The 230686-nt window shown below is 34.2% G+C and carries 224 protein-coding genes, 1 tRNA gene, 2 pseudogenes and 2 CRISPR repeat arrays (1 of these 229 only partly in view); of the genes and pseudogenes, 127 read left to right on the top strand and 100 right to left on the bottom strand.

Going from position 1 to position 230686, the window contains the following annotated elements:
• The 14 genes from trpD to SYN6308_RS19005 all read left to right on the top strand — a co-directional run.
• Positions 1-582: the 3' portion of an anthranilate phosphoribosyltransferase gene (gene trpD, locus SYN6308_RS19085; RefSeq protein WP_017296058.1), read on the top strand. It extends 450 nt beyond the left edge of the window; only the last 582 of its 1032 coding nucleotides appear in the window; the start codon falls outside the window, past its left edge; the stop codon is at positions 580-582.
• 251 nt (positions 583-833) lie between these two features.
• A complete protein-coding gene (gene ftsZ, locus SYN6308_RS19080; protein ID WP_017296057.1) occupies positions 834-2111 on the top strand; it encodes a cell division protein FtsZ in 1278 nt (425 codons plus the stop codon).
• 115 nt (positions 2112-2226) lie between these two features.
• Entirely contained in the window at positions 2227-2547 is a 321-nt protein-coding gene (locus SYN6308_RS19075; RefSeq protein WP_017296056.1) for a nucleoside triphosphate pyrophosphohydrolase family protein, read from the top strand.
• A 218-nt stretch (positions 2548-2765) separates the two neighbouring features.
• The gene (thyX, locus tag SYN6308_RS19070) at positions 2766-3470 is read left to right on the top strand and encodes an FAD-dependent thymidylate synthase (protein WP_017296055.1); all 705 of its coding nucleotides are present in this window, start codon (positions 2766-2768) and stop codon (positions 3468-3470) included.
• Positions 3471-3929: 459 nt separating this feature from the next.
• Complete coding sequence (locus SYN6308_RS25025; RefSeq protein WP_158412770.1) at positions 3930-4079, top strand: hypothetical protein; 150 nt, start codon at positions 3930-3932, stop codon at positions 4077-4079.
• A 130-nt stretch (positions 4080-4209) separates the two neighbouring features.
• Complete coding sequence (locus SYN6308_RS19065) at positions 4210-5373, top strand: pyridoxal phosphate-dependent aminotransferase (protein ID WP_026102170.1); 1164 nt, start codon at positions 4210-4212, stop codon at positions 5371-5373.
• 212 nt (positions 5374-5585) lie between these two features.
• The gene (locus tag SYN6308_RS19055) at positions 5586-5966 is read left to right on the top strand and encodes a DUF3119 family protein (protein ID WP_017296052.1); all 381 of its coding nucleotides are present in this window, start codon (positions 5586-5588) and stop codon (positions 5964-5966) included.
• 74 nt (positions 5967-6040) lie between these two features.
• A complete protein-coding gene (locus SYN6308_RS19050) occupies positions 6041-7297 on the top strand; it encodes a DUF3086 domain-containing protein (protein WP_017296051.1) in 1257 nt (418 codons plus the stop codon).
• 38 nt (positions 7298-7335) lie between these two features.
• The gene (locus tag SYN6308_RS19045) at positions 7336-7605 is read left to right on the top strand and encodes a YciI family protein (RefSeq protein WP_017296050.1); all 270 of its coding nucleotides are present in this window, start codon (positions 7336-7338) and stop codon (positions 7603-7605) included.
• 299 nt (positions 7606-7904) lie between these two features.
• On the top strand, positions 7905-9383 hold the full coding sequence (gatB, locus tag SYN6308_RS19035) for an Asp-tRNA(Asn)/Glu-tRNA(Gln) amidotransferase subunit GatB (protein ID WP_017296048.1): 1479 nt from the start codon (positions 7905-7907) through the stop codon (positions 9381-9383).
• Positions 9384-9515: 132 nt separating this feature from the next.
• Complete coding sequence (locus SYN6308_RS19030; RefSeq protein WP_017296047.1) at positions 9516-10448, top strand: glutathione S-transferase family protein; 933 nt, start codon at positions 9516-9518, stop codon at positions 10446-10448.
• Positions 10449-10544: 96 nt separating this feature from the next.
• Positions 10545-11189: an ABC transporter ATP-binding protein gene (locus tag SYN6308_RS19025; RefSeq protein WP_017296046.1), complete on the top strand. Its 645-nt coding sequence runs from the start codon at positions 10545-10547 to the stop codon at positions 11187-11189.
• Positions 11182-11988, top strand: a complete 807-nt coding sequence (locus tag SYN6308_RS19020; protein ID WP_017296045.1) for an ABC transporter permease — start codon at positions 11182-11184, stop codon at positions 11986-11988. The genes SYN6308_RS19025 and SYN6308_RS19020 overlap by 8 nt, the downstream gene beginning before the upstream one ends.
• Positions 11989-12452: 464 nt before the next feature.
• Entirely contained in the window at positions 12453-15635 is a 3183-nt protein-coding gene (locus tag SYN6308_RS19005) for a helicase-related protein (protein ID WP_017296043.1), read from the top strand.
• Between the two features lie 222 nt (positions 15636-15857).
• On the opposite strand, the gene SYN6308_RS19000 is transcribed toward SYN6308_RS19005, so the two are convergent.
• A complete protein-coding gene (locus SYN6308_RS19000; RefSeq protein ID WP_017296042.1) occupies positions 15858-16289 on the bottom strand; it encodes a PIN domain-containing protein in 432 nt (143 codons plus the stop codon).
• The gene (locus SYN6308_RS18995) at positions 16279-16494 is read right to left on the bottom strand and encodes a hypothetical protein (protein ID WP_017296041.1); all 216 of its coding nucleotides are present in this window, start codon (positions 16492-16494) and stop codon (positions 16279-16281) included. The genes SYN6308_RS19000 and SYN6308_RS18995 overlap by 11 nt, the downstream gene beginning before the upstream one ends.
• A 430-nt stretch (positions 16495-16924) precedes the next feature.
• Between SYN6308_RS18995 and SYN6308_RS25205 the strand changes: the two genes are divergently transcribed.
• Together SYN6308_RS25205 and SYN6308_RS25670 are read left to right on the top strand one after the other, a co-directional pair.
• A complete protein-coding gene (locus SYN6308_RS25205) occupies positions 16925-17074 on the top strand; it encodes a hypothetical protein (protein ID WP_017296040.1) in 150 nt (49 codons plus the stop codon).
• A complete protein-coding gene (locus tag SYN6308_RS25670; protein WP_017296039.1) occupies positions 17062-17469 on the top strand; it encodes a helix-turn-helix domain-containing protein in 408 nt (135 codons plus the stop codon). Before SYN6308_RS25205 ends, SYN6308_RS25670 begins: the two co-directional genes overlap by 13 nt.
• A gap of 263 nt (positions 17470-17732) precedes the next feature.
• Here the strand turns inward: SYN6308_RS25670 and ilvB are convergent, their stop codons facing one another.
• Positions 17733-19595, bottom strand: coding sequence for a biosynthetic-type acetolactate synthase large subunit (gene ilvB, locus SYN6308_RS18980; protein WP_017296038.1), 1863 nt, complete (start codon positions 19593-19595; stop codon positions 17733-17735).
• A 234-nt stretch (positions 19596-19829) separates the two neighbouring features.
• Here ilvB and SYN6308_RS18975 point away from each other — a divergent pair, with 234 nt between their 5' ends.
• The 4 genes from SYN6308_RS18975 to SYN6308_RS18955 all read left to right on the top strand — a co-directional run bounded on the left by SYN6308_RS18975 (position 19830) and on the right by SYN6308_RS18955 (position 22743).
• A complete protein-coding gene (locus SYN6308_RS18975; RefSeq protein WP_017296037.1) occupies positions 19830-20012 on the top strand; it encodes a hypothetical protein in 183 nt (60 codons plus the stop codon).
• 226 nt (positions 20013-20238) lie between these two features.
• On the top strand, positions 20239-22032 hold the full coding sequence (locus tag SYN6308_RS18965) for an ABC transporter ATP-binding protein (RefSeq protein WP_017296035.1): 1794 nt from the start codon (positions 20239-20241) through the stop codon (positions 22030-22032).
• 77 nt (positions 22033-22109) lie between these two features.
• Complete coding sequence (locus SYN6308_RS18960; RefSeq protein ID WP_017296034.1) at positions 22110-22328, top strand: hypothetical protein; 219 nt, start codon at positions 22110-22112, stop codon at positions 22326-22328.
• Positions 22321-22743, top strand: coding sequence for a hypothetical protein (locus SYN6308_RS18955; protein WP_017296033.1), 423 nt, complete (start codon positions 22321-22323; stop codon positions 22741-22743). The genes SYN6308_RS18960 and SYN6308_RS18955 overlap by 8 nt, the downstream gene beginning before the upstream one ends.
• Positions 22744-22802: 59 nt before the next feature.
• Here SYN6308_RS18955 and SYN6308_RS18950 read toward each other — a convergent pair whose 3' ends face one another.
• From SYN6308_RS18950 to SYN6308_RS18920, 6 genes are all read right to left on the bottom strand, one after another.
• Positions 22803-23060: a DUF2281 domain-containing protein gene (locus tag SYN6308_RS18950; RefSeq protein ID WP_017296032.1), complete on the bottom strand. Its 258-nt coding sequence runs from the start codon at positions 23058-23060 to the stop codon at positions 22803-22805.
• 105 nt (positions 23061-23165) lie between these two features.
• A complete protein-coding gene (locus tag SYN6308_RS25200; RefSeq protein ID WP_017296031.1) occupies positions 23166-23306 on the bottom strand; it encodes a hypothetical protein in 141 nt (46 codons plus the stop codon).
• Between the two features lie 101 nt (positions 23307-23407).
• Positions 23408-23656, bottom strand: a complete 249-nt coding sequence (locus SYN6308_RS23005) for a DUF2283 domain-containing protein (protein WP_017296030.1) — start codon at positions 23654-23656, stop codon at positions 23408-23410.
• A gap of 296 nt (positions 23657-23952) precedes the next feature.
• Positions 23953-25113: a tetratricopeptide repeat protein gene (locus tag SYN6308_RS18930; protein ID WP_083879544.1), complete on the bottom strand. Its 1161-nt coding sequence runs from the start codon at positions 25111-25113 to the stop codon at positions 23953-23955.
• A 138-nt stretch (positions 25114-25251) separates the two neighbouring features.
• Positions 25252-25824, bottom strand: coding sequence for a hypothetical protein (locus tag SYN6308_RS18925; protein ID WP_017296027.1), 573 nt, complete (start codon positions 25822-25824; stop codon positions 25252-25254).
• 71 nt (positions 25825-25895) lie between these two features.
• The gene (locus SYN6308_RS18920) at positions 25896-27080 is read right to left on the bottom strand and encodes a TRC40/GET3/ArsA family transport-energizing ATPase (RefSeq protein ID WP_017296026.1); all 1185 of its coding nucleotides are present in this window, start codon (positions 27078-27080) and stop codon (positions 25896-25898) included.
• 429 nt (positions 27081-27509) lie between these two features.
• On the opposite strand from SYN6308_RS18920, the gene SYN6308_RS18915 reads away from it, so the two are divergent.
• On the top strand, positions 27510-27758 hold the full coding sequence (locus SYN6308_RS18915) for a DUF7219 family protein (protein WP_017296025.1): 249 nt from the start codon (positions 27510-27512) through the stop codon (positions 27756-27758).
• Positions 27759-27925: 167 nt separating this feature from the next.
• On the opposite strand, the gene SYN6308_RS18910 is transcribed toward SYN6308_RS18915, so the two are convergent.
• Complete coding sequence (locus SYN6308_RS18910; protein ID WP_017296024.1) at positions 27926-28744, bottom strand: hypothetical protein; 819 nt, start codon at positions 28742-28744, stop codon at positions 27926-27928.
• Between the two features lie 115 nt (positions 28745-28859).
• Between SYN6308_RS18910 and purS the strand changes: the two genes are divergently transcribed.
• The 3 genes from purS to SYN6308_RS18895 all read left to right on the top strand — a co-directional run bounded on the left by purS (position 28860) and on the right by SYN6308_RS18895 (position 30255).
• The gene (gene purS, locus SYN6308_RS18905) at positions 28860-29126 is read left to right on the top strand and encodes a phosphoribosylformylglycinamidine synthase subunit PurS (RefSeq protein ID WP_026102167.1); all 267 of its coding nucleotides are present in this window, start codon (positions 28860-28862) and stop codon (positions 29124-29126) included.
• Positions 29127-29165: 39 nt separating this feature from the next.
• A complete protein-coding gene (gene purQ, locus SYN6308_RS18900) occupies positions 29166-29843 on the top strand; it encodes a phosphoribosylformylglycinamidine synthase subunit PurQ (RefSeq protein WP_017296022.1) in 678 nt (225 codons plus the stop codon).
• A gap of 109 nt (positions 29844-29952) precedes the next feature.
• The gene (locus SYN6308_RS18895) at positions 29953-30255 is read left to right on the top strand and encodes a KGK domain-containing protein (RefSeq protein WP_017296021.1); all 303 of its coding nucleotides are present in this window, start codon (positions 29953-29955) and stop codon (positions 30253-30255) included.
• A gap of 191 nt (positions 30256-30446) precedes the next feature.
• Here SYN6308_RS18895 and murB read toward each other — a convergent pair whose 3' ends face one another.
• Both murB and murC read right to left on the bottom strand, forming a co-directional pair.
• On the bottom strand, positions 30447-31349 hold the full coding sequence (murB, locus tag SYN6308_RS18890; protein ID WP_017296020.1) for a UDP-N-acetylmuramate dehydrogenase: 903 nt from the start codon (positions 31347-31349) through the stop codon (positions 30447-30449).
• A 150-nt stretch (positions 31350-31499) separates the two neighbouring features.
• On the bottom strand, positions 31500-32951 hold the full coding sequence (gene murC, locus SYN6308_RS18885) for a UDP-N-acetylmuramate--L-alanine ligase (protein WP_026102166.1): 1452 nt from the start codon (positions 32949-32951) through the stop codon (positions 31500-31502).
• A 337-nt stretch (positions 32952-33288) separates the two neighbouring features.
• On the opposite strand from murC, the gene SYN6308_RS18880 reads away from it, so the two are divergent.
• Positions 33289-33906: a tetratricopeptide repeat protein gene (locus SYN6308_RS18880; RefSeq protein ID WP_017296018.1), complete on the top strand. Its 618-nt coding sequence runs from the start codon at positions 33289-33291 to the stop codon at positions 33904-33906.
• Between the two features lie 35 nt (positions 33907-33941).
• Here the strand turns inward: SYN6308_RS18880 and SYN6308_RS18875 are convergent, their stop codons facing one another.
• The gene (locus SYN6308_RS18875) at positions 33942-35099 is read right to left on the bottom strand and encodes a glycosyltransferase family 4 protein (RefSeq protein WP_017296017.1); all 1158 of its coding nucleotides are present in this window, start codon (positions 35097-35099) and stop codon (positions 33942-33944) included.
• Positions 35100-35110: 11 nt separating this feature from the next.
• Positions 35111-35527 carry a GtrA family protein gene (locus SYN6308_RS18870; RefSeq protein ID WP_017296016.1) on the bottom strand — a complete coding sequence of 139 codons (417 nt, stop codon included), beginning with the start codon at positions 35525-35527 and terminating at the stop codon, positions 35111-35113.
• Positions 35528-35704: 177 nt separating this feature from the next.
• On the opposite strand from SYN6308_RS18870, the gene tyrS reads away from it, so the two are divergent.
• From tyrS to SYN6308_RS18845, 5 genes are all read left to right on the top strand, one after another.
• Positions 35705-36916 carry a tyrosine--tRNA ligase gene (gene tyrS, locus SYN6308_RS18865; RefSeq protein ID WP_017296015.1) on the top strand — a complete coding sequence of 404 codons (1212 nt, stop codon included), beginning with the start codon at positions 35705-35707 and terminating at the stop codon, positions 36914-36916.
• A 493-nt stretch (positions 36917-37409) separates the two neighbouring features.
• Positions 37410-38138, top strand: coding sequence for a response regulator transcription factor (locus tag SYN6308_RS18860; protein WP_017296014.1), 729 nt, complete (start codon positions 37410-37412; stop codon positions 38136-38138).
• A 245-nt stretch (positions 38139-38383) separates the two neighbouring features.
• Positions 38384-38929 (top strand): adenylyl-sulfate kinase, encoded by a 546-nt coding sequence (cysC, locus tag SYN6308_RS18855; protein ID WP_026102165.1) that lies wholly within the window; start codon positions 38384-38386, stop codon positions 38927-38929.
• A gap of 63 nt (positions 38930-38992) precedes the next feature.
• Positions 38993-39757 carry a TIGR00297 family protein gene (locus SYN6308_RS18850; protein WP_040467421.1) on the top strand — a complete coding sequence of 255 codons (765 nt, stop codon included), beginning with the start codon at positions 38993-38995 and terminating at the stop codon, positions 39755-39757.
• Between the two features lie 15 nt (positions 39758-39772).
• Positions 39773-40456, top strand: a complete 684-nt coding sequence (locus tag SYN6308_RS18845) for a type 1 glutamine amidotransferase domain-containing protein (RefSeq protein WP_017296011.1) — start codon at positions 39773-39775, stop codon at positions 40454-40456.
• A gap of 21 nt (positions 40457-40477) precedes the next feature.
• Here the strand turns inward: SYN6308_RS18845 and SYN6308_RS18840 are convergent, their stop codons facing one another.
• Positions 40478-41053, bottom strand: coding sequence for a Uma2 family endonuclease (locus SYN6308_RS18840; protein WP_017296010.1), 576 nt, complete (start codon positions 41051-41053; stop codon positions 40478-40480).
• Positions 41054-41312: 259 nt separating this feature from the next.
• On the opposite strand from SYN6308_RS18840, the gene SYN6308_RS18835 reads away from it, so the two are divergent.
• Together SYN6308_RS18835 and SYN6308_RS18830 are read left to right on the top strand one after the other, a co-directional pair.
• Positions 41313-41993: a GUN4 domain-containing protein gene (locus tag SYN6308_RS18835; protein WP_017296009.1), complete on the top strand. Its 681-nt coding sequence runs from the start codon at positions 41313-41315 to the stop codon at positions 41991-41993.
• 77 nt (positions 41994-42070) lie between these two features.
• Positions 42071-42547 carry a CRR6 family NdhI maturation factor gene (locus SYN6308_RS18830; RefSeq protein ID WP_017296008.1) on the top strand — a complete coding sequence of 159 codons (477 nt, stop codon included), beginning with the start codon at positions 42071-42073 and terminating at the stop codon, positions 42545-42547.
• A 13-nt stretch (positions 42548-42560) separates the two neighbouring features.
• On the opposite strand, the gene amt is transcribed toward SYN6308_RS18830, so the two are convergent.
• The 8 genes from amt to SYN6308_RS18790 all read right to left on the bottom strand — a co-directional run bounded on the left by amt (position 42561) and on the right by SYN6308_RS18790 (position 49157).
• Positions 42561-44387 (bottom strand): ammonium transporter, encoded by a 1827-nt coding sequence (amt, locus tag SYN6308_RS18825; RefSeq protein ID WP_017296007.1) that lies wholly within the window; start codon positions 44385-44387, stop codon positions 42561-42563.
• Positions 44388-44495: 108 nt separating this feature from the next.
• Positions 44496-45395: a DUF4351 domain-containing protein gene (locus tag SYN6308_RS18820; RefSeq protein ID WP_017296006.1), complete on the bottom strand. Its 900-nt coding sequence runs from the start codon at positions 45393-45395 to the stop codon at positions 44496-44498.
• Positions 45396-45485: 90 nt separating this feature from the next.
• Positions 45486-45731: a DUF4926 domain-containing protein gene (locus SYN6308_RS18815; RefSeq protein ID WP_017296005.1), complete on the bottom strand. Its 246-nt coding sequence runs from the start codon at positions 45729-45731 to the stop codon at positions 45486-45488.
• An 86-nt stretch (positions 45732-45817) separates the two neighbouring features.
• Positions 45818-47440, bottom strand: a complete 1623-nt coding sequence (locus SYN6308_RS18810) for a SpoIID/LytB domain-containing protein (RefSeq protein ID WP_052312652.1) — start codon at positions 47438-47440, stop codon at positions 45818-45820.
• Positions 47441-47585: 145 nt separating this feature from the next.
• Positions 47586-47972 (bottom strand): c-type cytochrome, encoded by a 387-nt coding sequence (locus SYN6308_RS18805; RefSeq protein WP_017296003.1) that lies wholly within the window; start codon positions 47970-47972, stop codon positions 47586-47588.
• A 156-nt stretch (positions 47973-48128) separates the two neighbouring features.
• On the bottom strand, positions 48129-48608 hold the full coding sequence (gene ispF / locus SYN6308_RS18800) for a 2-C-methyl-D-erythritol 2,4-cyclodiphosphate synthase (protein WP_017296002.1): 480 nt from the start codon (positions 48606-48608) through the stop codon (positions 48129-48131).
• Positions 48609-48735: 127 nt separating this feature from the next.
• Positions 48736-48924, bottom strand: a complete 189-nt coding sequence (locus SYN6308_RS23000) for a type II toxin-antitoxin system HicA family toxin (protein ID WP_017296001.1) — start codon at positions 48922-48924, stop codon at positions 48736-48738.
• Entirely contained in the window at positions 48921-49157 is a 237-nt protein-coding gene (locus SYN6308_RS18790; RefSeq protein ID WP_017296000.1) for a type II toxin-antitoxin system HicB family antitoxin, read from the bottom strand. Before SYN6308_RS18790 ends, SYN6308_RS23000 begins: the two co-directional genes overlap by 4 nt.
• A gap of 528 nt (positions 49158-49685) precedes the next feature.
• Between SYN6308_RS18790 and mnmA the strand changes: the two genes are divergently transcribed.
• The 3 genes from mnmA to SYN6308_RS18775 all read left to right on the top strand — a co-directional run bounded on the left by mnmA (position 49686) and on the right by SYN6308_RS18775 (position 52934).
• Entirely contained in the window at positions 49686-50735 is a 1050-nt protein-coding gene (mnmA, locus tag SYN6308_RS18785; RefSeq protein WP_017295999.1) for a tRNA 2-thiouridine(34) synthase MnmA, read from the top strand.
• A gap of 251 nt (positions 50736-50986) precedes the next feature.
• Positions 50987-51400 carry an adenosylmethionine decarboxylase gene (gene speD, locus SYN6308_RS18780; protein ID WP_017295998.1) on the top strand — a complete coding sequence of 138 codons (414 nt, stop codon included), beginning with the start codon at positions 50987-50989 and terminating at the stop codon, positions 51398-51400.
• Positions 51401-51752: 352 nt separating this feature from the next.
• On the top strand, positions 51753-52934 hold the full coding sequence (locus tag SYN6308_RS18775; RefSeq protein WP_017295997.1) for an AAA family ATPase: 1182 nt from the start codon (positions 51753-51755) through the stop codon (positions 52932-52934).
• Between the two features lie 437 nt (positions 52935-53371).
• On the opposite strand, the gene SYN6308_RS18770 is transcribed toward SYN6308_RS18775, so the two are convergent.
• The 4 genes from SYN6308_RS18770 to SYN6308_RS18755 all read right to left on the bottom strand — a co-directional run bounded on the left by SYN6308_RS18770 (position 53372) and on the right by SYN6308_RS18755 (position 55879).
• On the bottom strand, positions 53372-53677 hold the full coding sequence (locus SYN6308_RS18770) for a type II toxin-antitoxin system RelE/ParE family toxin (RefSeq protein ID WP_017295996.1): 306 nt from the start codon (positions 53675-53677) through the stop codon (positions 53372-53374).
• The gene (locus SYN6308_RS18765; protein WP_017295995.1) at positions 53661-53951 is read right to left on the bottom strand and encodes a type II toxin-antitoxin system Phd/YefM family antitoxin; all 291 of its coding nucleotides are present in this window, start codon (positions 53949-53951) and stop codon (positions 53661-53663) included. The genes SYN6308_RS18770 and SYN6308_RS18765 overlap by 17 nt, the downstream gene beginning before the upstream one ends.
• A 59-nt stretch (positions 53952-54010) precedes the next feature.
• Positions 54011-54706, bottom strand: a complete 696-nt coding sequence (mtnC, locus tag SYN6308_RS18760; protein WP_017295994.1) for an acireductone synthase — start codon at positions 54704-54706, stop codon at positions 54011-54013.
• Between the two features lie 162 nt (positions 54707-54868).
• Positions 54869-55879, bottom strand: coding sequence for an ABC transporter permease (locus tag SYN6308_RS18755; protein ID WP_017295993.1), 1011 nt, complete (start codon positions 55877-55879; stop codon positions 54869-54871).
• 250 nt (positions 55880-56129) lie between these two features.
• Between SYN6308_RS18755 and SYN6308_RS18750 the strand changes: the two genes are divergently transcribed.
• The 4 genes from SYN6308_RS18750 (at position 56130) to SYN6308_RS23580 (ending at position 63282) form a co-directional block, all read left to right on the top strand.
• Positions 56130-57884, top strand: coding sequence for a S8 family peptidase (locus SYN6308_RS18750; RefSeq protein ID WP_017295992.1), 1755 nt, complete (start codon positions 56130-56132; stop codon positions 57882-57884).
• An 823-nt stretch (positions 57885-58707) separates the two neighbouring features.
• A complete protein-coding gene (locus tag SYN6308_RS18745; protein WP_017295991.1) occupies positions 58708-59277 on the top strand; it encodes a hypothetical protein in 570 nt (189 codons plus the stop codon).
• A gap of 11 nt (positions 59278-59288) precedes the next feature.
• On the top strand, positions 59289-59639 hold the full coding sequence (locus tag SYN6308_RS18740) for a carboxymuconolactone decarboxylase family protein (protein WP_017295990.1): 351 nt from the start codon (positions 59289-59291) through the stop codon (positions 59637-59639).
• 229 nt (positions 59640-59868) lie between these two features.
• A complete protein-coding gene (locus tag SYN6308_RS23580; protein WP_017295989.1) occupies positions 59869-63282 on the top strand; it encodes an antibiotic biosynthesis monooxygenase in 3414 nt (1137 codons plus the stop codon).
• 251 nt (positions 63283-63533) lie between these two features.
• On the opposite strand, the gene SYN6308_RS18730 is transcribed toward SYN6308_RS23580, so the two are convergent.
• Positions 63534-64133, bottom strand: a complete 600-nt coding sequence (locus tag SYN6308_RS18730; RefSeq protein ID WP_017295988.1) for a molybdenum cofactor guanylyltransferase — start codon at positions 64131-64133, stop codon at positions 63534-63536.
• 53 nt (positions 64134-64186) lie between these two features.
• Here SYN6308_RS18730 and SYN6308_RS18725 point away from each other — a divergent pair, with 53 nt between their 5' ends.
• Positions 64187-64660 (top strand): DNA phosphorothioation-associated protein 4, encoded by a 474-nt coding sequence (locus SYN6308_RS18725; protein WP_017295987.1) that lies wholly within the window; start codon positions 64187-64189, stop codon positions 64658-64660.
• A gap of 14 nt (positions 64661-64674) precedes the next feature.
• On the opposite strand, the gene SYN6308_RS18720 is transcribed toward SYN6308_RS18725, so the two are convergent.
• Complete coding sequence (locus SYN6308_RS18720; RefSeq protein WP_017295986.1) at positions 64675-65019, bottom strand: zinc-ribbon domain-containing protein; 345 nt, start codon at positions 65017-65019, stop codon at positions 64675-64677.
• 103 nt (positions 65020-65122) lie between these two features.
• Here SYN6308_RS18720 and msrB point away from each other — a divergent pair, with 103 nt between their 5' ends.
• Both msrB and SYN6308_RS18710 read left to right on the top strand, forming a co-directional pair.
• Complete coding sequence (gene msrB, locus SYN6308_RS18715) at positions 65123-65545, top strand: peptide-methionine (R)-S-oxide reductase MsrB (RefSeq protein WP_017295985.1); 423 nt, start codon at positions 65123-65125, stop codon at positions 65543-65545.
• A gap of 99 nt (positions 65546-65644) precedes the next feature.
• Positions 65645-66019: a YccF domain-containing protein gene (locus SYN6308_RS18710; RefSeq protein WP_017295984.1), complete on the top strand. Its 375-nt coding sequence runs from the start codon at positions 65645-65647 to the stop codon at positions 66017-66019.
• 41 nt (positions 66020-66060) lie between these two features.
• Here the strand turns inward: SYN6308_RS18710 and SYN6308_RS18705 are convergent, their stop codons facing one another.
• Both SYN6308_RS18705 and SYN6308_RS18700 read right to left on the bottom strand, forming a co-directional pair.
• Positions 66061-66318: a Txe/YoeB family addiction module toxin gene (locus SYN6308_RS18705; RefSeq protein WP_017295983.1), complete on the bottom strand. Its 258-nt coding sequence runs from the start codon at positions 66316-66318 to the stop codon at positions 66061-66063.
• Positions 66302-66565 carry a type II toxin-antitoxin system Phd/YefM family antitoxin gene (locus SYN6308_RS18700; protein WP_017295982.1) on the bottom strand — a complete coding sequence of 88 codons (264 nt, stop codon included), beginning with the start codon at positions 66563-66565 and terminating at the stop codon, positions 66302-66304. Before SYN6308_RS18700 ends, SYN6308_RS18705 begins: the two co-directional genes overlap by 17 nt.
• Before the next feature lie 208 nt (positions 66566-66773).
• Between SYN6308_RS18700 and SYN6308_RS18695 the strand changes: the two genes are divergently transcribed.
• Together SYN6308_RS18695 and SYN6308_RS26045 are read left to right on the top strand one after the other, a co-directional pair.
• Positions 66774-69026 (top strand): hypothetical protein, encoded by a 2253-nt coding sequence (locus SYN6308_RS18695; protein WP_017295981.1) that lies wholly within the window; start codon positions 66774-66776, stop codon positions 69024-69026.
• Positions 69027-69304: 278 nt separating this feature from the next.
• A pseudogene (locus tag SYN6308_RS26045) lies at positions 69305-69421 on the top strand (type ISP restriction/modification enzyme); the annotation flags it as partial.
• 21 nt (positions 69422-69442) lie between these two features.
• Here SYN6308_RS26045 and SYN6308_RS18690 read toward each other — a convergent pair.
• The 3 genes from SYN6308_RS18690 to SYN6308_RS18680 are packed head-to-tail and all read right to left on the bottom strand — an operon-like array spanning position 69443 to position 71530.
• The gene (locus SYN6308_RS18690) at positions 69443-70189 is read right to left on the bottom strand and encodes a pantothenate kinase (protein ID WP_144051472.1); all 747 of its coding nucleotides are present in this window, start codon (positions 70187-70189) and stop codon (positions 69443-69445) included.
• A 12-nt stretch (positions 70190-70201) separates the two neighbouring features.
• Positions 70202-71086, bottom strand: a complete 885-nt coding sequence (locus SYN6308_RS18685) for a 4-hydroxybenzoate solanesyltransferase (protein WP_017295979.1) — start codon at positions 71084-71086, stop codon at positions 70202-70204.
• Between the two features lie 45 nt (positions 71087-71131).
• On the bottom strand, positions 71132-71530 hold the full coding sequence (locus SYN6308_RS18680) for a universal stress protein (protein WP_017295978.1): 399 nt from the start codon (positions 71528-71530) through the stop codon (positions 71132-71134).
• Positions 71531-71605: 75 nt separating this feature from the next.
• Between SYN6308_RS18680 and SYN6308_RS18675 the strand changes: the two genes are divergently transcribed.
• Entirely contained in the window at positions 71606-71806 is a 201-nt protein-coding gene (locus SYN6308_RS18675) for a hypothetical protein (RefSeq protein ID WP_017295977.1), read from the top strand.
• Between the two features lie 434 nt (positions 71807-72240).
• Here the strand turns inward: SYN6308_RS18675 and SYN6308_RS22990 are convergent, their stop codons facing one another.
• From SYN6308_RS22990 to SYN6308_RS18660, 3 genes are all read right to left on the bottom strand, one after another.
• A complete protein-coding gene (locus SYN6308_RS22990) occupies positions 72241-72435 on the bottom strand; it encodes a hypothetical protein (RefSeq protein WP_017295976.1) in 195 nt (64 codons plus the stop codon).
• Positions 72436-72538: 103 nt separating this feature from the next.
• Entirely contained in the window at positions 72539-73537 is a 999-nt protein-coding gene (locus SYN6308_RS18665; RefSeq protein WP_017295975.1) for an RNA polymerase sigma factor, RpoD/SigA family, read from the bottom strand.
• Between the two features lie 414 nt (positions 73538-73951).
• Positions 73952-75706 carry a hypothetical protein gene (locus SYN6308_RS18660; protein ID WP_237741233.1) on the bottom strand — a complete coding sequence of 585 codons (1755 nt, stop codon included), beginning with the start codon at positions 75704-75706 and terminating at the stop codon, positions 73952-73954.
• Between the two features lie 331 nt (positions 75707-76037).
• Here SYN6308_RS18660 and SYN6308_RS18650 point away from each other — a divergent pair, with 331 nt between their 5' ends.
• Positions 76038-77603 carry a B12-binding domain-containing radical SAM protein gene (locus SYN6308_RS18650; protein ID WP_017295972.1) on the top strand — a complete coding sequence of 522 codons (1566 nt, stop codon included), beginning with the start codon at positions 76038-76040 and terminating at the stop codon, positions 77601-77603.
• 204 nt (positions 77604-77807) lie between these two features.
• Positions 77808-78827, top strand: coding sequence for a glycosyltransferase family 2 protein (locus tag SYN6308_RS18645; RefSeq protein WP_017295971.1), 1020 nt, complete (start codon positions 77808-77810; stop codon positions 78825-78827).
• Here the strand turns inward: SYN6308_RS18645 and SYN6308_RS18640 are convergent.
• Complete coding sequence (locus tag SYN6308_RS18640; protein ID WP_017295970.1) at positions 78824-80134, bottom strand: flippase; 1311 nt, start codon at positions 80132-80134, stop codon at positions 78824-78826. The genes SYN6308_RS18645 and SYN6308_RS18640 overlap by 4 nt on opposite strands.
• A 270-nt stretch (positions 80135-80404) precedes the next feature.
• Here SYN6308_RS18640 and SYN6308_RS18635 point away from each other — a divergent pair, with 270 nt between their 5' ends.
• Positions 80405-80641 carry a type II toxin-antitoxin system HicA family toxin gene (locus tag SYN6308_RS18635; protein WP_017295969.1) on the top strand — a complete coding sequence of 79 codons (237 nt, stop codon included), beginning with the start codon at positions 80405-80407 and terminating at the stop codon, positions 80639-80641.
• 5 nt (positions 80642-80646) lie between these two features.
• A complete protein-coding gene (locus SYN6308_RS18630; protein WP_017295968.1) occupies positions 80647-80895 on the top strand; it encodes a type II toxin-antitoxin system HicB family antitoxin in 249 nt (82 codons plus the stop codon).
• Between the two features lie 114 nt (positions 80896-81009).
• Here the strand turns inward: SYN6308_RS18630 and SYN6308_RS18625 are convergent, their stop codons facing one another.
• Positions 81010-82428, bottom strand: coding sequence for a GumC family protein (locus SYN6308_RS18625; RefSeq protein WP_017295967.1), 1419 nt, complete (start codon positions 82426-82428; stop codon positions 81010-81012).
• 16 nt (positions 82429-82444) lie between these two features.
• Positions 82445-83536 (bottom strand): polysaccharide biosynthesis/export family protein, encoded by a 1092-nt coding sequence (locus SYN6308_RS18620; protein ID WP_026102162.1) that lies wholly within the window; start codon positions 83534-83536, stop codon positions 82445-82447.
• Between the two features lie 198 nt (positions 83537-83734).
• On the opposite strand from SYN6308_RS18620, the gene SYN6308_RS18615 reads away from it, so the two are divergent.
• Positions 83735-84202, top strand: a complete 468-nt coding sequence (locus SYN6308_RS18615) for an ATP-binding protein (RefSeq protein ID WP_017295965.1) — start codon at positions 83735-83737, stop codon at positions 84200-84202.
• A 120-nt stretch (positions 84203-84322) separates the two neighbouring features.
• Here the strand turns inward: SYN6308_RS18615 and SYN6308_RS18610 are convergent, their stop codons facing one another.
• From SYN6308_RS18610 to SYN6308_RS18575, 6 genes are all read right to left on the bottom strand, one after another.
• Positions 84323-86848 carry an exonuclease domain-containing protein gene (locus SYN6308_RS18610; protein WP_017295964.1) on the bottom strand — a complete coding sequence of 842 codons (2526 nt, stop codon included), beginning with the start codon at positions 86846-86848 and terminating at the stop codon, positions 84323-84325.
• A gap of 215 nt (positions 86849-87063) precedes the next feature.
• Entirely contained in the window at positions 87064-88263 is a 1200-nt protein-coding gene (locus SYN6308_RS18600; protein ID WP_040466891.1) for a vWA domain-containing protein, read from the bottom strand.
• Between the two features lie 15 nt (positions 88264-88278).
• On the bottom strand, positions 88279-88470 hold the full coding sequence (locus SYN6308_RS18595) for a type II toxin-antitoxin system HicA family toxin (protein WP_026102159.1): 192 nt from the start codon (positions 88468-88470) through the stop codon (positions 88279-88281).
• A 14-nt stretch (positions 88471-88484) separates the two neighbouring features.
• Entirely contained in the window at positions 88485-88706 is a 222-nt protein-coding gene (locus SYN6308_RS18590) for a type II toxin-antitoxin system HicB family antitoxin (protein WP_017295960.1), read from the bottom strand.
• A gap of 77 nt (positions 88707-88783) precedes the next feature.
• Positions 88784-89245 carry a hypothetical protein gene (locus tag SYN6308_RS22985; protein ID WP_192816141.1) on the bottom strand — a complete coding sequence of 154 codons (462 nt, stop codon included), beginning with the start codon at positions 89243-89245 and terminating at the stop codon, positions 88784-88786.
• 471 nt (positions 89246-89716) lie between these two features.
• Positions 89717-90319 (bottom strand): hypothetical protein, encoded by a 603-nt coding sequence (locus SYN6308_RS18575; RefSeq protein WP_017295957.1) that lies wholly within the window; start codon positions 90317-90319, stop codon positions 89717-89719.
• A gap of 297 nt (positions 90320-90616) precedes the next feature.
• Here SYN6308_RS18575 and sir point away from each other — a divergent pair, with 297 nt between their 5' ends.
• From sir to SYN6308_RS25860, 3 genes are all read left to right on the top strand, one after another.
• Positions 90617-92551: a sulfite reductase, ferredoxin dependent gene (sir, locus tag SYN6308_RS18570; RefSeq protein ID WP_202803919.1), complete on the top strand. Its 1935-nt coding sequence runs from the start codon at positions 90617-90619 to the stop codon at positions 92549-92551.
• A 177-nt stretch (positions 92552-92728) separates the two neighbouring features.
• A complete protein-coding gene (gene speA / locus SYN6308_RS18565) occupies positions 92729-94666 on the top strand; it encodes a biosynthetic arginine decarboxylase (protein ID WP_017295955.1) in 1938 nt (645 codons plus the stop codon).
• A gap of 266 nt (positions 94667-94932) precedes the next feature.
• Positions 94933-95055 (top strand): hypothetical protein, encoded by a 123-nt coding sequence (locus SYN6308_RS25860; RefSeq protein WP_017295954.1) that lies wholly within the window; start codon positions 94933-94935, stop codon positions 95053-95055.
• 134 nt (positions 95056-95189) lie between these two features.
• Here the strand turns inward: SYN6308_RS25860 and SYN6308_RS18555 are convergent, their stop codons facing one another.
• Together SYN6308_RS18555 and wecB are read right to left on the bottom strand one after the other, a co-directional pair.
• On the bottom strand, positions 95190-96002 hold the full coding sequence (locus SYN6308_RS18555) for a TPM domain-containing protein (RefSeq protein WP_017295953.1): 813 nt from the start codon (positions 96000-96002) through the stop codon (positions 95190-95192).
• A gap of 159 nt (positions 96003-96161) precedes the next feature.
• Positions 96162-97286, bottom strand: coding sequence for a non-hydrolyzing UDP-N-acetylglucosamine 2-epimerase (gene wecB, locus SYN6308_RS18550; RefSeq protein ID WP_017295952.1), 1125 nt, complete (start codon positions 97284-97286; stop codon positions 96162-96164).
• A 307-nt stretch (positions 97287-97593) separates the two neighbouring features.
• Between wecB and SYN6308_RS25015 the strand changes: the two genes are divergently transcribed.
• A complete protein-coding gene (locus tag SYN6308_RS25015) occupies positions 97594-97767 on the top strand; it encodes a hypothetical protein (RefSeq protein ID WP_017295951.1) in 174 nt (57 codons plus the stop codon).
• Between the two features lie 40 nt (positions 97768-97807).
• On the opposite strand, the gene SYN6308_RS18540 is transcribed toward SYN6308_RS25015, so the two are convergent.
• Positions 97808-98524: a fatty acid desaturase gene (locus SYN6308_RS18540; RefSeq protein WP_144051471.1), complete on the bottom strand. Its 717-nt coding sequence runs from the start codon at positions 98522-98524 to the stop codon at positions 97808-97810.
• Between the two features lie 174 nt (positions 98525-98698).
• Between SYN6308_RS18540 and SYN6308_RS18535 the strand changes: the two genes are divergently transcribed.
• The gene (locus tag SYN6308_RS18535; RefSeq protein ID WP_017295949.1) at positions 98699-99658 is read left to right on the top strand and encodes an orange carotenoid-binding protein; all 960 of its coding nucleotides are present in this window, start codon (positions 98699-98701) and stop codon (positions 99656-99658) included.
• A gap of 175 nt (positions 99659-99833) precedes the next feature.
• Positions 99834-100166 (top strand): hypothetical protein, encoded by a 333-nt coding sequence (locus tag SYN6308_RS18530; RefSeq protein ID WP_017295948.1) that lies wholly within the window; start codon positions 99834-99836, stop codon positions 100164-100166.
• 31 nt (positions 100167-100197) lie between these two features.
• Here SYN6308_RS18530 and SYN6308_RS18525 read toward each other — a convergent pair whose 3' ends face one another.
• The 4 genes from SYN6308_RS18525 to SYN6308_RS18510 form a co-directional block, all read right to left on the bottom strand.
• Positions 100198-101595: a DUF2079 domain-containing protein gene (locus SYN6308_RS18525; RefSeq protein WP_017295947.1), complete on the bottom strand. Its 1398-nt coding sequence runs from the start codon at positions 101593-101595 to the stop codon at positions 100198-100200.
• A gap of 134 nt (positions 101596-101729) precedes the next feature.
• Positions 101730-102758, bottom strand: a complete 1029-nt coding sequence (gene pstS / locus SYN6308_RS18520; RefSeq protein ID WP_017295946.1) for a phosphate ABC transporter substrate-binding protein PstS — start codon at positions 102756-102758, stop codon at positions 101730-101732.
• Between the two features lie 338 nt (positions 102759-103096).
• Positions 103097-103294, bottom strand: coding sequence for a hypothetical protein (locus tag SYN6308_RS18515; RefSeq protein WP_017295945.1), 198 nt, complete (start codon positions 103292-103294; stop codon positions 103097-103099).
• Positions 103295-103441: 147 nt separating this feature from the next.
• Positions 103442-103753: a hypothetical protein gene (locus SYN6308_RS18510; protein ID WP_017295944.1), complete on the bottom strand. Its 312-nt coding sequence runs from the start codon at positions 103751-103753 to the stop codon at positions 103442-103444.
• Between the two features lie 230 nt (positions 103754-103983).
• On the opposite strand from SYN6308_RS18510, the gene SYN6308_RS18505 reads away from it, so the two are divergent.
• Together SYN6308_RS18505 and SYN6308_RS18500 are read left to right on the top strand one after the other, a co-directional pair.
• Positions 103984-104601 carry a hypothetical protein gene (locus SYN6308_RS18505; RefSeq protein ID WP_017295943.1) on the top strand — a complete coding sequence of 206 codons (618 nt, stop codon included), beginning with the start codon at positions 103984-103986 and terminating at the stop codon, positions 104599-104601.
• Between the two features lie 128 nt (positions 104602-104729).
• Positions 104730-105500 (top strand): TIGR01548 family HAD-type hydrolase, encoded by a 771-nt coding sequence (locus tag SYN6308_RS18500; RefSeq protein WP_017295942.1) that lies wholly within the window; start codon positions 104730-104732, stop codon positions 105498-105500.
• A gap of 101 nt (positions 105501-105601) precedes the next feature.
• On the opposite strand, the gene SYN6308_RS18495 is transcribed toward SYN6308_RS18500, so the two are convergent.
• Together SYN6308_RS18495 and SYN6308_RS18490 are read right to left on the bottom strand one after the other, a co-directional pair.
• Positions 105602-105928 (bottom strand): DUF3082 domain-containing protein, encoded by a 327-nt coding sequence (locus tag SYN6308_RS18495; RefSeq protein WP_017295941.1) that lies wholly within the window; start codon positions 105926-105928, stop codon positions 105602-105604.
• Positions 105929-106087: 159 nt separating this feature from the next.
• Entirely contained in the window at positions 106088-107233 is a 1146-nt protein-coding gene (locus tag SYN6308_RS18490) for a citrate synthase (RefSeq protein WP_017295940.1), read from the bottom strand.
• A gap of 286 nt (positions 107234-107519) precedes the next feature.
• On the opposite strand from SYN6308_RS18490, the gene SYN6308_RS18485 reads away from it, so the two are divergent.
• The 3 genes from SYN6308_RS18485 (at position 107520) to SYN6308_RS18475 (ending at position 111768) form a co-directional block, all read left to right on the top strand.
• Positions 107520-107978, top strand: coding sequence for a CBS domain-containing protein (locus SYN6308_RS18485; RefSeq protein ID WP_017295939.1), 459 nt, complete (start codon positions 107520-107522; stop codon positions 107976-107978).
• A 141-nt stretch (positions 107979-108119) separates the two neighbouring features.
• On the top strand, positions 108120-108782 hold the full coding sequence (nblB, locus tag SYN6308_RS18480) for a phycobilisome degradation protein NblB (protein WP_017295938.1): 663 nt from the start codon (positions 108120-108122) through the stop codon (positions 108780-108782).
• Positions 108783-109059: 277 nt separating this feature from the next.
• Complete coding sequence (locus tag SYN6308_RS18475) at positions 109060-111768, top strand: bifunctional acetate--CoA ligase family protein/GNAT family N-acetyltransferase (protein WP_017295937.1); 2709 nt, start codon at positions 109060-109062, stop codon at positions 111766-111768.
• 379 nt (positions 111769-112147) lie between these two features.
• Here SYN6308_RS18475 and SYN6308_RS18470 read toward each other — a convergent pair whose 3' ends face one another.
• The 5 genes from SYN6308_RS18470 to murA form a co-directional block, all read right to left on the bottom strand.
• Entirely contained in the window at positions 112148-113416 is a 1269-nt protein-coding gene (locus SYN6308_RS18470) for a glycosyltransferase family 4 protein (RefSeq protein ID WP_017295936.1), read from the bottom strand.
• A gap of 214 nt (positions 113417-113630) precedes the next feature.
• Positions 113631-114707 carry an extracellular solute-binding protein gene (locus tag SYN6308_RS18465; RefSeq protein ID WP_026102156.1) on the bottom strand — a complete coding sequence of 359 codons (1077 nt, stop codon included), beginning with the start codon at positions 114705-114707 and terminating at the stop codon, positions 113631-113633.
• 157 nt (positions 114708-114864) lie between these two features.
• The gene (locus SYN6308_RS18460) at positions 114865-117264 is read right to left on the bottom strand and encodes an HD family phosphohydrolase (RefSeq protein ID WP_017295934.1); all 2400 of its coding nucleotides are present in this window, start codon (positions 117262-117264) and stop codon (positions 114865-114867) included.
• Between the two features lie 163 nt (positions 117265-117427).
• The gene (gene malQ, locus SYN6308_RS18455) at positions 117428-118945 is read right to left on the bottom strand and encodes a 4-alpha-glucanotransferase (protein ID WP_017295933.1); all 1518 of its coding nucleotides are present in this window, start codon (positions 118943-118945) and stop codon (positions 117428-117430) included.
• A gap of 430 nt (positions 118946-119375) precedes the next feature.
• Entirely contained in the window at positions 119376-120653 is a 1278-nt protein-coding gene (gene murA / locus SYN6308_RS18450) for a UDP-N-acetylglucosamine 1-carboxyvinyltransferase (protein WP_026102155.1), read from the bottom strand.
• Positions 120654-121199: 546 nt separating this feature from the next.
• On the opposite strand from murA, the gene SYN6308_RS18440 reads away from it, so the two are divergent.
• From SYN6308_RS18440 to SYN6308_RS18415, 5 genes are all read left to right on the top strand, one after another.
• A complete protein-coding gene (locus tag SYN6308_RS18440; RefSeq protein WP_144051470.1) occupies positions 121200-121412 on the top strand; it encodes a DUF433 domain-containing protein in 213 nt (70 codons plus the stop codon).
• Positions 121396-121722 (top strand): DUF5615 family PIN-like protein, encoded by a 327-nt coding sequence (locus SYN6308_RS18435; protein WP_017295928.1) that lies wholly within the window; start codon positions 121396-121398, stop codon positions 121720-121722. Before SYN6308_RS18440 ends, SYN6308_RS18435 begins: the two co-directional genes overlap by 17 nt.
• A gap of 335 nt (positions 121723-122057) precedes the next feature.
• Positions 122058-122825, top strand: coding sequence for a peroxiredoxin-like family protein (locus SYN6308_RS18425; protein ID WP_017295927.1), 768 nt, complete (start codon positions 122058-122060; stop codon positions 122823-122825).
• Between the two features lie 123 nt (positions 122826-122948).
• Positions 122949-123335 carry an acyl-CoA thioesterase gene (locus SYN6308_RS18420; protein ID WP_017295926.1) on the top strand — a complete coding sequence of 129 codons (387 nt, stop codon included), beginning with the start codon at positions 122949-122951 and terminating at the stop codon, positions 123333-123335.
• 80 nt (positions 123336-123415) lie between these two features.
• Complete coding sequence (locus SYN6308_RS18415) at positions 123416-124411, top strand: L-lactate dehydrogenase (RefSeq protein ID WP_017295925.1); 996 nt, start codon at positions 123416-123418, stop codon at positions 124409-124411.
• Positions 124412-124468: 57 nt separating this feature from the next.
• On the opposite strand, the gene cas6 (SYN6308_RS18410) is transcribed toward SYN6308_RS18415, so the two are convergent.
• Positions 124469-125608 (bottom strand): CRISPR-associated endoribonuclease Cas6, encoded by a 1140-nt coding sequence (gene cas6 / locus SYN6308_RS18410; protein WP_017295924.1) that lies wholly within the window; start codon positions 125606-125608, stop codon positions 124469-124471.
• Positions 125609-125985: 377 nt separating this feature from the next.
• Positions 125986-127172: direct repeats of the CRISPR family, unit length 37 nt; unit sequence GTTAAACTCCATCTTTACCCCGTAAGGGGACGGAAAC.
• Positions 127173-127371: 199 nt separating this feature from the next.
• Here cas6 (SYN6308_RS18410) and cas10 point away from each other — a divergent pair.
• The 9 genes from cas10 to csx2 all read left to right on the top strand — a co-directional run bounded on the left by cas10 (position 127372) and on the right by csx2 (position 137305).
• A complete protein-coding gene (gene cas10, locus SYN6308_RS18405) occupies positions 127372-129621 on the top strand; it encodes a type III-A CRISPR-associated protein Cas10/Csm1 (RefSeq protein WP_017295923.1) in 2250 nt (749 codons plus the stop codon).
• A gap of 13 nt (positions 129622-129634) precedes the next feature.
• Complete coding sequence (locus tag SYN6308_RS18400) at positions 129635-130192, top strand: Uma2 family endonuclease (protein ID WP_017295922.1); 558 nt, start codon at positions 129635-129637, stop codon at positions 130190-130192.
• Positions 130193-130319: 127 nt separating this feature from the next.
• Entirely contained in the window at positions 130320-130733 is a 414-nt protein-coding gene (csm2, locus tag SYN6308_RS18395) for a type III-A CRISPR-associated protein Csm2 (protein ID WP_017295921.1), read from the top strand.
• Between the two features lie 3 nt (positions 130734-130736).
• Positions 130737-131687 (top strand): type III-A CRISPR-associated RAMP protein Csm3, encoded by a 951-nt coding sequence (csm3, locus tag SYN6308_RS18390; protein ID WP_017295920.1) that lies wholly within the window; start codon positions 130737-130739, stop codon positions 131685-131687.
• Between the two features lie 70 nt (positions 131688-131757).
• The gene (gene csm4 / locus SYN6308_RS18385; RefSeq protein WP_017295919.1) at positions 131758-132834 is read left to right on the top strand and encodes a type III-A CRISPR-associated RAMP protein Csm4; all 1077 of its coding nucleotides are present in this window, start codon (positions 131758-131760) and stop codon (positions 132832-132834) included.
• Between the two features lie 5 nt (positions 132835-132839).
• Positions 132840-134114 (top strand): type III-A CRISPR-associated RAMP protein Csm5, encoded by a 1275-nt coding sequence (gene csm5, locus SYN6308_RS18380; protein ID WP_017295918.1) that lies wholly within the window; start codon positions 132840-132842, stop codon positions 134112-134114.
• Between the two features lie 68 nt (positions 134115-134182).
• Entirely contained in the window at positions 134183-134950 is a 768-nt protein-coding gene (cas6, locus tag SYN6308_RS18375; protein ID WP_017295917.1) for a CRISPR system precrRNA processing endoribonuclease RAMP protein Cas6, read from the top strand.
• A 17-nt stretch (positions 134951-134967) separates the two neighbouring features.
• A complete protein-coding gene (locus SYN6308_RS18370; RefSeq protein ID WP_017295916.1) occupies positions 134968-135897 on the top strand; it encodes a putative CRISPR-associated protein in 930 nt (309 codons plus the stop codon).
• A gap of 184 nt (positions 135898-136081) precedes the next feature.
• Entirely contained in the window at positions 136082-137305 is a 1224-nt protein-coding gene (csx2, locus tag SYN6308_RS18365; protein WP_017295915.1) for a TIGR02221 family CRISPR-associated protein, read from the top strand.
• Between the two features lie 48 nt (positions 137306-137353).
• Here the strand turns inward: csx2 and csx18 are convergent, their stop codons facing one another.
• Positions 137354-137662, bottom strand: coding sequence for a CRISPR-associated protein Csx18 (csx18, locus tag SYN6308_RS18360; protein ID WP_017295914.1), 309 nt, complete (start codon positions 137660-137662; stop codon positions 137354-137356).
• Positions 137663-137750: 88 nt separating this feature from the next.
• Between csx18 and cas1 the strand changes: the two genes are divergently transcribed.
• Positions 137751-138758, top strand: a complete 1008-nt coding sequence (gene cas1 / locus SYN6308_RS18355) for a CRISPR-associated endonuclease Cas1 (protein ID WP_017295913.1) — start codon at positions 137751-137753, stop codon at positions 138756-138758.
• A gap of 85 nt (positions 138759-138843) precedes the next feature.
• Positions 138844-139134, top strand: a complete 291-nt coding sequence (gene cas2 / locus SYN6308_RS18350) for a CRISPR-associated endonuclease Cas2 (RefSeq protein ID WP_017295912.1) — start codon at positions 138844-138846, stop codon at positions 139132-139134.
• 256 nt (positions 139135-139390) lie between these two features.
• Positions 139391-140841: direct repeats of the CRISPR family, unit length 37 nt; unit sequence GTTAAACTCCACCATTACCCCGTAAGGGGACGGAAAC.
• 65 nt (positions 140842-140906) lie between these two features.
• On the opposite strand, the gene groL is transcribed toward cas2, so the two are convergent.
• On the bottom strand, positions 140907-142580 hold the full coding sequence (groL, locus tag SYN6308_RS18345) for a chaperonin GroEL (protein WP_017295911.1): 1674 nt from the start codon (positions 142578-142580) through the stop codon (positions 140907-140909).
• Positions 142581-142727: 147 nt separating this feature from the next.
• Positions 142728-143693: an NAD-dependent epimerase/dehydratase family protein gene (locus SYN6308_RS18340; protein ID WP_017295910.1), complete on the bottom strand. Its 966-nt coding sequence runs from the start codon at positions 143691-143693 to the stop codon at positions 142728-142730.
• Between the two features lie 249 nt (positions 143694-143942).
• Between SYN6308_RS18340 and psbZ the strand changes: the two genes are divergently transcribed.
• Together psbZ and ribH are read left to right on the top strand one after the other, a co-directional pair.
• Positions 143943-144131 (top strand): photosystem II reaction center protein PsbZ, encoded by a 189-nt coding sequence (psbZ, locus tag SYN6308_RS18335; RefSeq protein WP_026102154.1) that lies wholly within the window; start codon positions 143943-143945, stop codon positions 144129-144131.
• A 125-nt stretch (positions 144132-144256) separates the two neighbouring features.
• On the top strand, positions 144257-144754 hold the full coding sequence (gene ribH / locus SYN6308_RS18330) for a 6,7-dimethyl-8-ribityllumazine synthase (protein WP_017295908.1): 498 nt from the start codon (positions 144257-144259) through the stop codon (positions 144752-144754).
• A 155-nt stretch (positions 144755-144909) separates the two neighbouring features.
• On the opposite strand, the gene SYN6308_RS18325 is transcribed toward ribH, so the two are convergent.
• Both SYN6308_RS18325 and SYN6308_RS18315 read right to left on the bottom strand, forming a co-directional pair.
• On the bottom strand, positions 144910-146940 hold the full coding sequence (locus tag SYN6308_RS18325; protein ID WP_017295907.1) for an ABC1 kinase family protein: 2031 nt from the start codon (positions 146938-146940) through the stop codon (positions 144910-144912).
• A 286-nt stretch (positions 146941-147226) separates the two neighbouring features.
• The gene (locus SYN6308_RS18315) at positions 147227-147724 is read right to left on the bottom strand and encodes a hypothetical protein (protein WP_017295905.1); all 498 of its coding nucleotides are present in this window, start codon (positions 147722-147724) and stop codon (positions 147227-147229) included.
• Positions 147725-147951: 227 nt separating this feature from the next.
• On the opposite strand from SYN6308_RS18315, the gene SYN6308_RS18310 reads away from it, so the two are divergent.
• From SYN6308_RS18310 to cobU, 3 genes are all read left to right on the top strand, one after another.
• Positions 147952-148608 carry a hypothetical protein gene (locus tag SYN6308_RS18310; protein ID WP_017295904.1) on the top strand — a complete coding sequence of 219 codons (657 nt, stop codon included), beginning with the start codon at positions 147952-147954 and terminating at the stop codon, positions 148606-148608.
• A gap of 106 nt (positions 148609-148714) precedes the next feature.
• Positions 148715-149008 carry a DUF2288 domain-containing protein gene (locus SYN6308_RS18305; RefSeq protein WP_017295903.1) on the top strand — a complete coding sequence of 98 codons (294 nt, stop codon included), beginning with the start codon at positions 148715-148717 and terminating at the stop codon, positions 149006-149008.
• Positions 149005-149556 (top strand): bifunctional adenosylcobinamide kinase/adenosylcobinamide-phosphate guanylyltransferase, encoded by a 552-nt coding sequence (cobU, locus tag SYN6308_RS18300; RefSeq protein WP_017295902.1) that lies wholly within the window; start codon positions 149005-149007, stop codon positions 149554-149556. Before SYN6308_RS18305 ends, cobU begins: the two co-directional genes overlap by 4 nt.
• 33 nt (positions 149557-149589) lie before the next feature.
• Here cobU and pheA read toward each other — a convergent pair whose 3' ends face one another.
• The 3 genes from pheA to trpS form a co-directional block, all read right to left on the bottom strand.
• A complete protein-coding gene (gene pheA, locus SYN6308_RS18295; RefSeq protein WP_017295901.1) occupies positions 149590-150453 on the bottom strand; it encodes a prephenate dehydratase in 864 nt (287 codons plus the stop codon).
• 59 nt (positions 150454-150512) lie between these two features.
• Positions 150513-151394, bottom strand: a complete 882-nt coding sequence (locus SYN6308_RS18290) for a methylenetetrahydrofolate reductase (protein ID WP_017295900.1) — start codon at positions 151392-151394, stop codon at positions 150513-150515.
• A gap of 161 nt (positions 151395-151555) precedes the next feature.
• Positions 151556-152566: a tryptophan--tRNA ligase gene (gene trpS / locus SYN6308_RS18285; RefSeq protein WP_017295899.1), complete on the bottom strand. Its 1011-nt coding sequence runs from the start codon at positions 152564-152566 to the stop codon at positions 151556-151558.
• A gap of 206 nt (positions 152567-152772) precedes the next feature.
• Between trpS and SYN6308_RS18280 the strand changes: the two genes are divergently transcribed.
• The 6 genes and pseudogenes from SYN6308_RS18280 (at position 152773) to SYN6308_RS18260 (ending at position 157380) form a co-directional block, all read left to right on the top strand.
• Positions 152773-153198 (top strand): NfeD family protein, encoded by a 426-nt coding sequence (locus SYN6308_RS18280; protein ID WP_017295898.1) that lies wholly within the window; start codon positions 152773-152775, stop codon positions 153196-153198.
• Positions 153199-153222: 24 nt separating this feature from the next.
• On the top strand, positions 153223-154143 hold the full coding sequence (locus tag SYN6308_RS22980; protein ID WP_017295897.1) for an SPFH domain-containing protein: 921 nt from the start codon (positions 153223-153225) through the stop codon (positions 154141-154143).
• Positions 154131-154247, top strand: a pseudogene (locus SYN6308_RS25660) (RNA-guided endonuclease InsQ/TnpB family protein); the annotation flags it as partial. The gene SYN6308_RS22980 and the pseudogene SYN6308_RS25660, both read left to right, overlap by 13 nt.
• Before the next feature lie 100 nt (positions 154248-154347).
• Entirely contained in the window at positions 154348-155373 is a 1026-nt protein-coding gene (locus SYN6308_RS18270) for a J domain-containing protein (protein ID WP_017295896.1), read from the top strand.
• A gap of 45 nt (positions 155374-155418) precedes the next feature.
• Entirely contained in the window at positions 155419-156630 is a 1212-nt protein-coding gene (locus SYN6308_RS18265) for an ATP phosphoribosyltransferase regulatory subunit (protein WP_017295895.1), read from the top strand.
• A gap of 129 nt (positions 156631-156759) precedes the next feature.
• Positions 156760-157380, top strand: coding sequence for an exopolysaccharide biosynthesis protein (locus SYN6308_RS18260; protein WP_017295894.1), 621 nt, complete (start codon positions 156760-156762; stop codon positions 157378-157380).
• 111 nt (positions 157381-157491) lie between these two features.
• Here SYN6308_RS18260 and SYN6308_RS18255 read toward each other — a convergent pair whose 3' ends face one another.
• Positions 157492-158235: an HAD family hydrolase gene (locus SYN6308_RS18255; protein WP_017295893.1), complete on the bottom strand. Its 744-nt coding sequence runs from the start codon at positions 158233-158235 to the stop codon at positions 157492-157494.
• A 198-nt stretch (positions 158236-158433) separates the two neighbouring features.
• On the opposite strand from SYN6308_RS18255, the gene SYN6308_RS18250 reads away from it, so the two are divergent.
• Positions 158434-158736: a 30S ribosomal protein PSRP-3 gene (locus SYN6308_RS18250; protein WP_144051532.1), complete on the top strand. Its 303-nt coding sequence runs from the start codon at positions 158434-158436 to the stop codon at positions 158734-158736.
• Positions 158737-158808: 72 nt separating this feature from the next.
• On the opposite strand, the gene gatC is transcribed toward SYN6308_RS18250, so the two are convergent.
• The 3 genes from gatC to clpP all read right to left on the bottom strand — a co-directional run bounded on the left by gatC (position 158809) and on the right by clpP (position 160474).
• Entirely contained in the window at positions 158809-159096 is a 288-nt protein-coding gene (gatC, locus tag SYN6308_RS18245; protein WP_017295891.1) for an Asp-tRNA(Asn)/Glu-tRNA(Gln) amidotransferase subunit GatC, read from the bottom strand.
• 105 nt (positions 159097-159201) lie between these two features.
• On the bottom strand, positions 159202-159723 hold the full coding sequence (locus SYN6308_RS18240; protein ID WP_017295890.1) for a photosystem I assembly protein Ycf3: 522 nt from the start codon (positions 159721-159723) through the stop codon (positions 159202-159204).
• A gap of 166 nt (positions 159724-159889) precedes the next feature.
• Positions 159890-160474, bottom strand: a complete 585-nt coding sequence (gene clpP, locus SYN6308_RS18235) for an ATP-dependent Clp endopeptidase proteolytic subunit ClpP (RefSeq protein WP_017295889.1) — start codon at positions 160472-160474, stop codon at positions 159890-159892.
• Positions 160475-160716: 242 nt separating this feature from the next.
• Between clpP and SYN6308_RS22975 the strand changes: the two genes are divergently transcribed.
• Positions 160717-162195 carry a hypothetical protein gene (locus SYN6308_RS22975; RefSeq protein WP_017295888.1) on the top strand — a complete coding sequence of 493 codons (1479 nt, stop codon included), beginning with the start codon at positions 160717-160719 and terminating at the stop codon, positions 162193-162195.
• A gap of 98 nt (positions 162196-162293) precedes the next feature.
• Here the strand turns inward: SYN6308_RS22975 and gltX are convergent, their stop codons facing one another.
• The 3 genes from gltX to SYN6308_RS18215 form a co-directional block, all read right to left on the bottom strand.
• A complete protein-coding gene (gene gltX, locus SYN6308_RS18225) occupies positions 162294-163730 on the bottom strand; it encodes a glutamate--tRNA ligase (RefSeq protein WP_017295887.1) in 1437 nt (478 codons plus the stop codon).
• A gap of 140 nt (positions 163731-163870) precedes the next feature.
• Entirely contained in the window at positions 163871-164173 is a 303-nt protein-coding gene (locus SYN6308_RS18220) for a hypothetical protein (RefSeq protein WP_017295886.1), read from the bottom strand.
• Between the two features lie 72 nt (positions 164174-164245).
• A complete protein-coding gene (locus SYN6308_RS18215) occupies positions 164246-165001 on the bottom strand; it encodes an amino acid ABC transporter ATP-binding protein (RefSeq protein WP_017295885.1) in 756 nt (251 codons plus the stop codon).
• A 523-nt stretch (positions 165002-165524) separates the two neighbouring features.
• Between SYN6308_RS18215 and SYN6308_RS18210 the strand changes: the two genes are divergently transcribed.
• The 3 genes from SYN6308_RS18210 (at position 165525) to SYN6308_RS18200 (ending at position 169294) form a co-directional block, all read left to right on the top strand.
• On the top strand, positions 165525-167075 hold the full coding sequence (locus SYN6308_RS18210) for an ABC transporter permease subunit (RefSeq protein ID WP_017295884.1): 1551 nt from the start codon (positions 165525-165527) through the stop codon (positions 167073-167075).
• Positions 167076-167163: 88 nt separating this feature from the next.
• Positions 167164-168777, top strand: a complete 1614-nt coding sequence (locus SYN6308_RS18205) for an iron uptake porin (protein WP_144051469.1) — start codon at positions 167164-167166, stop codon at positions 168775-168777.
• Between the two features lie 310 nt (positions 168778-169087).
• A complete protein-coding gene (locus tag SYN6308_RS18200; RefSeq protein ID WP_017295882.1) occupies positions 169088-169294 on the top strand; it encodes a hypothetical protein in 207 nt (68 codons plus the stop codon).
• Between the two features lie 128 nt (positions 169295-169422).
• Here SYN6308_RS18200 and SYN6308_RS18195 read toward each other — a convergent pair whose 3' ends face one another.
• Positions 169423-169881, bottom strand: a complete 459-nt coding sequence (locus SYN6308_RS18195) for a hypothetical protein (RefSeq protein ID WP_017295881.1) — start codon at positions 169879-169881, stop codon at positions 169423-169425.
• Positions 169882-169962: 81 nt separating this feature from the next.
• Here SYN6308_RS18195 and SYN6308_RS25010 point away from each other — a divergent pair, with 81 nt between their 5' ends.
• From SYN6308_RS25010 to SYN6308_RS18185, 3 genes are all read left to right on the top strand, one after another.
• Positions 169963-170118, top strand: coding sequence for a hypothetical protein (locus SYN6308_RS25010; RefSeq protein ID WP_158412769.1), 156 nt, complete (start codon positions 169963-169965; stop codon positions 170116-170118).
• A 106-nt stretch (positions 170119-170224) separates the two neighbouring features.
• Positions 170225-170551 (top strand): nucleotidyltransferase family protein, encoded by a 327-nt coding sequence (locus SYN6308_RS18190; RefSeq protein ID WP_017295880.1) that lies wholly within the window; start codon positions 170225-170227, stop codon positions 170549-170551.
• Complete coding sequence (locus SYN6308_RS18185; RefSeq protein ID WP_017295879.1) at positions 170548-170922, top strand: HEPN domain-containing protein; 375 nt, start codon at positions 170548-170550, stop codon at positions 170920-170922. The genes SYN6308_RS18190 and SYN6308_RS18185 overlap by 4 nt, the downstream gene beginning before the upstream one ends.
• Positions 170923-171179: 257 nt before the next feature.
• On the opposite strand, the gene SYN6308_RS25655 is transcribed toward SYN6308_RS18185, so the two are convergent.
• From SYN6308_RS25655 to SYN6308_RS18165, 3 genes are all read right to left on the bottom strand, one after another.
• Positions 171180-171341, bottom strand: a complete 162-nt coding sequence (locus SYN6308_RS25655; RefSeq protein ID WP_017295877.1) for a hypothetical protein — start codon at positions 171339-171341, stop codon at positions 171180-171182.
• Positions 171342-171357: 16 nt separating this feature from the next.
• On the bottom strand, positions 171358-171588 hold the full coding sequence (locus SYN6308_RS18175; RefSeq protein WP_017295876.1) for a hypothetical protein: 231 nt from the start codon (positions 171586-171588) through the stop codon (positions 171358-171360).
• 184 nt (positions 171589-171772) lie between these two features.
• Positions 171773-172219, bottom strand: coding sequence for a SufE family protein (locus SYN6308_RS18165; RefSeq protein WP_017295874.1), 447 nt, complete (start codon positions 172217-172219; stop codon positions 171773-171775).
• Between the two features lie 85 nt (positions 172220-172304).
• On the opposite strand from SYN6308_RS18165, the gene SYN6308_RS18160 reads away from it, so the two are divergent.
• The 3 genes from SYN6308_RS18160 (at position 172305) to mreB (ending at position 175074) form a co-directional block, all read left to right on the top strand.
• On the top strand, positions 172305-172718 hold the full coding sequence (locus SYN6308_RS18160) for a hypothetical protein (protein WP_017295873.1): 414 nt from the start codon (positions 172305-172307) through the stop codon (positions 172716-172718).
• Between the two features lie 74 nt (positions 172719-172792).
• The gene (locus SYN6308_RS18155; protein ID WP_017295872.1) at positions 172793-173872 is read left to right on the top strand and encodes a CobW family GTP-binding protein; all 1080 of its coding nucleotides are present in this window, start codon (positions 172793-172795) and stop codon (positions 173870-173872) included.
• A 170-nt stretch (positions 173873-174042) separates the two neighbouring features.
• Positions 174043-175074 (top strand): rod shape-determining protein, encoded by a 1032-nt coding sequence (gene mreB, locus SYN6308_RS18150; RefSeq protein WP_017295871.1) that lies wholly within the window; start codon positions 174043-174045, stop codon positions 175072-175074.
• Positions 175075-175098: 24 nt separating this feature from the next.
• Here the strand turns inward: mreB and SYN6308_RS18145 are convergent, their stop codons facing one another.
• A complete protein-coding gene (locus SYN6308_RS18145) occupies positions 175099-175311 on the bottom strand; it encodes a DUF2839 domain-containing protein (RefSeq protein ID WP_017295870.1) in 213 nt (70 codons plus the stop codon).
• A 204-nt stretch (positions 175312-175515) separates the two neighbouring features.
• Positions 175516-176970 (bottom strand): aminotransferase class I/II-fold pyridoxal phosphate-dependent enzyme, encoded by a 1455-nt coding sequence (locus SYN6308_RS18140; RefSeq protein ID WP_017295869.1) that lies wholly within the window; start codon positions 176968-176970, stop codon positions 175516-175518.
• A 265-nt stretch (positions 176971-177235) separates the two neighbouring features.
• Between SYN6308_RS18140 and SYN6308_RS18135 the strand changes: the two genes are divergently transcribed.
• Positions 177236-178756 carry a UbiD family decarboxylase gene (locus tag SYN6308_RS18135; RefSeq protein WP_017295868.1) on the top strand — a complete coding sequence of 507 codons (1521 nt, stop codon included), beginning with the start codon at positions 177236-177238 and terminating at the stop codon, positions 178754-178756.
• A gap of 35 nt (positions 178757-178791) precedes the next feature.
• Here SYN6308_RS18135 and SYN6308_RS18130 read toward each other — a convergent pair whose 3' ends face one another.
• Positions 178792-180408, bottom strand: a complete 1617-nt coding sequence (locus SYN6308_RS18130; protein ID WP_017295867.1) for a hypothetical protein — start codon at positions 180406-180408, stop codon at positions 178792-178794.
• Positions 180409-180714: 306 nt separating this feature from the next.
• Between SYN6308_RS18130 and SYN6308_RS18125 the strand changes: the two genes are divergently transcribed.
• Complete coding sequence (locus SYN6308_RS18125; protein WP_017295866.1) at positions 180715-181350, top strand: peroxiredoxin; 636 nt, start codon at positions 180715-180717, stop codon at positions 181348-181350.
• 181 nt (positions 181351-181531) lie between these two features.
• Here SYN6308_RS18125 and crtB read toward each other — a convergent pair whose 3' ends face one another.
• From crtB to SYN6308_RS18105, 4 genes are all read right to left on the bottom strand, one after another.
• Positions 181532-182461, bottom strand: coding sequence for a 15-cis-phytoene synthase CrtB (gene crtB, locus SYN6308_RS18120; protein WP_017295865.1), 930 nt, complete (start codon positions 182459-182461; stop codon positions 181532-181534).
• A 234-nt stretch (positions 182462-182695) separates the two neighbouring features.
• Positions 182696-184102, bottom strand: coding sequence for a 15-cis-phytoene desaturase (pds, locus tag SYN6308_RS18115; protein WP_017295864.1), 1407 nt, complete (start codon positions 184100-184102; stop codon positions 182696-182698).
• A 280-nt stretch (positions 184103-184382) separates the two neighbouring features.
• Complete coding sequence (locus SYN6308_RS22965) at positions 184383-184718, bottom strand: DUF29 family protein (protein ID WP_052312618.1); 336 nt, start codon at positions 184716-184718, stop codon at positions 184383-184385.
• Between the two features lie 195 nt (positions 184719-184913).
• Positions 184914-186560 (bottom strand): NAD(P)H-quinone oxidoreductase subunit 4, encoded by a 1647-nt coding sequence (locus SYN6308_RS18105; protein WP_017295863.1) that lies wholly within the window; start codon positions 186558-186560, stop codon positions 184914-184916.
• 483 nt (positions 186561-187043) lie between these two features.
• Here SYN6308_RS18105 and SYN6308_RS18095 point away from each other — a divergent pair, with 483 nt between their 5' ends.
• Positions 187044-189563 (top strand): glycogen/starch/alpha-glucan phosphorylase, encoded by a 2520-nt coding sequence (locus tag SYN6308_RS18095; protein WP_017295861.1) that lies wholly within the window; start codon positions 187044-187046, stop codon positions 189561-189563.
• A 99-nt stretch (positions 189564-189662) separates the two neighbouring features.
• Positions 189663-190139, top strand: a complete 477-nt coding sequence (locus SYN6308_RS18090) for a Tic20 family protein (protein WP_017295860.1) — start codon at positions 189663-189665, stop codon at positions 190137-190139.
• Between the two features lie 208 nt (positions 190140-190347).
• Here the strand turns inward: SYN6308_RS18090 and SYN6308_RS18085 are convergent, their stop codons facing one another.
• Positions 190348-191127, bottom strand: coding sequence for a fumarylacetoacetate hydrolase family protein (locus SYN6308_RS18085; protein ID WP_026102153.1), 780 nt, complete (start codon positions 191125-191127; stop codon positions 190348-190350).
• Positions 191128-191308: 181 nt separating this feature from the next.
• Between SYN6308_RS18085 and rpsF the strand changes: the two genes are divergently transcribed.
• The 3 genes from rpsF (at position 191309) to SYN6308_RS18070 (ending at position 192261) form a co-directional block, all read left to right on the top strand.
• Entirely contained in the window at positions 191309-191758 is a 450-nt protein-coding gene (gene rpsF / locus SYN6308_RS18080) for a 30S ribosomal protein S6 (protein ID WP_040466890.1), read from the top strand.
• Between the two features lie 21 nt (positions 191759-191779).
• On the top strand, positions 191780-192136 hold the full coding sequence (locus SYN6308_RS18075) for a DUF1818 family protein (RefSeq protein ID WP_017295857.1): 357 nt from the start codon (positions 191780-191782) through the stop codon (positions 192134-192136).
• 51 nt (positions 192137-192187) lie between these two features.
• A tRNA-Pro gene (locus SYN6308_RS18070) sits at positions 192188-192261 on the top strand.
• 451 nt (positions 192262-192712) lie between these two features.
• On the opposite strand, the gene SYN6308_RS18065 is transcribed toward SYN6308_RS18070, so the two are convergent.
• Positions 192713-195130 (bottom strand): DUF3987 domain-containing protein, encoded by a 2418-nt coding sequence (locus SYN6308_RS18065; RefSeq protein ID WP_017295856.1) that lies wholly within the window; start codon positions 195128-195130, stop codon positions 192713-192715.
• 516 nt (positions 195131-195646) lie between these two features.
• Positions 195647-196291: a hypothetical protein gene (locus SYN6308_RS18060; protein WP_017295855.1), complete on the bottom strand. Its 645-nt coding sequence runs from the start codon at positions 196289-196291 to the stop codon at positions 195647-195649.
• A 384-nt stretch (positions 196292-196675) separates the two neighbouring features.
• On the opposite strand from SYN6308_RS18060, the gene SYN6308_RS22960 reads away from it, so the two are divergent.
• Positions 196676-197026: a hypothetical protein gene (locus SYN6308_RS22960; RefSeq protein WP_017295854.1), complete on the top strand. Its 351-nt coding sequence runs from the start codon at positions 196676-196678 to the stop codon at positions 197024-197026.
• A gap of 791 nt (positions 197027-197817) precedes the next feature.
• Here SYN6308_RS22960 and SYN6308_RS18050 read toward each other — a convergent pair.
• The 4 genes from SYN6308_RS18050 to SYN6308_RS18035 form a co-directional block, all read right to left on the bottom strand.
• Entirely contained in the window at positions 197818-199290 is a 1473-nt protein-coding gene (locus SYN6308_RS18050) for a site-specific integrase (RefSeq protein WP_017295853.1), read from the bottom strand.
• 215 nt (positions 199291-199505) lie between these two features.
• The gene (locus SYN6308_RS18045; protein WP_017295852.1) at positions 199506-199952 is read right to left on the bottom strand and encodes a pentapeptide repeat-containing protein; all 447 of its coding nucleotides are present in this window, start codon (positions 199950-199952) and stop codon (positions 199506-199508) included.
• 394 nt (positions 199953-200346) lie between these two features.
• Positions 200347-204096, bottom strand: a complete 3750-nt coding sequence (locus SYN6308_RS18040; RefSeq protein WP_017295851.1) for an EAL domain-containing protein — start codon at positions 204094-204096, stop codon at positions 200347-200349.
• Between the two features lie 99 nt (positions 204097-204195).
• Positions 204196-204852: an SDR family oxidoreductase gene (locus SYN6308_RS18035; protein ID WP_017295850.1), complete on the bottom strand. Its 657-nt coding sequence runs from the start codon at positions 204850-204852 to the stop codon at positions 204196-204198.
• Between the two features lie 106 nt (positions 204853-204958).
• Here SYN6308_RS18035 and SYN6308_RS18030 point away from each other — a divergent pair, with 106 nt between their 5' ends.
• From SYN6308_RS18030 to SYN6308_RS18020, 3 genes are all read left to right on the top strand, one after another.
• Complete coding sequence (locus SYN6308_RS18030) at positions 204959-205918, top strand: 3'(2'),5'-bisphosphate nucleotidase (protein WP_017295849.1); 960 nt, start codon at positions 204959-204961, stop codon at positions 205916-205918.
• Between the two features lie 116 nt (positions 205919-206034).
• A complete protein-coding gene (locus SYN6308_RS18025) occupies positions 206035-207372 on the top strand; it encodes a TrkH family potassium uptake protein (RefSeq protein WP_026102152.1) in 1338 nt (445 codons plus the stop codon).
• Between the two features lie 10 nt (positions 207373-207382).
• Positions 207383-208135, top strand: a complete 753-nt coding sequence (locus tag SYN6308_RS18020; RefSeq protein ID WP_017295847.1) for a potassium channel family protein — start codon at positions 207383-207385, stop codon at positions 208133-208135.
• 61 nt (positions 208136-208196) lie between these two features.
• Here SYN6308_RS18020 and SYN6308_RS25005 read toward each other — a convergent pair whose 3' ends face one another.
• Positions 208197-208355, bottom strand: a complete 159-nt coding sequence (locus SYN6308_RS25005) for a hypothetical protein (protein ID WP_158412768.1) — start codon at positions 208353-208355, stop codon at positions 208197-208199.
• Positions 208356-208816: 461 nt separating this feature from the next.
• Between SYN6308_RS25005 and SYN6308_RS18015 the strand changes: the two genes are divergently transcribed.
• The 6 genes from SYN6308_RS18015 (at position 208817) to SYN6308_RS17985 (ending at position 217042) form a co-directional block, all read left to right on the top strand.
• The gene (locus tag SYN6308_RS18015) at positions 208817-209938 is read left to right on the top strand and encodes a site-2 protease family protein (RefSeq protein WP_017295846.1); all 1122 of its coding nucleotides are present in this window, start codon (positions 208817-208819) and stop codon (positions 209936-209938) included.
• A 299-nt stretch (positions 209939-210237) separates the two neighbouring features.
• Positions 210238-211167, top strand: a complete 930-nt coding sequence (locus SYN6308_RS18010; RefSeq protein WP_017295845.1) for a DnaJ C-terminal domain-containing protein — start codon at positions 210238-210240, stop codon at positions 211165-211167.
• Between the two features lie 1227 nt (positions 211168-212394).
• Positions 212395-214071, top strand: a complete 1677-nt coding sequence (locus tag SYN6308_RS18000; RefSeq protein ID WP_017295844.1) for a hypothetical protein — start codon at positions 212395-212397, stop codon at positions 214069-214071.
• Between the two features lie 154 nt (positions 214072-214225).
• On the top strand, positions 214226-215650 hold the full coding sequence (locus SYN6308_RS23575) for a DUF1822 family protein (RefSeq protein WP_017295843.1): 1425 nt from the start codon (positions 214226-214228) through the stop codon (positions 215648-215650).
• 21 nt (positions 215651-215671) lie between these two features.
• Positions 215672-216364: a hypothetical protein gene (locus SYN6308_RS17990; RefSeq protein WP_017295842.1), complete on the top strand. Its 693-nt coding sequence runs from the start codon at positions 215672-215674 to the stop codon at positions 216362-216364.
• A 45-nt stretch (positions 216365-216409) separates the two neighbouring features.
• Positions 216410-217042: a DUF1822 family protein gene (locus SYN6308_RS17985; RefSeq protein WP_017295841.1), complete on the top strand. Its 633-nt coding sequence runs from the start codon at positions 216410-216412 to the stop codon at positions 217040-217042.
• Between the two features lie 33 nt (positions 217043-217075).
• On the opposite strand, the gene SYN6308_RS22945 is transcribed toward SYN6308_RS17985, so the two are convergent.
• A complete protein-coding gene (locus tag SYN6308_RS22945; RefSeq protein WP_017295840.1) occupies positions 217076-218014 on the bottom strand; it encodes a DUF1848 domain-containing protein in 939 nt (312 codons plus the stop codon).
• A 324-nt stretch (positions 218015-218338) separates the two neighbouring features.
• On the opposite strand from SYN6308_RS22945, the gene SYN6308_RS17975 reads away from it, so the two are divergent.
• Genes SYN6308_RS17975 through SYN6308_RS17960 form a run of 4 tightly spaced genes read left to right on the top strand, consistent with a single transcriptional unit; the run spans position 218339 to position 223340 of the window.
• Entirely contained in the window at positions 218339-218998 is a 660-nt protein-coding gene (locus SYN6308_RS17975; RefSeq protein WP_017295839.1) for an alpha-ketoglutarate-dependent dioxygenase AlkB family protein, read from the top strand.
• Positions 218999-219057: 59 nt separating this feature from the next.
• Entirely contained in the window at positions 219058-220005 is a 948-nt protein-coding gene (locus SYN6308_RS17970) for a DNA/RNA helicase domain-containing protein (protein ID WP_158412767.1), read from the top strand.
• Positions 220006-220012: 7 nt separating this feature from the next.
• On the top strand, positions 220013-221839 hold the full coding sequence (locus SYN6308_RS17965; RefSeq protein WP_017295837.1) for a hypothetical protein: 1827 nt from the start codon (positions 220013-220015) through the stop codon (positions 221837-221839).
• 22 nt (positions 221840-221861) lie between these two features.
• The gene (locus SYN6308_RS17960; RefSeq protein ID WP_017295836.1) at positions 221862-223340 is read left to right on the top strand and encodes a hypothetical protein; all 1479 of its coding nucleotides are present in this window, start codon (positions 221862-221864) and stop codon (positions 223338-223340) included.
• A 15-nt stretch (positions 223341-223355) separates the two neighbouring features.
• Here SYN6308_RS17960 and SYN6308_RS17955 read toward each other — a convergent pair whose 3' ends face one another.
• A complete protein-coding gene (locus SYN6308_RS17955) occupies positions 223356-224129 on the bottom strand; it encodes a DUF3226 domain-containing protein (protein WP_017295835.1) in 774 nt (257 codons plus the stop codon).
• 4 nt (positions 224130-224133) lie between these two features.
• Positions 224134-225276 carry an ATP-binding protein gene (locus tag SYN6308_RS17950; protein ID WP_017295834.1) on the bottom strand — a complete coding sequence of 381 codons (1143 nt, stop codon included), beginning with the start codon at positions 225274-225276 and terminating at the stop codon, positions 224134-224136.
• 185 nt (positions 225277-225461) lie between these two features.
• Between SYN6308_RS17950 and SYN6308_RS25855 the strand changes: the two genes are divergently transcribed.
• The 5 genes from SYN6308_RS25855 (at position 225462) to SYN6308_RS17930 (ending at position 228441) form a co-directional block, all read left to right on the top strand.
• On the top strand, positions 225462-225590 hold the full coding sequence (locus SYN6308_RS25855) for a hypothetical protein (RefSeq protein ID WP_017295833.1): 129 nt from the start codon (positions 225462-225464) through the stop codon (positions 225588-225590).
• Positions 225591-225787: 197 nt separating this feature from the next.
• Positions 225788-225943, top strand: coding sequence for a hypothetical protein (locus SYN6308_RS25000; protein ID WP_158412766.1), 156 nt, complete (start codon positions 225788-225790; stop codon positions 225941-225943).
• A gap of 22 nt (positions 225944-225965) precedes the next feature.
• Positions 225966-226211: a hypothetical protein gene (locus SYN6308_RS22940; protein WP_390090247.1), complete on the top strand. Its 246-nt coding sequence runs from the start codon at positions 225966-225968 to the stop codon at positions 226209-226211.
• A 346-nt stretch (positions 226212-226557) separates the two neighbouring features.
• Positions 226558-227841, top strand: a complete 1284-nt coding sequence (locus SYN6308_RS17935) for a UvrD-helicase domain-containing protein (protein ID WP_017295831.1) — start codon at positions 226558-226560, stop codon at positions 227839-227841.
• A 141-nt stretch (positions 227842-227982) separates the two neighbouring features.
• The gene (locus SYN6308_RS17930; RefSeq protein ID WP_017295830.1) at positions 227983-228441 is read left to right on the top strand and encodes an HNH endonuclease; all 459 of its coding nucleotides are present in this window, start codon (positions 227983-227985) and stop codon (positions 228439-228441) included.
• Between the two features lie 59 nt (positions 228442-228500).
• Here SYN6308_RS17930 and SYN6308_RS17925 read toward each other — a convergent pair whose 3' ends face one another.
• Entirely contained in the window at positions 228501-228710 is a 210-nt protein-coding gene (locus SYN6308_RS17925) for a hypothetical protein (protein WP_017295829.1), read from the bottom strand.
• A 137-nt stretch (positions 228711-228847) separates the two neighbouring features.
• On the opposite strand from SYN6308_RS17925, the gene SYN6308_RS23570 reads away from it, so the two are divergent.
• Positions 228848-229462 carry a hypothetical protein gene (locus tag SYN6308_RS23570; protein ID WP_017295828.1) on the top strand — a complete coding sequence of 205 codons (615 nt, stop codon included), beginning with the start codon at positions 228848-228850 and terminating at the stop codon, positions 229460-229462.
• 57 nt (positions 229463-229519) lie between these two features.
• On the top strand, positions 229520-230323 hold the full coding sequence (locus tag SYN6308_RS23565; RefSeq protein WP_017295827.1) for a CHAT domain-containing protein: 804 nt from the start codon (positions 229520-229522) through the stop codon (positions 230321-230323).
• Here SYN6308_RS23565 and SYN6308_RS25650 read toward each other — a convergent pair.
• On the bottom strand, positions 230318-230686 hold a 369-nt coding region (locus tag SYN6308_RS25650; RefSeq protein WP_017295826.1), incomplete at its 5' end, for a transposase. The genes SYN6308_RS23565 and SYN6308_RS25650 overlap by 6 nt on opposite strands.

Below are 230686 nucleotides of genomic sequence, written 5' to 3'. Positions count from 1 at the left end.
GGGATCACTTTTTTATTCGCCCCCGGATGGCATCCTGCCATGAAAGCTGTTGTACCTTTACGACAAGAATTGAAAATTAGAACCATTTTTAATTTATTAGGTCCTTTAGTCAATCCTTTACGCCCCACTGGTCAAGTTATTGGAGTATATGATACTAAATTTATTAATCCAGTAGTAAGTGCCTTAAAATCTTTATCTTTAGATAAGGCGATCGTACTCCATGGGAGAGAAAAACTAGACGAGGCAGGATTAGGAGACATTACCGATTTAGCTTTTTTCCACAAGGGAGAAATTACCATTACCACCCTTCACCCCGAAGCATTAAACCTCACTCCTGCACCCCTAAGCGCCCTTAAAGGGGGAGATGTTCAAGAAAATGCGGAAATTCTCACCAAAGTATTACAAGGCAAAGGCACACAAGCACAAAATGATGTGGTTATTCTTAACGCTTCTTTAGCTTTACAAGTGGGAGAAGTAGTACCTATGGGAGATCATCACAGTTCGATCGAACTTTGTCGTCAAATCCTTGCTAGTGGCACACCTTGGGATAAACTAACTCAATTAGCTAACTTTTTTAACTAAAATAGCTCGATCGAGCTATGAAGCAATCTCTGTTGTCATTGCGAGGTACGAAGCAATCTGAAGCAACCTCATATCATCATTATTACCAAGAGAGTTTTCATTCTTTAGCTGAAAATATCAACGAGTTAAGTTATAATTTTCCTGAGTATTAGATATTGAATATTATTATTATTTTTAATAAACTTTTATAGTTATCGAAATTTTAAAAAACTCAAACATAAAATTTCATCCCCGAATCCTATAACCTACCCATGACAAATGATTATGTAGCAGAAATGAATGAATCCGATTTAAACCTTGAGGAATATTTAGAACCATCGGCGAAAAAACCTGTTAATCGTAGTAATCCACCAGTTCGATCGGGGAAACGAGTGAAACAAGGAAATGAGTCATTAGAAACAAATATGAACTTTAATCAAATTATCCCTAGCAACGTCGCTAAAATAAAAGTTATTGGAGTGGGCGGTGGAGGTTGTAATGCAGTTAATCGCATGATTCAAGGTAATGTGGTAGGAGTTGAATTTTGGCAAATCAATACCGATGCCCAAGCCTTAGCCCAATCTATGGTAACAAATTGCTTACAAATAGGTCAAAAACTCACCCGAGGCTTAGGTGCTGGGGGTAATCCGGCAATCGGACAAAAAGCCGCCGAAGAATCCAGAGAGGAGATCGCCAAAACCCTCGAAAATACAGATTTAGTCTTTATTACAGCAGGAATGGGAGGCGGTACAGGCACAGGTGCTGCTCCCATTGTCGCCGAAATAGCCAAAGAAATGGGATGTTTAACCGTGGGAGTTGTCACTCGTCCTTTTACCTTTGAAGGTCGTCGTCGTACAAACCAAGCCGAAGATGGTATCCAAGCCTTAGAAAGCAAAGTTGACACTTTAATTGTCATTCCCAACAATAAATTATTATCTGTGATTCCTCCCGAAACTCCCTTACAAGAATCCTTCCGTATGGCTGATGATACTTTAAGACAAGGAGTTCAAGGTATCTCCGATATAATTACTATTCCGGGATTAGTCAACGTTGATTTTGCTGACGTTAGAGCTGTTATGGCGGACGCTGGTTCGGCTTTAATGGGTATTGGTATCGGTTCAGGAAAATCGAGGGCAAAAGAAGGCGCTGTAGCGGCAATTTCTTCTCCTTTACTAGAATCTTCCATTCAAGGAGCGACAGGAGTTGTCATCAATATTACTGGTGGTAGTGATTTAACCTTGCACGAAGTAAACACCGCCGCCGAAACCATTTATGAGATAGTTGATCCCAATGCTAATATCATTTTTGGGGCGGTAATTGATGAAAAAATGCAGGGAGAAATTCGCATTACTGTAATCGCTACGGGTTTTTCTGGCGAACCGAGAATAGCTCCTGTTACTAAAACAGTTACAGCACCAAAACAGGATACTTTGACAAATCCGAATCCGACTAATCCTGTCAACAACACTCCCAATAATGATCCCAATAATGTGGCACAAGGCTTAGATATTCCTGAGTTTTTACAACGTCGTCGTTTTCCACGCCGTTAAAAAGGGTTAAAACCCTTACTACAAACCAATCTATAACGCATTTTTTTGTAGGGGTTGAACAATGTTCAACCCATTTTCATCGATCGAATTTTGTACACTGATTTTAAATTATTTTATGGACGTAAAAGAGTATCAATTATTAACCAGAAAAACGGCTATTTATCCTCAAGAAACTTTCTTAGAATACCTGACTTTAGGTTTAGCTTCTGAAGCTGGAGAGGTTAGCGGTGTTGTCAAAAAATATATCAGAAAAGATAATGATTTAGACACAGCAAAAGAGAAGTTAATTAAAGAATTAGGGGATGTAATGTGGTATTGGGCTAGACTTTGTGATGAATTGGGTTTAAACCCTGAAGAAGTCATGGAAAAAAATATTAATAAACTCCTTAATAGAAAAGCCAATAACACTTTACAAGGTGACGGGGACGATCGATAAAAAAGTAAGGAGTAAAGACGTAAAATTTTACGTCTCTACTGAAACAGGTTTTTTCATTCTCTAAATTTAATTTAACTCAAAAGTATAATTAAGAAGAAATCTAAGCATTTTTTATGATTAGCAAATCAATTATTATTAAAAATCATGATATTTTTTGTGGAAATGGAGTTCAATTTATTGAACGGTATCTAAAATAATAAACTGAAAATAAACAATTTATGAATTATCAAGACCCTTTAAAGGATGGGAAAAGTAGAATAGAACTTATTGATTCTATGGGAAATGATCTCAGTATTGTTAATGATGCTAGAGCGTCTTTTGAAAAAACTTCTTCAGAATTAAATGAGCAAGATATTAAGTTAATTAAATATCTGATTACCCATAAACATACTAGCCCTTTTCGTGGTGTAGTATTTAAGTTTAAAGTGAAAGCTCCTTTGTATGTATGCCGACAGTGGTGGAAACACGTTATCGCAAGTAATCATAATGACGAACAGCTAGGATGGAATGAAAAAAGTTTTCGGTATGTTTCGATCGACGACAGTAATGAGTTTTATATTCCGCCTGTATTCAGAAAACAATCAAAAAACAATAAACAAGCTACCATAGGCAGTTTAGACACGGAAACGAATGACATCGCCATTGAAATTTATAAACAACAATGTGAGGCTAGTTATGAGGCTTATTCTAAATTATTATCATTGGGAGTGGGTAGAGAACAAGCTAGAGGGGTTTTAATTCCTTCGGTTTATACCAGTTGGGTGTGGACTGTATCATTACAAGCTCTCTTAAATTTCATCGATTTACGATTGGGAAAGGGCGCTCAAGGTGAAATAGGGGCTTATGCTCAAGCTATTGTCGAATTGATTAAACCTATAGTACCCTGTTCGATCGAAGCATGGACTTCCAACGGACAAAAATAAACTTTGTTCGATCGAATAACAGGCAAGATGCCTGTTTTACGGGGATAAGAAATATTCCTAAAAAGGCAAGTTAAATGCGTCTTGGCTTAGTTATGGTGATTTGCGTTTTTTAGGATTGATCGTGACGTAGCCGCCGCTATGGTAATAGAACAACGTGGGTTAACAGCCGTTGGGCAGACGGTGTTGCAGTCTGTGGAGGATCGTGGTATCGGGGCTGTGGAGAAATCGACAGCTAGAACCACCCGAAGAAGCAGAAAATCCAAGTAGCGATATTTGGAAGCCCACGTCTGTACCGTAGGTCAGCGTGGGAGTGTCACAGAGGTGGAGACTGCAATCATTGAGTTAAGTAAGAGGTTATATGACTAATCCCCAGATTGACAATTTGGAAAGGGTAGCGACACTTTTGGCAAATATTCCCACAAGGTTTGTTTTTACTGGAGGGCGACTATTGTTTTATATGTGGATGAAATATTACGGGATGAACTTCGCCCGACTTTGGATGTCGATTGTGTGGTAGAGGTTTTTTCACGGGGGGAATATTATGCTTTGGCACAAAGGTTACGGGAGGTAGGGTTGGAGGAGTCTAGGGTTGATAATAGATTTAATTAACAGGTTTGCTAGATAACTTATAATCGTTTTTATCAAAACTTTTTACAGAAAGAGTTTTATATTTTACTGTTCGTTGTTCAATTATTATTATAAATAAAAGGACTCATTCCTCAAAATTGAAGCAACAATGATTAAATTAGCCAGTAGAATATCTCAAGTTAATCCTTCCATTACCCTTACTATCACCGCTAAAGGTAAAGCTATGAAAGCTGAAGGACTAGACGTTTGTAGTTTTAGTGCCGGTGAGCCAGATTTTGATACTCCTGATCATATCAAGTTAGCGGCAAAAAAAGCCTTAGATGAAGGTAAAACTAAATATGGTGCGGCAGCAGGAGAAATGCCTTTGCGTCAAGCCATTGCCAATAAGCTCAAAAAAGATAACAATTTAGACTATAAAGCGGAAAATGTCATCGTTACCAATGGCGGTAAACACTCTTTATATAATTTAATGATGGCACTTATCGAACAGGATGACGAGGTAATTATTCCTGCACCTTATTGGTTAAGTTATCCTGAAATGGTGACATTGGCTGGAGGAAAATCTGTGATTGTTACTACGACTGCCGAAAATGAGTATAAAATTACTCCTAAGCAGTTAGAGGAGGCGATTACTCCGAAAACTAAGTTATTTGTTTTAAATTCCCCTTCTAATCCTACTGGTTCAGTATATACTCCTGATGAGATTAAGGCATTAGCGGAAGTTATTGTTAAACATGATATTTTAGTGGTATCTGATGAAATTTACGAGAAAATTCTTTATGATGGTGCAACCCATTTAAGTATTGGTGCGGTTAATGAGGAGATTTTTAAACGCACTCTGATTAGTAATGGTTTTGCTAAGGCTTATTCCATGACGGGATGGCGTGTAGGTTATATCGCTGGGGATGTTAATATTATCAAAGCGATGACTACTGTGCAAGGTCATAGTACTTCTAATGTCTGTACTTTTGCTCAATATGGTGCGATCGCAGCTTTAGAATCTTCTCAAGACTGTGTAGCAGAAATGTTACTTTCTTTCGCGCAAAGAAGAAAAGTTATGTATTCTGCTGTTAAATCTATTGCTAATGTTAGTACTCCTTTACCAGCAGGGGCTTTTTATTTGTTTATTGATATTAGCAACACTGGTTTAAAATCCCTTGAATTTTGCGATAAGTTACTCACTCAAGAAAAGGTAGCTACTATTCCGGGGGTTGCTTTTGGTAATGATAACTGTATTCGTTTATCTTATGCTACTGATATGGATTCGATCGAAAAAGGTATGACTAGATTAAGTCACTTTATCGAGTCACTGTAATCAGGTGTTAGGTTTTAGGTGTTAGGTTTTAGGTTAAATAATGAAAAATCAAGATTTTGAGTCATTTTCTTCCCCCTCTTCCCCCTCTTCCCCCTCTTCCCCCTCTTCCCCCTCTCACCTTCATCAATTTTCTTTTGTCGAACTCAGTTATTCTTAGCCCGATCGAATTAAAATATAAAGGATATTAAACGAAAATTTTAGTAAAAAAACGAATGAAAAGTACTGTTTTATCTTCAGAAACCATAACATTAGACCCTAATTATCGTATCCCTTTTGTGATAATTATTGGTGGTATTGCCTTAAGTTTATTACAAATTATTCTCGGTGCTGTAGTGATCTTATTTGGCATATTTTTACTTATTCAAGCTAACATAATTAAGTTAAAATTTACCTCGATCGCACTAGAAGTTTATCGAGGAGAAAAAAATATTAGAACCTTTCCTTATATAGAATGGGAAAATTGGGAAATTTTTTGGCAACCTGTACCGATTTTGCTATACTTTAAAGAAGTTAATAGTATTCATTTTATTCCTATTATATTTGATGCCATAACCTTGAGAGAATGTTTAGAAAAATATTGTAAAAAAGCATAAATTCTCTTGGTTTAATGACTAAAACATAATAAAAATTACTATTTTATTGATTAACTAAATTATTAAAAATTACTATGTCCGAGACTAAAAAAGAATCTTTAGAAAACAATACCGAATTAGATTATTTTGATGATGATGATTTATGGGAAATGCAATCAGAAAAGCCCCAGAAGACTAATAAAACTTTGGAATCTATAGAATCTGAAGAATTAGAAGCAGAGGAAAATAATGAATCTTTAACAGAAGAATTAAATATTTTATCTTTAGATGATATAGATTATCCTCAAGAGGAAGAATCAAAATCTTTTGTAGAAGAAAGTAAAATTGAGAAGCAAGAAATAGAGTTTAAACCAGAGGAAATTAAACAAGAAATAAACACAAATATTGAAGTAGAAAATAATGAGGTAAAAACAGAAATTAATACCTTAGAAAATCAAACTCAAGAGTTATTAAAAGAACAAGAAAATATTAGAAAAAATATTAGTTTATTAGTCCAAGAAGGCTTAAAAGAATTAGAACAAAAAAAACAAAATTTAGAGTTAGAAATTCAAAAATTAGAACGGCGAAAAGAGAAAATCGATCGAGAAATGAAAACCACTTTTTCTGGAGTTTCTCAAGATTTAGCCATTCGAGTACAAGGTTTTAAAGATTATTTAGTTGGTAGTTTACAAGACTTAACATCCGCCGTCGAACAGTTAGAATTAACTAATAACAACTCTCCATCATGGGAAGAAACGCCAACTCCTACTCCTATAAATCAAAATAAAAACCCCAATCCGAGCTTTGTGGAGAAAAACTTTAAGGAAGAAATCCGTCAAATTCGTGGTTTACTAGATCAATATCGTACTCGCCCTGATTACTATGGTGCACCTTGGCAATTACGGCGTACCTTTGAACCTATCCACGCTGAAAGGGTTGGAGAATGGTTTTTTACTCAAGGAGGACGGGGTAGCTTACGCAGTATGAGTTCAAGACTACAAAATATTTTGATCGCTTCTGCCATTATGTCTATACTTTATCAGTTATACGGCGATCGAACCCGAACTCTCATTTTATCAGATACCCCCGAAAGACTAGGAGAATGGAGACGAGGTTTACAAGACTGTTTAGGAATTTCCCGTAGTGATTTTGGACCGAATCGAGGAGTAGTATTGTTTGAAACACCAGAATCCCTAATTCAAAAGGGCGATCGCATTATCGAAGAAAAAGATTTACCCTTAGTTATCATGGATCAAACCGATGACAAAGTAAGCCTATCACTGTTAAAATTTCCCCTATGGTTAGCATTTGCCCCAGAAACCACAACTCAATCCTCTAATTATTATTACTAAAAAAACGAAATAATTTTATTAATTACTAACTATTACTTATGGCAAAATACATTTTATTCGGAAGTTATTGCGATAACGCTTTAGAAAAAAGAACGCCCTATCGTCAAGCGCATTTAGAAGGATTAGGCAAACAAAAAGAACAAGGTATTTTAGTTACTTTAGGACCTACAAAAGATAATAGTAAAGTCTTTGGTATTTATGAGGCAGAAAATGAAGCCATAGTCAAAAATTTAGTAGAATCTGATCCTTATTGGCAAAACAATATTTGGACAGATTATGAAATTAAAGAGTGGATTCAAGCCTTTTAAAAAAATCTTGGGGTGTTAGGGTATTAGGGGATTAGGGGGATTTATTGCTTACAAATTTTAAGTAATAATAAATCTTGAAATAATCAATTTATGATAGTAAATTATCAAAACTGATTACTTATTACGGTTATCGAGCGTAGTCCAGATAACTAGAGTCGAAGTGTCGTAGTCAAAGTATGCGTTATTCATTACTCCCTCTTAATCAAAAATTTGAAAATGAAACAGCCCCCACATTTGGGGGGGAATTAAAGAGGGAATTGTTCCAAATTTAACTTATTATTAATAGTTTATAAAAAAATATGACCACAACAACTAAGTACGAAGCAATTATTGGTTTAGAAACCCATTGTCAACTTAATACAAATACAAAAATTTTCTGTAATTGTTCGACAAATTTTGATAGTCCTCCTAATACGAATGTTTGTCCTATTTGTTTGGGACATCCGGGGGTTTTACCTGTCTTAAATGAAGAAGTGTTAAACTCTGCGATTAAAATGGGTTTAGCCATTGACGGACAAATTGCTAGTTATAGTAAATTCGATCGAAAACAATATTTTTATCCTGATTTACCAAAGAATTATCAAATATCTCAATTTGATTTACCTATCGTTGAACATGGTAAATTAGAAATTGAATTAGTTGATCCTAAAACCAAAGAAGTCAGAAAAAAAACCATCGGTATTACCCGTTTACATATGGAAGAAGATGCGGGAAAATTAGTTCATGGTGGGAGCGATCGATTAGCAGGATCAACTCATTCTTTAGTGGACTTTAATCGCACTGGTATCCCTTTATTAGAAATTGTTTCCGAGCCAGATTTGCGTAGTGGACAAGAAGCCTCAGAATATGCCCAAGAATTGCGCCGAGTGGTGCGTTATTTGGGTATTGGTAACGGTAATATGCAAGAAGGCTCACTCCGTTGTGATGTAAATATTTCTGTTCGTCCTGTAGGACAAAAAGAGTTCGGTGTCAAAGTGGAAATCAAAAATATGAACTCCTTTAGCGCCATTCAAAAAGCCATTGAGTACGAGATTGAAAGACAAATTGACACCATCGAAAATGGCGGTTCGATCGTACAAGAAACTCGTTTGTGGGACGAAGGAAAACAATGTACCTTTAGTATGAGAATCAAAGAAGGCTCAAGCGATTATCGTTATTTTCCCGAACCTGATTTACCTCCTTTAGAAGTCAGTAAGGCACAATTAGAAGCATTACAAAAATTATTACCTGAATTACCAGCCCAAAAACGTACTCGTTACGAAGCCGAATTTGGCTTATCTGCCTATGATGCTAGGGTTTTGACGGACGATCGAGATGTAGCACTTTATTTTGAAGCAGTAGTAGCAAGTGGTGCAAGTGTCAAAGGTTCAGCTAACTGGGTAACACAGGATATAGCGGCATATTTGAATAGTAATGTGGAGTTAACCATCAATGATATTGCTTTAAAACCTGAGATGTTAGGGGAATTAATTACTTTAATTGAAAACGGCACAATTAGCGGTAAAATTGCCAAAGATTTACTACCAGAATTGTTAGTTAAAGGCGGTTCTCCTAAAGAAATTGTGGAAAGTAAAGGCTTAATCGCCATATCTAATCCTGATGAATTAGCAGAAATTATTGATAAAATTATCGCTGATAATCCCGATAAATTAGCACAATTTAAAGCTGGAAAGACTAAATTACAAGGGTTTTTTGTGGGACAAATTATGAAGGAAACAGGTGGAAAAGCTGATCCTAAATTAGCGAATAAAATCCTCAATGAAAAACTAAATAAATAATTTAGGATGGGTTAGAAAGGGGAAAATCTGAACTTTTAATCAAGTAATATTTTCCTTTTTTTTATCCATCAAAGACTACGAAAAAACAATTAAAAAAGGCAAAAGGCAAGAGGCAAGAGGCAACCCCTAATTATGAAATCTTTACCAACTTCGTTTCTCATTATCTTCGCTAAATTTGTTTGGAAAAGTTTATGGTTAGCGATGATGTCTCAATTAGCACCTAGTGAAAAGGGGAGTTATAATCGCCCGTTGAGTCAATTTCGCCATCAAATGAATGGGGATAATAATATTTATACCCCAGAAGTCGATCGATATTGTTTATATGTAGGCATTGGTTGCCCTTGGGCACATCGTACTTCGATCGTAAGGAAGTTGAAAGGATTAGAAAATGTGATTGATATTAATATTGTTATTCCCTCAGTGAATCAAGGGGGGTGGATAATGGAGGAAGTGTCAGAAAATTGTGAGAGTCTCAGGCAACTTTATCAGTTATCGCAACCTAATTATAAAGGACGTTGCACCGTGCCAGTGTTATGGGATAAAAAGACGAAAACCATTGTTAATAATGAGAGTGCGGAAATTATTGTTATCCTGAATAACCAGTTTAATGAATATGCCACTAATGGTGATTTAAACCTTTATCCTGATGAGCTTAAATCGGAGATAGACTCATGGAATGAGAAAATTTACCATCATGTTAATAATGGGGTGTATCGTTGCGGTTTTGCTCAAACCCAAGAGGCTTACGAGGAGGCTTGTAGAGGTTTATTCGCTGTTTTAGATGATATTGAGGCAAATTTAGGCAATAATCGTTATTTATGTTTCGATCGATTAACTTTAGCAGATATTCGCTTATTTACTACTCTAATTCGTTTTGATGCTGTTTATTACAGTTTATTTAAGTGTAGTTTAAGATCGATCGAGAGTTACCCTAATTTAAGCCGATATGTTAAAGACATTGATAATTTATCGGGAGTAAAAGAGACTTACGATTTAAAAGTTATTCAAAAAGATTATTTCGGTAATTTATTCCCTCTTAATCCCAGTGGAATTATTCCCCTATAATCAAAATGTTATAATCTTGACAATTTTTCTTCCTGTCCACTTGTCCACCTGTCTCGTCTTCACCATTTTTCTTCTGTCGAACTGAGGTAAACCCCTATGAGTATTTTAAAAATTGTCAATCTAGGGCAACAAATCAATTCCCGTTGGCTATGGCGTAATCTTTCCTTTACGTTGCCATCGGGGGAAAGTTTAGGATTGGTGGGGGCAACGGGTACTGGTAAAAGTGTACTATTAAGGGCGATCGCACATTTAGATACACCCTTAGAAGGAGAAATTATCTATCAAGATAAAAATATTGTCTCTTGGGATATACCAAACTATCGTTCTCAGGTGATATACTTACATCAACGATCAGTAATGTTTGAAGGTACGGTGGAAGATAATTTAAAATATATTTATCGTTTAGACATTCACAAACAGCGTGAATATGACACCTCTAAAATAACTCAATGGTTAGATTTGTTCGATCGATCTGTATCTTTTTTAGCACAATCTGCCAGTAACTTATCGGGGGGAGAAAGTCAGATAGTGGCTTTAATTCGTGCCTTACAACTTGACCCCATGATACTATTATTAGATGAATGTACCGCTTCTTTAGATGCAAAAACTACGGCACAGGTAGAAAGTGCCATCGCTCTGTGGCTCAAGGAAAATCCGCAGAGGGCTTGTATTTGGACAAGCCATGACAGTAATCAAATCGATCGTGTTACCGATAAACAATTGATTCTTAAAAATGTCTGATAACTATATATCTCTTGATTATTTCCAATTAGGGGGAGCAGTAGCACTAATCCTCATCAACATAATTCTTTCTGTGTGGTTACGACTAGGGTTAGAAAAATCGCTCTTTATCGCCTCCCTAAGAATGGTGATACAATTACTTTTAATTGGCTATGTGTTGGAATGGTTATTTAACCTTTCTAATCCTTGGTTAGTTATCTCGATCGCCCTTATAATGGCTAGTATCGCAGGAATATCCGCCGTAAACCGTACCTCCCGAAGATTTCCAAGTATATATTGGCGTAGTTTAATTTCCGTCTTAATATCCTCATTTGTGATTACTAATTTATCCGTAGCAGGAATTATCAGAGTCGAGCCTTGGTATAATCCTCAATATCTTATTCCCTTATTAGGTATGATTTTAGGAAATACCCTCACTGGAATATCCCTCGGCTTAGACAAATTCATGGATAACCTCGTGAAAAATCGTCACCAAGTAGAAACCCTTTTATCCTTGGGTGCTACTCGTTGGGAAGCAACTCATCAAGAAATTACTTCCGCCATTGCTACGGGCATGATTCCGATGATTAACTCCATGATGGTAATGGGTTTAGTTAGTTTACCCGGTATGATGACAGGGCAAATTTTAGCAGGTGCTTCCCCTTTAAATGCTGTTCGTTATCAAGTTGTTATCACCTTTGCGATCGCCTCTGGCAGTGCATTGGGTACATTGATGGTAGTATTATTAGCTTGGATTGCCCTGACGACTCCTAACCATCAATTAAAAATCGCCATTCTCAATAATACCAAGAAGGTTTAATAATAGTTCGATTTTATTTGATCAATATTTTTTGGTGGGGGGGGCAGAAAAATTTTCTGCTCCTACAATTTTTATATTTTTTAAAATTAGAAATTCGATCGAACCTCCCCACTTTTCGATCGCCAAAGGCTGCGGGAGCAGGTCAAACTTTTTTACGAAATATATTTTTTCTAGTTAAATCAATACAATTTTGCCAATATTTTAGGGCTTCTTCTTGTTTATTTTCCCTTAATTGCTGTTGCAATTTAGCTAATTTTCCTGGTCCAAAACCGAATATCTGGAATTTTTTAGGTTTTTCACGAGTATTTTTTCATTCAGTGTCTCACGGTTAACGATCGCGCAGCGCCACTTTCAGTGATCGAAAAATTTTATTCGTGAATCTTGCATAAATCAACAAAGTTCACCTGATAAATAAGTAGAGAAACAAATACTAATCAACATATTGTTATTTTGGGGTAAATATAATGTCTTACAATTTATTCGAGATTCCGTCAGAAAGTAATCATCATGTAGATATAGTTTGGGCTGATCCCGAAAATTCTGATCGAAACGCTTATAATCATTATAGTTATACGATCGAAACCACAGACAGAGAAAGCGAAGTATTAGAAAAAAGAGGTATTCGTTTTCGTAACTTTCGTAATTGGCAATTAATCAAACAAAGAAATCCTGACATTTTAACTCAGCTTAAAAAAAATCAGGGATATTATGTCGGTGAAAGTGTTTTATCCCAAAACTTTATTGATCATCATTCTCAAGTTAAAACTGTTTTAAAATTAGGTGCATTAGAATTATTAGCAAATCTCTATTCAGGAAGAATTACAGCTAGTGATAAAGATCCTTTTCCTCATCAACTAGCATTACAACAATACTTGAAAAATCATGAATCAGGAATTAAAAGAGTTTTAATTGCCGATGAAGTAGGGTTGGGAAAAACGATCGAAATAGGCTTAATCTTGAGAGATAAACTAATTACTCAAGGATTAGAAAATTTTAGCTGTCTTTATTTAACCTCTGGAGGATTGACAGAGGATGTCAAAATAAAACTCCGTAGCGTCATTAAAGATCAAGATGATAGCTTAATCACTGTAGTAAACTCTTTTCGAGATTACGGTGATCCCATTAGCCAAAAAGGTATTCGTATTGCCAGTATGCACGCCGCTAGACGTTATCTGAGTCCAAAAGACAAAAAAGATTTAGCAAAAGGAGTTAAACCAAATATTGTAATTATCGATGAATGTCATCATTGTGCTAGTAATGGTAATCTTAACGGTAAATCTTTAAAGGATTTTAATGACACTACTCAGGCTTATATTGCCGCCCATCAAATTATTACAGGTAAATACTGGCTTGACTCAGAAGCCCCTGATTTAGTAATTTTAATGAGTGCCACTCCATTTCGTTCTGCTAATCAGTTTACGAATTTATTACGATTATTAGCACATCAAACAGTTCTCAAAAATGCCTTTGATAAAGATATTGAGCAAAAACAGTTATTAGAAGCTATCTCTCAAGAAAATTCTCAAGTCGCAATAGTATGGCGACAACAAGATGAGATTCGTAATTGGCAAGATAAAAGGCTATTTCCCCAATTAACCATTATTCGTCCTCATCGAGAAGGAGAAACAAGGTTAGAAAAAACCGATGAGGAATATTTATCTACTTTAGAAACAATTAAAAAGACTGTCCAAAAAATTTATCGTAATCATGGTGATAGTTTTGGCGGTTTTGCCACTGCACATCTTGAAACTCGCTTAACCAGTAGCTCTTTAGCAGGTGCTTGTTGGTTATTTCGCTGGTGCGTTCGACATCATAGTAAATGGCAAAGTGAGAAAGCCTATAAAAGCGATAATTCTCCTGATACCGAAAATTTAAGAGAGTTAATTCGCCAAATTTCCAAAAATTTATCTCAATTTGATGAAGATAGAGAAAGTGATTATGCCAAAGAAGTTAGTTTTCCTTCTGATGGTAACTTTTCTTTTAAAGCCAGTAACTTGAAAGATGGTAGTATTCCAGCTATTTATGAATTTCAAAAACGTCTTTTAGAAAATGTCAACCCAAGAGAAAAAGCTGATAAAAATGATGATGATATTGAAATAGATAGTGATTTACAAGCATCGGCAGAAGAAATTTTAATTTTGACAGAGTTAGGTTTAGACTTACTTAAATCAGGCCGAAGTGTAGAAAATGCTAAATTAAACTGGTTAGGAGAAATGTTAAAAGCTCATCCTGACTCCCGTTTTTTAGTATTCACAGAAGTATTGCAAACTACGGCAATTATTAAAGCTACTTTTATGAAAGAGAGTCTTGCCTTAACAGGCAGTTTAAATACTGATGAAAGAGCAGAAATTGTGAAGAAATTTTACGATCGAAACAGAAATTATCGTATTTTAGTGGCTACTTCTGCCGCCGATGAAGGCTTAGATTTTCAGATAGCGAATAAAGTAGTACATTGGGATATTAGCCCTGATCCAGCCATTTTAATGCAAAGAAATGGTAGAGTAGCTCGATTGGGGCAAATTTCGGATGTTACCGCTTATTATCTCATTTTAGAAGGCACTTTAGCCGAAAAACGAGATAGTGCGTTATGGGAACGTTTAGCCGATGCAGGAGTTAATGATCCTCGTATGCAATTAAAAATTTTAGGACAATTAGACAATAAACAACAGGAAAAAATCACTGAGGCAATTCAAAATGGAAAAGTAGATACTAATACTGTAGATAAAGTTTTAATCTCTGCTCGACAACATAGTGAAGTAATGGAAATGGAATTAAAAAGACTAAATGAAAAATTAAAACCGATGGAAGTTTTAGATCGAGATAAACTATTAAAACGCCTTAAAGTTTGGGAAAAAATAGACACTACTCAATACGACTTTTATAAACATAAGTTGACTTTTGAACAAAAAGAGTGGGAACGTCCTATATTTGGAGAAGAAAAAACGGAAATGGAATCAGCTATTTCTGATGTTTTAGTTATTCAACATTTTCGGAATCAAAAAACTCGTTATAATTTTGATCCAGAGTTTGGACTTTTTAGTCAAGAAAAAAATATTAATCCTTTAGCTGGTTTATTGCCTTGGTATATTGACAATAATGCTCAGAGAGGAGATACAAAACAATTTAAACCTCTTATCGGAGTTGATCCTATTGGAACTTTAACGGAGTCTTTGGCACGGCAAAAACAAGCGGATTTTATGGTAATTTCTCAGACTAATTTTGCTCAAAAATTTCCAGATTTGAAAGATTATCAATATATAGTTTTTATTGCTCATCCTTTGAGTGAATTAGAACATAATAATAAATTAGAACGTGCTAAATATTTAACTTATTATGGTTTTTCAGAACAATTTGAACAACCTATTAATATTAATGGTGCAAGTGCGATCGAAACTAATCAAATGATTATGTTTTTAGAGGAAGAAATTATGAAAGAAATTAATTTTACTGAATTTAATCTTATCGAAGAAGCTAAAAAAATGGGAGAAAAAATTACTAATTGGGTAAAAAATTCCTTTAATTTAGGAGATGATTTATTTGCCGAAAATACTAATTATTTTGTACCTATTCCAGTCGCTCTAATCAAAATCATCAATGATTTACCTGAACAAAATATTAATCATAATCAAGATTATAATTCTTATTAGATTTCAGTTCGATCGAACCTAATTAAACTCGATCGATTTATTAAAATCATCCATAACTTTTGGGTAAAGGTAAGCAGTGAAATTTCCTGTAGGGGTTGAATAATATTCAACCCAACCTCATCAAGAAATCTTATTTAACCATAAAGAATTGAGCGATAATTAGAAATTCGATCAGGAAGTGGTATAGCTCGATCGAACTTCTAATAATAATTCCAGATTTATTCAAAAAAAAGGATTAATGATTGTCAGTTTTTCTTCGATGACTAAACCATGTTGCATATCTTCTGAATAAATCACATCCACAGAAGAAACTAATGCACAAGAAATAATTAAACTATCCCAATATGAAAAATTATATTTTTTTCTAAGTTCACAAGCATTTTTCATTTCCCTTGATGTTAGACAAATAATGTAACATTGTTCTTCAAATTCCTCGATAATCTGAAATATTTGAGTATCAGAAAAATTAGCTTTTCTTTTCAGTACAGAGCAAGTTTCTGTGATCACTTGAGTACTAATAATAATATTAGGAGAATTAGTTAAATTAATAGCTATTTCTCTTTTTCTTTTATATAAAAAAGGATCTGATTTTGTATCATAAAGAAGCCGATAAAGCCAAATATTGGAATCTATAAAAATTTTATTATCTGTCATTAATATCCTCTCTTGTTAAGTCTTTCCAATTATCAACTATCACAGGATTTTCAGCTAATTCATCCATTAATCGTCTTTTTTTTATCGGCTTAATAATAACTTCAACTTCTAATTCTTCTGTCAATTTTCCATTATACTCTTGAGGAATTAAAATCATTCCTTGATTAATTTTTGTGGTAAATTCAATAGTATTTATATTCAACATAAATTTAATTTATAGTCAATAAATAATATTATATCATCAATATTTTTGGTGGAGATGGGCAGAAAATTTTTCTGTCCCTACATTTTTCCCGTAGGGGTTGAACAATGTTCAATCCAAGCTCATCAAAAAATCTTGTTTAAACATGAAGAATTGAGCAATAGTTAGAAATTCGATCACGAAGTGGCGCAGCTCGATCGAGCTTAAAATATAGTATCATTACGAATAATTAGACTAAAATATATCGGTAAATTTAGGATTTTTTGTTCTATGTCAAAACTGCAAAATTTAAAATCATTCGTTCATCAATCCTTAAATAAACTATCGAAAGCTAATGTAAAACTCGCTTATAAATTTATTAGCACACAAGTTATTAATCAAGTTGATATTATACAGATATAATATTACTATATCCTCAGATTATTGATATATAATGCACGTTATTTCCCGTAAAATATTACGTCAATTTGCCCACAAATATCCCGATAGTGAAAAGTCATTAACTCGTTGGTTTAAAATAGTAGAAAAATCTCAATACATTTTAAAACATTTGGGTTACAATAAACAAACATGGAAAAATTAGCAACACTATCCCCCAATATCAAGACTTCTTGGAAGATTATCTCCCCCATCTTGACAATTCGTAATGAACAAGACTACGATCGAGCGATCGAACAAATGAATATTTTAATTGACGAGATAGGCACAAATGAAAATCATCCTCTTTATAATCTACTTGATACTTTAGGTATATTAATTGAAGTTTATGAGCAAGAAAATTATCCAATTCCTAATTGTGATAGTAGTGAAATTTTAGCTTATTTTATGGAAGAAAACGCTTTAAATTATTCAGATTTGCCTGAAATTGGAACGCCAGAAATGATAGAAGCAATTTTAAATAATTATCAATCTTTAAGTATTGAACAAGTAAAATTGTTAGCAAAAAGATTCAATGTTTCTCCCACAGTTTTTTTATAATTTTTTAAGAAAATATATAATTTTTTGTAAATTCCATCACAAAGTAGCATAGCTCGATCGAACCTAATTAAACTCGATCGATTTTCCTCAAATTTTTCATCATTTTTTGGTGGGGGTGGGCAGAAAAATTTTCTGCCCCTACATTTTTCCCTGTCTCATCAAGAAATAGTATTTAAACTCTATCTATAGAGAGAAAAATAGGAGCTATTTTGATGATTTTTGTATTTATTACTATTCATTATTCACTATCAACTATTCACTATCTACAGTTTTGTACCGCATTCAGGACAGAAACTATTATCAGCGTGGTTTCTTGTACCGCAATTAGTACAAATAACCATTTCTTTAGTTAAGCCGTCTTCGGCTTTTTTGGGCAAACCTAACATTTGAGCGTTATTTTTACCCGGTGCAATCATAGGATAACAATTTTCGTCTCGTGTAACGTAAACATTTAATAGCACAGGACCATCATGAGCTAACATTTCAGCGATCGAATCTGATAATTCATCACGACTGCTAACCGTCATACCTTTAACACCGAAAGCCTCAGCCAACATCTCAAAGTTAGGCATTCCCGCTTCCATATTAGAGGCGGAATAACGCTCACCATAGAAGGTTTCCTGCCATTGACGCACCATGCCCTGCCAACGGTTGTTAATGATCACGGTTTTAGCTTTAATGTTGTATTGTGCCAAAGTCGCTAATTCCTGTAAGTTCATCTGAAAACTAGCATCACCACTAATACAGATAACTTCTTCATCTCCTACCGCAACTTTTGCTCCCATAGCCGCAGGTAAACCAAAGCCCATAGTACCAAGTCCTGCGCTAGAAATCCAACGATTAGGACCTGTTTTGAGGAATTGTGCCGCCCACATTTGATGTTGCCCTACGTCAGTAGTGTAATAAGCATTGGGAGCTTGTCGCCCTACTTCCACAATCACTTCTTGAGGAGAAAGAGCATCTTCGGGATGGGGTACAATTAAAGGATAGTCTTGTTTCCATCGATCGATCCTTGCTAACCAATCTTTTGTTAAAGTATCATGGACAGGTAAATCTAACTCTCTGGCACGTTGTAAAATTTGTTCTAATACTTGACGTACATCTCCAACAATTGGCACTTCAGGACGGCGATTTTTACCTACTTCCGCAGGATCAATATCAATATGAATTACTTTTGCACGGGAAGCAAATTCATCTAATTTTCCTGTAACTCGATCGTCAAATCTTGCTCCCACCGCAATCAATAAATCACACTCACTGACAGCAAAATTCGCATAAGCAGTGCCGTGCATTCCCAACATACTCACAGAAAGGGGATGATGTTCGTCAAAAGCCCCTAAACCCATTAAAGTAGTGGTAACAGGTAACTGAAAACGCTCTGCTAACTCTTGAATTTGAGCATGAGCTTTCGATAAAATTGCACCACCGCCAACATATAGTAAAGGTTGTCTAGCTTCCGCAATCAATTCTACCGCCGCATTGATTTGACGGGGATTACCTTTCACCGTAGGGCGATAACCCGATAACTTGACTTCTCCCGGATATACAGGCACATACTCACATTCTTCTAAGCCCACATCCTTGGGAATATCCACCAAAACAGGACCTGGTCTTCCTGTACTAGCCAAATGGAAAGCCTCAGCGATAATACGAGGAATATCTTGGGCGGTACGAGCCACATAGGAATGCTTAACAATAGGTAAAGTGATGCCGAAAATGTCTGTTTCCTGAAAAGCATCAGAACCGATCGCATTTCGTGGCACTTGCCCTGTAATAATTACCATAGGGATGGAATCCATGTGGGCTGTAGCAATACCTGTTACCAAGTTAGTCGCACCCGGTCCCGAAGTACCGAAACATACACCCACTTTTCCAGTAGCACGAGCATAACCATCGGCCGCATGGGCTGCACCTTGTTCATGTCTGACGAGAATATGTTGAATGTCTCCTCTAGCTTCAGCTCGATAAACCTCATCATAGATGGGTAAAATAGCACCGCCGGGATAACCAAAAATATGCTTAACTCCGTGACGACAAAGGCTATCAATCAAGGCATAAGCACCAGAACACTGCATGGGAATGACATCAGTGGTTAGTTTGAAAGAGGGGATATTAGAAGCTACCATATATTTTAATTTTATTACTCCGTAACGATTCCTATATCTTCATTGTAGATTCCGTCACAGATTGTGGAATGAATTTTTGTTTATTTGTTACATATCTTTCTTAATTTTAATTTAACCACGAAGAATTAACAATCAGAATTGAGAATTGAGAATTGAGAATTTAGTTTCGCTATCGCTTATTCCTGAGTACGATATATTATAAAAATAAATTATTTTAGAGTTATTTAATAATACTTGAAACTTTATATATTGATACCAGTATTAGAAGAAATCCATAAAATTCGAGAAGAACACGCTAAATCTTTTAATTATGATTTACATGAAATTTGTAAAGATTTAAGAAAAAAACAAGTAGCTAAAAATAGAAAAATTATTACTAAACCCCTAATCAAATTAACTTCCTCAACTAAGTTTTAAGCAAGGAAACATCATTAATATCATATCCGATGTAAAAAATTTGCTTCTGTTTTTTATCTGTTGCCAAATCTGCTTTTCTCTTTTTTCGTAGGGGTTGAACAATGTTCAACCCTGACATCATCATTCTACTTAAATGCAAACTAGCTTATAATTAATTATTATTCCAAAAAATAAGGCTTAATTTTTTATTTAGTACTTATTGTATTATTATAATTAATATCATTAAATGCAGATTAACAAAAAAGAAAATGATTGGGGACTACTCTTAAAAATTGCCCCTTATGCTAAACGAAATTCATCTATTTTATTAATATCTTTAGTTCTTTTAATTCCTTTATCTTTAGCAGGTGCTGTGCAACCTCTGCTTGTAGGTCAAGCTATTTCTTTACTAAGAAATGAGCCTACATGGTCATTTTTAAGCTCTTATTCTGTATCTAATGCTTTAAAATTACTTAGTTTTATTCTCTTAATTTCTATTATTATTAGAACTGCTTTTCAAGCGGTACAAGGTTTTTTAGTGCAAAAAGTTGGGCAGGAAATTACGGCTTTTATTCGAGAAGATTTATTTAATCATGTGACTTCTTTATCTTCTAGTTTTTTCCATAAAACTCCTGTAGGTAAATTAGTTACTCGCATTACTAATGATGTGGAAGCCTTGGGAGATGTGTTTGCTACAGGTGCGATCGGAATTTTGAGTGATTTAGTGGCAATTTTAGTCATTATTTTGACGATGTTTTCTTTACAGTGGCAGTTGGCTTTAATGTTGGTGTTGATGCTGATTCCTGTCACTGCCTTAATTATTTATTTTCAAAAACAATACCGTAAAGCTAATTATGTGGCTAGGGAAGAATTATCAGTTCTCAACTCCATGCTACAGGAAAATGTGGTAGGTATCAATGTTGTGCAATTATTTGGTAGAGAAAAATACAACAGTGAAATTTTTAGGGTTACGAACGATCGATACCGAGTAGCCATTGATAAAACCATTTTCCATGATTCGGCGGTATCCGCTACCCTCGAATGGATTTCCTTGGTTGCCATTGCCGGGGTGTTATGGTTAGGAGGGTTATTAGTTTTAGGAAATAACATCAGTTTTGGTATATTATCCGCTTTTATCTTATATTCTCAACGATTATTTGATCCTTTACGTCAATTTGCTGATAAATTCACTATGTTTCAATCGGGTTTTACTGCGATCGAGCGTATCACCGAATTAATGAGTATTCCCTTAGAGATAAAAGACAGAGTTGATAACATTAGCTTCGATAGTAACAAAGAAGACGAGAAAATAGGAGAAATCAGATTTGAAAACGTTTCTTTTGGCTATAAACCCGATGAATATGTCTTAAAAAACCTCAATTTCACTATTAAATCTGGAGAAAAAATCGCCCTAGTCGGACCCACAGGGGCTGGAAAAAGCTCTATAATTAGGTTATTATGCCGTTTATACGAACCCACCCACGGACGGATTTTAGTGGACGGTATCGACATTAGAGACATCACTCAAGCCGAATTAAGAAGCCATATCGGGGTAATTTTACAAGAAAGTTTTATCTTTGTCGGGGATGTCAAACGCAATATCACTTTAGGGGAAGAATATCCTTTTGAGGAAATCAAAAAAGCCGCCGAAATCACCAATATAGACAAATTTATTCAAGGGCTTCCCGAAGGATATGACACCCAATTAAGGGAGAGAGGAGCGAATCTTTCGGGGGGGCAAAAACAACTATTAGCCTTTGCCAGAGTTGCCATTCGTAACCCAAACATCTTGGTTTTAGACGAGGCAACCTCCAGTTTAGATGTGGCGACAGAAGCGGATACTCAACAAGCCTTAGATAAATTATTAGTCAACAAAACTGCGATTATTATTGCCCATCGTCTCTCGACTATTCGTAATGTCGATCGAATTTTTGTCTTAAAACACGGGGAGTTAATTGAGTCTGGTAATCATGATCAATTATTAACAGAAAATGGACTTTATGCCAGTCTTTATAAACTGCAAATGTTAGCTACTGTATGATCACGAGATTAGAGGATTGGGAATAAGGAGTTAGGAATAATGATAAAATATATACTATTTTGAAAAACTAAATGTATATGAAAGTCAGTGAATTTTTACCTCAATTAAATAGATTATCTCGGATGGAAAAGCTGAAAATTATCGAATTTTTAGCATCCTCTTTGGCTGAAGATGAACAAATAAGCGAATTAAAACCTAACACTACTTATCCAATTTGGTCGCCTTTTGATTCTCATAGTGCTTCTCATCAGTTAGCTAGTTTATTACAAGAGGAACAAAGTTCAGAAAATGCCTAATTATCAAAGATTTTCTTATCAGGAAAAAATCGATCGCTTTGGAGTTGCCGATTATGTTCCCATGTTACCATTGCAATTACAATATCAAAGCAAGGAAAATATTGAGGTATTAGGATTGTTAGACACAGGAGCAAGTGTAAATGTTTTACCTTATCAAATAGGTTTAGAATTAGGTGTTATTTGGGAAGAACAAAATTTATCTATTTCTCTGGGGGGTAATTTAAACTCAGTGGAAGCTAAAGGCTTAGTTATATCAGGAATTATTGCTAATTTTCCTCCTCGGCGCTTAGTATTTGCTTGGGCTAAATCTAATGATATACCTCTACTTTTAGGGCAAATGAATTTTTTTAGGGAATTTGATGTGTGTTTTTATGGCTCAAAATTAGCTTTTGATATTGCTTTAAAATCTGAATAGACATCTGGTAAATCTTTTCGTGAACAAATTGATTAATTTTTACTTGGTATTTGGATTTTTTAGCCACTTTTTCTTAAGTTCTCCAAACTAGATTCTACATCAATTTCTTGATCAATTTCCACCACTGTGTGCCATTTTTCAGGATTATCTTGATCATCGACATCAGCTAAACGCTCTATTGCTCTTTCTTCGGCTGATTTTTTCTTATTTTTTCCTTGATATTTAACCGTTAAAAATTCAACAAAATCTAAAATTTCTGCTTGTTTTTCTGGGGGTAAATATTGCATTTTTTCCGTAACTAAATCGATCGTACTCATTGAGATAAATAATTAATAGTAAAAATTTAAAGTATTGCCGTCAATTCTAACATAGCGATAATCTTATTTATATCTTTACTCGCAAGAGTATTGATTAGATAATTTTTAACGTGATTTAACAAAACGATCGATAATGTTATTCACAAAAGTTTCACCATCAATGGGAGGAGTCTGTTCAGAAATGGCGATCGCTTCTTCGATTTTGGCTTTTGCCTCTTGATTCCATTCTGTTAAACGAATATTCATAAAATAATCCTAATTTTCATACTCCCTAAATATTATAGCTCATGGTTTTTAGAGTAATGTCGATCGAATTCTTGTCCTCAAACACGGGGAATTAATCGAAGTTAAACAGCAATAGGAATATTGAAATATTGAGAAGCTGTTGCTTTGTCAGAATCAGGAAAAGGTAAATCAGTAATTGTTAATCCTTGTTTTAACTTCGACTGAAAATCTAAAATTTCAATCCCTACGATATTATCTTCTTTATCATAATCAATGATAATACCGTCTTTTATTTCATCGGAGTCATAAGAAGGAATATCCACTAAATCAAAATAAATAGCGTCTATATCATCGTCATATCTAACTTTCATATTTTCTTTTTAAACCTCTGTGAAAGTGAACTGTAATAATTCTAGGTGGGGTAGAATCAGACACCACAACCTTTAATACCCTATTATCAAAATCTTCTATCCTTTTATAGTAGTAAACTTTGTCTTCAATCACTTCACTATCGTCAGGATAATTAAGAGTTAGGAAAATCCACAACGGTTTAATTTCTATCCTTTTCTGTAGATTTTCCAATGTGTGCAATGTCCAAAAAAAATTTTTGTTTATGTCATTAATCTCATTTAGTTTCACTTCCTAAATATTTAATCTTTGGAGGTGATTAATTAATTAAACTTTGAAATTCAGGTTCATTTCTTACTAAATCAAAATCTGAATCAGTTTTAATCTTTTCTCTATATTTTTTGTCCAATTTAATCGCTTGTTTTAAACTTCCCAACGCATCACTAGAATTACCCAATAGTGCATAACAACTAGCTATAGTATAAATAATATCTGAATTGTCTTTTTGATACACAAGAGCTTGGTTATAAAGTTCGATCGCTTTATAATATTTTTTCGTATCATAGTAAATATTACCCTGAAAAATTAAAGCCTTATAATTAGTAGGATCATTGTAAAAAGCATTTTTGAAAGAAGTTATAGCTTGATTATATTTTTTTAGGAAGTATAGCGCGACACCTTTGTTTAACCATGCAATAGAATTATTAGGCTCATAAGATAACACTTTTTTATAAGATTCGATCGCTTTTTTGTATTCATTTAATTCCATAAAAGCATTACCTGTCTTTTCCCATATTTCGGGATGATTAGGTTCATAGGTTAAGAATTTATTATAGTTCTCAATTGCTTTTTCATACTGATTTAATTGGTCATAAGTAACACCCAGATTACGGTAAACAACAAAATAATCAGGGTTAATTTGAATGGCTTTTTCATAGGCATAAATAGCCTCATCTAGTTTATTGATATAAGATAAATCAGTTCCTAAATTTTCCCATGAAACATAATCATTAGGGTTATATTTTAAAACAGTTTTACTATCTTCAACAGCTTGTTGGTACTTTCCAGTTTTACTATACAACAATGCTCTATTATAGTAACATTGACTAAAACTTGGTTGAATTTCAATACATTTATTGAAGTCATTTAGGGCATCTTTATATTCTTGAAGATAGAAATGTGATAAACCTCTATTATTATAGGCAAAATATTCTTGTGGATTAATTTCTATTGCCTTAGTTGAATATATTATTGCACCTTTATAATCTTGTTGAATACCTTTTTTATATCCTTTTTCAGCATAAATATGAGAATAGTCTAGGTCATAATAGTTATCATTAATTTCAATTGCTGTTAAAAAGTCTGTAATTGCTTGTTCATTATTTATACTATGTGCATACACTTTGGCAGGAAACAGATTAAATATAAGACTCAGAAGAATAGCACAAGAAAGTATGATCTTAAAAAATTTCCGTTGCATTATTTCAATTTATTTCCACAAATTACGATGTACTAAAGATTATACTTTGAATGTACATAAGTGAATCAATTTACAAAACGATCGATCATATTATTAACAAAAGTTTCACCCTCAATAATCGTTTATTCATAACCTAACCTACCAAACTTTTGGTTTAAACTTACTATCATTAAGAATAACTACATCATCTCCTGATGGTGCTATAACAAATAACCCTTTACGATAAGCATAACGAGCGGAATCCGAAGGCACAACCATCCCGGCTACTGCACCTAATAAGTTTACATCTTGATAACGGGGAAAAAAGTGTTTAAATTTTGCTAATCTTTCTAAATGTTCATCCACATCGGGTTGAGTCAGTTTACTTTTAACTTCAATGGCGATGGCTTCTGTGGTATCTACTACTAATAGATCAATTTCGATACCTTCTTCTCCTCTTTGGGATGACATTTCAGCATGAAATTCTCTAACAGCAATACCTCTTTCTTTAAATAATCTTACACAGGCGGGGCGTATTTGCCACTCGACAAACTCCCCTAAACGATTCCCTAATTTCCCTATTTGTTCGTTAACTTGTTGAATTTGTCGATCAGTTTTTTTACTTTGTTCTTTTAGTAACCGCTCTGTTTCTTGTAAGCGTCGATCGGTTTCTTTTTGTGATTCAATCAATTCTGCTAGTAAACGCCAAACATCATCTGCTGTAGTTGCCATAATTATTTTCTGCCATAAAAATTATATTAACACCTAAATTTTATTAATTCCTAATTCTTAATTCCTAATTTTTAACGTACATTAGCAAACTTAATTTTAAGATAATCGTCCTCCATTTTTGCACCAGAAGGACTTAACGCCGCTAAGGCTTGAGGAAGTACTAAATTTCGGCGATGATTGCCAATTCTTACGTTTAATTCATCCCCTGTTTTATTCAGTTTAATTTGTTCTTTGGGAATACCGGGTAAATAGAGTTCGAGACTATAATTATTCTGTTCTTGAACAACTCTAATAGTATTTTCTGCATAATAAACTTTACTGGGATCTTCATCACCTTGATATAGAGTATCTTTTAATCTTTCTAAGGCTTTTAATCCACACATTTCCTCAGAAAATAAAGGCACTTCTTTCACTGGTAAAGGGTGAAAATTATCATAGATTTCTTGTTTATAAACTGCTTGATTTTCTTTCCATTTTTTGAAAAAAGGGTCTTCCACTTCTTCAGGAATGATACGGTTAGCGATGATTAAGTCCGTTGAAACATTATATAAACTTAGATAAGCATGGGCGCGTAAGGACTCCTTGATTACCATTTTTTCAGGATTTGTTACCAATCTTACAGAAGTTTGCACATTATCAGTTAATACTTTCTCTAAGGCTTCTATCTGTTGATAAAACTCATAGGGTGCGTCCATGACTTCATTGGTAGGGAGAGAAAATCCAGCGATCGGTTTGAAAATAGGTTCAAATAAAGGACGTAAAGCGGCGGACATGGTTTGAAAAGGTTTATAAAATCTTCTCATATACCATCCACTGACTTCAGGGAGGCTTAATAACCTTAATGCTGTTCCCGTTGGTGCAGAGTCGATAATTAAGACATCAAAATCTCCCTCGTCATAATGTCTTTTCATGCGGACTAAACCAAAAATTTCATCCATACCCGGCAAAATAGCTAATTCTTCCGCCTGTACTCCGTCTAGTCCTCTAGCTTGTAAGACTTCTGTTATATAACGCTTGACTGCTCCCCAGTTACCTTCTAACTCCATAAGTGCGTCTAATTCTGCACCCCAAAGGTTATTAACGACAGGTTGAGGTTCATGTCCTAATTCCATATCGAAACTGTCGGCTAGAGAATGGGCTGGGTCTGTACTTAGTACAAGAGTTCTGTAGCCTAATTCAGCACATTTAAGTCCTGTAGCGGCGGCAACGGATGTTTTTCCTACGCCTCCTTTTCCTGTCATTAAAATTACACGCATTGCTTTAGTTATGATGATAATTGCTCTTTCTTCTTAGAATATAACGTTTTGTTACAATATTTGGGGAAGCTCGATCGATAACATTGTCCAATCATTTCGATCGTTCTTATTCAAAAATTTGACTTTTTTTCACGCAAAGACGCAAAGACGCAAAGAGAATTCAATGATTAAAATGATGCACTCTTGATTATCCATTACTTGTTACTTTCATCAAAAAACTTTTTTAATAATATCTATTTATTAAGTTGTCATTAAATTTATAATAAAATCCATATTAATAAGTTAAACCAAAAAAAGTATCAATTATAATTATTTTTTACTTTTGTATTTTTTATGACTCTAATTTTTAAATAAGTAAATTGTTGATTCTTCAAACTATTTGTTATAGTAGGGTATCGTGATTTTTTTAAAGAGTGTTAAATAGTTATTATGATCGATGATAAAGATAAACGGGATAAAGAAAATTTTATGTTTCCTCATACTTCTTATCGAGGAGAGTTTACCCCAGAAAATTTGATGTTTAATGCTAATTTACAGGAATTTGCTCAAAAAGTAAGTTATATTTGTAATTTAGAAACTAATGGAAAAATTCCGCCTCAAGTAGCTTATAAACAAATTAAAGAGTTATGGCAAGATATAAAACAAAGTATTAAAAATTTGGGGCTTAATGAAAAATAATTAGAAATTACGGACTCATAATGAGATTTTCTCAACCTATATATTTCTGTTATATAAGTTCGTAGTAAGCCTTTTAAGGCTTATTAATAAATGGCTAAAATCATCACTATAAAATTCTTTAATAAATGATTATCTAAACTTAATATAAGTCCTAATAAGAATAATATTTAAAGTATTTCTTGGGGTAATTCTTGATTAAATTCTGCTTGAAAAATATTTTGATAGTAGTGCAAACTTAGGGCGATTAATCCTAATCTGGCTTGAGATAAACTAATATTTTGTTGTAGAGTTTCCCCCCAAATACGACTAGATGATTCAAATTCTAATATTTTTTGACTGAGATTATTTAAAGCATTGTTATAGTTGAGTTTTTGATTATTTATTTTTTCGCTAATAATTATTAATTCTCTGATTAATTTTTGTTCATTATTGCCTGATTTTAATAAAGGTTTATAATTAATTATGTTTGGTATTTTTATTTTCCATTGATTAATTTTTAGATCTAATTTATCAAGGGTTATGATATTATCTCTCTGGGCTGATTTTAAGAGAGAACAACATCTAGTATGGATATAAATATTTGTAAAAGTTACTTGTGTTTTGTCTATTTTTATGTTAGTATTTAGACTAAGTTTTAAAGGATAAAATTGATTTAACCAGTGGTTTAGGAAGAGATCGAGTATGACAAATTCTAGCCAACCGTTGTCAGATATTCTGATCAAAAAATATTCTTTTAAGTTCGATCGAGCAGAGCGACTTCGTGATCGATCTAAATTATTAACAAGATTTTCAGCTATTAATAAGGGAGATTTTTGTTGAATTTTAGCTAACTGTAAAGCGATCGAACTTTTATAAATAAATTGCTCTTTATTTTTACTTAATTCTACAGAAAAATTAAGCCCTAATAAATCATAAATACTAGATATTTCTTGTTTAATAAAATGAGATATTGCAGGATTTAGAGGAAATTTTAAAAGATCATTCATGGAAATTTTATAGTTCACAGATGGTATTGTAAAGATTTATTCTCATTTATAGATAAAATGTTAGATGTTAGATCGAACTCGATCGAACTATATTGAACTTTTATCGGAAGTATTTATGACTAAGAAATTTAACTCGAAAGTATATGTAACTTTGAGACCTTCAGTTTTAGACCCAGCAGGTACAGCGGTAGAATCAGGATTACATCAATTAGGCTATGAAGGAGTAGAAAACATCAGAATTGGCAAATATATTGAATTGACTATCTCTGCTGACAGCGAAGAATCCGCCGATAAACAAATCCATGCAATGTGTGATCAACTTTTAGCGAATCCTGTTATTGAAAATTATACTTTTGATTTAGTACCTTTTCCCCAAGACTAAATTGTGATCATTATTTAATTAATTATATAGAGGTTTAGAATGAAATTTGGTGTCGTAGTGTTTCCCGGTTCAAATTGCGATCGAGATATAGCAATGGTAACGCAAGGAATCTTAAATCAACCAACCCGTATGATATGGCATCAAGAAACAGATATTGATGATATTGATACCGTTGTTATACCCGGTGGCTTCAGTTATGGTGATTATCTTCGTTGCGGTGCGATCGCAAGGTTTTCGCCAGTAATGAAAAGTATAGTCGAACACGCCCAGAAAGGGAAATTAGTCCTAGGAATTTGTAACGGTTTTCAGGTTTTGACGGAAGTTGGCTTGTTACCCGGTGCATTAACTCGTAATCGAGATTTACACTTTATCTGTGATCAAATTCCCGTGAGAGTAGAACATAATAACTCCCTTTGGACAAAAGGCTATGAATCAAAAGAAGTAGTTTGTTTTCCCATTGCGCACGGGGAAGGCAATTATTATGCTGATGAAGATACCCTCAAGGAATTAGAAGATAATGAACAAATCTTATTTCGTTATTCTAGCCCCGAAGGACACATAAATTCAGAATATAATCCTAATGGTTCGTGTCAAAATATCGCTGGAATTACCAACAAACAAGGTAATGTTTTAGGGATGATGCCCCATCCAGAAAGAGCGAGTGATAATGCTTTAGGATTTACGGACGGAAAAGCCTTATTTGCTAATTTAGTTTAATAAAAATAGGGTATTTTAATAGGGGAAATTATACTCTCAATTTTCCCTAGTTCGATCGATTTATCATATTAAAGACATTTTTTTTGAGTATAGTTATACAAAATAAATAATGAATGAAAATTATCAACCATTAGAAAATGAAGCCCACGCTATTAATATTATTGATAGTGATGTTCATAGATTTTATGTTGAACAATCTATGTTTAAATTAGGGCATTTAATCGAGGGGATAAAATGCAAATTAATTGATACTTCTCGGAGTGATTTATCTAAAGAAAATATGAATTTGAGTCGTAAAAAATGGATTAATGATGGGGTTGAAGTGGAAGTTTTAAAAGTAGGGGCTTTAGGTTGGCAAAAAGGCAAGTTAAAACTAAAAGTTACCGTTGAATTTTCTCCTGATGAATCTTAATTAGGGGTTGCTTAAAAAGTTTTTTGATGAGGGTGGGCTGAATGATATTCAGCCCCTACGCTTTATATATTGTAAAGGTTGAACACTGTTCAACTCTTCTTTATTTCGTGACTTCTATAATTATCAGTAGGTAGTTGTAAGGAAGATATTTGATTTTTTTTGTCATTGATTCTCGAATTTTACGCCCCTACCTAGAATTGTCCAAGTAGTTTAACTTCAGGATGTAACAAAATTGACCATTTTTCTTGTACTTGTTCTTGTACATGGTTAATTAAGGTAAAAATGTCCCTAGCGGTAGCATTTCCTGAGTTGATGATGAAGTTAGCATGACGATGCGCTACTTGCGCGCCCCCAATTTGATAACCTTTCAAGCCGATATTTTCAATTAGCCAACCTGCGGCTTTCGGTTGAGGGTTGCGAAAGACACTACCGCAACTGGGTTTGTCGTAAGGTTGAGTACTTTTTCTCTTTCTAAAGTTATTGGTGGTAACTTCTAACATTTTCTCTCTTGTCATGCCAGATGTTAACGCTAGGGTGGCTTTTAACACTAAGGCTTGTTCTTTTTGTAGTCGTGACGATCGATAGTTATATTGTAAGTCTTCTTTGGACAAAATTTCGATCGAACCATCTCCATAAGCTACCACCGCATTAATTAAAATATCAGACATTGAGCCTTCATGAGCTCCAGCATTCATCACCACTGCACCGCCAATTGTACCCGGAATACCTACAGCCCAATCTAAACCTTGCCAACCTCGTTTCGCCGTTTTCCATGCTAATTTCGGCAGGGGGTATCCTGCACCCACTGTCACGGTGTTATTTTCTTCGTCAATGGCACATTCTTTGAGGTGACGGGTATTTAATACTAACCCTTCCACACCTCGATCGCTAACCAGTAAATTTGAACCACCTCCCATACAAATAAAAGGAATTTGTTGTTTTTGTATCCATTCAAACACCGCTTGAATATCATCCCATGATTTCGGCTCAACATACCATTGAGCATTTCCCCCCACTCGATAGGAAGTATAGTTGGATAAAGCAACGGATTGATGTATTAAACACTCTGTGCCGGGTAAAGAAATAGTTTTCATAGTTGATAATTTGTTAATGATGAAAGTTAAGAAAGGAAAATAAAAATTCAATAATTTGTTTTGTAGTAAGGGCTTCAGCCCTCGTTTTGCCCATCAGAAGTCAAACACTCATTGCAAGATATAGTAATCTTTAAAATAGAGCTAATTTTGTTAGGCAACTTGAGCTAGATTTGATGTATCAAGTTGAACTAATTTAGGGATGATTTGATTAAGATTTCCTGCACCTAAAAATAAGGTTAAGTCGTCAGATTGTAAAAAGTCAGCTAAAAATTCTGTCATGGTAGATAGTTGGGGATGGTAGTAAACTCCATGATGATACTTCTTGATTTTCTCTACTAAGGTTTCTCCCGTAATTCCTTGAGAGTTGGTTTCCCCTGCGCTGTAAATGTCCGTAATAATTACCACGTCTGCTTCCGTGAAACATTGAGCAAATTCTTCTAAAAAGGTGGCAGTGCGACTATAGCGGTGAGGTTGAAAGATAGCGACTAATCTTTGCGCTTGATATTGGGGTAATCTCGATCGAGCGGCTTGTAAAGTGCAACGAATTTCGCTAGGATGGTGAGCATAATCATCAATTAATGTGCCACCGTTATAAGTACCTTTATACTCAAATCTTCTTTTTGCCCCTTCAAAACTACTCAAGGCTTGGGCAATGATATTGAATTGTAACCCTAATTTCCGTCCGAGCGCGATGGATGCTAAGGCATTACTAATATTATGATCTCCTGACAAAAGTAGGGTAATATTACCTAATAAACGACCATTTTCCCAAATTTGTGCTTCACTACCATAGGGATTATGAACAATATTTTTAGCGATATAATTAGCTGAAGAATCACCATTGAGGCTATAAGTAAGATCAGCTTTAATGTTTTGTTTAACTACAGGGCAATCAATACAAGCAATGACGATATTGGATTGAGCCGAAAATTCTTGAAAAATATTGACTAACTGATCTAAAGATTGATAATGATCAGGATGATCCAATTCTATATTAGTAATGATACCAAAATGAGGATGATGTTTGATTAAAGAACCATCTGATTCATCGGCTTCCGCTACTAAATAAGGACTTTTGCCTAAACGAGCATTGCCTTCCCAAGCGCTCACTTCTCCCCCTATAATAACGGTAGGGTCTAAACCGCATTCTAACAACATATAAGCGATTAAACTGCTGGTAGTAGTTTTGCCATGAGTTCCAGCAACGGCAATACTCTGATAATCTTTAATTAAAGCGGCTAATAAGTCTGAGCGATGATAGATAGGATAGCCTTTTTCGATGGCGCTTTTATATTCACAATTATGATTATTGATGGCGGTAGAACAAACAATCTGAGGATCATAGTTACTACTTAAATGATGATCAGGAAGATTTTCTTTTAAATACTGAGTTTTGTTTAATTGTTCAAAATTTTCTGAGGTTTGGCTGGTAAAAATTTGGGCGCCCACTCCTTCAAGTCTTTCGGTAATGTGACTAGCACGAATATCTGAACCTGATACGGGTAAGTCTCTTTTTGCTAAAATATAGGCTAAGGCTGACATTCCTATACCGCCGATGCCGATAAAATGAAACGGCTTTCCCTGCAAATCTATTTCTTTCATAGCTATATTCTCCTGCACACCAAAATAAGTAGTAACTATAATTTTGCTTTAATGATATACTGATTTTTGTAAATCATACCAGCATTGTTGTTTTATTGTCGATCGAATTAATTATCAATTTTTACTAAAGTTCTAATCAATATTTTTTCATAATTAAATTTGTTTGTTTATATCTGATTTACTTATTAATGATATTTTTCTCCCTATTAAAACAAAGGCTTAATATAACATAAATAATCAATATAGCTTAATTTTTCCTATTTGTCTGGCAATAGTTAATTTAATTTTATCGTCTCAAAGATAATTAATCCCTCTTTTTTTCCCTCTTAAAAACGGCATGATTGATACAAATGTTTTAGAATCAGATTTAATTAAATGTAATCAAAGGTTAAAAATTAATCCTTTTGCCCCTCGAATGTATATTTATCGGGGTATGATTTATTTTAAATTAACACGATTTCAGGATTCTTTAATGGATTTTAATAAAGCAGAGGAATTAAACCCCCAACTAACTCCTTATCTGTGGCAAAGAGGCATTACTTATTATTATCTGCAAAAATACGCCAAGGCGGCGAGACAGTTTGAAGTTGATTTAAGTGTCAATTCTTTGGATATAGAGGAGACTCTTTGGCATTATCTTTCTATTGCGCAACTGGAAAATGCTGATTCTGCCAGGGATTGTCTATTACCTGTTAAGTATGATCCTCGATCGTTCATGACTTCAATATATCGACTTTTTGCGGGGAAATCAACCATACAAACTATCATTAATAATGCCAATACCAAAGATATAAGAGAAATGTTTTATCTTAATTTTTATATTGGCTTATATTATGAAGCACAAAGAGAGCAAAGTAAATCTTGGTTTTATTTGAATAAGGCTATTTCCCATAAAATTGATGATTATATGTGGTATATTGCTTGTGTTCATCAACAATTAACAATTAGCAATTAAGTTACGACACAACCAAAATCTTTTTTCAGCAACCCCTAATTATTTGATGAGGTAACAAAGCAATCTTCAAAAACTTGTAGATAATTGTCGGCGGTTTTTTGCCAACACCAGTATTCTTGAGCAAAATTAGCAACTTTTTCTCTTAAATCGATTAACAATTGCGGATTTTTGATAATTTCCTCTGTTTTGTTATGCCATTCTTCTTCTGAATGAGGTTTATTCACCTCTGCTGAAAATATCATGTTTTGTAATTGAGGATATTGATCAGCACTTTCTCTACTTACAAAAGCAGGAGTACCACAAGCCATAGCTTCTTGAATCACGAGGGGAAAAGCCTCGCCACTACTAGGTAATATGAGTAAATCTGCCATTTGATAAACAGGAGTTAAGGCACTTTTTTCTAAATTTTCCCACCCATAAACATTGGATAAACCCCAATTTTTTGGGTTTAAACTACCCCATCCCACAAAAACCCACGTTATTTGTTGATAATTTTTAGCTAATTTTTCGAGTAAATTTAAGCCTTTTTTTTCCACAAAACGCCCCACAAAAAGAATGGTTAATTTATCTAGGGGTAATGCTAATTCCTCTCTAACTTTTATTCTTGCTTCTGTGTCAACGGGATAAAAAATATTAGTATCCACCCCATTAGGAATAAATATCTGTTTTTGCTTAAATTTAGGCTTTAATTTTAACCAATATTCTTCTATTACTTTACTACAAAAAATCACTCGATCGACCCTAGTTAAGATAAATTTTCCTAGGGTATAATTAACTAACTTTAAGAGAAAACAAAAAACAGGATTACTGAAGGGAATAAAGCCAATATGCTGAGTAAGAATTATCGGTTTTTTTTGTTGTTTTGCGATATAAAAAGCAAGAATATTGCCTAGATAAATATATTCGTGAATATGGATTATATCAACTTGTTTAATTTGTCTCCATAGTTGTCGATATACCTTAACAATATTCCAGATAGGATAAGCAAAACCTAGTTTTTTTTCGATGATATTATTAGACTCGATCGAGATACATTGTAAGTTATCATGAAAATTAGGACAAGAATCATTATTACTAGCCATCCACGTTACTTCTAATCCTTGATGACACCATCGAGAAATCAATTCTCCCGCCACAATTTCCACTCCTCCCCGATGTGCCGGAAAATAATGAGTAACGACTAAAATCTTCATAACATCATTGATTATTTACTAGGTAATTTCTTTTTATTAAAGCTCCAATTTTTATGAAAAATATAGTTAAGAGGAGTTAAAATAACAATCAAAATCATATTAGCATATAAGTACCAAATATTAACAAAATCTACTAAAATATACATAGCACAAAGGTTGATAATATAACTAGATAACATCACGCTATAATATTTCCAAAGTTCACGCCAAAATAACTTTTTTTGAGTCTGAAAAGTATAGTATTTATTTAAGGCAAAACCAATAAAATTAGTAACAATAATCGTAATAACACTAGAAATTAAATAATTGATATGCAGTAGAGAAGTGAGAAGATACATTAAAATTAAACTTAAACCAGCACAGAAACCTCCTACTCCTAAAAATTTAAAAATTCGCAAATTTACAAAAGTTTTAATTTTTTCTATCATCTTTAAAATAAGTTTTAATTTTTATTTAATATAGCAATCATCAATAATTTCTGAGCAATAAAATGTTAGCAAATAATCTTAAATTATTAATCAATTCTCAATTCTTACCTCAATTATCTAAATACATCAACTGATGGTAATATATATTATGGACTTTTTAACGATCGAAAATAAAAGATGGTAAGCGATAATTTTTCATGGTTACATCGAGGCATTAGTGATATTTTTCCTCATCAACCCGAATCTGATAATATTAATGATAATTTAGAACAACTTTGCACTAGGATCGATCGACCTTTAAGGGTAAAATTAGGAATTGATCCTACCGGTACAGACTTACATTTAGGTCATAGTATCCCATTTCGTAAACTAAGAGCATTTCAAGATCAAGGACATACTGCCGTTGTCATTATAGGAGATTTTACCGCACAAATAGGCGATCCGACCGGAAAAGATAAGGTAAGAAAACAGCTTACATCGGAAGAAGTTAAGGAAAACGCACAAACCTACCTTAATCAACTACGCCCAATTTTAGATTTTGATACGCCCGATCGACTGGAAATAAGATATAATTCCGAATGGTTATCAAGCCTTAACCTCGCAAAAATTCAAGAATTGTTAGCCACCATGACAGTACAACAAATGTTAGCAAAAGAAGGCTTTAACAATCGCTACACCCAAGAAACCCCCATTTATCTCCATGAATTTCTCTATCCTCTGATGCAGGGTTATGACTCCGTTGCCGTCAATGCAGATGTAGAGTTAGGGGGTACAGATCAAAAATTCAACATTGCCGTTGGGAGAGATTTACAAAAATATTTCGGACAAAAACCCCAATTTGGTGTCTTATTACCTATTCTCATCGGCACAGACGGCGAACAAAAAATGTCAAAATCTCTTAACAATTATGTAGGTTTAAAAGAAGATGCCTTGTCGATGTATTCTAAGTTAGAAAAAACTCCCGATGCTTTATTAACAAATTATTTCGAGTTATTGACAGATTTCCCTTTAAGTGCTATACCCGAAAATCCCAGAGAGGCACAAAAATTATTAGCCGTCGAAGTAGTATCTCAATATCATGGTAAAGAATCCGCATTAACTGCCCAAAAAACTGCCTTAGAAATCGTCAGCAATCAAAATCTGGCAAATGCTGAAGCTGTACCCGAATTTTCCCTTGATAATGTAGAATTTCCTGCTAAATTGTTTTATATTCTTAATGCCAGTGGCTTAGTTAACAGTAGCGGTGACGGTAGAAGACAAATTCAAGGAGGAAGTGTTCGTTTGGATGGCGATCGAATTACAGACCCGAATTATACCATTGAAAATGCCACAGAATTAAGTAATAAAATAATTCAAGTAGGCAAGAAAAAATTTATCAGACTAATTTAAGAAACCTCTAAATCTTTGTTACTTTTAGTTTCTTAATTAATGTTATACTCAGTAAGAAAATAATTTAATATTGATAAAAGTTACTCATAAAACATATATAATAAATAAGAGTTTCATCGATGGTATGGACTGAATAATTAAACCCATATATAAACAGTTTTAGTTGAATAAAGTTTAACTAAAAAAAGAAAATATGAGGAAAGTAATTAATTGGCAACCTAAAAGTAAATCGCAGAAACAATAATTAAAATAGCTGAGACTTTAGGTAAATTTATTGAAACTATTGTTGATGAAGCTATTAGAAATTATATAGAAAAAAATGAGAAAAAACTGTAATCAAAAAAGATTCTTTAATAGAATTATTTTCTGGTAAATCAGAGTTAGCCACTGAATCAGAAAAAATTTTAGTGCAAGAAATTACGACAAAATGAGGCTAAACATTGTTCGACTTTTGAGATAAAACCATAACAATTTATTAAGTGGAGTAAAATTAATGACTAAAATTCTAATTGTGGAAGATGAAAAAGAAATTAGAGAAAATATAGCCCAAATATTGCAGTTAAATGACTATGAAACCATCTCTGCGGATAACGGTAAAAATGCTTTAGATTTAGCCATCAAATACTTACCTGATTTAATTATTTCTGATATAATGATGCCTTATATGGATGGTTATGAGTTTTTAGAAAACTTGAGAAAAACAGAAAAAATTTCTATCATTCCCTGTATTTTAGTTACTGCAAAAGTCGAAAAAAAAGATATTCGTCAAGGAATGGAATTAGGTGCTGATGATTATTTAACTAAACCATTTACACCCGAAGAATTATTAAATTCCGTCATCTCAAGATTGGCAAGACATCAACATATAACGGAAACATTTGATGTCCAATTAGAAAAAAATCAAGAAGTTATTACCAAGATTAAAAAAAATGTTAATGAGAAAAATAAAAGACTAAAAACTCATGAAAATTTAATTAATCTGAAAGATGATATTCTGGAAAAATTGATTATAAATTTGAGCAATCCTCTTAATAATATGAATATTGCTATAAAAATGTTAAGAGAATCTGATAACGAAGAAAAACAGCAATTATATCTTCAAATTTTACAGGATGAATGTGCTAAAGAAATAGAGATACTAAATGATACAAAAGAATTATGCAAAATATTAACCACAGAAAACATTAAAGTATTGCAAAAATTTAATTTGTTAAAACCTTAAGAATTAAGAATTAAGAATTAAGAATTAAGAATTAACAAAGTATCTCCCCCTAGTCTTCTAGTCTTCTAGTCTTCTAGTCTTCTAGTCTTCTAGTCTTCTAGTCTTCTAGTCTTCTAGTCTTCTAGTCTCCTCATCATTTATACTTTTGCGTTTCACAAAAAATAAAGAAAGTCACCGTTGGTTGTAAAATACTTTAGGATTAATCTTCTGATCATCAATCAATCAATAATTAATATAGTAAAATGATAGAACAAAAAGGCGTAACAATCTGGTTTACTGGACTTAGTGGTGCGGGTAAGACTACCATTAGTGAGCAGGTAGCAATAAAATTAAAAGAACAAGGTTACAAATTAGAAGTATTAGACGGGGATATTGTTCGTACTAATTTAACTAAAGGTTTAGGTTTTAGCAAGGAAGACAGAGATGAAAATATCCGTCGTATTGGTTTCGTTTCTAATTTATTAACTCGTAATGGCGTTATTGTTATTGTATCGGCGATTTCTCCTTATCGTGATATTAGAGAGGAAGTGCGAGGCAAAATTGGCAATTTTGTTGAAGTTTTCGTCAACGCACCTTTAAATGTCTGTGAGGATAGAGACGTTAAGGGTTTATACAAAAAAGCTCGATCGGGCGAAATAAAAATGTTTACTGGGGTAAGCGATCCCTATGAAGCGCCTTTAAATCCTGAAATTGAATGTCGCACTGATTTAGAAGAGTTAGAGGAAAGCGTCAATAAGGTATTTGAAGGTTTAGAAAAACTTGGTTATTTGCGTCAAACGGCAACGGTTTAAGACTTAACTTTATTAAGATGATAAATCATGGTGGGCATTGCCCACCCTACTGAGGAAATATTGATGGAAAATCTCTATTTTGATTGGTCTAATTCTTGGATAACTGCGGTTATTATTAATACTATCCTCATCGTTATTGCCCTAATCTCTCCAAAAAAACTCTTAACGGTGATGGGTTATCTTCATGGTTGGGTTTTGGGAGTGATTGTTTGGGGTAGTTTACAATGGCAGGGTTATCTCGTCGTAATGTTCTATTTTTTAGTAGGCTCTGCTATTACTAAAGTAGGTATAAAACAAAAAGAAGCAGAAGGTATTGCAGAAAAACGATCGGGCATGAGAGCGCCAGCGAATGTTTGGGGTAGTGCATTAGTGGCAACTATTTGTTGTTTGGGATTTGTGTTTCTTCCTTCTTGGCAGTCGTTTTTTTTAATTGGTTATGTGGCTAGTTTCGCTACTAAATTATCGGATACTTGTGCTAGTGAAATTGGTAAAGCCTATGGTAAAAGTACTTTTTTAATTACTAATTTTCAACCTGTGCCGAGGGGTACAGAAGGGGCAGTTAGTTGGGAGGGTACTTTGGCTGGAATCGTTGCTAGTATTTCGATCGCACTTGTGGCATGGCAAATAAATATGATCGATTTTATCGGGGTAATTATCTGTATAATTTCGGCGTTTATTGCCACTAATTTAGAAAGTGTAATTGGGGCAACTTTACAAACAAAATTTGATTGGTTAACTAATGAATTTGTCAACGTTTTAAACACTTTAATCGGGGCTTCGATCGCAATTTTATGTAGTTATGTTTATCTAAATAATTTTAGCTTTTAATTCTTAATAAAAATCATGAAAAAAATATTAGTCGTTTTAACCAGTGTCGCAAAATATCCTAACTTAAATCGAGCTACAGGATTATGGTTAGGGGAAGCAGTGCATTTTGCCGAAAAAATGGAATCCGCAGGATACGAGATAGATTATGTTAGTCCTTTAGGCGGTTACGTTTCGATCGATCCCCATAGTTTAGCTTTAGCAGAGTCGATGGATTGGGAATGGTATCAGAAGAAAGAATTTATGAATCGTTTAGGTAACACGTTAAACCCTGCACAAATCAATCCTGATGATTATATTGCCATTTATTATGCAGGTGGTCATGGAGTAATGTGGGATTTTCCTGACAATGAGACTTTACAGTCAATTACCCGTCAAATTTATGAAAAGGGAGGCTATGTGAGTTCTGTCTGTCATGGAGTCGTAGGGTTACTCAATATTAAATTATCCGATGGTAATTTATTGATTAAAAACAAAACAGTGACCGGATTTTCTAATGAGGAAGAAAAACAGGTAGAATTAGAAGATATTGTACCATTTTTAACGGAAACAGAATTAATTGCTAGGGGAGCAATTTTTGAAAAAGCCCTCGAACCTTGGGCAGTATTTGTATTAGAAGATGATAGAATTATCACAGGACAAAATCCTGCATCTAGTAGAAAAGTTGCCGATGTATTGATTGCTTCATTAACAAAAAAATAATCTTTTTATGAATAGTTAAAATTACCAAATTTCTGTTAAGTCTAAAGTAAAATTCGGTAAAATTTCTTCTCCTTTAATATTAAGAGGAGATTCTAATATTTCTACTGCTTGACAAGGGCGATAAATTTCGATTATTTTACGATTAGGATCAATTAACCATCCTAATTTAGCACCATTATCCATATATTCTCGCATTTTTTCCTGAATTTTAGCTAAATTATCGGAAGGTGATCTCAATTCCACCAAAAAATCAGGGCATAACGGCAAAAATCTCTCTTTTTCCTCATTTGTCAGATTATCCCATTTATCCATCATAACAAAAGAAGCATCAGGAGATCGATCGCTTCCATTAGGAAGTTTAAAACCTCCTGAAGAATCAAAGATTATTCCCAATTTATATTTTCGATTCCATGCGTTTAGTTGATAAATCAAATCAGCATTTCGTTTGCTGGTTAATCCTCCCATTGGTGACATAATCATTAAATCTCCGTTGATATTCCGTTCAAATTTTAAATCTCGATGTTTACTACACAATGACAAAAAATCATCATCACTCAATTTTAAATCCAATTCCAAAGGCGTTGATAAATAAACCATACATCTCCATTAGTAAAATATAGTTATTTGTCCAATTTCATCATAGTATTTTTTTTGGCAATATAAATTTACGACCACTTAATATATAAGTAGTTACTGCTGATATACAATGAACGCCTATTTTTTAACAATTTAAGGTGTCTTTAAAATGGTATAAATAAAGAGGGTGTCTATCAAAGAGAGAACACAATCTCACCAATTTTATTTGTCAAATTATTACTATATAAAAAAACTATCATAACTTTTTCTAAGAAATAAAATGAATGAATTATTAACTTTAAAAGATAAATTTAGTCAAACATCAGATAAAAATAGGATACCTTTAATTAACGAATTAATTAACCAAGGAGAAGACGGTTATCAAGTTTTAAGAGATTTTTTACTAAATAATAGAGAGCAAGTAAATCCTGTTACGGGGAAAATATATCAATTATTAAAAAACAATAATAGTCAAGAAAATAAGAAGTTTTTAAACCTTTATTTTCCTAAAGGAATTGTTAAATTAGTATCCGATAAAAACATTGATTATAGTGAACTCCAAAGATTACTCATTGAGCAAAAATATCAAGAAGCCGATGTTTTAACAAGGGTTAAATTATGTGAATTGGCTGGGGAAACCGCTATTAAAAGAAAATGGGTTTATTTTACGGAAGTAGAGAAATTTCCTATCACTGATTTAAGCACGATCGATCTACTTTGGCAAGTATATTCAGAAGGAAAATTTGGCTATAAAATACAGCGTCAAATGTGGCTATCTTTAGGAAAAGATTATACTCAATTATGGACTCAATTGAAATGGAAATCAGGGAATAAATGGACAAAATATCCCCAAGAATTTATTTGGGATTTAAGCGCACCTAATGGACATTTACCTCTATCGAATCAATTACGAGGAGTGAGGGTAATGGATGCTTTATTATCTCATCCTGTGTGGAAGTAATTAATAATTAATAAGTAATAAGCAATAAGTAATAAGTAATAAGGGATACATTAATTTTTCATCCTCAATTATCCATTATGAGTATTAACATTTCTATTAATAAAAATCACATTAATAACTTAGATTTATCTCCTGTAAAAACAATTATTGAAGATGTGGAAAAATGTCAAGAAATTTTGACTTTAGAACAACAATTAATCTTTAAAATTGATTATCTTAGAGAAGATAATGATCCTCGTGAGCTGTCAGAAATTCCAGAAATAAGACTTTGGTTTATTGCCTTAGATAGTCTTTACCCTTGGTTGCCTTTTGCTTTGAATTGGCGTGAAGGAGAGTTAGCCCGATATACGGCAATGCTTGTACCTCACCAGTTTAATCGCAGTGAAGGAATACAATATAATCAAGAGGCTTTAGATATTTTTGTGATGCAAAAAACATTTATTCTTCATAGTTGGTTAAGGCAAAATAATCTCACTGGAAATTCTCGATTAAAGGCAATGACTCAAATTTTTGGCTATGATTTAGACGATGAATTTTTTGATCTTCTCCACTAGAATAATTGCTTGTTTAGAAGTTTTTATTATTATCAGAGATAAGTATCGTCAATATTTGTTCGATCGAACTTACCTTTAAACTTTCTTGAATAAGATTGATTAAATCAGGAGAATCTATCTGATTAATTAGACTAATAATTTCCGTATTATTTTCAGGAAAACGAGTTTCTAAAATAGTAGTAATAATTTTTTTAAGGAGTTGTTGTTTATTATCTTCTGCTAAGGTTAATTTTTGTTGGGTAATTTCCAATTCTTCCTGTTGACGGTTTAATATTTCTAACATTTGTTGTAAAGTTTGAGCTAAAATACCCAAATCATCGGGGCGATGGCAAAAATCCTCAAAATCAGCAGGATTAAACTGATTATTTTCAATGGAAGATACTGCGGTAGCGGTGATAGCGTAAAGTTCTTCCAAAGACTCTACATTTTGACGATGATTGACTTCTAAAGCATCCATCACTTGATTATAACGGTGAGCAATATGTCCCACTTCCGTAAAAGGTTGTACTGGTACACGCAACGTTAAATCTTGATTTCTCGCCTGTATATCCATAACATGGAATAGTTCATAAGTATCAGTACTTGCTCCATGTTCAGAAATATTCAAGCCGATTTCTTCATCTTCGGCAGATACTCGTAAACTGTAGTAACGATTCACCAGAGTTAGCAAGATAAATGTTATTCCAAAAGCCCATAATAAAGCTACCGTTACTCCTAATGACTGTACCATAAGTTGTAAGGTTCGATCGAGCTGGACTTTTTCATGAGCGAGGTTAAGTAACTCTAAATCTCCAAACAAACCGACGCACATTGTACCCCAAAGCCCTGCCCCTCCATGTACTGCAATGGCATCCACCGCATCATCAATGCCCCATTTTTTCAGATAAAAAGAAACTAAATTAGTGACTCCTGCACTGGTGACACCTATCATTAAAGCCACAGGAGTAGAAACCACATGACAACTAGCAGTAATTCCCACTAATCCCGCCAGACTACCGTTGATTAATTCTTCAACTTCGATGCGTTTATTTTGAAAATAGCTAAGAATCATACCGCAAATCATTCCCCCAACTCCCGAAAGAATCGTATGGAGAATCACATCTGGCACTTGCTCATTAAAAGCGAAAGTGCTACCACCATTAAAACCAATCCACCCTACCCATAAAAGCAGAGCGCCCAACACCGCAAAAGGTAAATTTGAGCCTTGAATTTTGTTGATTTTTCCAGAAGAAAATCGCCCGTTTCTAGCACCAATAACGATTAATGCCCCTAAACTAACCCATGCACCGATCGAATGAACAACTGTACTTCCAGCAAAGTCAATAAACCCCATCTCTTTTAACCAACCATTGTCATTCCATGCCCAATTACCAAATAATGGATAAATTAATCCTGACACCAGTATTGAAATAATTAAATAAGCTCCAAACTGTAATCTTTCCGCTACCGCCCCAGAAATAATTGTGGTGGCTGTACCACAAAACATAGCTTGAAAAATGAAAAATACTGCTATGGATGGTTGATTAGAGGAGGAAAAGAAAAAATTGCTTGTGCCAAACCAACCCGTTTGCGACACTCCGAACATTAAACCATAGCCAAATGTCCAAAATAATAAGACTGATACCGCAAAATCTGCTATATTTTTGATCGCTACATTAATACTATTTTTCGATCGAGTTAACCCCGACTCAAGACACATAAAACCGCCTTGCATCAATAATACTAATCCCGAACAAATTAATAACCAAAGTTGATCAATCAAATTTACACTCAAAACGGAAATAATTTGATATTGATAAAAGTTGGCAATGGGGAATAGGTAATCAGTTTGTGGGAACATCAGGTTATGACCTTAACAAGTATAATATTCTAGTTATGCCATCTTTTTGATCAAGCAAATGATAAGTGAGACACTATTTATAACTTGTTAGGTGTTAAAGATTAGATGTTAGGAATTAAGATTTTGTAGCCAATTAGTTACATCATCAAAAGAAGTAAAATCAAATAAACTTTCTGCTAATGACTCCATTTGCTCAACAGATAAATTTTGCAAGGTTTCTCTGATGGTTTGTGCCCTTTCAGGAAAACGTTTTTTAATTAAACGAGATACGAGCGCGATCGCCTCTTCCTTTTCTCCTTCTTCCAAACCTTGTTGAATGCCTTGTTGAATACCTTGTTGAATACCCTCAGCCATTCCTTCTCGAATAATTCTTTGATATGTCACCGATTCTTTTAAAAGATCATCTTGTAAATACATTTTGATTAATTCCTCCGAATAATTAATACCTGCTAATAATTCTACACAAGCGGTTATATTGCTTTTTTGTCTTTCATCTTTGATTTTACTAATTTCCTCTGCCACTTGAGAAAATAAAATTTCGGGTTGTTCACTTTTCGCTAGTACCGCTAAAGGTAACAATTCGGGTTGGGATAAAAGGGGAGTGGCATCACATTCCCAAATCCGAATCACTCGATAACGATGAATTGTATTATCTACTTGGAATGTATCCTGATAAACTTGGGGAGAATTTGTCTGTTGTAAGAAAATAACAACCTGTTCTATCCTCGTGTTTTGTTGGTATAGTTTATAGGTTCGATACAATCTTACCCAATAATCAAGCATTCTTAGGGGTAATGGCGGTTCAGATTTGGGCTTTGTTTGAAATTCCAGATGAATAATTTTTTCCCCTACCTGTAAGAAAAATACACCATCTGCTCTAATCGGTTCAACGTTTAACTCTGTGTTTAACATTTTCACTGGTGCAGTGATTTCTTGAGCAAACAACCAGCTTAAAATTGGGTTGGTGTATTCGTCGATAATAAATTTTAAAACACTATCATAACTCATAAATTTTTCGGAAATATATATCAAATTTAATGACTGCTAATTTGTTATTCGATCGAAACCTTGATATTATATTGAGAAGAATGAGAATAATTAAATCTCTACTAATGATCGAGTAGTTAAAACATCATCAGCTTCTAAAATTTTAATAGCTGAAATAGGAACGGTGACAACCTTTACCGAATCACCTAGAGGATTAAATATTTCTAAAATACAACCCTTTTCTCCCTCTTGTGGATGTTCAATAAAATCGATTAAAGTGGCTATATCTCCTTTTTTTAAATTATGTTCAGGAATATCACGGTTTAAAGCAATTTCTTGATATAGTTCTATATCCATAGTGTTATTTTCGATGTGGTTTAAGAGTGCTAAAATTATTGTAGAGATGTAAAATTTTACGTCTCTACGGAAAATATGGTGGATGTCTATGGAGAAGGTTGCCAAAAAATAATGGTGTTGTTTAAAGATTCAAGTTTTGTACCCGGATAGTAAAACTCAAGAATACGTTGCGCTGACCATCCTAATTTTGCTAAATTATAACTACCGAATTGACTTAATCCCACTCCGTGACCAAATCCGCCACCAACAAAGGCATATCCAGCTAATTTGTTATTTTTATCGAAAAAGGGTTCTAAGTAAAACAAGGTACTTCTAGGAGGCGTAAAAGCACTTCTCACTTCATTTTTGGCTAGGGATACCACTCCTAAGTCTGTGGTAACATCCATTTTAATAATTCTTCCTGAAGTCGATCGATCGACAATCTTCATTTCCTTAATGGTTTTAAAATCTTGTAGGGGGTGTTTGGTACGTTCTAAGTATTTTCGTAAGTCTTTAGTTAAATCCTCTAGAGTACTTTTGCGATTCCAACGAAAGAGGCTTCTTCCTGTCTCATTAAAGCCGTTTTGGAGATTGATAAATTTGCGGAAATTGGCTTCGGATTCGAGACTATTTTCTGCTAAATTCCATACTTGTTGAGGAGAGTCGATAACAGATTTAAGGTAAGGGCGATTTTCTCCATTCCAGACATCTTCAAAATAGGATGTTACTCCTCCCGTGGTAGAAGAGTATAACGCATCGACTAATTCATTATTATAAGTTAACACTAATCCTTTGGTAGATTCGATCGCCTTATCGGAAATAGGAGAAGTGCCTGTTAATCCATAGTAAACTTGACAATGGGTTGTGGCACACATTTCGTAATTATCCGCTTGAAATCTACGAGTATTGCGAAGGGCATAGGTTCGAGCGATAATAGTTTGGGCTTCGGCGGCTGCCATCGGTACATTAGCACCAATTTCGTGAGGTACAACTCCCCTTAAATAAGTCTCAATATTTACTTTATTGACAAGGGTATAATTACCGTAGGAGTTAGGTTGTAGGGTAAAAGTTCCGCCATAATTACGCCATGTACCCTTTGCGCCATCTTTTACTTGTAATAAGTTTCTACCACTATTGATTTCTAAATAATTCGTTTTATAGGTATTTTCCCCAACTTTGAAAGTAACAATGGGTTTTTCTAATAAAATAGCGGTTTCAATGTAAACGTCTCGATAGCCTTTTTCTTCAATGGCATTGATTAAGAGTCTTTTTAATAAAGGTGTGGAATAAGTGCTACGTTTCGCCCACACTTGCCAACGTCCGGGTTGAGTAATTTCGACATCAATACCTAAAGATTGCCAACGATTAGCGGAATCTTCTGCGGTTTCAAATGTGCCGTAATCCCCTAAGATTAGTCTTTCTTCTATGAGTTTATTCGCTAATGGTTGAGGTTCGATCGAAAGTTTTAACTCCTTAGCCGTGAGGTTTTTTTCTTCTTGGGTAGAAATATCAGTAAATTTCACCGTCAAAGAATCACCTGAAGTACTTTTGAGGGCAATTTCATCTTCTAATTCATCCCCAAATCTTTGTACAATACCCACTTTTAAATCTACGGCTAAAATGGGAAGATTAGACAAAAACGACATTCCCAATATTAAAGGCAATGTTAACCAAAGTTGAGAGGATACTAAAGATAAAGGATTAATATTTAACCAAGAATTAGATTTCATAACAAAGAAACTACTTTTACTCACACCCATAATCAGTAAGGATTAATTACCCTCAAGATTATATCTTAATTAGTTGAATAATATTTAAACCCTAGGAAATCATAAAATTTTTTTTGAAGAAGTATAACGTTTTGGAGAAGAAAAATTAAGAAAGTTGGCGCAAATAACTGAGCAAATCTGCCATATCTTCGGCGGATGGTTGAAACTTTGGCATGGGGGGAGTTTTTCCACTTACCACTTGATTAATAATTTTGACTTCTGACTTATGTTTTGATATATCTTTTAAACTTGGTCCTACATTACCATTTCCATTAATACCATGACAACCCGCACAATTGACTTGAAAAATAGCACTTCCTCGCTCAATATTACCTTGATAGGATAGCACTTCAAGAGTATAAGGGTCTTTTGTTGGTATTAACCACCATGCTATTATGCTTAAGAGCAAGATTATAATCACTGTTAGAAGACTAAGAGTCGTTTTCTTTATTTCGGTATAATTTGTTTCTCTTTGTAATAACTGGTTATTCACAGAATCATTGTTAAGTTTTAGTTTATTTATTTAACATTTTGCAATATTTGTTCCCATTAATGCCAGAATTTAATAAAGAATTAAGAATAATTAGAAATGAATAAATTAACAATCAATTCAATTCCTCATTACTAATTCCTAATTCTTAATTATCTCTTAAGTATTTTGATAAAGTAAAACAACACTATAGGCACAAATTGCTTCTTCTTTACCTACGGCATCTAATTTTTCGTTGGTGGTGGCTTTGATACTAATTCTATCAGGCTCGATCGAAAGTGTATCAGCGAGAGATTTGATCATGGCGGGAAGATGGGGTTTTAATTTGGGACGTTCGGCTACAATGACATTATCCATATTACCAATAGTCCAACCTCGATCGAGTATTAATTGATGAACTTGCTGTAACAATACCATACTATCAGCTCCAGCCCATTGAGGATCGCTAGGGGGAAAGTAATGTCCAATATCCCCTAAACTCAACGCCCCAAGTAAGGCATCCATGATGGAATGAGTTAACACATCAGCGTCACTATGACCTAATAATCCGAGATGATGGTCAATGTTGACACCCCCAAGAATAAGTTTTCTTCCCTCGACTAATCTGTGTAAATCGTAACCGTTACCAATTCTAATCATTCTATTTTGCACATCGAACCTTATTTTATCGGTATTTTACCACGATCGATCAACGAGGGTAGGTAATAGGTAATAAAGACAAAAATTAAGATTAAAGATTTTTCCATTCTTCTAGGCTTAATTTAGCTTAATGAATTACGATGGAATACAATGTAGCTTTAGGAATATCTTGATTGTGCATTGGTAATACAGCCATTCTGCCATCAGAATGTTTTAAAACTAAATGACTACCTTTTTGATGATTTTCTGTAAATCCTGCTTTTTTTAGTTTGCGTAATGCTTTTTTGCAAGTTATAGAAGATAATTTGTCACTCATGAAACTAACTCAACGATTAAAACTGTACCTAAACTTTTCTCAATGTTGGAAATAGTTAAACCCTCTTTTTCTAACGCTTCTAAATAAGCTAATACTGCTTCAGTAATGTTTTTTTCAGCTTCCTTAAAATCTTTACCAAAAGAAGAAATATAGTTAAGTTGAGGTATAGTAGCAATAACCATCTTACTATCAAAATCGAAACTATACTCTACTGGCAATTCTAATCTATCCATAATGATATTATTCAATGTCTGCTTAATCAGAATAAATTTAGTATAGCTTAAGAGCTTTTAACTGTTAACTAATAGTTTATTATAGTTGTTTATACCTACTCACGGGATAAAGGTTGACATTTTTTTTAAAATATGTTAGCTTTTAATGAAGTCGATAACCAAGACTGTTAAAACTATTTAATTTAAAGATTAAATTAAATAAAAAATTAGTTATTATTCAAGATTAATCAATTAATTAGAATAATAAAAGTAGGGTGGGTTACACCCGAATCAACGCTTGTGGACAGTATCAAGCCGACTTGACTGGTAGAAGCAAGAAGTAAACGTCATAGGTAACTATGAGTAAGTTTTATATAACAGTTAATGTTGTTTTCCTCCCCCCACAGGCTACTACTTGTATTTCATCTAAGCCTTTCTCCATGAGATGATTAAAAAGTTAGCGATGGGTAGTTCACTGATTAATTGTTAAAATAAGAATTAAATTCACTATTTGATGTTCATTATTTTTTATTTGGTTTTCTGAATTTTATGGTTAAGGTAGTAGTTGGTTTGTCAGGGGGGGTAGATAGTTCGGTGGCGGCGGCTAGTTTACAAAGTCAAGGTTATGAAGTGGAAGGCTTAACTCTGTGGTTAATGAAGGGTAAAGGGCAATGTTGTTCTGATGGTATGGTAGATGCGGCTCATCTTTGCGAACAATTAGGCATACCTCATCATGTGGTGGATACCCGTGAGCTTTTTCAAACTTATATTGTTGATTATGTGGTATCAGGATACGAATCTGGAGTTACACCATTGCCTTGTTCTCAATGTAATCGAGTGGTTAAGTTTCCGCCGATGCTCGAATATGCTCAACAAAATCTCGGTATTGATAAAATCGCTACAGGTCATTATGCTAGAATCAACTATGATGAAAAGCTCGATCGATACCAACTCTTAAAGGCGATCGATGACACTAAAGATCAATCCTATTTTCTCTATGATCTTACTCAAGATTTATTATCTCATTTAATTTTCCCTTTGGGAGAACAAACTAAAGCCGAAACGAGAGTTATGGCGAGTAAATTTGAACTAAAAACTGCGGATAAACCCGATAGCCAAGATTTATGTCTCATTGAAACTCATGGCTCAATGAAAGACTTTTTAGACAAATATATTCAACCCAAACAAGGGCAAATTGTGGACTTAGAAGGTAATATTTTAGGAGAACATACTGGTATTCATCACTATACGATCGGACAAAGAAAAGGCTTAGGTATTGCTTATGCTGAACCTTTATATGTAGTCAAACTTGATCCTGTGATGAATCATGTTGTTGTAGCAACACGAGATCAAGGTGGTAGGACAGAATGTATTGTTGGTCGTATGAATTGGGTTTCGATCGCACCTCCCGAAAATCCCATCAAAGCAGAAGCCAAAATTAGATACCGCACTCCCCCTAAAAGCGTTAATGTCATCCCCTTAGATAGTCAACGAATAAAATTAATTTTTGACGAGCCTCAATTTGGTATTACACCCGGACAAGCAGCCGTGCTATATCATGAAGATTTACTCCTAGGCGGTGGTATCATTGATAAATAATGAGGAATTAAAAATGAAGAATTTGTATAAGTAAAGATTTTTTTTAGAAAGTACTTGACAAGAAGATACTAATTTGTATATGATGTTTGTTTGGAAGATTTTAGTCTTTACTTTCTCTTAACCTTAGCTATGAATAGTCGAGTATTATTACAACAGGCGAAAAAACATAAACTAGGTTTTGGATGACAGGACTAAAATATCTGTTAAAATCTATTGTCCCTATTAGCACAATATGGAGTGAGTTGACAAGAATGAACAAAGTGGGTACACATTTAGTGGTAGATGCGTGGCAAGCACCGGCTGATCTTTTGAACGATCCAGAAAGAATCCGTCAAGGCTTGTTAGATGCTATTAAGGCGGGAAAAGCAACCTTAATCGATATGTGTGTACACCAATTTAGTCCCCATGGGGTAACAGCTACCGTTACTTTGGCGGAATCTCACATTGCAATTCATACTTGGCCCGAATATGGTTATTTTGCCGCAGATTTATTTTTCTGTGGTGCTGGACAACCTAAAGAAGCCATGAAAGTATTACAAGTTGCACTCGAAGCTAAACAGGCAACCATGAGAGAAATCGATCGAGGTTTTCCTGAAGCGTTTGTCCATCAAAACATGACGACTATGAGAGAGGAGTATATTCCTGTCCTTCAAGGTGTCGCTTAGTGTAAAACTTGTTTGCCCTCAAATATTTGTTCTTAGAATCCTCTATTTTTTATGATCTCAAAATACCAGAACTATCCTAATTTGAGGGATATTGAATCAGCAATTAGGCATAAATAAATACAAATTCAGTTATTAATTTTATGTCTAATTCAGGAATAAATCCTTAGTTTAATTCTCATTATTTCTAGTTAATCCCTACAAAATCAACGAAGAAAGAAATCAAGGAGACAGGAGAAAGGAGATAGTAGTAAAAATTGATTTAAACCCGATTAATCATCAAGTTTCTTACATCGAACTGAGGTAAAATAATACTACTTAAATATCAATAGTTCGATCGAACTTTTTTAAAAATATGCCTTATTACTATCTATCTACAGAGCCAGTATTTAGTGTTTGTCAATTAACAAATTCATGGTTTTGGGCAGCATGGGATAATGAACAAAAAGCCAATGAATTTTTACTCAAACAAAATAAATCCGCCGTTACAGATTGCCTTTATCATAGTTATGTTTCTAATCGTCAAACTGCTGTACAACAAGCTAATAAAATTTTAGGAGTTTCTTGTAAAGAAATTGATCGTAAATTCGCTTTAGAATTAGCTAATATAATTAACAATCCCCCTGAATTTAAAACTCAACAAATAATCGAAAATTCTCCTTCACAAACAGAAGCTGAAAATAATATAAATGAGCCCAGTTCGATCGAAAAAGACTTAGAAAAGCTCAATTCTTTGATAGGTTTAGAAGAAGTAAAATCTACCGTTCAAGAGTTAGTTAATATGGCGAAAATTTTTCGCCTAAAAATCAAAGCAGGTTTAAAAACTCCTCAAATTACCAGACATTTAGTGTTTACGGGAAACCCCGGCACAGGTAAAACCACCGTAGCGAGAATTTTAGGACAAATATATCAAAAATTAGATATAGTTTCTCAAGGACATTTTATCGAAGTTGATAGGACAGATTTAGTCGCCGAATACCTAGGACAAACAGCACCAAAAACCACTAAAGTAGTAGAGTCTGCCTTGGGGGGAATCTTGTTTATTGATGAGGCTTATTCCCTCGTGCCTGAAGATAAAAAAGATACTTTTGGGCAAGAGGCGATTAGTACTTTATTGAAAATGATGGAAGATAATCGAGAAGATTTAGTGGTAATTGTGGCAGGTTATAAAGAGGAAATGAAAAGATTTATTCAATCAAATCCGGGGTTAAAATCGAGGTTTTCTAAATACATTAATTTTCAAGATTATACCCCCGAAGAATTGACAAAAATTTTTGAATTAATGTGTGAAGAACATGGTTATAAAATTGATGATTTAGTAAAAATAGAAATTAGGGATTTATTAATAGAATTTCAACCAAAAATAGGGGATTTAGGTAATGGTAGATTTATTCGTAATATATTCGATCGATGTATAGCAAATCAATGTAATCGTTTAGCAAAAATGACAAATCCTACAACACCAGATTTAGTTACTTTTAAAATTGATGATGTGATTCTAGTGTCTGAACAATTACACGAATCACTCCATTTTTAAGTAATGTTTATTAATGTAATTTAGACAATAGCACTTAACAAGAAGGTTTGAGATATTACCAATATTATCTTGTTACAATACAATATTGTTATTATTGCTTAAGTCCTAAATTACTCTAAATCCAAGGGGTTAAAATCAAGAGCTTTTAACTGTTAACTAATAGTTTATTATAGTTGTTTATACCTACTCACGGGATAAAGGTTGACATTTTTTTTAAAATATGTTAGCTTTTAATGAAGTCGATAACCAAGACTGTTAAAACTATTTAATTTAAAGATTAAATTAAATAAAAAATTAGTTATTATTCAAGATTAATCAATTAATTAGAATAATAAAAGTAGGGTGGGTTACACCCGAATCAACGCTTGTGGACAGTATCAAGCCGACTTGACTGGTAGAAGCAAGAAGTAAACGTCATAGGTAACTATGAGTAAGTTTTATATAACAGAAGACTTACTGCCATGACGTACAGACAAAATATGAACGAAATTATCTTCAACTATAAAAATAATTCGATAACGATTACTACCTTTACCATAAATTGGCTGTCTAATCTCCTCCGTAAAATCATCGTTTTCCCTTGCTAAAGCACAACGAAAAGGCTTTTCTTGCAAAGTTCCAATTATATTCATTAAACCACGAAACCATGAATCGGCATAATGACCATCATATCTTTTATGCCACAAATAAACCGACTCAATTTCACCCTTAGCATAGGCAGTCAACTTAACCTGATATGTCATGCTTAGTTTCCATTTCCTTAATAAAACTGTCTAAAGATTGAGTATTGCCTTGTTTGACATCAGCTAAACCCTTTTGAATCTCTAACATTGTTTCAAGACGATCGATTTTATCTAATAATTGTTGATAAGAGATAGCATCTTGTACCACTATCTCCGCCTTGCCATTTACCGTTAAAATCATCGGGCTACCTGTTTCTTTAATTTGACTGATTAAATCATTAGTATTACGCTTAAATGTAGAAAGAGATTGAATATCTCGACTTAGGTTAATCATAAACAATCATTTTGCATTATTTGCATTAAATTTATATCTAATTTAACACTAATTTTAATCTACAGTACAGTTATTAAACTAAAATTATTAACTATTTGATGAGATGAATTAGTATCTTTTTTTTCTTGAAATATACCTTCATCCCTAATTACCCAAACGGTGGACATTCCCACAGAAAAAGCCGAATTAACTTCTGCTTCCACATCGGATAAAAAGATAATTTCATCAGGATTTAAGTCCATAGAATTAGCAATATTTTGGTAAGATTGACTTTCTTTTTTATTGCCTATATTGGTATCATAAAACCCAGAAAATAAGTGTAATAAATTACCATATTCTGAATGACTAAAGAATAATTTTTGAGCGTAAACCGAACCTGATGAATAAATATAAATAGGGATATTTTGACTGTGCCAAAAAGTTAATTTTTCATAGGCATCTTGATAAATATGCGATCGATAATCACCATTTTTATAACCTTCTTCCCAGATGATACCTTGTAAATCTTTTAATGGGGTAACTTTTCGATCGAGCTTAATCCAATCTCTTAAAATAGTAGTAATTTCTGAGGGAGTAAAATCTGTTAAATTTTCTAAATTAGCTACTTCTAAAACAATATTTTTAACCTGTTCATTATGCCAATTTTGGCTTAAAAAATCAGCTATTTTATCATAGGCATAGGGAAATAAAATATCATGGACAAAACTAATAGAACTGGTTGTACCTTCTATATCCGTTAAAATTGCTTTAATCATAATTAGTTTGTATTTAAGTAGAATGGTTAGGGTAAGAAAAAGGGAAGAGTTATTTTCAAGAATTAATAAAAAATATATGTAAAATTCCTCTTAGGTTCATAAATAATCAATAATTCTCAATTCTCAATTCTCAATTCTCAATTCTCAATTCTCAATTCTCAATTAATTATCGAGATTTTCTAATTGAATACGAGGATCAACTACTTTTAATAATAAATCTGCTATAACATTGCCAATAATTAACATAGTAGCACCCATCATCAAACTAGCCATAACTAAATATAAATCTTGGGCTTGAACAGCTTGTAAAATTAACCTACCTAAACCGGGCCAATTAAAGAAATATTCGGCAATAAATGAACCACTTAATAAACTAGCAAATTCAAAGCCTAATAAGGTAATTAAGGGGTTAATAGCGTTGCGTAAAGCATGAACATATAACACCCGATTTTCAGGTAAACCTTTCGCCCTTGCTGTTTGAATATAATCTTGTCTTAACACGTCTAAAAGTTGCCCTCTTGTTAGTCTTTGTAATCCTGCGAAACTGGTGATACTTAATGCAATGGTAGGTAAAATCATGTGCCAACCAATGTCCATAACTTTTCCTGTAAAAGATAACTCATCATGGTTAATACTTGTCATGCCTCCCACTGGAAAAATGGGGGCTAAATTTTGAGCTAAAACTAATAATAATAAAGCGGTAATAAAACTAGGAAATCCTTGTCCAAAATAACTCATTACCCTTAAAATTCGATCGAGCAGAGTGTTTTGTTTTACAGCACTAATAATACCTAAAGGAAGCGCGATAGACCATGTAATAATTAGAGAAGAAAAAGCTAATAATAAAGTGGCAGGAATACGCTCTTTAATTAGACTAGAAACCGATCGAGAATAGACAAAACTTTCCCCAAAATCGAATTTAGTAACCACTTGTTTAAGCCACAATCCATATTGCTGTAAAGGAGATTTATCTAAACCAAAACGAACTTGTAATTCATTAAGAGTCTCTTGAGAAATAGTTGGATTTTGTCGTAGATTATCCAAATAATCTCCCGGTGCTAATTGAATGATCGCAAAGCTCAATATGGATGCTAATAATAATGTTAAAAGCCCTTGGAATAGCCGTTTTATGACATAAATTACATTTTCATTAAAAAGCCAATTATTCTTCATTTCTAGTTGATTAGTTAATATCCTGTCATTATCAACTATATCAGAGGGAATTGACCTTACCTGAATTTGATAAAAGAATTGTTGAGGTTAATCGGAAAGGGTGACAGGTTGCAGGTTAATAATTTCTTTGTTTAGATCAATTAATTACTTAATTTTATCTATACTGTTAAGTTAGTGTGGGTAGTTCATGTTTTTGGAGTTCGATCGAGCTAGAATAAAATAAAATCACGATCGAGCTTGAGTAAGTATCATGAAAAAACTATTACTTGTATGTATCTTTTTAATGGGTTTAGGGTTTGCCTTATTTACCTTCAAAGGATTAGCCTCCAAAGGGGAATTTAACTCTATTATCATCAATTTTCGTCAGGATATTCCCACAAATATCTTAGAAGAAAACTTAAGCTCGATCGCCTCCAAAGTGCAAGATATTCCTATTCTCAATAGCATTTTTTCTGAACCCGAAAGGATTTATATTGTAGAAGGAGATAAAAATACCCTCAAAAAAATAGCTCGATCGAACCTGAAAAAATCCATAGAATATATTGAGCCTAACTATATTTACCATAGCTTAGAAACTCCCAACGATCCCCAATATACTCAACAATGGAATTTACGCAGTATTAATGTAGAACAAGCGTGGGATGAAACAAAAGGAGAAGGTGTCACCGTTGCCGTCATCGATACAGGGGTAACAAAAATACCCGATTTAGAGCAAACCGAATTTGTAGAAGGTTACGACTTTGTTAATAATAAAACCGATGTTTATGATGATGTAGGACATGGTACTCATGTGGCAGGTACGATCGCCCAATCCACTAATAACGGTTATGGAGTGGCAGGAATTGCCTATAAAGCCAAAATTATGCCATTAAAAGTCTTGGGAGTCAATGGCGGTACAGTAGCCGACATAGCCGAAGCCATCAAATTTGCTACAGATAACAAAGCCGATGTTATCAATATGAGTTTAGGGGGAGGAGGAGATAGCCAATTAATGCGAGATGCCCTCAAATACGCCCATGAAAAAGGAGTAGTCATCATCGCCGCCGCCGGAAACGAAAATCGTAATAGTGCTTCCTTTCCAGCCCGTTATCCCCAAGTAATCAGCGTTTCTGCTACCGACTCCGTAGGTAATAAAGCCCCCTATTCTAACTTTGGCGCAGGGGTGGATATTAGTGCCCCCGGCGGTAGTGAAACAGGTAAAATTATTCAAGAAACCATCATCGACAATCAACCTAGTTTTATGGGTTTTCAAGGTACAAGTATGGCATCTCCCCACGTTGCAGGGGTGGCGGCATTAGTTAAAGCCACTGGGGTAGAAAATCCCGATGAAATCAGAGAAATTTTAATCAAATCAGCTCGTAAAATCGAAAATGATCCATTAAATCATTATGGCGCAGGACAGTTAGATGCAGGTCAAGCGGTAAAATTAGCTCTTAAAGGTAAAATCACTCCCAAAGATTTTTTACGATGGCTCAAAAATAGTGGTTACTTAAACCCCGGTTTCTGGTTAGATGGTGGCACAATTACCTTCTTACCCAAGTTAGGTATGGTTTTAGGTTCATATTTATTAGCATGGTTTTTGCGTAACTATCTTACCTTTAACCTCAGTTTAGCAACGGGTTTGGTAACGGGAAGCAGTGGTTTATTTTTCCTACAAGGATTATATATCTTCGATTTGCCTCAATGGCCTTTTCGTTTAATGGGTAGTTCTGTACCAGAATTAGGTAATGTGGTAATGGGTACAACTAGCTTAAATCCTATCTTCGCCAGTGCCTTGATTCCTGTTATTTTAATTGTCTTATTCCTAAGTCATCCTATCTTAAAATGGGTTTCGATCGGACTTACTTTAGGGGTAGCATCTTGTTTAACTATTACAGCCTTTATTAATCCCTTAGTGTGGGGTTTTGGCTATGGTTTAGCTTCCCAAATTTTCTTGTTAGTTAATGCTATTCTTTGTTTTTATTTAGCTAAAATTGCTGGTAGTACGATCGAACCTCAACACTAAAATATTCTCACTACGGGGAATAGGGTATTAGGCTGTAAAATTGTATTACAAAAAAATAATATTATCAGTTCTACTGTTAGAAGGTGTTTGAAAGAAGGTTTCAAAATCTTTTAGCTAAGGAATATGAGCAAACTCTTAATACTTTATTACCCCTTAAACAACAATTAATATACTGATGATTTGTTCGATCGAATTGTTTATAATTTATATGGTTTAACGGAAGCAGAAATTAATCTGATTGAAGGTAATAATTCTTAGTTTTTTTATATAGCAATCTTAAATCAGTTGTAAAATTTTCGCCACCTAAATCCCCCAAACTTGGGCAGGGCTGTTTCAAAGTAAGTTGATAAAAAATATTTGGGTATGAGGTTATTAGGGGATTAGTGGGATTTTTTACTCCCCGATTTTAGGTAATAATAAAAAATCTTGAAATAATCAATTTATGATAGTAAATTATCAAAACTCATTACTTATTACTCGTTACTCATTACTCTTTCTTAACCAAAAATTTGAAAATGAAACAGCCCTGCCAAACTTGGGGTAATTAAAGGGGATTGTCCACAAATCATTAAAGATTAAAAAGCGTTTCTTTGGGTAGGAAGTCAACACTGTAATTTTAATTCAGTGTGGGTAGTTCACTATTGCTATAGTTATCTATTAACCCATCTTAAAATAAGATAATTTGTTACAGAAAATTTGACAAAATCAATACTAAGTTCAATTCTTAATTCTTTGTTAAGTTTTATTGCATTTTTTAATCAGAAAAAAAAACAGAACTATAATTCTAGGAAAATAAAACCGCAAAATTTTAGGTTCGTTACTAATGATTAAGAGAATTAACTACTACAAAGATTTAGATGCAGATTATTCTCGTCCAAATTTAGTGCCAGATGAATTAAAAGCACAACTCATCGCTAAAGGAGAAGCCATCGTCAAACAAATGGAAGCAGAACTTCCTCCTATCGATGATAACTACACTTTAGAAATTATTGAGCAAGAAAATAAAGAATGGTGGCCGACTCATTGCGAAGCATTGCGACAAGGTAGAGGTGATATTTTAACAGGAGAATACCGTCCCGATTTGGTGTATTTCTGTCAAGATGGTCCTTATCGTGGACTTGATCAACAAAAGGAAAGAGAGCAACATTGGTGGGCTTTAATTGCACAACCAGGGGTTACTATGTGTTGGCCCATCGTCATGTTTTGGGGTGAACATACTTTCTTTGAATGGAAATGTGTGGATGATGAAACTAATGAGACGATCGCTAAAGGAAACGTAACTTGGGTACGCCGTGGAAATCGTGGCGGATGTTACTTAAAAACTGAGCAACTCACCTTCTACCGTGATGTTTTTGCCCCTGATGAATTATTAAAATTAATTACCACTGCATAGGAGTTTTATTGATGACTTATAAAAATGCTGTTTTAGATGATCAAGAATTACAAGCAGGATTAAGTAGTATTAATCCCAAATTTGGCGATTTTTGTACCCGTGTTGCTGGTGAGGCTTGGGGTTTACCTTTGATTGATCAAAAAACTAAGGCTTTAATTACCATCGCTGTTGATGTGGTGAATCAAGATCAAACTGGTGCAGGAAATCCCTTTGGCGCTCATGTGGCTATGGCACTCAAACAGGGTGCAACCAGAGAAGAAATTGAAGAATTATTACTTTTTATGTGCGTTTATGCTGGTTTTAATAAAGCGGCCGGTTGTTTTGGTATGCTCAATGAATTTTTTGCTAATGCAGAAAAATAAATTATAAATTAAGAATTAAGAATTAAGAATTAAGAATTAAGAATTAAGAATTAAGAATTAGGAATTAAGAATTAAGAATTAGGAATTTAAAAACTCTCCTTGTCCAATTGTCCACTTGTCTTGTCTTCACCATTTTTCTTCTGTCGAACTGAGGTAAAATCGATGGGGAGGGGTTGAGTTTTAGGTGTCAAAAAACTTTTAATTTCATATTACTACACAGAGATAAGTTATGTCAGGAAATCACGATCACGGTAGTCACCATCACGGTACTCAAGTTAATAGTACTAATGGGCAATTAGCAATAACTACTCCTCCAGAACCATTTATTATTCCTTCTTTTTCAGATTTCGATCGATATAATCCCAATGCGTCTTACAATAAAGCCCCCAGTTTTCAATTTCCTTCCAATATCGGTTTACCCTTAACTCGTAATTTCGATTTTGAGGATTTCATTAAAACTATATCAGGAAATGATCCCCTTAATCTGCCCGATCAAAGTGATTTACCTTTCTATCCCGGTATTCCTGCCTTAAAATCACCCAACTCTTATCAATGGGATTCATTTCCCGCAGGAGAAGCCCAACAATTTTTAACCGTCAGTGTGGACATTGATAAAATTAATGTGGAAAATACTCCCTTAACAGGAGATGGTGATTTACCCGTAGAATTAGAAGCTATTAGTACATCTGAATTAAATCGTCCCTTTACGGTAAGTACTACGGTAACACCCTTTAACGCTGGGCCAATTCCCCATATTCACTGGGCTGAAGATGAATGGTTTATTATTTTGCAAGGAGAAGTGGATTCTTGGGTAATGTCTCCCACGGAGGAGGCTTACGATTTGTATGAATTTCCTGCCGATGAAAATGGCGATCCTTTAACACCTCCTCAATATGATGGTCCTCCTGCCTTAGCAAAAGACAAAATCAAAGAATTTTATTACGCCCATTTAACCGCAGGTCAAGCAGTTTTCTTACCAAGAGGTTACGGTCATGGTTATCGTAATGCGAGTCCGACAGGTGAACCCCTTGTCTTTTTAACTATTTGGTCAAGAGATATTGCAAATGGCTATCCTGAAGGGGGTATCGAAGAATTTTTCACCTTACCTGAACCGAGAATTGGTCGCTTTTATGATACGGCTGAAGATGCCGCCCAATACGGTAGTTTATACAATAAGACGATCGGTTCTGAAGATGCCACGAGTAATCAACAACGTTTTGTGGACTATAAAAATACCTTCCCTGATTACTATGTCGCCATGAGCGGTAATTATGGAGACTTTCTCGAATCTGGAGGCAACTGGAATCCAGCTATTTATAAGGATTATGAGGCATTTCCCCTCACTCCCCCAGACTACTGGAATCCTACTTTAGATCAACCTTGGAATACAGATCAAAGTGATCCTGATGCAGATTTATATTATCCTGCTCCTGCGCCTAATGCACCTTCGGATAGTGTTAATTTTTCCACTCCCTTTGATCCTCAAGTAATTAACCGTATTTATATTACTTTAGATGATAGTTCTAAGGCGGAACAGTTACAAGAATTATTGGCTCAATATACAAGCAAGACGGAAACTATTGAAGGTAATTTCTATAGTGAACCTTATCAAGACCCGAATAATCCGCTAAATTATTTTATTGTGGAGTATTGGAATGAATATTCTGATGTGGATGTTTATGAGAAAACCAATACTTATCAAAATTTTATCAGTCAAATTGATGCGATCGCAACTACTTCTACAACTTTAGATACCATTAATCCCGTTAAAGGGTCTCTAGGGGCTGTCACTGATATTACTCTAGTGGGCAGATTTAAAGCCAAACCCGATACTAGAGAAGAAATGATCAGTATTTTGACTACCTTACAAGAACAAACCTTACAGGAAGAAGGGGCTCTGATTTTTGAATTTTATGAGAATCCTTTAGTCGCCAATGAATGGATTTTGTTTCAAAAGTATGCTGATGGGCCTTCGACTACTTTTCACTTTTCTCAAAGCTACTTTAAACAATTTGATTCTGAATTTGGCTTATTGTTAGAGGGCAATGGTGTTGCTGATGGTAGTGCTATCTTTTATGTCACCGATGAACCAGCATCCAGTTTTTATGACTTTCAAAAAGCAGGTTTAAACATTTTAACGGAATTGTTTGAAAGTTCTCCTGAGTTAACCGTTAGTTTAGAAACCGATGACTCTGGTATTCTCAAGGTGGTTAATGGTGCAAATACTTCGGGTATCGGCATTGTTTTAAATGTTAATGCAGATTTTCTCACGGATGAACCCATCGAATACGGTATTTTTGCGGTGGACAATGCTACTGGTTCGATCGAAGGATTGAATCCCGATGACAGTGGTTATTTAGAAAAAGTGAGAGAAAGAGCGTCAACTTTATTTACTACCATTAACGCCGAAAAAATTAATAGTGTTAGAGATGTTTTTGTCGAGACTGCTCAAGAATATGCTTTTTATCAGGTAACTAATGGTACTATTTGGGATCAATCTCCTGATGTGGAATATTCGATCGATAACGAGAACTTCTTTCGATCGCACAACAGCGATCAAGTAGAATTTTCTTTTAACGAAGGTTTCGACTTATCCGCTCAATTAAATGGTCCTATTAAGAGCTTAAATGGTCAAATTGGTGTACCTCAAACAGAAGGATTTAACATCCTAGATACTTCTACCCTCGTTCATAAATCCTTAACTGCCGAAATTCATTTATTGATTAACGGAGATAATCACCCCTTAAACATCGGTTTTTATCCCGTTTTAGACTATTCGGGAACAATTATTGATCCTACCACGGGAGATTCGATCGATCCCAGTAATCCTAATTATGCCTCCGTAATCATGGGAGCAGATTTTGACAAAATTTCCCTTGATTTACCTTCCCATGCGGATCATCATCATGCCATGGAAGGTGATCACGATCATAACCATATCCATAAAGATTATGAAATCATGGGAGGAGAAATTTATGCACCCTTTGTCACCTTTGCCACCTCTCAAGGACAGTCAACAACCTATTTTGCCTATAATGAAGCCAATCCCAATCTCGATCGACATTTTACCTCTTTAGGGGAAAACGGTTTTGGCATTGAAGACAACCTACAAGACGGCAGTTTAAATGATGTCATCCTAGAGTTAGATTTTCGATTCACCGATCCCCCCTATACAATAACAAATAACAATACGGGAGAAGACGACAACTTGTTAACTACTCCCATGTATCGCTTCCGCACAGGAGATGGTACTTATATGTATGTAGGAGAACAAGAGCGTCAAAGCATACGAACCAACTTTACCAGTTTTGTAGAGGAAGGAGAAGCCTTTAAAGTAGCCACTCAAGACAACGATGAACTAATCTCTATCTATCGTTTCCGCAATACTGATCTTGCAGGTGCATATATTTATGTAGGAGAAGAAGAACGTCAAAGTATTTTAGCAAATTTTAGCGATACTTTTGTAGAAGAAGGATTAGCATTTTATGCCTATGGTGCGGATGCTCAAAAAGCTAATGATATTTTCCGTTTCCAAACCATGCCCGGTAGTTATCTGTATGTCGGTGAGGAAGAACGACAAAGCATTGCTCAAGGTAACTTTGGCTTTACCGATCAAGGAATTGCTTTTGAAGCATTAACTTAATCCGAAATTAGGAATTAGGAATTAGGAATTACCTGAGTGAACCATAAAATTTTTGGTGCTGTAAAGGTTGCGGAAAGGGTATCGGAAAGGGTTAAAGAATTGACAAAAAATATATCCTAATTGATTTTTTTATCTTCAATTCTTTGATCGAATTATATAATCTTCTGAAAATTACGTCTGAAACCTGCAACCTGAAACCTGAAACCTGCCCTTATCAGACATTCTTGCATCGAACTGAGGTAAAAGCAAGTTCAAAAATTAGAAATATTATAGTAATCTTCTAGGGTATTGCAATTAAATAATACTTGCTTATTTTCTACTTTTAATTCTTCTACTATTTCATTATTTAACCATGTTTGAAAAGCTCTATTTCCTGATGAGATAAAACTTTGTAAAGATTCTTGACAATTTCCACGATAAAAACCGCATAAACATTCCCAACCTTTCTCATTTTTTGGTAACAATGCCATCGATTTTTCTGATACAGAAGGTAAATAATTAACCCATGTTTTAACTTCATTTACTGTGAGAAAAGGTAAATCACAGGCTAATAATAAAATCCAGTCACTTTTCACATAATTTAACGCCTCAGAAAATGCCATTAATCCCCCTTGAAAAGTTGATAATTCTTTGATAAAATTACATTCTACAGGTACGATCGATCGATATTTTTCGCTCCAAGGAGTAACGATATAAACTTCATCGGTGCATTGTTGGGCTACATGAGATATTGTTGTTAATAAAGACGTTCCATTGACATCTAATAAAGCCTTATCTTTTCCCATACGGGAACTTTTTCCCCCAGCTAAAATGATAGCTGAAATTTTTATTAATTTATTGTCTATGATCATTTTAAATAATGTAATAAATGTTGTTAAAATAATTTTGAATTTGACTTAATATAATGGCTATTAGAATCAAAATTGCTCAAGATAAAGCTAATTTAGTACAAAGTTTAATCTTAAATAATGATAACCCTCAAGGAGTGTTTTCTACCTATGCCGATGTGATGGCATTTGCGGCGGCATTAGGCAAAAAGCATAAATATAGATTACCATTAGACTCGATCGCCAAAGAACCTTCTCCCATCAGTTTAGATGTTTTTAGTAGTCGTGGTTATGATGTTTTAATCAAACTTTTAGCGATTACTGAAACTAAAAATCCCCAAATTATTTCTGCTTATGATGTCATCGCAGAGGAAGAAAGAGTTACTATTTTTGAGGAATATGCCAACGGTGGTTTAATGAAGTTACAAGAACATCTCAGGGGATCAGTGGATTATAGTGAAAGAATTTTACTCATGTTAAGTCATCAGAAAAATCAACCCTCTATCCCTGATACTAATTTTGATTTGACTAAATTTTTACCTAATATTTAGTTATTTTAATCATTTTATTTATTCTTATTTATTAGTTGTTTTTGTTGATTATTTTCTTTGATTAAACGTAATTTTTGACGGCACGATCGACAACGAACTGCCGTAGAATTAATATTACCTTTTGCTACCTCATACCACCATTTTTGCTGTGAAGCAGTCCACACTTGAGATGAACCACAATCTCGACAAATGAACGGTTTATCAACATAAAAATTAGGTAATAAATCATAGGTATTATTATGTCGTAACTGTTCATGATCAGCTAAAACTTTAGGAAGATAATTAGTCTTAATTTTATCAGCTTTTTTTTGTCTATTTTTTTTAATTTCTTGTCTCTTTTGTTTATTACTTTTAATCATCTTTATTCACCGACTCTCTTTCATCAATTTTAATTTATTCATCAGTCACGTTAGAATAGAGAAGACATTATTTACAAATCTTAATTATTTTAGTCAAACAAACATGGTAGAAAAAGTAAAAAAAACTGAGACTGAGTGGAAAGAAATCCTAACTCCCGAACAATTCCAAGTTACCCGTAAACACGGTACAGAAAGAGCTTTTACTGGTGAATATCACGATTATAAAGGAAAAGGTATCTATAAATGTGTTTGTTGTGGCAATGAGTTGTTTGTTTCTGACACCAAATATAATTCAGGTACAGGGTGGCCTAGTTTTTGGCAACCAGTAAAAGAAGATAGCGTTGCTTACAAAACCGATGTTAGCTTTTTTATGAAACGCACAGAAGTTTTATGTAACACTTGTGATGCTCATTTGGGACACGTTTTTGATGATGGACCAAAACCCACAGGAAAACGTTATTGTATGAACTCTGCTGCGCTAAAATTTGAACCCGAAGAAACTAATTTGTTGTCAGGAGAAAAATAGGACAGGTGGACAAGGAGACAGGTGGACAGGTGGACAGGTGGACAGGTGGATAGGAAGACAGAAGCAAGAATCGATCGTACAATATTAAGGTATTAAACTATGACGTTATTAGGTAATATTATTTGGTTGATTTTCGGTGGTTTTATTAGCGGTTTAGGATACATTTTAGGTGGTTTAACTCTTTGTTTGACGATCGTCGGTATTCCTTTTGGTATTCAAACCATTAAAATTGGGGTGGCAACCATGACACCTTTTGGAAAAGCAAATGTGGTTAGGGAAGAATCATCTAGTTTAATTGTGATGATTTTTAACGTAATTTGGGTAATCTTTTTCGGGTGGGAAATTGCTTTATCTCATTTGTTTCACGGTGCAATTTTGGCGATAACGATTATTGGTTTACCCTTTGCGAAACAACATTTTAAACTAATTCCTATAGCACTTTTTCCCTTCGGTAGAGAGTTTAAAGATATATAGAAGTCAATATTTTGATAATTACGGTAAATGACATTATTTTGTTATTCATAATGTGACCAAATAGAAACAACTTTAACTACTTGATTTTGTTCGTCAATACCATAAACAAGACGATGTTGAATATTAATCCTTCTTGAATAATATCCTTTAAGATTTCCCGATAGTTTTTCATAGGGAGGTTGATAAGGATTTACTTTTAATATTTCGAGTAAATTTTTAAGATTCTCGTCAAGATTAGCTGACTTTATCTTCTTCGCATCCTTTAAAACTTTGCGACTAAATTCAATTTTCCACGCCATCTAATGCCCTCAAAAATTCATCTTCCGATACCCAATCATCCTCTAACTCAGCTTGTTTAACCGATGCCACTAACCCTGAAATCGATTGTAAGTAAAGGGTTTCTTGTAAACTATCCCAATCCTCCTTAGACAATAACACCGCATCCCCATTTTTACTGGTGATGATTCGTGGCTGATGATCTTGATTCACTTGTTCTACTAAACCAAATAAATTGGCTTTAGCTGTACTAGCGTTTAATATTTCCATACTCATTTTTAAATTGTACTTTTAATTATACAATGCTTAGATTTAGTTCAGAGTATTGTAAAGCAATGGCAGATGATACGAGAAACCTACGCTATATCGAAGGTTAGCATAGGTACTTCACGTTAAGAAAGTTTAAGGGATATTTATAAAGAAAAAAAAATTGACTAGGATAAACTCATAAAGATTATTTATATCTTCCTTAAAATTTATGGCTCACCCTCTCTACGTTGCTTTTATTTGGCATCAGCATCAGCCCCTCTATAAATCTCGTCTCTCTCAGGATGATTTTGGTGCAAACTATCGTTTACCTTGGGTTAGGTTACACGGTATCAAAGATTACCTCGATTTGGTTTTAATCCTCGAAAAATATCCTTTACTACATCAAACGGTTAACCTTGTGCCTTCTTTGATTCTACAGTTAGAAGAATACGCCAACGGTAGCGCGATCGATCCTTATCTGGCTTTAACTGTTACTCCTGTGAGTGAATTAACTAGAGAAGAAAAACAATACATCATTGAGCATTTTTTCGATGCTAACCATTATCATCTCATTCGCCCCCATGCGCGTTATGAAGAACTTTATCAAGAGCGTAATTCACATGGAAATCAGTGGTGCTATGAGCGTTGGATTGAGAAAGATTATAGTGATTTGTTGGCATGGCACAATTTAGCATGGTTTGATCCTCTTTTTTGGGATGATCCGCAAATTGCTGAATGGTTACAACGGGGTAAAAATTTCACTCTGTTCGATCGAAAAAACATCTGTGCTAAACAACAGGAAATTATCGCTCGTATCATTCCCCAACATAAAAAAATGCAGGAAACGGGACAATTAGAAGTCACCACGACTCCTTATACTCACCCCATTTTACCCCTGTTAGCGGACACCAACGCTGGACGAGTGGCAATCCCGAACATGACGTTACCTAATAGCCGTTTTCAGTGGGAAGAAGACATTCCCCGTCATCTCAATAAAGCATGGAGTATCTATGAATCTCGTTTCGATCGATCTCCCCGAGGATTGTGGCCCAGTGAACAGTCCGTCAGCCCTTCAATTCTGCCCCATGTAGCCAAGAGAGGTTTTAATTGGTTATGCTCCGATGAAGCGGTTTTAGGATGGAGTATCAATCAGTTTTTCCATCGTGACGAAATGGGTAACTTATACGAACCCGAATACCTATATCGCCCCTATCGATTAGAAACCCCTGAAGGTGACTTGAGCATCGTTTTTCGAGATCACCGTTTATCAGACTTAATCGGCTTTACCTACGGCGCCATGAATCCAGATCAAGCCGCAGGAGACTTAATCGGACATTTAGAAGCCATTGCTAGAAGATTGAAAGAAAGACAATGGGGAGATAAAACTACCTTAGATAACCCTTGGTTAGTCACCATCGCCCTAGACGGGGAAAACTGTTGGGAATTTTACGAAAAAGACGGGAAACTATTCTTAGAATCCCTTTACAGTCGCCTATCTCAACAATCCCAAATCAAATTAGTTACGGTGTCTGAATTTATCGATCAATTTCCCCCCACAGAAACCCTCAATAGTAGCAGTTTACATAGTGGCTCATGGGTTGACGGTAGCTTTAGCACATGGATTGGAGATCCAGCCAAAAATAAAGCGTGGGAATATCTCCAAACCGCCAGAGAAACCCTTGCAAAACATACCGAAGCAACAGAAGAAACCAACCCCCAAGCATGGGAAGCATTATACGCCGCCCAAGGTTCAGACTGGTTTTGGTGGTTTGGTGATCCCCATCACTCCAACCATGATGCCATGTTTGATCAACTCTTTAGAGAACATCTGATCGCCCTTTATCAAACCTTAGATGAAACTCCTCCCGAATACTTATACGCCCCCGTTGTCAAAGTAGAGCAAAAATTGGCTAACGATTATCAACCTGCTAGTTTCATTCACCCCGTCATAGATGGTAAAGGAGACGAGGAAGATTGGGATAAAGCAGGAAAAATCAAAATTGGTGGTGCAAGGGGTACAATGCACAAAGCAAGTATCATTCCAGCGATATTTTACGGGTGGGATCACCTTAACTTTTATCTGCGTTTTGATCTTAAACCGGGAGTCAAAGCAGGGCAAGATTTACCCTCCGAATTACACCTAGTTTGGTTTTATCCGGGCAGATTAACCCATAATAATCAACTTTCTTTTGCTAATATGCCAGAATCCCCTCCCCTTAACTACTATTATCATCATCATTTGTGCGTCAACTTGTTAACTCAAACCATCTGGTTACAGGAAGCAGGAGAAGATGGTAACTGGCACTCTCGTTATTGTGGTGGTAAAGTTGCCTTAGATACCTGTATTGAAATTTCTGTACCTTGGAAAGATTTACACATCGATCCTGATGCAGAATTAAGTATTGTGGGAATCTTAGCAGAAAATGGTCAATATAAAGACTATTTGCCTGAAGATAACGTTATTCGTGTTCAAGCCCCCTAATTAACGCAGGGCTGTTTCAAAGTAAGTTGGTAAAAATGTTGGGGTGTTAGGGTATTAGGGGATTAGGGGGTTTTTTTGTTTTAAGATTTTAGGTAATAATAATAAATTTTGAAATAATCAATTTATAATAGTAAATTATCAAAACTCATTACTTATTACTCATTACTCATTACTCCCTCTTAACCAAAAATTTGAAAATGAAACAGCTCTGCTCTCCCAATGGGAGAGGGGTTAGGGGCGAGGGCAGAAATAAGGAAAAATAGGAGCAAAATTTAAAAAGAAAATTTCCGAGAATACCCTTTTATGATAATTTTTGGCAGTGGGCAAATTGGGGTAAAAAATTAATGGATTTACACCTAAATTATGAATCGATCGTGCTTCAGAGTGGATTTTAGATCAATATAAATTCCATCAACTCATTTTTCTTTCTTTAAATATTCTTTAATTCCGAGAAAAATTAAGTTAGTATTTACATTAATTTTATTCCTAATTTCTGGAGAAATTGCTTGTAAATATTCCCCTAATAACACCGCATCTCCTCCCGTCAAAATAACCTGACTTTGGGGATATTGTTGCCACCAGTCTTGACAAAAATCCTTTATTCCTGCCACGATCGTATATATAACACCACTTTGAATTGCTGAGGGAGTATTTTTTGCCCAACGGGGAGTTATCTCCTGAATAACCTCGATTTCAGGCAATGCCGCCGTATTAAAAAACAAGGTTTGTAACTGCAATCTTACACCGGGTAAAATTGCTCCCCCTATCAATTTTTTGTTTTCGTCTGCACCAGTGAAAGTTAATGCTGTACCACTATCGATGACAAGACAAGGAAAACCATAATTACATCCTGCGCCCCAGAGAGTTAAAATTCGATCGACCCCCATAGTAGAATAAATATCTAGTAAAGGAATTACTGTAGGATCAATAATTCTAGTTTGAGATAAAGAAAGATATATTTTCGTTGCCGAAGGCACAACAGAAGCGATATATAAAGGAATTTTCTCTTTAAGATAACCATAAAGAGTTCGATCGACCACAAGAGGTAACTCCCGTAAAGAATCCACTTGAGGAGTATTCCACGTTTGACACATTTTCTCGTCTTCAAAATAGCACCAATGGAGACGAGAATTACCAATAATTAAGCCTAACCAATTCTTCAAAACAGTTAACAATTAATAATTATTACCAAAAATTATACCCAATAATAAAATAAAACCGATCCAAACATTTTGACTAAATATTTGCCCATAATTAACAAATTCCTGATTAGATTTTCTTAACGCAATATACTGCCCTACCCACAGAATCACAGCGATCGACCATGCTAGACCAAAAAAGAGGTTAAACCCATTTGCCGAGCCTAAATAAGCAAATAAACCAGCAGTGAGAGCAAAAAATAACCCCACTACCTCCCCCGCCGAATCCCCAAAAAAGATCGCACTAGAATTAATGCCCACCTTGAGATCATCTGGCTTATCTGCCATAGCATAAACCGTATCAAAGCCCATAGTCCAAGTAATAGTCGCACCCCATAGCACCCATGTATTGAAGTCAAGATTACCTGTCACAGCACTCCAACTAATTAACACAGCAAAACCCCAAGCAATAGATAAAACTAACTGAGGAATCGGAAAAACCCGTTTAGCCAAAGGATAACAAATAATTACAGGTACAGAAGCCACACAAAGCCAAAAACTGAGAGTATTAAGATAGAATGCTAAAACCCCAGCACAACCTAAACTAATCATAAAAACAATGATACCCACCTTCACCGACAAGGCACGGGAAGCAAGAGGGCGCGTTTTAGTTCTTTCTACCTGATTATCTATGTTACGATCCCATAAATCATTAATCACACATCCGGCAGCGCTGGTAGCTAAACTACCTAAAATAATGATACCTACTAGCAACAGGGGAGGATGTCCCATACTAGCAAAAAACACCGCCCATAAAGCAGGAATCATCAAAATCAGTCGCCCGGCAGGTTTATCCCAACGCAATAATTTAAGAATACTTTGCATCATCGGGGGAGAATTAACTTCGGAGGAAGAAATCATGGGGCAATTATGTTTATTATTAAGGTTTTTAACTCTAAATTCTAACTATGGTACAACTAAGACGGGACAGGGTGCAAGATTAATCACTCGATTAGTGACACTATCTTCCACCCCTTCTTTGGTTAAGCCTAAGCCTCGACATCCCATAATGATTAAATTCGCTTCCACTTCATCGGCTACATCACAAATCACAAAAGAAGCCATACCTTCCCTTTCAATAATTTCTGCGTTAATATTTTCTTGGGCAAATAATTCTTTTGCTCCTGCCAAAAGTTGCGCTACAGTATCTTCATTACTCATGATGGGATCGTCTTGGGTGGATTTTTCCACTACAGATAGTAAAAATAATTTACTCTCGTAAGTTTTCACTATATTACTGACGATCGCCACAGCATCTCTAGTTTCTCGACTTTGATCGATGGGAAAGATAACATTTTTAAACATAATACCTACCTAACCAAATAGAATATATAATTTATCGTCAACAATTATCTATTATCCATTATTAAAGGAGTTTTTATGAATAAAACAATAAATTGTCAGGTGGAATGTCTTAATGGCTGTATTTTAGGAGAAGAATGTCCCAATAAAGAATTTGTGGCGAAAACTTCTCAGTTTTTGGAAAATACTTCCCTTGATAAAATGCTAGAAATGGCAGAAATGGCTCGATTAAAGAAAATGAGTGAGCCTCCAAAGTGGATTATTCCTGACGATTTTTAGCTTAATCGGCGAGAAGCCCCACACTTTGTTTTCGAGAAAAAATAATTAAACAAGTGTGGTTGGTAATCGCCAGTGACGTGCTAAGATGAAAAATAGGCTAACCACCTCACCACATGACACAAACGTACAGTAAAAACTGGTGAACAGTGCATAGCGTGGGACTAACACGGTTAAAACATTGAAGCCGATGGGCAGTCGGTCAAAGTCTGTGGAGGGCAATGAATCGGGGTCTTATATACAACTTGTCTATGGGGCTAGAAACACCCGTTAAAACAGAAAAGTCTTATCGTGAGGTAAGAAGCCAACATCTGTACCGTAGGTCAGTGTGGGAGATGTCACATTCTGATAGAATTTTTGAGCTAAATACGGGCAATATGCCCGTGTCACGGAATCTCAAACTCCCGTTTTTTTATAAACACAAAAGTTTCAATGAGTTACTTTCTTTTTGTAATGGGTTTATACCTTTCAGCTTTAGCATAATTAACTGATTGAGCATTTTTAAAGAAATCATCATCTAATTCGGGTATATCGGAATAGTCAATATCTTCGTCAGGTATTGCTATAATCTCTTTCATTCTTTGCTCTGTCATCGGTGGAATTTCACTTCTTTTAACTGTAATAATTGTCATATTTTAACCTTTCTTTCTGAAAATATTTCATTAATTTTCATCGCTAAAAAGTAGAGTCATTTTTAAGAATTAATAAAAAAGGTGGGCAATGCCCACCCTACTTTTACATGGCTATCATGTATTCTTTAACGGTACTACGTTTCTTGCGCAGATGAGCTAAGGCTTGTTGCTCTAATTGGCGTACTCTTTCTCGACTGATATTCATTCTTTGTCCTATTTTAGCTAGAGATAATTCTCTGCCGTCTTCTAAGCCAAATCTGAATTTTACTACTTGTTGCTGTTGGGGAGTTAATTCTCCGAGCAATTTGTGTAAATCTTGACGCATCAATTCTTGAGTGATGTAGTTATCAGGGGAAATACCGTCATCTTCTAAAAGTTCTGATAGTTCGGTATCCTGATTGTCTCCTACTCTCACATCTAAGGAGATGGGTTGACGAGCAATACTGAAATATTCTCGAATTTGAGCAGGTTCTAACTCTAGGGCTTCGGCGATCTCTAAGGGTGAGGGGCTTCTACCTAGTTTTTGAGATAATTCTCTTTGGGTTTTTTTGATTTTATTAAGTTTTTCTGTAATATGAATAGGTAATCTTATGGTTCTAGCTTGTTGGGCGATGGCACGGGTAATAGCTTGACGAATCCACCAATAAGCATAGGTAGAGAATTTAAAGCCTTTGGTGGGATCAAATTTTTCTACTCCTCTTTCTAAACCGAGACTTCCTTCTTGGATTAAGTCCAAAAATTCCATATTTCTTTTTTGATATTTCTTGGCGATCGCCACAACTAAGCGCAAATTTGCCTCAATCATTTTTTGTTTGGCGCGTTTTCCTTGATGAATAATCTTTTTGATTTCATCGGGAGTTTTATTAGATGCGATCGACCATTCTTCGGTAGTTGGTTCTCTATCTAAGTCTTTGAGTAATTCTTGTTTAATATTATATAATGCCATCATTTGTTGTACTTGTTTTCCAAAAACAATCTCTTGCTCATGACTCAAAAGAGGTACTTTACCGATTTCTTGGAGATAGGTACGCACCATATCTACGGTAGTGGCTTTTCTCTTGTCAATTTCGTTTATTTTAGCGGTAATTTTAGCAGTGGACATAGGGCTTATATTCTCCTAATTCAAGCGAACCATGGTTTTGATAGATTGTCTCGACAAGCAACCTTTGATTTAAAACGAAGTCGTTATGACTTTTGATAATTATTTATATGAATGCTTCAGTTTCTATTTAGACGTTAATTGATTAATAAAAGTTCACGATCGAAGTTTTTATTTTTATGATATTAGTTTTATCTTAATGCTAATATCTTAATTGTAGTCAATAGTTAGCTGAGAGTTTTTTAAGTTTTCTTAAGTACTTATTTATATAATGACGGATACTAGATATAATTGTTATCCCCCTAGGAGGGTGATGACCGAACTTAAAGATTCGTTACATTACGATAACCGAAAAGAGGGAGACGAGAAGACTAGGAGACTGGGAGACTAGAAGACGATCGGATATTTTGTTGATGGTTAATTATTATTATTCCCAAATAGCCACATAATATTAACACCAACACTAACATTGCCATTGGATTGGGTAATAACACTACCAATATCTCCTGTACCTACGGCATTGGTGGTATAAATTCCTACTCCCACATTGGTTTTAGGTGGCATATAACGAGCGCCAGCCGCCCACACAGTCGCATCATTACTCAACATGGGGGTTACTTCTCCAATGATTTGGAAGCCTGAAAATGCCTGTAGGTTGAATCCTAAACCTGCTCCCAGAATGCTATTTCCACCATATAATCCTGCTTTGGGGTTGAATGTTAAGGCTATTTGATCATTGATTTCATAGGCAAAAGAGGCTTCGGCGGTAAATGCACCTACTCCATCATCATTACCAGTAGCTTCTTGGAATGCTCCTCGAAGTCCGAAGGAAAAAGGATCTCCTTGACTTTGACTTAAAAATCTGATTTTGGTTGAACCTCCCAACTTCAAGGAATTACCGATGGGTTCATCGCTATCACTTAATTGTTGTCCGATAAAGCCTAATTGAGCATTATCACTCATACCATAGCCTACCTCAAAATTAAGACTAGGTCCGATACCACCATCAAAAGAAAACATCCCTTGTCTTATGGTGTTTGGACTACTTAGAATAATACCATCAAATAATAATTGCTTATCTCGAGGAGAAAAAGGTTGTATGGGGCGACTGTCGAAACTACGTTGATAGTTTTGACCAATATCTGGAGTATAGCGCACATTTAAACCAACGCCAACGGGTCCGCCATCAGGAAGAAAGGATAATAGTTTTGTAGCGGGGGTACTTCCTAAGCGGTTGGTGATGGATAAATCAATGCCGACATTGGGGCTGTGTAAATAGTTTAACCCTGCACTCCACACAACGCTTTTGGTGATGTCTCCACTGGTATTAACACTGTTGCCACCGGGGCCGAGGGGTACGTTTATATCAGCAAAAAAGCCAATACGATCGTCAAATTTGAAACTTAATCCTGTACCCAGATTGAAAAATGTACCATAGAAATCTCCTCCTCCGTTAATACCATCAGGAAAAATAGCTAAACCTCCCACAACGTGCCATTGATAGGTGTTGCCAAAGTTATAGGTCAAAGGTACTTGAACTGTTCCCCCAACAGTAGTACTAGAGTTCGATCGATCTGTGGGAGTGAATAAGCCATTTTCTCCTGTAATTTTGATAAACTCTAAAGAACCAACTACCGCTACATTATAGGTAGGTTCGTTAATAAACTGGTATTTGAAGTTGGGTGCAAAGGATAAAAAGCCAAAATCCGTAGGTTTGCCGTTAAATCGACTACCTAAAGTATCATCAAAGAATGATAAACCTGCCCCTATTTGCCACTTATCACTAATACCATAATCGATCGAGGCGTTATAGGTTTGTAAGCCAATACCTCCTCCTTCCGAACCTTTGGAGAATAGGTTAACTCCATAACTGGTATATAATGCCCCTTGAGGTAAAATATTCGCAGTTTCGATCGTCATGGGGTCTAATGGTTTCAACTGTAGAGGTGTTAAGATATATTCTACTGGTTTACTGGTTTCAATTTCGATGGAATTTTCTGGGGTAGGAGATACAGGATTCGTATTGTCTTGAGAAAACAGTACTTGAGAACTATTGTTGGGAGCAAGATTGTCGGTGTTAATGGGAGATTTAACTACCCAAGAATCCCTAGTATCATCGGCAAAGGCAGGGGAATCGAGGCAAAAACCTAAGGTAAGAACAAGTTTTGACAATAGTAGGTATTGAATTTTCATAAGTCTAGTTATAAATAAAAGCTCTATAGGTAAAGTGATCGTGAGAAAAAATTTTGAGGATTTTTCTAATTCATTCAATATTAGAATAAACGAGGATAAACATAATCATCAAAAAAAATGTTATGAAAATAATCAAGAAGTTAGTAAAAATAATGCCGATGGGTAAGGTAGTGGATGACTTTCACTCAATCAAAGAAAAAAATTAAGCTCAGGTCAAAAACACCCTGAATAAAGATTACAATTGATTCTAAACTAACTCAATTACTTGAGTCAGAAAAGAAAATATTGAATTAGTGAGGATTGAATTTTGATGACAACTTATATTCCCGAAAATAAAAGAAAAATTTTATGTGTCTTTCCTAAATATAGTCGATCGTTCGGTACTTTTCACCATGCTTATCCGTTAATTAAAGGGGTGAAAGGATTTATGCCACCTCAAGGAATTTTAGTGGTAGCGGCTTATCTTCCTAAGTCATGGGAGGTGAGATTTATTGATGAAAACATTACCATGGCGACTAAAGCTGATTATCAATGGGCGGATGCAGTGATTGTCAGTGGGATGCACATTCAAAAACCTCGTATTAATCACATTAACGAATTAGCGCATCAAGAGGGTAAAATAACTTTATTGGGAGGACCTTCCGTTTCTGGTTGTCCTGAATATTACCCCGATTTCGATCTGCTACACTTAGGGGAATTAGGAGATGCCACCGATCGAGCTATAGAATATTTAGATAAGCATACGCAAAGACCAACTCAACAAATACGTTTTGAAACCGTTGAAAGACTACCCCTCGATCGATTTCCCATACCCGCCTATAATTTAATCAAATTAGAGCAATATTTTCTGGGCAATATTCAATTTTCCAGTGGTTGCCCTTATAACTGCGAATTTTGCGATATTCCTGAATTGTACGGCAATTCTCCCCGTTTAAAAACCCCCTCACAGGTAATAGCGGAATTAGATGCCATGTTGGCTTCAGGTAATCCGGGGGCGATTTATTTTGTGGATGATAACTTTGTGGGTAATAGACGGGCTTTGATGGAATTGTTACCCCATTTGATAGACTGGCAGAAAAAAAATGGCTATCCTGTAGAGTTTACCTGTGAAGCAACCTTGAATTTAGCCCAAAGTCCAAAATTGTTAGAAATGATGCGAGAGGCTTATTTTACCACCGTTTTTTGTGGTATTGAAACCCCTGAGCCTTCGGCATTAAAAGCGATTTCTAAACAACATAATCTCAGTATGCCCATTTTGGAAGCGGTAAAAACCTTTAATCGTTATGGTTTAGAAGTGGTGTCTGGTATCATCATCGGTTTTGATACGGATACCCCCGAAACGGCAGATAATATCCTAGAGTTTATCAAGGCTTCTCAAATACCTGTGTTAACGATTAATCTACTTTTCGCCTTGCCCAAAACTCCTTTATGGAATCGTTTAGCAAAAGAAGGACGCATTATTGAAGAAGATAGTCGAGAGTCGAATATTGATTTTCTCATGCCCTATGAAGAAGTAGTTAATATGTGGAAACGGTGTATTTCGATCGCCTATAATCCCGAATACTTATATGAAAGGTTTGCCTATAATGCCAAACATACCTATCCTAATCGCTTAGAAATTCCAGATTCTCAACGAGCCTCATGGAGTAATATTAAAAAAGGATTACAAATATTAGGTAATTTACTCTGGCGTGTTGGGGTGTTGAGTAATTATCGTCAAATCTTCTGGAAAATGGCTATACCTGCTTTTAAAAGCCTTGATATTGAGAGTATAATACACATTTCTCTTGTGTCACATCATTTAATCAAATTTACTGAAGAATGCACTCAAGGGGAAGAATCAGCATCTTTTTACTCACAAAAACGGCTTGAGTGAAACCTGAGTGAACTATAAAAATAGGTGAGGGCTGACTTGGAAGACTCCGAAGACAGGAAGACAGGAAGATTGTAAGTACTCATGCAAAATAGATTGTGAATTTTAAAATTAATTAAAATAACTTACATCTTTGTTGCCTCTTGCCTTTTGCCTTTTGCCTTTCATAAAGTAAACATACAATTAATTTTGCCTACTCACTTATATATGAAACTTGTCTCTGTAATTGTCCCTGTCTATAATGTGGAAGCCTATATTGCTCAAGCTATTAACTCGGTTTTGAGTCAAACCTATCCTCATTTTGAATTATTGATTATTGATGATGAAGGAAACGATCGAACTATGGATATTTGTCGGCAGTTTGAGGATTCTCGCATCAGAATTATCTCGCAAAAAAATCGAGGATTAGCGGGGGCAAGAAATACGGGGATTCGCCACAGTCAAGGAGAATATTTAGCTTTTTTAGATGGTGATGATATGTGGATGCCTGATAAATTAGCAAAACATATTGAGCATTTAGAATCTCATCCTGAAGTGGGGGTGAGTTTTTGTCGATCGGCTTTCATTGATAATCAAGATAAATTACTTGGTACATATCAAATGCCTAGATTGCAAAATATTACAGCAGAACATTTGTTTTACGAAAATTCCATCGGTAATGGTTCAGCCCCCGTGATTCGCACAGAAGTATTTGAGGAGATTTGTTTTCCAGATAACCGTCATGGAGAGGAGGAGAATTTTTATTTTGATGAGGATTTTCGACGATCGGAAGATTTAGAATGTTGGATTAGAATTGTCTTACAAACGGCTTGGAAAATAGAGGGATTTTCTGATACATTAACCCTTTATCGAGTCAATCAACAAGGGCTTTCGGCAAATGTCTTTCCCCAGTTGGCTTCTTGGGAGCAAGTAATCGAAAAAACTCGTTTATATGCCCCTGATCTGATCGATCGTTGTGAAAAACCTGCAAAAGCCCATCAGTTATTCTATTTAGCCCGTCAAGCTATTAAATTTAAGGATGGTAAAACCGCCGTAAAATTAATTAATCAAGCCTTTTCTACTTACAACAAGATTTTATTTACTAATACCCGTGTTACTGTATTAACTTCGATCGTGGGTTATTTACTGTATTTATTGCCTTCTCCTTTGTATAATTTTCTGGAATTTTGGGGCTTAAAACTGAACGGATTTATCCAAAAAAGTGCCATTAAACGAAATAAAAATTAAAACATCGATCGAAGTTGTACTTTAAATATTTTTCTGGTTTTGGGATGGGTTGCATTACTCAAAAAAGAGGCGATGGCTTGGGAAATAATCGTGGCGATGGCAGCTCCAATTCCAGCATAAAGAGGAATCAAAAGGAGATTAAGTATTACATTACTAATCGCCCCTAAAAAAGTTCGCCGAAAAGATAAATCGTTTAAGCCTTCGGCAATAAACCAAGGAAATGTACCCTGCCCCATAAACACAAATACGGAAGTCCAAATATGAATCGCTAAAATCGTTCCTGCGGGGCTAAATTCTTGACCAAATAATAGTAGTATTAATGGTTTTGATAAAATTGTCATGGGAATAGAGATGGAAATGGCAACGATATTTAAAAACTTTAATACCTTAGTAATTTTTTCGTAATAAAGTGCTTCATCGCCGTCTTTTTTTGCCTGATAAATGCTAGGAGATACAGAAGATACGATCGCAGTGGGAATAAAATACCACGCCTCAGAAATTTTCGTAGCGGAAGAATATAAACCAACGGCATTAGCATCAATCATGAAACCAAGCATAATTTGATCCATCTTCATATAAATCATAACGGTTAAGCCCGATAATATGAGAGGCCAACTTTCTTTAAGTAATTTTTTTGCTAAAGATAAACTCCATCGCCATAGTTTCAGAGAATAACCTTGAGATTCATACACAATAATTAAACCAATACCTGCAATAATAAATTCTGCTAAAGTCGCCCAAGCAAAAGCGATCAAGGAGGCATTGAGGTAGATTAAAATTATTTTGAGAATCCCAGCGATAATAAATGCTGTATTTTTGGCTAAAACGGTATATTTCGATCGAACTTGAGATTGAAACCAAAGATCGATCGTCTCAAAGGCTCGAAAAATCCCCATCGAGCCTAAAATTGCCACTAAATAAATCGTTAAATAATCATCTGGTTTGAGTAGAAAAATAGTCAAAACACTGATGATTAAACTGGCTATCCCCCCTCCAATTTGCAACCAAAAAGTAGTACCTAGTATGGTATCTTTATCTTCAGGGTTTTCTGTAATCGTTCTGACTACCAGAGAGGGTAAACCAAGAGTTGAGATACTAATAAACAAGATAACGAAAGCCAAGGCATAGTTAAAAATACCAAATTGCTCTACTCCCAGATAACGGGCAACCCAGACTCCTATCAATAAGCCCATACCCATTCTCAAGATTCGATCGAAAAAAAGCCATCCTGTATTACCGACTATTTTCAGTAATTCGGGATTATTTTTTAAGTGTTTTAATTTTTCGACAATATTTTTGTAATTCATAAAGTTTTATATATTTTTAAATCAGCACGACGTTTTTATTCTCAAAATTTGATTTAATGGTTCGACTACACGGTTATCGAGCGTAGTCGAGACTTGTATTGAGCGTAGCCGAAGTGTCTGCTAAACCGACTAAGAAAAATTCAATTTTATCCCGACTTTGAAAAAAACCCTGCTTATTAAAGCATGTATGGTAATTTCTCACAAATGATTTAGGATTGCTATATGATATAAAGTATCGCATGGGCAAAGAATTAGACTCAGATTAAAATTATGGGAAAGTTAGAAAAATTAATCGATAAATTATTAAGAGATCCACCAGAATTAAGTTATGATGATGTCTATTATATTCTTACTAATTTTGGCTTTCAAGAAGTATCAGCAAAGGGTAGTCATCATACTTTTAGGAATAATCAAGGACAGAAAATAACCGTACCCAAAAAAGGCGGTAAAACCGTTAAAAGAACTTATCTTAAACAAATAGTAATGTTATTAAAATTAGGAGAATAAACTCAATGAAAACTCAAGATAAATTAACCACATTAAAAGATTATTTAAACTTAAATTATCCTATTACTTTTTATCCCGAAAATGAAGGCGGATATACTGTAATAATTCAAGATTTAGAAGGTTGTATTTCTGAAGGTGAGACATTAGAAGAAGCGATGGAAAATATATTAGATGCCAAACAATCATGGTTAGAAACTGCATGGGAATATGGTGATAATATTCCTTTCCCCTCTAATTTTATTCCTAATAATTAGACTTTAGGCTCTTCTACTTTGAGTATGATAAATTATATCTAAAAAAAGGTGTCAGGTATGTCGAATCACCCTTTTCCTAGCCATCACCAGTAAACTTAAATGCAAACTAGCTTATTACTCAAGAACATTTTTGATAATTTTCTTCACAACTACTTGTAAAGGCGCTCTCCACCAAAGAATAGTTAAACCAAAGGTAACTAAAATTGAGCCTAATCCCGCCCCGATGATTACCAGTTTTGTTTTGGGGGATGTTGCGTCTTGTGGTAAACTAGGTTCTTCGATTAACTGTAGTAAAGGAAATGAACCAAAGGGATCACTTTTGCCTAAATCCACTTTCGCAAGGGTGGTAGTAAATATAGCTTCCGCAATTTGCACTTCTTTTAATAAAGAATCAAGAGTTCGGGCTTTATCGACTAAAATAGTTAGTCGTGCTTCGAGTTCTTTTATTTGTTGATTTAATGCCTCTAGTTGCCCCATAAAGCCCTTATGTTCTGATTCTAGGGTGACAATTTTTTGATATAGTTCTCCTCGTTTAATGCCTAAACCACTGGTATTGTCTAGGTTAAGATTTTGTAAGCTATTTTGATCTAAGGATTTGCCTAGTAAGGATTCTCCTCGTTTTAAAAAGATATTAAGGGCTGTTTGCTGTTTGTCTTTTAATTCCAATACATCAGGATAATTCTCTCCTCGACTTTCTTTTAAGGCTTCTAATTCTAGGGTTATTTGGGTATATTCTTTTAAACTATTTTGAAATTCTTGATCACTTTGTAAAGTAAGAGAGTCTGAGGCTTCGGGGGAAGATGTTTGTAACGTTTTTGATAGTTGTTCTAATGTAGCTTCTGATTGTCGGGTTTGAGTGACTAATTCGGCTCTTTGTTTTCGTAGTTGTTCGATCGTATTAATTAAATATCCGACCTGATCCGAGGAACTTAAACCCGATTGCATCTTATAATCTGAGAGACGGCTTTGAGCCTTAGTTAATTTTGATTCTGCTTCATTCACCGCCGATTGAATCGCCTCATTGCGACTGTTTTGTTCCGTGGTGCGCAGAAAATCTAATCTGTTGGCTAAGGCTTGGTAAAGAGCTCTTGCTTTTTGTTGAGCTTTTTCGGGAGTGTTGCCCGTTATTTCTATTTTAAAAGTAGTGGTATTATTAATAATCTTGATTTGAGGTAAGCCAAAATCTTCTAAGGGTAATTTCATTGAGTCGGCTGCTTCTTGTAAAACGGTACTATTGGAAGCGATTAGTTTATAATTTTCTCTGGGATCAGATGAACTACCAAAAGCGGAGGAAGTGGATGTCACCGCTTGTCCAATATCGGGTAAGTTGACATTGACTCCTTGTCCGCTTCCTGCTACATTCAAGATGAGTTCGCTGGTATAACTAGGGATAGTAGTTTTTAGATAATAAAGAGCTAATCCCCATACCATTCCATTCGCAAGGGCTGCTACTCCCAAATAACGAAAAATTCTCCATCCAATTCGTTTTTGCGATGTGGTGTTGATTATATTTGATGGTATAGTTTTGACCATAAAATTTAATGATAAATTAGCGAAAAATATTTCTAAAGATTAAAAGAGGGCTGAGAGGGCTAAGTATATCGGCGATCGTACGGAAAACATCTCTGGTGCTAGTTACTTTTGAATCGTAACAGACAACGCCATCTCTTGCCATTAAAAAAGGATTATCGTCATCTTCGTTGTTATCACGGAGTAATTCTTCAACTTTTCTTTCGGTGACAGAAGTTTCCCCTGTCAGAACATCAACTCTGACTAACATAGCGATACGAGAGGCATTGGTATCAGGGATACCACCGGCACAGTTAGCGGCGATAACCGCTTGATGAAAACGAGCGCCATAGGGAAAAGTAATGCCTTCTTGTTGATTGCCGATGGCGGAGGTGGCATTACTATTGGCAGGAATCGTCAAATTAGAAATAAAAACTTTGATACCGGGGGGAGTAATGACGGAAGGGCGAACTAATTGGGGTTGAAAATGGTCTTTGGCAGGAACTATAATTTGATCGCCCGATATTAAGGGTATATCGTCCACTGGTTCGCCAGTAAATACTCCCGAAAGATCAACGATCGTCTCTAACTCTCCTCTTTTGACGACAATTTGTTCTATATCCGCCGTTGGTAAAACCCCTCCAGCCGATCGAATGGCATTGGTTAAAAAACGCCCTAAAGGAAAGTCTCCTGTTATCTGTTGGGCTTCTCTGGAAATGTTTACATCCGTGCCTGATTCTTCTCGATTATTAATGAGTATCAATCCGGGCTGATAGACTTCTCCGCTAATACTAACTTGTATGGGCGACCATTTCAACATTTCGATACTTAGTTGTAGTCTTCCAGCGGGGAAAAAACCTCGATCGATCAACAACTCAGACAATTGTTGTTGTACTTGGTAAGGTTCTAATCCTACCACTGACACTGAACCCAGAAAAGGGATTTCTAATGCCCCATCTTGATTAACTTGATAGACTCCTGCAAAATATTTTTCATTAGGTATGGAAACTTGTAGTCGATCGCCCTTAGATAAAGGTAAACTATGGGAGGATGGGATCATTAATATAGAAGTCAACAAGAACACAAAGACATTAATAACCGTTTTAGTCTTGTTAACAAATGAACTCTCCATCGCCAATGTCTCCTTATTTTTAGCCTCAATTATTAGTATAATCTATCTTGAAAATGTCCAAGAGCAGTGCATTGAAGGTAAGTGAAATGATGACAAGAGCTTTTTTCGACAAAATACTCATAGAAATTAACTGATGAGTGTCAAAGATTTATATTTTCTGGATTGTAGAACTACTCAAATAATTTTTATACTATTAAGATGTTAAAAAAAATTGATAATCATAATTTTCACTTAGAAACTGTTAGTAATCTTGACGAAGTAGAAAATTTATTAAATTGGTTTGAAAAACAATATCAATCACATATCCCTGACAAAATTTGGTTACAGGCTCAAACAGTTTTGATTGAAGGATTTACTAATGCGGTGCGTCATGCCCATGAACATCACGAACAAGAAACATTAATTAGTTTACAATTAGAGATTAATCCTCATCATTTACAGATTAAAATTTGGGATCAAGGTACATTTTTTGATTTGACTTCAGCTTTAGAAAATTTGCACACGAAAATTAGCTGTAATGAGATTGATTTGTTTGAAAGGGAGTCTCAATGGGGTTTTATTTTTTTTCTCAAATTAAGGGATGAATTTGGTTGGTCGATCGATTATACCCCAGCGGGGCAACATAATTGTATGGAGTTTCGATCGCCCAATTTTTACAATATCTAGGGTTTGCTGAAAAAGTATGAGTGGTGAAGGGGAAGTGTTAGGTATTAGGTTAAAGAATGAAAAATCAAGTTTTTTGAAGTTGTACGTTTGTTGCACGAACTCTATGTTTTCGCCTAATAGTTAAGTAGCAAAAATCTCTCTGATTAACCAGTAATTTGCATACCTATTTAAAACAACTTGAATAGCATCAACTATACTAACTTCTAAATCATTTTGATTAATTGCTACGATCATTTTATAAATTAATTCAAAAATAACTCTTGCTTCTTTATCTATCATTAAAAATAAGCCATTTTCAGTATAATTTAACTTATCAATTTCTTGTAATCCTATTTTTCCAGTAATGTAACCCTCTTTTTCATCTCTTAATAAATAAAATTTAATATTACGATTAGATATAACCAATTGATTAAAATTTTTGATTCTATTAGTAAAAGCTGAACCACCAATATTCAGAAAACCAACTGCTAATTTTAGCTTATTTTTGTTGATTAATAAATTTTCTGGAATTACCTTTCTCCCTAAAGTTAAATGATCCATATTTATACTTGAATCATAGCTTTTAAATGCCTCTATAATTGTTACTAATTTTCCATACTCATCATCATCAGTAATAATATAAGGATTGTGATAATTGTCAGCAATTAAACCTTCATTTTCTTCTAGGTAATTTAAAATGGTGTTTTCTACAGATATGAGTACATTATTTTCTGAAGATGTCTGTTTAATATTATTAATTTTTATTGTGTTTTTATCTTTCATTTCAATAGTAAGATTAAATTCTTCGTTTTCCTCTTCTAATTGACTTTTAACATTAACATTAATTTGGTTTTCTGGTATTAATAATTCTACGTTATTATCAGTTAATAACGGTTTGCAAATATGGGCAATTTGCCTTAAAGCATTTTCTAAGCTAACTAATTTTTCTTCTACAGAGATATTGTTTTTAGATGGTAATTCTTCGGGTAAAGGTAAGTTTAAAACTCGATAATGATAATAGTCTGATGCTTTATTAATTACTTTTCTGATGGAAAATTGTCTCAAAATTACTTGTAAATCTTGGGGTTGAAATAATGTCTCTAAAGTTGTGCCTACTTTTTTGCATTTCATTGCTAACATTCTTCTTAATTCATCCGCCGAAGGAGTTTGTAAAATTAGTTGATTAATAGATAATCTGTCAATGGTAGAATCATCAAAATACCCCTGAAAACTTTGCCAACGATCCGGGAAAAGATTAACTACAATTAAGGAATGGGGAACATGGGTTATAATTTCCCTTAAAGCATTGCCAAAACTGGTGAGAATATCGGGTTGATGAATAAGATATTCAAGTTGATCAAAGATAATAATTAATGGTTCATCAAGGGTAGATAATTGCCCAAATAAACGGATTCCTTCTAAGGCAAAATCTTCTCTGCTAAGATTATCTTCTTGCCAATTATTTAAGCCTATATCCTCACAAATTTGACTGTCTAATTCATTGCCTGTTAACCATCTTCTGATTTTATCTTTGATATTAGGATCTCTATAGCTACAATATTTGATGATACCTTTAAGAATATTGGGTGCGTAACCACTAGCAGAATAATTACTTTCCCACCATTGAGTTATTTTAATTTCTATATATCGCCAATTATCCCTATTTTTTTGAGTATTTTCTCCTCCTAATCGATCGAACAAAATTAGACTATCATTTTGTAATTGTTCAATTATTTGCTCTAATTTTTGGGTTTTATCTTCCTGTTGAATTATTTTTAAAATATTAGTAAAAACACGAGCTAAGAGTAAATCTAATTGGGTGCGTTGACTGCCTTCGATGTCAACTCTTTGGGCAAAACTTTCTAATATCCTTGAGTAAATGTGGTGCATTACGGAGTTAGCATTGTTGGGTTGACGCACATATAAGAGGCGATGGGTTATTAATGTGGCTTTGGCTAACCGCATCATCAGGTGAGTTTTTCCACTTCCTGCTTCTCCGAGTATCAATGCACCCCGACTCTGTTGGTTTTCTCTATCTTGCTTGATTTCTTCCACTAGGGATTTTAGGTGATAGAATTGGCTTCTGTATATATGTTCAAAGTCTAAATGATTTTGATAGGGATCATCCACACGACTGCTACTAAAGGGATTTTTTACTGATGGTGTTGTTACAATTTGTTCGACTGCCATAGGTGTATTATTTTCTATTTGAGAGTGAGAAGTTAGGTATAAGTATAATTGTAAGGTAAATTGTGCATCATAACGAGCGCGATGGGCTTGAACTTTTTGAAAATAAAGATTATCCACTTGCAGGAAGAATCTACGGCAGAGGTTGCCCAGTTGATAACTATTAAGTTTGGGGTATTTTTGTTGTGCTAATTCAAGGGTGCAAATAAATTGTGCTTGAGGTAATTGTTGGCGGCATCGGCGGAAACTATTTTTAATAATAGTTCGATCGTGTTGAGCGTTATGACAGATAATGGTTTTATTCGGTAAGATGTTTTGTAAGTCTTTAATGATTTCTGTTAAGGCTTTGTGATTTAGTCTTTTTGTTGTACTCCCTCTTGTTTTGACAAAGGCTTCGTAAATTAACTTTCCGTCTTGATTGATAATAGCTATTTCTCTGAGGGTGTCGCTTCCTTCGGTATCGATAACGATAAAATTCATGTTTGCGCTAATTTATCCAGTTTTTTTAATTCCTTCTCCGCCCGTGAATCAATGCTAATCTTCCAAGTCAAGACTTTTCTCCCATTCATCAAGGCTTAGATAATTTATTATTCCATAAAAAAAGAAAGACTGAACAAGAGTTAGACAATGTTAGTATTTAAGTTATTTGTAGAGAGATATTTTTATCCCTTGCTCATTAAAGTCATAAATATTCTCTAGTAAATCTTAACTACTTCTCCAAAGGGAAATTTATCCATATCTAATCCCCCCGGCACAACTACCCATAAAACTGGTAAATTGGGTTTCTCTCTAGGAAAATCTCCATAACCGTCAGTTAGATAAACACAAACTCCTTGTAAGCATAAGTCTCTGGTTTTTTCTACTTGTTCAAAAAAGGGAATAAATGATGTGCCACCACCACCAATAGGCTTGGGAATATCATCGTTAGCTTTTAGTTCATAACCGCCGTAAATGTTGGCATCGGCATAATATAATTGGCATTGAAGATGAGGATATGCTCCTAATATTCCCAGTAATTCACTACAAAATAAATTCATTTGAGTATCAGATATTGAACCACTTGTATCAATACAAACATATACTTGCACGGATTCTCCAGCTAAAGTATCTAAATATAAACCACGAGAGATAAAACGTCGATCGAACCCTTGAAAATCTGTCGGAGTTTGCACTAAATACCGCCAAAGATAAGTACGCCAATCGATTTGTGCTGATTGTAATTCTTTGAACTGCCTTTCCATCCCCGCAGGTAATTTGCCCTGATTTGTAGTTCGAGCAACGATATTGGCTTGTTGCATAGCATTCTGCCAATAGGCTTTTAATTGGGCTTGTTTATGTTGTTCGATCGAACCTGTTAATTCTACATCTATATTATCAGATCGATCGATCTTTTCTTGCTGACTATTCTCCCCGTTGTCAGAATCGGCAAGAGGTTGATTAAGTAAATCAGGCATTAACAGACTAGGTTTAGATTCATCAGGCTGTTGTAAGAGTAATTCGTAAATCTCCTCAACGCTTTTAGTTTCCCATTCAGGTTTACGGATTCCATTGGGGGGTAATTCATAATTTTTATCCTCAGCGATTAAACCGTTAACCACTATATCACAAGCAATATTCCATAACTGACAGTCTCGATCGTGTCGGCGAATGGTATGTAATAAAGCCATGTGCAAGATTTCATGTAAAATTAAACCATCCTGCTGTGCCTTCGGTAAAGAAATTAGATATTCGGGATGATAAAAAACTGTTTTACCATCTGTAGCGGCGGTATCAATGGCATAACTGGCTTTAAACTGAGCAAATAGGGCTAAAGTAGCAAAAAAGGGGGATTTTACCCTCATTCTTAACCTTGAAGCACTTATTATTTCTTCATCTTGTGACGTTTGTTTAATCATTAGTATTTTTCCTCTTTATTTAAGTTGGTTAAATTCTTCTTCTGTCACGCCTAACTGACTTAAAATTTCCTTGAATAACCAACCGCCAATTTCTGCATTACCATGAATAGGAATTGTTGTCGCCCTTCCGTCAATATGTTGCCAACGGGCATGACTGCCTTTTTGACGAACTTTTTGAAAACCCAATTTTTTTGCTACTTTTTCTATAGTTTTTACAAAACTTAGGCATGAGCTACAACTTTTATTTCGACATCATTAGGTAATATTTTTCCTTGCTCAAGATATTCTTCCTGAATCATTGAGAAAACATTATTTAACTCACTTCTTGCTTCCTCTTCACTTTCACCCCAACCATGACAACCCTTAATTGCTGGAACATAAGCAACAAAAGTATTGTTATCATCAGGTTTAACTATAATCGTATAATCTGTCAATGACTTCATCGTTTTAAATAAATTTATTTAAGATTCACTATATATATAAAGATAACAAGCACTGAAGTGTTATTTTGAAAAAAACTCTATATTATTCCCACTAAATCACGGAAATCTTTAAAGAATTTTTGTAACTCCTTATTTTCTTTAATCAACTTACCTAATGCCCCCATTTGCCCTTTGCTTTGCATTTGACGAATTAAATCCACTGCAAATAATTGTACCCATTCCTTTGTTGCCTTTTGACTTAACCATTCAAAACCATTTAACGCTTCATCAGCATTTTTCCCCCTAATAGCAAGGGCGATGGCAGTAGCATAACGGGTAGATGCTTCGGAGGGAAAGTCGATTTTTTCCCCTTTACCCTTTAAAATCCCGTCAATATCAGGTAAATTTTTATATAACGCCACAAAAGCATTAAACTCCGCACTTGCACCCTCTCCCACCGCAGGAGTAATATCTATTTGATTAAAATGTAACTTATTCGCCATTTCCCATGTGCGAGGAGAAGCCCAAGCATGACTTTGAATATCTAGTTTATGCAACAATGAACAAAAATAATTTCTCCCAATCCTCCCAAATCGCTTCTAATTCTTTCTCTAAGGTTGATTTACTAAAGTTATAGGACATTAGTTTCATTTAGTATTATATTTTGTAATTAGAGTTTGCTGAATAAATCAGAAAGCTATTACAATCGACAGTTTAGACATAATACATTAATGAAAAAGTGCTCAGTTTTGAGGATTTTTATTCAAAAAGTGAACACTTTTGACCTTATTTTCAATAGTATTTCTATATTTTTGTATTACAAAAGGACTCAAAACCTTGATTTTTCATTCTTTAACCTAAAACCTAACACCTAATACCTAACACCTATCCTCATCAAAAGACTTTTTCAGCAACCCCTAATTATATTTATATTTATTGTGTATTAAATGATGCGATATTATATTTCAAATTGTTAAGACAAAATGTATTTAAAAATATCAAGAAATTAATGTTTGTATGGTCATAATAATTTATTTGACAAGATATTTAGTGTTTTTAAAGATTAAATAATTAATAGTACGATGATCAATTTGACGCAAACGATTTTGACCTCTTTCTATTTCTAAATCGATCGCGCTACTTCTGCCCATTTCATTATTAATTTCCAGTAAATAACCGATGAAAGTTCTTTCTTCTCCTTTGTTTAAGTCCTTACTAATTGTCTTTAAATTTTTCTCTATTTGTTCATAAGTAAGAGGATTTCCTTCTTCATCTTTAATAGCAGTTAATAGTTTCTTTTTAATATCATCTTGTTTAACTTGTTTATTAAAGTTAACGGTAAATATTTGTTGTCCAATAGTTGCTAAAATATTGTTAACTTCCGTGCGAGTAATATATTTTTCTATTTGATATTGACTAGCAGAATACATCTCTAAAACTAAATCTTTATCAATATTTGATTCTACTCCTTTATCACTAACAACTTTAATGGTTTTATGGTTAACTTTAACTACTTTATAATATTGAATTTCTGCTAAATGCTCCCCTACTTGAATTTTCTCAACATCGAGATTTCCTCTCGATGTAATTACAGGTTTGATAATGGGTTTTTGAGATAAATTTGCCTCTGTCATGATTTAATTCTCCAGTAAACTTGATGTTTTTTATTTCTATTTATTTATCCAGTTAATTTCGTTAATTTATGCCATGAGAAGAAAAATCTTTTTAAAATATGGCTCTTCTACAGTAGTTATGATAAATTTTGAGCATTTTAATTTTTAATGTGTGTTCTTTTACCGAAAAATACGGACGTGGGGCTTCTTACGGCAGAAGCTAACTACTGCCTTAATCATCTTTTACCATAAAATTATTTACAAGAATCGTGCGATCGCAGTAGAATAGAGAGAGAATCAAAATTCAATCAAGAGAAAATAATGACAGCTAGTGTGACGACACCCAAAAAACCCTCCAAAGTCGAGAATTTAAAAGAGCGTAGTAACTTTTTAAGAGAGCCAATAGCTACAGAATTACAACAAGATACCACCCATTTTAGCGAAGATGGTATTCAAATCCTCAAATTTCACGGTTCATATCAACAGGATAACCGAGATAATCGAGTGAAAGGACAAGAAAAAGACTATCAATTTATGTTGCGCACCCGCAACCCCGGCGGTTTTATTCCCCCTCAACTCTACCTCGCCCTTGAAAATCTCTCAGAAGAATACGGCAACCAGACATTAAGGGTGACAACCAGACAGGGTTATCAAATTCACGGCATTCTCAAAAAGAATCTCAAGACTGTTATCGGTAGTATTGTGAAGAGTATGGGTTCGACTTTAGGCGCTTGTGGTGACTTAAACCGCAATGTGATGGCGCCTCCTGCACCCTATAAAAATCGCCCTGATTATCAATACGCTTGGGAATATGCAGACAAAATCGCTGATTTACTCACTCCTCAAACGGGGGCATATTACGAAATTTGGTTAGATGGAGAAAAGGCGATTACGGCGGAGGAAGCGCCCGAAGTGAAAGCCTATCGTCAAAAAAATCTCAATGGTACTAATTTTGAAGCCTCAGAAGAGCCTATCTATGGTACTCATTATATGCCTCGTAAGTTTAAATGTTCCGTTACTGTACCTGCTGATAATTCGATCGACATCTATACCCATGATCTTAGTTTAGTGGTTATAGTGGACAAAAAAGGAAAATTACAAGGGTTTAATATCCTCGCAGGAGGGGGTTTAGGGCGTACCCATCGTAAAGAAGAAACCTTTGCCCGTAGTGCTGATGAGATTGGTTATGTCGCAAAAGACGATATTTTTGATTTAGTGAAAGCAGTTGTAGCTACTCAACGGGATTATGGCGATCGTGTAAATCGTCGTCACGCACGGATGAAGTACTTAATCAACGATTGGGGAGTAGAAAAATTTACCGCTAAATTAGAAGAATATTTCGGCAAAAAAATAGAGGCTTTTAAACCACTTCCCGAATGGAAATATGAGGACTATTTAGGATGGAATGAACAAGGAGATGGTAAACTATTTATTGGTATTTCCGTTGAAAATGGGCGAGTCAAAAATGAAGGAAATTTTCAGTTAAAAGAAGCGCTCAAAAAAGTCATTGCTAAGTATGAATTGCCAACTCGCTTAACCGCTAATCATAATATTATTCTTTACGAAATTGAACCCCAATGGCAAGAAGATATTAGTAAAATTTTAATGGATCATGGAGTAGAAATTAACCCCGAAAATGTTAATCATCTTACCCGTTATTCTATGGCTTGTCCAGCACTTCCCACTTGTGGATTAGCCACCACAGAATCTGAAAGAATTTTACCTAGTATTCTCGAAAGAATTGATAGTTTATTAGGTAAGTTGGGCATGAAAGAAGAAAACATCGTTATCCGTATGACAGGATGCCCTAATGGTTGCGCCCGCCCTTATATGGCAGAATTAGGTTTTGTGGGTGACTCTCCCAACGTCTATCAAATGTGGTTGGGAGGATGTCCAAATCAAACTCGTTTAGCACAGGTTTATGTTGATAAACTGAATGTTAATGAGTTAGAGAAGTTTTTAGAACCTTTATTCGTCTTTTTCCGTGATAATAAAGAAAATAACGAAACATTTGGACAATTTTGTCATCGAGTTGGCTTTGAAGCCTTGCGCACTTTTGCTGATAAATATAAATTTGGGAAGAAAAAAACTGTGACTTCAAAAGACAAAAAAGTCCGTAAAAAGCGTAATGAGCATCGTGTTAGTGTTAATGAAGAATGGTATCAAAAATTGAAGACTACTTCTTCTCAACAGAAAAAAGCCATGAATCAAATCGTTGCCGAAGCCTTAGAAGCCTATTTTACTCATAAGTAGCTTATGGGTGAAAGTAATGAATCTATTGACGAATGAACTAAAAGCCTGATCTTTGATTAGTATTTTTGCACTCCTCTCCTCTGGGAGAGGGGTGAGGGTGAAAAAATAACGACAGTTTAAGAGTATAATAATAGTATTAAATTTTTTGTCTATTTTTTCTTAACTTTTTCTTAAACTATGACTGATTTTTGGACGATCGAAGACAGTAATAAACTTTATCAAATTCAAGGTTGGGGTGAACCTTATTTTTCTATTAATGAACAAGGTAATATTGCGGTTTCGACTAGGGGTGATGATGATAAAATTGATTTATTTGAATTAGTCGAAAGTTTGAAAAAAAGAGATGTTCATTTACCGTTATTAATCCGTTTTTCTGATATGTTAGACGATCGACTTAAACGGTTACATGACTGTATGAATGAGGCGATCGATCGATATAATTATGATAACGTTTATCGGGGAGTTTATCCCATCAAATGTAACCAACATAAGCAATTAGTAGAAGCATTAGTAGAATATGGAAAACCCTATAACTTTGGCTTGGAAGTCGGCTCAAAACCAGAATTAATGATTGCTTTAGCCACCTTAGAAGTGGATAAAAATGGACAAAGATTATTAATTTGTAATGGTTATAAAGATAAAGAATACTTAGAAACTGCCCTTTTAGCACAACAATTAGGGCATAATTTAATTATCGTTATCGAGCAAATAAGTGAACTATATATTATACTAAAATTAGCCCAAAAATTAAACCTAAAACCAAACCTTGGAGTGAGGGCAAAACTACAAACAAAAGGCTCAGGGCATTGGGGTAATTCCACAGGAGAAAAAGCCAAATTTGGTTTAACAATTCCCGAAATTTTAACGGTAGTAAATAAGCTCAAATCCGAAGATAAATTAGACTGTTTAAAACTCTTACATTTTCATATTGGCTCACAAATTTCCTCCATTGCCGTCATTAAAGATGCCATTAGAGAAGCCAGTCAAATTTATGTGCAATTAAGCAAAATGGGCGCAGGAATGAAATATTTAGACGTTGGCGGTGGTTTAGCTGTGGACTATGATGGTTCAAAAACCAATTTCTACGCTTCTAAAAACTATAATATGCAAAATTATGCCAATGATATAGTCGCCGCCGTTAAAGAAACCTGTGATGAAAACAATATCCCTTCTCCCATTTTAGTTAGTGAAAGTGGTAGAGCGATTACTTCTCATCATTCTGTGTTAATTTTTAATGTTGTAAGTAGTAATAATCCTCCCTTAGAAATACCTAAACCTACGGAAGAAAAAGAACATTTAATTATCCGCAATTTATGGGAAACTTACGAGACGATTGACGAAGAAAATTATCAAGAAATGTATCATGATGCGGTGCAATTTAAAGATGAAGCCATTAGTTTATTTAACTTTGGTTATTTAAGTTTACTCGATCGAGCTAAAGCAGAACAATTATATTGGGGATGTTGCCATAAAATCTATCAAATTACCAAAAATGAGACTTATGTTAGTGATGATTTAAACGACTTAAATGATTTAATGATTGCTACTTATTATATCAATTTATCAGTGTTTCAGTCAGCCCCTGATGCTTGGGCGATCGATCAATTATTTCCAGTTTTACCTATTCATAGATTGAACGAAAAACCAACAGTAAAAGGAGTTTTAGCTGATTTAACCTGTGATAGTGACGGAAAAATTGACAAATTTATTGACTTATTAGATGTCAAAAATGCCTTAGAATTACATCCATTAAAACCCCTAGAAGCAAAAGATATTGATAATAAGGAAAACACCAATTTTCAACCCTACTATTTAGGAATGTTTTTAGTAGGTGCTTATCAAGAAATTATGGGTAATTTGCATAACCTATTTGGAGATATAAATGTTATCCATATTCAGAATAAAGAAGAAAATTATCAAATCAAATATGTAGTAAAAGGAGACACCGTTACCGATGTTTTAAAATATGTCGAATATTCAGCGGAAGACTTAACCGAAAAACTCAGATGTTTAACAGAAAATGCCCTCTTAGAAAAACAAATTGATTTAGAAAAATCTCAACTTTTAATCAAAAACTACGAAGAAAATTTGCGTAGTTATACTTATTTAACTTAAGTTAATCATCAAATTTTTGATGTGAGTAAAAAATATTAGGGGCTTAATATATTAGGCACTTCTACTTTGAGTATGATAAATTATGTCTAAAAAAAGGTGTCAGGTATTAGGTATTAGGTAAAATGCAAACTGTAAATTTATAACATCTGCATTTTTAAAATTCTAAACCTATTATATATCAAGACTTTTAACGATTATTTACTACTAAAATATCATAACTACTGTAGAAGAGCTGGAAATAATAGCAGAAAAACTTAAACAAAAATATGAGTCGTAATCATGAGCCTCAAATATTAATTGACACTGGTATATTAGTCGCTTTTTATAGTGTAAACGATAAATATCATAATCAAGTGATTGATTTTTTTCTCATTGTCGCAGTCAATTAATTACTCTGATTGCAAGGCGAGTTGTGTTAATTTTGTCAGCCTTATTTTTATTTCGATCACCAAGTGTCGCCTTTTGCGATCGAATAAAAAGAATTATAGTTGATGTATATTAATTCCTAATTCTCAATTCCCGATTAGGTTTCAGAAGATGCCTGAGCATTAATTAGAGGTGAAAGATAAGCCACTAAAGCACCTAAAACAAAACCAATTACATTACGAAATAAAGGCAACCATTCTGAAGTACGGGTGACAACAGGTCCCATGCCGAAGGCAAAAAACAAAATTCCCCATAGAGGCGAAATAATTAACACCCATTGCCAAGCAAAAACTTGTCCGGGTTTGCGGGGAAGGGCAGCTAAACCAAAAATTACTCCTCCTACTATAGATGTAATTAAAGTTAAAATCCATTGTTCTTGAGGTAATCCGGGTACGACTAAACAACCACCATCAGCTAAACAACCCTTCACAGTAGTTAACGCTTCCACGATCGAATTATTTTCCCCATGTTCTCTTACATAATACATATTGCCAAAACGATTTTGTAATTCAATCCAAAAAGTACGGGGTAATAAATCATAAACATTGTCTCCCACACTAAAAGCAAGTATATTTCCACCTCTACCATCGGCTACTAAAAGAACACTTTTATCATCTAAATCCCAAAACTTAATTACTGCGCGCCCCGGAGATCGCTCATACTGAGTCAAAACCCTTAATTTCCATCCTGTTTGTTGCTCAAAATCCTCAATTTCTGTAATTAAGGCTTCTTCTTGTAAATCAGGCAAATAATTAGCTAAATCCACCACAGGAGTAACTTCGGAGGGTAACAACTCAGGATTGTTAACCGCATTGGCACTACTGTAGGGCGAGAAAAACCATGTAGAGAGAGAGATTAAACCAACAACAAAGATGATAGTAATTTTATTGAATAAAGGGTTTTGTATCATAATTCTGAGAGCAAATTTTTTAAAATAAAAGATTTTTTAATTTTTGTTACAAATATTAATAATTATTTTAACTGATCTCAGGAATTAATTAGAGTCGAGAGGAAAGTATTTTGATGAAGGTATTAGGGGAATGAGAAATTAGGGGATTAAGAGCTTGATTTATAAATATTTATCCTCACTCCTAAAACAATATTGCCTAGAAATTTCCACAATACGACTCGATGCTTTACCATCTCCAAAGGGATTAATGGCTTCTGCCATTTGTTGATAATTAGCTTCATTGCCCAATAAATCACTAGCTGATGATAAAATTTGGCTCGATCGAGTTCCGATTAATTTAGCAGTACCAGCAGTTACAGCTTCGGGTCTTTCCGTAGTTTCTCGTAACACTAAAACAGGTTTTCCTAAACTGGGAGCTTCTTCTTGTAATCCACCCGAATCAGTTAACAATAAATAACTACGTTGAATAGCACCTACCAACTCCTCGTAATCTAACGGATCGGTTAAAAATACTCGATCGTGAGAGCCTAATTCTTTTTGTAAGGGTTCACGCACGATGGGATTACGATGTAAAGGTAATAAAATAGCAGTATCAGGAAATTGAGCCAAGATTAACTTTAAACCAGCGATGATGTCTTTTAAAGGTTCGCCCCAATTTTCCCTACGATGTACCGTCACTAATAAAACTCGATATTTTTCCCAGTCTAACCCTTCAACATCACAACGAGGATTTTTTTGTGCAACGGATAACAAGGCATCAATAACAGTATTTCCTGTCAGGTTAATTTCTCCTGTTACCCCTGATTTTTTCAAGTTTTCCACCGCCAAAGTAGTAGGGGCAAAATGTAATTGAGTGATTTGAGAAATTAAACGGCGATTCGCTTCCTCTGGAAAAGGATTGTAAATGTTATCTGTTCGTAGTCCTGCCTCCACATGACCTACGGGAATTTGTTGATAGAAGGAGGCTAAAGATGCAGAAAAAGCAGTTGTCGTATCTCCTTGACTAATCACCAAGTCTGGTTTAATCTCTGTAAAGATTTTTTCTAAACCTTGCAAACTGCGACAGGTAATATCACTTAAACTCTGTTGTTTCTGCATGATGTCTAAGTCAACAGTGGCACTCAAGTTAAATAACTTCATCACCTGACTAACCATTTCTCGATGTTGCCCCGTTAAAATTACTTTGGTGTCAAAATCTTCAGCTTCTTGAAAACACTTAATTACAGGTGCTAATTTAATAGCTTCAGGACGAGTTCCTAATGTTATACAAACAGTTTTTTTCATCAAATTCATGAGTATTAATTAACAAGTTGTTTGAAAAGTTTCTGATACCTCTAAATCCCCCTTAATAAACAGGGTTTTTTCAAAGTCGGGGCAAAATTAAAAAAAAGATTGACTTTTTGGTTATACAATCAATCATGTCCATCTTATTTTTTTGTTTATTTAAAATAAGTTATGAACATCTTATTTCAGTTTTTTCTTTTTGTCAAAGATTTTCGCTCAAAAAGAGGACAAAGATATGAACTAACTACCATTATAAGAGTTATTATGGGGCTTGAAGAAGAGGATTTTTTTCAATTTTTTTTACCCGATGATTTATTCTTTTTATGGCGGTGAAAATAAACAAGATTATATTGCTATTGATGGCAAAACTTTAAAAAGTCCGATGACTGATTATCAGGAGGAAAGTCAAAATAAATTAAAGGTTATTTCTGCTTTTATTTGTGAGGAAAACTTAATTATTGAAAAAACCCTGCTAATATAGTAACAAGTGATAAGGATTATTTTTGAGGAGTAAATAACAGTTAATTTTTTGATTTAATGTAACTATCAACAAAAGGTAATTGCCACCAAGGCACAAAAGGATATTGATGATGTTCTTGATGATAACTAAAATGATAACAGGTAATTAATGACCAAAAAAAAGGTAAATGAAGACTTTGTATCGATGATATATCATTTTTCCCCTTGCTACCATGACGATGAGGTAAAAAAGTACCAAAGAAGAATAATTGTAATGAACTTAAAATTAATGGTAATGCCCAAAAAAGCAATAAATGAAGCCAAGTAACTTTACAATAATAAACGATCGATAGCACAAGTACGGATAAACGCAATAGATGTTTAAGACTGAGATACTTTGTCATAAACTCTATATACCAACTTAAAAAAGTATAATTATCCTGATTATGGAAATCTGGATCAAGATTTGTTCCCGAAAAACGATGATGTAATAAGTGTTTTTCTTTTAAATTTTCATAGGCTAAAAAAGCATATAATATTAAAGAAATTTGTCCGATCGAATCGTTAACCTGATGATTTGAAGGGAAAATAAGATCGTGCATGGCATCATGGGCAATAATAAATAATCCTGTATTTAAAAAAGTTTGCCATAGAATTAATAGTAAAATAACCAGATAATTAAGTTTAGTTAAATCGTTAATCTGATAGGTAACAACCGTTAAAATCCACAGGGTAATAATTACCAAAGCTATCACCAAACCAAAGTAATTACCCATCATTTTTCTCTGTTTTTCCCTCAAAATTTACGATTAGGGATTGAAAATAAACACAAACTCTAGGGTAACACGATATTTTGTTCGATCGTTGTCGCAAAATCCACACCTTAAAATTAAATATTTTTTTAACAAAGGATGTTAAATTAGTTACAGAAATTTACAAATTCGGTGTTTATTATGCCTTTTACTATTGACTCAGCTCGTACAATCTTTCCTCAAACCTTAGCGGCGGATGTAGTACCAGCTACGATCGCCAGATTCACTCAATTAAGTGCCGAAGATCAACTAGCATTAATTTGGTTTGCTTACCTTGAAATGGGCAAAACTATTACGATCGCAGCTCCGGGTGCTGCTAGTATGATATTAGCGGAATCTACCCTCAACGAAATCAAAACCATGACACCTCAACAGCAATCACAGGTAATGTGTGATTTAGCTAATCGTGCAGATACCCCTATTTGTCGTACTTATGCAATTTGGTCAGCCAATATCAAACTCGGTTTTTGGTATCAGTTAGGTGAATTTATGGAAAAAGGCATCGTTGCACCCATTCCCGCAGGTTATACCCTTTCTGCTAATGCCAACTCCGTTTTAGAAGCCATCAAAAAATTAGAATCTGGACAACAAATTACCGTACTTCGTAACGCCGTAGTTGACATGGGCTACGATGTCAAAAAACTCGGAGACTATACCCCCATTGCCGAGCCCGTTACTCCTCCTCAAGAAATTTCTCAGCGTACTAAAGTTTCCATCCAAGGTGTTACCAACGCTACAGTGCTCAATTATATGGACAATTTAAACGCTAACGATTTTGACACCTTAATCGAATTATTCCTTGCCGATGGAGCATTACAACCTCCCTTCAAACGTCCCATCGTCGGTAAAGAAAATATTTTACGTTTCTTCAAAGAAGAATGTCAAAACCTGAAACTAATTCCTCAACAGGGTGTAACTGAACCAGCAGACGGCGGTTTTACTCAAATTAAAGTAACAGGAAAAGTACAAACTCCTTGGTTTGGCGGTAATGTTGGCATGGATATTGCATGGCGTTTTCTCCTCAATCCTGAAGGTAAAATCTTCTTTGTTGCTATTGACTTATTAGCATCACCCAAAGAATTATTAAACTTAATCCGTTAGTATTTTTACTTCTCTATAATAGTTTTAGCCATTAAAACTTTAATTTTTGGGAGATACCTAATAAATTAAAAGAGTTTTTCTTAACGAGAAGCTCTTTTTTTTGTTTTTTTACCAAATATATTGATATGATATAAAAATATTTAATTTTTCTTATATCCTTTTTTTATCAAATATTATGACCACAACAATCACAGAAACAGGATGGACTACTAAAGAAATAGAAATTAGCCAACGAGTTTTAAATAAAGCATATCAACGAGAAACTGAAACTTTAGTGGCTGAAGTTCGGCATAAGGTTAATAGTATGACAAATATGGAACATCTATGGCAAGTTCATGACATTTTAAGTGCAAAGCGCTATGATCTTGATGGCAAATACGATGCCAGAGAACCAATGTTGATTTTTACCTTTGCCCAACTATTAAAGGAAGGTTGGATTAGTTTAGAGGAATTAGGCGGTTTAGAATCCGCAAAATTAGCAAAAATATCTTCTTTATCTAAAATTTAATTTATTCTTCGGGGTTGAATATTATTCAACCCTAATTAATTTTAGTAAATAAAAATATTTGGTCTTTTTCATAGGTTAAATTAAAGTTATTTTTACTTTTCAAAAACTCAATTAATTTTTGTATTTCTTCTTGAGAAATATAACCTGTGGGATTGTCTAAATTAAGTAAAATATAATCATAACGATCGATCAAATCATAGTTAATATTATCAATAGCTAAACCAATAATTTCTCTATGGGTTAAATGAGGGGCAAATTGAGGAGCAGTTAATACCGAACCTTCTTTTTTAATGAGATTAATCGCTTCATTGCTCGATCGCCATGTATGGATATTTTTCAGATATAAATTATTAGGAAAAAAGTATAAATATTTTGCTAATGCCAGAAAAGCAATTAAAGACCAAATTCTAATTTTCAGGCTAGAATTAAACCAAGTTTTATGATTCGCTAAACTAGCAATTATAGCGATAATTAAAAAAGGAATTATTGGTAAAGAATATTGATGAACTAAATCTTTTTGGGGTTGATAATCTGTCAATAAATTGAGAAATAAAGTAGGAATAGCAGGAATTAAAGCTGTTAATTCTTGCCATGCCAACACTGGAATAACAGGAATAAATAATAAAAATAAATATTCAAGATTTGCTCCAGTAAATAAATAAGATAAAATAATCTGCGGTTTTAAGATTAAATTAAGGGCAATTTCTCCCACAGAATCCCCTAAAAAACTATATCTACTGACGGCAGCGGCTTCTTCTCCACTGAAGGCTGGAATAATTAATTGAGTAGCAATAATAAACCAAAAAACACCGCTAAAAATTGCGATCGAACCATAGATTTTTTTACCCTCAAACCAGATTAACCAGATACCCATCATGACGATATTTAAAGCTAATACGGCTTTACATCCTAAGATGAAAATAATTGAACCAATAAACCCATAAATCTGCTCTAATTTCACCGATAAAAGAGCCGTAAAAAATAGAGGTATGGCGATTACTTCAGGGTGAAAATCAAATAAATTAACATTAAATATAAGGGGATATAACAGATAAATTAAACAAATAGTTTTCGCTTTTCCATCAGTTAAATTCATTAATTTTGCTAGATGCCAGATAGGTATAAGCGCGATCGATAAAGTAAAAGCCTGTATAATAAATAACCAATAAATCGAAGGTAAAATAAAATAAAAAGGTGCAATTAAATATAAAATCCATGCACCATGATCCCCTAAAATATGTAACGATCGAAAACTAACATAAGGATTTTTTCCTTGAGAAATTAAGTAAATGCCATTATCAAAAATACCTAAATCAAAACCATGAGAATTAAATAAAATATGACGAATACTGCTAGATAATAATAAAATGAAAAAACTAATAATAATATAATATTTGACGGTATTAAATCTACTTAGAAAAATCAACATTTTGAGTTATTTTACCTTAATTTTATAAAATATTGAGGAACGTAAAATTTTACGTCCCCACAATGATTTTAGCTATTCAAAATTTAATTGAGATCGAAATCTAATAAATTACGAATAAAATAATTTAAGGAGAATTAACTAATAGTGTTTATGGCAGCCGTCACCCTTTGAATAACGTTATCAGGTAAAGGAATATAACCTAAATCAGTACTAAATTTTTGTCCCCCCGTTTTACTGGCACACCAAGTTAATACTTGTTTTAAGGGTGCAACAATGTTGGCGTTAGGATATTTTTTATAAGCCATAATCCAACTAAAGGATACAATGGGATAGGCTCTTTCTCCACTGGGGTCTGGTGCAAAAGCTCGTAAATTAGCAGGTAACTGAATTTGAGATAAAGATACCGCACCATTTTGTAGGGTAGCAGGAACAAATTTTCCAGCTTTATTTTGCAATTGAGCAGTTTTTAAATTATTTTTTTTGGCAAAACCAAATTCAATATAGCCGATGGCGCCATCAGTCTGCATAATGGTAGCAGTCACCCCTTCATTACCTTTTGCACCAACCCCCGTAGGCCACTGAACTGTAGTTCCTTCCCCTACTTTACTTTTCCACTCAGGGTTAACGGCGGCTAGATGTTTTGTGAATACTCCAGTAGTCCCAGACCCATCAGAACGATAAATCACTCGAATAGGCTTACTTTTCGGTGAACCTATTTGATTCCAATTAGTAATTTTACCTAAGAAAATATCTGCTAATTGTTGACGAGTCAGTTTAATCGTAGTGACATCTTTATTATTAAAAGCCAAAACTACCATTCCAGCGGTGACAGGTAAAAGCACAACCCCACGGGAAACCTTCGCAATCTCGTCATCTTTCATGGCTACATCACTAGCACCAAAGTCCACGGTATTGCCCATAAATTGTTTAATTCCCGCACCACTACCAACGGATTGATAGTTAACTTGGGTATTTTTATTAATTTTGTTGTACTCTACAAACCAACGTTGAAATAAAGGAGCCGGAAAACTAGCACCAGCACCATTAATTCTCACGGCTTGAGCAGAAGCAGACTCAAAGGGGAGTTGACTAGCGATAACACTACCCGACAAACCTGCTAATCCGTATAAAAAATCCCGTCTTCTAATGTTAAAGTCAGTCATTCGATCGATTACCTTATCAAATTATTTACAGCTTAAATTTTAAAACAATTTGTTCTTTTTTAAACATATTTAATAAGATAATATTTTATTTTTATTTTTACTAGGACAATTAGATAGATTTCTTGATTTATATGTGTTTAAGGATACTTTAAGATTAAGTTTTGATTAAGAAAAAGTTAAAAATTTATTAACTAAAAGGTGGTTTTAAGACTACCTTCATAAATTGATTATTTCAAGGTTTTTTGATGATGATTTAAAATCTGTAAGTAAAAAATCCCCCTAATTCCCTAATTCCCTAATTCCCTAACCCTAACACCCCACCCAACATTTTTACCAAGTTACTTTAAATTTGCCCTAGCATCCATTACCGCTAAAACAAAAGAGACGATCGAAAGGGGAATACTTAAGGCTAAAATAATGGTAGTATTTATTTGTCCTAGTTGGGGTACTCCTGAAGATAATTCAAAGATTGAGCCGACACAGGCGATCGCCGCTACAGAAGAAAGAAGTAGTAATAAACCACTTTTGGGAGTCATGTACATAAGTAATTTAAAATATTTTTGATTGCATTATTTACTTACGCATTTTTAGCACGATCGAGAACAATTAACAATGTTTCAATTCTTTTTTTCTTTATAGGCTTTTTCTGATTCCTCATTCCTCATTCCTCATTCCTAATTAACTTAAGTAGTTGCTTCTGCGGTTTTCGGCATATATTTAGCTCGATTTTTAGCTCGATTAGATTCTACTTCTTCCACAGGCACAAACTCGATATGATTTAATAACGTTGTGACAAAGGCAAAGAGTAAGAAAGGTAAAGATAAAACTAAGACAATGCCAACGGTAGCAAAAGCATATATTTGACGAGTGCTACTCCATAAAGCTAGAGTACTGGCAAGACTAATAAAAATAACTCCCAACCACACAATAATTTGTCCATAAATATCCCCAAAGGAAAGGGTACAAATCATTTTATATTTTTTCTCATTATCCATAATTCTTAAGATAGTCAGGTTAAAGTGATAATTCCGTTTTAGCTTAAATTTAAGGATTTAAAAAAGATTTACTGAAATAATTTACAATCTGTAAAACTTTTTATGTGTTTTTTATGAAATTATTTTTCGGGTTTTTCATAATTTCTCACGGCAGAAGCTAATTTTCTTCGCAACCTTTTGAGGATTGTTATATTATTCATGATAGAGAGAAATATCAGGAATTTTTACTTATGGATACTGAATCGATCGTAACTAACAGAGACTATACTTTAATTATTGATAAAAGTAGTAGTTTAAACAATGATAATGGCACGGGAAAAACCCTTTGGGAAATTGCACAAGAATCGACTTTTGCTTTAGCTCAAAAATGTGATGAAATTGATCCAGACGGCATTACAGTTTATCTTTATTCGGGACGTTTTAGAAGATATGATAATGTTACGGCGGAGAAAATTAGGGAAATTTACGCTTTAAATGAGCCTATGGGCAAATCTGATTTAAAAAGTGTTTTACAGGATGCCCTAAATAATTATTTTCAACGCAAGGCTGAAGGCACTGCAAAAGAAAATGGAGAAACCATGTTAATTATTACTGATGGTATTCCAGATCAACCAAAAGAGATTATTCGTTTAATTATAGACGCTACTCAAAAAATCGATCGAGATGAAGAATTAGGGATTTCTTTTATTCAAATTGGTAATGACAAAAAAGCAACAGAATATTTTAAAGCCTTAGATGATTTATTAGAGGACGCTGGGGCGAAATTTGATATAGTTGATACTATTACTATGGATGACATGGCACAAATGAGTTTAACTCAAGTGTTATTAAATGCCATTATTGACTAAATCAATTAACCATTAACAATTTTGTACTCTAATTCCCTAATCTCCTAATCTCCTAATCTCCTAATCCCCTAATTCCCTAATTCCCTAATTCCCTAACCAAAATACTAATCAGACAATCCCTAAATTTAATGAAATCGATCGTTATTTTTGATATAGACGGAGTAATTCGAGATGTAACCAATTCTTATCGTAGAGCATTAGCGGATACTGTAGAACATTTTACCAATAATTTTTATCGTCCGACTATGGAAGATATAGATAATCTGAAAGCAGAAGGTATCTGGAATAATGATTGGGAATGCTCTCAAGAATTGATTTATCGTTACTATGAAAGTCAAGGTAAGTTAAGAAGCGAAATTAGTTATACTTATCCAGAAATTGTTAATTTTTTTCAACGACTTTATCGGGGTAGTCAGCTTGATCAACCTGAAACATGGGAAGGTTATATTACTACTGAGCCTTTATTGGTCGATCGAGCCTATTTCGACACTTTAACAAATAATAACTTAGCATGGGGTTTTTTTAGTGGTGCAACGAAAGGTTCAGCCGAATATATCTTAAAACACCGTTTAGGGTTAGAGAATCCGATTTTAGTGGCAATGGAAGACGCACCGGGAAAACCTGATCCTACGGGGTTATTTTTAGCCCTAGAATTAATAGAACAAAAATTCTCCTTACCTGAATTATTACCAGTAGTATATTTAGGGGATACCGTTGCGGATATAACCACGATTACCAATGCTAAAAACATTAAACCTCAAAGACAGTGGAGTTCGATCGGAGTTTTACCCCCCCATGTGCAAAATGATGAAATTCTCCGTCAAAACTATACGAATCAATTATTGAAAGTCGGAGCTGATCGGGTTGTTACAAAAGTAACAGACTTTGTTAATCTTTAACGGTAGCTTGGGTTTCGTATCCTCAAGCCAAAAAAAACTGTGATATTTTTCACCAATAAACCGCTTTGTAATAAATTGACAAAGCTAACAGCGAAAATCTGCTAAAGCGATTTAACCGACTTATAATTATCAATAATTAACTTAATACCCAAAGCCACTAAACCGACTGTCACCATGACAAAAAGAAAGGTTGCCATAGTGGTAATACCCATAATTAATGTTCTCACGGTGGAGGCGATACTCATTGCCATTTGATTATTAAATTTTATGGGCATGGTGCTATAAGTCAAAATCACTGATTTTGTCAACAAATAAGCCGCAACAGCTAATCCCGCAGAAATGGAAGCCCCCGTAAAACAACGAAAAGGGGTTATTTTCTCTTGATTTTCCTCTTGAGGTTCGATCGATCGATCATTAGTATCAGTCATAATTATAAAATAATTGGTAATGGATAATTGATAATTGAGAAGTTAATTAATAACCCACCGTGTAATGAATTACACGGCTAACAATTTTACGTTCAATAAATTGAACTCTAAATTCTTGAAGAGGGGCAACATTGTTAATTGTTAATTGTTAATTATTTTCTAGCTTCTTTCTTCGATCGGAATATATACTTGATTATGTTCACCTATATAAACTTGAGTAGGGCGGAAAATACGATTAACTGCTAATTGTTCCTTCCAATGCGCTAACCAACCAGCAACCCTAGAAATGGCGAACATCGGAGTAAATAAATCAGACTTAATACCTAGCTTACGATAGACTAAACCAGAATAAAAGTCCACGTTAGCATAAATACCTTTCTCCCCTAAATATTCCCCGACAACTTTTTCCACTTCTAAAGCAATCTCATAGTAATCATCATAGCCCGTTAGTTCAAATAGACGCTCTGCTAACTGTTGTAATATTTTAGCACGGGGGTCTTTTACTTTATACACCCGATGACCAAAACCCATAATTTTCTTTTTATGTTTAATACAATCTTCAATATAAGGGCGAACATTCTCGATCGTACCGATTTGCTCCAACATGGTCAAAACTTCCTCATTCGCGCCACCATGTAAAGGACCGGCTAATGTACCTACAGCTGAAGCAACTACGGCATAAGGATCAGTTAAAGTAGATGCTGTCACCATAGCGGAAAAAGTAGAAGCATTCATAGTATGTTCAGCATGAAGCATTAAACATACATCAAAAATTCTTGCTTCTAAAGGCTCAGGCTCTTTTTCCGTTAACATATAAAGAAAATTAGCAGAATAGTTTAAATGTTCGCTGGGTTTAATGGGATCATTTCCGTTGCGCATTTGAGCGAATGCCGCCACCATGGTGGGAATTTTCGCTAATAATCTAATGACTGCATCTCTAATATATTCTTCTTTGGCTAAGGCACGACGAGAATAAAATAACCCTAAAGCTGCGGCGGATGTTTGTAGTGCATCCATAGGATGTCCACTTTCAGGAAAACATTTCATCATATCTCGAATATGATATTTAATGCGTCTATGACGAGTGACTTCATCTTGAAAGGTGGCTAATTCTTCTTTGGTGGGTAATTTACCCCAAATTAATAAGTAAGCTGTTTCTAAAAATGTACTTTTTTGGGCTAATTCTTCAATATTTATACCTCGATATTCTAAAATCCCGTTTTTACCATCGACAAAACTAATGCTGGATTGGGCGACGGGGATTCCTTCTAAACCGGGTTGATATTGACAGGCGGGTTGTGTCATTTTGATTCCTCTACGATCGAATTATAATATTAATTAAAAATAAGTACTCTTTTAGGTTAATTGTCTATTGTCAGTATGATTAGGCTATGTTCTATTTTATTCAACCTATTACTAAAGGTAAGAGTGCTGTTCATTCAATATACAATTAATTTGCTCAGTTGCTATTAGTAAATGGAGAATGGAAAATTGAGAATGGAGAATTACTAAAGATTTGAAACAAATAAAAAATTCAGACGGTGAATTTTGATACAATTACCATTATTAACAAACTAAAATTAATAAAATTATGAATAAAACTGTTGCTGAGGTGATGACACCTAATCCTATTACTGTTACACCTCAAACTCCTTTAAAAGAAGCTATTAGTATTTTAGTTGAAAATAAAATCAGTGGATTACCTGTTATTAATGAAACAGGAAACTTGCTGGGGATAATTTCTGAAACTGATTTAATGTGGCAAGAAACAGGAGTTGAACCACCACCTTATATCATGATTTTAGATAGCATTATTTATTTACAAAATTTGAATCGTTACGAAAAAGAGATACATAAAGCATTAGGGCAAACCGTAGGAGAGGTGATGAATGATAAAATAATCACGATCGAACCTACTGAATCAGTGAAAAAAGCGGCTCAATTACTCCATGATAAACCAGTGCGCCGTCTTCCTGTGGTCAATGATGATGGCAAAATAATCGGTATTATAACTCAAGGTGATATTCTCCGAGCTATGGCAATGGATTAATTGTGAATGAAGAATTAAGAATTAAGAATTAAGAATTAAGAATTAAGAATTAAGAATTAAGAATTAAGAATTAAGAATGCAGAATTGAGAAACAATACTTATTCACTAGACTCTATTCACTTATTGAAAATTAACTAAATTATGACGATTACACCTGAATCAGTAAACGCATTGATACATTCGGAGAATTTTGGTGAGCGCATTCGAGGGATTAATGAATTAAGACAGTTAGACAAAGAAACTGCCTATGAATTATTAATTTCCATAATTAGTGATCCTAATGTAAGAGTGCGTTATGCAGCGATTTCTCAACTAGACACCCTTGGAGATTTTAATCTTGAAAAATCCTTAGAAGTTTTATTAGACACCCTTTATAATGACTCTGAGTCGGATGTTCGAGCGGCGGCGGCGGATGCGATCGCAGGGTTAAAAATAACGAAGGCTTTTCCCGACTTGAAAAAAGTCTATTATGAGACAGAAGACTGGTTAATTCAATTTAGTATTGTTTCAGCTTTGGGAGAATTAGGACATCCCGAAGGCTTTGATTTACTTCAAGATGCTTTAAATTCTGATAATGAATTGCTCAAAACCTCTGCTATCGGTGCTTTAGGGGAGTTAGGGGACGATCGAGCCATCGATTTATTAATACCTTTTGCCAATAATGATGACTGGCAAATTCGTCATCGAGTCGCCCAAGCATTAGGCAGATTTGGAGGGGAAAAAGCGCGAGAAGTTTTAACAATTCTTGCGGAAGATAAATCTGTAGCGGTATCCGAAGAAGCAAAACACTATCTGCTTAATTAGAGGTTGATGAAGATAGGAGTTAGGAGTTAGGAGACAGGAGATAGGAGAAATACGGAAAAATAAAGGTTTTTAGATTGTACATGATATAAAAGAAATTTAAAATAAATAATTCCTCTCATGGCAATAATATTTTTTCAGTTTTATGATAAAATCATAGATAAAATATCTTTTCGGAAGAAGTCAAGTATAAATTCTTAAAAATAGCTTAAAAATCTGTTGCAATAATGGTAAATACGATGACAATGATCATAAACGATCGTATTTGAGGATAAAAATTATGGCTACAGATAAAGTTCATGACATCATGCGGTATAACTATAATCCTCTGGATTTTATGTTTGCACCGAAATCCGTTGCCTTGATTGGTGCATCGGAAAAAGAAAATAGTGTGGGGCGCACTTTATTATGGAATTTGATTAGTCATCCCTTTGGGGGTACGGTTTACCCCATTAATCCTAAACGAAACAATGTCTTAGGCATTAGGGCTTATTCTAGTATAAGAGAATTACCTGAGTCGATCGATCTGGCGGTGATTGCCATTCCTGCTGTGGGTGTGCCGAATGTAATTAGGGAATGCGTAGAAGCTGGTGTTAAAGGTGCAATTATTATTTCCGCAGGATTTAAGGAAATTGGGGCGGAAGGGGTTAAATTAGAACAAGAAATCTTAGAATTAGCTCGTAAGGGCAATTTACGCATTATAGGTCCAAATTGCTTGGGTTTAATGTGTCCTCCTACGGGATTAAATGCTAGTTTTGCTAGTACAAGCGCTCGATCGGGCAATGTGGCTTTTATTAGTCAAAGTGGTGCTTTTTGTACTTCTATCCTTGATTGGAGTATCAAAGAAAATCTAGGTTTTAGCGGTTTTATCTCCGTTGGCTCGATGTTGGATGTTAATTGGGGTGATTTGATCTATTATTTTGGTGATGATCCTTTAACTAAAAGTATTGTTATCTATATGGAATCGATCAGTAATGCTCGATCGTTCATTTCTGCCGCTAGGGAAGTCGCCTTATCAAAACCCATTATCGTCATCAAAGGAGGGCGCACAGAAGAAGCCGCCAAAGCCGCCGCCTCTCACACTGGGGCATTGAGTAGCAGTGATAAAGTCTTAGCCGCCGCTTTTCGTCGCTGTGGGGTTTTACAAGTGGATACCATTAAAGAAGTGTTTAACATGGCGGATTTATTAGCAAAACAACCGCGCCCGAAAGGAAGACGTTTAACCATTTTAACCAATGCAGGAGGACCGGGAGTATTAGCCACCGATGCGCTAACATGGGGTAAAGGAGAATTGGCTTCTTTGAGTGACAGTACGATCGAAGAATTAAACAAGATTTTGCCTAGTCATTGGAGTCACAGTAACCCTGTGGACATTTTGGGAGATGCCCCCCCTCAACGGTATGCTCAAGCCTTAGAAATTACTGCCAAAGATGAAAATAGTGACGGATTATTAGTTATTTTAACTCCCCAAGACATGACTGATCCCACTAAAACCGCCGAAGAATTAACCAAAATTACCAGCAAAATTAGTCATAAACCAGTATTAGCTAGTTGGATGGGAGGAAGTGGTGTTGCCACAGGAGTCGAAATCCTGAATCGTGCCAATATTTATACTCAACCCTACCCTGATGATGCTTCTCGTTTATTTAATTTGATGTGGCGTTATAGCTATAACTTACGGGGATTGTATGAAATTCCTAGTTTTGCTCAATCTGATAACTTCATTGATAAGGATTTAGCTGATAACATTATCACCCATGCGCATCAAACTAACCGCACTTTATTAACGGAATATGAATCTAAGCAGTTGTTACAGGCTTATGGTATCCCTACCGTCACCACCCAAATTGCTGAAACGGTGGAAAGTTCGATCGAATCTGCCAAAAAAATAGGTTATCCTGTGGTGATGAAACTCCATTCTGAGACAATCACCCATAAAACTGATGTCGGTGGGGTGAGGTTAAATTTAACCAGTGAAGAAGATATTAAACAAGCCTTTGAGGCAATTCAACAAGGTGTTAGTGATAGTGACTTTTTAGGAGTAACTATTCAACCGATGATTAACTTAGAAGGCTATGAATTAATCTTAGGTAGTACGATCGATCCGCAGTTCGGGCCCGTATTACTATTTGGTACAGGGGGGCAATTAGTAGAAGTGTATCAAGATCAATCCATGGGGCTTCCTCCTTTAAATAGTACCCTCGCACGACGATTAATGGAGCAAACCAAGATTTATACGGCTTTACAAGGAGTTAGAGGACGAAAACCCGTTAATTTAGCTCAATTAGAACAAATTTTGGTGTTATTTAGTCAATTAGTCATCGAGCAACCCTTAATCAAGGAAATCGACATCAATCCCCTAGTTGCCGGAGAATACAACCTTATCGCTTTAGATGCAAGGGTGTTATTATACGAGCCTAACACAGATAAAAAGGATATTGTACCTCCTGCTATTCGTCCTTATCCTTCTCAATATATCTCGAAAATCACCTTAAAAGATGGTAAACTGCTCAAAATTCGTCCTATTCGCCCTGAAGATGAACCGCAAGTCGTAACTTTTTGTAAGGAGTTATCAGAACAAAGTGTTTACCTACGGTTTTTTCACTCTATCAGCTATCAATCCTTGATTTCCCATGAAAGATTAACTCGTATCTGCTTTGTGGATTATGATCAAGAAATTGCTTTAGTTGCCAGTTATCGTAATCCTGACACTGACGAAAAACAAATCCTTGCGATCGCACGTCTGAGTAGAGTACACGGGAATACAGAACAAGCAGAATTAGGCTTATTAGTGAAAGACAGCTATCAAAAACAAGGATTAGGGACACTTTTAGGGCAAGATTTGCTTAAAATAGCTAAAAAAGAAGGAATTAAGACAATTATTGCGGAAATACTGCCTGATAATATCGGAATGCAGAATTTATGCCGAAAATTAGGCTTTACTTTAGAGAAAACTGCCGATTTAGTCACAGCGATTTATTCCCATTAATTAGGAGCTTTTAACTGTTAACTAATAGTTTATTATAGTTGTTTATACCTACTCACGGGATAAAGGTTGACATTTTTTTTAAAATATGTTAGCTTTTAATGAAGTCGATAACCAAGACTGTTAAAACTATTTAATTTAAAGATTAAATTAAATAAAAATTAGTTATTATTCAAGATTAATCAATTAATTAGAATAATAAAAGTAGGGTGGGTTACACCCGAATCAACGCTTGTGGACAGTATCAAGCCGACTTGACTGGTAGAAGCAAGAAGTAAACGTCATAGGTAACTATGAGTAAGTTTTATATAACAGTTGTCTCATCAAAATACGATAGAGGAATTTGGTGGGCATTGCCCACCCTACATAGATAGCGTCTCGCCTAAAAGCTAAAACCTTTTTTACTTTTACGAGTAGATTTTTTCTTCACTTCTCCTGTTTTTATCCATTCTAAATGTTGGTTTAATAAGTCTTGAAGATTATAATTTTTGACGATCGTCTCTCTAGCTTTCTCTCGAATTTTTGTCATCATATCAGGATTATCTAAGGCATATTCTACTCGATCGGCGATAATTTCTGGGGAGAAAAATGGCACTAATAAACCATTATAATTATCTTGAATTAACTCTTTGACGGGAGGCGTATCTGAGGCAACTAAAACACAACCGGTGGACATAGTTTCTAACATTGACCATGATAAAACAAAAGGACGAGTTAAATAAATATGGGCAGAGGAATTTTGAATCACCGTGAGGTATTCATCATAAGCGAGTAATCCTGTAAAATGGACTCGACTTAAATCAAGGGGAAATTTTTGTAACATTAAATCTTTATAATTTTGTCCGTCTGGTAATTGTTTACCATAGGCAACTCTATTTTGACCGACGATGATAAAATGAGTATTCGGACGACGTTTTTGTAAAATGCTGATAGTCTCAATTAACTGTGGAAATCCTCGATAGGGTTCCATTCCTCTACCTAAATAGGTTACAATTTCTGAAGCGTTACTTAAATCTAGGTTAATTCGGGGAAGTACTAATTTTTTGTCTGGATTTGGTTTAAAATATTCTGTATCGACTCCATCATGTAAGACGGTTATTTTCGATCGAAGTTCAGGAGGAAATTGCTGTTGTTGCCATTTTGTCGGCGATAAACCTCGATCGCAACTGTACAAATCAATTAAAATAGGAGCATTCTTTACCCTAATCCTCGCTTCATCATCGGCAGAAAGAGGATCACTGGGATCGAAATCTGCATCACTACCATGAGCATTATAAAACCACTCAAAATAACATAAAAATTTCGCCCGAGGAAAAATATCTTTAATAAATAAAGTTGGCCCCCAACCCGAATGACCATATACAATATCAGGATAGAAACCCTGTTTTTTTAATTCTGTGGCTACACGATATAAACCTTGACCTTGTAATACAGCATTCTCTAAAGTTCTAACGTAGTGATGAGTTTCTGGTCTTGCTTCTCTGGATACCTCATAAATTATCTTCTTAACTCCCTCTATTTGCCCTTCCTCACGCTTTGTGGCAAACATTACCTCAAATTTGGGGTCTTTCCCTAAAACCATCGCTAAATGACGAAATTGTGCAGGAAAATTGGGATGAATAAATAAGACTCTAGTTTTTTCTTGTACCATGACAATAATGAAGTATCAGCAATTAATTATCATAGCAATTTTGAGAATTTTTCCAAAATTTATTTTTTCTCTGTTTGTAGTGAGGGTTTTAACCCTTATTCGATTATACTCATCAAGGTTATAATCTGATGTTGCAAAATGTACAGTTGCCTTTTGCCTACTTGCCTTTTGCCTACCTTCACCAAACTCAAGTTATACCCTCGCCAAGTATACATTATAATTTGAGCAATAATTCGTGATATTGCTCTAAATCTTGGGGAGATAACGGCTCGATAAAATCACTTTTAGCAAAGATTTCCTCGGACATTCTGGGAATTTTCGGATTAGTTTTTCCCGATAATTTTAAGGGTGATATTCCATTGGTAAATAAGTTAATTTGTTTTCCTGATGCTGTATCCCAACAAAAGTTGATTAACTCTGATATTCTCTTTAATTTGTCTTCTTCATTCTTATCTTGTTTTGGTTTTACCCACACATCCGCCCATAATGCTGTACCCGATCGAGCTATAATGCCTTTTATGTTCGATCGAGTTGCTAAAACTGGTAATATATCGGCTGACCAACCTACTGCTAACCATGTGTCACCCATAATCAAAGGCTGTAAATAGTTAGTGGAATCATAAAATTTGACTTGTTGATGTAAACTTTTTAACTCTTTGGCAACTTCAGGCATCGAATTAATATCTTGAGTATTGTAAGAATGTCCTAATTTTTTTAAGATTAATCCGATAATCTCTCTCGGTTGATTCAGTAAAGATATACGCCCTTGCAGTTGCGATCGCCATAAATCTTGCCAATCCTGCGGTTGCCATCCCAACTCCTCAAATTTATCTTGACGATAGGCAATCATGGTATATCCCCAACGGTAAGGAGCACCCCATAACTGTCCATTTTCTGTTAATTTTCCTTGATTATCCCTGTTTACTAACTGTTGAAAGCGAGGGGGAATATTTTGCCAATTACTGAACTTATCTAATTCTAAAGGTTCGATGGAATTTTTACTAATGGCATCTTTTAACCAATAATGTCCTAACGTCATTAAATCGGAGGGAGTATTCTTTTTATCTTTTTCTTCTTCTTCTTTGATCAATAATTTATATATATCTTCGATCGAACTTTGAGGTTTAAAATTAATTTTCCCCAATCCCTGTTTTTGTAAAGAGGCAATTAATTGTATTGGAAGTGAGCCTTGCAGTAACGCTACTTGTAAATCATATTGGTTTTCACAACTTGACAACATAGACGCAACACTTAAACTACTGAGAGTCCATAAAAACGATCGACGATTCATAAATAATTCGGGTTTATTAGACTTCGGCAAGAAGTCGAGTAATGAGTAATAAGAAATTTCTGTTTTCCACTCTAAAATAGATTTTACTTTTTATTTTGCACTCGTGTCTATGGAAAATGTTAATTTCTGAAACTAACAAATAATACTCATAAATATTTTACTTACTACTTCTCATCTCTAATGCACCTTTGGGATAAGAAATTCTTTGATGGTTGAATTGTTGCCAAACGTTAACAAAAACCTCTGCAACGATCGGTAATTCTTCGTATTTAATACCGCTATCATCTAATTGATGATCTCGCCAACGAGCTTTAAAAATCTTGTTAACCATTGCCATAGCTTGATCTGGGGTAGCATCCTTGAGCGATCGAAGAGCCGCTTCACAACCATCTGCCAACATCACAATAGCCGTTTCTCTGGTTTGAGGAATAGGACCATCATAACGGAAAATCGTTTCATCGATGTCCTGAAGATTTTTTCCCTCCCCTTCAGCTTGAGTTTTGGCTTGATAGTAAAAGTATGAGATTAACAAAGTACCCTGATGTTGAGGTATAAAGTCAATAATAGCTTGAGGTAAACCACATTTTTTCGCCATCACAATGCCTTCGCTAACGTGTTTTTTGATAATATTAGCACTTTCATAGGGATCATTAATCATATCATGTTTATTCGGTCCTCCCATCTGATTTTCGATAAAACCGAAAGGATCGTGCATTTTTCCTATATCATGGTAAAGTGTCCCAGCTCTGATTAATTCAATATTACAGTGAAGTTGACGAGCCGCCGCTTCCGCTAAACTAGCCACAAACATTGTATGTTGAAACGTACCCGGTGCTTCCGTTGCTAATCTTTTTAATAATGGGCGATTAGTATTAGATAATTCCGCTAAACGTATAGGGGTAATCAGATCAAAAAATCTTTCTAAATAAGGAGAAATACCCAAAGCTAAGATACTATAAGTCAAGCCTACCGTACCATGCCAAATAGCTGGAGGTAAAAGAGTGTACCAAACTGTACCCGTTGCCGCCGTACTAATTAACTGCACAATAAAAAAAGTACTTCCTTGAGTTAATCCTACCCCCGCACCAAGTAAAGCTAATTCTTCCCTTGAATGAAGACGACTTGCCATGAAAGAAGCTAATATTCCCCCAGCAAAGGAAGAAATCAAATATTCCCACCCAATCATTTCTATTTGAAATAGGGTTAATCCTGTCATCAGGGTAACATTAGTTAAGGCTAAACTAGGTCCATAAAAACTACTTACTAAAAATCCCAAGGCGGGTAAAGAGTTGTAACCCACATCAAAGATACTAATTATTGGCACTGAAAGGCTTAATAACCATAATAATACTTGATCTCGTCTCCTCAGTTTTCCTTTTATCTTATTGGCGATCGACATAAAAGAAAATACAGATATAGTGACCAGAACAGATGAACCAGCGACTCCCGTCCAATTAATACTGCGACGACTCAAATTAAAGTTATCTAATAAAACAAAATCCGTTTGAGTAATTTTTTCTCCTGCATCCACAATGACTTCATTTTTGCGCACAGATACCACTACGGGTTGTATGGCTAAAGCCGCTCTTTCTCCTCTTATTTTTGTCTCTTCTTCATCAATAGTTAGATTAGAGTCAAGATTTTTTGAAAGTAAATCTATAGCAAGATTTTTCACTTCTGGTGATACATTATTCTCAAGGTGAATTTGTAAAGTACGATATTTTATTTCTTCTGGTAATCCGGGAGAAATTCCTTGAGTCAGAATTTTTTTAGAAGTATCTTCCATAGCAATCTTGGTTTTCTGCCAAGTTTGGGAATCTACATTTAAGAGAATTTTGATGTCATCATCTGTTAAATGATGTATATTTTGTTGCTTAAATTCTTTCAGAGAATTTTGATACTGATGGCGATATTGCTGTAATGTAGTGAAAGTTTGTTGAAACTCATCATTATTAACTTTTTGTTTATAAGCTAACAATGGTTTAATTTCTGGATTTTCTGACAAGGATGAGGGGGAGTTATTTATATCCGTGATCATTTGTTCCCATTCTGAAGTAGAAATAGAATATAAATATTTTTGAGTAGCTAAAGGAAGAATATTTTGATTAATGACGGGAATTTCATTAATTAAACGACGCAGAGTGTCAATTTCTTCTAACTTACGGTTAATTCTGTTACGAATAGTTTGAGTTAAAGTAATATCCTGTTGTAAAACAGGCAATAAACCACTACGAGTTTTTCGACGCAATTCTTCGGTGGTTTTTTCGTCTAAAAAATCTCCATCGGCGGGTGCAATAATTTTTGTAGGGGAAATTGTGCCAACGGCTAATTCTGGCTGATTATAGAAACGATAACTAACTAATCCTGTAATGGTAGAAATGGACAATAACACCATCACTGGAGAATGAATTTTACATATCCATTGAAATATCAATGGCTTATTTTTGTCGATCGAGGAAGAAGAATTTTTTACCTTAGAATTGTTAATAACATTGTCTGGAGAAGGTTTGTTTTGCCATTGGTTAAAATGGTGACGAATGGACTGTAAGGTTTTCATAGTATTGAAATTTGACCATAAAGACAAATTGATTTGGTTAGGATGTTAGGGTTTTAGGAGACTAGAGATTAGGGAGATTAGGGAGACTAGAAGATAATTAATTCTTAATTCTTAATTCTTAATTCTTAATTCTCCATTCTCCATTCTCCATTCTCCATTATTTTTAATGGGGTTTTCTGCCGTAAAGATAAGTTAAATATTTGAGATGCTCACTAATATCATCGGTTAAAACACCGTCTAAATAACGCCAACTCCAGTTATCGACGATCGTACCGGGGGTATTCATTTTCGATTCTGATCCTAATCCTAACAAATCCTGCACGGGAAAAATAGCTAAGTTAGCTACAGAGGCTAAAGCTAAACGAATTAAACTCCAGTGGATACCTTCATTATCTATGTTACCTAAAAAGTCCACAACTCTTTTTCTTTCGGCGAACGATCGTTTTTCAAACCAACCCACAGTGGTATCATTATCATGAGTACCAGTGTAAACAACCCAGTTTCGATCGACATAATTATAAGGTAGAAAACCGTTAGCTCGATCGGAATCAAAGGCAAAATGTAAAACCTTCATACCCGGAAAGTTATACTTATCTCGCAATGCTTCTACTTCGGGAGTAATTACCCCTAAATCTTCCGCAATAATTGGTAAAACCCCTAATTCTTGCTCTAGGATAGTAAAAAACTGATCTCCGGGGGCGCTTAACCATTCACCATTAATAGCAGTGGTTTCCCCTTCAGGCACAGCCCAATAACCTTCAAAACCTCGAAAATGATCAATGCGCATAATATCAACATATTCTAACATTCCCTTAATACGTTGTATCCACCATGCAAAGTTATTTTCTGCTAATACTTCCCAGTTATAGACAGGATTACCCCATAATTGCCCTGTTTCACTAAAGTAGTCAGGGGGTACACCCGCCATTAATGCCGCCGCCCCTGTTTCTTCATCTAAACAAAATATCTCTTGATTTGCCCACACATCAACGCTATCGTGAGCGACATAAATGGGAATATCCCCAAAAATTTTAACTCCCTTTTCGTTGGCATATTCTTTCAAATTGCGCCATTGTTTAAAGAAGCTAAATTGTAAGAATTTATGATAATACATTTCATGACCTAGTTTTATTTGCCATGTATGAATTGCTTCTGGGTTACGTTTTGCGATCGATTCATCCCACTGAAACCATGGTTTACCGTCATGATAATCTTTGAGTGCCATGTAAAGAGAATAATCTTCTAACCAATAACCATAATCCTCACAAAATTGGTCAAATTCTTGTTTATATTCATCATTATCACTTCCTTGAAAAGCCTCAAAAGCCTTACGCAATAGAGGATATTTTTCTTTGATGACTGCATCAAAATTGACTCGTTGGGGATTTTCTTTTTCAAAAACTTTTTTAATAACTTCTAAATCTTCTTCTTGTAATAATTTATCTCCAAAAAGAATGTCAAGGCTAATCATTAAAGGGTTTCCAGCTAGGGCAGAATAGGCTAAATAAGGGGAATTTCCTGCTCCTGTAGGGCCTAATGGAAGTATTTGCCATACTTGTTGTTCCCCCTGTGCCAGAAAGTCCACAAAACCATAAGCACCACTACCCAAGTCACCGATACCATAAGCGCTAGGTAAGGATGTGGGATGAAGTAATATACCACTTAGTCTTCGATCGAACATAAAGTATAGTTGATAGGGTCATCATTGATTTTCCTTTATTATACTTAGTTCTAGCATTAATCAGAAATTTTCGAGGAAGGGGAGATACCTGAGTGAACTATAAAAATAGATGAGGGCTGACTTGGAAGACAGGCAGACAGGGAGACAGGAAGATTGTATTTCTTGTGAATGAATAAAATTCTCTCAAAAGTACATCAAATATTAAGAATTTTTCTCCACTTAACTTCACTTCACTTCGACTACGCTCAGTGCGCCGCCTGTCCACTTGTCCACTTGTCCTCCTGTCTAGTTTTCATCATTTTCTGTATGTCGAACTGAGGTGGGAGATGGGGGAGATGGGGAGGATGGGGGAGAAAATTGTTAATTGTTAATTGTTAATTGTTAATTGTTAATTGTTAATTGTTAATTGTTAATTGTTAATTCTTAATTCTTAATAGGAAATGCGTTGGATTTTTGCACCTAATTTTTGGAATTTCTGCTCTAGGTTTTCATAACCTCGATCGAGATGTTGTAAACCTTGTACAATGGTTTTACCATCGGCGGCTAAACCTGCGATAACAAGGGCGGCAGATGCTCTCAAATCCGTTGCCATCACGGGCGCACCCGAAAGCTGATGCACACCAGATACAAGGGCAGAATTTCCTTTGACTTTGATATTTGCCCCCATGCGTTTTAATTCCGCAACGTGACGCAAACGATTTTCAAACACGGTTTCGGTAACTAAACTATTACCCTCACTAACGGTTAACAATGCCATAAATTGCGCTTGCATATCCGTAGGAAAACCCGGATGAGGTAAGGTTTCAATGTCACTAGCTTTCAATTCTCCGGGGAGGGTGCGTAGGGTGTTTTCATCTTCTCTGACTACTTGACAACCAATTTCTGCTAATTTGGCAATAATAGGGGTAAGATGATCATAGTTAACGGAAGTTACCAAGATTTCTGATTGAGTAATCGCTCCTGCTACTAAAAAAGTACCTGCTTCAATGCGATCGGGTATAATATCATAGTCAGTGGTATGTAGTCGATCGACTCCTTGAATAACGATGGAATCTGTACCAGCCCCCGTAATTTTAGCCCCCATGCTATTACAGAAGTTAGCTAAATCAACAATTTCAGGCTCTCTGGCGGCATTTTCAATCACCGTTTCACCCTCGGCTAAGGTTGCCGCCATCATGATGGTTTCCGTTGCGCCCACACTGGGATAATCGAGGAAAATTTTTGCTCCCTTCAAGCGATTATTGACAGAAGCATTGACAACCCCATGCTCAATAATCACCGTAGCGCCCATAGCTTGTAATCCTCGCACATGAAGATCAACTGGACGTGATCCGATGGCACACCCCCCGGGTAAAGGCACTTGAGCGTATCCTAGACGGGTTAAAATAGGTCCAATTACAAAGAAACTTGCTCGTAGTTGAGAGACTAATTCATAGGGTGCTTTGACACCTTTTAAATCTTGTCCATCAAATTCCCATGTATTACCACTTTTCTTAATTTTAACCCCTAAAGAAGCTAAAACTTGTCCCATGGTATTAATGTCTGCTAAGGAAGGGACATTATTTAAACGACAATCATCGCTACAGAGAAGTGTACCTGCCATAATGGCTAAAGCGGAGTTTTTCGCACCACTAATTTTAACTTCTCCTTTGAGGGGATTTCTGCCGATAATTTCTAGCGCTGGTTGAGCAGTATTATTTAAGGAAATGTCGTTTTCGATCGAAACCTGTGTAGTAGTATTTATAATCTTATCCTCCCAATCAAATTTTAATATAATGTTACATTTTCGTTTTGATTCTACCTGATAAAATCCCTTTTGTTACATTTTTTTTCAATTTAGAGCAATTTTTTTGTTTTTACTCATCGGTTCGATCGTTGATAAAATAAAAAGATTACAAGCATGACTTTCTTAAAGAGTTTTTTTATTGTAGAAAATTATGTGTCCAATACCATTTATAGTATAATTCACACAAGGTTTTTGAGTATCACATAAATTAGTATTAATGGTATGAGCTAAATTTGGTACTTCAACTATTCTAAATCCACCGTTATACAATAACTTCTTGACATCAAACATCGACATTCTGGGTTTTAACTCAAAATGATAAAAATAGTTGATGGATTGTTACCAGTGCCGACAGTAAGTGATTTTCTATAAAATAAAAGAGATAAAACTATTTTATCAACTAGAAATTTAATGTATGATTAATTTAGATAAATAAATGAGATAATATTAATGAATGAGGTAGAAAAAATGAACAATCAATTAATTGTCAAAGATTCAGAAATCCTCTCAGGAATACCAGTATTTAAAGGTACTCGTGTACCTGTTAAAAATCTACTTGATTATCTGGAAGCTGGGGATTCAATCGAAGAATTTTTAGATGATTTTCCTAGTGTAAAAAGAGAAAATTTACTGATGTTTTTAAATCTTTCTGTTAAATATTATTATGAAAGTGTTGCTTGATGAATGTTTACCTAAAAAGCTGAAACGAGAAATAGCAGATAATAACTATACTATAATTACCGTTCCAGAACAAGGTTGGGCAGGAACAAAAAATGGTAAATTATTACAACTTGCTCAAACAGAATTTGATGTATTTATCACCATTGATAATAATTTATCAGCCCAACAAAATATCACTAATTTTGATTTAGCTATTATTGTTTTATTTGCTCCAAATAATCGGTTAGAAACATTAAAACCGTTAGTACCAAAAATTAAGGAAACTCTTACCAATATTAGTTCAGGAAAAATAGTTTTTATAAAAAAATAAAATATTTTGGAGTTTATGAAAAGAAATTTAGTTAAAAGACTAGAAAAACTCAAGAAATTCCTCAAGATTTTAAAATATTTTTAATCAAAGCTCGATCGAACATAAATTTTCATGATCACAACTAGCACTTATAAAACTCAATCCGAAGATACAGATATTATATCGGAAATGGTTTTATTTTCGATCAAATCTTGATTTTATTTATCTTCAAAAGTGGGCAAAAACTTTAAAACTTTCCCAAGAATTAGAGCAAATATTAAATGACTGTTCAATAGGGTAGCAGTTTGTTAAGATACCAAATAGGTTATATAAGTAAATAAATATCAATTATAAAGATGTTATCTCCTTATTCGATTTTGAGTACCATAGAAAAACAGAAAGTTAGTGACGGTAAGATTACTTCAATTTTTTCTGATAAGCCATCTAGTTATACTTTAATTCTTGTTTTATCGAATCTCGGTGACTTTGACAGTCTCGAATATACTTGGTGGTTAAAAAAAGAAACAGATTTACTTAAAACTAAAAATATAACAGTAAAAGCCATTGCCATTGGCAATAGAGAATCAGGGAAAAAGTTTTGTGAATATACAGGATTTTGCGAAGAAAATTTATTCATTGATTCTAGTGCAGAACTTCATAGAGAATTACAATTATATCAAGGTTTAAATTGGAATTTAAGTTTCTTTTCAGAGTCACAAAATGCTTGGTTAAATCTATTATTAATGTGTGCAGGAATTGGAAGTAAAGGCACTTTGACAGAGGTTTTTCGAGGTTATATAGGAGACAAAAATGCACCATCTTTATTTAAAGAAAATGAATCAATCAATATTAAACCCTTACCGATGATGAAAGGCTCATTATTTAACCGTGTAGGAAAAAATTATCAACGTCCTTTTGAATTGGCTACATTACGTCTTCAGAATATGATTGAGGTTTTAAAACATTGGAATACTTATATACCAAATAATAAATATTTGACTCAAAGAGGAGGTACTTTTCTTTTTAACAAAGAAGGAGAGTTAATTTATGAATATCGAGATAAAGGAATATTAGGATTTGCTGAAAATATGAATAATCCACTGATATTTTTAAAAAAATTATGAAAAAAAAGATGAACAGAAGGAAAGCAACTATATTTATTTTTTAGAATCAAATACTTAATATCTAAAACTTTTTTAAGACATAATTTATCTATCATATTCAAATTAAGAGAGTCATTATTTTTTATGTACCAAAGAACAATTTATTTTGCGGATACTGACTCGGCTGGAGTAGTTTATTTTTCCAATTTACTCTCTATTTGTCATGAAGCCTACGAAGATTTTTTATCTAATTTAAACATTAATTTACCAGATTTTTTTTCAAATAAATTAATAGCAATTCCGATTATTCATGCAGAAATTGACTTTTTTAAACCTCTTTTTTGTGGGGATATAATTAGTATAAATCTTGAAGCAACATTAATTAATGAAAAAGTTTTTGAAATACAATATCAAGTTTTAAAAAATAACGAATTAATTGCTAAGGCTTTAACTAGACATATTTGTATCAATCCACAAACTAGAAAAACCCAAGAAATTCCGCCTATTATTAAACAAAGTTTTGAAACTTAATCTTCTATTAACCTCACAGTAATCATTTTTAGCTTTATACTGAAATTGTGTAAAAATTATATAGAATATCGATCGAAATCATGTTTGAAAAAATATTAATACCTAATCCCAGTGCAGAAAAACCCTCCTCTTTAAAACCCCGTAAAGGAGTTATCATCGGTTTAGGGCAAGTAGGTTTAGCTTGTGCTTATTCTCTCCTGATTCAAGATTGCTTTGATGAATTGATTTTACAGGATATAGCCGAAGAAAAATTGGCAGGGGAAGTGATGGATTTTTCTCACGGAATGCCTTTTCTTGCGCCTACGGACTTAAAAGCTGGTACAGTGGCAGATGTGGGACAAAATGCCGACATCGTGATTATTACCGCAGGAGTCGCCCAAAGAGACGGGGAAACTCGTTTGAGCTTGGTAGAACGCAATATATCTGTATATAAAAGTATTTTACACGATGTGGTGAAATATTGTCCTGATTGCATTATCTTAGTGGTGAGTAATCCTGTGGACATTCTTACCTATGTAACTTTAAAAATAACTGGTTTTCCTAGCTCTAGGGTCATCGGTTCTGGTACAGTGTTAGATAGCGCTCGTTTTCGGGCTTTATTAGCTCAGGAGATGGGTATTGATGCTCGTAGTGTTCATGCCTATATTATTGGTGAGCATGGAGACAGTGAAGTGGCGGTGTGGAGTAGTGCCAACGTGGGGGGTATGAAAATTGTGCCTGATGGTTGGGATAATTTAGCAAAAGATGAGCAGGATAAGTTATCAGAAATTTACTTTAATGTAAAAAATGCAGCTTATGAGATTATTCAACGGAAGGGTTATACTTCTTATGCGATCGGACTAGCTACAACGGATATTGTGAAGGCGATTCTCAATTCTCAAGAGCGCGTTTTAACTGTTAGCGGTTTGATGACGGGGTTATACGGTATTGAAGATATTTGTTTAAGTGTGCCTCGTGTAATTAATGAGAGGGGTATTTTAAAAACCGTTAACTTGACTTTGAGTGAGGAGGAAGAAAAATTATTGGTGGAATCTGCTAGGGTTTTACGGGAAGTGTTCGATCGAGTTACTTTTTAGTTCGTAGAACGATCGATATTAGCCGTGTAATTCATTACACGGTGAGTAAATTTTTGTCTAACTACCGTTAATTAAAAGTTTTTTTGCCCTTTTTGAGTAAGTTTTCACCGTTTCATAAGGCATTTCAAGCTCGATCGAAATATCCTTCAAAGCCATTCCCAACTCCCTTCTAGCAAGAATATTAGCATAACTAAGACAAACATTTTCTGCACGATTTCCCCCTTTTCCATTTTTCTGTTTGAGAAAAATACCTGTTAACTCATCGATTCTAGTAACTAACTTATCTTCGAGACAGTCGTTATTATAATTTGACGCTTGGGTAAATATCTGTTGCCTCCCCTCATCAGTATTTTCATTTCCCTTACTAAGTATAGTATGCCCTAAACCAAAAGTAGTTTTATGTCCTGTACCGCAATAAGTAGCAAATCGGCATAAAGTCGAGTAAAGTTGAGTAAAATCGGGATAATCTTGGTAATTATGCCCTAAAGATAACTCTAACCACCCCATAAACCCCGTCACGCTACCTTTTTTCCCTCCAGCCACCTTTTTTGACTCCAGACAATACCCACGAATAATTACAAATTTATCAATCCAATCACCAAAATCATCCTGAGAAAATACCTTGTGGGAAAATTGATTCCATCGTCTCAAGTAACTGTGAAATAAATTAGGGGGATGAGGTAAAGGATAGTGATGATTATTACGGCGAAAACTGGTAGGGGAAAGAAAAGTAAAACAAAAATTAGTTTCTATGTTTTCCTGCCATAACTTTTCATAGGTAGTTGGAGGAGAAAAAAACCTAACTTCATTAATTAATAATGGGGTGTGATATAAAGCTAAATGGGAAGGAAAATTATTAAACCATTCCTTTAACCATTGGATTAATTCGCAGGAGAAAATCGACAAATACCAACTATAAAAACTATTTTGCTTGACAAAAATCTTATTTTTTAACGCTATTAAATTACCCTCTAAACGAGAAATACTAAAGGCTTTTTCTTCGGGATAATCGTGAAGTCTTTTTGATAATTCTGGCGATAATTGTCGTACTTGATCTAAAAACCAAGCGTGTAATCCTTTACTATAGTCTAACGATAGATGATAGTCTTTCTCTGCTATTAACTCAAATTCGAGAATAACTAAATCACTATTATTTGTCCAGTCTAAGTTTCCTAATGGCGATAATGTTATATTCACAAACAACTAAAAAATAAAGTTCGATCGAACATACTTTAAGAATTTATACCATTTTCCAGAAAAAATTTTATCCGTCCAAGATAACCTTCTCTACCAATCCTCCGAATGCTTGATTTTGTAAAGAAATGTTAAGTTAACTTGTCAATTTGTCGCAGTTAGCAAATAATAGTAACAGAGAGTTTAAAAGATAAATAACGAGATAAGTTAATTTTTTTGTGCAGATTCACTCTGATATTTGAGTTAACGTCAGTTTTTGTTCTTAAAAGAGCTTCTTTACCTTGACAACTTAATAATGTTAAGAAATGTAAAGTGTAAAACTGTAGTTTCTCGCAGACATCTTGTACAAGCAAGGTAGGGCAACGGTTTCCAAGGGTAGGGTTAAACTCCATCTTTACCCCGTAAGGGGACGGAAACGCCACAGGAAGTTGTTCCAAGAGCCGAGGAACGTCAGGGTTAAACTCCATCTTTACCCCGTAAGGGGACGGAAACCCGGTCTTCGCCGCCGACGGCACGGTGCTGTTCGTCTCGACCCGGCCGGTTAAACTCCATCTTTACCCCGTAAGGGGACGGAAACTCCCCACCCTCAGCGGACTCGTGTCACCACTGGGGGTGGTTAAACTCCATCTTTACCCCGTAAGGGGACGGAAACGGCGGGCGGCGGCCTTGACGGCCTTGTCCTTGGCGTCGGCGACGACGAGGTTAAACTCCATCTTTACCCCGTAAGGGGACGGAAACGCCTGCGGGACGCCCGTCGTGGTGCAGGTCGGTCCGTGCTGTTAAACTCCATCTTTACCCCGTAAGGGGACGGAAACGCAGGCACAGCGCGACGGTCGCCAGCGGGTAGAGGCCGGGTTAAACTCCATCTTTACCCCGTAAGGGGACGGAAACCTTGGGCGCCAGCTCGCTGAAGACCAGCGAGAAGTACGAGAGTTAAACTCCATCTTTACCCCGTAAGGGGACGGAAACTGGATGCCACCAACGCGAAGGACTACGCGCTCATGCAGGGGTTAAACTCCATCTTTACCCCGTAAGGGGACGGAAACCAGGGCAGTGCCTGGCTGATGACCTCGGAGACGGGGGTTAAACTCCATCTTTACCCCGTAAGGGGACGGAAACGCCGAGCACGCCCATCGGGTAGAGCACGAGGTGCGCGTTAAACTCCATCTTTACCCCGTAAGGGGACGGAAACTTGACGAACCTGTCGGACCTCGATCCGCACCCGCTGGCGTTAAACTCCATCTTTACCCCGTAAGGGGACGGAAACGGAGGGGATCTCGAGCAGGCGGGCGAGCAGCGCCGGGTTAAACTCCATCTTTACCCCGTAAGGGGACGGAAACTATCTATTATATCCCATATCCCAGAAAAGATCAAGGGTTAAACTCCATCTTTACCCCGTAAGGGGACGGAAACTTCATGTATTCGTACAAGTCGGTGATTCTTTCATCATAGTTAAACTCCATCTTTACCCCGTAAGGGGACGGAAACACCGCAGTAGTGTCAATGGTATAGGCATCTTCCTTGAAGATTGTTAAACTCCACCATTACCCCGTAAGGGGATGAAAACGCTATGGTGGCGATGGTACGATCGAACAAATTGGATGATTTTAACTATATCTGTGTCATAATCCCTATTAAATATTAAGAAATCTTACAATAATAATTGAAAATATACTTTTTTTTGTAAAATTTGAATAGTGTTTTTTCTTCACTTATCTTCAGAAAGCCAACCTTGAATAATTTGATTAAAGTTCTCAAGCTAATAAATGAATAATACAGAAGTAACAAATCATCAGATTGCCCTTTCAGTTTTACAAGAAGGGATAAAAAAATTAGCCCAGTGGCTAGAGTTAGATTTTCCTTCGTTACCATTGATACAACACCAGTCAATTATCAAGGCTAAAGAGATTATTTCATGGAAAGAAGAATCAGAATTTAAACCTTTAAATTTACTGTTTGATTCTATTCATATTCAGAATTATAAATCACAAGAAAAAACTCATTATTCACCATCTATTGTTCTCAAAAATAGTTTTCCGATTCTTCCTTCACCTGTATTAAATATTCCTGAAATGGCTGATTTTAAAACGCAGGTAAAAGAGATAATTAGTAATTTTAACCATGAAGATTTAAGCAATTTATCTTTATTAAATTTATGTTTAGAAAAAATTGGATCTCACATTAGTTATGGGGAAAATGATATTGCTTATAGTGATTTCATTAAATCTCTAGCAATGATAGCTGTTAGTTTAAATAATAATCCTTCTGCTGATAACATCGGTTTAATAGGTGGGGATTTATCAGGTATTCAAAATTTTATCTATACAATTTCTGCCGATGGTGCATTAAAATCTTTACGCGCAAGAAGTTTTTTCCTTGAATTAGTTACCGCAGAAATAACTCAACAATTATTAACAGAATTAAATTTACCTCCCACTAATATCATTTATGCTGGAGGAGGAAATCTTTATATTTTAACGAATGATAATCATGAAGAAAATCAAAGAATAAGTAATGTTATTAAAGCTCGTTTTAATGATTGGTTTAGCAAAAGTTATCAGGGTAAAATGTTTTTAGCTTTAGACTATGTAACTTTACCTGTGGATAGTTTAAGTAGTGATCAATTATCCCAATATTGGCAGAAAATTCCTCAAAAATTAGGAAGTCAGAAACAACAAAAATTTAGTAATCAAATCAGAGATTTTTTAGCCCCAAAACCTAGTTATGAATCTTGCCAAGTTTGCCATCGAGATGATCAAGTAAAATTAAAACCATTAAATCCCCATAATCTCGATTCTTCCTCCGCTTGTTGGGTGTGTCGCACGATGTTTGAGTTGGGCAGTCGTTTATTTAAAGTTAAGGCGATCGTACGAGTAAAAAGAGCTAAAAATAGAACATTCGATCGAACCGAAAGGGTGAATAAAATTGTTTTACCCGGTTATGAATATTATCTTTATGAGAGTATAAATAAGGCTTTATCTGTGGATAATGCAGAGACAATTTTTCTAATTAATAATTGGGATTTAGCTAACTATAAAGAGGAGAAAATTAAGCCTATTTTACTAGGTAACTATGGCAAAAAAACTGAGTTAGAAAATGAATCAGGTTTTATGTCTGCCAGTGAAATGACGGAAATTGCCAGAAAATCGGGCAAAATTGCGAGGGTTGCTTATTTACGCATGGATGTTGACAATTTAGGTAAAATTTTTGCTCAAGGTTTAGCTGAGAAATTAAACTTACCTCGTTTAGCTAGTTTATCCCGTCAAATGACTTATTTTTTCAAGGTTTATTTGAATACTTTAGCAACGGAAAAAAATTATAATTTACTATTTATTTATGCAGGAGGAGATGATTTATTTATTAGCGGTGTTTGGGATGAAGTGATAGACTTTGCCTTTCAAATTTATGAATCTTTTCGAGAATATACGGGTTATAATTCTAGCGTTACTTTATCGGCAGGAATTAGTTTTGCAGGGGCAAAATACCCTCTCTATCAATCTGCTAATGAGTCGGGAGAAGCGGAAGAAAAAGCTAAGGGAAATGGTAGAGATAGTTTAGGTTTATTTGGGGAAGTTTTTAAGTGGGAAGAATGGTTAGGGAAAGAAAATATTAATGTTAATCAGTTAGAAATAGATGATAATTTGAGGGAATATTTAGGGGGTAATGTTTCTTTAAGTTTATTCGGTGTTAAGCCTTTTGTCGATGCTTTACAAAACATAAAAGATAGCTATTCTCGCAATTTTGTTCAAAATTTATTGGCAACTGCTAAAATACAAGAACAGAAAATTAAAGAAGTAGAAAAGAAAAAAGCAACTCTTACTTATCCTCAAGAAATTGATGATGTCAAATATTTTTTACACTTACCAAAAATAGCTTATACTTTGGCTAGATTGCCTAGTCATATTCAAAATAATCCACAATTTGAACCTATTAAAAGTTCTTTGAAAAGTCCTTACAATGCTCGTTATTACAGTGCGATCGCAACTTGGTTAGAGTTATTAAATCGTTCATCATAAAAAGGAGGTAATAATGGAAATTTTAGTAGAAAAGAAAGTTAGTTTTGAAGATTATTTAAAGTATGATAATGAAGATAATAAATATGAATTGTTTGAAGGAGAATTAAATTTAATGACTCCCCCGACAGGATTTCATGCCTTAATTATTAATCGATTAACCAAATTAATTGAAGAAGAAATAAATCGCTTAAATTTAGATTGGTATGGCTTACAGGGCATCGGAATAAGAACAGGAATTAGACGCTCTCGGTTGCCCGATTTAACTATTATTAATCAACCACAACTGAAGGAAATTTTAAAAATTTCTGCGGTATTAGAAACACCTCCTTTATTAGTCATAGAAATTGTTAGTCCAGAATCGGAAATTAGAGATTATCGCTATAAAAGAAGTGAGTATAGTGCTATGGGTATTCCTGAATATTGGATTGTCGATCCTAATAGAGAAACAATGACTATTTTGCAGTTACAAGAGGGGATGTATGAACAAATATCAGTCCTAGATACGGGACAAATTTCCTCAAGAGTTTTCCCCGAAATTCAGATTAAACCTGAAAATCTTTTTAACCTTTAATTAATCATCATAAAATATGAATAAACCTAACTTAAATCTGCCACCTAATAAACCGAAAAAGGGAATGGAAAATCCACCATCAACAAGTTATAATCAGGGGTAAAATTCTCCTCAAAATACTACAAATATGAATAGCAAAGAAGCAATTTTAAATTCTTTAAAACAAGCAAAAACATTTAAAGAGTATCCTATCCGAGATTTAGTTAATCATTCAGAAGAATTTGGAAGATTTTTAAAAAATCAACGTTTAGAAACTAACCAAATTCGCAAGTTTTTAGACGCAATTAATCGTCTCAAAGTTAAACTAACTCAAGGAGGAGAAAACAAGAGTGAAACAGATTTATTTCAATTAGTTGAACCTGAAATTGTCTTGCTTAAGCCCAAATTAGCCTACGCCGCCGCTAGGGTGGATGCCGCTAAACCCTTAAGTGACGTTATGGCACAAGTCATCGACAAGGTTCAATCCTTAGATGATTTCGATCGTTTAGTTCAATTTATCGAGTCTATCATTGCCTATCATAAAGCCGCAGGAGGAAAATAAATCATGGCACAAGTTATCAACAAACCCCAAAGAAATTTATTAGGTAAAATTATCATCAAAAGTGACATTGTTGTTAAGACTGGACTACATATCGGAGGCGGTGCAGAAAACCTTGATATAGGCGGTTTAGATAAACCAGTGATTCGAGATCCTATTACTTTACAACCATATTTACCCGGTTCATCCATTAAGGGAAAATTGCGATCGCTCTTAGAAAGAATGTTGAATAAACCCCTCAACCGTTCGGGAGGAAGTGGTACATACCGTTATGAAAGTGATGATGTAGAAACTGGTTATAGTGATGTGCAAGGTAATTTAGTCTTGTTTCAAGGGGCGAAAACCTGCGAATTAAGTAGAGTTTTTGGCTCAACGGGGAAGGATTGTTGGATTGAAAAAACCGTTGCCGATAGTCAACAACTCGATTATAAGACGACAAAAACCATCGAGGGTAAAGAATACGTCAAAATCAAAGGGCGAAATTACAGCGCTCGATTAATCGTCAGAGATGCCCATTTAAAAGCAGATTCAGCTCAACGTTTACAAAGTATCGACACTGGCTTATATATGACTGAGTGGAAATTTGAAAATGGCATCGATCGAGTTACCTCCGCCGCCAACCCTCGTCAACTAGAGCGTGTACCTGCTGGTGCTATGTTTGAGTTTGAAATGGTTTATACCGTAGAAGACGAAACCCAAGTTGAACAAGATTTAGGCAACCTTGCCATCGCCCTTAAAATTTTAGAAGATGATGCTCTAGGGGGGCATGGTTCGAGGGGATACGGCAAAATAGACTTTACTAACTTTAACATAAAATATCGCACCCTCGACTTTTATCGTCAAGCGATTTTAGGGCAAAAAGATGATCAATCTCTCCTTGATAATATTGGCAATACAGACAATTTATTAGAGAGATTTCAAGAAGTAAAAGGATTATTAAATCCAAGACAAAATTAGTTTGTAGTCACTCAAGTTTGTAGTAGTTCAATTTATTGAACTTCTCCTACTCATAATATTATGAAAAAATATGTCTAATTGGAAACTCATTCATCTCAATTTTGGTAAACACTTAGCCCATTTTGGCGAGGTAGGTATTGGCTTAGAAGAAACTCAAGAAAGAGTTAAATCAGATACTCTCTTTAGTGCCTTAATTATCTCCTACGCCCGTTTATTCGGAAAAAAAGAAGTAGAAGATTTATTGACTCAACTTAATCAAAATCCTACTTTATTTCGTCATAGTTCTACTTTTATTTATCGAAGGAATAACGATAGATTTACTTATTATTTACCAAAACCTTTATTATTTCCGCAAAATTATCCTGTAGGCAATGATTTAGATTTTACTAAAACCTATAAAAAAATCAAATATTTACCCTTGATAATTTGGCAAAAATGGTATCAAAAAGAAGGTTTTACTCAAAAAGATCAACAGGAGTTAATCGACAAAACTCAAGCAAAAAAAATAGATACTCAATATTTACATCAACAGGGATTATTTGATTATCAAAATAACTTTAATATTCAGAAATTTCCGAAAGTGGCAGTCGATCGAAATGATAGCAGTACAAACTTTTATCATACAGGTTTTGTCCAGTACAATTATGAAAATGATCAAGAATATTCAGGCTTATATTTTCTGATTAATTTTGACGAAAATACTAAAGAATTAGAGATAAAAATATGTGCCGCTTTACACCTTTTAGCAGAAGAAGGAATAGGCGGAGAAAGATCAAGTGGTGCAGGAAGATTTACTCCTGAATGGTTAGAATTACCCTTACAATGGCAAGAAATTATTCATTTTAATAGTGGTGATTTTTACAGTTTAATGAGTCTATTTTGGGATTCCTCTATTTATTCAGAAATTACCGCTCAAAGCTATTACGAAATACAAGAAAGAGGAGGATGGATAGCCTCACCTTTTTCGGGAAGACAATTAAGGCGGAAAATGATACGAATGTTTACAGAAGGTTCAGTCTTTTCGTCTATGCCTCAAGGGGAATTAGCAGATGTAACCCCTCTTGACTTCAAAAAAGTTCACACAGTCTATCGTAGCGGTATCAGCCTATCTTTACCGATTCAAGCCCAACTAACGTCTATATCCTAGTAATTATGACTACAACCACTTTACAACCCCTAACCTTCACCAAAAACTATCAAACCGCCAAGATACGTTTAACCACCCCCATTTTAAGAATTGGTGGCGCTGTCTCTCAACTTAATCCCTATGAATATATACAGACATCAAGCAAGGTTTATTTGCCTAATCAGGAAGCCTTAGCCAGAGTTTTACTACAGAGGGGTAAATTACACCAGTATATCCAAAAAATCGAAGATAAAGAAGATATTAAACCCCTTTTAGACGATATTGACGAAAATTGGCATAATTTAACCGATGATTACGGTAATCTGATTTTTCCCCCTATTGGTATTAGTCGTAAATGGGTTGATGGTAAAATTACTGACTTACGCCCTATGATTCGCAACGGTTTTGGTGAGCCTTATATACCCGGTAGTAGTATTAAAGGTGCAATCAGAAGTTCGATCGCATTTTTCTTATTAAAACATCAAGAAACCTATAATACTCCCATAAGAATTAGTCAAATAGAAGCCCGATTAAGAGAAAAAATCGATAATGGAGAATTAAGAAGACAAGCAAAATTTGCCGATGATAGACTATTTATGAGCGATTTATTTGAGAATTTTTCCCTCAAATATAACAATAAAAATTATAACCCAAGAACAGGACCCAATACCGACTTTTTAAGAGCTTTAAATATTAGTGATTCTTTACCATTACTAGAGGAAAAAATACCTAATAAAAAAACAGGAAAAAGCAAAACTTATAATATTCCTGTTACCACCGAAGTAATTGTTTCCAGTCATTTTCAAGATAATAATGCTAAATATAAAGCCTCCTTATATACAGAAATGATATTTAATGTGCGTACTGAATTTACGATTAATCTTGACTTAGAAATGTTATCTTGGTTTAACCATAATCAGAATATGAGATTACCCTTTAATAATTTGGAAGAATTAATGAACATTTGTCAGGAATTTAGTCAAACTCAATGGGATGGAGAATATGATTATTGGAATAATATTAACGATAATAAACATCAAGGAAAAGACTTAGATTTTGAGTTAATTAGAAATTTTTATGAAGAAGAAAAATGTCCTTATCAACTAAGATTAGGATGGGGTACTGGTATGGGAGGTACGACAATTAATTGGTTAATCGATGATGATTTAAGAGGCGAAATAAGAGATACTTGTGGTTTAAAAGCCCCTAATTTTCAAGCACCAAAATCCCGTCGCACCATCCTTAATCGTGAGGCAGATATTCGTTATATACCGGGTTGGGCAAAGTTAAAAATTATTTAAACGTAGGGTGGGCATTGCCCACGAAATTATAAAACTATACTTAATCAAAAATTAAACAAAAAATATAAATGTTAATCAAATCAAAATGGACATTAAAAGTAAATAAATTAACCCTATTACCTTGTGCTTATAATGTGGTTTTGGTTAAAAATTTATATCAAAAAATGTACTTAGATTTTGTCAATATTGCTATTCCTGAGATAACTTTTTCGGGGATAATTGGCAACTATAAAAAGGAAGGAGATTTTTACTGTTTATCTCCCGATGAAGAATATTATTTTTCATTATCTGGTTTAGAAACTAATGCTAGTCATGCCATTAAAAATTTACAGTTAAATTCATCTTTAGACTTTTTAGGAGTGAATTTTGAAATAATTAATAGAGAAAATCAGATAACTTCTTATGAAGAATTATATAGTAATTTAGTAGCAAATGATCCCCAAGGAATTAAGGAATATAATATTCAATTTTTAAGCCCTACTTCCTTCGCCCAAGGCAAAACAAAATTACCTTTACCTATCCCTAGTTTAATGTTTCGTAGTTGGTTAGATAAATGGAATTATTTTTGCAATATTTATTTAGGTGGAGACGAATTAACACAATATTTATCAGAAAATATTTATCTTAATTATTATCGTTTATATAGTCGTCAACATTATATCAGTCAACAAAAAATAACGGGGTTTACAGGCGAAATTAAGCTCAAAATTCCCTTAAAAATTGATGATTTATTAGCTAATGTCGCTAATCTTTTAATTCATTATGCTGATTATTGTGGTACGGGCATAAAAACTCGTTTAGGTATGGGTAACACATTTTTAACTACTTTTAATTAATCTTAAATACTATCATTATGGAAACAATTATCATGACAGTAGGTACATCTTTAAGAACTAATAAAGATATTAACTTAACACCTGACAAAAAACGCCCTTGGCATAACAAAAATACTTTTAGCAATGAATTAGTAATCGAAAATATCGAAGGTGCGATCGCATGGATGAAAGCCACAGATTTAGATTTAATTAGTGCGGAAACTAACACATTTTTTCATCTCAATTTACAAGAAAAAGATGAGATAATTTTATTACACTCCGCCACTAAATCAGGAGAAGAATGTGCTAAAATTTTACGTTTATTTTTCACTGAATTAGGTCAAAAAGACGTTGAAATTATACAAATACCAGAGGTTAATTATGAGATAGATGTTAATGGTAATATCCTAGAAAAAATGGCTAATTTACTAGCCGAATTAATCAAAAATGCCAAAGGCAATGTCACCCTTGCGGCAACGGGAGGATTTAAAGCTGAATCGATGATTATGGCATTGGCAGGAAATATTTATCAAGTGCCTGTTTGCTATATTCATGAGCAGTATAAGAGCTTAATTTACCTTCCTTTTTTATCGTCTGATGGTAAAGTGAGTTATGGTAATTATAAGGCAGAATTACCCCATTCTACAAGGAATAGAAACGATATTTTTAATCTTCAAGAAGGGGTACAACATCATCGCCCTAGAACATGGAATAAAGCTAAAAAAATTCTTTCAGAAATTCCTTGGATTGATAACGTTTATTTCGATAAAAAAGCCTTTTCTGCTCCTCGTAATAATTTTAAATTATCTAACTATAAAACTCAAAATAATTGTTATATTTTTTGGCTTTATTTATACCAAGATGAAAATAATACAATGGGAGTTTCGATCGAAACAACAGGCTATAATGAAAGACATTTAGAAGAAGCCATACGAGAATTAAGAGAGCGTTTAGGACATTTATTTTAGGGAGATATTCGTGATTATATAGCAGTCCTAAATCATTTGTGATAAATTTAGACTAAGTTCTCCCCTTTGTTTAAGGGGGGTTAGGGGGGATCAAGCAAGGTTTCATAATTCATTTAGAATTGTTATATAACGATCGACCTAAAAAATACAACAAATACTATCAATTTAACAACCATTTTTTATCATGATTTTACTAAGTTTTCTCGGTACTGGCAAATACGAATTAACCTCCTATACATGGCAAGATCAACAGTATGAAACTGAATATGTTATAGAAGCGATCGCATCTTTTATGAAGGTAAAAGAAATTAAAGTTTTTACTACTAAAGAAGCAACAAAAGCTCATGGAGAGCAACTAAGAAATAAAATCAATAATAAATTTAAATTATCTTATATTGAGATACCATCAGGTACAGAAGAAGATGATCTATGGAAGTTATTTGATAAAGTAGTAGAATCAGTGGAAAAAGATAGCGAAATTATCTTTGATATTACTCATGCTTTTCGATCGATCCCCGTCATTGTTTTACTCGCCGCCGCCTTCCTCGAAAAAGCCCGAAATGTAAACATAAAAGGCGTTTATTATGGACAATATAACAAAGAAAAAAATGAATCCCCTATATTTGACTTAACCCCAGCCATTAAACTACTAGATTGGTTAACCGCTACCGATACATTTATTAATACGGGATCATCGCAAAAATTAGGACAATTATTAGCAGATATTCAGATAGATTTTTTCAAATCAGGTAAAGCTAAAAAAGAAGAAATAAAACCCAACAAATTAAGAAATTTTGGCAGTGCGATCGCAACTATTTCAGAAAATATAGAGTTTATTCGCCCCGTAGAATTGTTAGAATCCGCCCAGAAACTTAAAAGAATGTCAGGGAAAGAAATAAGAGAAGAAGTTGGTATTTTTGCCAAACCCTTTGAACTAATTATCGATAAAATTGAACAAGATTACGCCCAATTTGCCATCGAAAAATCCGCCGAATCAGACTATCAACTAATCATCAAAAAACACTACTTATTAATCAAATGGTATGTAGAAAAAGGCTTAGGCACTCAAGCAATTTTATTGTCAAGAGAATGGTTAGTAACAACTTTAGCCATCTTAGAAAATACCAATTATTTAGATAAAGATGAGCGGAAAAATATCGAAAATCAACTAAACGCTATTAGTGGGAATAATCCCGATCGACTCAAACTTTATGAGCAAAAAATAACTAAACACGTTGCCGATATTAAACAACTAGATGATACTTGGTCACAATTAGGAAGAAATAGAAATAATATCGCCCATTGTCAAATGAATGCTGAACAATTTTCTAGTAAAATTTTACATCAATACGCCCAAAAATTACCGCAAATTTTAGCGGATTTATTTCCGCAACTTCACCTAACTTAATTTGTTTGTAGTAAGGGCTTTAGCCCTTTTAAATCAAAATTGATACATCTAATAATTATTTCTCCTTCTTATAGACTCAGAATATCTCACCGAAGGTAACTCGGAATCTGCAAATGGAAGCTCTTCCTCACCACCATTTACACCATTAAATCTCCCCTGTCTCAACATCCTCAATAAGAAAAAATCTCCCACTAAACCTAAAGTCAAAGTACTCAAAAACACCGCCACTGTACAAACAATTACCGTAAATAATCCCAATGGAGCAATAATTAAAATAATCCAAGTAATTCCAGCATTGACGATCGAAATCAATACACTACGAAAACGCACAATAGTTCTAACTAATGCAAAATTCATAAAAACACTCCTCAATAATGATGTGATTACTATAATAAAAGTCTTTTAATGAATATGTTGTATTTTTAAAGACAATCAAAGAAAAAAAATGACAGCCCTATATTTAACCGAACCCGGTACAAAAGTACACTATAAAAATCAAACCTTTACCATCAAAAAAAATAACACCTATACTTGTCGTCTTAGTGAGTTAGAATTAGTCGTAGTATTACCCGGCGTACAATTAACCGATGTCGTCATTGCTATTTTATTAGATCAAGGTATAGAAGCCATTTTCCTCAGACAAGATGGACAATTTCGAGGAAGATTACAAAGCGGTTTTGCCTCCAATCCCCTCATTCGTCTAGCACAATATCGCACCGTAGAAACATCCTTCGGTTTAGGATTTGCCCAAAAATTCGCCTACGGTAAAATTCGCAATCAACGTTCATTATTACAAATCAAAAATCGAGCAACCAAAGGAAAAATCCCTCAATTATCAGAATCCATAGACACCATCAATGCTTATCAACTACAACTGAAAAACATTACTACTCCCCTAACCAGAGACGAATTAATGGGTATTGAAGGAATTTCCGCCAGAAACTATTATCAAGCCTTACAACACTTTTTCCCTAGCCAATGGCAATTCAACGGTAGAAATCGTCGTCCTCCCAAAGATCCCATCAACGCCTTACTCAGTTGGGGTTATGGCGTTTTATTAGCCCGTATTTTCGCCGTCTGTGTCAAAGCTGGATTAGATCCCTATTTAGGCTTTTTTCATTCCATACAACCCTATCGCCCCAACCTAGTTTTAGATTTGATGGAGGAATTTCGCCCCGTTTTAGTGGATTATGCGGTTATTTCCCTCATTCAATCCCACACCTTAGACATAGCTGATTTTCAACCTTCCCCTGATGGAGAGGGAATCTGGCTAGGCATTACCGCCAAAAAATTATTATTACGAGAATTAGAAGAAAGGATGAACCAATACTTATTATATCCTCCTCAAAATCGTAAACTGAAACTCAATCAAATATTTCTCGAACAAGCCCGAATGTTAGCCCGATGTTTACTAGAATCAAGTTTAGACTATGAACCCTTTTTCGTTAAATAAACCCTCATAAAATATTAATATAGGCTTGTAGTGAGGGCTTTAGCCCTTCTAATCAGAATTAGGGGCTTTTAACAAAAAATATCTCATGATTAAACTTTGGCTAATTTGTTATGACGTACGAGACGACAAAAGACGTACTCAACTGGCGAAATTATTAGAGCAACACTGCGAAAGAGTGCAATATTCCGTGTTTGAATGCCCTTTAGATACAAAAAAATTAGAACATCTCCTATCTACCCGATGGCTAAAAGTGTTGAATTTACAGGAGGATAGTCTGCGGATTTATCCCCTCGATGCCTCAGCAAAGCAAAAAACAAAAATTTATGGAGTCAAAGACAACCCTCCCTATGAATCTCCCGACTATCTTATTTTGTAAAGAAATGTAAAGTTTACTTGTCAATCTGTCGCAGTTAGCAAATAATAGTAACAGAGAGTTTAAAAGATAAACAACGAGATAAGTTAATTTTTTTGTGCAGATTCACTCTGATATTTGAGTTAACCTCAGTTTTTGTCCTTAAAAGAGCTTCTTTACCTTGACAACTTAATAATGTTAAGAAATGTAAAGTGTAAAACTGTAGTTTCTCGCAGACATCTTGTACAAGCAAGGTAGGGCAACGGTTTCCAAGGGTAGGGTTAAACTCCACCATTACCCCGTAAGGGGACGGAAACGCACCTCCGCGTTGGCGACCACGGCCCGCTCGACGGGGTTAAACTCCACCATTACCCCGTAAGGGGACGGAAACCTTGCCCAACCTCTAGTTATCTCTGGTGCGAGGGATGCTTTTTGGGTTAAACTCCACCATTACCCCGTAAGGGGACGGAAACCCGGGTGACCAGACGACGTCGGGGTTGGCGACCACCAGCCACTCGCCGTCGAAGCCGGGTTAAACTCCACCATTACCCCGTAAGGGGACGGAAACCTGCGCGACGAGGCAGCGGTGCGGGAGTTCGTCATGCCGACGTCCTGCCCGGGTTAAACTCCACCATTACCCCGTAAGGGGACGGAAACTGAAGACGTGCGACCAGCTCGACACCTGCCACGGGATGATGGTGTTAAACTCCACCATTACCCCGTAAGGGGACGGAAACGCCCCCCATACCAACGTTGTTGGATCGGTTGGTTGTTAAACTCCACCATTACCCCGTAAGGGGACGGAAACTTAAGGGTTTATTGAAAATGATCAGGAAGGTAAAAAATGGTTAAACTCCACCATTACCCCGTAAGGGGACGGAAACTTAAATCAATCATTGTTCTTTTTTAATAAACTACTCTTATGTTAAACTCCACCATTACCCCGTAAGGGGACGGAAACGTGTTTCTTCTTTGTTTATGCCCTTAATTGTTTTAACCTTTTCAAAGTTAAACTCCACCATTACCCCGTAAGGGGACGGAAACGTAACATCCCGATTGTATAAGCCATATGATCTGGGTCTTTTTCATAGTTAAACTCCACCATTACCCCGTAAGGGGACGGAAACCTTCCACCAGCGATCGCCCACCACTAAAGCAGAACCAGTTAAACTCCACCATTACCCCGTAAGGGGACGGAAACTTTTAGGGCAACGGATTAACGGCTATCTTATTCGTGTTAAACTCCACCATTACCCCGTAAGGGGACGGAAACCATTGTTTGGAAAGAAGCCCCGAAAATAGCGATAAGCCATGTTAAACTCCACCATTACCCCGTAAGGGGACGGAAACATTTTCTTCAAGGGCAAGAGCGAAATAGAATGATTCGTTAAACTCCACCATTACCCCGTAAGGGGACGGAAACTCGAGAAGGTGTTAACCCAAACTCTGCACTTAGCTCCGTTAAACTCCACCATTACCCCGTAAGGGGACGGAAACCTTGCAGTAGGGATTAGGGATTCTTGTGCTAATTGGTCATAGGTTAAACTCCACCATTACCCCGTAAGGGGACGGAAACTTGTCACCATAGAAGACATAGCAAGAATCCTCTTCATGTTAAACTCCACCATTACCCCGTAAGGGGACGGAAACTCTCTGTAGGTAATGAGTATAAATGCTCTTTGATCCTTTTTGGGGTTAAACTCTATCTTTACCCCGTAAGGGGACGTAAATCTGTCAAGACTGAGGTTGCATCCGAAAATAAAAAAGGTGGGCAATGCCCACCCTACAAATATGGATTACATCATTCCCATGCCGGGCATTCCCATGCCACCCATGCCACCCATACCACCCATACCGCCCATGCCACTCATATCGGGCGCGGCTGCTTCGGGTTGGGGTTTTTCTACCACTAAGGCTTCGGTAGTGATGACTAAACCTGCGATCGAACCTGCATTTTGTAAGGAAATGCGTACAACTTTAGCAGGATCAATAATTCCCGCTTGAATTAAGTCTTGATACTCATTAGTTAAGGCATTATAACCAATGTTAACACTGGATTCTCTGACTTTTTCGACAACTACTGAGCCTTCCACACCAGAATTATTGGCGATTTGACGTAAAGGAGCTTCGATCGACTTCATGACAATTTCAGCACCAATTCTTTCTTCTTCAATGGTGAGGGTATCTTTAAAGGTTGCTAATTTAGAACATAAGTGAATTAAAGTAGCACCACCACCGGGGACAATGCCTTCATCAACTGCCGCTTTGGTAGCGTTTAAAGCATCTTCAATGCGTAATTTACGCTCTTTTAATTCGGTTTCCGTAGCCGCACCTACTTTGATAACGGCGACACCACCAGCTAATTTAGCGATACGCTCTTGTAATTTTTCTGCGTCATAATCAGAGTCAGTTTCTGCTAATTGTTTGCGAATTTGAGCAACTCTTTTTTGTACATCGGCAGTGTTGCCACTATCAGCGACGATCGTAGTGTTATCTTTTTCGATCGTAATTTTACGAGCCTTACCTAACATATCGAGGGTGACGGTATCAAGACTTAAACCGATGTCCTCAGAAATGACTCGTCCTCCTGTTAAGATGGCAATATCTTCTAAAGCGGCTTTTCTGCGATCGCCAAAACTAGGAGCTTTGATAGCGGCTACATTTAAAACCCCTCTGGCTTTGTTAACAACCAAAGTTGCTAAGGCTTCTCCATCGACATCTTCGGCGATAATTAATAAAGGACGAGCAGAACGTGCTACATTCTCTAATACTGGCACTAAGTCAGCAATAGCACTAATTTTTTTATCGGTGACAAGGATAAGAGGATTTTCAAACTCGACAATTTGCTTTTCTTGATCCGTGATAAAGTAAGGGGATACATAACCTCGATCGATCTGCATACCTTCCACTACTTCTAACTCAGTGGCTAAAGATTTCGACTCCTCAACGGTTATAACACCATCTTTGGTAACTTTATCCATAGCTAAAGCAATCATTTTGCCGATTTCTTCATCATTACCTGCTGAAACCGTAGCAACTTGACTAATAGCATCACCTTGTACGGGTTGAGCAATAATGCCGATTTCCTTGATTAAGAAAGCTACAGCCTTATCAATACCACGACGTAAAGCCACAGGATTAGCCCCTGCTGTAACGTTTTTCAAGCCTTCGTGAATCATAGCTTGAGCGATAACCGTAGCGGTAGTTGTACCGTCTCCTGCGATGTCCTTAGTTTTAGAAGCAACTTCTCTAACTAATCTTGCCCCTGCATTTTGTAAAGGGTTTTCTAATTCAATCTCTTTGGCAACACTAACACCATCTTTGACGATTTCAGGCGCACCAAATTTCTTTTCTAATAAAACATTTCTACCTTTAGGTCCTAAAGTTACTTTAACAGCATTTGCTAAAGCATTAACACCTTGTTCTAAATATCTTCTGGATTCTTCTTTAAATGATACGATCTTAGACATATATATTTTAATTTAATATATTGATTCACCATATATAAATTTAGCACTCTTAGGGACTGAGTGCTAATACGGTTATCAGTACCTTGAAACACTGTGGGTACATGGGGGTGACAGGTGGAGGAGGGGGAGAGGGGGAAGACAAATAGGTTAAATATCTTTTCTGGAGTTTTTAAACCAATCGGCTGTTACTTTTAAACCTTCATCGAGGGTATAAGGAGGAGTCCAATTTAACGTTTTTCTGATTTTACTACTATCAACTTGTAATGAGCCTAAAAGTCGATCGCCCACATCTCCTTTTCCTAGTAATTTTGTTCCTAATTTTAAGAGATTGGGAGGAAAGGGCAATAGTAAGGGTGATTTATCCATCGCTTTGCCGATGCGTCTAATTAATTCGGGAGTTGATAAGTCTTCTCCGTCACTGACAATAAAGGTTTGATTTTTGGCGTTGGGGTGATGAATGGAGGTGAGGATGGCATCAATTAAGTTACCAACATAAACAAGACTACGAGAGTTATTAATTGCACCAAGGGGAAGGGGTAAACCTTTATCAATAATTTTCATTAATTGTAAAAAATTAGCTTTAACTTGCGCACCATAAATAAGGGGAGGACGAATAATAACAACTTCTAAATCTGTCTCTTGAGCTAGTTTGAATAATTCTTGTTCGGCTTCCCATTTACTTTGTCCATAAGGATCCATAGGATTTACTATATCATCTTCTTTATAGGGTGTATTAACAGTGCCTTCTCCATTTACTTTTATGGAACTAAGATAAATAAACCGTTTTACTCCATTTTTAATAGCATCTTTAGCTAAAGATATAGGGGCATAGGTATTAATTTCCCGATAGGCTTCAATGGCTGATGGAGATCGATCGTTCATTTGATGCACTCTTGCCGCTAAATATATCATCACTTCTATTTTTTCCAGTGATTCAGAGGGTAAAGATTCTGTAATAGAATTAATAGGAATAGTATTAATTTCTCTAGGCAATTTTTCACGACTATTAATATTTCTAATAGTAGCATACACCTGATCATTATTTTTTATTAAATGTTGACAAAGAACTTGTCCTACAAATCCTGTTGCACCGGTGATTAAAATTGCCGTCATAATTTACTAAATTTTATTATTAAAAGTTCGATCGATTATCTTCCAATTAATACTATAACTATTTGATTAGTGTAAGTATGGAGATAGGATGAAGGTTATTGTTATGACATTTTATATACATTTTTATTGTCGTAAAATCGAAAGTTATCTGATCAGTTAATTTAATTAATCACAAAGGTACAAATTAGCATAAACTAATCAAAGAAAGTTCACTTAATAAAATAATATATTTTTGGGAGATTACAGAAAATGTCAATATTATTCCAATTACTGTTAACCGCTTTAGTCTTTTTCTCTTTTGTGATGATCGTATATGTACCCGTTGCCTATGCGTCACCCCAAAATTGGGAACAGTCTAAGTCTTTACTGTATTTAGGTTCTGGATTATGGCTTATTTTAGTGGTAGCAGTAGCCGTCTTAAACTTTTTAGTAGTTTAAAAAACTTTTTGTTAACAAATATTAATACTCAATTTTGAGATTTATCGAGGTGGGCAAAAGTTCAAAAAAGATTATCAGTATTTTTGCTCACCACATTATTAGAAATAAAATATTTATTAGAATACATGGCAGTTTTTGAAGGAAATTTTAATCAAGATATATCAAGTCTTCGTTTTGCTTTAGTGATTGGGCGTTTCAATGATTTAATCACCAATAAACTTTTAGCGGGTTGTCAGGATTGTTTAAAAAGACACGGTATCGATATTAACCCAGAAGGTAGTCAAGTTGATTATGCGTGGGTACCGGGTAGTTTTGAAGTGCCTTTAGTTGCTCGAAAATTGGCTTTAACGGGGTGTTATGATGCCATTATCTGTTTAGGTGCTGTCATTAAGGGTGATACTCCTCATTTTGACTATGTTTGCAATGAAGCGGCTAAAGGTATTGCTTCGGTAGGATTACAAACGGGAGTTCCCATCGTATTTGGTATTTTAACTACAGATACCATGCAACAAGCCTTAGAAAGAGCGGGAATTAAAAGTAATCACGGTTGGGGTTATGCCATGAATGCGATCGAAATGGCTACTTTAATGAAACAAATTAATGTTACCATCCGTGAATCATAAATTTTTCCATGAAAGCAATCAGACAGATAAGATACAAAATATAGTACTTATCTACTTGATTTACAACAAAAATTAAGGCTGTTAAGATTGCTTCGTACCTCGCTTCGGACAGTCTTTTTTGTTATCGGTGTTAATTATTAATTGTTAATTGTTAATTATTTTACGGCAGATGGTAAAGATAATTTAGGATTAGATTTATAGCCATTGTTACTGTTACCATTCTGATTATTTGAGTCTAATAAAATACTGCGAATCATTCTAGCAGTAGCTTTTTGGGCTAATCCTCCTGCTATTTTTTGTCCTAATTTTTGGGTTTCACTGTTTTGTAAAATATTGGTGATAATGGGAATTAATTTAAAAGGATCATAACCGTCTGTTTCCTGTAAAATTTGCAGAATGTTGGTTAAATGTTCGATCGATTCTTCATTGATTACACCTTTACCATTGCCATTATTATTAACAGTGGAATTAAGGGTTTCTAAGCCTAAAGTTTGTCTAACGGCAGTAGAAATATTTAACCATGTTTTTTGACCAAAATGATCCAAAGAATTGATGATTTCATTTGCTAATCTATCTCTGATAAATTCTCCTCTTTCAGAAAATAAATAATCGACTCCTTGATTTATAACTCGATCGAAATCATAATCAGGAGAATCTTTCGCATTTCTTAATAAGTTTTCTAAGCGATTCCAACGGAAACTACCATCTTTAAATAACAAATCCTTGAGAGAATTACGCAATTCTTGGGATTGATCTGTTAACAATCTTTTGGCAACATAGGGATAGGCTTTACTTAATACTTTGAAATTCGGATCAATATTAATGGCAATACCTTCTAATGTCACCATCGATCGAATAATTAAAGCATAATAAGCAGGTACTCGAAAGGGAAACTCATACATCATCGCCGACATTTCATCAGTGATTTTTTTAAAGTTCAACTCAGCTACACTAGCTCCCAAGGCATTATTAAAAACGTTTGTTAAGGCTGGTATAATTGGTTTTAAGTCAGTATCGGGAGTTAAAAAGTCTAATTTGACATAATCTTGAGCTAAAGCCTCAAAATCACGATTTACGAGGTGAACGATGGCTTCAATTAATCCATAGCGTTGATAGGGTAAAATCGTACTCATCATGCCAAAATCGAGATAAGCTAATCGCCCGTCTGGCATTGCTAATAAGTTACCCGGATGGGGATCAGCATGGAAGAACCCATGTTCTAGTAATTGTCGTAAAGAACATTGCACTCCCACTTCTACTAAGTGAGTAGCTTCGATGCCTTGGGCTTGAATTTCCTCAATTTCCGTTAATTTTGTGCCGTTAATCCATTCCATGGTTAACACCCTTCTGCCAGTGTATTCCCAATAGATTTTTGGCACATAAATTTCCTCGATATGCCCATACAATTCTTTAAATTTAGCTGCGTTTTTGCCTTCTTGAAGGTAGTTCATTTCTTCAAAAATGCGCTCTGCTAATTCATCGGTAATGGCGACTAAGTCCGATCGAACACGTTTGACATTTTGCTTAACCCAACCAGAGATCGATCGCATAATATAAATATCAAGGGTGATGCGTCTCACTAAATCAGGGCGTTGAACTTTAATAGCGACTTCTTCTCCTGTTTTGAGTCGCCCCCGATACACTTGTCCTAAAGAAGCCGCCGCAATGGGATTTTCCGAAATTTCAGCGTAAACTTGATCGGGAGTTGCCCCTAATTCTTCCGTAATAAATTGATAGGCGATGTCGTTAGGAAAAGGCGGTAATTGATCTTGTAATGTGGTTAATTCTTCGAGATAGGCAGGGGATACTAAATCAGGGCGAGTGGACAAAGCCTGACCGATTTTAATGTAAGCTGGTCCCAACTTCGTTAATACTTTTTTCAGTTTAACCGCTCTTTTTGACTCATTTTTTGCCGAATTACCCCACAGAGAATCCCACCAATTATCAAATATTAACCCCAACACGGGAAAAATAATATTCAACAGTCGATTAAAAACTTGGATCGATCGTTTGTTATAATACTCTATGATCAGATCAGGATGATAACGCCAACTATCAGGAGACATATCACTAATTGGCCCAATATCTTCTTGATGTTTTTTCGGTATTACCACTGGTTGAGAGTGAACGTTGATAATATTCTCGGCATTTTCACTAATTTCTGTGGGTGTAATGGTTTGAGTCATGAATTTACTTAATATTATCTATTGATTTTTAACAATGTATATAAACATAATGATTGAAAATCATAAATAATTATTCTTTCTCAACCATCAGTTTGTTAACTATTGTAACAATATCTTTAGATTTTTTAATATTCATTTCTTGAATATTCATCTCCCTTGAGGATTGCTTTATCATCTCGATCGATTAGAGTAAGGAATGGGCAATAGGGAATAATTTTTTATAACATCAAATTATGACCTTCAGAAGAATATTAATTCTTAATTCTTAATTCTTAATTCTTAATTTTTATTGGTAGGTTTCCATACTTTCAAACTTAAAACCTCGTAACATGGTTTTACCTTTATTCACCATAGATTCATCCCCTTGAATAATCAGGAGATATTTTCCTGCTTTAACACGATTAAGAAAAGGAATCGTGTCGCCACTATTTTCTAAAAAGCCACTACCCCCCACAAAAAAACTGCCCATTGCTCCGCCGATCGCCCCCAAAATACCCCCTATGATATGATTGAATGGGACACCTGCCCACCCAAAAGTGTCAATGGTAGTAATGGCATCAAAAGTAAAACCGCCGAAAAAACCGAAGGGAATTAACCAATAAGCCATTCTTATAGCATTTTTGCGTCCTTGTCCACTTCGATCGAGAAAACTAAAATCAGAAATGTTTTTATAACCTTTTCCCACAATGGATAATTTATTAAGAGAGATTCCTCCTTTTTCTAAAATAGTATAGGCTTCTTCTGCTTGAATTCGATCGGACAAAACTGCGATTAAATAATTCATCGTAAAAATAATAATTGCTCAGGAAATAATGGATAATGTTTCTTATCTTATCAAAATGGGCGTAAGAATACCTCATCCCTCTTTAGAGTCGTAGTCGGTAATTCATCCCCATTGGTTTTCAGGATATTTAAGAGAAGGAATAAACTCTCTCACGACATCTGTTTTTGTCTCGCCTGTAAATAATAGAATTAATGGTAAAATGTTAAGTTCTTACTCCCTAGTAATATATGTTAATTCCACTAAAACAAGAAGCTATTAACGACTTGATTCCGCCTATAGCAACGGGAAGTCAATATGGTTATTATTGGGCAAATTTTGCGACACTTTTAAAGAATTTGTTTATTTCCTTTGTGGGAATTTTATTTTTTTGGCTTTTGGGATCATTTTTTGGTCGATCAGGTGATAATGTGTCTTTAATATTTAGGATGATTGCGGGGTTATATTGGTTATGGAGTCCGATATATTGGGCAAGTGTTCGCAATGGCAAATTTCGCCGTTATCGTTATCTTAGTTTTTGGCGTGGCAAAGTTTTAGATGTTTATTTGACGGAAGAATTAGTCAAGGAAGAATCGGCGATCGATCGACTAGGTAGGGCTATTATTGTAGAAAATCGCCGTAAACTGTTTAATATTGAGATAGGGGATAAAAGCGGATTTCGAGCAACGATTACTACTCCCAGACAACGGATTCATAAAGTAGTCGATCGAGGTCAAGCCGTAGAAGGGTTATTATTATCTAATGATCCTGATTTTATGAATATCGCACAAATCACCGATGTTTATCTGCCTCGTCATAAACTGTGGTTAGGAGATTATCCTTATATTCGTCGAGATATTTTCTTAGATTTGCGCTTACAATTAATGAAGATTTATGCTCGTTATTGAGAATTAAAATATACGAAAAAATTTTTGATCAAGGTAGCGCACAAGAGTTGACAATTAACAATGAACATTTGATAATGAATAGTGAATTTTCAATGATTATTTTTTCATGTCAGATTTAAAAGCTCAATTACAAGAACAAGTAGCACCGATGGATTGGAAAGATTTAATTCCCCATGCCCAACGAGATGCTATTATCGTAGTCGATCGAAATTTAGACTTAATTGAAGTAGGGTACGCCATAGCCGAAGATAAAACTGAATTAGTGCAACGGTGGATAAGTGAGCAATTAATTCAGAAACCAACGGCACAACAATTAAGTTTATGGAATCAAGATGAAACAAACAAGTTTAATACTATTATAGTAAAACCCTTTGTCTTAATTTCCCCTTTAGCTTCATGAGGGAGGTTATTTTAATTACTGGAGGAGCAAATTCTGGTAAAAGTGAATGGGGAGAATCTCTAGCTATTCAAAGTAAAAAACCAGTGATTTATATTGCTACAGCGATGAAAAATGAGGCTGATGAAGAATGGACACAAAAAATATTAGCACATCAAGCCAGAAGACCAAAAATTTGGCAAAATCTTGAAATTCCTTTGTTTTTAGGAGATTCGATCGCACAAATAAAGGATGATAAATGTATCTTAATCGATTCTCTGGGTACATGGGTAGCTAATTGGTTAGACAAAGATGAATTACTCTGGCAAGAAGAAATAAATAAGTTTCGATCGAGCTTAAAAAATAGTAGCTGTCAAATTATTATCGTGGCAGAAGAAACAGGATGGGGTGTGATACCTGCCTATGAATTAGGGCGATTATTTCGTAGTCGTCTAGGAAAACTTACCCGTGTTATAGGTATGGATGCGAATAAAGTCTATCTCACCATCGGCGGTTATGCTGTGGATGTTAGTCAAATTGGCGTTAAATTAAACACAAAAAATAAGGGTTAAAACCCTCACTACAAACTTACGCTCATGGTGTTGTTAAAATTGACTTAATTCTTGACGATCGATCGTCATGATGTCATAATTACCTAACACTTTTAAATTTTTAGTCACCGTTGCTAACTCTTGTAACGCTGATTTAATGGCAAATTGAGACACATCTCCTGCTAAATCCACAAAAAATAAATACTCCCCTAACGATCGTTTAGTTGGTCTTGATTCGATCTTAGTTAAGTTTATCTGTTTATCGGCAAAAATCTGTAACGGTTTTACCAAAACCCCCGGAATATTTGCCTGAAAAGAAAATCCTAAAGACACATAATCCCCGTGATGGCATTCTTCTCTACTTACCACCCAAAAACGGGTACAATTATCAGGGTAATCATTAATGTTTTTTTCTTTGATGGGTAAATCATATAAATGAGCCGCCCTCGAAGATGCGATCGCACCAGAAGAAGACTCATGACTGAGATGGTGTAAGGCTTCCGTGGTGGAGTTAGACGGAATTAACACCGCTTGGGGAAGATTATTTTCTAGCCACTTCTGACATTGCGCTAAGGCTTGGGGATGAGAATAAACGGTTTTTATGTCTGAGTTCGATCGAGCTTTCGATAACAAATTATGTACAATGGGGATGGTTATACCCTGTTTAATATGCAACCCTTCCAATTCCCAAAGGGTATCGAGAGTTATCGCCACTGTGCCTTCTATGGAGTTTTCTACAGGTACGATCGCCAAATCAGCCTTTCCCTGTGCTAAAGTGCGCAAAGTTTGAGAGATACTAGGAATAGGAATTAACTGTGATTCTATACCTTCTTTCTCTTGTAAATACTGCACATAACACAGACTAGCAACTTCGGAATAAGTACCATTAGGACCTAAATGAGCGATAATTTTTGTCATATTTAAGGGATAAACTGGTGATATTTGCCAAAAATTATATCATGTTCGTAGTGAGGGTTTTAACCCTTATTTGCCAAGTCTAAAATTTGGGGAATTAACTCCTCTTTTTTCACCGCCATTAAATGTACCCCCTGACAAATATCTCTAGCCAAATTAATTTGCTCGGCAGCAATTTTCATGCCTTCTTCTAAGGGTTTTTCCGCTTTTTCTAGTCTTTTAATTATATGTTCTGGTATCTCTACCCCTGGCACATTTTTATTAATAAATAAAGCATTTTTTGCACTTTTTAATAAGAAAATTCCTGCTAAAATAGGTCGATCGAACCCTAGGGCAATCTGATTCATAAACTTATCCAATTTATCAAAATCGGTGATTAATTGACTTTGAAAAAATTTTGCTCCTGCGTTAATTTTTGCTTCAAAACGACGCTGTAACCCTGATAAACTCTTAGATTGAGGATCAACTGCTCCTCCAGCAAATAAGTCTAAATTACCATCAGTTAAGGCTTTATTATTAATATCAAAACCATCATTTAATTTTTCAATTAACTTTAATAATCTGACGGATTCTAGTTCAAAAACTGCTTTTGCTTGGGGATGATCTCCCGCCTTAATGGGATCACCTGTTAAGGCTAAAATGTTTCTAATTCCTAAACTATAAGCCCCCATTAAATCCCCTTGTATTCCAATAGAATTTCTATCTCTCCCTGTTACTTGACAAATAGGCTCAATTCCTCTTTGTAATAATAAATAACAAGATGCGATCGAAGACATCCTAAGTACAGCACGACTACCATCAGTAATATTCACAGCATGGACACGATTTTTCAACAGTTGTGCCACTTCTAGCATTCTTTCCGGGTTGCCTCCCTTGGGGGGAGTAATTTCTGCCGTGATTAAAAATTCTTTATGCTCGATCGCTTTTTGAAAATGGCTTATCATAATTAATTAGGTTGATGAAAAAGTTTTCTGATGAGGTTAGGTAATGAGGAATTTTGAGTTCAATTTATTGAACGGGATAATGTTGTCCGTGTAATTCATTACACGGTGGGTTATTGATTAACTCCTTCAATTCTTAATTCTTAATTCTTAATTCTTAATTCTTAATTCTTAATTCTTAGATAACCAAGCGCATCCTTAACTCGTTGCAGGGTTACATTGGCGACACTTTCCGCTTTTTCTTTACCCTCTTTTAATACTTGATCTAAATATCCCTTTTCTGTCATAATCTCATTATATTTAGTTTGAATAGGAGTCAAGGCTTCGATCGTCGCATCCGTTAACAAAGGTTTAAATTTACCCCACCCCATATCACTACATTCGGCGGTAACTTCTTCTTTAGTTTTCCCTGTAAAAATACCATACAACCCTAATAAATTATTGCACTCAGGTCGATCGATCGAAAAGGTTAAACCCATGATAGGATCAGTTTTACATTTCTTAATCTTTTTCTTAATCTCATCGGGGCTATCTAATAAGTTAATCCTACTCAACTCTGAAGGATCAGACTTAGACATTTTTTTCGTACCATCAGCAAGACTCATTATTCTAGCACCTTCCTTGCGTATTAAGGGTTCGGGTACTTTTAATATGGGCTTTTCCTCACTACCGAATTTATCATTAACACGAATAGCTATATCTCTAGTTAACTCTAAATGTTGTTTTTGATCTTCCCCTACTGGCACTTGATCCGCATCGTATAATAATATATCAGCAGCCATTAAAACGGGATAGTCTAACAACCCAACGCTGACATTTTCCCCTTGTTTAACGGCTTTTTCCTTAAATTGGATCATCCGTTCTAACCAGTTTAAAGGAGTGACACAGTTTAATAACCATGTTAGTTCACTATGGGCGCTAATATGAGATTGCACAAAAATGGTTGAGTGATTTAAGTCGATACCACAAGCTAAATATAAGGCGGCGATCGTATAAGTATTTTGTGTTAAAGTAGCGGGATTATGGGGTACAGTAATAGCGTGTAAATCAACGACACAGAAAAAGTTATCATAATTAGGTTGTAATTCCACCCAGTTACGAATCGCTCCCAAATAATTGCCGATGTGTAAATTTCCTGTGGGTTGTACTCCTGATAAGACACGCTTCTTCGTCATGATTTTCGCTTCAAAATGAGATATAACAATAATGCCAAGGGAGAATTATACCATTTAATCATGAATAATGAATAATCATGAGTCAATTTCCCCTCAAATTAGGGTTAACAGACTCAAGATTTGGAGAAAGAAAAGTTTACAGTTGATTTAATATTCCTATCGTTATAATGATTAATATAGATAGTCCTAAATAATAACGATAATATATGTTATCTCCCGTATTAGTTTGGTTAATAATTGGCTCTATTTTTTGTATCATGGAGTTGATTTTTCCTACAGCTTTTGTGGAATTAATGATGGGTTTAAGTGCTATTTTAGTGGCAGGTTTTGCCTTATTTATTCCTTATGATAATGTATTAATTATTCTTTGGATGCTGTTTTCTGTTGGGCTTATTTTTCTAACTAAAAAATATGTTTTGACTAACAAAAAAGAAACCTTATTATTAGAAGAAAGTGAGGCGATAACTATTAGCTCGATCGAACCGGGTAAAATAGGTCAAGTCATGTATGAGGGAAGTTCTTGGTCAGCTATTTGTAGTGATGAAAGTCTTGAAATCCCCCCCGAAGAAGCCGTTTACATTGTTAGTAGGAAAGGTAATATTTTATCGGTTTTACCAAAAAAATTTGTTTAATAATTTAGTCAAAAAAATAATATTATGGAAAGTTTATTTATTCTAATTTTTTTAGCCGGTTCAGCAGTTTTTGGGAGTGTAAAAATTGTTAATGAAAAAAATGAATTTTTAGTAGAAAGATTGGGTAGTTATAACAAGAAATTGACACCCGGATTGAATTTTATTATGCCTTTTTTAGACAAGGTTGTTTACAAAGATACCACTAGAGATAAAATTTTAGATGTACCACCTCAATCTTGTATTACAAAAGACAATGTTTCTATAAGCGTCGATGCGGTGATTTATTGGCGTATTGTGGATATGGAAAAAGCCTATTACAAAATTGAAGATTTACAATTAGGCATGGAAAACCTTGTTTTAACTCAAATTAGGGCGGAAATTGGTAAGCTAGAATTAGATGAAACTTTTGTTGCTCGTAGTGAAATAAACAACATACTTCTCAGAGAATTAGATATAGCTACAGACCCTTGGGGAGTGAAAGTGTTAAGGGTAGAGCTGAAAGATATTACCCCTTCAAGTGCAGTACAACAGTCTATGGAACAGCAAATGACGGCGGAAAGAAGAAAACGGGCTTCTATTTTAAACTCCGAAGGGGAAAGAGACTCAGCGATAAATTCGGCACAAGGTAGGGCAGAAGCGAAACTTTTAGAAGCGGAATCTATGAAAAAAGCTGCCATTTTAGAGGCTGAAGGTAAAAAACAACAGCAGATTCTTCAAGCTCAAGCTACGGCGGAGGCTTTAGATATTATTGTTAATCAGGTAAAGAGTGATCCTAGTGCCGAAAAGGCGTTACAATTTCTTTTGACTCAACAATATTTGGAAATGGGTAAGGTGATTGGTAGTAGCGAAAGCAGTAAGGTTTTATTTATTGATCCCAATAGTATTGTCTCTACTCTACACGGTATCGGTTCGATCGTGGAAACAGATAGCTTAGGCAAGGGCTAGAATATTTTGGGTATAAGTACGGGAAAATAACGTTAACTATACCCCCTCACAATACTAGCCAAGATTCTTCTAACGGTGGTGGAAAAGTTAAAAAGTCATTATCAATTCTTTGGTACACCAGAAGGTTAACGTTGGGAGTGTCAAAAAGGTATTCTGGTAAATATTTAAGTATAATTTAATTATTTGGGAGAGAGTAAGGTAACAATGATTATTTCTGACTTAAAACACGGTTTATTCAAATATGATGTTAAAGACTATTATGCAATTCTAGGAGTCCCCATTTCTGCAACTCCGAAAGAGATTAGATTACGTTATCTCAAAATCGCCTATCAACTTCATCCTGACACCAATCGAGCTGAAACCGAAGAAGAGAAAAAAAAAGCCAGTACTATTCTTTCAAAATTAGTTAATCCAGCCTATGAAAATTTATACAAAGACAATCTTAGGAAAGAATGCCAACTTATCTTCTCAGAAATTAGTCGTAGATTAGCTTCAGATCAGTATAAAATTACTATTAGCAGTGATACAGCTAAAAAATTATTAGAAGAAGAAAGAAACGTAGATAAAATCTATCTTGAAACTTTAGAAAAATTAGCCCCTGAACAATATCAAGATTTAAACAAATTATCCATTAAAATTTCTCTCATCAGTGAACTAAATATGGTTTATTTGATGCGTCAAAAAAATCCTAATTTTAAAAGTGCATCTAGCCCATCTCAAATCTTTGCTAGTGAGGGTGCTATTAGTCAAACACAAAACAATACTCCTCCTATCAACACCGATAATCCTCCCGTGTCAGAAAATGCTCCTAAAGTGAAAGTTTCTCGTCTTGATAAATTGATTGAATCCGCTAAACAACACGCAGAAGATGGAAATTATGAGCAAGGTATTATTGATTTAAGGGAAGCCGTCAAAATTGATTCTAGTAGTAGTACTGCTCACGCACTACTAGGTTCTTTGTATCTCAAACAAAATAATGCCACCTATGCCAAAATTCATATAAATAAGGCAATGACTCTTAATGGTAGTGATCCAGTTGCTATTCAAGCACAAAAAGAACTCAAAGAGTTAGATAAAAAAGATAAATCAACAGAAGGAAGCAAGACAAAATCAAGTCAACCCACGAAGGGAGGAGGAAAACCACCTGATAAATCAAAGGATAAGGGTAAGGAAAAATCTAAGGATGGTAAAAAAGAAGCTCCGAAAATTTTTGGTATTCCTTTATGGTAGGATTAACGATGATCCGTCATCGATAATGCAAATCACCATCCGAGTATGATTCATCAAGCACCCGCAGGCGCAAGAGATTTATTACCCTTAGAAGTCGCTCAAAAAAGTTGGATAAACGATCGTCTTCAAGACGTATTTCAACGTTGGGGATATAAAAGAATTGTCACATCCACTATTGAATGGGTTGATACTCTCATGGCTGGAGGGGCGATCGACCCTTCGACAGTAATACAGTTACAAAATACCTCCGAAGGGCGACTAGGATTGCGCCCAGAGTTAACGGTTTCCATCGCTAGGGCGGCAGTTAATCGTCTTACCAATCAAACTATCCAAAGACTTTGTTATCGTGCCAATGTTTTTCGTAATCCACCCCAAGGGCATCATGGAAGACAGTTAGAATTTTATCAAGCTGGGGTGGAGTTATTATTCACCGATGGAGTTTTAGCTGATGGTGAAATTCTCTTATTATTAGCAAATTGTTTGCAATCTTTAGGAGTAGAATCTTGGCAATTACTCTTAGGTGATGCGGGTTTAACCAGAAATTTATTACAAGGTTTTCCTGTTAATTTGCAATCAGAAATCTTAAAATGTATTGCTAATCTCGATCGAGTTTCCCTTGAAAATTTACCCTTAGAATCAGAATTAAAAACGAAGGCTTTACAAGTATTTGATTTAAGAGGAAATCCTTTAGAAGTCTTAGAAAAAGTGAGCAAATTAGACTTAGATGAACAAGGAATATCCGCAGTTAATCATTTAAAATCTTTAATAGATTTAGTTAATCATAATAACAATAAAAAGCTACCAATAATTTTAGATTTAAGTTTAATCCAAACCTTTGATTATTATACAGGAATAACCTTTTCAGCTGTCAGTTTAAAAGATAATAAACCTTATATATTGGCACAAGGAGGGCGTTATAATCAACTTTTAAGCCTCTATCATCCCCAGAAAAAATCATCTCCGGGTATCGGTTTTTCTTTTAATATCGAAGACTTACACAGTTGTTTATTAAACACTCCTAATTTACCCAAAATAACTCCCCCCAGCGATTGGTTAGTAATTCCGAAAAATTCTGCTTCCACAAAAAAGGCATTTGATTATGCTCAACAATTAAGAAGTAGTGAAAACCTTGTGAGAGTCGAAATTGACTTAGAATTTCGTACTGCTGAAGATATTAGAAAATACGCCCACAATGAAGGTATTTTAAATTTAGCTTGGATTGATGAAAATGGTCAAGTTTCGATCGAACAATTATAAAAATTATTTATAGACAATCCCCCTTTAATTCCTCCAACTTTGGGGGTTAGGGGGCGATTTTCTAAACTTTCTAATTATAAAAAATTAGAGTTAATTACTCATTTTCTCCCTGTTTCACTATATAAATTTATGGCAAAATTATCTGTTGAATTAAATCGTTATTTTTTTGAAGAAGAAAGAGGAGAAAAAGTTACTTTATCAGAAATTTTAACCTTAGCAGGAGAGCGAATTTTTGGTTTTTTATTGCTTATCTTATCATTACCTTCGGCTTTACCAATTCCCGCCCCCGGTTATTCTATTCCCTTCGGTATTTTGATATTTTTATTGGCAATACAATTAATCGGTGGTGCAACAACTCCTTGGTTGCCTAAAAAAATGATGAATGGTGCGATGAATGTAGAAACCGCTCGAAAATTTGTCAAAATGGGGTTGCCTTGGTTAAAACGCATTGAAGCGATTACTAAACCTCGTTTAAGCATTATTTGTACCAGTTTAGGAGGGCGCATCGTCATCGGAATTGCGATCGCACTCATGGCAATATCTATGATGATACCAATTCCGGGTACAAACACCGCCCCAGCTATGGGAATTTTTGTCACGGCGTTTGGATTACAAGAAGACGATGGATTTATCACCCTTGGAGGGTTAACCATCTGTTTATTAGCAGGTATTGTTTCCACATCCATTATTTTGGCGGCAATTTGGGGAGGTTCAAGTATTATTGATTTAATCAAACAACAAATCAATTAACAATTGCTTCTTTTTTTCTCACGCAAAGACGCAAAGGCGTAAAAAAAAAGTTTGTAGTGATGGCTTTAGCCATTTCATTGTATAAGCCTTTTAAGGCTTACTACGAACTTATTATTTAATTTCTAATTGTAATTGTGCTAAATCAGAAATTACTACATCCGCCGTTTGTAAATGAGGCGCTTCGGGATATTTCCAACAAATGCCGATAACTCCCCCTGCTTGAGCATTTTTCGCCATAGAAATATCTCCTTGAGAATCCCCTATCATTAAGCTGTTTTCTGGTTTTACCCTTAATATGTCACAGGCTTGTAAGAATAAACGAGGATCGGGTTTAAATAAGCCACTGTCAACCCCCATAATTAAATCGATATAGTCATCTAATTCGTGGGTTTTCACAAATTCTTTGACTCCTTCGGTGGTATCTGCTGATAAAATTGCTATTTTTAATCCTTGTTGTTTTAATTCTTGCAATACTTCAAGACTTCCTGCAAAAATGGGGGAGGTTTTACCACGAATAGGAAAGGATTTTTCTGCATTATTAAAGGATTCAGATGCGATCGACAAGGATTCAAACCAACTTCTCCCTGTTTCCGCAATATAACCTGCCGCTACAATTTGATTTTCTTTGTTACTGCCTACCGCCATTAATCCAGTCGGATTGAGATAGTCATTTTCTACTCCAAAAGCCATTAATAATGGTTCATAAATACCGGGTATTTGTGCATCAATTAATCTTGCTCTTTTTAAGGCTAATTCTCGTAAAAAATTTTCAGAATCGGCTAATGTGCCATCTTTGTCAAATATAATCGCTTCTATATTTTTAAAAGTCTTTTGTTTACAAATAACATTAATCATGATAAGAAATCACATTCTCTTAAAAAAGTATTCGGAATTTTTCTACTTGTCCACTTGTCTTCTGTCTCGTCTTCATCATTTTTCTATTGTCGAACTAGATATTTGCACATATTAGGTTATAATCGATCGATATGTCAAATTATTATGTATTAAAACTGTTATTTGGAGGTTTAATTGGAATCCGCCGTTCAAACAAAAATTGATTCTAGGTTTGTATTAAAAGTAGTTTGGTTAGACAAAGACGTAGCCTTAGCCGTTGATTATGTAATCAGCAAAGGTACAAGTCCTTTAACCGCTTATTATTTCTGGCCTCGTAGCGATGCTTGGCAGGAATTAAAAGACGAGTTAGACAAGAAAAATTGGATCACTGATCATGAGAAAATTGAATTACTTAACCAAGCTACAGAGGTTATTAATTTCTGGCAAGAAAAAGGTAGAGTAACCAGTATGCTTCAAGCACAGCAAAAATTCCCCTCTGTGGTTTTCGCAGGTACAAATTAACTCGATCGACCGAAGGAAGAAGGAAGAAGGAATTTATACTATCTTCCTCTTTTTAATAGATTCGATCGAACTTTAACCTAAAATTTTCGGTACTCGGAAAAAATCATCTTCCCTTTCAGGTGCAGAATTTAATAAACTTTCCCTATCTTCATAGGTGACTTGAGTATCCGTACGAGTAATATTACTAACCTCGATCGCCCTTGTGGTAGGTTGTACATTCTCAGTATCCAACTCTTTTAGTTGTTCAAAATAATCTAAAATTGCATTTAATTGCGGTGCAAACTCCTCCTCCTCCTTTTCCGTAATTTCTAAACGAGCTAGATTTGCTACTTTTTTAACTTCTTCTTTACTTAAACTCATAGTTATTTATTAGTAATAATCGTAATCATTAGGTTTGCTGAATAAATCAGATTTTTCATTCTTGAAACCTAAAACCTGATACCTAAAACCTAACACCTCCCCTTATTAAAAGAATACATCCATTTCCGATCGACCGCTAGTTTTGAGCCAATTTTGAGCCTCTAAATAACTATTGGGAGAAATTCTAATGGCTTGTTTCCAATATTCCGCCGCTTTATCATAAAAACCCTCAGCGCCATCCTCATCACCATCTTGACGACATTTTTCCCCTTGATGATGGTAAATCACGGCAATATTGTTTAAAACAGAAGGTTTACGGGGATTTAACTCTAAAGACTGATGATAATAGTCTAAGGCTTCTTCTAACTTGCCATTACTAGCATGAATTAACCCCATATTGTAAAATATCTCACTTCGATCGTTGGGGTCTTCCTCTAATGTCAAGGCTTCTTGATAATTTTCTAAAGCCTCCGCATATTCTCCCTCCGCTTGAGCAGACATTCCATCACGGTAATAAACAAAAGCCTCCTTTGCTTTAGCATCAATAGGAAGGACTTTTAAAATAATATCCGCCATGACGGTAAAAGTTTTATCAATAAAATTATCGTTTCTTTGTGATCTAGGCATATATTAGAATTGAGAATGTAGAATTGAAAATTGAGAATTGATAGTTGTTAAGGGCTTTGACTATAGACTTCAAGATTGCTTCTTGCCTCGCTTCGGACAAGGAGAATGCAGAATTAACATCTATAAATTCTATTTTACTTTTTACTTTTTACTTCTTACTTTTTACTTAAGGCTTGGGAGCGCGAATAACTACTTGATCAATTAAACCGTAATCTTTAGCTTCTTCGGAAGACATAAAAAAATCTCTTTCGGTATCCTGTTCAATTTTTTCCAAAGTTTGCCCTGTATGGGAAGCCATATAATGATTTAGTTGTTTTTTGAGGTAAAGTATCTCTTTCGCTTGAATTTCGATGTCTGTAGCTTGTCCTTGCGCCCCTCCCAAGGGTTGATGGATCATAATCCTAGAATTAGGTAAACTCATTCTTTTACCCTTCGCACCAGCGCTCAATAAAAAAGCTCCCATACTGGCGGCTAATCCCACACAAATAGTGCAAACATCTGGTTTAATTTGATTCATGGTATCAAAAATACCTAATCCTGCGGATACCGAGCCTCCGGGGGAGTTGATGTAAAGATAAATGTCTTTTTCTGGATCTTCTGCTTCTAATAGTAACAGTTGCGCCACAAGAGAATTTGCTAACTCATCAGTTACTTGTTGTCCTAAAAAGACAATACGTTCTCTGAGTAAACGGGAGTATATATCAAAAGCGCGCTCACCTCTGCCAGAGGTTTCAATAACTGTTGGTACCATTCTTATTTCCGATTTTTTGACTATTCTTAATAATCTTGATTGTAGCTAATATAGGCAATAATTAACAGAGAATTGGGAATTGAGAATGAGAATGAAAAATGGAGAATCGAGAATTAAGGTGTTAATCAATAGCTCTCCGTGTAATAAATTGCACGGCTAATGGTTTGACGTTCAATGAATTGAACTCTAAATTATTGAAGGGGGCAACATTATTAATTATTCATTATTAATTATTCATTATTATGCTACAAGATATTCAAAATACACATATTTTTACCAGTTGTACAAACAACTATCTTCCCTTAGCTAGAGTTTTAGGTAATTCTCTTAAAAAGTTTCATCATAATTTACCATTTCATGTGATTTTATGTGATGAAATTAGTGATAAAATTAATTTAGAAAATGAGCCTTTTGATTCTATTATTTCGATCGAACAATTACCGATTCCTAATTTTAAATCATGGGTTTTTAAACATAATTTAGTGGAAATGTGTACTGCGGTTAAAGGTTTAGGATTTTTAGAAATATTTAAGCGTTATAATTGTGATAATGTGATTTATTTTGATCCTGATATGGCAATTTTTTATCCATTAAATGAACTTTTAGACAATTTTAATCATAGCAGTATTTTACTTACTCCCCATCAATTAGAACCAGAAAAAACTAAGGAAATGGTGATTGATAATGAGATTTGTTTTTTACGATATGGTACTTTTAATTTAGGATTTTTAGGAGTCAAAAATTCTCAGGAAGGTATTAAGTTTTTGCAGTGGTGGTCTTCCCGTTGTCTTAATTTCTGTTATGATGATCCTGCTAATGGTTTATATACTGATCAACGATCGATCGATCTTGTACCTTCTTTCTTTTCTGATATAGCTATTTTAAGGCATTCGGGTTATAACGTTGCTAATTGGAATCTGAGCAATCGTCACATCACAGGAGATGTTGATTATATAATATGGGTTAATGAGCAACCATTATGTTTTTATCATTTTTCTAGCTCTCAGGGTATTATGCCTCAAAAGTATGATCTCATCAATAGTTCGATCGAATCTTTATTAAAATGGTATGAAGAAGAATGCGAAAAAATGGGACAAAAAGAGTATAGTAAAATGTCCTGTTTTTATAATTATTTTGACAATGGAGAATTAATCGAAAAACAAGCAAGATTATTGTATCGAGAAAATATAGAATTACAAGAAAAATATCTCAATCCCTTTGACACAAAAAATAGTGACGATTCTTATTATAATTGGTATCAAAACTATAAGCTAGAAGAAGAGAAAAAAGAGTTAGAAAAACAAGAAAAAAATAATCGTTTATATTTCTTAGAATGGCATTTTGAAGATAAAACCAAACAAATTAATGATTTACAGCAAAAGTTAGACGAAAAAAATAATGATTTATACGCCGTAGAATGGCATTTTGAAGATAAAACTAAAAAAATGAATAATTTACAACAACAATTAGATGAAAAAAACAATCAAATTTACAATTTACAACAACAATTAGGTAAAAAAAATCATCAAATTTACAATTTACAACAACAATTAGATGAAAAAAATCATCAAATTAATGATTTACACCTACAATTAGAGGAAAAAAATCATCAAATTAATACTGTACAACAACAAATTGAAGCCATGGAAAGTAGTAAATTTTGGAAACTACGTCAAAGTTGGTTTAAAGTCAAAAAAACTTTCGGAATTAAACATAATTAAAAGAGCTAATATTAAGTTTAATTAGAAAGTTTGTAGTTATGGCTTTAGCCATTAATTAATAAGCCTTAAAAGGCTTACTACAAACTTATATAAAAAATCTAAGAAACGATCGAGCGAATCCTTGTCATATCAATACCTTTTTGATTTAACAATACCCATGTTTGCAATAAATCAGGACCATGTAACTCTCCTGTTAAACCTAAGCGGATCGATCGCATTACTAAACCTTTTTTCACTTTTAAATCCTTAGTAATTTGTTTGATGATACCATTAGCTTCCTCAGAAGTCAAGTCAGATTTATGGGCATTAATTACCTGTTGTAAAACCTCTTTTACTCCCTCTTGAGTTAAAAATTCTTGGGCTTCTTCCCCTAAACTAATACCATCAGTAAAGAATAATTTTACCTCCTTCACACTATCAGTTAAACGAGTTAAAGTAGGTGCAATTAAAGCGGTTAATTGTAATAACCAATCCTTATCATTATCAACGTTAAATTGATAACCTGCCTCTTGCCAATAGGGAGTTAATAAAGGTAACAATTCTTCGGAAGGCATTTTATGTAAGTATTGACTATTTAACCAATCTAGCTTATCCCAATCGAATTTTGCGCCTGCTTTATTTACTCTTTCTAAACTGAATTTTGTTGATGCTTCTGCTAAGGTAAAAATTTCTTCAGAGTCAGGAGAAGTCCATCCTAATAGCGTCATATAATTAACTAAGGCTGGGGCAATAAATCCCATTTTACGAAAATCATCGATCGAAGTCACCCCATCACGTTTCGATAATTTTTTGCCTTCAGAGTTCAAAATCAGGGGAGTATGGGCAAATTCTGGCACTTTTTGCCCTAATCCTTGATATAATAAGATTTGTTTCGCAGTATTAGCAATATGATCTTCTCCACGAATCACATGGCTAATATTCATATCAATATCATCGACAACTACCGCTAAATTATATAATGGTTGCCCAAAAGTATCGGCATCTTTCTCAGGAGTGCGCGCGATTACCATGTCACCGCCTAAGTCGCTTCCCTGCCATGACACTTTACCCCTAATTAAATCATTCCAGATAATTTGTTCATGATCTTCAATTTTAAATCTAATGACGGGTTTTCGTCCTTCGGCTTCAAAATTGGCAATCTCCTCCGCCGATAAGTTACGATGACGGTTATCATAACGAGGCGCTTGATTATGGGCTTTTTGGGTTTCTCTCATTGCCTCCAATTCTTCGGAAGTACAATAACAAGGATAAGCTAACCCTTTATCCAGTAAAGTTTGGATAGCTTGACGGTAATAATCTAATCTCTCAGTTTGAAAAAAAGGTCCTTCATCCCAGTTTAACCCTAACCAAGTCAATCCAGATTTAATATTATCAGTATATTCGGGTTTCGATCGATCTAAATCAGTATCTTCAACTCTCAATATAAATGTACCTTGATGATGACGAGCAAATAAGTAGTTAAATACGGCTGTGCGCGCTGTACCGATATGTAAATTTCCTGTAGGAGACGGTGCGATTCTAACTCTAACGGACATGATTAATTTATATAATAATTTTATGTAACCTCTTATTTTAGCTTAATTAGGGGTTGTCTCATAGTGTTTTGATGAAGATAAAAGACAAGAAGACGTTTGAGACTAAGAGAAATATTGATAAATCAAGATGTGAATTTTAGTCAATTCCACAAATCATTAATTTCATCTAACTGATGTTGTGAATTAAATCTTTCCCATAAAATACCGTTAACGTCAATATCTTGACTAAATTCAGTGGCTTCGGCATCTTCCCAACCTAAATGCCTTAAACTCCCATTGTCCATATTTTTATCTTGTCTGACGGAAAAATTCATTGTTTCCGTTTTCCATAAAGCATATTCTTCCTCAATTATTATGGTTGGTTGTGCCGATAAACGTTGACTATAGTCTTCAATACTTTCTTTTAAATTATGAGTAGATAGAGCAATATGTATTTTTTTCAACTGATTTTTTTTTCTTCAAATAAAAAGTAACCTAATTTTAACTAATATTTTAGGTGATTTATCGAAAGTTAACTAAAAAGAATTAGTCCGTTTTAAAAATGTTTTCAATCGATCGCTGTTAGGATTAGAAAAAATATAATCAGGTTTTCCCATGTCTTCGATTATTCCCTCATTAAAAAACAATACCAAATTAGAAACCTCCCTTGCAAACTGCATTTCATGGGTGACAACTACCATCGTCATACCTTCTTCTGCCAACTGTTTCATAGTAGAAAGCACTTCCCCTACCAATTCAGGATCGAGCGCGCTTGTAGGTTCATCAAACAAGATTATTTCAGGTTGCATACATAAACTTCGTGCGATCGCCACCCTTTGTTTTTGTCCTCCTGAAAGTTGCTCAGGGTAAAAATTAGCTTTAGTAGATAACCCTACTTTTTCTAAGTAATGTAAGGCTTTTTCTTTTGCCTCTGGGGTAGTTTTTTTGAGAACTTTTTGGGGCGCTAACATCAAATTTTGTAAAACTGTCAGATGAGGAAATAAATTAAAATGTTGAAAAACCATGCTTACTTTACTTCTTAATTGCCGGAGAGATTTTTCCCCAATTTTATGGGCTGACATCTCCACTCCCATCACTTCTAACCTTCCTGATGTCACGGTTTCAAGACGATTTAAGCAACGAATAAAAGTCGTTTTGCCACAACCAGAAGGCCCAATTATTGATACCACATCCCCTTTATGCAAGGCTACATTTACCCCTTTTAATACTTCTAAATCTTCAAAACTTTTATGTAAATTGTCACTGATAATAACTGGTTGTGGTTGAGACATAACTATTTTTTAGGTATTAGGTATTAGGTAATAGGTGTTAGGTAAAAAATCGATCGAACTTAGGTAACTGTAGTTATACTTAGCAAAGGTATATTTTCTCGATCGAAACCTTGATTTTTCAGTATTTTTCTTATCTCCTGTCTCCTAGCTTCATCAAAAGACGATAAGGCGACTTTTAAGTATATATTTTAAGTTACTGAATTTAATCCTTAAAAAATGTATTTTAGATAACATACTATCTCGATTTTGCCAGTCATATTTAAGATTAAGTTAAATAAAAAAAGTTGTAGATCACCTTCAGTGGTACTGCACGATCGCAAAGTGGCGCTACGCAACCGAGATTTTATCGATAAATATGCTTAAAAATAATGATTAAATACCTTCGTCATCGATCGAGCAAACCCATTATAGCAGTCAGTTATGAGTTGTGAAAATTATCTTATCATCAAAGGCAAGAGGCAAAAGGCAAAAGGCAAGATTAGTCGTATCTTCGATATTTTTTCTAATAATTTATTTCTCACAAATGATTCCTGATTGCTATATATTGGGAATAATTGCTTTTATTACGATAATTTTTACAACTTTTAACCCTTTTATATCGGCACAAAGTCAATCAATCCCTTTCAGAGTAGGCACAGAGCCAACTTTTCCCCCCTTTGAAATGCCCTCAGAAGACGGTAGCGGATTACAAGGTTTTGACATTGATTTAATGAAAGCCATCGGTAACGAAGTTGGTTTAGATGTACAATTTGAATCCATGCCCTTTGATGGTATTATTCCAGCATTGCAAACGGGTTCTTTAGATGCAGCCATAAGTGGCATGACGATTACTGCCGAAAGGGGGCGCACCGTAGCTTTTTCTAGTCCTTATTTTAAGGCAGGATTGGCGATCGCAGTGCAAGAAAATAATGATACCATCAAAAATTTTGATGACTTGAAAGGGCTTAAAATTGCTGTACAAATAGGCACAACAGGAGCGATGGAAGCGGATAAAATCCCTAATGCTCAAGTAATTTCCTTTGATTCTGTGGTTTTAGCCTTACAAGAATTGGTTAACGGAAAAGTTGACGCAGTAGTTAACGATGCGCCCGTGACACTGTTTGCCATTAAAGAGGCAGGATTACAAGGGGTTAAAGTAGTGGGGGAATTAGTCACAGAAGAATTTTATGGCATTGCCTTACCCTTCAACTCCGAAAAAGTAATGTTGCTTAATTATGGGTTGTTTCAAATTTTACGCAACGGCAGTTATAACCAAATCTATCAAAAATGGTTTGCAGGTGAGCCTTTTGTTTTGCCCTTAATTGCACCTTCTTTAATCGGCACTACTTCCACAGATTTCGCCACGAATCCCCTTAATAATAGTAATCGTCAATCGGTATTAAGTTTACTTATCCAAAGATTACCCCAAGGTGCAGTTGTCACCCTGATTTTAACCGCTTGTTCCATCTTTTTTGGCTTCATTGGTGCTTCATTTATCGCCTTTGGTTTAATTTCCCATAATCCCTTTGTGAAAAATATTTTACGCATCTATGTAGAATTTTTCCGAGGTACACCGATGTTAGTACAACTGTTCATTATTTATTTTGGTCTTCCAGCCTTCTTTCAAGGTATCGGTTTAAATTGGAGTTTAGAGCGTTTTCCTGCGGCGGTAATTGCTTTGAGTTTAAATGTAGCTGCCTATCTTGCAGAAATCATCCGAGGGGGCATAGAATCGATCGATAAAGGGCAATGGGAAGCCTGTGAAGCCTTGGGTATGAATCGATTACAAACTCTCAAAGAGGTAATTATGCCCCAAGCCTTTCGCCGAGTTTTGCCTCCCTTGGGTAATGAGTTTATCACTTTGATTAAAGATACCAGTTTAGTCGCCGTTATCGGTTTTGCGGAGTTATTCCGACAAGGGCAATTAATTGTGGCTAGTACTTTTCAAGCCTTTCAAGTTTATATTGCGGTGGCTTTAGTTTATCTATGTTTAACTACTTTATCCTCTTTTGCTTTCAAATGGTTAGAGCAAAAAATGAATCCCGTCGCTCAAGCGAAGCGCAAAAGTGCTTCCCAAAATCTCAATTTGACATAAGGTAACGACAAAGTAGGCACACAGGAAGACAGAAAAACAGAAAGACAGGAAAACAGGTGTAATTATTTTAAAAAATTTAGAGGTAGTTATGATGAATAAACTTAAATATCTGTTATTTTTGGCGGTTATCTTCAATATCAGCAATTTTTTCGTTTCTAATACAGCTAAAGCTCAATCAATCATTGATTCGGAAACTATGGCTTATGATTCCGATAATAATGTCATGAATCAAATTAATAGCGTCTCGCAACTACGGGATGTTTCCCCTACGGATTGGGCTTTTGAAGCTCTGAGAAGTCTTGTAGAGCGTTATGGTTGTATTGTAGGTTATCCCGATCGAACTTTTCGGGGTAATCGCGCTATGAGTCGTTATGAATTTGCCGCAGGATTGAATGCCTGTTTAAATTCGATCGAAAAATTAATACAACAAGGTTCGATCGTAGTCCAAGAAGATTTAGAAAAACTCAAAAAATTAGCCACAGAATATGAAACAGAATTAGCCACCCTTAACACCAGAGTTAATAACTTAGACGGTAGAATTACCTTTTTGGAGGAGCATAATTTTTCGACAACCACCACCCTACGAGGAGAAAATATCATCGTTTTTTCAGGGGTAGGAGGTAACGAAACTGCCGCCCTAGGTGCGCCTAAAGGTACACCCATCACCGATGGACAAATTACCGCTAATTATCGCACTCGCCTTGATTTGAATACCAGTTTTAGCGGAGAAGACTTGTTAAAAGTACGTTTACAAATGGGTAATTTTTACTTTGCCAGAGGGGGAAGTAACTTAACTGACTTTAACTTTAGTGCAGGAGGAGAAAACAATACATCTTTGAATAAAGTTCAATATAGCTTCCCCGTGGGCGATCGAGTCAAGCTATACTTAGCAGGAATTAAAATTACCTTAGACGATATTTCTGATCCTCTTTCCCCTTATACCTCAGATTTTGCCACAGGATCAGTGGCATTTTTTCCTAGTTTAGCACCGATTTATCTCATGAACGACTATGAAGGACCCGGAGTTGGTGCTTATTTCGACATCACCGATAAACTAAATCTAGGGATTCTTTACTCTGCGCTTAATGGCAGTAACCCCGAAAGTGGCAATGGTTTATTTAACGGAAAATATAATATTGCCACCCAATTAACCTATAACATTAGTGCTAATACTGGCATCGCCTTTGCCTATGCTAAAGATTATAGTGGCACGGGAGATTTACAAGATTTTTCCCTTTTAGGTTATACAGGAGTAGCTAATACTGATGATCCCTTTGATGGTAATGCCACATCTTCTGATCATTATGCCGTAATTGGGTCATGGCAAATTAGCCCCCGTTTTAATGTGTCAGGTTGGGGAATGTACACCAACTCTAAAGCCGAAGGCGGTGCAAGAAGGGGAGATTATGCGGATATTTGGAATTGGAAAGTAAGTTTAGCCTTCCCAGATTTATTTAAAGAAGGCAATTTAGGCGCGGTAAGCGTGGGAAGCCCTCCCTATGCTGGTACTTTAACCAATAAAAATAACATTCCTACGGATGTTGTGGCGACAAAAGATACACCTTTTTTAATTGAAACATTTTATGTATTTAAACTTACAGACAATATTTCCGTAACTCCTGCTTTTTGGGTGGGCATTAATCCTGCGAACGATCGAGATCCCCTATATGTGGGAGCATTGCGTACAGCTTTTACTTTTTAGCCCTTATGGTAGGCAAATTATTTGTATCTTGCCTTTTGCCTACCTCAACGAAGGTAAAATTATGCCCTCGCCCAATAGACATCTGGAAAAAATTAAATTTTCGATACATCAAACTGTTGTAGAGATGTAAAATTTTACGTCTCTACCTAAAATATGGTCGATGTCTAATATAATAAAATTTTGTGAAAATACGATCGTACCTTGCATTTATCTTGTCAGTATTTAATGTATTATTTAAAAATTTTGTGTCACATTGCATAAAATTTAAAAATGAGACTGATAAGTAATTAGAGATTAAAAGGAGTAAAGTATGAATAAAAAACAAAATTGGTTAGAATTAGCTGAATTTTTCTCAGTAGGAAGTTTCTTTTTTGGAGTTATTACCACCGCAATAACAAAACAAATGTTATTTTCTTTAACTCCTCTGACTTTTGTGGTTTTTTTTAATGTTGTCAATCGTCAAAAACATAATTATCAACCTGAAAATTGTTTATTTTGGATATTAATAATAGCGTAGCCTGTGCCTTCATTAATAACGGCATAATTTCCTTGTACTGTTACATAAGCCGTTGAATCGATATTAGCAATTTCATTCATATTTTTTATTTTTATTAGTTAAATTATTGTTTTGAGTAAATGTGATGCTTAATAATGTTTTTCATCTGAGAAATCACCATATTGCCAATAGCGATTTCCTTCTTTTCCTCTAACACGCCCTAACACATTTCCATATTTGTCATAACATTTATAGCGACTTTGACTCATAAAATTAACTGATTTATCAACTTTAACTGTTTCTGGGGCATACTTTTCTATTAATCTTTGAACATCAGATTTAACATCAAATTTAGGAGTTAAAGGTTTAGATTCTTGAGAAGTTTTAATATCTTCAGAATAACCTTGATAGTCTTGAGATGAATTGTCTTGTTTACTAGCAATATATTCTAATGTTTTAACACAATCTAAAAAAGAGGAAATATTACGGGCTAAAAATTGTTTATTTTGGATATTAATAATAGCGTAGCCTGTGCCTTCATTAATAACGGCATAATTTCCTTGTACTGTTACATAAGCTGTTGAATCGATATTAGCAATTTCAGTCATGATTTTTTATGAAACTCAACAATTTATATTATGCCATAGAATGTAGGTTGGGTTAAACGAAGTGCAACCCAAAAATAGCCGATGGTGAAAATCATTGCTTTTGTGAAATGTTTCGTTACCTCAACCCAACCTACAATTTTATCAGAGAATAAGGGTGTAAGTAAGGGTTCGATCGTGCGATCGCCACTTCTCGATCGAGCTTATCATAAAACAATAAAACACGATAAAATAGTGTAAAAAGAGTTAAAAGATATTAAAGATGAAGATTTTTTTCCTTAGCAGGTTTATGGGAAGGTAGGGAAATCTCGATCGAATCAATTCGTCAATAAGCGTAGAATAAATTATGATTAATCAAGAAATAAAATCTATTTTATTAATTTTTAAAAAGCAATTACAAGAGATTTATCGAGATAAACTTGTTAATGTAATTTTATTTGGTTCTCAGGCAAAAGGAACAGCAAAAGAAGACTCAGATATTGATGTATTAATTCTTTTAAAAGATCAAGAAATTAATATAGGGAATGAAATAGAAAGAACAGGCAAAATTATTTGTGATTTATCTTTAAAATATGAGAAAATAATTAGTCGTTTATTTATGTCAGAAGATTATTTTAATACCTATGATAGTGCCTTAATCAGAAACATTCGTCAAGAAGGAATTATATTATGATTCCAAGGCAAAAAGAATTATTAGATAAGGCAGAAGAAAGTTTATTAGCATCGAAATTATTATTAGAAAATAAGTTTTATGATTATTCTGTTTCCCGTTCTTACTATACAATGTTTTATGTGGCGGAGGCTTTTTTAGAAGAAGAAGGGAAAAATTTTTCTAGTCATAGTGCGGTTATTTCAGCTTTTGGAAAAGAGTTTGCTAAAACAGGAAAAATTCCTTCAGAATTACATCGTTTTTTACTAGATGCTCAAGACTTGAGACATACGGGAGATTATGGACAATTTCAAGCTCTTAATTATCAACAGGCACAACAACAAATAACTCATGCAGAATTATTTTTAACTATTGCAAAAACAAATATTGTTTAAACAAGAAGATATTAAACGATTAGTAAAAAATCAAAATCGATCTAAATATCTCTACATCGACAAATAAAGGTTCGATCGAGCTTATAATAAAACATTAACTAAGGATAAGATAGTAAATTAATTTCATCGATAAAGCGATAATCACTTTGATTTTTAGTGAGACGATATTTTTCTAATAATTGACATCCTTGATTTGATATTGATTCATTAATATTAATAATTAAAAATCCTTGCAAAAATTTATTAAGTTTTTGTTGCTATATTTTATTGCGACAACCAATTATTAACTCCATTTGAGTAATGATTCTTATACATAGTTTATGATCTAATTTTTCTTGTTTAATTCGGTTAATTGCTGTAGGAATTTCTCGACTAATATCGATTAAAATATCCGTATCAATTAAAATTTTATTACTCATTGAATTACTACCATTCTTACTCTCTAATTTGTCTTACCCATTCATTGCTATTTTTAATATCTTCTCTATCTTTCCACATTCCGATAAAAGATTCTTGATTTATTTTGTCAGCAATATCTAAATCAATATTTTCTGTTTTTAATGAGGGATAACGTTTTTTTAATAATGCAATAAAATCTAGTAATAATAATTGTAATTCTTCAGGGAAAGTATCGATTTCTGCTTTTATTAAGTCCGCAATAGTCATAAAATACCTCTAATATAATCGATAAATTAATGTAAATACTTTTAAATTCTCATTTAATTCTAAGTCGAAATATTCTGTTAAAATTTCCTCAAAATAGCCGATGGTGAAAATCATTACTTTTGTGAAATGTTGGGTTTCGTTACCTCAACCCAACCTACGATTTTTTGATAAGGATAATCAAAGATTATTTTTCTTTCTCCAGTTTAGTTTCGGCGGTGAGGGCTTGTTGTTGCATTTTCTTGAAAATATTAAAAAAACCATTAGCACGAGATGGAGTTAAACTTACTTGTAATCCCGTTTCTTCAATAAAATCAGGGGTTAAGTTAATCACTTCTAAAGGGGTTAATCCGTTTAAACCTTCGATGAGAAAAGCGACTAATCCTTTGACTAATTGTGCGTCAGAATCTCCTTGATAAAATATCTGATTATCTTCTAAGGTGGAGGTAATATACACTTGAGACACACATCCTAATACTTTATTGGCTTCGGTTTTTTCTTCTTGTGCCATGGGTGCTAATTTTTTGGCATACCAGAGTAATTGTTCATATTTTTGTTTGGGGTTATCACGGCGCTTGAATTTTTCGACTATTTTCTCTAAGTTTTGAGGTCTAGGAGCGGAATTAGTTACCATAAAATTAATAATAATTATCTGAACATTTTGTGATGGCTTTTCGTCTATTGTAATGAATAACTATCGCTAAAGTTGATTAATTATCATGTTTAATTTTGTCCAACCCTTTAAATTGCTATGGTTTTGGGGGATAATCTCGATCGTACTTATACCCTTAAATTCCTTGGCTCAAATCCCCAATAATCAACAAATTAAAGGCACAACGGGAGGAAATAATAATAGTGGCGATTGTGGTTATATTGCTAATCAACCGAATCATATTCTTAATTTAAGTCAACAGGTGTATTCATTAAATATCGTGGTGGAAGCCAGTCAAGGTAAACCCAGTCTTTTAGTTTTAGGACCTTCTGATGGCGATCGCTTTTGTATTCTAGGAGATTCTACTCCGAACAAATACCCAAAAATGGGAGGTGTATGGGCGGCTGGGAAATATCTTATCTATGTGGGGGATGCTCAAGGCAATCAAAACCCTTTCACTTTAAAAATTACCAGTCAATGATTCTGAATCTAAGGGGGAATCGTTTACAATAATATGGAGAATTGAATTTTATTGTACGATCGAAAATTAAAGTTATGACAAAAGTAGAACCAGTAAATATAACAACAAATACAATGGAAGTACCAAAGCAAGGTTTACCTGTCACTATCATTACAGGTTTTTTGGGCAGTGGTAAAACTACTTTACTCAATCACATTTTGCAAAATCAACAGGGTTTAAAAACGGCGGTGTTGGTGAATGAGTTTGGCGAAATCGGTATTGATAATGATTTAATCGTTTCTTCTGATGATGATATGGTAGAGTTGAGCAACGGTTGTATTTGCTGTACTATTAACTCGGATTTAGTGGAAGCAGTATATAAAATTTTAGAAAGAGAAGAAAAAATTGATTATTTAGTAGTAGAAACTACAGGATTAGCCGATCCTTTACCGGTAGCTTTGACTTTTTTAGGTACTGAACTACGAGATATGACGCGCTTAGATTCGATCGTAACCTTAGTGGATTCAGAAAACTTTAGTCTTGATTTGTTTAACAGTGATGCTGCCTATAATCAAATTGCCTACGGAGATATTATTTTACTGAATAAAACCGACTTAGTGGATTCTGCTGATGTGGATTTATTAGAAGTAAAGTTGAGAGATATTAAACAAGATGCAAGAATCATGCGTACTACAAAATCTCAAGTACCTTTACCTTTAATCTTGAGTGTCGGTTTATTTGAGTCTGACAAGTATTTTGAGGAAGATGATTCATCCCATGATCATCATGATCACCATTGTACAGAAGATCACGAACATGATCACAACTGCGGACATGATCACCACGATCACCATGATCATCATCATCACTCCAATCATTTAGAAAATGATGGTTTTATTTCCGTTTCTTTTGTCAGAGATGAGCCTTTTAATATTCGTAAATTACAAAATTTCCTAGACAATGAATTGCCTGTGAATGTTTTTCGTGCTAAAGGTATTTTATGGTTTGAGGAAAGTCCCGATCGACACATATTTCATTTAAGTGGCAAACGATTCACCATTGAAGATGATGTGTGGAAAAAAGGACAAAAGAAGGAAAATAAGTTAGTTTTTATCGGACAAAATATTGATGGCGATCGAATTAAACAACAATTAGAACAATGTTTATGTAATTAGTATTTAACTTATGGTAGGGCGTTGCACTGCCCACCAATTATCAACTATTTCTATGGAAAAATTACAAGGAATAAGGTAGGTAATTGTAAGAATTAACAAAAAAGTAAAGAAGTAGATTAAGATAATTTGATTATAAAAATTTACTATAGATAGAAATAGAGGATTTACAAATGGGTTTCTTCGATCGAGTTTCCGAATCTCAGGATATGGGTATTGATTTGGGAACGGCAAATACATTAATTTATATACCGGGTAAAAATATTGTGTTTGATGAACCATCAATCATTGCCATTGATGATGATACCAATAAAACAATTGCCACGGGAAAAGAAGCACAAAAAATGTTAGGGCGTACTCCCAAAAATGTCAGAACAGTTCGCCCATTAAAAGATGGTGTGATAACCGATGTCAAAGAAACAGAGATGATGCTGAGGGATTTTATCAAAAAAGCGAGGGGGAATAATAACTTAACTCGTTCTCGTATTGTTATTGGAGTACCAAGTGGTATTACGTCTGTGGAAGAAAAAGCCTTAAAAGACGCTATGGAAATATCTGGTGCGATCGATAATATAGACTTTATCGATGAACCTGTAGCCGCCGCCATTGGTGCAGGATTGCCCGTTGATGAGCCGGTAGGTAGCATGATTGTGGATATTGGGGGGGGGACAACGGAAGTCGCCGTATTAAGCCTTCAAGGCATTGTTATCAGTGATTCTGTGAGGATTGCGGGGGATGAGGTGACAGAAGCGATTAAGCGTTATCTCAAACGAACTTACAACCTAATTATAGGAGAAAGAACCGCAGAGCAGATAAAAATGGAAATTGGTTCAGCCTATCCAACGGATAATGATCAAGAAAACATGGAAATTAGGGGGCTTAATATCGTATCTGGACTACCTAAAACCGTTACCATTAGCGTAGAGGAAATCAGAGAATGTATTGCGGATACAGTGGAGTTAATCGTTGATGCCATCAAAAAAATTCTTGAGCAGACACCTCCCGAATTAGCAGGAGATATAATCGATCGAGGTATCATGTTAGCAGGAGGAGGTGCATTACTCAAGGGTTTAGATAGCCTAATTGCCAACGAAACAGGAATTATCACCCATATTGCGCCCAACCCCCTAAAATGTGTGGTTTACGGTACAGGAAAAGTACTTGAAGATTACGATCGACTAGGGCGCACAAGTCGCAAAAAATAATTGAGAATTGTTAATTGTTAATGATTAATTAACCATCCACCAACCAAAAGTTGGTCCGACAAATCGAACGACTACCCATGTCGCCCCTAGCAATCCAATGCCGATCCATGCCCCACGAGTAGTGAATTTAAAAGCATCTTCTGCTTGTGTTTTACTCAAGGGCAACCAAGAAATAAAGCGTTCTTCCTTGCCATAATCTTCTCCTAAACTTTGTTTTCTTCTTTTAGATTCACCCATATTGATTAAATAAAAGTAGTTAATATTGACAATTTAAAGCCTAGTTTACAATAATTTGCATCTCAAAACCAGTAGCTTTTTTGTGTCAGTTTTTTTTGCGAACTTGAATAATATTTGTGAGTAAAAGAAGAAAGAGGTAAAAAATCAGCAAAAAAAGAGAGAATAACTAAAACCCTTTGCGTCTTTGCGTGAGAAAAAATAGCACTAATTGATAACCTTAAAAGTTGCTAAACTAGAATCACTAACACCAGTGATTATTCCTCCTGAATTGCTAATTTCTTCCAAATAAATTAACGCCTCCTCCGTAATAATTTCTCCAGCCATAATTAAAGGAATACCGGGGGGATAAGGACAAATATTTTCAGCACTTACCTGATTAATTGCTAGGTTTTTTGTGACGACTTTTTTCTTAGCAAAAAATGCTTCACGCGGAGACATTTTAAAAATACTTTTACTTTGTTTGATCGTGTTTATTTGATTACTATTCACATTATTTTTTTCATATACTTTTAAAGATTTTAAGCTATTTATTAGTCTTTCAATATCTTGTAAGGTATTGCCGATCGAAATAATAAAAGTAAGATGAGATAATGAGGGTAATTCACAAGTTACCCCGAATTTTTTATCTAATATTGTATCAACTTCAAAACCAGTTAAGCCCAACTTCTGAGCATTAATAGTTAATCTAGTTATATCCAAATCAAAAAAGTTTTCTTGAGGTTCAACTAATTCTAATAAAGACAAATATTCTAATTTTTTAATTTCATTTCTAGCAATTTTTGCTAAGTTTATTGTATTAGTTAATAATGCTTCTCCTTGCAATGCCATTTGTTGCCTAGCAGAATCTAAGGAGGCTAACAAGATATAACTAGGACTAGAAGATTGTACCATCTGCAAACATTGATTAAGTCGATCGACATCGATTAAATTGCCTTGTAAATGAAGCATAGAAGCCTGAGTCATCGCCCCTAAAACCTTATGAGTCGATTCTATGGCTATATCTGCACCACACTGTAAGCTCGATCGAGGTAACTGAGAATGAAAAGAAAAATGTGCGCCATGGGCAGAATCTACTACCAATGGAATGGTAAAATTATGAGTAACATAGGCTATCTCTGTCAAATTTGCACAAATACCATGATAAGTAGGAGACACCACCATTACCGCTTTAACATTATCGTTAGTAGTTAACGCTTCCTCAATTTGAGCCGAAGAAAGAGTATAACATAAATCAAAATCAGGATTATACTCAGGATTGATAAAGATAGGAGTCGCACCAGAGAGAATTAAACCGAAAATCGCTGATTGATGAATATTTCGAGGTAAAATTATCTTATCCCCTTCTCCACAGGTAGCCAAGATAGAAGCAATGATGCCAGAAGTTGAACCATTAGCCAAAAAACGGGTTTCCTGTGCCCCAAAAGCCATAGAAGCGAGAGATTGAGCATCTTTGATAACTCCTTCGGGAGCGAATAAATTATCTAATTCGGGTAACTCAGGTAAATCCATACGGAAGGCTTTTTCTCCCATTAATTCTTTGAATTGTTCACCTATACCTTGACCTTTTTTGTGTCCGGGGGTATAAAATGGAGCATCTTGTTTATTTGCCAATATTTTCAGTTGGGTTAATAGGGGAGTTTCTTCTTGTGAATTATTCATCAATAGGCAGTATTTTATAGTGAATGATTTAGATTATATATCAAAATACAATCAGAAATAAATTTCATGATTAATAGGATAAGTCTCTCTTAGCGATTAAATAGGGGTTGTGCATGGGAAACAGAAAGCTATCTTAAATCTCAAGTTATACAGCATTGTTTTAAATAAAATAAGGTAAAAAATTTTTGTCCATAAAAATTATTTGGTTGTTAAGAAGTATTAAGATTATTAAAGTATCGTTATTATTTATTCGTTATATATCATCATGGCTAGAGATTTACGTCAATTTATCGAATTATTAGAAGAAAAAGGACAACTAAAACGGATTAAAACAGAAGTTGACTCAGATTTAGAAATTGCCGAAATTGCTAATAGAATGTTACAAGCAGGAGGGGCTGGATTATTGTTTGAGAATGTGAAAAATTCCCCTTATCCCATTGCGGTTAACCTTTTGGGTACATTAGAAAGAGTCTGTTGGGCGATGAAAATGGAAAATCCCCAAGAATTAGAAGAATTGGGCAAAAAATTAGGGATGTTGCAACAACCCAAGCCACCGAAAAAAATTGCACAGGCGATCGATTTCGGTAAAGTATTATTTGACGTAGTAAAAGCCAAGCCGAGTAGAGATTATTTTCCCCCTTGTCAACAGGTAGTCATCGAAGACAAAGACTTAGACTTAAACACCTTACCCCTCATTCGTCCTTATCCTAAAGACGCTGGAAAAATCATTACCCTAGGATTAGTCATCACCAAAGATTGTGAAACAGGAACGCCCAATGTAGGAGTTTATCGTTTACAATTACAATCAGATAAAACCATGACAGTCCATTGGTTATCCGTTAGAGGCGGTGCAAGACATCTGAGGAAGGCTAGTTTAATGGGTAAAAAATTAGAAGTTGCGATCGCGCTGGGAGTTGATCCTTTAATTATATTGGCGGCGGCAACTCCTATCCCCGTTGACTTATCGGAGTGGTTATTTGCAGGGTTATATGGTGGAGAAGGAGTAAAACTGGCAAAGTGTAAAACCCTTGATTTAGAAGTACCCGCCGACTCAGAATTTGTCTTAGAAGGTACAATTACCCCCGGCGAGGTGCTACCTGATGGCCCTTTTGGAGATCACATGGGTTATTATGGTGGAGTGGAAGATTCTCCCCTAATTCGTTTCCACTGCATGACACACCGCAAAAACCCTATCTATCTTACCACCTTTAGCGGTCGTCCCCCCAAAGAAGAAGCCATGATGGCGATCGCCCTTAACCGTATTTATACTCCTATTTTGCGTCAACAAGTATCAGAAATTACGGACTTTTTCTTACCGATGGAAGCATTAAGCTATAAAGCCGCCGTAATCTCCATAGATAAAGCATACCCCGGACAGGCAAAACGTGCCGCTATGGCTTTTTGGAGTGCGCTACCTCAATTCACCTATACTAAATTTGTGATTATTGTTGACAAAGAAATCAACATTCGTGATCCTCGTCAAGTAGTTTGGGCAATTACATCAAAAGTTGATCCTGTCAGAGACGTATTTATTTTACCAGAGACTCCTTTTGATACCCTTGATTTTGCTAGTGAGAAAATCGGCTTAGGCGGTAGAATGGCGATCGATGCCACCACAAAAGTATATCCTGAAACAGATCACGAATGGGGAGAAGTGCTCGAATCCGATGAGGAAATAGGAAAAAAAGTCACGGAAAAATGGGCAGAGTACGGCTTAGGAGAACTAAACTTAGGAGAAGTTAACCCCAATCTATTTGGTTATGAAATGGGAAATTCCATTAAATAGGGTTTGCTGAATAAATCACACAAAAACAAATACCATTAAAGAGGTTTTCTCGTAAAAGAAGATATATTATCTACAGTAATATATCCTTTTTCAAATTGAGGAAACCCTCCCCCCATACTTGTCCTAATTACATTCATCAATCCGGGTTGCTCATAAAAAATACCAGCATTACTGTTATTACCAATTACGTTATAGCTATTTGCCCAAACCCCACCATAAAAATTTGTCTTTTCAGGACTAACAAAATTATTTATAGTAAACTTAGGGTCTGGATTTAAAATTAGATTACCATCGGCTACTGCATTTTCTAAACGAAGGTTTGAACAACCATTTCCTCCTCCATTAATTCCTATATTTGCTTTAGGTGCATGAATGAAAGCCATAGTACAAGAGTTTCCACCAAATAACCAATTTTCATCCGATGTTGAATTGCCATAAATTCTCACTTGTCCGGGTTTCGGAGCACCATTTAAGACTCCACTTCCTGATAGTTTAATATCATCATTACCTGTTTGCTCCACAGTACCAGAAATATAGATGCGATATTCAACAGTGGGGTCTGTCAAGGTTATACTACTTTTTGTTAAATTGTCAATTTGATAATAATAAACACTTTTAGTAGTGTTGTCAACATCAATAGTATTTTTAGTATCTTCAGTTCTCGGTAAATTGATATTATCGGTAACATCTCCCAAAGAAATAGGTGTAATTCCTAAAGGAATAGCAGGAATCGGAGGAATTGTCATACTCCCTACTAAGATTTTCGTTATGGCTGGATTACTTCCATCTTTAAGAATACTATGTACTACTGCCTTATTATCACTACCACCGATGGCAGTTTTTAACTGAGAAGAAGTCGGACTGGTTTGACTTGGTAAACAAGTTATCGGACACAATGCTGGATTAGTACAAATTATCCCTGAAGTAATGGCATCAGATTGTCTTAAGTTGATTTGATTTGCTATTAAAGCAGTGTCAAAACCAGGATCATTTGTTAAGGTGACAGGAAAAGAAACTTCTATTCTTGATTTTGTCTTAATATTTTTATCTAATTCACCCTCTATTAATAACCGTCCAATTCCTGTTTCTCCGTTGCTGGTGTCAGTTATCTTTTGATAACGGTATGCTAAAAATTGATACTTTCCAGAAGATGAGCCTTCTCCAATAGATACTTTATTCCTTTGTACACTACCATTAGAACTATTTACTGTTAAGACATTTAAACTATCAGTAGCCTCACGAGCGGTAGGATTAGCACAAGAATTTGGACTAGGAGGGGATAATTGTAATTCTTCCGAAGTTCCTAAAGTCCATTTATTTTTAGAGCCATCAGTTGATAAATAACTGTCAGGATCAAAATTTCTCAATAGGAGAGGACGAGTTGTTGGCTTTGTTAATTGTGCCATTAAATTAGACACTCCTGATTCAGTAATCGCTAATACTTGTTTTGTTTGTTCATCGGAGGCTGTATTAGTTTTATTTTGACTAGCTTTTACTATGGCTAAGGTTGCTCCACCAAGAGCAATCAAACCTAGGGCAACCCCTGTTACAAGGGTTGTACCTATTTCTTTTTGTTCACTGCATAACCATAATGATCGCATAACATAAGAAGTGAAATTATTTTTTGGGAAAGATTTGGGATTGTTTAACATGACATTTACCTCCGAGTAGTGGGGGGGATTATCAGGTGAATAATAGAATAATAACTGAGTAGGCAAAATTAATTATATGTTTACTTTATGAAAGGCACTCATGCAAAAGGCAAGAGGCAACAAAGATGTCAGTTATTTTAATTAATTTTAAAATTCACAATCTATTTTGCATAAGTACTTATAAGAGCTTTTTATTATCAAGATTTATCAAGATTCGATCGAAAAATAAAAATTGATAAAATAAAGGCATAAATATGACACAATTATAAATGTTAATGAATCTAAATCAAATTTAAGTTTAAATCTATGACATTACAATTAGGGGATGTAGTTCCTAACTTTACTCAAAACTCCAGTATCGGAGAAATTAACTTTTATGATTGGGCAGGAGATAGCTGGGTAGTTCTTTTTTCCCACCCGGCTGACTATACCCCCGTTTGTACTACCGAATTAGGTACTGTTGCTAGTTTACAGCCAGAATTTCAACAACGCAATGTCAAAACTATCGCCCTTAGTGTTGATGGAGTAGAATCCCATAAAGGTTGGATTAACGACATTAACGAAACTCAAAAAACCACCGTTAACTATCCTATTCTTGCGGATGACGATCGAAAAGTTGCTGATTTATACGGGATGATTCATCCGAATTCTTTAAATAATCTTACCATTAGAAGTGTATTTGTTATTGACCCTAATAAAAAATTACGTTTAACCATCACCTACCCTGCTAGTACAGGACGCAACTTTGATGAAATTTTAAGAGTTATTGATTCATTACAATTAACTGACTATCATCAAGTGGCAACCCCAGCTAACTGGAAAGACGGAGGAGATTGTGTGGTTGTGCCTTCGATTTCTACCCCCGAAGCCATGGAGAAGTTTCCAAAAGGAGTAACAGAGGTTAAGCCTTATTTACGCTTTACTCCTCAACCCAATAAGTAGGGATTAAGTGAACTACCATACACCAAATCAAAGATTATGATGTAGGCAAACAACCCAGAAACTAGCGTAGTAGTAGATTTCTTACGTCATCTAGTAGGGGCATAAGGCCTTATGCCCCTACTACTTACAGTTTGACTAATTCTCCATTTCTTCTTTTCCACTGCATTAATTCCTGATTCCTTTATAAAACTTGAGCCCTTAACCACGCAACGGGTAAATAAAGCATTTTATTAGGGGTTGGTACAAATGCACGATAATTAAACACATCATAGTTATTTTTAGCAATGACATCTAAAATCCCCTGATACAACATTAAAGCAGACCACACGGGCCAACGTCCATCAGGATTTAAGGCTTTTATTCCCCTTTCAGCGTCTTCGTAATATTGTTTAGCTCGATCGATCTGAAATTGCATTAAACTATACCATCGATCGTCAATGACTCCATTAAATAAATCTTCTTCGTTATAGTTAAACCTTGCTAAATCTTCAAGGGGGAGATAAATGCGATTTCTACCTCTGTCTTCACCCACATCTCTGAGGATATTCGTTAATTGATTAGCAATGCCAAGAGCGATAGCTTCTTCTTCAGGAATATAAACCGATTTTTGATACCAAGGAGCATTCAAATAAGTTTCATCAACTCCCAATACAGCAGAGGACATCAATCCTACCGTCCCGGCTACTCGATAGCAATAAAGTTTTAATTCTTCAAAAGTCTCATAACGATTACGGTATAAATCCATCCGTTGCCCCGCAATCATATCCCTAAAAGGTTGAATATCCATGGGAAAACGCTTAAGAGTATCCACCAATGCCACATCAGGATCATCGATCGGTTGCCCAGCGAATACTGACTCTAATTGTTGTTCCCATAAATCAAGGGTTTCAGGGGTAGTAAACTTGGCTTGAGGACCATCTACTAATTCATCGGTACGACGACACCATACATATATCGCCCAAATAGCACTTCGTTTCTCTTTAGGCATCAACAATGTACCCAAATAGAAAGTTTTAGAATACTTTGCCGTCACCTGACGACAGTATTCATAAGATTCTTCTGGGGTGGCTAAAGGTTGTTTAGGTTGTAATTTTTTATGCAGTTGCAGCATTCATCCCTGCTGAATAATAGCTAAATATAAGTTTAAAAATAAGAATAATGACGATTCTATAGTATTGTCTCACTTTCTGAGCAATTTTCATCACGAAAATAGTTAACCTTTCAAATTTTTTTATTCTGTCATTGCGAGGTACGAAGCAATCCCTTTTGAGATGGCTTCAGGAAATCAGGAAGTTTAATCAAAATTTTGAGATAAACAATCCCTCGCCATGACAATAAGGTTTTTCTACACAAGAGCTGGTTCTTTTGCTGTACTAACAGGATAATCTTGAGTAATTACTTGAGCAGAACGTTTGCCCGATAAAACCGCTCCTTCCATACTGCCTAAATATTCTTGCATGGTGAAATCTCCCGCTAAATAAAAATTAGCAATGGGAGTTTTTTGAGAAGGGCGATAGGCTTGTCTGCCGGGGGTGGCTTTGTAAACCGATCGAGGGGTTTTAACTACATGAGATTTTAAAAGTTGTGCTTGATTATCTCCTGTAAAGTGTTGAGGGAATAATTTTCTTAACTCCTCTATGGTGGCTTCGATGATTTCCTCGTCAGACTTTGTAATCCAATCATGCGCGGGGGCTAAGACTAACTCTAACATCGATCGATCTGGATTACTGTATTCTTTGCAAGTGTTACTCATGTCAGCATAAACACTTAATAAGGGCGATCGAGAGAACAATAAATGATCAATATCGGTAAGTTTTCGATCGAACCATAAATGAAGATTAATCACGGGTACACCCTCTAAACCTTCTAACTTTTGGAAAAAAGGCATTTCCTTCCATGAAGGAGGTAACATCACTTTCAAAGGATCAACAGGCATGGCACTAACATAAGCATCCGCCGTAAAAACTTCATCCTCCGCACCATTTAAACCACGCAATAAAAAGCCTTTAACGCTTCCATCCTCATTTAACAAAATTTCCTTTAAAGGAGCATTTAAACGCACTTCTCCCCCTCTTTGGGTGATATAATCCACAATGGGTTCACATAATCTTTCCGTGGGTGAACCATCTAAAAACGCCATTTTTGAACCATTTTTTTCCTGTAGGAAGCGATTTAAAGCCGTTAAGAGAATAGTAGCGGAAATCTCATCAGGGTTAATGAAGTTCAATGCCTTCGACATAGCGATAAAAACTTCCTTCTCGACTCTAGGGGGAATGTTTTGTTTTGCTATCCATTCAGACCAAGAATATTGATCCATGTCCTCCACATACTTTTGTCCTTGGACAATGGCAGGTAACAACCCTAAACCAAACTTAATTTTTTCTCCCCAAGTTAACATATCATTATTACGCAAAATGGCAATCAACCCATTAATAGGAGCAGGAAGATCAGGAAAATCAAACCGTGAATAAGTACCGGGTTTGTCGGGTTGATTAAAAATCATAGTGTGTTCTTTCCACTGCAAACGATCTTCAATACCTAATTCATGGAATAACTGCAACATATTGGGGTATGCACCAAAAAAGATATGAAGCCCTGTTTCGTACCAGTCTCCATCTTCGTCTTTCCATGCGGCAACTTTTCCCCCTAAAACATCACGTCTTTCAAGGACAATAGGGGTATGTCCAGCATCTGCTAAATATTTTGCACAAGAAAGCCCTGCTAATCCTGCACCTGCTATGGCAATTCGCATCTATTTTTTACTCATTTACATTTTTTTCTCTTTATCATTTTAATCTTAATGCTTCACATTTCGTTACATTTTTTTAAGATTTTTTCATTAAACTGTTGAGGTTACATGAACTAAAGTTCGATCGAACTGCTATTTATTTATGAATATTTAATGATTTTATCACCGTAGAACAGGCATCTTGCCTGTATTTTTGAAGATGTCTAATAAAAATTCTGTGGAGTAGGGAAGGAGATGTAAAAAAATTAGATTAAATTAAGATTCTCAGGAAACCAATTAGAATCTAATAATTGTTGTAAATTATAAGGACATTGAACAGGAAAATTTTTTTGTTTAAACCAGTTTTAATCATCACATATTTAACTGATTTTTGATAAATATTCTCTTTTTCTTTATCAAGATGTCTGCGTAAATTAGTAGTCATATCAGTATCTAATTCGTCACGAAAATTAGTTATTTCTGCTCCCCTGTGACGATGATTTATCCTTTCTTTTTCCCAATATTCAATTAACAATAAATGAATAATAATTTGTTTTAAATAACTTTCTCCACTTCGTTTAATATCTCTAAGCAAATTCCTTAAGACTTCCTCTAAGTGATCCCAATCTAAATCAGTCAAATTTCTTTATTTTATTTGCTCTAAAGTGTTCTCATGCCACGCTAAATAATCTTCATTATATAAATCTTTTAAGCTAGTTTTCGTTAAAGATTGCATAACATTTTACCCCTGAACAGTCATAACTTTTCTTCAAATCTAACACTGAAAGGGGTTGAATATTACTCAACCCCTACGAATTTAATTTTAATCAATTCCTTATTTCTGAAGAGCGATCGAGCTTACCACAGGAGTATTTACTTGGGCAATCTCTGTATAAGTTTGACGAATTTCAGCATTCACCGCAACGGTTTTCACGTCATAGAGTTGCGTTGCTAGTTTTGGATATAATCCCACACTGATAATTAAGGCGAGGAAACAAGCGGCGATAAATACTTCCCTTGGTTTTGCGTCTTCATATACTGCTTGACTAGGTAAAACACAACTTGTACCAAAACATACTGCTGGATCGTTGTCGAAGTTTTCTTTTTCTTCAGTATCGCCAATGATACACATTTGCACTTTGTCAGTACCGTAAAATAGTTGTCTTAACATCGACAGTAAATAGATAGGAGTCACAATTAAACCTACGGCACTTAGAAACACTGTTGCTGTACGAAAGGTTGAATCATAGACATCGCTATTACTAAAACCGACAAATACCGCTAATTCACTGACAAATCCACTCATACCGGGTAAGGCTAGAGAAGCCATTGCACCAGCTGTAAATAGTGCGAAAACTTTGGGCATGGCTTTGCCGATGTCTCCCATTTCATCTAAGAACATGGTATGAGTTCGATCGTACGTCACCCCTGCAAGGAAGAATAAGAGGGCGGCAATTAAACCATGAGACAACATTTGCAACATCGCGCCACTGATACCTAAATCAGTAAAAGAAGCGATACCAATTAATACAAAACCCATGTGAGACACGGAAGAATAAGCGAGACGGCGTTTCATGTTGGTTTGACCAAAAGAGGCAAAACCGCCGTAAACTATGTTCACAACCCCTAAAATCACGAGGACTGGAGCAAAATAAACATGGGCTTCGGGTAATAAGCCTAAATTGAGTCGAATTAAGCCATAACCTCCCATTTTTAACAAAACTCCTGCCAAAATCATGGATACAGGAGAGGAGGCTTCACCGTGCGCGTCAGGCAACCATGTATGAAGGGGAAAAACTGCCAATTTCACACCGAAGGCAATTAATAAACCTCCATAGAGTAAGACTTCTAAACCGATGGGATATTCTTTTAATCCTAATGCCACCATATCGAAGGTGATTTCTCCACCGCCGTATAATGCCATTCCTAAACCTGCAACGAGAATAAATATAGACGCTAAGGCTGTATAAAGTAAAAATTTTGTGGCGGCGTAACGTCTTTTTTGTCCACCCCAAATGGATACTAATAAATAGACAGGAACTAATTCTAATTCCCACATGATGAATAATAATAAAATATCTTGAGCAACAAATACCCCAATTTGTGCCGAGTATAACAGTAACATTAAAAAGTAAAATAAACGGGGTTTTCGATCGACTTGCCAAGCAGAAAACATCGATAAAGTCGTCACTAAACCTGCCAATAACACCAGAGGCATGGATAAACCATCTACAGATACACTCCAACTTAAACCCAATTCAGGAATCCAAGGATATTGCTCTACAAGTTGCAAACTGGCGCTAGTTGTATCGTAATGTTGCCAGAAAACGTAACACATTAATATAAAATCTATCAATCCGACTCCTAAAGCATACCATCTAAGGGTTTTACCCTCTTTATCTGGTACTAAGGGAATAAACAGTGCCGCCACCAAGGGGAAGGCGATTATTGCGGTAAGCCAAGGAAATTGATCCGCTATCATAGTCTTTTTATATAAGATTTAATTTTTAGTGTGACTATCTTACTATATTTTGTTAACTTTTGTTACGATTTTTTTGCTTAAATACTATTTAATTAAATTTTCACACCTATAAAATATGTTTAACTTTGATCCCACTTTCGTTTTTATACTAATGCTACTTCATTGTTTGATCGGTCTTACGGCAGCCATCGTTGCTGACACTAAAGGGAATTCATTTTTACTCTGGTTAATTATTGGTATGATTGGCGGTACTTTTGGGCTGATTGCTTCTTTGAGGAGCGAAAGAAAAGTGGTAAATTAATTTGGCACTGTACAACTGAAGGCAAGAGGCAACAGATAAAAATTTTTTCTGGAAAACTCCATTAATTCTCAATTTTCAATGCTCAATTCTCAATTAATTTACTGAGTCTTTATCTAAAAAAAATAGCTCGATCGAAACAAAATCGTATAACCTTAAAATTATAGAGAGTATGGAAAATAAATATGACCCAAGAAACCACCTCCGAATTATTTTGTACCCCTACTATTAAAGTAGAAGACGATCGTACTGGCATGAGTCCAGAAACCCTCAAACGGGCTTTTTTAGATAACCTTTTCTATATTCAAGGTATCGATCGAACCCAAGCATCCAATTACGATTATTATGTAGCCTTAGCTTATACTATTCGAGATCGGTTATTACATCGTTTCTTGAGAACTACGGAGACTTACAAAAAAAATACCCAAAGCAAATTAGTTTGTTATTTTTCCGCCGAATTTTTGATGGGTAGATATTTAGGTAATAACTTAGTCAATCTTGATATTTACGAAGAAATTGAAAAAGTTATCGCTGAATTAGGCTTAGATTTAAACGAATTAATTGAGCAAGAACCCGATCCGGGCTTAGGAAACGGCGGTTTAGGGCGATTAGCGGCCTGTTTCCTCGATTCTTTAGCTAGTTTGGAAATTCCTGCTGTTGGTTACGGTATTCGCTACGAATTTGGCATCTTTTTCCAACTTTTACGAGATGGTTGGCAAGGAGAAATGCCCGATAACTGGTTACGTTTTGGCAACCCTTGGGAATTACCTCGCCCCGATGAAACAGTACCTGTGAAATTAGGCGGTTATACTCAAGGCTATTATGACAGTAAAGGACATTATCGTGTTTCATGGATACCCGATCGAACCGTTCTGGCTATTCCCCATGATACTCCAGTACCGGGTTATAAAACCAATACCGTTAATCCCCTTCGTCTTTGGAAAGCAGAAGCTAGTGAGGAGTTTAACTTTGAGGCTTTCAACGCTGGTAACTACGATCGAGCCGTTGAAGAAAAAATCAACTCTGAGACTATCTCCAAAGTACTCTATCCCAATGATAACACCCCAGCAGGAAAAGAATTAAGACTCGCTCAACAATTCTTCTTTGTTTCGGCATCCTTACAAGACTTAATCCGTATTCACCTACGCAATAACAAAAATCTCGACAATTTCCATGAAAGGGTAGCCATTCAACTTAATGATACTCACCCCGCCATTGCCGTGGCTGAATTGATGCGCTTGTTTGTGGATGAACATGGTTTAGACTGGGATCGATCGTGGTATATTACCCAAAAAACCCTTTCTTATACTAACCATACCCTCTTACCCGAAGCCTTAGAAACATGGGATGTTAGCTTATTTGAAAAACTCCTGCCTCGTCACTTAGAAATCATCTACGAAATTAACCATCATTTCCTTGAAGATGTGCGCACATGGTATCCGGGTAATGAAGATTTACTCACCGCCGTATCCATTATTGGAGAAGGTAACGGTAAAAAAGTTCGTATGGCAAATTTAGCTTGTGTTGGTAGTCACGCTATTAATGGAGTAGCCGCCTTACATACTCAACTCTTAAAACAAGAGACTCTCAACGCTTTTGCCTTCCTGTGGCCCGAAAAATTCTATAATAAAACCAATGGAGTCACTCCTCGCCGTTGGATGGTATTAAGTAATCCTAAGTTAGCACAACTCATCACCTCAAAAATTGGGGAAGGTTGGGTAAAAGATTTAAGCCAAATTCAACAAATCGAGAAATATGTAGATGATCCAGATTTTTGTCGTCAATGGCGTGACATCAAACAAGCAAATAAACAGAGATTAGCTGATTATATCTTTAAACAACGCGCGATCGAAGTTGATGTTAACTCTATTTTCGATGTCTTAGTCAAACGGATTCATGAATATAAACGCCAACACCTAGACGTTTTAAACATCATTACCCTTTATAATCGCATCAAACGTGATCCAGATTTACATATTGCACCACAAACCTTCATTTTTGGTGGCAAAGCCGCTCCCGGTTACTTTATGGCAAAATTGATCATCAAATTAATTAATAGTGTTGCAGATGTAGTCAATAAAGACCCAGACATCAGAGGACGTTTAAAAGTGGTATTTTTACCTAACTTTAACGTTTCTTTAGGACAAAAAATTTATCCTGCGGCTGATGTATCCGAACAAATTTCTACCGCAGGAAAAGAGGCATCAGGTACAGGTAATATGAAATTTGCCATGAATGGTGCGTTAACTATTGGTACTTTAGACGGTGCAAACATCGAAATTCGGGAAGAAGCTGGGGAAGAAAATTTCTTCTTATTTGGTTTAACTGCCGAAGAAGTTGCTCAAACTAAAGCTCATGGTTACAACCCTCGACATTACTATGAAAATAATGCTGAGTTAAAAGAGGTAATCGATCGAATTGCTAGTGGTTATTTCAGTCACGGTGATACTGAAATGTTTAAACCCATTGTGGACTCTCTCTTATACGATGATCAATATATGCTTTTAGCTGATTATCATTCCTATGTGGAGTGTCATAAACAAGTTGCCATGGCTTATCAAGATCAAGAAAAATGGACTAAAATGTCTATTTTAAACAGCGCTCGTATGGCTAAGTTTTCTAGCGATCGTACCATCACTGAATATTGTAACGAAATTTGGAATGTTAAACCAGTACAAATCGAGTTAGATGATTACCAAGGGTAATTAAAAATATAGACATCCTCAGAAAATATTTCTTGAAGATGTCTAATTTTCAATTTTGCTAATATGGAGTAAGTGAACTTTTATCAATAAACGAATTTTATGAGTTGGCGCAATACCACCGACGGGAAAGACAAAATTTTTGGTGCATTAGTCTATCTATTTCCTCTTTATTCGGCTTTACAATTTGGGGCTTATTTATTTGCACAAATTCCTTTTCTAAAATTACTAGCTATTCCTCTAACCCCTTTAATCATTATTAATCAGATTCCTTTTGGTGGTTTTATTCTCTTCATCATTTTATATTCTGCGGTGGTGAGAAATTCCCGTATTAGTCATTTTATTCGTTTCAATACCATGCAATCTATTCTCATGGAAATTCTCTTAATTTTAATTAGTTTAGTCGTTAATGTTTTTGCAGGAGGATTAGGAGGCGGATTACTAATAGAAACTATTTTTAATACTATTTTCCTCGGCACTTTAATTGGTTGTATTTATGGTATGGTTCAGTCCGTATCTGGTAAATATCCTGACATTCCCCTTATTTCCGAAGCGGCTTCGGGGCAAGTGCCTTGGTAATATTCCCGTAGGAGAGAGGAGAAAGGAGACAGGATATAGGAAGACTCCGAAGACAGGAAAAATATCTAGGCGTTGCCTCATAGTATTTTGGTGCTGGGAAGGTGTTAGGTATTAGGTTAAGGAATGAAAAATCAAAGTTTTGAGATAAGAAATAAAAAAAATGTCCTCAGATTAGCTCGTTGGAGATGTCCTTATATTTCAACTTCAATTAGGTAGTTGCCTCAATTTGATTAGTTAGTTTACCAATGCTTTCAATTTCTACTGTTACTGTATTTCCTACGGTTAAGGGGGCAACACCTTCGGGAGTACCTGTTAAAATGACATCTCCGGGTAACAAAGTCATAATTTGAGAGATATAAGCCACTAATTCTTCTGGAGAAAATACCATACTCGATACTAAAGCAGACTGTTTGGGATTTTTTACATCTTCGTTGATAAATGTTTGTAATCTCGCTTCTGATGTTAATTCTCGCACAATCCAAGGACCTAGGGGGCAAAAAGTGTCAAATCCTTTGGCTCTTGTCCACTGTCCGTCTTTTTTCTGCAAATCCCTAGCTGTTACGTCATTAGCGATCGTATATCCCCAAATCTTATTTTTCGCTTCTTCGATCGTACAATTTTTAGTGCGATCGCCGATAATTAAAGCCAATTCCCCTTCAAAATCAACCCTTTGAGACTGTTTAGGATAGATAATTTTTTGTTCATGGGGAATAATAGCAGAAGGAGGCTTAAGAAAAATTAAAGGCTCTTTTGGTACTTCTCCCCCCATTTCTGCGGCATGAGCTGCATAATTTTTGCCCACAGCGACAATTTTAGAGGGGGAGCAAGGGGCTAATAATTGATATTGCGAATCTTCTAATATTTGCTCTGTTACTTTCCCATTCAACCAAGGGGGAGCATCTAAAACTTCTACTGTGCGATTTAGTTGTAATCTACCATAGTATATCTGTCCTGTGGTAGTTTTTACCCTCACATAACGTTGTGCCATAATACCAATTTCTTTAAGAATATTCAATAATTTTGCAATAATTTCTTTTTCTGCTATAAATATATAAGCACTATTATCAAAAAGTATCAATGAGTTTTACTTTAAAAATAGTGTAAAATCAAAAAACCTTGCTTCTTGGGTTCACGGGAAGCCTTTTTAGTCCAAAAGGAGAAAAATACAGATGATTAACACTTACGAAATGATGTTTATTTTGCGTCCTGATTTAACCCATGACCAAGTAAACAAACAGTTACACAAATACCGTGATTTACTCAAACAAAATGGTGCCCAAAAAGTATCTATGGAAGTTTGGGGGAAACGCCGTTTAGCATATCAAATTCTCAAATTTCAAGATGGTATCTACATTTTGACTCATTATACTGGAGATGGTTCTCAAGTAGCTATTATTGAAAGAGATATGCGTTTAAGTGAAAATGTAATTCGTTATCTTACTATCAAACTTGATAAAGGTTTTGAGTTTGAAGAAAAAGATATTCCTGAATTACAAGGAACTCCTGTTATTGCTCCCATCGAACAACCTCAAGTTTCTACCCCCGTAGAGGTGGCTGAATCTGTGGAGGAAACTTCTTCTACTGAAGAAACTCCAGAGGAAGAAACTGTTGCCGTATAAAAACGTTTAAGGAATAATTGCTTGATCACTAAAGGTAAGGGTTGGCGTATCGGATGGAAAGAATCTGCTCCAGTTTATCAGGGTTTAATTGGCGGTGAAGACTGGGCGATCGAACTTACTACCAAAGAAATGCGAGATTTTCGCCATCTTCTCTTACAAATTGATCAAGCAGTTACAGATATAAGTGAACATCTCATGGAAGAAGAAACCATCGTCTGTGAGGTGGAAAGTGATTTAATCTGGTTGGGGGCTCAAGGATATTTCGATCGATATTCCCTGAGAATTATTCTTTTACAGGGGAGAGGATGTGAAGGTACTTGGGATGAAAGCGTCATTCAAGAGCTAATTCAAGCCTCCCAATCCTTAGAACTATTTTAGGTTAGGTTGACAAAAAAGATTATTATTGCTATAATAGATAATCGTGATTGACGGGGCGTAGCGCAGCTTGGTAGCGCACCACTTTGGGGTAGTGGGGGTCGTGGGTTCAAATCCCGCCGCTCCGATACACTGTATCGCTTATTTTTATTACGGTTCAGTTCTTTCTCTTTTAATAATTAGAATAATTGATGCAAATTTGATGCAAAAATCCTAAATTTATGAATTTTGAGTTTTTGTATCATGTGTTTAAAAATTTATTACTCAGTAGGTATGTTGTTAAAGTGAAATGTAAACATAAACTTTTACGCTCAAATCAAGGAAAAGGATCATATTCTGTCTAAAATTGTCTGTTTTGTCTGTGATTACGTTGTAATAATGCCTTAATCCGTTACTATATAAAGATTCCAAAACACAGACATAAAAACAGACACCTAAAAAACAAAAATGCTTAAAACCCTTGTTTTAAAAGAGTTAAAAGCATCTTTTTTAAACACAGACAATCTGTCTGTTTTTACTTTTTACCTATTTTTCTATAAACTATATTTCAATATCTTGTATTTATATATTGAAAATAAGTTACATTACCTTGATTCGGATACCTTTTTTAGTGGGTATTTGTTGAGCTTTACCTAATTCCACTAGGGATAATAGTAATTCGTTAATCTCAGTTATGGGAAAGGTTTTAAACTCTCTGATATAATCTCTTACCATTGATGCTGTAATTTCACCTTTTTTGTGTGCTAATTCAAGAATTTTCAGTAATTGGCTATTAAGTAAATTTTCTTGGCATTTGGTAACGATATAAGCAAAATGTCTCAGGTAATAATTTCCTAATGCGATCGCCCTTGCCATAATCTCAGAGTTAATGATTATTTCATTAGTAATAAAATCTGAACTAATCATAGAATGAAGATAATGCAATACACCAGCAAACTTAATTACATCACTCTCAATTTTGCTATGCTTATTTTCTAATTGTGGTAAGGATAAATCTTGTAAATTATCCATAACTCCATGTTGCCACTGTCTAAACATTTCATAGGCTTGATCGTCTATCAGTAAGTCACTTTGAATATCTACTTTTAACAATAAGTCAATGATATTTCTGTTAACCTCATAGAAACCATTATCATCTTGAGTTCTTTGAGAAAGTTTACCCAAAGGCATTTTACCCGCCCAAATAATCCACCTTGCACTAACACCAGTTAAATCATGCTCATTGTTAAGGATTTCTTTTAATGCCACTTCTTGAATAGTTCCTGTTACACTAATAGCAGTTCTTTCAAGAAAATAGTTATTTTCTTCACTAGCACGGGTTTTGATCAAAGGCTTTCCTTCATATAGTTCTAAATCCCTTTGAATGTCATCACCATTATAAAATTTATTCATTCTTTTGAAATACCCTGCTAACTCATCAACAAAACAAAGTAAACCTTTAGGGTTTTCATAGTGAATTTTGATTAGACCATCAAACGTACTATCTTGAGTTAAAGTTCTTTTTTGAACTGGTTTAGGAGTTTGTTTTTTTGCTTCATCAGTTAATTCTTGCCATGCTTGTAATTCTTTCTTGTATTGGTGATAGTAGTCAACATTAATATCTTGTAATGGATCGACCGCTAGTCTTGCAGTAGGACTCTTTTTATGACCACTTCTTGCCACAATCATAGAGCGGATAATAAACGGCACAATATAACGAGTTTTTGGATTAACAATTATTCTTGACCTTGTACCAATAACCGAAGCTAAAACTGGTAATAAAATGGTAATAATAGCATCAGGATTAGTTGGTATTTCCTTTGCTGTATCTTTAATTAAATCTGATAATAAATCCCCAAAAATATAATTCAAGTCTAATTGCTCATTAGGTACATTAATTAAGTCGTCTAAATTAGATTTAACACTGTCTAGTTCAATAGTTTTATTTTCTCGTTCTATTTTAGCTTTAATCGCTTGTACAAGTGAGCTAGGGGATACTTTATATTGTGAAGAAAATTGACCTATTTCTAAGTATCTTTGAGATTCTGTAATCTCAGGTTTTGCTAATTTATTAACTAATTGTTCATACAAAAAAGGGACGTTATTTTCATTAATATCATCCCTTGATTGTTCATAAGTTTTTGAAAGTATTTTTACATTACGTTTTAAGTTTTCTCTCATCCATTGAGATTGATTAAAACCGTTGTTTTTGGCAAGGTAAAATAATGTACCAATTCCCACTTTATAGCCTTTGAAACTATCCCATTTTTTCTCTAATCCTTTACCATCATATTTAGCACTGGTACTACTCCATTTATCCCAAATATCAAAGTCAAGTCCATGATTGTACAATGCCATACCGATCGTTACCCAAGTCTCATAATCATCACTAGGAATATAAGACAACGCCGTTTCAATCATTCTCAATTCATCTTGAGGTGATAATTCATTATCCTTGATAAAGATTAAACAAGCATTGAGTAAATCGTAAGATTCTTGTAAGGATAAACAACGGGGAGGTATTTCTTTAATCCATTTGTAATAACCTGTTTCAGGATGTACGGAGGGAGGTAAAACACTTGCAAAACCTTGATAACGTATCTCAAGGTGATCACCATTGATAGCGCTATAGCTTTTATATTTGGTTAAGTCATATTTACCGATATGTTGCCATAAAGATAAGTGTTCATTTGGTATCTGATATGCAATCTGATAATGACCTTTTTTGCCACTTGACCAACACATACTATCTTGATTAAGTGACCATGAACCAATACCTTTAGCGACTTGATCGGCGCTATCACCATCAAAATCTATGGCAACAATACCGAAGCCGTTAAATTCACCTGTCAATAATCCATAACCATTAGCTTTACCGATGCTTAATTGTTTTTGGCAATATTCATAAGATTTGCCTTTTTGCCATGATTTCTCATAGTACTCTTTATTACGACATACAGCAAAACAAGAAGAACTGTAAAGTTTTTTGAGGGAAAAACCTTGATTTTTTGGTATCATATACTTATTAGATTTTTAATTTGCTATTAAGAGTGTTTGCACCACTCATAAAAACATTATAGCTAAAAAGCAGTTAAGGGACTGCGAACAATCCCTTAAATTATTATTGCTTGTATTTGCCCTTCATAGTAAGGGTTTTTTTATTGTTAATTGTTAACATATCAAACTCCTTTATTGTGAAGGTTACTTTGATCCATTATATCAGTACATAATACTAAATTACCAGTATTTGAAAACCTAAAATTTAATCGATTAGTATTGTGTATTTTGACGAGTAATTTTGACCAGTTAACTTGACACAAAGTCACTTAGTCCTCTGCTCAGGATATAGCGTTTCAGTTATTTTACTATCTAATTAAAATCGTCTTTTTCCTTTTATTTATAAGGCTTTTATCGTAACGCTATAGCGTTTTGCAATCCTAAAATAGGATATAAACTTTATAACAACTTGTTAACTAATTTACTGGTAAATTTTACTCATTATTCAAATTGAATAGTCAACAATGAGCGATTAATTTATAAGTCTAACTTTTCTAATGGACATTTTCTTAGGCAATATCCCCAAATACGATCTTTAGCAATCTCTCTTTGAGTCTTTGGAACTTGGTTAAGTAAACTTTCTAAGCTAGATTGACTAAAATAAAAAACTTCATCAGCACAATTACTATCATAAAGATATGAATCTGTATCTTTATATTTTTCTTTATTTGCACACTTGATAAAAGTGTTATAGCTTTTTAAGTAATGTACAATACGTTTAATGTTTTCATTGAAATTTTGATAATCAGTAATAATACTGTCTATATAAGACTGAGTAAGGGTTTTAAAGTCCATATAACCTTTTTTCCTTAAATCAATATTAGAATCTTTATTACTTCTAAAACTTAGATTATATTTTTTTGATATTTGATAATTAACGTTATTTTTTAGATCAAGCTCATTTAATCTAAATATGACTAATTTATTCAGAACATCATCTAATTTAAGATCATTATTCCATAAGTACCAAGATAAATATTTTAAATTCCATAACCGATCGCCTAAATAATATTCTATAGTTTTGACTTTACCAGTACCACCTAACTTCTTAGAATCTCTTTTGGCGATCACCCAATAATATTTATTTTCACCCCTAATACTTTTTTTCTTAAAATATCCCATAATCTGCTATTGTACCCCTACATTTTTATCTATTAATCATAATATCAATTCTGCGATACCTAGAAGCGATTTTAAGAAGTCCTAAAAATAAAGATAGGGTAGTATCAAAATACCTTAAGAATTTAGAACAGACTCATTAAATAGATATTCTCTAATTTGACCTTATTTTGCTCATTTACCTATATATACACACTCACTGATTAATTATAAGCATAATAGGAGTTACATAGAAAATAAGCGTATATATCCTCAATTCATTATTTATCAGTAATCACAGTTCACAAACTTACACAGTAAACATAATACTATTTTTACTAAAGTTACATATACACATTATCTGATAGAATGCTATATTTAATATATACACATTATCTGATTGCATCCATGCAATATATTATTATGGGATATTTAAAGAAAAATATTAATGACAACTCTATCAATGCGCTTAATCCTAAAAATAGATTACAAGGTGATGTACCTAAAAAACGGATTAATACCACCATTGATCAGGAACTTTACTTAGTACTAAAATCTACTGGTAATATCTCAGGAACTATTGAAGATTTAGTCAAAAAGTCTTTGTTAAATTTAGACTCTAATTTTGAAAGTCAGAGTTTAGAAATAATCGATAAATTAAAAGTAATTATGGATAAAATTGATTTAAAACAAACGGGATATAAAAGCAACGGTTCAGGACAATTAATCAAAGATTTAAAAGATATTTTATCGCTGTAATATAGCTATTAACAATAGTGATAAAAACTCTCAATTTCAGACAAATAAACCAGAAAATGACAACAGTAGTTACTTGATTTTAGAAAAACTTTAGAGAGACTCATAAATAGGTGATATGGGGTGACGTTTATTTTCAAACCTTAAAGGATTGAATCTATATAACCCTTTGTTAACCATGATTAACTTGTCATTGTGCATTATCAAACCTTTAAGGGTTGATCCTATAGAAACAAGTTAGTAAAGGTTATCAACTTAGTTCCAAACTGTTTTAAGTATTCAAGTATTATTGTTATTTTTGGATAGCGTTAGGATGCCGATTCGTCTAGTGGACATACATGGATCTCCGCTAAACGAACCCGAATCATAGAAGCATTTTAACAATAGAAAAATCACACTACAAAGATTTAGTCTTATTAACCATCATTAACCATCATTAACTCTCTACCAATCCTTTAAGGTTCGGTAAAAGTTAAACAGAGTTAGAACGGGTTTTTAAATATGCTTTCAGAGATAAAAACAATTTGAGAATTACTCACATTATCTTTTGTCTGTTTTTGTCTGTTTAATTGTCTGTGTTTATAAATTTGTGAAAACCTTTTAAATATTAAAGTTAAATATATTTACAATTGCAGTTGTCTGTTTTTTGTCTGTGTTTAGTCTTTAACTATTGATATGTATAATTTTAATAAATGTAATATATGACTCTAAAACCTTGTATTTACGTTATTTTTTTTGTAAAAACAGACAGCTTACGTTAATTTTTGATAAAAACTTTTGAATTTCACTAAAACCTAAAAAAGATTATCTGGTAAATCTACTTGATAAATATCTTTCAGCAATTCCCACATTAAGGGTTTTATTTTGTCTCCTTCATTTTGAGGTATATTTTGAAGTTTTTGTTCAACTAACTTAACCGCCAATTGAAAAGGTATAGGTTGTTTATGTTTTTTTGATGATTCAAATAAGTCTATAATCAGTTGACTATCAAAATTTTGGTAATAGCGATAATTAACATCAATGCTATGTCCTAGTGTTTTTGCCCTTAAACTATCAGGTAATCCCATTGCGATACCATTAGCATTACCTAATTTTCTTAGAGTGTGAGTTTGACTAATTTTTCGTCCTAAAAATTTCATTGACCATTTTTCTAAGTTTTGTCGTGCGTAACAAGTAAAATTCTTTCTTTTTTGATACTGTTTTAATCGATCAATAAAAATAGGAATATATTGTTTAATTTCTAATAAGTCAAATAGATTAGGATAATCAGGGGGGATTATAGGAATGCAAATTTTATAACCAGTTTTTGCTGTTTTATCATTATTAAAACTGTAATCTGTAACTACTAAATAATTTGACTTATTCTCAATATTTGAAATTGCTTTAAATAAAGTATTATCATTTTTTTTGTTATTAGCTTCATCGCTTAAACGATAATCATTATCTAAATTTTTTGCTGATAATAGCTCACCAATTCTTAATCCGTAAATTGTTTGTAAAGAATATATTAATAACCAAAATTTTCTATCATTTTGGTATTTATCTTTTATATTTAATAAGCAATCACGAAAATATAAAAATTCTTCAATAGTCATTGGAGACTGTATTTCAATTTCTTGATCTGACATTTGTTTATCCTTAGATACTTTAAATTTACTCAGTTTTTTACGAATAGTATCTAAATTATTAAGGTCACATAATCGAATGAAAGCTCTTAAACAATCTTGAAATTTTCTTTGATATTTATTATCACAATAAATAAATAAGGTATCGTATAGTATTTGATAAGTTATATTTTGATTTTGTGGCAATTTTTGAAAATAAAATCCATTTTCACGGTAATAAGAATCTTGATCGGATTGACAACTTTCTGAACGTTTAAGACCTCGTTTATCTTTACGACTAAAAAACTCTTTCTTAACTGTTTCAATAGCTTTTTCAATGCTGATAATATCATTGATAGTCTTCTTATTTATTCCTTTAATTATTTCTTCATACCATTGCCAAAATTCAGATTCAGACTCATAATTGCTTAATTTTTGTGCAACGGCGATCGCTTTTTCTAATGCTTTATTTAATCCATGAATTGTGAAGTTTTCATTAATACTATAAGTTGATCTTCTTTTATTAGGAGTTGCAAATTGTAATGATAGCTTATTGTTTCTCTTAATAATTGTTATTCCTTTGGGAAGTTCTTGTTTGATTAATTTGAAATGTCTAATTATTCCAAAGTACCCTTCATAGGTTTTGTTATCGTTAGTATCCATATATTTTGATGATGCAAAATTGATGCAAGTCTAACTAAACCTCACTATTTTTGAATAATTCTAAGTTAGTGAGTGAGCTTAAAATCATAATAAAATAAAACTATTCTGATTTCAAATCCCGCCGCTCCGATATAGTATAATATTCAGAGTATTAATTATATTGGTGGATCAAAATAAAATATGAGTTGCTATATCAAAAATTGATTAATATTCAATTATTCTTCCTCAGGGTATTCTCCACCAACACCAATGTTAGTTTCAAAAATACTAGCATTTTCGATGTTCATATTATTCATGGTTGCACCCTTAACTTGAGCATCAAAAATAATGGCATAGCTTAAATCTGCACTGTTAAGATTACTATTATTCATGGTAGCGTTAGTTAAAAAAGCCTTAGTTAAATCTGCACCTTGCAAATTTGCACCATCTAAATCCGCTCCCTCAAGGTTAGCACCTTCAAGGTTAGCATATCGTAAATCTGCGTTTCTCAAGTCTGCACCAATTAGATGCTCTCCTCGTAAATCAACACCTTTGAGATCACATCCCATACATTGATTAGTTTCGAGTAATTGTTCTCGATGAGCAGGATTTTCAGCTTTAACGGAGCTTATGATTGCGAATGTGCTTAAAATTGCGATCGTTGTAGCTAATAATTTATTCATGGAATTTTATCCTCTTACGCTCTGCTCTAACTTTATTGTACCCTAATAATCCATATTTATTTTTAGTAGAAACCGTAAAAAACTTGCATTATTTTCTTTTTTTGGTTACTATTGGGAAAAATATTAAGTTTTATTAAGATAAAATGATTTGTTCTTGTCAGTTATTGGTGATAGATGCCTTAATTACGTTAAGTGGTGATTGTCCCCCTTAATAAAAGTTCATCAATTTTTAATGATAAATTACATAATTTCTTAACCTTTATCTACAAATTCAATGCTCTACATTTATTCATTGAATTTAGGTTAATTAGAGGTTGATAAAAAATTCTTATCGATTAGGAAGACAAAATGAGGAATGAGGAATTAAACCACATTCGAATCAAAACATTGATTTTTAAGTATTTCTCCTCTCTCCTAACTCCTCTATTCTTCCTCCTTTCTCAAGCTGATTTTCAATAAATTTTGTCGCTTCTTCAGCGTTGACAGGTTTAGAATATAAATATCCTTGTCCATAATTACAGTTAATATTGGTGAGGATTTTTTCTTGAATTTTTGTCTCAATTCCTTCGGCTACCACATCTAAAGAGAGATTATGTGCTAAAGTAACGATCGCTTCTACAATGGGATTTTTTTGATCGAGATGAATCAAGGGTTGAATAAAAGCTCGATCGATTTTAAGAGTATTAAAAGGTAAACGATGAAGATAACTAAGAGAAGAATATCCCGTACCGAAATCATCCAAAGAAATTTTTAAATGACGTTCTTGAATCTTGGTTAAAATATTCTTAGCATGATCATAATTGTTCATTAAAATTGTTTCAGTAATTTCAACTTTTAAAAGATAAGGATTCACTTGAGTAGAGGCTAAAATATCATCTAATTCTTGTAAAAAATTAGGATTTAATAATTGTTTACTAGAGACATTAACCGCCGTAAATAATTTTAATTCAGGATATTGATTTTCCCATTTTTTTATCTGTTGAGAAGCATTTTGTAAAATCCATTTTCCTAGAGAAATAATTAACCCTGTTTCTTCCGCAATGGGGATAAATTCTACGGGAGAAATAAATCCATGAGTCTCACTATTCCAACGAATTAAGGCTTCAAATCCTGCTATCATTCCTGTTTGGAGATTGATAATTGGTTGATAAAAAAGCTCTAATTCTTCCTTTTCTAAGGCTTTTCTTAAAGCAGATTCTAAACTCAATCTTTTGACTAAATCTGTGTGCATAGTGGGGTTAAATATACGGTAACAATTACGTCCACTTTCTTTAGCTTGATACATAGCTAAATCTGCGTCTCTAATCATTTCCTCTGATTTTCTATAACCAAAAGAACTTAATGTTACGCCTATACTTACAGAAGAGAAGACATTATGTCCGTGTAAAAATATATTAAATTTACAGGCAGTTAAAATTTTTCCTGCTATTTCATGACTATCTTTTTCTGTATTTATATCGGGTAAAAATACCACAAATTCGTCACCGCTAATACGAGCAACCGTATCAATTTCTCTTACACAATCTACAATTTTTTCTGAGATTAAAACTAATAAATCATCTCCTATTTTATGTCCTAAACTATCATTAATTTTTTTGAAATTATCCACATCAATGAGTAAAATAGCACAATAATTATTCTGATTTTTAATACTTCTATTTAAAAATTGTTTTAATCTGTCCATTAAAAGAAAACGATTAGGCAATCCTGTCAATTTATCATGAAAAGCATCATAAAATATTTGTTCTTCCATAATTTTTAGTTGAGAAATATCGATAATTTGTTGAATAAAATGGATTATTTCTCCTCGATTATTTCTTAATGTCGTAGCATTAACAAGAGTATAAACTACTGAGCCATTATAGGCTAAAAATCTTCTTTCTTGACTATCTTGATCTAAATATTCAGTAATCATTCGCTGTTTAAATAGAGAACTTTTGTCTCTATCTTCTGGATGACAAATGCGAGTTTCTTTCTGATTAATAATATTAGAAAGAGGGTATGCTAGTAAGTCAGAAAAAGATTGATTAACTTGAATAATTTTTCCTTCTAAATTAGTAATCATCATACCAATAGGCGCAAGTTCAAAAATTAGTCTAAATTCTTCTTCACTTTTTTCTAAGGCTTTTTGAATTTTTGTTTTATTAGTAATATCGGTAATAATACCATCAATTCTAACTACTTTTCCCTGATCATTATAAACCACATGAGCTCTATCTCTAATATATTTTTCTTCTCCATTTTTGAGCCTAATTTTATATTCTATATCATGGGATTGAAGGTTATCTCCTAATAAGGAAATATTGAATAAATTAGAGTAAACTTCTTTAATTTGTTGTTTTTGTTTTGGGTGTACTAATTCCAGCCAATAAGTACGTTTTTTGAAAAAGTTTGATAGTGGACATTTGAATAAAGTTTCGGCGGCGGCATTAATATATGTTAATTGAAATGTTTGAGGATGAATTGACCAAATTACATCTTCTAAGGAAAAAAGTATGTTATTTAATCTTTCTTGACTTTCTTTTAATGCTATATTAATTTGTTGTTTTTCTAATTCGGTTTCTTCTCTTAAAATAATCCTACTAATTGCTTGACTAATAGACTCAATTAAGGTGTCTGGTATCATATTTTTAGATTGATTATTACTAAATCTAAATAAATGAATAACTCCATATATTTGTTTATTAATGAAGATAGGAGTTCCTCTGTATAATATTATATTTAATTCTTCGGGAATTAGTGAAGTTAATATATTATTTTGCTCATTACTTTCATTTCGATCGTGAAAGGTTGCTGTGCTATCGAACAGTATTGTTTCTTCTTGGATGAGTACTTGATGTGCTAAACTGTTGATCAAATAATTTTCTTGGGTAAATAAGTTATCGTTAGAGAGTTCATTATATAAAGCAATAATTCTATGTTTATCGCTTAAATATTCTGAGATAATTGCTATATCTATTTCTAAAATTTTAGTAATTTTTTCTAAATAAAAATTAAGGGGATTTTCGATCGAATCGTAGTCAATATTATTAAGATGATTAATCTGGTGTAATTGTTGATTAAAAACTTCTAACTCTTGGGTTTTAATTGATAAATGTTGCTCAATATTATACTTTTCAGTAATATCATTTTGAATGCCAATAAAATGGGTAACTTTCCCTTGATGATTATAAACAGGAGAAAGATAAACTTCATTCCAAAACTGTGTACTATTTTTACGATAATTACAGAGAATAACTTTTGTTTTTTGTTGATTAATAATAGCTTGTCTTAATATATTTATCTCTTGTGGATTAGTATTTTTTCCTTGTAAAAGTTTACAGTTTTTACCTATTACTTCCCTGCTAGAATAACCGGTTATTTTTTCAAATCCTGAATTAACATAAATGATCGGATTTCCTTGTTTTGCTTCACTAATAATTATGCCATTAGTACTATTATTAATGGCTCTTTCTAGTAAACTTAATTTATCGGCTTGGGATATTTTTTCAATACCTTGTTGAATAACTTTAATGATATTTTGGATAAATTCTATTTCTAAGGTATTAAACTTATTATTTTCTTCGGTATATAATCCTAATATGGCAATTTTTTCTAAGGTGAGGGGGTTAATAATATTAAAATGAATCGCTGATTTTATTTGCTCTTTATGATCAATATTCAGACAGTCTAATTTTAGATTAAGATGTTCTCGATCGTCAATCAGAAAATTATTATCTGTAGTAAAAACTTCCAAAATAGGATGCTCAAGGGTAAAGATATTATTTTGATTTTCACTACTTAATTTTAATCCTTTATAGGTTTTGATAATAAAGTAATTTTTATCAGGTATGAATTGTAATAAATAACTTAAACGCAGATTTAAAACATCATTAACTAAATCAGTGATTTGATCATAGATAATTTCAATATCAACGGTATTAATGATAATATTTTGGGCTTGAATAATAGCAAAATTATAGAGATGTTGTTGAGATAGTAATGTTTCCTTCTCTTTTAGACTAAACAACTTATATTTATAGTCGTCTTTTTCTAGGGTTAATTTTAAGTTATTATTATTTAATTTATAAATGTATAGTATCAATAAAAAATTGATAACAACAAAGATAATGACAATACCTAGAATGAGAATAACTTGATCCATATCAATTATTTAAACATAAATATAAAATGAATAATTAGGGGGTTGCTTCAAAAATATTTTGAGGAGGAGAAGTGTTAGGTTTTAGGTGAAAGAATGAAATTAAATACCTCCTAATAATTGATTCCATTCTTGAAATTGAGCATCTTTTTGAGCGACTATTTCTAAAATACGATTATTAGTTTCAGGGTAAAAAATAGATTCTACACAAACTTGGGCTACTTTAACACGAGGAATTGAACCTTCAAATAAAGTATCAGCACTACTAACAACTAAAGGATATTGATTATCTTCATTTTTTAATCCAGCAGGGCGTACAATAGTATAATTTAAACCACTGTCTATTAAATATTTTTCTGCTTGTTTTTTCCAAAATAAAACTAAACCAAATAAGTTGAGTGGATGAAAAAATCTTGAGACACATAAGGAAGTAACAAAAATAAATTTATCGATATTATTTTCCTTCGCTGAATCAATCAAATTTTTACTACCTTCATAATCTACCTTATAAAAAGCAGTTGGGTCAAAACTAGGAGTTGCTCCAGTAGCACAAATAAGTATATCGCAATGGGTTAAAGCCGAAGAAAAAGAATCAGGATTAAGCACATCACCAATGATTAACTCTACTTCAGAAGGTAAAATTTCCTTAGCTTTATTTTCATCTCTGACTAAGGCACAAACACTGATATTTTTTTTGACTAATTCCGACACAATTCGTTTGCCAGTTTCTCCTGTTGCCCCTGCTACAAATACTTTCATGAATATTTTTCTCCCTAATACTTTTATTAACTATAATAATTTTTAGTATAGTCAAAATAGGACAAATGATTGATAATAAATGATTGTTCATCAATAATTATGGTTTATGAGTTATCAAGCTGAAAAAGAAATTGCTATTTCCGCAGTAACAGAGGCGGCAAAATTATGTGAAAAAGTACGTCAAAATATTCCTCCAGCTATAGAAAAACAAGATAAAAGCCCTGTTACGGTAGCAGATTTCGGTTCTCAGGCTATAATTTGTAAAGCATTAAAAGAGGCTTTCCCTGATATTCCCATTGTGGGAGAGGAAGACGCTACAGAGTTAAGACAAAGTGATTCATCAGATACCATTAATAAGATTACTGATTATGTAAAAGAGATTATTCCTTCGGCGACGACGGATAATGTTTTAGACTGGATTGATTATGGAAATGGTACAGTAACGAATAAATTTTGGACATTAGACCCTATTGATGGCACAAAAGGGTTTTTACGTCAAGATCAATATGCTATTGCTTTAGCTTTAATTGAGGATGGAGAGGTAAAACTAGGGATAATGGGATGCCCTGCCTTAAAGTTAGATGGTGAAGAAACAGGATATATTTTCGTGGCAGTTAGGGGGGAGGGTAGTTATAAAATGCCTTTAACGGGTAATGAGTGGAGTAAATTACAGGTAGTTTCTCCTGATGATAAGACTCGTTTTCGTTTCGTGGAAAGTGTTGAAGCTAGTCACGGAGATCAAGAGTTACAAAATACGATCGCGCAAATGGTGGGTATTACTACGGATTCGGTGAGAGTGGATTCTCAAGCGAAATATGGTATTGTTGCTTCGGGAGAGGCAGGGTTATATTTGAGATTACCCTCCCCTAAATATCCGAATTATAGAGAGAACATTTGGGATCATGCTGCTGGTTCGATCGTAGTAGAGGAAGCAGGAGGAAAAGTTACAGATATGTATGGTAAACCCCTAGACTTTGCTACTGCGAGTAAAATGAATGATAATCGAGGGGTGGTAGTGAGTAATGGTTTAATCCATGATGCAGTTATTTCTGCTTTGAATAGCTAATAAGACTTAGGCATAAACCATAATAAAAAAAGGGTTTTAACCCTTACTACAAACTAATAAAAATCTTTTGAGTCGAAGTCTATTCATTATCCATTATTCATTATTCACTAATTGAAATGACTATTGCGAGAACTATTTGTCTGGGTTTTATAGCTGTAATTTCTCTTGGCACATTATTATTGATGATGCCTTTTTCCACGGAAACAGGAGAATGGGGAAATTTTATTACGGCTTTATTTACCTCTACTTCTGCTGTGTGTGTAACAGGTTTAACCGTAGTGGATACAGGTACTTATTTTTCCTTGTGGGGAGAGTTTTTTCTGATGTGCCTGATTCAAGTGGGAGGGCTAGGATATATGATTACTACAACTTTTCTCATTCTCCTCATGGGCAAAAAATTCGATTTTCGTCAAAAACTAGCGATGAATGATACCTTCGATCGACCTTTTTTGCAGGGTAGTCGCAACTTAATTGTATCAGTATTTGCCACCACCTTTATTTTAGAGTCCATGGCAACACTAGGATTATTTACGGTATTTATCAAAGATTATGGATTTTGGCAAAGTGTTTGGTTAGGGATTTTTCACTCTATCAGTGCATGGAATAACGCAGGATTTAGTTTATTTCCCGATAGTTTAATCGGTTATCAAACCTCTATTCCCGTTAACCTGATTATCAGCCTCTTAATTATTTTTGGCGGTATCGGTTATCAAGTCATCATTGAATGTGTTTTCTGGCTACTAGATAAATTTAACACTCAAGCTCATCATCAGTTTGAACTATCTTTAAATTTTAAGGTGGTAATTAGGACTACTTTTGTGTTATTAGTTTTAGGTACGATCGCATTTTACCTCACCGAATCCCATAATTCCAATACCCTAGATAATTTATCCCTATCAGAAAAATTGATTGCATCTTGGTTTCAGTCTGTTACTACAAGAACTGCTGGTTTTAATTCGATCGATATAGGTAAAATGAGTATAGCAGGATTATTCGTTACCATCGGCTTAATGTTTGTGGGGGCTAGTCCTAGTGGTACAGGAGGAGGTATTAAAACCACAACCTTGAGTATTTTATTAAATAGTACCAAAGCGGTATTAAGAGGACAACAGAAAGTGGTAATGTACAAAAGGGAAGTGCCAGTATCTCTAACATTAAAGGCGATGGCGGTGGTTTTTGGTTCAGCCGTAACCGTAGTGGTAATGACTTTAATTATTTCCCTCCTTCATCCCGACTTTGAATTTATTGCCATCCTGTTTGAAGTGGTGTCGGCTTTTGCCACCGTTGGTTTATCTACTGGTATCACCGCTAGTTTATCCGCATTAGCAAAATTAACCTTAGTTTTTACGATGTATTTGGGACGAGTAGGAGTATTATTATTTATGGGTGCTATTATAGGTGATCCTCGCCCCAGTCGCATTAATTATCCTCCAGAAAATTTGTTAGTAGGTTAACTATATATATATGAGTAGTAATAATAATCCCTCCTCAAATACACCCCAAGAAAGATTTAAAAACTTTTTTAGTTTAGACCTTGGTTCGTTAAAATTCTTAAATAGTCTTAGAAAAAGTACCCGTCAATTTGGCGTTATTGGTTTAGGTAGGTTCGGACGTGCTGTATCTGAAACTCTTTATAATATGGGGCATGATGTTTTAGGGGTAGATGTGGATGACAAATTAGTTGCCCAAGCCTTAACCGATAAGATTGCTACTAATGCCATTCGCCTTGATTGTACTGAAGTTAGTGCTTTAAAAGAAGCAGGTATTTTTGAATTAGATACCGTCATTATCGCCATTGGTAACTACTTAGAAGAAAGTATTATTACTACTCTCAATGTGAAGGAGGCAGGAGTTAAATATATTGTTGCCAAAGCATCCTCTGAAACCCACGGTAAGTTATTAAAAAAGGTGGGTGCTGATTTAGTGGTTTATCCCGAATTCGATGCTGGTTGTGAATTAGCCTATACCCTCACTAAACCGGGTATTCTCGATCGATTTGAACTAGACCCAGATAATAGTATAGTAGAGGTATCTATTCCTCCAGAATTTGACGGCAAAACCCTTGCAGAAGTAAAACTACGCAGTCAATATGGTTTAAACGTGTTAGCCGTTGGTAACGATGACAAGTTTTTAATTAATCCTCCCCCTCAATATGTGTTGACTCAGGGGTTATCCATGGTAGTTATCGGCTCAAATAAAGACATTAATAAACTGTAAAGCTGTCAATGATAAATTATAGATACCTTTTTACAATTAACAGCCCGATTACAAATAAACATTATCGACTCAATGAGTAAGATTTGCGAGAGTTGACAGCTGTTGCTTCCTGTTGAGAATGAGGACAAGGCACTGGATAGTAATCATAGGAGTTGACATATTCCGAGAGTCTTTTTTCTAAGATTTTTCCACTGCCTTTACATTTAGGACAAAATTTCATCGATCGATACCTCTGGATAATAATAATGGGATAATTACATTATGAATGATTTAGTTTTTAGAATGCTATCAGATTTATGAAGGTGAAGAGCTTTTTCTTCATTTATCTTAATAAAATTACAGATTTCTTTAATAAAAATAAAATAAATATAAAATTTTCTGGGAGTTTAATGATTAAATTATATAATTTAGTGTCTAAAATGAGTTAATTCCCTCAGTTTTTGTTGAATCACATTAATTCATTATTAACCTATCTGCTAACCGAACTTTTTTTGGTAGATTACCGTAATTGAGATAAAACTAGAGTTTTTCATAATCTTCTACAATAGAGGTTAAGCACAATAAAACGATCGAATAATATCAAGTTCAGATAAATACTTATAAATATAGATAATTAGTGAACATGATGTAAGAAAGTTTACAAGCAATTTTAATCAACATTGTATTCGGAGAATAACTTTTATGAATGGAAATATTAGAGTCGGAAGTTTATTTGGTATTCCCTTCTATATTCATCCCTCATGGTTTTTAGTATTAGGGTTAATGACTTTAACCTACGGCACAGACTTAGCCTATCAAACTCAATTACCCGGTATTTTACCTTGGATATTAGGACTTTTCACCTCATTACTCCTATTTTCCTCCGTTTTAGCCCATGAATTAGGACATAGTTTTGTCGCTATGGCGCAAGGTATCGAAGTTAAATCCATCACCCTGTTTATTTTTGGTGGTTTAGCATCCTTAGAAAAAGAGTCCAAAACCCCCGAACAAGCGTTGTTTGTGGCGATCGCAGGACCTTTAGTAAGTGTGCTATTATTTATTATCTTTACCATAATCGGCGTTAATTTTCAATTACCCCTAGCTCTCAGTCTCATTGTGTCGTTACTAGCTACCATTAACTTTATTTTAGCAGTATTTAACATGATACCCGGATTACCCCTCGATGGCGGTAACGTTTTAAAAGCTATTGTCTGGAAAATCACAGGTAATCCCCAAAAAGGCGTAATTTTTGCGGGGAGAGTAGGACAATTTTTCGGTTGGACTGCTATAATTATTGGTGCATTAGGTACATTAAATGTTATCGGTTTTGGTAACTTTTGGACAGTGTTTATTGGTTGGTTTTTACTCCAAAATGCAGGAAATGCCGCCCAATCCGCCAGAATGGAAGATAAATTGAATCACTACACCGCCGCCGATGCTATTTTACCCGAAAGCCCCGTCATTCCTGATACTTTAACTTTAAGAGAATTTGCTAATGAATATGTTATTGGTAAACAACAATGGCGCAAATTTTTAGTCACTAATGAAAATGGTATTTTAATCGGTGTCTTAAATGTGGATGAAATTCGATCGATTTCTACCTCATTATGGAATGAAACCCTCGTATCAGACTTAATGAAATCAAAAGCAGAAGTAACAACTGTTATTGATACCCTTTCTTTGCTAGAAGTTGTTAAACTAATAGAACAACAACCAGAACAAGAGTTAACAGTTGTAAAAGAAGATGGTTTCGTGGTAGGACTAATTGAAAAACAAGGTATTGTGAAATTTTTACAATCCCACATGACTAATGCCAATGCTTAGTTATTGACAATTAGCAATTAACAATGAATAATTAGTCTCTAAGAGAGACTTTTTCTATTAGAAATTTATTTCACGATGGGTTATTGATTAATATCAAGTTCGTTTAAATACTTATAATAAATATTTCTGTATATAATTTTTTTTATATATAAGTTCGTAATAAGCCTTTTAAAGCTCATTAATAAATGGCTAAAGCCATCACTACAAACTTATTTTATAACTGATTATCTGAACTTTATATTATTCATTCTCCATTCTCCATTCTCCATTCTCCATTAATTCCTCATTCCTTATCACCAGTGACCAACTATTATGCCATTTTAGGGGTAAGAAGAGATGCTACCCCCGAAGAAATCAAAAAAGAGTTTCGTAGTTTAGCAAGACGTTATCATCCTGACGTAAATCAAGGAGATGTTAATGCTGAAGAAAAATTTAAGCAGATTAACGAGGCTTATGATATTCTTTCTGATTATCATAAAAGACAACAATATGATCTGCAATTTTTGGGTACTGGTAAACGAGTTGTAAATCGTGGTAGTGGTTTTACTCCTCCCAAGAATTTTCAAGGCTTTTGGGATAATATTAGTAGTGCTAATGGTGGGAATAAAACTAGAATCTCCTCTAATCCTACTCGCCCCGTAGGTGATTATAGCCCCGGTACGAACCGTGTGGCAAGGGCGGTAACTCCTCCCCCTCGCTCTCTACCCAAGGATATTGAGGCTAAACTAGATTTACCTCTGGAAAAGGCTTTTTCTGGCGGTAGGGAAAGAATTAAATTAGAGGATGGTCGATCGATTGAAGTTGATATGCCATCTGGTATGTATCATGGTCAAAAAATACGACTAAAAGGGCAAGGTATTCGAGGAGGGGATTTATATTTAAAAATTTTGATATTACCTCATCCTATTTTTCAGTTACAAGGTGCAGATATTTCCTGCGAAATTCCTTTAACTCCTGCTGAAGCCATCGTTGGTGGTTCGATCGAAGTACCCACTATAGACGGATTAGTGAAAATGAACGTACCTGCAGGAGTTAAGTCAGGGCAAAGATTAAAATTGGCCAATAAAGGTTATCCTAATATAAGAGGAGAAAGGGGGGATCAATTAATTATTATAGATGTAATTGTTCCCTCAGAAGTGAGTGAAGCAGAGAAGAAATTATATGAACAAATTAGGGAAATTGAACAGTTTAAACCTCGACAAAAATTGATTAATTATTATGATAGATAAAAAGAGCATCAAACAACAAAATTTCAAGAAGTTTGGAATTGTCAAACCTCTGATGATTTACCTTGGGAATCTTTAGAAAAATTCAGAAACAAAATCGAAAAACAATTAAAGTCACAAGAAGAGTGTATCTTAAAAAATTACGAATGGGGAGATGAAGATTTTAATTTATTAGATAACATTCCATTTTAGTAATTTAAAGCAAGACAGGGGAAGATTTAGAGACTTTAATGAAAAACCTCTAAGCATAATTAGTAAGAATTATCAGTAAAGTCTATCCTGTTATATAAAACTTACTCATAGTTACCTATGACGTTTACTTCTTGCTTCTACCAGTCAAGTCGGCTTGATACTGTCCACAAGCGTTGATTCGGGTGTAACCCACCCTACTTTTATTATTCTAATTAATTGATTAATCTTGAATAATAACTAATTTTTATTTAATTTAATCTTTAAATTAAATAGTTTTAACAGTCTTGGTTATCGACTTCATTAAAAGCTAACATATTTTAAAAAAAATGTCAACCTTTATCCCGTGAGTAGGTATAAACAACTATAATAAACTATTAGTTAACAGTTAAAAGCTCTAATACATCTCTCCATTAACTGTATATTTTCTTAAATTTTTCCTGATATATAAGTTCGGAAGTACCTCAGTTCGACATAAAGAAAATGATGAAAACTAGACAGGTGGACAAGTGGACAGGGAGAAAAATTCTCAATATTTGATGTACTTTTGAGAGAATTTTATTCATTCATCAGAAATACAATCTTCCTGTCTTCCTGTCTTCGGAGTCTTCCAAGTCAGCCCTCACCTATTTTTATATCGAACTCAGGTGGAAGTGTATTGATCAGAACCTAACAATATCTGAGATATACTATTTGATTAGAGATTTTTGAATTTATTGTGCTTAAATTATCCAAGATGCGCATAAAAATTAAAATCGCTCCTGATAAATAAATGTGAGGAAAATCATCAATGAAGGAGGAAAACTGAAGTATGATCATACATAATTACTCATATCCAGAGGCTCACAACTAATTAACTGTTGATAGAGGTATTGAAAGTTCAAATATTACAGGAAATGAACTCAAATCCTAATAGATATAGCAGAAAAAAATACCACTGCCATATCTTTCAAGCTGTCAGGAAATAATGATTTCCTCAGAAGAAATAAACTGAATTTTATTAAGCCAATCTTTAACAGTTAATCTTTTTATCGATAAATAATGACAATATCTTACTTAGCACCACGAAGCAGTTTAGTTCAAAAATTTTCTAGTTTTTTATTAGTAGAAGAAATCGTCATCGAAGGGAAAATGCCTTATGTCAAATGTCAATGGCGAGAAGATGTACAACTAGCTAGAAATATCGCTAAAAATCAACTCCAATTACCTACTGATGAAAATCAATGCTTTTTATACTGGTTAAATAAAGTTAATAATAACCCCTATGCAAAATCCCATTTAGTAGCTTATCTTCAATCAAGTTGTTATTGGGCAGTACAAAAATTCTTTGCTAAAATTGATCTTGAAAAAGACAATATAGCAACCACCCAATTTTATTTAACAGCCTTTGATACTGTTATTGAAAAAACCGCCAACATCGAACAATTAACCAGTAAATTTAATCAATTTAATCCCGATTATTCTAGTGTCGAAACCTATAGTGAAAAATGGTTAAGAAGTGCCATTTATGACACAATTTATCAAATCTACGGCTTCGGAAAATATAGTCAATGGGGATTACTAAAAAACATTACAAAAAAACTATTACAAACCGCATTATATACCAAAGGTTATAACGAAAAAACCATCAATGATTATTTACTACTTTGGGATTGTTTCCAAAAAGTTTATAGTCAAAATCAACCAACTTTAAATAATAAAAAATTAACTAACCCAACTCCAAAACAAATCAATGACATAATCAAACTCTATCAAATTTTATCCTCTCAAAACTTAACTCCATCATCGGAAATTATGACAAATTTAACCCCCATCAAATTTGAAAAAATAATGACACAATGTCAGGAAGCCGTTAACATCTATCAACAACAAAGGCATATTAATGCTTATACTTACAGCTTTACCACTCAAGAAATTGACGAAGAAAATAAAGATAGTAATATCATCACAGAAGCCGATTTATCTCATAATTTAGACACAAAAGAAAAAGACACTGAAGACGATAATTTATTATCTTATCTAAATAGAAGTGAAATAAATTTAATCCTCAAAAATCAACTAAAAAATCTCGATTATCAAGGTAAAATAATCTTAACTCTTAACAATGGTTTAGGTTTAAATCAGTCAACTATTGCCATACTTTTAGACACTCATCAAACTACTGTTTCTCGCCAAAGAAAAAGCATTACAGCATCATTTTTAAAAGGTTTAACTAATCAAATTCGAGAAACATTATTACAAAGAATAGAAACATCAGAAGAAACTGAAAAAGAACAACAAAAAATAGAAAAACAACAACAAAAAATAAGAGAAATAACCTCACCAGACATTAAGGAAGTTAATGAATTTATTACCTCTTGGTTATCCAACTTTTTTCAAAAAGATTTGTATCGTCAACTAGAAATTATTTTCCTCCAATTAACTCCAGAAAAACAACAACTTCTTTCCTCATTTTATGGAGGGTTATTTGACTTAAAAGTAGAAAGAAAATTAAAAACCTCAGACAAAGAAAAATTTGCTAAACTTGCTAACATAGTCCATAAAACTGAAAAACAAATTAAGCAAGAAATTCATGAGGCAGAATCAATTTTACAACAGCAATTAATAGACTATGTTAATCAAAAATTAAATCTTAATATCTCTAGGGATAATAAAGAAATATCGAATTTTGTCGAAAAATGGTGTTATTCTGCACCTTATGGAAAATTAAGAATTTAGATTATAGGGTGGGTAAAAACAGGTTTTATGCCTAATAATTAGGAAATTTAATTTGTTTACCCACCAATTATAAATAATTAATAACACCATCAATAAAGATTGAAACAATCAATTTATGCTCATACAATGTAAAAATAAACTTTGAATTAAAATTATGAAACTATTAAAAAAATTAGAAACATTAATTGACTTATATCCTGAACAATTATGGCTGGAATTTTCCGATCGAGAAAAACAAATAAACTGGGAAAAGTCTCAGCAACATTCTTATGATTTAGCTCGTTTTCAAGCCTATTTGAATAGTCTTTCAGCAGAAGTTTTAATTAACTGGTTAAAGGAAGAAGCAGATTTAGAAGAAAATCCTCAACTCTATCCTACTATTGAAAAATTAAATAGTATTTGGGAATTTATTAACGGTACAACTATTACTATTGGTAAAACAAAAATAGTTTTAATTCCGACTACTAATGATAATTTAGACAAATTTAATATTCCTCAAGAATGGGTTGATATTCCGGGATGGGAGGCGGATTATTATTTACCAATTCAGCTAGATTTAACCGAAAATTGGTTAAGAGTTTGGGGTTATACCACTCATCAACAATTAAAAACTATTGGTAAATATAATTCTTTAGAAAAAACCTATAGTTTAGAAAAGGATGATTTAATTGAAGACTTAAATGTCATGCTAGTTGCCAGAGAATTTTGTGATTCTGAGCGAGTAGCAATCCCTGAAATATCTAAAATTAGTGAAAATAAAGCTCATATTTTAATAGAGAATTGGGGGGTAAATAATGGCTATTCTCCCAGATTTTTAATTCCTTTTACTGAATGGGCGAGTTTGATTACAGATGATTTATGGCGAGAGGAATTATACCAACATTTTCTCAACTCAGGAGAGGTAAATATTTTCTTATCTGAGGAAATTTTAGAACATAATTTAAACCAAAATAAGGAGGGTAATTTAAAAGATAATTTAGAACATAATAAGGAGGATATTTTAAAACATAAGTTAGAACATAATAAGGAGAGTAATCTAAAACATAATAAGGAAAATAACGCAATCAATTTAACTAATTATCAACCTAATGAAAATATTAATAATATTCATCAAAAATTAGTCAATATAAGTGATTGGTTAGAAGGAGTTTTTTCTGAAGGTTGGTTAAAAGCTGATAGCCTATTTAATGGGCAAAAAATGAGTTTGGCTACCCGTAGTTTAAATAGTCAAAATTCAGATAATAACCAAGAAAATATGATGACTGGGGCGAAGTTAATTGATTTAGGCATTAAATTAGGTAGTCGATCGATCGTTGTATTAATGGCTTGTGTGCCGACAAGAGATGATAAAATAACTGTGACAGTGCAAGTTTATCCACCTCAAGGAGAGAATTATTTACCCCCCAATCTGAAGTTAAGTGCTTTGGATGAGGATAATAATTTAATTCAAGATACGGTCATCTCAAGGGATTATGATAATTGTATTCAATTAAAACGTTTTACAGCGCCTCGTGGTGTTAAGTTTTCTTTAGAAATTAGTTTGAATGAGGTTAGTTTGCAAGAAAGTTTTATTTTATAAATCAAAGGGAGAGTTTTTATTTTGCAAGGAAAAGAAGTTAAACAACATTTGGATTTACTGACTTGTGAAGCTCAAAAAATATGTCCTGATTTAACTAATAAATTACAAGAAATAAATCTTTGGATAAAAGATAAAAAAAATGGTTTATTAACTTCTAAAAAATTTGTTAGTGCCTTTTTAATTCAGTTAATACAAGATAGTTATGTATGGTTAGAATTAAAAAAATTGTCTTCTTCAGAAGCACAAAAACAGGCTTACGAGCAAATGAAGGCAACAGAAAGATATTGGTATTCGATTCTTTTCCCTCAATGGTTAAGGAGTAAAGATGCTAAACTTTATATCTGGAAAAAAAAATTAATGGCTGGAGAATATGAAGCAAATGATGAAATTTTAATTCAAGTATTAAGTCAAAAAATTAATCAAAAAGGCGGGGTTATTTTTCAAAGATATATCGCTGATTTTTCTATGGCAACAGATATAATTGTTAGTCATTCTCAAAATCAATCTTTATGTGTTCAATTAACCACTGTTGATGATAAATATGTAAGTGATAAGTATAAAAAATGGCAGGAAACTTTAGAATTTTGGGAAATTAATAGAGGTTTATTTTCTAATTATAATCCTGCGGATAAACATTACCTCGATCGAATCGTTAATCTAGCACTTTATAATAGTAATAATCTCAGCGATGGCAAATACTTAAAAATAGCTTAAATTAAAAATATCATCTGACATTTGTACAATTTTTTTCTAATTAATATGACGACAACAACTGAAAACCCTTTAGATAGTTTCAATCAAGCCTTGTTAAAAGCCCGTCAAATGCAAGATAATTGGCTTCAATACGGGGTTAATTTTGTTGATTTATATATTGAAGATGTAGAAAGTGATTGGCTAGAAACATGGGGTGATGATGAGGAAGAAAACGAAACTTTAAGTCAAATTTGGATTAATACTTCTCAATGGCTAGGGGGAATTTTTAACGATGGGTGGCAATCTTTAGAGTCTTTATTTCAGGAAAAAAATTTAAGTTTTGCTCCTACTTTACGCAGTCAACAGGATATGATTAAAAGTAAAGAAATAAAAGCCTGTAAAATAATTAATATTGGAAATAATCAGATAGCTTTAGTTATTAGTTGTGAGGAAGTAGAAGAACAAAAATTAGCGGTAGTTATTCAGTTACATTCTTTAACTGAAAATTCCTTTTTACCAACAAATTTAGAGTTAATGTTATTTGATGAAGATGGTAATTTAGTTCAAGAATCTGTTATCTCAAGACAGCAAGATAATATTATTCAGTTGAAAAGATTTAAGGTTTCAGGAAATACAAAAATTTCGATCGAGATAAGATTAGAAGATAGTTTTATTGTTGAAAATTTAATGATAAATTGATAAGTATATTAGGCTATCAATATAACCTAGTATTCAAAACAGTGTTAACTGATTTAAGTTGTCGTTTTTAGGCTCTTGATAATATTCAATTAGAGAGGATGATTCAGGATTATGAAGTTTATTATTTTCCTTTGATTTATCGAAGTTTGTCGTTGCATAACAATATTGGCAACCAAATAAACAAGTATCGTACATACCTATATCTCTACTAACTACACATCCACAGGCTTCTCTTTGTGAAGGATCTTTTTTATGAATAACGTCTTTATAAAACACTTTTTCAATATATTCATCATCTATACATTTTCCATGTTTTATTCCATAGCTTTCTAAATCAATTTCTTCTGCACAACTAAATATTTCAAGTTTTTTGTCTTTCGCAATTTTTCCAATATTTACCAATAATTTATCAAACTTATCTTTATTATTTTCTAATGTAAATAAGTGAAAACCATGTTCTTTTTCTAGTAGCTTAAGTCGTTTATTACTTTTAGAATAGCTATCTAAAATACTAATCACACATCTCTGAGTATAATTGGACAACTTTTTAGCAATATATTCATAATTATTCAAATGAAACTCAACATCAGTTAAATTACTTAAAACAATAGGATCGTAACGCCAAATTACTTTATCATAACCGATAAAATCAGCTAATTCTTGAAAGACTTTAATGGCAGTTTCCAGAGGAGGGTTATTCGTCTCCAAGAAAACAGGATTATTCGTGATTGTAAAATGAAAATAATAATTATAACCTCGTTGATTTAATTCCTCTAAATAAGGGAATAATGGCTTCGGATTTCTCGTCCAAAAAACAAGAATATTTACATCTTCGGGCTTTAAAGAAATATGAGAAATCTGCTTTTGGTTAAAAGGATTCGGAACCGTACAATAACCACTAAGAATACGATTTATAAACCATTTAGCATAAAAAGCTGGTATATCGGTGCGACGACTTACACTTATAATCATAATTAATTTTTTTTTTCAAGAAAATAAAGGTTTTTGATTTTAATTTTAACGAAAAAAGAGAATTCAACACAAGTAACGAGATGTCCAATTTAAAACGAAAAAATGAGGCTTTTAAGGTAAATTTCAGAGCAATTAATGATAAATTAAATGATAAGCAGTGATGAATATATAGCGTTTTTTAAAATTATGAGGTACATTTTTTTTGCCTATTGCCTATTGCCTCTTGCCTTTCAAAGACAATTTTTGTACCTCACCAAAACGAGAATTGCTATATACTGAGTTTTTCAAAACTAGGTAAATTTTAACAGAATTTATAAATTATTTATGTCCAAGCAGTTAAGTATCTTTTCCAATAACTATCAAACAAAGATTTATCCTTCTAACTCATCAAAAGTTAAGGGAGAAAGAATTCCTCTGAAAAATAGTGAGATCACTCTTTATCGTAAATTTTTTACCGATGACCAAAGTAAGAATCTTTTTCTGGAGTTACAGGAGAAAATAGCTTGGAAACAGGAGACAATCAAACTCTACGGTAAAACTATGCCTATTCCTCGGTTAACAGCATGGTATGGGGATTCAGATAAGACTTATGTTTATTCAGGAATTACCCTCCAACCTCTCAATTGGATTAAACCTTTAATCTTAATTAAAAATAAAATTGAGTGCTTTTCTCCAGTAAAATTTAATAGTGTATTGTTGAACTTATATAGAAATGGTAATGATAGTGTAGCTTGGCACAGTGATGATGAACCAGAACTAGGAAAAAAACCGATTATCGGTTCTGTAAGTTTAGGAGGTTCACGGCGTTTTATGTTCAAGTCTAAAGATAAGAATAATCCAGAGAGTTATGCAATTGAGCTAACTAACGGGAGCTTTTTATTAATGGCTGGGGATACTCAAAAATATTGGTTACATCAAATACCTAAAACAAAAAAGGCGGTTACACCAAGAATCAATTTAACCTTTAGAGTTATTTATAGTTAAATATATTATTGAACAATTAATTTATGCCATACCAATTTAGATTACCAAAAATCGATGACTTGACTCCAGATCAGCAAGCTGCCGTTTTTACCGACCAACCATTTCATTTGAAAGGAGGACCAGGTACAGGCAAAACAGTAGTATCTTTGTGGCGACATATTGAAAATTGGCAACGTAGGGGAAGACGAAGTTTATTGTTAACCTACACAAAGTCTTTAGAATATTATCTTGGAAATGTTGCTGAAAGAGAAGACGACAATGCAAGTAGTAGTATTGCTAGGACCTATAAATGGACAATGAAACCATCACAATATGATGAAATAATTGTTGACGAAGCACAAGACGTTTCTCTGCAAAAATATCAAACGATCAGAGAATATGCAAGAATGGTGTCGTATGGTGCGGATGAGAGACAATCTCTATATAACCATGGATGTTCAGAATCTCAACTTCAAGAGTTATTCTATAATAAAACTTATGAGCTTTACGAAAATTTTAGAAACTCAGGGGAAATTCTAAGATTTGTAAAAAACATTTTCCCTCATTTTGTCATTAATGAACAATTGGCAGTAAGAGGACAAAAACCAAAATTAGTAATAGCGGATAATGATGATAAAGTGAAAAATGTTTTAAAGGAATTAATTGAAGATAACCCATCTACGGAGAATCTGGTAATTTTAGTACCTTTGCAGGTACAGGTTGACTACTATGAGTCAATTCTCAAGGAAATTGGTGCTAATTATTCTCGTTATTATCATGACGGAGACGAAATTGAAACGATAGAAAACATACACATTACAACATTCAAGTCCTGTAAAGGTTTAGAATTTGACACTGTAATAATACCTAAATTTCACCTATATAGGGATAATATTAAGAATTTGTATGTAGTTAGCGAAAATGATTACTATGTCGCTTTGACTAGAACAAGAAGAAATCTATTTTTATTGTGTGATACAGTTCCCGATGGTTTACACCCCAATACTTACGAAACAATAACATTATAAAAAGACTATGAAAACATATTATTTGCCTCTCAATTATGAGAATTTATCTCATTATTATTCAAGTGCTTTGATTTGTTCTGCTAATTGTTATCAAAACCGTATACACGATATTCAATCAAATTTTAATGCCATCCTCATATCACAGTGTAAATGGATCAAAGATTGTGACTGTAGTTTAGAGTTAATTATCGATACAGAAGATGAAAATTTCTTAGTGGAAACTGAAGAAAAAGACCTTAAATTATTGTCTAAACCTTTGCCTATTTCTAGGATCAAAACTATTTGGTTCACAAGTAAAGAAAATCAAGAAAATATTAGCTATAAAATTAATAAAGGAACTGCATTCCTCCCAGACTTTCTTTTTCAGATTGAAGAACCTAGTAATTTTAGTGAAATCAATTTTGAGTCACAAAACCAAGAGATAGCACCAGAAGATTATTCTAACAATATCTCTAAATTTGATAATTTACTAGGTGGCATTTCTTTAATGCGTTCTGTTTGTCAAGAAGTCAATGTTGCCGATTTTTTGTCTTTTGTTTCTAATATCAATTCAGAAATATCTAGTGATTTTGAGAAATTAAAAGCAAAAAAAATATTAAAAGATGGTTTTAATTATTCTGGTTTACTAACCGATTCCGAAAGAGATGATTGGAAATTAATACAAAAAGAAATAAAGCACAAACCATTATCAATAGAAGAATTAAAGCGTGTTGCTGAGGAAAAACAAATTCATCTGGAAATTGGTGGACTAAAAAATAAAATTCAAAACTTAGATAACCTAGTAGAGCATAATAGAGAACTATATTTATTATGCTTTTTAGCTCAGTATGGAAGTAATGATAAACCATATACATCTGAAACATTATTGCGAGAAATTTTAGAGAATAAATTTCAATACATTGAACAAATTGCTTTAGTTTTTGGTTTATACAATGGTTATAAAAGTTTTCGTAATGAGTATAAATTTGACGACATTGATGCAAATTTAAAAGTCAAGTTTGAGCTTAACTCAAAAATGGATTACTATTTAATAGAAAGTGCTTATCAAAGAACTTTTAATAAAAAACAATTATCAAAAGTTGCTATATTTTCCTACTTAGATGAATGGCTACCTAAATTTGAAAATCAATCCCAAGATGATAGTTATGATTACTATAAAATTTTAGATACAGTAATTTATACTCAAAAAAGAACTGAATTTTTATCAGATGAATACTCTAATAGTATTTATACAAAAGATTTAGAAAAAATATTTAAGAATCTTTATACGAGAATTAAGGGTTATCTCCTAGAATTATTAGATTTTTTTCCGTTAAAAAAAAATAAAATAGAAGATGCCATAGATGAAAATGCTATATTGAAAAATATTACTGATATTTTAGAGCCTTTACTAAAAGAATGGTTTTTTAATATAATCAATAATAAATTAAAAGATGATTTTATTGAAGAAAAAGAACGTCAAAAAAATCAAATCAAATCTGATTATGAGAAAAAAATTGAGGAATTAAATAATGAAATTATCCATTGTAAAAATAATTCTTATATGAAAGAAGATGATAATATAAGAAAGGAAAATACTAAAAATAAATTAAATAAAGAAGAATTATTAAATACAAATACTGATAAGACTATTAACAATGTTGAATCAAAAAATAGTGATAGTAGTTTTGATTTTTATAAACTAACTTATGAGGAATTAAAGAATTTAGCTAAACAACATTTAAACATAAATAAAAAAGACTTTGATTCTAAACAGTTAATTGATATTATTGATACGATAAATCAATTAAAGGAATTTTCCGAAAATAATCCCAAAATTAATTTTAATAAGTAATAAATATTGACATATTTCATTTATGATTAACAAACTAATATTAATTAATGATAAAACTTCCTTATCTACTTTTTTAAAAGATAACTATGAGGAAGTCTATGATTATTTTGCGAATCAAAAATATAGCATTTTGCATAAAAAAACAAGAGATTTGCAAAATATAATTGCAAAATATAATCGTTTTTTTAATCAATTAGATACTAATGATTTATTAATACTAAACTTTTTAAATTTATTGTTAGAAGTATGTGAGCGTTATGGTTTAGTTTCTCAGTTTAGATTAGTTTATGGAACTTTAAAAAATAAGAATTATCAAGTTAGTAGTCGAACGGAAGCGGCGGCACTTTTTTTCATTGATATTAAAATACTAGAAGACTATTCTAACAGGTTAGAAAACATTATCAAAAAACTTGTTTATGCCGATGAATTTGAAGAAGATAACTCAGAGAAGCCAACTATAACCTTAATCAATTATTATTTACAAGTTGTTAAACATTTTTGGGAATTTAATAGTGAAGGTGTTTATAATATAAAAAAAACTATTCAAGAGTATATTTTTAATGCTCAACCTTATTCATTTTTAAAAAGTACACTTCTTGCAGAAATCCTTAATTATAGTATTGATAATTATGATATTTTTAGTAAAAAAGTACAAACACTTCTCGATGAACATTTTGATTTAAAAGTATCACCAATTTACCAAGATTATAAGCATCCAGTATTTTTAATTGAGACTGGTACTGATTATGCAAAAGCACTATCAAAAATTGAGGCTAATTTTGAAGAAATAAGAAAATTATCTTTTGACTTTAGTTTGAGAGATGATAATTCTGAAGCAACTTTCTATTCTCTAAAACGAGGAGTAGCCATTCTTGAAAATGAACAACAACTGTGTCGTTATATGGTGGGATATAGTGCTATGCACAAAGCTAAATTATTAGATGCGTTGTGTAAAATTGATGATAATATTCTAACTAAAGTTAATCACGTTGTTGATTGGGGATGTGGGCAAGGAATGGGAAGTATGGTTTTTTGTGATTATTTAAAAAATAAAAATTTGGATTTTCAAAATAATAAATTTACATTAGTTGAACCTTCAACGGTTGCTCTATCAAGAGCGTCTTTACATTTACGAAAATTCACTAATTTAGCTGAAATTATTACTATAAATAAAGATTTAGATTCCACTAATAAAGAAGATTTTATAATCGATAAATCAGTTGATACAACTTTTCATATATTTTCTAATATTTTGGATGTAGAATTATTTTCTCTTAGTCATCTTACTTCTTTAATAGAGAGTACATTCTCAGGTATAAATATTTTTATTTGTGTTAGTCCTTATATTAATGAATTAAGAACAAGTAGAATAAATAGTTTTATGGATAACTTTGAAGAAAACCTTAATTTTTGCCTTATTGCTTCTGAAGATTACAATAAAAGAGAATGGTTAAACGATTGGACAATGATACAGAGGGTGTTCTACATAAAACTATCATAATCTATCTTTTTACTCTTAATCAATTAAATCATTAATAAATTTTTGCAGGAGAATTATACTGGGTAATTCAAGACTGTTTTGATTTATCCATTGATTATCTTGTAGGGAAACTTGGATTGCTTTTCCGGGTTTTAAAATGCTACTCATACTGGATATAATGGCTTTATTCTTACCCGCTAATTTATTAAATTCTTTTAATTCTTTTGCTGTTAATTTACTTGAATCAAATCCTTCAATATATTCTGTTGCTGATTCTAGTAAATCAGGATAATTAATTTTGGCACATTCCATTAAAATAGATTCTAAAGTACCTTGATTTTGATTATCGGGTAAAATAAAAATACCAAATCGAGGATTACTGATATTAACTTCCCCAAGTTGTAAAGATGGAAAATTAATCAGAGTTATTTTTTTTGACAATTCTTGAATTAAATCTTGAAATCTTTTTTGCGGTTTTTCCTCTATATCTGCATCTAAAATTAAACCAATACTAAATAATTTTGATGTATCAATCACGCTTAAACTTTCTTCTAAAGTATTAACAATATTATTAATTCCAGTGGCATTATGTAAAGCTATAGAATATTGCTCATTTTGAATAAATGAAGGCACAGGAATACGTTTTAATAAATCATCATTAATAGGGAATGTTTTAGGTATTAATTCATCCCAAAATGGATTAACTAACGATCGCTTTTTAATTCTGGATAAGCTAAATAATTCTTTGATTAGTTTTGTTAAAAATTCTATATCGTGGATTCCTTCTGTGACAATGTAACAATATTTCATCTTTTTATCTAATATCTAATCCTCTATTCCAACGTAATCTTGTTAACAAATCTCCTGAAAATCTTTTGACAGAATTATCAGTATTATTAAGCTGAAAAGCGACAATATTATCTGTAGAATTATCGCAACTAATCATTGCGTCCACTGCTTCAAGACTATGGGTTGTAACAATTAATTGAATGTTTTGTTGTAAACAACTTTTGACTAACCAAGCAAAAATTTCATTTAAAGCGGATACATGAATAGAGGTTTCAATTTCATCAATTAATAATATGCCATTTTTAGCAGATTGTAACGCCAAAGCCATCGCAATAGTTTTTTTGATGCCGTCTCCAAAAATATCTAAAGGAGGTAATCCTAATTTTTCGTGTTTAATATAGAGATTGCCAAAATGTTTAGGAGTGAGAATCATTATATCTATAATTTGTTCATCAAATAATCTGATTAAATTTAATACTTCATCTTTGTTTTTTTGATCTTCTAAAATAAGTCTTGATAAGACGATCGAAACGGAATTAGAATAGGCAGGAGAGACTATATTAGTGTTAATAAATTCCTGTTTTCTTTTTTTAGAAATAAAACGTTCATCTTCCCAAAATTGGAATTTTTCTTTAATTTCTTGATTCTGAATTAAATTATCTTCTTCGATATATTTGGCTTTAATATTTACTTCTAATCCTTGAGATTCTATCTCTCCACCAATGTCGTTTATGGCATCTTCTATTACCGTATTTTCGTTGTCAATTTCTAACTCATTATCTTGAGTTTCACTAACTCTTATTCCCGAAATTTTCTCTATTTCTGCGGTTAATTCTTTAATGGTGGTTTTACCATTAGCTTGAATGATTAATTCTTGATAACATTCATCTTTATTCGGGGATATTTCTTGTTTTTGAAAAATCCATTTTATCGATTCTAAATCAGGTCGATAACGTAACGCTCTTGCAGAATAAAAACTACGTTTTGAGATTTCAAACCACCGAACAGGATCAAGTGGGTTACAAAAAAGTGCTATAGCTTCAAGAATACTTGTTTTACCTGAATTGTTATTGCCAACGATAATATTAATATTACCCATATCGGATAATTTAATGTCTCGAAAACCACGAAAACCACGAATTGTTAAGTCTTTTAATATTTGATTCATATTTCCTTTAACCCCTGTTAGTAAAGGGGAAAATTAATTTGAAATTCCCATAAATGATTTAAAAATGCTATCTCAATAATAAGATAGAGTATAAGTTATTTTTAAGCAATAATCTGATTATCTTGCATAAAAATTAATTCTTTTTCTGATAAATAAATGTTGCTTTCACTGGTTAAAAATTGCTTATGGAAATTATTATTTGCGGTGTGTCTGAAGTTAATGACTATATTGATGATGTGGATGGGGTTATCTCCATTATGAATCCTGCTTGGCGTATTTATGCCCCTAGTTCGATCGAGCAGCGCCGCTTTTAGCGATCGAAATTGGGAGGAGTTAGCAAAAAGAATTAATTATATGATTTCATCGGTAGAATCGTTAAAGGGTAAATTAATTAAAGTAAATCGCAATTTTCAACAAAGTAACATAGAAAAAATAAACTCCTCACGCGCATAATTTCTCATTTCTCTCCTGATAAATAAGTAGGAAGTAAAATTAATTAGCGGATAAAACTATGAAACTTAGCAAGATTTTACATTGTCTGACGGAAAAAGACCCTAAAATCGTGGAAATTCCTGATTTTGTCATTAGTGGAAAACCTCATGATGAAAACCACGCTCAAAGACGGATGCAACAACGGGCGATTAATGTATACTCATCAAGGTTATAATCTGATGTTGCAAAATGTACAGTTGCCTTTTGCCTACTTGCCTTTTGCCTACCTTCACCAAACTCAAGTTATACCCTCGCCAAGTATAGATATGATTCGTATTGCTTTGGCTTATGGTAAATATCAATTCCATAGTAACGCTCGTACATGGACACTGCTCGATAAATGCTTACGAAATACGATGTATGAACGGACGATCGATCGTTTACGAGGTTTACGCATTATTGCCCCTATAGATAAGCAGGGCTGTTTCAAAGTAAGTTGGTAAAAATGGCTAGAAATTAGAATCTGGGGGATTTGGGCGATTTGTTACCGTCAGATTTTAACTAATAATAAAAAATATTAAAAAAATCAATTTATGATGGTAAATTATCAAAACTTATTACTCTTTACTCATTACTCATTACTCCCTCTTAACCAAAAATTTGAAAATGAAACAGCCCTGCTATAGATAAGGAGGAGAGATATTTGTCTATTACTACTGTTTATTGGGATTTCAAACTAGCTAATTAATTAACTGAAAGTATGCAGGTCATTTTTTTTATTCTGCATATTTTTTCTAACCTCTCCTGATATGTAAGTAAGAACAAAATTAATAAGTTGAAATAACTATTATGTGGATTAACTTTCAAGATACGATTGAACAAAGATTAGGATGTGAAATTTTAGATCAAGAACAAAATAAAGCTAAAAATGTTAGTATAAATGCTCATGCTTTAGTTCGTGGCGTAGCAGGTTCAGGAAAATCTCTAGTTTTGCGTAATCGAGTCGAAAAAATTATCGAAGCAGGTATGACTAATATTTTAGTTTTAAGTTATAACCGCTTTATGAATGGTTGGCTCAAATCAAAACTAGAAGAAAAAGGTATTGAATTAAAACAATGTAGTACCTTTCATAAATGGAGTTATTCCTTTGGCTATACTTTTGCTCATGATGAAGATGATAATCATGGTAAACGATTAAGAGAAAATTTTGTCGATCACATGAAAAATTCTTCAGTTAAATATGATGCTATATTAATCGATGAAGCTCAAGATTTTTTCGATGAGTGGTATCTAGCTCTTTTAGCTGTATTAAATCCAGATACAAACTCTTTATTTTTCGTGTACGATAATACCCAATCTGTTTATGGACAATCTCATCGCCGTAAAGATGGATGGACTTGGAAAAAACTGGGTATAGATGTGGTAGGGCGATCTCAAGTTTTTGATTTCAATTATCGAAACTCTCCAGAAATTTTAGAAGTAGCATGGAAATTTATAACTCCTGCTTTAGATTCTGCCAATATGAAGGTAGAAAAAAGAGAAAGAGACAATCAAGGTAAAATTATTTATACTCCAAATATTGGAAGTATTATTGAGCCTCTAAAAAAAGTATCCAGAAGTTCTAATCTTCAACCTCAACTAATGCAAGTCAATTCTGGTGATATGTCTCGCCAAATTGCTGAACAGGTAAAATTAGCTTTAGATAGTTATCCAGAATCTTCTATCGGAATTTTAACTCATCCCAGAGACAAAAATATTCGCAAACAAATTAGCCAAGAATTAAAAAACTTAGGAGTAGAAAATCATGCACCTATGTCTTCCCAAGAAAGAGATAAAAATGTAGTCGATCGACCTTATGTTATCGTGGACTCATGGAATGCCTTAAAAGGTGTAGAATTTGACGCTGTAATTATCGCAGGAGTAGATAAAGCCCACGAAAATTTAAGTAATCCTGAAGCTGATTTTACCGAGAAAGCTGGAATTTATACAGCCATGACAAGAGCAAGAGATCATTTAGTAATACTTTATAATCAAAAAACTTCTATGGTTGAATTGATTGAAAATGCTTTAAATTATCCTGATGTTCTTGATTTTGATAAAGAAATTATCACATCTCAATTTCAAGTTGCTTAACATTAGTAAATTTTATTTTAACCCTATTTAAAAACTCCTTAAAGAAAAATAGGGCTAAATCTTTTTTTATCAAAAGTTCAAAATTCAATACTCAAAATTTTTAAATTTCATACTCAAAAAAAATTAAATACCATCAAAAATATGTGTAAATTATCGATCGAACTCGTACCGCAAACTTGTTGGTTTTCCAATGTCAGAGATCATGTGGACAAAAAAACATGGGATATATTAAGAAAAGATACCTATAAAAAAGCCAATTATAAATGTGAAATTTGTGGCGGAGTTGGCTCAAAACATCCCGTAGAATGTCACGAAATTTGGCACTATGACGATGAAAAATACATTCAAAAACTAATGGGATTAACTGCCCTTTGCCCCAGTTGTCATCAAGTCAAACATATAGGATTAGCAAGAGTGAGAGGAAAAGAAGCCGAAGCAAAAAAACATCTAGCAAAAATTAATAATTGGTCAAATTTAGAAGTAGAAAATTATCTCAAAAAAGTTTGGTTTCAATGGACAAAAAGAAGTCAAAATAATTGGAAATTAGAACTTTCTTGGTTAGAAGATAATTTTAATATTAAAGTGACTGAGAAAAGATAATTAAGTTAAGGATTCCAAAATTCTATATCACAAAAAAAAACCAAATCTTTATAATCAATTTATGAGCGGTTATTTATATTTGTAGAGGCATCTGTTGGGGCATTTTTAACTATTCCTGCTAACTTTAATAATCCTTCACCATTACGAGGACGTAATTTTTCTTTTAATGCCATTTGTACTACGCTAGATATATTTTCTTGAGGATGCTGTTTCAAATAATTAGTTAATTCTTCCCATAATTCATCGGGAATATATAAAGTTTTTTTCATGATAATTATGTGTAAGTATGACTAATATCATACTAGCTTATTTTTCATCTTTTTTATATGAGAAAACTGAAATTCGGATTTTTATGAAAGATTGCCCTTACAATAAATAATAGAGGATTTAAGGGTGATTTGATAATATGACAAAGCTAATTGTTTTAAATTTAGGTGCAGGAAACATCAATAGTGGATTTTCCCATATTACCGCTCAATTAAGAACGGAAAAGGGCGGATTTGAGCAATTTATTGGCTGTTTGCCCCCTAATCCAGAATTAGCGACACTCAATCATAATTGGCAAACTCTTTATAAAGCCTTACATCAGCGTTTTGACGTAGCTAGACGCAGACTTTTTGAAGTGGAAGAAGAAGGACTTACAAATATTTCTATAAGAGGATTTCAAGAACTTTGTCAAGAAATTGAAACAAAATTTAACCTTTGGTTAGATTCTCCTAGTTTTTCCCCCATCGATAGGAAATTACGCACCAGATTAATCCCTAATGATGAAATACAGATAATTGTAGAAACAGCAGATATAATTTTACATCGTTTTCCGTGGCATTTATGGCATTTTTTAGAAGATTATCAACAAGCAGAAATAGGCATTAGCACTCCTGAATATAGTCAAATAAATATTACTAAAAAACCTCGAAAAAAATTAAGAATATTAACTATATTAGGACATAGTGAAGGAATAAATGTTGAGATCGATCGAGCCTTAATTAAAGAGATTAAAAATGCAGAAATAACCTTTTGAGTTGAACCAAAAACTACCGAATTTTATCAAAAATTATGGGATAAAGAAGGATGGGATATGTTATTTTTTGCAGGGCATAGCCACACGGAAAATCATCAAGGAATTATCTTTATTAATCCTCAAGAAAGTCTGACTATTAATGAATTGAAAACGGCTTTAAATCAAGCTATAAAACAAGGATTAAATTTAGCTATTTTTAACTCCTGTGATGGTATCGGATTAGCCCAAGAATTAAGTAAATTAAACATTCCTCAAGTAATTGTGATGAGGGAAGGAGTGCCAGATTTAATTGCCCAAGAATTTCTGAAAAATTTTCTATGCGCTTTACAACAAAATAAATCAGTTTTTTGTGCATTAAGGGAAGCCAGAGAAAGATTACAGGCATGGGATAAAGATTTTCCCGGAGGTAGTTGGCTACCGATAATTTATCAAAATTTATCAATACCTAATGATTCTATTTTTAAAATATCTTTTGATGATAACATTCAAGTTTCTAAGAACAATAAGTCGAATGTAAAAATATTTTTTTATTCTATTTCATTCTTATTAATATTATTTTTTGCTGTTAAAAATACTAATAATTATTCTTTAAATAAACTATCTTCAATCATATCTAATTTATTGGTAAATAATCTATCAAAGTCTGAAAATATAACTTTTGAAGAAGAAGCAAAAATACTAATTGAGAATTTATACCAAGCATTATCAAATAAAGATTTTGCTCATGCAGAGACGTTTTATGATGTCTCTCTAAAACAACAATTTAATCCTAATTTTTTTAAACAGTTTAGTAAAGTGATAGTTGATAAATTAGAAGTTACCTATCAAGATATGAATATAGCAATCAGGAATGATTCATGAGAAAGAAGCATACATTGATAGTTTGGGAAAACTGAATATATGTTCTTTAATTGCCCATTCAAATAACCACTTTACTATTTTGAAGGTTTTGCACATATTCCAGTATTTTCTTAATATTTCTTTTCCCTGTAACCAGACATCTTCTATGGGATTTTGTTCCGGTGCATTTGGTGCTAATTTTATACATTTTACCAACCAGTCTTCTTGTTCTTTTCCCTCATTTATTTTTCCTAAATACTCCTTTAATTCTTTACTTATATGATATTTTGCTCCATCCCAAATTATTACTATTTGACTATCCTTATTTTTTGATATTAAGTATTTTATAAAGTTTATTGTATTTTCTGTATTGCCTACTTCATA

The organism is Geminocystis herdmanii PCC 6308 (assembly GCF_000332235.1).
Classification (GTDB): Bacteria; Cyanobacteriota; Cyanobacteriia; order Cyanobacteriales; family Cyanobacteriaceae; genus Geminocystis; species Geminocystis herdmanii.
The sequence above is the reverse complement of the archived record's forward strand: the minus strand, read 5'-3'. Positions and strand labels throughout refer to the sequence as shown.

Coding starts and splice junctions, on each gene's coding strand:
- ftsZ (WP_017296057.1), top strand. CDS start 834: ATGACAAATGATTATGTAGCAGAAATGAATGAATCCGATTTAAACCTT.
- SYN6308_RS19075 (WP_017296056.1), top strand. CDS start 2,227: ATGGACGTAAAAGAGTATCAATTATTAACCAGAAAAACGGCTATTTAT.
- thyX (WP_017296055.1), top strand. CDS start 2,766: ATGAATTATCAAGACCCTTTAAAGGATGGGAAAAGTAGAATAGAACTT.
- SYN6308_RS19055 (WP_017296052.1), top strand. CDS start 5,586: ATGAAAAGTACTGTTTTATCTTCAGAAACCATAACATTAGACCCTAAT.
- SYN6308_RS19050 (WP_017296051.1), top strand. CDS start 6,041: ATGTCCGAGACTAAAAAAGAATCTTTAGAAAACAATACCGAATTAGAT.
- SYN6308_RS19045 (WP_017296050.1), top strand. CDS start 7,336: ATGGCAAAATACATTTTATTCGGAAGTTATTGCGATAACGCTTTAGAA.
- gatB (WP_017296048.1), top strand. CDS start 7,905: ATGACCACAACAACTAAGTACGAAGCAATTATTGGTTTAGAAACCCAT.
- SYN6308_RS19030 (WP_017296047.1), top strand. CDS start 9,516: ATGAAATCTTTACCAACTTCGTTTCTCATTATCTTCGCTAAATTTGTT.
- SYN6308_RS19025 (WP_017296046.1), top strand. CDS start 10,545: ATGAGTATTTTAAAAATTGTCAATCTAGGGCAACAAATCAATTCCCGT.
- SYN6308_RS19020 (WP_017296045.1), top strand. CDS start 11,182: ATGTCTGATAACTATATATCTCTTGATTATTTCCAATTAGGGGGAGCA.
- SYN6308_RS19005 (WP_017296043.1), top strand. CDS start 12,453: ATGTCTTACAATTTATTCGAGATTCCGTCAGAAAGTAATCATCATGTA.
- SYN6308_RS19000 (WP_017296042.1), bottom strand. CDS start 16,289: ATGACAGATAATAAAATTTTTATAGATTCCAATATTTGGCTTTATCGG.
- SYN6308_RS18995 (WP_017296041.1), bottom strand. CDS start 16,494: ATGTTGAATATAAATACTATTGAATTTACCACAAAAATTAATCAAGGA.
- SYN6308_RS25205 (WP_017296040.1), top strand. CDS start 16,925: ATGCACGTTATTTCCCGTAAAATATTACGTCAATTTGCCCACAAATAT.
- SYN6308_RS25670 (WP_017296039.1), top strand. CDS start 17,062: ATGGAAAAATTAGCAACACTATCCCCCAATATCAAGACTTCTTGGAAG.
- ilvB (WP_017296038.1), bottom strand. CDS start 19,595: ATGGTAGCTTCTAATATCCCCTCTTTCAAACTAACCACTGATGTCATT.
- SYN6308_RS18965 (WP_017296035.1), top strand. CDS start 20,239: ATGCAGATTAACAAAAAAGAAAATGATTGGGGACTACTCTTAAAAATT.
- SYN6308_RS18960 (WP_017296034.1), top strand. CDS start 22,110: ATGAAAGTCAGTGAATTTTTACCTCAATTAAATAGATTATCTCGGATG.
- SYN6308_RS18955 (WP_017296033.1), top strand. CDS start 22,321: ATGCCTAATTATCAAAGATTTTCTTATCAGGAAAAAATCGATCGCTTT.
- SYN6308_RS18950 (WP_017296032.1), bottom strand. CDS start 23,060: ATGAGTACGATCGATTTAGTTACGGAAAAAATGCAATATTTACCCCCA.
- SYN6308_RS25200 (WP_017296031.1), bottom strand. CDS start 23,306: ATGAATATTCGTTTAACAGAATGGAATCAAGAGGCAAAAGCCAAAATC.
- SYN6308_RS23005 (WP_017296030.1), bottom strand. CDS start 23,656: ATGAAAGTTAGATATGACGATGATATAGACGCTATTTATTTTGATTTA.
- SYN6308_RS18930 (WP_083879544.1), bottom strand. CDS start 25,113: ATGCAACGGAAATTTTTTAAGATCATACTTTCTTGTGCTATTCTTCTG.
- SYN6308_RS18925 (WP_017296027.1), bottom strand. CDS start 25,824: ATGGCAACTACAGCAGATGATGTTTGGCGTTTACTAGCAGAATTGATT.
- SYN6308_RS18920 (WP_017296026.1), bottom strand. CDS start 27,080: ATGCGTGTAATTTTAATGACAGGAAAAGGAGGCGTAGGAAAAACATCC.
- SYN6308_RS18915 (WP_017296025.1), top strand. CDS start 27,510: ATGATCGATGATAAAGATAAACGGGATAAAGAAAATTTTATGTTTCCT.
- SYN6308_RS18910 (WP_017296024.1), bottom strand. CDS start 28,744: ATGAATGATCTTTTAAAATTTCCTCTAAATCCTGCAATATCTCATTTT.
- purS (WP_026102167.1), top strand. CDS start 28,860: ATGACTAAGAAATTTAACTCGAAAGTATATGTAACTTTGAGACCTTCA.
- purQ (WP_017296022.1), top strand. CDS start 29,166: ATGAAATTTGGTGTCGTAGTGTTTCCCGGTTCAAATTGCGATCGAGAT.
- SYN6308_RS18895 (WP_017296021.1), top strand. CDS start 29,953: ATGAATGAAAATTATCAACCATTAGAAAATGAAGCCCACGCTATTAAT.
- murB (WP_017296020.1), bottom strand. CDS start 31,349: ATGAAAACTATTTCTTTACCCGGCACAGAGTGTTTAATACATCAATCC.
- murC (WP_026102166.1), bottom strand. CDS start 32,951: ATGAAAGAAATAGATTTGCAGGGAAAGCCGTTTCATTTTATCGGCATC.
- SYN6308_RS18880 (WP_017296018.1), top strand. CDS start 33,289: ATGATTGATACAAATGTTTTAGAATCAGATTTAATTAAATGTAATCAA.
- SYN6308_RS18875 (WP_017296017.1), bottom strand. CDS start 35,099: ATGAAGATTTTAGTCGTTACTCATTATTTTCCGGCACATCGGGGAGGA.
- SYN6308_RS18870 (WP_017296016.1), bottom strand. CDS start 35,527: ATGATAGAAAAAATTAAAACTTTTGTAAATTTGCGAATTTTTAAATTT.
- tyrS (WP_017296015.1), top strand. CDS start 35,705: ATGGTAAGCGATAATTTTTCATGGTTACATCGAGGCATTAGTGATATT.
- SYN6308_RS18860 (WP_017296014.1), top strand. CDS start 37,410: ATGACTAAAATTCTAATTGTGGAAGATGAAAAAGAAATTAGAGAAAAT.
- SYN6308_RS18850 (WP_040467421.1), top strand. CDS start 38,993: ATGGAAAATCTCTATTTTGATTGGTCTAATTCTTGGATAACTGCGGTT.
- SYN6308_RS18845 (WP_017296011.1), top strand. CDS start 39,773: ATGAAAAAAATATTAGTCGTTTTAACCAGTGTCGCAAAATATCCTAAC.
- SYN6308_RS18840 (WP_017296010.1), bottom strand. CDS start 41,053: ATGGTTTATTTATCAACGCCTTTGGAATTGGATTTAAAATTGAGTGAT.
- SYN6308_RS18835 (WP_017296009.1), top strand. CDS start 41,313: ATGAATGAATTATTAACTTTAAAAGATAAATTTAGTCAAACATCAGAT.
- SYN6308_RS18830 (WP_017296008.1), top strand. CDS start 42,071: ATGAGTATTAACATTTCTATTAATAAAAATCACATTAATAACTTAGAT.
- amt (WP_017296007.1), bottom strand. CDS start 44,387: ATGTTCCCACAAACTGATTACCTATTCCCCATTGCCAACTTTTATCAA.
- SYN6308_RS18820 (WP_017296006.1), bottom strand. CDS start 45,395: ATGAGTTATGATAGTGTTTTAAAATTTATTATCGACGAATACACCAAC.
- SYN6308_RS18815 (WP_017296005.1), bottom strand. CDS start 45,731: ATGGATATAGAACTATATCAAGAAATTGCTTTAAACCGTGATATTCCT.
- SYN6308_RS18810 (WP_052312652.1), bottom strand. CDS start 47,440: ATGAAATCTAATTCTTGGTTAAATATTAATCCTTTATCTTTAGTATCC.
- ispF (WP_017296002.1), bottom strand. CDS start 48,608: ATGATTAGAATTGGTAACGGTTACGATTTACACAGATTAGTCGAGGGA.
- SYN6308_RS23000 (WP_017296001.1), bottom strand. CDS start 48,924: ATGAGTGACAAATTATCTTCTATAACTTGCAAAAAAGCATTACGCAAA.
- SYN6308_RS18790 (WP_017296000.1), bottom strand. CDS start 49,157: ATGGATAGATTAGAATTGCCAGTAGAGTATAGTTTCGATTTTGATAGT.
- mnmA (WP_017295999.1), top strand. CDS start 49,686: ATGGTTAAGGTAGTAGTTGGTTTGTCAGGGGGGGTAGATAGTTCGGTG.
- speD (WP_017295998.1), top strand. CDS start 50,987: ATGAACAAAGTGGGTACACATTTAGTGGTAGATGCGTGGCAAGCACCG.
- SYN6308_RS18775 (WP_017295997.1), top strand. CDS start 51,753: ATGCCTTATTACTATCTATCTACAGAGCCAGTATTTAGTGTTTGTCAA.
- SYN6308_RS18770 (WP_017295996.1), bottom strand. CDS start 53,677: ATGACATATCAGGTTAAGTTGACTGCCTATGCTAAGGGTGAAATTGAG.
- SYN6308_RS18765 (WP_017295995.1), bottom strand. CDS start 53,951: ATGATTAACCTAAGTCGAGATATTCAATCTCTTTCTACATTTAAGCGT.
- mtnC (WP_017295994.1), bottom strand. CDS start 54,706: ATGATTAAAGCAATTTTAACGGATATAGAAGGTACAACCAGTTCTATT.
- SYN6308_RS18755 (WP_017295993.1), bottom strand. CDS start 55,879: ATGAAGAATAATTGGCTTTTTAATGAAAATGTAATTTATGTCATAAAA.
- SYN6308_RS18750 (WP_017295992.1), top strand. CDS start 56,130: ATGAAAAAACTATTACTTGTATGTATCTTTTTAATGGGTTTAGGGTTT.
- SYN6308_RS18745 (WP_017295991.1), top strand. CDS start 58,708: ATGATTAAGAGAATTAACTACTACAAAGATTTAGATGCAGATTATTCT.
- SYN6308_RS18740 (WP_017295990.1), top strand. CDS start 59,289: ATGACTTATAAAAATGCTGTTTTAGATGATCAAGAATTACAAGCAGGA.
- SYN6308_RS23580 (WP_017295989.1), top strand. CDS start 59,869: ATGTCAGGAAATCACGATCACGGTAGTCACCATCACGGTACTCAAGTT.
- SYN6308_RS18730 (WP_017295988.1), bottom strand. CDS start 64,133: ATGATCATAGACAATAAATTAATAAAAATTTCAGCTATCATTTTAGCT.
- SYN6308_RS18725 (WP_017295987.1), top strand. CDS start 64,187: ATGGCTATTAGAATCAAAATTGCTCAAGATAAAGCTAATTTAGTACAA.
- SYN6308_RS18720 (WP_017295986.1), bottom strand. CDS start 65,019: ATGATTAAAAGTAATAAACAAAAGAGACAAGAAATTAAAAAAAATAGA.
- msrB (WP_017295985.1), top strand. CDS start 65,123: ATGGTAGAAAAAGTAAAAAAAACTGAGACTGAGTGGAAAGAAATCCTA.
- SYN6308_RS18710 (WP_017295984.1), top strand. CDS start 65,645: ATGACGTTATTAGGTAATATTATTTGGTTGATTTTCGGTGGTTTTATT.
- SYN6308_RS18705 (WP_017295983.1), bottom strand. CDS start 66,318: ATGGCGTGGAAAATTGAATTTAGTCGCAAAGTTTTAAAGGATGCGAAG.
- SYN6308_RS18700 (WP_017295982.1), bottom strand. CDS start 66,565: ATGGAAATATTAAACGCTAGTACAGCTAAAGCCAATTTATTTGGTTTA.
- SYN6308_RS18695 (WP_017295981.1), top strand. CDS start 66,774: ATGGCTCACCCTCTCTACGTTGCTTTTATTTGGCATCAGCATCAGCCC.
- SYN6308_RS18685 (WP_017295979.1), bottom strand. CDS start 71,086: ATGATTTCTTCCTCCGAAGTTAATTCTCCCCCGATGATGCAAAGTATT.
- SYN6308_RS18680 (WP_017295978.1), bottom strand. CDS start 71,530: ATGTTTAAAAATGTTATCTTTCCCATCGATCAAAGTCGAGAAACTAGA.
- SYN6308_RS18675 (WP_017295977.1), top strand. CDS start 71,606: ATGAATAAAACAATAAATTGTCAGGTGGAATGTCTTAATGGCTGTATT.
- SYN6308_RS22990 (WP_017295976.1), bottom strand. CDS start 72,435: ATGACAATTATTACAGTTAAAAGAAGTGAAATTCCACCGATGACAGAG.
- SYN6308_RS18665 (WP_017295975.1), bottom strand. CDS start 73,537: ATGTCCACTGCTAAAATTACCGCTAAAATAAACGAAATTGACAAGAGA.
- SYN6308_RS18650 (WP_017295972.1), top strand. CDS start 76,038: ATGACAACTTATATTCCCGAAAATAAAAGAAAAATTTTATGTGTCTTT.
- SYN6308_RS18645 (WP_017295971.1), top strand. CDS start 77,808: ATGAAACTTGTCTCTGTAATTGTCCCTGTCTATAATGTGGAAGCCTAT.
- SYN6308_RS18640 (WP_017295970.1), bottom strand. CDS start 80,134: ATGAATTACAAAAATATTGTCGAAAAATTAAAACACTTAAAAAATAAT.
- SYN6308_RS18635 (WP_017295969.1), top strand. CDS start 80,405: ATGGGAAAGTTAGAAAAATTAATCGATAAATTATTAAGAGATCCACCA.
- SYN6308_RS18630 (WP_017295968.1), top strand. CDS start 80,647: ATGAAAACTCAAGATAAATTAACCACATTAAAAGATTATTTAAACTTA.
- SYN6308_RS18625 (WP_017295967.1), bottom strand. CDS start 82,428: ATGGTCAAAACTATACCATCAAATATAATCAACACCACATCGCAAAAA.
- SYN6308_RS18620 (WP_026102162.1), bottom strand. CDS start 83,536: ATGGAGAGTTCATTTGTTAACAAGACTAAAACGGTTATTAATGTCTTT.
- SYN6308_RS18615 (WP_017295965.1), top strand. CDS start 83,735: ATGTTAAAAAAAATTGATAATCATAATTTTCACTTAGAAACTGTTAGT.
- SYN6308_RS18610 (WP_017295964.1), bottom strand. CDS start 86,848: ATGAATTTTATCGTTATCGATACCGAAGGAAGCGACACCCTCAGAGAA.
- SYN6308_RS18600 (WP_040466891.1), bottom strand. CDS start 88,263: ATGATTAAACAAACGTCACAAGATGAAGAAATAATAAGTGCTTCAAGG.
- SYN6308_RS18590 (WP_017295960.1), bottom strand. CDS start 88,706: ATGAAGTCATTGACAGATTATACGATTATAGTTAAACCTGATGATAAC.
- SYN6308_RS18575 (WP_017295957.1), bottom strand. CDS start 90,319: ATGACAGAGGCAAATTTATCTCAAAAACCCATTATCAAACCTGTAATT.
- speA (WP_017295955.1), top strand. CDS start 92,729: ATGACTGATTTTTGGACGATCGAAGACAGTAATAAACTTTATCAAATT.
- SYN6308_RS25860 (WP_017295954.1), top strand. CDS start 94,933: ATGAGTCGTAATCATGAGCCTCAAATATTAATTGACACTGGTATATTA.
- SYN6308_RS18555 (WP_017295953.1), bottom strand. CDS start 96,002: ATGATACAAAACCCTTTATTCAATAAAATTACTATCATCTTTGTTGTT.
- wecB (WP_017295952.1), bottom strand. CDS start 97,286: ATGAAAAAAACTGTTTGTATAACATTAGGAACTCGTCCTGAAGCTATT.
- SYN6308_RS25015 (WP_017295951.1), top strand. CDS start 97,594: ATGATTTATTCTTTTTATGGCGGTGAAAATAAACAAGATTATATTGCT.
- SYN6308_RS18540 (WP_144051471.1), bottom strand. CDS start 98,524: ATGATGGGTAATTACTTTGGTTTGGTGATAGCTTTGGTAATTATTACC.
- SYN6308_RS18535 (WP_017295949.1), top strand. CDS start 98,699: ATGCCTTTTACTATTGACTCAGCTCGTACAATCTTTCCTCAAACCTTA.
- SYN6308_RS18530 (WP_017295948.1), top strand. CDS start 99,834: ATGACCACAACAATCACAGAAACAGGATGGACTACTAAAGAAATAGAA.
- SYN6308_RS18525 (WP_017295947.1), bottom strand. CDS start 101,595: ATGTTGATTTTTCTAAGTAGATTTAATACCGTCAAATATTATATTATT.
- pstS (WP_017295946.1), bottom strand. CDS start 102,758: ATGACTGACTTTAACATTAGAAGACGGGATTTTTTATACGGATTAGCA.
- SYN6308_RS18515 (WP_017295945.1), bottom strand. CDS start 103,294: ATGACTCCCAAAAGTGGTTTATTACTACTTCTTTCTTCTGTAGCGGCG.
- SYN6308_RS18510 (WP_017295944.1), bottom strand. CDS start 103,753: ATGGATAATGAGAAAAAATATAAAATGATTTGTACCCTTTCCTTTGGG.
- SYN6308_RS18505 (WP_017295943.1), top strand. CDS start 103,984: ATGGATACTGAATCGATCGTAACTAACAGAGACTATACTTTAATTATT.
- SYN6308_RS18500 (WP_017295942.1), top strand. CDS start 104,730: ATGAAATCGATCGTTATTTTTGATATAGACGGAGTAATTCGAGATGTA.
- SYN6308_RS18495 (WP_017295941.1), bottom strand. CDS start 105,928: ATGACTGATACTAATGATCGATCGATCGAACCTCAAGAGGAAAATCAA.
- SYN6308_RS18490 (WP_017295940.1), bottom strand. CDS start 107,233: ATGACACAACCCGCCTGTCAATATCAACCCGGTTTAGAAGGAATCCCC.
- SYN6308_RS18485 (WP_017295939.1), top strand. CDS start 107,520: ATGAATAAAACTGTTGCTGAGGTGATGACACCTAATCCTATTACTGTT.
- nblB (WP_017295938.1), top strand. CDS start 108,120: ATGACGATTACACCTGAATCAGTAAACGCATTGATACATTCGGAGAAT.
- SYN6308_RS18475 (WP_017295937.1), top strand. CDS start 109,060: ATGGCTACAGATAAAGTTCATGACATCATGCGGTATAACTATAATCCT.
- SYN6308_RS18470 (WP_017295936.1), bottom strand. CDS start 113,416: ATGGTACAAGAAAAAACTAGAGTCTTATTTATTCATCCCAATTTTCCT.
- SYN6308_RS18465 (WP_026102156.1), bottom strand. CDS start 114,707: ATGAATCGTCGATCGTTTTTATGGACTCTCAGTAGTTTAAGTGTTGCG.
- SYN6308_RS18460 (WP_017295934.1), bottom strand. CDS start 117,264: ATGAAAACCTTACAGTCCATTCGTCACCATTTTAACCAATGGCAAAAC.
- malQ (WP_017295933.1), bottom strand. CDS start 118,945: ATGTTCGATCGAAGACTAAGTGGTATATTACTTCATCCCACATCCTTA.
- SYN6308_RS18440 (WP_144051470.1), top strand. CDS start 121,200: ATGAACAATCAATTAATTGTCAAAGATTCAGAAATCCTCTCAGGAATA.
- SYN6308_RS18435 (WP_017295928.1), top strand. CDS start 121,396: ATGAAAGTGTTGCTTGATGAATGTTTACCTAAAAAGCTGAAACGAGAA.
- SYN6308_RS18425 (WP_017295927.1), top strand. CDS start 122,058: ATGTTATCTCCTTATTCGATTTTGAGTACCATAGAAAAACAGAAAGTT.
- SYN6308_RS18420 (WP_017295926.1), top strand. CDS start 122,949: ATGTACCAAAGAACAATTTATTTTGCGGATACTGACTCGGCTGGAGTA.
- SYN6308_RS18415 (WP_017295925.1), top strand. CDS start 123,416: ATGTTTGAAAAAATATTAATACCTAATCCCAGTGCAGAAAAACCCTCC.
- cas10 (WP_017295923.1), top strand. CDS start 127,372: ATGAATAATACAGAAGTAACAAATCATCAGATTGCCCTTTCAGTTTTA.
- SYN6308_RS18400 (WP_017295922.1), top strand. CDS start 129,635: ATGGAAATTTTAGTAGAAAAGAAAGTTAGTTTTGAAGATTATTTAAAG.
- csm2 (WP_017295921.1), top strand. CDS start 130,320: ATGAATAGCAAAGAAGCAATTTTAAATTCTTTAAAACAAGCAAAAACA.
- csm3 (WP_017295920.1), top strand. CDS start 130,737: ATGGCACAAGTTATCAACAAACCCCAAAGAAATTTATTAGGTAAAATT.
- csm4 (WP_017295919.1), top strand. CDS start 131,758: ATGTCTAATTGGAAACTCATTCATCTCAATTTTGGTAAACACTTAGCC.
- csm5 (WP_017295918.1), top strand. CDS start 132,840: ATGACTACAACCACTTTACAACCCCTAACCTTCACCAAAAACTATCAA.
- cas6 (WP_017295917.1), top strand. CDS start 134,183: ATGTTAATCAAATCAAAATGGACATTAAAAGTAAATAAATTAACCCTA.
- SYN6308_RS18370 (WP_017295916.1), top strand. CDS start 134,968: ATGGAAACAATTATCATGACAGTAGGTACATCTTTAAGAACTAATAAA.
- csx2 (WP_017295915.1), top strand. CDS start 136,082: ATGATTTTACTAAGTTTTCTCGGTACTGGCAAATACGAATTAACCTCC.
- csx18 (WP_017295914.1), bottom strand. CDS start 137,662: ATGAATTTTGCATTAGTTAGAACTATTGTGCGTTTTCGTAGTGTATTG.
- cas1 (WP_017295913.1), top strand. CDS start 137,751: ATGACAGCCCTATATTTAACCGAACCCGGTACAAAAGTACACTATAAA.
- cas2 (WP_017295912.1), top strand. CDS start 138,844: ATGATTAAACTTTGGCTAATTTGTTATGACGTACGAGACGACAAAAGA.
- groL (WP_017295911.1), bottom strand. CDS start 142,580: ATGTCTAAGATCGTATCATTTAAAGAAGAATCCAGAAGATATTTAGAA.
- SYN6308_RS18340 (WP_017295910.1), bottom strand. CDS start 143,693: ATGACGGCAATTTTAATCACCGGTGCAACAGGATTTGTAGGACAAGTT.
- psbZ (WP_026102154.1), top strand. CDS start 143,943: ATGTCAATATTATTCCAATTACTGTTAACCGCTTTAGTCTTTTTCTCT.
- ribH (WP_017295908.1), top strand. CDS start 144,257: ATGGCAGTTTTTGAAGGAAATTTTAATCAAGATATATCAAGTCTTCGT.
- SYN6308_RS18325 (WP_017295907.1), bottom strand. CDS start 146,940: ATGACTCAAACCATTACACCCACAGAAATTAGTGAAAATGCCGAGAAT.
- SYN6308_RS18315 (WP_017295905.1), bottom strand. CDS start 147,724: ATGAATTATTTAATCGCAGTTTTGTCCGATCGAATTCAAGCAGAAGAA.
- SYN6308_RS18310 (WP_017295904.1), top strand. CDS start 147,952: ATGTTAATTCCACTAAAACAAGAAGCTATTAACGACTTGATTCCGCCT.
- SYN6308_RS18305 (WP_017295903.1), top strand. CDS start 148,715: ATGTCAGATTTAAAAGCTCAATTACAAGAACAAGTAGCACCGATGGAT.
- cobU (WP_017295902.1), top strand. CDS start 149,005: ATGAGGGAGGTTATTTTAATTACTGGAGGAGCAAATTCTGGTAAAAGT.
- pheA (WP_017295901.1), bottom strand. CDS start 150,453: ATGACAAAAATTATCGCTCATTTAGGTCCTAATGGTACTTATTCCGAA.
- SYN6308_RS18290 (WP_017295900.1), bottom strand. CDS start 151,394: ATGATAAGCCATTTTCAAAAAGCGATCGAGCATAAAGAATTTTTAATC.
- trpS (WP_017295899.1), bottom strand. CDS start 152,566: ATGACGAAGAAGCGTGTCTTATCAGGAGTACAACCCACAGGAAATTTA.
- SYN6308_RS18280 (WP_017295898.1), top strand. CDS start 152,773: ATGTTATCTCCCGTATTAGTTTGGTTAATAATTGGCTCTATTTTTTGT.
- SYN6308_RS22980 (WP_017295897.1), top strand. CDS start 153,223: ATGGAAAGTTTATTTATTCTAATTTTTTTAGCCGGTTCAGCAGTTTTT.
- SYN6308_RS18270 (WP_017295896.1), top strand. CDS start 154,348: ATGATTATTTCTGACTTAAAACACGGTTTATTCAAATATGATGTTAAA.
- SYN6308_RS18265 (WP_017295895.1), top strand. CDS start 155,419: ATGATTCATCAAGCACCCGCAGGCGCAAGAGATTTATTACCCTTAGAA.
- SYN6308_RS18260 (WP_017295894.1), top strand. CDS start 156,760: ATGGCAAAATTATCTGTTGAATTAAATCGTTATTTTTTTGAAGAAGAA.
- SYN6308_RS18255 (WP_017295893.1), bottom strand. CDS start 158,235: ATGATTAATGTTATTTGTAAACAAAAGACTTTTAAAAATATAGAAGCG.
- gatC (WP_017295891.1), bottom strand. CDS start 159,096: ATGAGTTTAAGTAAAGAAGAAGTTAAAAAAGTAGCAAATCTAGCTCGT.
- SYN6308_RS18240 (WP_017295890.1), bottom strand. CDS start 159,723: ATGCCTAGATCACAAAGAAACGATAATTTTATTGATAAAACTTTTACC.
- clpP (WP_017295889.1), bottom strand. CDS start 160,474: ATGGTACCAACAGTTATTGAAACCTCTGGCAGAGGTGAGCGCGCTTTT.
- SYN6308_RS22975 (WP_017295888.1), top strand. CDS start 160,717: ATGCTACAAGATATTCAAAATACACATATTTTTACCAGTTGTACAAAC.
- gltX (WP_017295887.1), bottom strand. CDS start 163,730: ATGTCCGTTAGAGTTAGAATCGCACCGTCTCCTACAGGAAATTTACAT.
- SYN6308_RS18215 (WP_017295885.1), bottom strand. CDS start 165,001: ATGTCTCAACCACAACCAGTTATTATCAGTGACAATTTACATAAAAGT.
- SYN6308_RS18210 (WP_017295884.1), top strand. CDS start 165,525: ATGATTCCTGATTGCTATATATTGGGAATAATTGCTTTTATTACGATA.
- SYN6308_RS18205 (WP_144051469.1), top strand. CDS start 167,164: ATGATGAATAAACTTAAATATCTGTTATTTTTGGCGGTTATCTTCAAT.
- SYN6308_RS18200 (WP_017295882.1), top strand. CDS start 169,088: ATGAATAAAAAACAAAATTGGTTAGAATTAGCTGAATTTTTCTCAGTA.
- SYN6308_RS18195 (WP_017295881.1), bottom strand. CDS start 169,881: ATGACTGAAATTGCTAATATCGATTCAACAGCTTATGTAACAGTACAA.
- SYN6308_RS25010 (WP_158412769.1), top strand. CDS start 169,963: ATGGTGAAAATCATTGCTTTTGTGAAATGTTTCGTTACCTCAACCCAA.
- SYN6308_RS18190 (WP_017295880.1), top strand. CDS start 170,225: ATGATTAATCAAGAAATAAAATCTATTTTATTAATTTTTAAAAAGCAA.
- SYN6308_RS18185 (WP_017295879.1), top strand. CDS start 170,548: ATGATTCCAAGGCAAAAAGAATTATTAGATAAGGCAGAAGAAAGTTTA.
- SYN6308_RS25655 (WP_017295877.1), bottom strand. CDS start 171,341: ATGAGTAATAAAATTTTAATTGATACGGATATTTTAATCGATATTAGT.
- SYN6308_RS18175 (WP_017295876.1), bottom strand. CDS start 171,588: ATGACTATTGCGGACTTAATAAAAGCAGAAATCGATACTTTCCCTGAA.
- SYN6308_RS18165 (WP_017295874.1), bottom strand. CDS start 172,219: ATGGTAACTAATTCCGCTCCTAGACCTCAAAACTTAGAGAAAATAGTC.
- SYN6308_RS18160 (WP_017295873.1), top strand. CDS start 172,305: ATGTTTAATTTTGTCCAACCCTTTAAATTGCTATGGTTTTGGGGGATA.
- SYN6308_RS18155 (WP_017295872.1), top strand. CDS start 172,793: ATGACAAAAGTAGAACCAGTAAATATAACAACAAATACAATGGAAGTA.
- mreB (WP_017295871.1), top strand. CDS start 174,043: ATGGGTTTCTTCGATCGAGTTTCCGAATCTCAGGATATGGGTATTGAT.
- SYN6308_RS18145 (WP_017295870.1), bottom strand. CDS start 175,311: ATGGGTGAATCTAAAAGAAGAAAACAAAGTTTAGGAGAAGATTATGGC.
- SYN6308_RS18140 (WP_017295869.1), bottom strand. CDS start 176,970: ATGAATAATTCACAAGAAGAAACTCCCCTATTAACCCAACTGAAAATA.
- SYN6308_RS18135 (WP_017295868.1), top strand. CDS start 177,236: ATGGCTAGAGATTTACGTCAATTTATCGAATTATTAGAAGAAAAAGGA.
- SYN6308_RS18130 (WP_017295867.1), bottom strand. CDS start 180,408: ATGTTAAACAATCCCAAATCTTTCCCAAAAAATAATTTCACTTCTTAT.
- SYN6308_RS18125 (WP_017295866.1), top strand. CDS start 180,715: ATGACATTACAATTAGGGGATGTAGTTCCTAACTTTACTCAAAACTCC.
- crtB (WP_017295865.1), bottom strand. CDS start 182,461: ATGCTGCAACTGCATAAAAAATTACAACCTAAACAACCTTTAGCCACC.
- pds (WP_017295864.1), bottom strand. CDS start 184,102: ATGCGAATTGCCATAGCAGGTGCAGGATTAGCAGGGCTTTCTTGTGCA.
- SYN6308_RS18105 (WP_017295863.1), bottom strand. CDS start 186,560: ATGATAGCGGATCAATTTCCTTGGCTTACCGCAATAATCGCCTTCCCC.
- SYN6308_RS18095 (WP_017295861.1), top strand. CDS start 187,044: ATGACCCAAGAAACCACCTCCGAATTATTTTGTACCCCTACTATTAAA.
- SYN6308_RS18090 (WP_017295860.1), top strand. CDS start 189,663: ATGAGTTGGCGCAATACCACCGACGGGAAAGACAAAATTTTTGGTGCA.
- SYN6308_RS18085 (WP_026102153.1), bottom strand. CDS start 191,127: ATGGCACAACGTTATGTGAGGGTAAAAACTACCACAGGACAGATATAC.
- rpsF (WP_040466890.1), top strand. CDS start 191,309: ATGATTAACACTTACGAAATGATGTTTATTTTGCGTCCTGATTTAACC.
- SYN6308_RS18065 (WP_017295856.1), bottom strand. CDS start 195,130: ATGATACCAAAAAATCAAGGTTTTTCCCTCAAAAAACTTTACAGTTCT.
- SYN6308_RS18060 (WP_017295855.1), bottom strand. CDS start 196,291: ATGGGATATTTTAAGAAAAAAAGTATTAGGGGTGAAAATAAATATTAT.
- SYN6308_RS22960 (WP_017295854.1), top strand. CDS start 196,676: ATGCAATATATTATTATGGGATATTTAAAGAAAAATATTAATGACAAC.
- SYN6308_RS18050 (WP_017295853.1), bottom strand. CDS start 199,290: ATGGATACTAACGATAACAAAACCTATGAAGGGTACTTTGGAATAATT.
- SYN6308_RS18045 (WP_017295852.1), bottom strand. CDS start 199,952: ATGAATAAATTATTAGCTACAACGATCGCAATTTTAAGCACATTCGCA.
- SYN6308_RS18040 (WP_017295851.1), bottom strand. CDS start 204,096: ATGGATCAAGTTATTCTCATTCTAGGTATTGTCATTATCTTTGTTGTT.
- SYN6308_RS18035 (WP_017295850.1), bottom strand. CDS start 204,852: ATGAAAGTATTTGTAGCAGGGGCAACAGGAGAAACTGGCAAACGAATT.
- SYN6308_RS18030 (WP_017295849.1), top strand. CDS start 204,959: ATGAGTTATCAAGCTGAAAAAGAAATTGCTATTTCCGCAGTAACAGAG.
- SYN6308_RS18025 (WP_026102152.1), top strand. CDS start 206,035: ATGACTATTGCGAGAACTATTTGTCTGGGTTTTATAGCTGTAATTTCT.
- SYN6308_RS18020 (WP_017295847.1), top strand. CDS start 207,383: ATGAGTAGTAATAATAATCCCTCCTCAAATACACCCCAAGAAAGATTT.
- SYN6308_RS25005 (WP_158412768.1), bottom strand. CDS start 208,355: ATGAAATTTTGTCCTAAATGTAAAGGCAGTGGAAAAATCTTAGAAAAA.
- SYN6308_RS18015 (WP_017295846.1), top strand. CDS start 208,817: ATGAATGGAAATATTAGAGTCGGAAGTTTATTTGGTATTCCCTTCTAT.
- SYN6308_RS18000 (WP_017295844.1), top strand. CDS start 212,395: ATGACAATATCTTACTTAGCACCACGAAGCAGTTTAGTTCAAAAATTT.
- SYN6308_RS23575 (WP_017295843.1), top strand. CDS start 214,226: ATGAAACTATTAAAAAAATTAGAAACATTAATTGACTTATATCCTGAA.
- SYN6308_RS17985 (WP_017295841.1), top strand. CDS start 216,410: ATGACGACAACAACTGAAAACCCTTTAGATAGTTTCAATCAAGCCTTG.
- SYN6308_RS22945 (WP_017295840.1), bottom strand. CDS start 218,014: ATGATTATAAGTGTAAGTCGTCGCACCGATATACCAGCTTTTTATGCT.
- SYN6308_RS17975 (WP_017295839.1), top strand. CDS start 218,339: ATGTCCAAGCAGTTAAGTATCTTTTCCAATAACTATCAAACAAAGATT.
- SYN6308_RS17965 (WP_017295837.1), top strand. CDS start 220,013: ATGAAAACATATTATTTGCCTCTCAATTATGAGAATTTATCTCATTAT.
- SYN6308_RS17960 (WP_017295836.1), top strand. CDS start 221,862: ATGATTAACAAACTAATATTAATTAATGATAAAACTTCCTTATCTACT.
- SYN6308_RS17955 (WP_017295835.1), bottom strand. CDS start 224,129: ATGAAATATTGTTACATTGTCACAGAAGGAATCCACGATATAGAATTT.
- SYN6308_RS17950 (WP_017295834.1), bottom strand. CDS start 225,276: ATGAATCAAATATTAAAAGACTTAACAATTCGTGGTTTTCGTGGTTTT.
- SYN6308_RS25855 (WP_017295833.1), top strand. CDS start 225,462: ATGGAAATTATTATTTGCGGTGTGTCTGAAGTTAATGACTATATTGAT.
- SYN6308_RS25000 (WP_158412766.1), top strand. CDS start 225,788: ATGAAACTTAGCAAGATTTTACATTGTCTGACGGAAAAAGACCCTAAA.
- SYN6308_RS17935 (WP_017295831.1), top strand. CDS start 226,558: ATGTGGATTAACTTTCAAGATACGATTGAACAAAGATTAGGATGTGAA.
- SYN6308_RS17930 (WP_017295830.1), top strand. CDS start 227,983: ATGTGTAAATTATCGATCGAACTCGTACCGCAAACTTGTTGGTTTTCC.
- SYN6308_RS17925 (WP_017295829.1), bottom strand. CDS start 228,710: ATGAAAAAAACTTTATATATTCCCGATGAATTATGGGAAGAATTAACT.
- SYN6308_RS23570 (WP_017295828.1), top strand. CDS start 228,848: ATGACAAAGCTAATTGTTTTAAATTTAGGTGCAGGAAACATCAATAGT.
- SYN6308_RS23565 (WP_017295827.1), top strand. CDS start 229,520: ATGTTATTTTTTGCAGGGCATAGCCACACGGAAAATCATCAAGGAATT.